Source organism: Pseudomonas sp. P9_31, from assembly GCF_034008235.1.
Lineage (GTDB): Bacteria > Pseudomonadota > Gammaproteobacteria > Pseudomonadales > Pseudomonadaceae > Aquipseudomonas.
Window position 1 is genome coordinate 4013063 of record NZ_CP125375.1, and the last position, 227054, is coordinate 4240116.

Genomic DNA, 227054 nt, shown 5'->3' on the forward strand with positions numbered 1-227054 from the left:
GCCGGCATGTTCGGGGCCATGGACCAGCCGACTATCTTGCGTGAGAACAAGTCCAGCACCACGGCCAGGTATAACCAGCCGCTTCGGGTCCGGATGTAGGTAATGTCTGCCACCCAAGCTTTGTTTACTGCGTCAGGTTCAAATTGGCGATTCAATACATTTTCAGCAATCGGCAGGTCGTGGTTGCTATCTGTCGTATGCACAAACTTACGCTTCCAAGCCGAACGCAGACCGTTGGCACGCATCAAGCGACGAATTTTATAAAGGCCTATTTCCATGCCCTTGGCGTGCAACACTTTACGCAACGGACGACTGCCATAACAGCCGCCACTTGCGGCAAACGATGCCTTGAGTTGCAGAGCCATGGGACAAATTGATGTTGGCACTTCAGCACGTTTGTTGGCTTCGTAGAACCCGGATCGACTGATGCCCAGCAGCCGACAGACATGCGCCACCGAATAAGCCTTCTGTTGCAGCTGCCGAACCAAGCGATACGTTACTTCAGCTCGCGGGCAAAGAAGGCGGTAGCCTTTTTTAATACATCGTTATCCATCTTGAGCTGGCGATTTTCCTGCTCCAACTGCCGGATACGTTGTTGCTCAGCAGTCAACGGTTTGCCGATTCCGACATCTCCCAGCTGTTCAGCCTCGTACTGCTGCACCCAGCGCCGGACGGCGGTCTCACCAATATTCAGGTCGCGGCAGACCTGCGGAACGGCCAGTCCCTGGTCCTTGATCATCTTTACCACTTGCAGTTTGAAGCTGTCGTCGAATGTTCTGCGTTTGCCAGTCATGAAAAAATCCTCGATAGATGCATTCTCCACCTATCGAGGTGTCCGGGGAAATTAGACCACTGCACAGCTCCTCTCCCCGCCGATTTCGTATTGTTTAAACCGAATGACGCCCTCCCCCACCCAGTCATTCAGCTGCAACATCCGCGTCTGAATGGGACCACTGCTCACTTGTCCTGCTCCCGCAGCAAGACTCGTCTGAGCCCCACCAGCCCAATCCTGATAAACTCCCCACCTCCCAGCCTCACCCATTCCAGAAACGCCAATGCCCCCAATCACCGCTATACCCGCCCCGCTCTCCCGCCGCTTCTCCGTCGCCCCCATGATGGATTGGACCGACCGCCACTGCCGCTTTTTCCTACGCCTACTCTCCAAACACGCCCTCCTCTACACCGAAATGGTCACCACCGGCGCGCTCCTCAACGGCGATCACGACCGTTTCCTGCGTCACAACGAAGCCGAACACCCGCTAGCTCTCCAGCTCGGCGGCAGCGTTCCATTGGACCTGGCCGCCTGCGCACGCATGGCCCAGGACCACAGCTACGACGAGGTAAACCTGAACGTCGGCTGCCCGAGTGATCGGGTGCAGAACAATATGATCGGTGCGTGCCTGATGGGGCATCCGCAGTTGGTGGCCGATTGTGTGAAGGCGATGCGTGATGCGGTGTCGATTCCGGTGACGGTGAAACATCGGATCGGGATTAACGGGCGGGACAGTTACGAGCAGTTGTGTGATTTCGTCGGCACAGTTCGGGATGCCGGGTGTACGAGTTTTACGGTGCATGCGCGGATTGCGATTCTGGAGGGGTTGTCGCCGAAGGAGAACCGCGACATTCCGCCCTTGCGCTATGACGTGGCGGCGCGATTGAAGGCGGACTTTCCGGAGTTGGAGATTATCCTCAACGGCGGGATCAAGACGCTGGAGGCTTGTCACGAGCATCTGCAAACGTTTGACGGTGTGATGCTGGGCCGTGAGGCGTATCACAACCCTTATGTGATGGCTGAGGTGGATCAGCAGTTGTTCGGCAGCACGGCGCCGGTGATCAGCCGGGCGGAGGCGCTGGCGCAGTTGCGGCCTTATATTGCCGAGCATTTGCTGGCGGGTGGCGCGATGCACCACATCACTCGGCATGTGCTGGGGTTGGGCACCGGGTTTCCGGGGGCGCGGAAGTTTCGGCAGTTGTTGTCGGTGGATATTCACAAGGCTAAAGAGCCTTTGGCGTTGCTGGATCAGGCGGCGGAGTTGCTTGAGGGGCGTTGATCACGCCTCGCTGATGGAAATCGCTTCCGCTCATTGTTGTGCCGGCGCAAAGCGTGGATCATTACGCCGCTTCGAATTAAGGCCTGCACCCGCAGGCCGACAGGTAACTCATGGATGTTGCCTGCGGTGAAATAACGCCGATTTACTGACAGGACGCCCTTGTTGTTATGCCCTTGTTCAATTCTGTTCTTTTCAAGCGCTGCATCCTCCTCACCTTTCTCTCTGCAACATCTGCCAAGGCCTACGCCCACTGCGACTTCATGTGTTTTGGTGAAGAAAGCCCATGGCAAATTACCCAATTCACCGGTTTTGGCCTCGCCACCACGGTTCTGTCGCCCTTCACTGCCACCCAGGAGATGTCCGGGCTGAACAAGCGCGTTTACTCCGTTCAAGAGGTAGAAGCGGCGCAATTCTACCTCGCCAGCGAGGGCATGCTTGAAGCAGCCTACTTCACCTCAGCCTTGAAACGCTTCAGGCAGGAAACACCCGACGCACTGCTGAACGATCTCGCGGTGGCGGCGCTGATTAGCAGTCAGTAGTCGTGTCAGCCGATAGTGGCAAAGGAAACAGGCTTTCGCGTCCTCCTCGCCAGCGAAAAATTCGGCATCAGAATGAAGGTGGACAGAATGATGGCTAAAAGATAGCGTCCGCCTCCAACACCAAACCATCTGTGAGGGATCACATGGAGTTATTGCTCATCATCTCCGCCGCTTGCACCCTTGCCCTTTTGATTTTCCGAGTCAAAGCGGCTAGGGCTATCACCAAACTGACAGCAGAGCTTCATCAGCAGGACGAGAATATTGCCCGTCAGGCCCAGGAACACACCGACCTACTGGCTCAAATCACAACTTTGTCAAAGTATCAAAGCATCGTTGATGCTGAAGAATGGGCTAAAAAACTCATTGCAGAAGCAGAATCTGAATTGGCCAAGGCCAAACAAGACGCGGCCCGAGAGCGCCAGGATGCAAGTCAATCCGCAAAATCCAGGATTGAGCAATCCGAACGAAATCTGGAGGAAGCTCGAGTTACCGCCAACAGAATTATCGAGCAGGCAAATAAACGCGCCGAAGAAATAGCAGGCGATGCGTATACCGCCATGAGTAGAGCGAAGGAGCTTGCAGATACCGCTCGAGCAATGAAGAACATCATCGAAGGTTACGGTGATGCCTACATCGTTCCGACCTACAACCTACTCGATGACCTCGCTGAGGAGTTCGCGTTTACTGATGCAGGACAAAAGCTAAAAGCCGCACGCGACGCGAGTCGAGGTATGGTCAAGACTGGCAGAGCTGCCACCTGTGATTATGCAGAGGCCAACCGCAAGGGAACGGCTATCCGATTCGTCATCGATGCTTTTAACGGCAAAGTCGACTCGATTCTTTCAAGAAACAAGGCTGACAATCACGGAAAACTGGAGCAGGAAATCCGAGATGCGTTTGCGATGGTTAACCACAACGGCACCGCATTCAGAAACGCTCGCATTACCGAGGAATACCTTTCCTCTCGCCTAGAAGAACTCAAATGGGCTGCCACAACTCGCGCATTGAAAGAACAGGAGCGTGAGGAGCAACGCCAACTACGCGAACAAATGCGAGAAGAGGAAAAAGCCCGTCGAGAATTCGAGCGCGCGATAAAAGACGCAGCCAAAGAAGAAGAAACCATCAAGAAAGCGATGGATAAAGTACTGCAACAAGTCGCTACAGCCAATGATGCGCAACGTGCCGAATACGAAACCAAACTCCGCGAACTGGAAGACAAGCTTCAGGTTGCTGAAGAGAAAAACCAGCGAGCGCTTTCCATGGCTCAGCAGACGCGGGCAGGTCACGTATACGTCATTTCCAACATCGGATCGTTCGGCGAAGAAGTATTCAAGATCGGCATGACTCGCCGCCTGGAACCGAAGGACCGTATCCGCGAGCTAGGCGACGCCAGTGTTCCGTTTGAATTTGATGTACATGCAATGATCTTCAGCGACGATGCGCCGGGCCTTGAGAAGACCTTGCATCGGCATTTCCTCCGTCGCCAGATGAACAAGGTTAACCCGCGTAAAGAATTCTTCCGTCTAGAGTTGGCCGAGATTCGAACCGAACTCGAAAGTCTGGGAGTAGAGACACTATGGACCATGGCGGCTGAAGCCCACGAGTACAGAGAGACGATCCGTATCGAGCAGCAGATTCGAGAAAACCCAGTCATTGAACAGCAATGGACACGGCATCAGCTTGAATTTGAAGCGCAGGAAGAAGTTGAGGCCGCGGTTTAAAGTCACGTCGGCCTTGCTTGCGAGGTCGACGTTTTGGGTACCAAATACTGACGATAACCTATGGATGAAACGCTCAAAGGTTTGATCCACAAACCTTCCAAAGCGATAAGCATTGAGGAAATGGACGATGTACGTGGATGAAAACGCACTCATGACGCTCGGTGAAGAGTTACCGGCGTCCATCCTTCAAACCAAAGCGCTGATGAAGGCCGAGGAAGTCCTTGGCAATCATCAAGCTGCTCAAGACTGGCTGGTTACTCCGGCGCTGGGCCTGGATAAACGGGCCCCAGTAGCGTTGCTGGACACCCAAGCGGGCACAGAGATGGTAAGTGATTTTCTGACACGCATGGCTCACGGCGTCTATTCCTGACTCGTCGTATCGCAAAGCCAATACCCGCTCCCCGTCACCTCCATTGAACCTGCCCCCGATTTCAGCATCGTATCTACCAACACCACGCCCCACCTTTCAAACATCCATTTTCAGGATGTTGCCGCTGGGGCCATCGATACGTACATGCACCCTTGAGTGGCTGTCAGCGCTCGGGTAATGTCATTAGACCCATAGGACAGAGCACGCCCATGACTTCCAAGCTGGAACAACTCAAACAAATGACCACCGTGGTTGCCGACACCGGCGACTTCGAAGCTATCGCTCGCGTTAAACCCGTGGACGCTACCACCAACCCTTCCCTGCTGCTCAAAGCGGCGGCCATTCCGGGTTATGCCGAGTTGCTGAACGCTTGCGTCAGTGACTGCAAGGGCGATGTGGGCCTGGCCAGTGACCGTTTTGGCGTTGCGGTGGGGCAAGAGATTCTGAAAGTGATTCCTGGCCGTATTTCCACTGAGGTGGATGCACGCCTGTCGTTCGACACTGACGCCGTATTGAAGCGCGCGCACCGTCTGATCGACCTGTACGAAAAGGCCGGCGTTGGCCGTGACCGTGTGCTGATCAAGATCGCTTCCACCTGGGAAGGTATCCGCGCTGCCGAGAAGCTGGAAAAAGAAGGTATCCAGACCAACCTGACCTTGCTGTTCTCTTTCGCTCAGGCGGCGGCGTGTGCTGACGCCGGGGTTTTCCTGATTTCGCCGTTCGTGGGTCGTATCTACGATTGGTACAAGAAGGCCAACGGCAACGACTACACCGGCGCGGATGATCCGGGCGTGCAGTCGGTGACGCGCATCTACAACTACTACAAGGCCAATGACTACAAGACGGTGGTCATGGGCGCGAGCTTCCGTAATCTGAATCAGATCGAGCAGTTGGCCGGTTGTGATCGGTTGACCATCAGCCCGGATCTGCTGGAGAAGCTGGCGGCGGATACTGGCAAGCTGGAGCGTAAATTGGCGCCGGGGCATGCCGGTGAGGCGCGTCTGAGCTTGAGTGAAGCGCAGTTCCGCTGGTTGTCCAACGAGGATGCCATGGCGACCGAGAAGCTGGCTGAGGGGATTCGTCAGTTCGCTCGGGATCAGGAGAAGCTTGAGGCGTTGTTGCAGGCCAAGCTGTGATCTAGTTCGAAGCTGTGCAAAAAGGGCGAACCTTAGTGGGTTCGCCCTTTTTTGTGCGCGTTTGGTAGTGAGGATTGGGTTGGCTTCGCGCTGGCGGCCGTGGTGGGTGTACGGACGCCTTCGCGGGCAAGCCCGCTCCCACAGGATTTATGGTATGGCTGAGATTGGTGTGGAAGCGAGCCTGCTCGCGATGGGGGCAGAGCGACCCTCCATCACTTCAAAGGATCAATGCCGCTCCAGCGCATTCACCAGATCATGAAACGCCTCACGATTGGAGTCGTTCAGGCCCATGAGGATTTTGTGCGCTTCGAGGACTTTGATCCGCACCACTTCTTCAGACTGGTCCTGGTCTGGAAGGTCGGTCAGGCATTCAGGGCATGGAATCGGGCGGTCAACGATGTTGAACACTTGCTCGAAGCCCATGGACTGCAGCAGACGGGTGATATCTTCGTGGGTGGTGACGACGGTCGGCAGCAAGCCGACCTTTTGCCGTGACAGGATCGACAATTTGGCCAGCAGGCCCAGGGTGGTGCTGTCGATGCTGCGGGTTTCGGTCAGGTCGATCACGATGGCGTTGAAATTCAACGCAGTGAAGATCCGCTCAATAGTCGCATCCAACGCCGAACACAGGGTCAGGCGAACTTCACCGACGAACTTCAGGACGAAGGTGCCGTCCTGCTCGGCGAACTGGATTCTACCGGTACTCATTAAAGATTCCTGCTCAACACCAACAGGGCGATATCATCCGGCATCTCCCCTAGCGTGGCCAATCCGAAAACCTGGCGCAGACCATCCAGGCTGCCGCCCGCCGCCTTAACCCGTTGAGGCAAGGCAGCTTCTTTATCTTTGAGTGTGGGTTCTGGCAAAAGGTCCAAAATGCCATCAGACATCAGCGTCAGGCTGAACACTGGTGGCAATTCCAGTACGTGGTCTTCGTAGGTGGCTTCATTGAAGAGGCCCACCGGCAGACCGCGCCCTTCCAGGTAACGAACACTGTCTGGCGTGTACAACACAGGCAACGGCAGATGACCGCCGATGCTATAGGTCAACAAACCTGTCTCCTCGTCGATGACTCCACCGACCATTGTGACGTGTTTGCCCAGCTTACAACTGATCAGGCCCCGGTTGATATGACCAAGGACTTCTGAAGGCTTGAATTCCGGCAATGTGCCATTGCGCTTGGATTCGAACAGCAAGCGCGTGGTCATGAATTTCAGCAGCACAGTGACGAAGGCTGAAGAGGCGCCATGACCGGAAACGTCTGCCAAATAGAAGGCTACCCGTCGCTCGTCAACCCGAAAGTAGTCGACGAAATCGCCCGACAGGTACAGTGACGGGATGATCTGGTGGGCAAACTGGAACTCGTTGATGCTCCAGGGGCTGACCGGCAGCATGTTCATCTGCACCTGGCGACCGGCGTTCTGGTCTTCCTGGAGCAGGTTCAGGCTGGCTTCGAGCTCGCGGTTGGCCTTTTCCAGCTTCTCGCGGTAGCGCTGGTTTTCCAGCAGCAGACGCGCACGATCCAGGGCCCGGCGCACGGAGTGCTCGAGCACGGCCAGATCTTCGAGAGGCTTGATCAGGTAGTCCGCCGCGCCCAGGCGCAGGGCTTCGACGGCGTCGTTCATCACGCCGGCGCCCGAAACCACGATCACCGGGGTTTGTGGCGACAGCTCGGTGACCTGGCGAATGAGTTCGAGTCCGCCCATCTGTGGCATGCGCAGATCGCAGATGACCAAGTCGGGCTTGTCTTGCTCGAATACCTGAAGACCCTGCTGGCCATTGCTGGCCTGCAGGACACTGAAACCACTGTCTTCCAAGTAGGCCGCGAGGCTCGCGCGCACTACTTCGTCATCATCGATTATCAGCAGCGTGGCACTGGTTTTTGGCATGTGGGCAAACGGCGCCAGAATTAGGTTGGCGTAGCAGGCTGGGCATTTGGCCCTGCGCACACTACTGGATTCGCTTTCTAGCCTCTCTGCCGCACCGTTTTCGAGCGTTTGCCCTACTCACAGGTCCACCAGAGGTGCCCTTCTAAGGCGCAGACGGTACTCCCATCCGCGAGGTGTTTCAAGCTCACGCCGATGGTCGCTTGACGTCTTTACTTGTCAAATCACCGGGAGTTATAAGAACAGGCAAATCCGTAACCCAAAGGAAGGACCGAGCCCATGAGCCAAACCGATCGGGACTACAGCGAAAAGCGCGACTTCATCCGCATGCGGGTTGATGCCGATGTGTCGCTGATTCATGAAGGCGATGAGGTGCAAGCCGTCTGTATTGACCTTTCCAGCAGTGGCATGCAGGTTGAGACGCCCCGCTTGTTCAAGGTCGGCGACCGGCTCAGCGTGCGGATCGATTCCGATCACGCAGCGCTGAAAGGCCTTGAGGCCGACACCGAGGTGGTGTGGGTGAAAGAACAGGACGGTGGCAGTCAGAAACTCGGCCTTACAATCCTGAAGATGAAATAACCCGATTCAACCCGCAAACCAAACGAAAGAAGGCGGCCAAAATGGCCGCCTTCCTCATTTTACCGGTCGAGATTAAAAATCGTCTTCGACCTTACCGTCCTTGACTTTGAATTCGCGGTTTTGCAGGTACGCATTGCGAATAAAAGTGTATTTGTCGCCGCTGACCAGTTTCTCGGCCGACAACAGGCTGGCGCGAGTGTCGACGATGTTCAGGCCGAAAATCGAGTTACGCACCGGCACGTCGTTGATGTAAGGGTACGGACCGGTATAGCCGTCGACATACCTGGAAGGCGCATCACGCAAGGTGCTTGGGCCCAGGAGCGGCAGCATCACGTACGGGCCGCTGCCCACGCCCCAGTAACCGAGGGTCTGGCCGAAGTCTTCGTCGTTGCGATGCAGCCCCATTTTGGTGCCCACGTCGAAGAAGCCCAGCAGGCCAAAAGTGGTGTTGAAGATCAAACGCGCGGTGTCGACGCCAGCCGCAGCGGGTTTGACCTGCAACAGGTTGTTGGCGAGGTTGGTCACGTCGCCGACGTTGCGGAACATGTTGTGGATGCCGTCTTCCAGAAACTGCGGCGTGACGAACTGGTAGCCCTGAGCCAACGGTTTCAGTGCATAGGTGTCGACAAAATCGTTGAATTTGTAGATCGGGCGGTTGATGCTTTCCCAAGGGTCTTCTTCCGTGGCAGCCTGAGCCGCGAACGGAACCAGCAATACACTGGCACACATACAAAGCTGAGCGAGTCGATTGCTCCAGCGCATAGAGAAACTCCTTGGATTGTACTGACGCGGGCGCTTGGCCCAGTCGCAAAGACCGCTAGTATATGACGGAAATCCCGGTTTAGGCAGCATCGTGCGCGAGGGTCTGCGGATGATTCTTCCTGACCGTGAGCGATTCACATCCGTGTCATTCAATTGTCACCGCCCTTGAATAGCCTTGTCGCTATTTCAGGGACGTTTCCATGCCGCATGCCGAAGTCTTGCCCGTTGTCGCACCGAGTCTGACCGCCGTGCTGTTCGGCCTCAGTGGTTGCCTGGTGGATTTCGGTGCCCGCACGCGCCAGCACGGCGCCGTTTCTGCCGAGCACGCCGAAGTCACGCACGGTGCTTTGGAGAGCCTGTCGAGCTTGCTGCGCCAACAGATCCCCTGTGCCTGGCTCGATGAACTGTCCCCCGCCCTCAGCCATTCTCTGGCCGCGGATCTCCCGGCTTGGGTCAAGCCTTCGCAACACTCGGAAACAATCAATCCCTGGCCGGCGCCGAATGCCTGCTGGCAAGCCTTGATGGCGCTGAATGTCGAGCGTCTGGACGGTTGTGTGCTGGTCAGCGGCGAACCGCGTCTTCTGCAATCGGGCCTGAATGCCGGGCTGTGGACCATTGGCCTGGCGTCCTGCGGCTCGCTCTGCGGGCTGGCGCCGAGCGAATGGCAGGCCTTGAGTCAAAAGGAACGGGAACATCTGCGCGGCAAGGCTACGGTGCAGTTGTTCGGCCTGGGCGTACATTCGGTGATCGATCATCTGGGCGAACTCGACACCTGCCTGGCCGACATCAGCCTGCGCCGGCTCAAGGGCGAAAAGCCCTGATTGCCGCCTCACACCCATGAAGGCATGCAGGTTGCCCGGGAGTGGATTAATCTAAAGGTCAGCCATAGACCTTCGGCGCGCTGCTGCGGTCTATGCCAGTGCCTATCGAGAAAAGGAAGAACGCCATGCCTGCCCGCGAACTGCAAGAACAGCTCAACAAACTGCGCGAGCAATTGGAACAGAATCCACCACTGACCGAAGCCGAGCGCGAAGACCTGCACGCGCTGATGCAACAGATCCAACTGGAGCTTGAGCTGGAAACCAAAACCCAGGACACCAACCTCGCCGACAATGTGAACCTGGCCGTCGAGCGCTTCGAACTCGAACATCCCACCCTGGCCGGCACCTTGCGCAACATTGTGCAAGCCTTGGGCAACATGGGGATCTGAACCCGCCAAAAGCAAAAAAGCCCTGCTATCGATAGCGGGGCTTTTCATATCCGGGGTTTGCAAATGCAATCCCCTGTGGGAGCGAGCCTGCTCGCGATGAGGCCGGCACATCCAACATTAATGTTGACTGAAAATCCGCCTCCGCGAGCAGGCTCGCTCCCACATTGGATCTCTATTGACGAACCAGGCGATGGTTCGGCAATTGCACTTCTTCGGTGCTGCGATACGGGTTGATGTCCAGCCCGCCGCGACGCACATACCGCGCATACACCGTCAGTTTCTCCGGTTTCAGCAACCGCTGCAGGTCGAGGAAAATCCGCTCCACACACTGCTCATGGAAATCCGAGTGCTGACGGAAACTCACGATGTATTCCAGCAAACTGGCGTGATCCAGCGCCGCGCCGCGATACTCCACCGCCACGCTGCCCCAGTCCGGCTGACTGGTGACCGGGCAGTTGGATTTGAGCAAATGACTGTGCACACACTCTTCAACAATGCGCGACTCATCGCACCGCAGCAGCTCCGGACGCGGATGCTCATAGTTGCTGACGCTGATGTCCAGGTCATCGATGCACGCACCCGGCAACGCTACGACGCCTTCTGCCTCAACATCTTTCAGGCTGCGAACCCGTACGCCCACCGGTTTGCCGGCAGCGGCCGAGAGGTCTTTTACCAGCGTCGATTCAAGGCTCGCGGTGTCGGCAAATACCGTTTGGTTCAGCGAGTTGAGGTACAGCTTGAACGACTTCGATTCGATGATATTCGGCGAATCCGCCGGAACGCTGAATTCGCCGATCGCCACCACAGGCTTGCCGGACGGCAACAGCCACGACAGTTCGAAGCAGTTCCAGAAGTCCACGCCCTTGTACGGCAGGGTTTCAGCCGTCAGGCCCAGCTCGGCCCATTTCGCGGTGCGCGGGATCGGGAACAGCAAGGACGGCGTGTAGGTGGCGATGTATTCGCTGGATTTGCCCAGCGGCGAATGTTCGGCTGCGGGATGCATGGCGGAAACCTGACTGAAGAATCAGCGGATTCTACCAGCCTTTGCTCCCGCCTTTGAGTGCTTACTGACTGACTGTCAGATTGCCGACCATACCAGCCTGATAATGGCCGGGGATGTTGCAGGCAAATTCCAGGTTAGTGGCCTTGGTGAAGGTCCAGGTCAGCTCGGCGGTTTTACCCGGCTCCACCAACACGCTGTTGGGGTCGTCGTGCTTCATGCTGTGATCCATGGCGCCGTGATCCATTCCAGCCATGGAGCCGTGATCCATTGCCTTCATGCCTGTAGGCATCAGCATGCCGCTTTGCTGCATCTGGAGCATTTCCTGCTGATGCTTGGCATGCATCGCTGCGTCGCCGAGGTTGAATTCATGCAGCAACTGGCCTTTATTCACCAGTACCAAACGTACGGTTTCCCCGGCCTTGATCTCGATCGCCTTGGGGGTGAAGGACATGTCGCCCATCACCACCTCAATGCTGCGGGTAGCCTGGGCGGCCGAGGCCGGTTGACCGAATTCGTAGGACTGCGCCGGCGAGGCCTCTAGCCCTACACTCAGTATCAGCAAGCAAGCGGCCAATCCCAGACGATTTCGCAAAAACATAGTCGCACTCCAACAAGATGAGGTTCAGCTTGTGGGAAACTCTAACCAGCGGGCTCTGCCAGCCACCTGACAGGCAGATTACAACTTTGTCAGGTTGGCCTGCATCTCCGCCGCCCACGGTATAACGCACCTGTTCCAACTACCCGAGTCGCCCATGAAACTGCTGATTGTCGAAGACCAACCGAAAACCGGCCACTACCTGCGCCAGGGCTTGACCGAGGCCGGTTTCAATACCGAACTGGTGGCCGACGGCAGCACCGGCCAGCAACTGGCCTTGAGCGGCGATTACGCCTTGTTGATTCTCGATGTGATGCTGCCCGGTCGCGACGGCTGGCAGATTCTGCAAGCGGTGCGCGGTGCTGGCCTGGACACGCCGGTACTGTTTCTTACAGCGCGAGACGCAGTGGAGGACAGGGTCCACGGCCTCGAACTGGGCGCCGACGACTATCTGGTCAAACCTTTCGCCTTCTCCGAACTGCTGGCCCGGGTTCGCAGCCTGCTGCGTCGCGGCAGCGCCACACCTCAGGAAACCAGCCTGCAACTGGCCGACTTGCGTCTGGACCTGATCCGCCGTCGGGTCGAACGCAACGGTCAGCGCATCGACCTGACCGCCAAGGAATTCGCCTTGCTGGAAATGCTCCTACGACGCCAGGGCGAAGTTCTGCCCAAGTCACTGATCGCTTCTCAGGTGTGGGACATGAATTTCGACAGCGACACCAACGTCATCGAAGTGGCGATCCGCCGTTTGCGCCTGAAGATCGACGACGATTTCCCGAACAAGTTGATCCACACCGTGCGTGGCATGGGTTACGTCCTTGAAGAGCGCCCCGCCTGATGCGCCGACTTTCATTAAGCAATCGCCTGGCGCTGCTGTTCGCAGCCTGCACCGCGGTTGTGTCGTTGTTCGCCGGCGTATTGTTCAGCCGCGCCAGCGAGGCGCACTTTGTCGAGCTGGATCAGCAGTTGCTGGACGGCAAACTGATTGGCTTGCGCCGGGCGCTGGATGACATTCGGTCCAGCGAAGCCGAGGCCAGGCTGGCCGATGAATTGAGCCGACAAGCCGATCTTTCGCTGCGCATCATCGGCAGTGACGGCCAACGGCTGTACGACAGCTCGGCCCGCTTACCCAAAGACTTGCCACGCCAGCCAGGCCTGTCGACGATGAGCGACGACGGCATGGATTACCGCGTCTTGAACGCGCCGTTGCACCCCGACAAAGCTGATTCGCCGCAACTGACCCTGCTGCTAGACATCACCCATCACCAGCATTTTCTACAGCGCATGCAGCATCTGATTTGGCTGACGGTCGGCTTGTCGGCCCTGGCCACCGCCCTGCTCGGTGCCTGGGCGGCGCGCAGTGGTTTGCGCCCGTTGCGACGCATGAGTGCGGTGGCCAGCGGTGTTTCCGCACAATCGCTTAACGCACGGCTGCCAGAAGCAGACATGCCGCCGGAGCTAGCGGAGATGGCCCACAGCTTCAACGCCATGCTCGGACGCCTCGACGACTCTTTTCAGCGGCTTTCGGCCTTCTCTGCCGACATCGCCCATGAGCTGCGTACGCCGCTGTCGAACCTGCTGACCCACACTCAGGTCACGCTCACACGCCCTCGCCCCCTTGAGGATTACCGCGAAGCGCTGCACAGCAACCTCGAAGAACTGCAATGGATGGCGCAACTGGTCAACGACATGTTGTACCTGGCCAAGGCTGACCACGGCTTGCTGATGCCCAAGCGCGAACCGCTGGAACTGGCGCAAGAAACAGACGTGTTGCTGGAGTTTTTTGCGCCGCTGGCCGAGGACGCTCAGGTGAAGTTGAGTCGTGAGGGCAGCGCAAGCATGCAGGGCGACCGTAGCATGTTGCGCCGGGCGCTTTCCAACTTGCTGGACAATGCGTTGCGGTTTACACCGGTCGGTGGCGAGGTGCGGGTGAAGATTGTCGAGCAACCGAACGGCCTGAGCCTGACCGTTGAAAACAGTGGTGAAGGGATTTCTGAAGACTTGTTGCCGCGTTTGTTTGACCGTTTCTACCGGGCCGACCCGGCGCGCCGGGAAGGCAGCAGTGAGCATGCGGGGCTGGGATTGGCGATCACCCAATCGATCATCCGTGCCCATGGTGGGCAGATTCGTTGCGAATCGGATAACGGATGGACGCGGTTTGTGATTGAGTTGCCGAAGGGGGATTGAGGGCCCCAAGGCCGGCCCTATCGCGGGCAAGTCGGATCGCCGCATCGCCGCTCCCACAGGGTTTCGAGTCGTTCACAGCATTGTGATTCAACTCGGTCACTGTGGGAGCCGGCTTGCCCGCGATAGCGGTCTACACAGGCTTACGAATACCGCAACGCAGTAGCCGGCTCGACCTTCGCCGCCCGCCACGCCGGATACAGCGTCGCCAGAAAGCTCATGATGAAACCGGCGGAACAGATCAACAACACATCCGCCCCCTGCAATTCGGACGGCAAGTTACTGACGAAGTACACATCGGAACTGAAGATGTGCTGTCCGCTGACCCGCTCCATCCAGCCCACCAGTTCACTGACGTTCAACGCCGCGATCACGCCCAGCACGCCGCCAATCAAGGTGCCGACAATCCCGATCACCGTGCCCTGCACCATGAAGATCGCCATGATCTGCCGAGGTGTCGCGCCGATGGTGCGCAGGATCGCGATGTCCGCGCCCTTGTCGTTCACTACCATGATCAGGGTGGCGATGATGTTGAACGCCGCCACGGCCACGATCAACAGCAACAACAGGCCGATCATGGTTTTTTCCATCTTCATTGCGCTGAACAGACTGCCCTGGGTGTGGGTCCAGTCGTCAGCCTTGTAAGCGGCGCCCAGGCCCGTCGCGATATCGCTCGATACTTGCGGCGCGGCGTACAGATCCTTCACCGCCAGACGCACGCTCTGCACCTGATTCGGCTGCCAGTGCTGCATCTGCGCGGCATCGGCCATGTGGATCAGCGCCATCGAACCGTCCAGCTCGGCGCCGACCTTGAACACGCCCACCACGTTCAGCCGCTGCATGCGCGGGGTGATGCCGCCTGGTGCGGTGCTGACTTCCGGCACGATCAGGGTGATCTTGTCGCCGACATTCAAACGGAAGCGGCGAGCGGTGATCTCGCCGACCACCACGCCGAACTCGCCCGGCTTCAAGGCGTCGAGACGTCCCTGAACAATGTGCTTGGCAACGATCGACACCTTGCCTTCCAGCGCCGGGTCGACACCGCTGACCTGGATCGGCTGCATCGTGCCCTTGTAGGACAGCATGCCTTCCATCTCGGTGAACGGCACGGCGGCGGTGACTTCAGGATTCTTCATCGCCGCGGCGGCCACCGGCTGCCAATCGTCGATAGGGTTCACGCCGACGATGGTCGCGTGGGGCACCATACCGAGGATGCGCGAACTCATTTCGCGCTGGAAGCCGTTCATCACCGACAGCACCACGATCATTGCCAGCACGCCGAGGGCGAGACCGATCATCGAGGTCATCGAGATGAAGGAAACAAAGCGATTGCGGCGCTTGGCGCGGGTATAGCGCGTGCCGATAAAGATCGATAACGGTCTGAACATTCGCTGGGGCACCGTATAAAAATAAAAGACCCGACGCACTGTTCAGTGCGCCGGGTTTCAGCCAATCAGATGGGGGTCAGGCAACCTTCCTGCAAATGCAGGACGCGATCCATCTGGCGAGCCAGGTTCATGTCGTGGGTCACCACCAGGAACGCCGTGCGCATCGAGGTGCTGAGTTCCAGCATCAAATCCTGAATGCCCTGGGCGGTGTGGGAGTCGAGGTTGCCGGTCGGCTCGTCGAGCATCACCAAGCCTGGCTTGTTCACCAGGGCGCGGGCAATGGCCACACGCTGGCGTTCGCCACCGGACAATTCCGCCGGTTTGTGCTCCAGGCGATGGCCCAGCCCTACCCGCTCCAGCAACGCCGTCGCACGCTGACGCGCTTGCGGGATCGCGGTTTTACCGATCAGCAGCGGCATGCAGACGTTTTCCAGCGCGGTGAACTCAGGCAGCAAGTGGTGGAACTGGTAAACGAAACCCAGCGACCGGTTGCGCAACAGGCCACGGGCCTTTTCGTTCAACGCCGAGAGCTCTTCACCGGCCAGCCAGACGCTGCCCCTGGTCGGTGTATCGAGGCCGCCCAGCAGGTTGAGCAAGGTACTTTTGCCCGAACCCGACGTACCGACGATCGCCACGCGCTCACCCGGATGCAGTTCCAGTTGCAGACCGGCCAGAACCTCTACCGATTCCGGGCCTTCCACGTAGGACTTGCCCAGGTTGCGGCAGCTCAAGATTGCTTTATCACTCATGCCCGACTCACTCATAACGTAGCGCCTCCGCAGGCTGGGTGCGCGCGGCACGCCAGGCTGGATACAGGGTGGCGAGGAAACTCAGGACCAACGCGGCGGCGCAGACCATCAACACATCCTGGCTCTGCACTTGCGACGGCAGGTAATCGATGAAATACACGTCGGCGTTCAGGAACTTGTGGCCAATCAGCCCTTCAAGGGCCGAGATCGCGGCGCTGACGTTCAGCGCGGCGAAGATCCCGACCACGGCGCCAATCAGCGTACCGACCACGCCAATGACCGTGCCCTGGACCATGAAGATCGCCATGATTTGCCCCGGCGTGGAGCCAAGAGTGCGAAGAATCGCGATATCGCCCTTCTTGTCGTTCACCACCATCACCAGCGTGGAAATGATGTTGAACGCAGCGACGGCGACGATCAGCAGCAACAGCAGGCCGATCATGGCTTTCTCCATGCGGATCGCCTGATACAGATTGCCGTGGGTGCGGGTCCAGTCGCGGGCGTAATACTTGTCTTCGCCAAGCTGCTGGGCGATGGTCCACGCGGTGCGCGGCGCCTGGAACAGATCGTCGAACTTCAACCGCAGGCCCTGGACCTGATCCGGTTGCCAGCGGTGCAGCTTGGCCAGATCCTGCAGGTTGGTGAGGCCCAGATAGCCGTCCAGCTCACCGGCGCCAACATGGAAGATGCCGACCACGGTAAAGCGTTTCATGCGCGGGAACATCCCGGCCGGGGTCACGGTGACTTCCGGCGCGACAAACGTCAGCTTGTCGCCGACCGCCACGCCGAGCTTGGCCGCGGCCTTGTCGCCGATGACGATGCCGAAACTGCCCGGCGCCAGGTCGTCGAGTTTGCCCTGCTGCATGAAGTTATCGATGATCGACACCTGCCGTTCCTGCACAGGATCAATGGCATTGAGCAGCACTTTGGACACCTTGCCGTTGTTGGTCAGCAGGCCCTGCATCTGGACGAAGGGCGCAACCGCCGCCACCTGCGGGTTCTGCTTGACCTTGGCGGCCAGGCTTTGCCAGTCGCTGATCGGCTCACCGGACTCGATGGTCGCGTGGGGCACCATGCCCAGCACGCGGGTGCGCATTTCATGATCGAAGCCGTTCATGACCGACAGCACGACGATCATCACGACCACGCCGAGGGCGAGTCCGATCATCGAGGTCAGGGAAATGAACGACACAAAATGATTGCGACGCTTTGCACGGGTATAACGCGTGCCAATAAATACGAAGAGAGGTCTGAACATGTCGGGGCTTGTTCGGAGGGAAAAGGAACGTCCTTGTGGCGGGGGTCGATAACCAGCTTTACACTCAGACCACCGCCGCTACCATGGGTTCGCCATGTCGACATTAGATGAAGAAGATCGCCGCGAATACTACCGTATCGAGGACACGATCGCACTGGAAATTAGGCCCCTGTCTGCTCCCGAAGCCGCAGGCCAGGAAGTGTTGCAGGATGCTTCCCCACTGTTCAACCTGCTCAGCGAACTGCACCTGAGCGAATTCGAGTCCCAACACCTGCTGCGCCAGATCAGCGAGCGCGACCGCAACACTGCCGCTTTCCTGAAATCCCAGAACAAACGCATCGATCTGCTAAGCCAAGTGGTCGCCCTGACCGTACTCGGACAGATCGGCGAACCGCAGCCAGTGATCATCTCCGAAGGGGGCATCGACTTTCAGCATCCGACGCCCATCGCCATCGGCGCGCACCTGTCGGTCAAACTGGTGCTGATGCCGCAAGCCCTCGGCCTGTTGCTGCGGGCCCGTGTCACCCATTGCGACCGCAAGGGCGACGGCTATGACATCGGCACCGAGTTCGAATACTTGTCCGATGCCCAGCGGCAATTGCTGGCCCGCTATATCTTGCAGCGTCAGGCACAAGAACGACGCCTGGCACGCGAACAAAACGAAACCGGCCATTAATTAAGGAAGAACCGTGACTCTCATCTACGGCCATCGCGGCGCCAAGGGCGAAGCACCGGAAAACACCCTGACCAGCTTTCAGCAATGCCTCAAGCACGGCGTGCGCCGCTGCGAACTGGACCTGCACCTGTCCAGGGACGGCGAGTTGATGGTCATCCACGACCCGACCCTCAAGCGCACCACCGACCGCCGCGGCAAAGTGGCCGAGCACACGGCCGCGCAATTGGTGACCTACGACGCGCGCAAGGGCGGCCCGGGCTGGATCAAGCCCTGCCCGATTCCAACGCTGGAAGAATTATTCGAGAAATGCGACTTCGATCATTGGCAGCTGGAAGTCAAAAGCGCTTCACGCACCCGTGCCGCGACCACCGTGCTGGCGATCCGTGAAATGGCGCAGCGTTTCGGCATGCGGGACAAGATCACAATTACGTCGAGTTCGCGCGAAGTGTTGAAAGCCGCGCTGGACCTGGTGCCGGACGTGTCTCGCGGACTGGTGGCCGAGTACGCCTGGCTCGATCCGCTGAAGGTCGCGCAAAACTATGGCTGTGAAATGCTGGCGCTGAACTGGACCCTGTGTACGCCGGAACGCCTGCAGAAGGCGCAGCGTCAGGGGCTGCATGTGTCGGTGTGGACAGTCAACGAGCCCGCGCTGATGCGCAGGCTCGCCGACTTCGGCGTTGACAGCCTGATTACAGACTTTCCCGGTTTGGCCACTGCCACGCTCGAGAATTGCTGAAATCGGTCTCCCCGGCCGGCTCAGGCCACCGGCCGGAGCCGCTCAAAAAAGCCGGTTGAGGCCATCGTACGCCGCTACCCGATAGGCTTCGGCCATGGTCGGGTAGTTGAACGTCGTGTTGACGAAGTACTTCAGGGTGTTCTGTTCGCCCGGCTGGTTCATGATCGCCTGACCGATGTGCACGATCTCCGACGCCTGATAACCGAAGCAGTGAACGCCCAGCACTTCCAGCGTATCGCGGTGGAACAGGATCTTCAGCATGCCTTGCGGCTCGCCGGCGATCTGCGCACGCGCCATGCCCTTGAAGAACGCCTTGCCCACTTCGTACGGCACCTTGGCTTGAGTCAGCTCCTGCTCGTTCTTGCCGATCGAGCTGATCTCCGGAATGGTGTAGATGCCGGTTGGCACGTCGTTGACGAAGCGCCAGCTGCCATTGTCGACAATGCTGCCAGCGGCCGAACGGCCCTGGTCGTGAGCGGCACTGGCCAGGCTCGGCCAGCCAATCACGTCACCGGCACCATAAATGTTCGGCACGCAGGTGCGGTAGTTCTCGTCGACTTCGATCTGGCCACGGCTGTTGACTTTCACGCCGATGTTTTCCAGACCCAGTGCGTCGGTGTTACCGGTTCGACCGTTGCACCAGAGCAAGGCGTCGGCCTTGATCTTCTTGCCGGATTTCAGGTGCAGGATCACGCCGTTGTCTACGCCTTCGACGCGGTCGTAGTCTTCGTTGTGGCGAACCGTGATGTTGTTGTTGCTGAAGTGGTAGCTCAGGGCCTGGGAAATCTCCGAGTCGAGGAAGCTCAGCAATTGACCACGGTTGTCCACCAGCTCAACCAATACACCCAGACCACTGAAGATCGACGCGTATTCGCAACCGATCACGCCGGCGCCGTAGACGATGAGTTTGCGCGGTGTATGGCCGAGGCTGAGGATAGTGTCGCTATCGTAGATACGCGGGTGATGGAAATCGATGTCTGCCGGGCGATAAGGACGCGAGCCGGTAGCGATGATGATGTGCTTGGCCACCAGTTTTTCGACCACGCCATTGGCGCACACCACTTCGATGGTTTGCTCGTCGGCGAAGCTGCCGGTGCCGAAGAACACGTCGACGCGGTTACGGGCGTAGTAGCCGGTGCGCGAGGCGACTTGTTTGGAGATGACTTTTTCAGCGCTTTTCAACACGTCCGGGAACGAGAACCAGCGCGGTTCACCAATCGCCCGGAACATCGGGTTGGTGTTGAACTGCATGATCTGCCGGACCGAGTGACGCAAGGCCTTGGACGGGATGGTGCCCAGGTGGGTGCAGTTGCCGCCGACCTGCCGACGGCTATCGACCATCGCCACCTTGCGCCCTGCCTTGGCGGCGTTCATTGCCGCGCCTTCCCCCGCCGGGCCGGAACCCAACACCACCACATCGTAGTTGTAGACAGCCATGCGTACTCCTCAGAACAGGCCGCGGCGCCCTCGGCACCTGCGGCTAAATCACGCCGATCGGCGGCGCGAAGGAACAATTTGGGGCCAGTGCAGAACCCGGACACAGTCTATAGAAGCGTCAACGCCGCGCACATTAACCCTTGGTCGCGTCGTAGGCTAGTTTTGCCTGCACTACAACGCCATCGAAAAATGCTTTTGATGCCGCAATCACTCGGTTTTCTCACCCGCCAGGCGTTCAAAAGCCTGATTGGTGCGTGTAACAAACCCTGTATCGGCACGAATCACAAAGAATGCAGCAATGTCATGGGTTTGGGCATAGTCCCAACCCCGTTCAGGGCCAAGGATCAGCAACAGCGTCGATAAGCCATCGGCCATCAATGCTGAAGGATGAATCACCGTGACTGACGCCAGGGTGTGTAGGACCGGTGTTCCGGTGCGGGCATCAAAGGTGTGGGAATAGCGCCGACCACCCTGCTCGAAATAATTACGGTAGTCGCCGGAGGTGGACACGCCGTAGCCGTCGACAGCGATGATGCGTTTGGCCACTTGTTGGTCATCGCGGGGCTCTTCCAGGGCGATGCGCCATGGTGAGCCGTCGAGTTTTTTGCCGACGGCCTTGAGCTCGCCGGTGGCTTCAGCTAGGTAGTCGTGGATGCCCAACGCTTCAAGTTTTGCGGCAATCGTGTCGACCGCGTAACCGGCCGCGATGCTGTTGAAGTCGACCTCGACCGCAGCATCCTTGCACAGCCGGTCACCGTCGATGCGCAAGTGGCTGTGGCCGACGCGCTGCTGCACCTCGGCCAGCGCTTCGGCACTCGGGACTTTTTCCTCACGCGCTTGCGGGCCAAATCCCCAGAGGTTGAGCAGCGGCTCCACCGTCAGGTCATAGGAGCCTTCGCTTTGCGAAGACAATCGCTCGCCGACGCGGACCAATTCGAGGATCGGCGCAGGCATTGTCTGGCAGTGGTTGGCGGGCAAGTTATTGAAGCGTTCGATGTCGGAGTCACTGCGATAGGTCGACATCTGCTGATCGATATCAGCGAGGATCTTTTCGACCTGGACGCGGACTTCCGCCGGGGCGGGAAGACCGGCATGGCGCACGTACTTGATCGAATAACTGCTGCCCATGGTCGGGCCGTCGAAGCGTTCCAGGCTGTCGCCGTTGCCGCAACCGGACAAAACACCGACCAGCATCACAAGCCAACGCCACCGTCCAGTTAACAAATCTTCATCTCCCCTCAAAACCGCGCCCGCCATTATGGGCCTCAGAGCGCATGGGAGCGAGGCCTGCCCCGGCGCCAGTCAGTCAAAACAAGACTTACCAGCGTGAGTACCTACAAATGTCTTCCAACACGAGCAAAGGCAAAGCGATTTTTCGCGTTGTCAGCGGTAACTTTCTCGAAATGTTCGACTTCATGGTCTACGGCTTTTACGCCACGGCCATTGCCAAAACCTTCTTTCCTGCCGATAGCGCGTTTGCTTCACTGATGCTGTCGCTGGCCACTTTCGGCGCCGGCTTCCTGATGCGTCCGCTGGGGGCGATTTTTCTCGGCGCCTACATCGACCGCCATGGCCGCCGCAAAGGCCTGATCATCACACTGGCGATGATGGCCGCCGGCACCGTGCTGATTGCCTGCGTGCCGGGTTACGCCACGCTAGGTGTCGCGGCGCCACTGATCGTATTGTTCGGTCGTCTGTTGCAAGGCTTCTCGGCAGGTGTGGAACTGGGCGGTGTGTCGGTGTACCTCGCCGAAATCTCCACACCGGGCCGCAAAGGCTTCTTCGTCAGTTGGCAGTCCGCCAGTCAGCAAGCTGCGGTGGTATTCGCCGGCCTGCTCGGCGTGGGTTTGAACCATTGGCTGAGCCCCGAAGAAATGGGTGAGTGGGGCTGGCGCGTGCCGTTTCTGATCGGCTGCATGATCGTGCCGGTAATCTTCGTGATCCGCCGTTCGCTGGAAGAAACCCCGGAGTTCCAGGCACGTAAACACCGCCCTACCCTGCAGGACATCGTCCGCTCGATCGGTCAGAACTTCGGCATCGTCCTCGCCGGCATGGCGCTGGTGGTGATGACCACGGTGTCGTTCTACCTGATCACCGCCTACACCCCGACCTTCGGAAAAGCCGAACTGCATTTGTCGGATCTGGATGCGTTGCTGGTGACGGTGTGCATCGGCCTGTCGAACTTCTTCTGGTTGCCGGTGATGGGAGCGCTTTCCGACAAGATCGGACGCAAACCCCTGCTGTTGGCAGCGACGATTCTGGCGATCCTCACGGCTTATCCGGCACTGTCGTGGCTGGTGGCGAACCCCAGCTTCAGCCATTTGCTGATTGTCGAGTTGTGGCTGTCGTTCCTGTATGGCTCGTACAACGGCGCCATGGTGGTGGCCCTGACCGAGATCATGCCGGTGGAAGTTCGTACGACCGGTTTCTCCCTGGCCTACAGCCTGGCGACCGCAACGTTCGGGGGGTTCACCCCTGCGGCCTGTACCTATCTGATCCATGTGCTGGACAACAAGGCGGCGCCGGGGATCTGGCTCAGTGGCGCGGCGGTGCTGGGATTGATCGCGACGCTGGTGTTGTTCCGTGGCAATCGTCATGCGTTGCGCACGGCGCAAGCGGCAATCGTCGGCGGCACTCACTAAAAGGTGCGGAACCTGTGGGAGCAGTACGGCGCCCTTGCGCTGAGTCACATCGAGGAAGTTGACGCCAATCGCCTCCTACCGCGACGTACGGGGGAGTATCGGCATTCGATTTCAATTGAACAATATAGCTTCACTGCAGTTCATTACTGCATGCGGTGCAGCAGTGTGAAACTCGCGGCGCCAATGCGATTACAAAGGCCAGGACGATCAACACCCCGGCGACGGCAAACGTGATCCGCATACCGTTGACGATGGCTGCGGGAGAAGCTGTGGTGATGTCTGCCGTCGCCGAGGCGAGCGTAAACACAGCGCCCATGACCGAGGCCCCGGTGATCAGCCCAAGATTGCGCGACAGGCTGAGCAGGCCGGAAATCACGCCGCGCTGGTCCGGGCGGATGTCGGTCATGATCGCGGTGTTGTTGGCCGCCTGGAACAACGCGTAGCTGGCCGTGATCACCGCAATGGGCGCGAGGTAACCGAGGATACCGAACCCCGCGGGCATCATCGATAAAGCACCCGCACCGAGCACCATTGCCGCGAGCCCGACAAGGGTCATGCGTCGAGTGCCAAAACGGTCCACCAGGCGACCGGCCGGTACACCGCTCAATGCAGCCACCAGCGGGCCGACCGACAAGGTGAGGCCGACAAGCGCCGCACCGAGCCCAAGTGCACCCGAAAGATAAAACGGCCCGACCACCAGCGTCGCCATCATTACCGTCGAAACGAGCGTGCTCATGGCCAGGCTTGCGCTCAATCCCGGCTGCCTGAACAGCGCCAATTTGATCAATGGCGATGCAACCGTGGCCTCAACGAATATGAAAATTCCAGCGCCGAAAACTGCCGCCAGCAACAGCGCGATATTGAGCGGACCAACATCACCGTGGCCGATCGTCATGGCGAGCGCATACGCCGCGAGCGTCAGCGCCAGCAGCAACGTGCCTGTCTTGTCGAAGCCCACCCGCCCCGCTTTCGCCCGCCGCGAGTCCGCAGGCAAATAGCGATACGCGAGCCAGATATTCAGAACACCCAGCGGCACGTTGATCAGAAAAATCGCCTGCCAGCCTACGCCGGCGATCAACATCCCACCGAGCGACGGCCCCAGCGTAGTGCCGATCGCCGACATCGTTCCGAGCAATCCCATGGCGCTGCCGGTCTGTGCTTTCGGCACCGTCTCGCCGACAAACGCCACGGTCAGCGCCAGCATGATCGCCGCCCCGAGCCCCTGCACTGCCCGGGCGCCGACCAGCCACCCAAGCGACGGCGCCACACCGCACGCCAGCGATGACAGGCTGAAAATGGTGATGCCCGCCAGCAGCAAGCGCCGACGGCCGACGATATCGCCGAGCCGTCCGACACTGACGATCAGCGTGGTGATCGCCAGCAGATACGCCAGAACGATCCACTGCACGTGCTGGAAGGAAGCATCGAACGCCTCGGCCAACGTCGGCAATCCTGTATTGGCAATGCTGGTGTCGAGTGAAGGCATCAACATCGACAGCGAAAGGCTCGCAAGCGCCCAGCGCACCGAACCTGATTGAGTGATGAGTTTCATTATCTGGCCACGTCTGAAAGGTAGATCAGCAGCGTATGCCCGTGCATGACAAGGCGGAAGACGCATGCTTTGCACTGGATAGTTGCGTTCAACGCCATGCCAGCCCAACGCCGTGCTAATGTTGAGGCATGCCGACACCTGACCTGAATTTGCTGATTACCCTGGACGTGCTGCTCGCCGAAGGCAGTGTCGCGCGCGCCGCCCAACGACTGCGCCTGAGCCCGTCGGCCATGAGCCGGGCGCTGGCGCGATTGCGCGAAACGACGGGCGACCCGCTGTTGGTCCGGGCCGGACGCGGCCTGGTGCCGACGCCCCGGGCGCTCGAATTGCGCGAACACGTCAGTCGTTTGGTGCAAGACGCCGAAGCGGTTTTGCGCCCCGCCGAACAACTCGACCTCAAGCACCTGGTGCGCACGTTTACGCTGCGCACCAGCGACGGTTTTGTCGAAAACTTCGGACCGGCGTTGATAGCCCGCGTCAGTGAACAAGCGCCCGGCGTGCGCTTGCACTTTGTGCAGAAGCTGAGCAAGGACAGCGCCGCGCTTCGTGACGGTTCCGTCGACCTGGAAACCGGCGTGGTCGGCGGCACGACGAGCCCGGAAGTACGCACCCGCGCGTTGTTCGAAGATCGTTTCATGGGCGTCGTGCGCAGGGGGCATTCGCTGAGCGAGGGCGAGGTCACCGCCTCCCGTTATGCCACAGGCCGGCACATCCTGATCTCACGGCGCGGGCTCGATAAGGGCCCGATGGATCAAGCCCTGGAAGCGCTGGGGCTGGAGCGGGAGATCGTCACCATCGTCGGCGGCTTCTCGGCCGCGCTGGCGCTGGCTCGCGCCTCGGACCTGATCGCCACAGTGCCCGCGCAACACACCCGAAACCTGCGCGTCGGCCTGCACAGTTTCGCTCTCCCGTTCGACTTGCCGCCGATCACCATTTCGATGCTCTGGCACCCACGGATGGATGCCGATTCGGCGCATCGATGGTTGCGTGAATGTGTTCGAGAGGTTTGTGCGCGGCCCTAGAGCTTCAGACTTTTCACAGGCTTCACCTTTTCTGAAGCCCCTTCAACCGCAAACTCGCACGCTGCACCGCCGCCATTTTCTCCGGACGCTTCATGCGTTTCCATTTTCTGATGTCGTCCTTGGTGCGACCACAACTGACACACAACTCACCGCTCAACTGGCAAACGGCAATACACGGATTTTCGATGTCCTTGGCCACGCTTCAACCCCGCGTCGAGCGCTTGGGCGCCAAGCGTTGCTGCCAGTTGCCGGCATTGGCGCGCTGACATTGTTCTTCCGAATCAAACTGCACATGGGCCGCTACCGGGCTGACGAGAACGTCCGCTTCACTTAACGCCACGGCCGTCAGTTCGACCATGCGCTCGCCCTGCCCGCTCGCCAGCGCCTGATTCTTGTTGGCCTGCGTATCGAAGACCCAGATCACCTTCAGGCTGGAAGGAAAGGCGCTGTAATCAACTTCATGGGTCAGCCAGCAGAACCCGACTATTTCCGCTTTGGCTGTTTCACACGCCTCGGTCAGGGTGGCGACCAGGCGGCGTTCGAGGTGTGCCTGATCGCGTTTGCTTAAAGACATCGGGTGGATCCTTGGGTGGCGGTCAACGGAAAAGGCTCATCATACGATACCTTCCGTCACTCGCCTCTCTGCGTCATTGCCCGTGCGCCCACCCCGGTTGGTGTTCAGATCTGATCTGAAAGTTTCTGTGTTTGTGCTCGCGAAGAGGCCCAAATAAACAAAACAGATCCCGGCCCCAAAATACTCAGAGCCCCCCAGTCTTTCTCATTTGTATAAGCGCTACACGGCGCCCATCCTGCGACACCCGCTCCTCAACCCCAAACGGCACAAACCCAAGCTGCGGATACAAAAGCAGCCCCGCCGTGTTCTCGTTGAAACACGAAAGCTGCACCTCGCTTGCCCGATGACGCTCAAACGCCAGCGCCACCATCGTTTCCACCAAAAACCTCGCGACACCTTTCCCCCGAGCCTTGGGCGAAACGATCACATTGCCGATCGCGCAAACGCCATCGCGCTCAAACGCATAAAAGTTAGCAAAACCGACAACAGCATTATCCCCTTCAACCACCGTTGAGTCCGAGCGTTGAGCAATCGATGCTCGCAGCTGAGCTTCCGTCAGCGGGTACTGCGCCTTCGGGAACATGAAAAAAAGCTCTTGGGGATTTTGAGGAAAGTCGCAAATCGTCAACACATCTTCAGCACTGACGGGGCGGTGGGTGAGCAGCATTGGTTTGGTTCCATCCAAAGGTCGGTGCGACAGATTACGTTTTGCCAACGCTGGATAAAAGAGACTCGTAACCGCGGCTCCATCTCGAGGGCTCAGGTAAAAGACTATGCCTATCACCCCCCAATACTTCACCTATTAGCTGACTGCTTTATAGGCGTCTAACCTTACTGGAGCGCTGGCGTGAGCCGGCCGGTTGAGACCTGAGAAAAGATACGAATGAGTCAGAAAGCGTACTAGGCTTGCCGTGGGCCACCGTGCTGGCAACTCGATTGCCGCTATCCGGACTTCCCGTGTGACCACGACGATCAATCGATCGCACGGCTGCAGCCTATGTCATTGATTTCGCTCGTCGCTATTGCGCGCCCACCCCGGGCCGGATAGCCGGATGAACACGACCAAAGGTAGCGCACACATGGCAAATGAATCGAAATGCCCGTTCAATCACGCCGCTGCTGGCGGCGGCACGACGAACCGCGATTGGTGGCCCAACCAACTGAATCTGAAGATCCTGCACCAGCACTCGCCCCTGTCCGACCCTACGGACGAGGGCTTCAACTACACCAAAGCGTTCAAAAGCCTGGACTTTGCAGCGGTCAAGCAAGACCTGCATGCGCTGATGACCGATTCGCAAGACTGGTGGCCTGCGGACTTCGGTCACTATGGGCCGCTCTTTATTCGCATGGCCTGGCACGCTGCTGGCACCTACCGCGTCGGTGACGGTCGTGGCGGTGCTGGCTCCGGTCAGCAGCGCTTTGCGCCACTCAACAGTTGGCCAGATAACGTCAGCCTCGACAAAGCACGCCGGCTGCTCTGGCCGATCAAACAAAAGTATGGTCGCAACATCTCCTGGGCCGACCTGATCGTACTCACCGGCAACGTCGCGCTGGAGTCCATGGGCTTCAAGACCTTTGGTTTCTCAGGCGGCCGGCCAGACGTCTGGGAACCGGATGAGGACGTCTACTGGGGCACCGAAAACACGTGGCTGGGCGGTGACGTACGCTACGGAAAAGACAAAGATGCCACGCAAGAACCCAGCGGACGCAACCTGGAGAACCCGCTCGCCGCGGTGCAAATGGGCCTGATCTACGTCAACCCCGAAGGCCCGGAAGGCAACCCGGACCCGGTCGCTGCGGCGGTGGACATCCGCGAAACCTTCGGGCGCATGGCCATGAATGACGAAGAAACCGTGGCACTGATCGCCGGCGGCCACGCCTTCGGTAAAACCCACGGCGCCGGCCCTGCCGACAACGTCGGTGCCGAGCCCGAAGCCGCAGGCCTGGAACAGCAGGGCCTGGGCTGGAAGAGCACCTTCGGCAGCGGCAAAGGTGGCGACACCATCACCAGCGGCCTGGAAGTGACCTGGACCACCACCCCCACGAAGTGGAGCAACAACTACCTGGAAAACCTGTTCGGCTTCGAGTGGGAGCTGACCAAGAGCCCGGCGGGCGCGAACCAGTGGACAGCAAAGGGAGGCGCTGGCGCGGGTATCATTCCGGATGCTCACGACCCGTCCAGGCGGCATAATCCGACCATGCTGACCACGGACCTGTCCCTGCGCTTCGACCCGATCTATGAACCGATTTCGCGGCGCTTCCTCGCCAATCCGGATCAGTTGGCCGATGCGTTCGCCCGCGCCTGGTTCAAGCTGATCCACCGCGACATGGGCCCCCTCTCCCGCTACCTCGGCCCGGAAATGCCCAGCGAAGTACTCCTGTGGCAAGACCCCATCCCGGCGGTCGACCATGCCTTGGTCAACGACAGCGACATCGCCGCACTCAAGAGTAAACTCCAGTCTTGCGGCCTGACCGTCTCGCAACTGGTGTCGACCGCCTGGGCGGCGGCCTCCACCTTCCGTGGCTCCGACAAACGCGGCGGCGCCAACGGCGGGCGCCTGCGCCTGGCCCCGCAGAATGCCTGGCAGGCCAACCAGCCTCAGCAACTGGCGAACGTGCTGGCGAAACTCGAGAGCATCCAGAACGAGTTCAACAGCGCGCAGGCTGATGGCAAGAAAATCTCGCTGGCCGACCTGATCGTGCTGGCTGGCAACGCCGGGGTCGAACAAGCGGCAAAAAATGCCGGGCACACCGTGACGGTGCCTTTCACAGCGGGCCGGATGGACGCCTCGCAAGAGCAGACGGATGTCGAATCCTTCGGCTTCCTCGAACCCGCCGCCGATGGCTTCCGTAACTACCTCAAAACCCGCTACCGCGTACCGGCCGAGGCCTTGCTGATCGACAAAGCGCAACAGCTGACACTTACCGCGCCAGAAATGACCGTGCTCATCGGCGGCCTGCGCGTGCTGAACACCAACGTCGGACAAACCCGGCACGGCGTGTTCACCAAGCAGCCGGAGGCGTTGACCAACGACTTCTTCAAGAACCTGCTGGACATGAGCGTGGAATGGAAACCGGTGTCGCAGGCCAATGAAGAGTTTGAAGGACGCGATCGCAAAACCGGCGACCTCAAATGGACAGGGACGCGTGTTGATCTGGTGTTTGGCTCGAATGCGCAGTTGAGGGCATTGGCGGAGGTCTATGCCTGCAACGACGCGAAGGAGAAGTTTGTGAAAGACTTCGTGGCGGCTTGGGTCAAGGTGATGAATCTGGATCGGTTTGATCTTAAGTAACGCTGACTGAAAACCCGCAACGCCTCCCTGTGTGGAGGCGTTGTGCTTTTTGCGGATCGCAGGAAGAGACTAAACGGGAGAAATCGTGGCAAGCGCACCAATCAAAATGGTCAACACCAGAAATCCACCCAGGAAAAATGCCATCTTGCCCATGGGGCCTCCTACGTTATGAGATTGCGGCGCAGCGGCTGCCACCACTGCTGACCGTGCCGTCATTGTGAGCCGCAGGCTGACTCCATTACAGATGCAGATAGCCCAGAAAAAACCGTATCAGACCCGAAACCCGCCCCCGTAGGAGCTGCCGAAGGCTGCGATCTTTTGATCTTTTGATCTTTTGATCTTTTGATCTTTTGTAGCTACGACGCTTCAATTGGCACTCTCCAATCTCTTGTCGAGAGTATTGGCGAGACACAACGCCTCATCCTTCAACGAGTTGCAGAAGGCGTCGACGAAGATAGAGGAAGGTCGATAATCAGGCCTGATCAACATGACACGATAGGGAATAGACACGTTGATCGGCCGAATGGCCAATCCTCTGCCTGACTCCTCCACGGCAGTCAACGGGTTGATAATCGCTACCCCCAACTGTTGCCTGACCATGGCACAGACCGATGTGGCGTTGGTTGTTTCAATAACGGTATGCCGATCGACTCCGGCCCGGCGAAAGTGCTCGTCGAGCGTCTGACGATAGATATCCAGACCCGAAAAGTTGATGAAATCGACACCGCGAAAGTCTTCCATTACCAGGAGCGACCTGGACAGCAAAGGGTGACCCTCTGGAAGTATGCAGACCATGTCGGAACAAAAGAGCAATTCCCCTTGGGTGCCTCGAGGTACATGCTCACCCTCGGTCAATCCGAGGTCGTGACGCTGGGCGCTGAGTGACTCTTCCAGTAAGGGGGATTCCTGTGCAGCAATGCTCAAGCCTATGCCCACGTGCTGTTGCTGGAAGTGCTTACAGGCCTTGGGCAACAGGGTCTGGGACAACATCGGAAGGCAGGCGACGCTCAGTAGGCCATGTTCGAAGCGACGGATCGATTGTGCAACGCTGTTGATTCGTTCCAACCCAATGTAGGAATGTTCAACCTCTTCGAGCAGCATAATGGCCTGAGCCGTCGGTACTAGCCTCCCTCCCTCTCGATCAAACAGCCGAAGGCCAGAGATACTTTCAAGCCGCGCCAGTTCTCGGCTGATCGTGGGCTGGGAAGTAAATAGTAAACGCGCTGCGCCGGTGACGCTCCCTGCCTGCATGATGGCGCGGAAGACTTCGATATGCCGTATGGAAATTCCCACATCTGGCCTCCACCAGTTGATCAAGACCCATATCAAAACTGAATCGAGCAGCAAAGAATAGATATTTTATTGAATGCTGAATGGTCTACATGATGGCTTCTCTCTTTACTTCAGATTGAATACCTCCATGCCCGATCATTCCGTTTTCCTGCAATTAGCCGAGACTGCGAGACAGCACGGCACCCCGCTCTGGTGTTATGACGCCCAGACCATCAGGGCACGCATCGACCAACTGCAAGGCTTCGATGTCATTCGATATGCGCAAAAAGCCTGCTCGAACCTGCATATTCTCCGGTTGATCCGCGAACAAGGCGTGCGGATCGACGCCGTATCACTGGGCGAAATCGAGCGGGCGCTGCTCGCTGGATACAGCCCTGCCGGTGACCCGGCTGGTATTGTTCTGACCTGTGATCTGTTCGATGAAGCGACATTGCGACGTGTCGTCGAACTGAACATCGAGGTCAATACCGGCTCGATTGATATGCTCCGTCAATTGGGCCAACAGTCTGCGGGCCATCGCGTCTGGCTGCGGATCAATCCAGGGTTCGGCCACGGCCACAGCCGCAAGACCAATACCGGTGGTGAAAACAGCAAGCATGGAATCTGGCATGACCAGGTTCAAGAAGCGCTCAGCGTGATTCGGCAATTCGGGCTGAAGCTGGTGGGATTGCACATGCATATCGGTTCCGGTGTGGATTACGCGCACCTTGAGCAAGTGGGCTGCGCAATGGTCTCGGCCGTGAGGGCACTCGACCACGATATCGAAGCATTCTCCATAGGCGGGGGGCTTTCCACGCCTTATCGTGTGGGGGATGAGCCGGTGGATATCCAGCGTTATGCGAACGCCTGGCGCCAGGCCAAACAGGACATCGAGGCTTTTCTCGCTCACCCGGTACGGATGGAGATCGAGCCAGGCCGATTCCTGGTAGCCGAGTCAGGCTGTTTGGTCACCGAAGTCCGTGCGGTAAAAAAAGTAGGCAGTCGAAACTTCATCCTGGTGAATGCCGGCTTCAATGACCTGATGCGACCAGCCCTCTATGGCGCCTATCACCACATGACCTTGCTGGACTCCCAGGGTGTCCCGGTCAGTCGTCCGGAGCATCTCTGTGTAGTGGGAGGTCCCCTGTGCGAATCCGGCGATATTTTTACGCAGGATGAACAGGGTGTCACACCCCGTTTGCTGCCTGAAGCGCAGGTTGGCGACTTGCTGATCATGCACGATACCGGCGCGTACGGTGCCTCGATGTCATCCAACTACAACAGCCGTCCACTGTTGCCGGAAGTGTTGATCGAGCAAGGGCAAGCTAAATTGATTCGACGCCCGCAACCATTGTCGGACTTGCTGGCCTTGGAGTTGGGGCTTTAAAGCCAAGTGGTGATCGCAACAATCGGTTGATGAACGTCTCATGAAGGAGCTGCGCGCATGAAAAGCACTATCGATCACCTTGTTATCGTGGTGCCGGACCTCGATACCGGCTGCGCGTTCGTCACAGAGGTGCTGGGTGTCGACCTTCAACCGGGCGGCGCCCATCCACGCATGGGCACCCACAACAGGCTGCTTCGCCTTGGCCCCCAGCTCTACCTGGAAGTGATTGCCGTGGACCCATCAGCCAAACGCCCGGACCGACCTCGCTGGTTCGGCCTTGATCAACTTGCTCCCAACTCGCCGGCACGCCTGACGACATGGGTTGCACGGACCGATGATATCCACACTATTAGTGATTCCTGCCACGACATAGTCGGGGATGTCGAACCTATGACACGAGGAACATTGTCCTGGCAAATAACGATACCGAAGGACGGAAGCCTTCCCCTGGCAGGATCAGCCCCCACCATCATTCAATGGGGACATGGGGCTCATCCCGCGAGCGCACTCCAGGATAAAGGCTGTTCTCTGCTGGCATTGGACGTCTTCCATACGGATCCGGAAAGAGTCAAAGCTATTCTGACGGCCATAAACTTTTCTGGTCCGGTTTGTCTTCATGCGCTCAACGATGCTTTGACACCCCATCTGCTCGCGCATATTCAAACGCCAAATGGCTTAAAAACATTGACGATTTCGAGAGCGTGAGTCGCACTCAAGTTCATAGACCGCCATTCGATTTAAACGACCGACGATTTAATCCTGCCTGATGATGCCTGCGTTCTTTTCCAGCGGACGTAAAACCGACACATCAATCCACAATGAACAACTTCGCACCGGTGGTGGTGAACGACCGGTGCCCCTCGGCATTGTTGCCCACCTGATAGCTCATTCCGGCCGTCAGCGTGAACTGGCGGCCATCTTCCAGTTCTGTGTGTAACTCGCCTTCCAGGCACAACAGGATATGCCCTCTCCAGCACCAGTGATCGGCCATATATCCGGGACTGTATTCAACCATCCGCACACGCGTCGAACCAAACTGGCAGGTCCGCCAATAGGCCGTGCCCGTCTGGCCGGCGTGCTCGACAGATTCGATCTTCGACCAATCGGTAGTCCCAAAGGGGATGGCGGTAAGATCCATTGTTGCCTCATCAACAGAGAGTGAATACGGACCCTATCAATCGGGCCATGCTGCCGATAGACACAGATGGCCCGCATTTACGGAATACAGCGTTAAGAGCAAAAACTAGTTGCCCCGTCCGCCACCAAACGACCACTCATCTGCCGCGGTCGTGGTAATCACCACCATGACATCCTCAGAATCGATGCCCGGTGCTCGGCTGAGTCTCTCGACCAGGTTGCGATAGAAACGCTGTTTCGTTTCGATGTCTCGAGGGCGACCGGCCGTAATCGCGATCAGCACAAAGTCATGGCTGCGCGGACCGCCCAGGTAGCCTGGATCAAATATCAGTTCGCCCGCTTCATGTTGGTGAATGACCTGAAACCGGTCGGCCATCGGCACTTCGAAGCTTTCTACCAACGCATCGTGCAGCCCTTGCGAGAGGGCCTGTAAATACTCGGCAGACTTTCCCCGGTGCAGTGATATACGTGCAAATGGCATAAGGGCCTACTCCTGAAAAACCAACTGACGGGGGAAAACTATCAAGTCGCGATCATTCCTAATATCAGATTTAATAGCACCCACAGTCCTGAATAAGTGGATGATTCAATGCGCCATCCGACCTTCGATCTTGATGTGCTGCGTACTTTCGTGACCGGTGTGGAATTCAACAGCTTTGCCAAAGCGGCAGATCGGCTCAATCGCTCGACCTCTGCCGTGAGCGCACAACTCAAGAAGCTTGAAGAACAGGTAGGCACTCCGGTGCTGTGCAAATCCGGTCGAGGGCTGGTGTTGACGCCGATGGGTGAATCCCTGCTCAGTCATGCGCGTCGGCTACTTGAACTGAACGACAGCATTTTCCAGACATTGCACGAAAGTCAGACCGCCACCACGGTACGCCTCGGGCTTCAGGAAGACTTTGGCGAGCACTTTCTCAGCGACATTCTGCGACGCTACGTCAAGATGTACCCGATGGTGAGCCTCGAAGTCAGGATCGCGCGCAATACCGAACTGCTCGCATTGATCGACAGCGGTGGCCTGGACCTGGCCCTGTCTTGGGACACAGGACACAAGTCCCCCTATGCCACGCGCCTGGGTGAAACACAGATGCACTGGATCGGGCCTCGTGACAGGTCATCGCTCAACGGCTCTGACGATTCCCCCCTGCCATTGATCCTGTTCGACGCCCCTTGCGTGTTGCGCAGTGCGGCCACCCAGGCACTGGATGAGGCGCGGATTCCCTGGCGAATCGCGCTGACCAGCCCCAGCGTTGGTGGCATCTGGGCGGCCGTTGCGGCCGGTTTGGGCCTCACAGTGCGAACCCGCATTGGATTGCCAGGGCATCTTGCCGTTATTACCGGTCTACCCACGTTGCCGACCCTCGGCTATGTGCTTTATCGAGGAACAGAACACTTGGCGCCTGCCACCCGACAATTGGCTGCGTTGATACAAACGAGCCTGGAAGAGCAGGCGTTCAATATCACTGGAGGCGCCTGCGAGCCCTCGGGCGACTGCCCCTGAACACCCCCTGAAATCCCCCCCTGAGCTGCCGAGGGCTGCGATCTTTTGTAACCGTTCGATCACTACCGTATTGTCTATCCGATCGGCATAGTCTTCGTGTCTATGGAGCGGCTGTAGACTAATGGGCTGACCCGACTACCGCGAGTCGAAGGAAATATAGTTTTGGAAGGTCATATGAAAATTGTTAAAGGGGCATTATTCATCATCCTTATTGTTGCCTTGGCCGTCGGAGCGTTTAATTTGATATTCGTGGCAGTGTCTGGCTACTTTGGGCCGTTCTACGAAGGTGATGCGGACCAAAGTCGAAACTTTGCAATTTGGCTTTTTGGTAATGTGGGGGTCGGATTGCTTTCGGTTGTCATAGGCATTGTTTTGTATCGGCAATATCTGCGCAGAGCACGTATTAGAACGACACGCGAACACCACACGTAGGAGCTGCCGAAGGCTGCGATTTTTTGATCTTAAAAACACAAAAGCCCCGCCCCACTTAAATGGGACGGGGCTTTTTACTACGTATCGCAATAAAACAACGCCCTCACCGACTCCTGCGGATCAACCTGACCCAACAGAGTATTGACGTCAAAAAACAGAAGTCGCGCGATTACAGCCAAGGGGTTGGGTGCGAAATATAGGCCTATGATTTATATGAACTTTTAAAAAAAGTGGGAATGGGCAGCGCAGACTTATCTAGAGACCTCTATTATTTCGTTATCGCCGAAATCGGTCTAATCACTGTTATGTGCCAGCGACAAAGCAAGCCCCTATTCAACAATCATAGGAGAGTAACATGTCGATAAAAAAAAGAACTGCCTTACTCGTGCTGGCTTTTAGCTTTTTTGGAATTACAAGTTGCACCAACACAAGAAATTACTCAGAAATATCAAGCGAAAGAAACAAGAGCATTGTTCCTGACATTGACTATTACGACCTTGCATACAATGTAGATACTATTGTGCTTCCTGCAGAAATAAAAACCAAAGAAAATGTAGATACAGACAATAACCTCTTAGGCGAATTACAAATTTCAAACTGGGGAAATGCTATAAAGAATGCGACCCAGAAAGAAATCCATAACAGTGCTCGCTTTATCGAATTTGGAAACTACAGTGGCCGCGTTGAAATAAGCACAGAAATATCTTCAGCATCTATAAGTAACGCCCGGGACGGCATTCGATCGAAGTGCAATGTTGTTTACACATATAAAGATTTAGCGTCAGGAAAAATGTTCTCCAAGCATGAGAGCGCCATTGAAGTAATGGCACCACCCCCTACCATACCAAAATCCAGCAATAGCTTTGCTTACAGCCTTGATCAACTTACGTATGCTATTGCTCGTGAGGCGATTATTGGCCTCATTCGGTTATCGCCTATTGCGGATATTCAGCTAACACAGAAGCAAGTGAAGTTTTATAATTCAAATATCAAAAGAAAATCCAACCAAATCATTAGCTATGTTCCGATTGACAATCTTATTAACAAGAACAAGAAAGAACTAAACACTGCTTTTTCAACAGCTAAGAAAATGCAAAAGAATAGTAATAAATTGGCGAAGAAAAACAAATCAAACGTTAGAGCCGACACCGCCTCTGCTCCCGCCACCCCCCCTCTGAAATCTAACACAGCTAGTGATACACCTACCGCAAACACCGGTACATCGAGTGAACCCCCTGCCAGCCAGAACTCAAACCAGGCGGCGACTGAAACTAAAACAGACGATCGCAGCTCAAGAGACATTGCTAGTTCATCGGAGCGCTTGAAGGATGGCACCGTTAAAAACGACGAGCCACGTTATGACGACAGTGGATATATAGCCACCCCGGAAAACCATCAACCTCAAATTGATGTATCGGCAGAGCAGGAAAGAGCAATGGATGAATGCTTGAAGGAGGAAAAAGCAAAGTCACAGGGAGCGACTGGCAATGCAGCTTTACGTACCGGATATACGACCACGCCGGGACTCTATCAACCGACAGTGCAAGAAAGAGCAATGGATGAATGTTTGAAGAAGGAGAAATCAAAGTTACAGAGAGCGACTGGCAATGCCGCTTCACACACCGGACATACAGCCGCGCCGTGACGTTATCAATCTCAAAACAAGGTAGAGGCAGAGCAAGAAAGAGCAATGGATGAATGGACGGAAGAGCAATAAAATAAACTCCGCAGCCAACTCAAGAGTCCGCAACCAATTCCCAGGCTGTGTCGGGAGTTCATACCGTTTGGCCATCGTGGGCTCCTGGCCTGCAGAGCTGCTTGAGATCGTTACGCCCAATGCAATCATGCTACCGCACCAGAACGACGAACGACTCGGGCCGGCCCCGACTTCGCTGTGCCCCCGAATCTCCAGGCGATGTCCGACGGGCCGGGCTGCCTCACGCTACAGATCGCGAAGCGCGCACTTTCTCGTATCGCGAGAATCCGACCTTGATGCCGACCAGCACGGGAGCGGCGATTACAAAAAGCAGGGCCACGGCGATGAACGCTGTGTCGAAGGCAATCACCGTGGACTGACTTGTCACTAGCCGGCCCAGAAGGCTCGTCGCTGCCCGGCCAGCGGCCGCTGCGTCCATTCCTTTCGCGGCCAGCATGGCTGTCGTGGTCGTCATCCGTTCGATGACCGCGGCCCCTCCTGGGGTGACGTTGGCGCCGAGGACCACGGTATTGGTGACGACGTTATGGTCGATCAGTGTCTGGAGCCCTGCGACCCCAATAAGGCCACCTAGCTGGCGACCCGTATTGAAAAGGCCTATTCCGCACGCGAGGTTTCGGCTATTGAGGTGGCTGAAAGCAATCAGCGTGATCGATAGAAACAGGAAGCCAAGCCCCAGGCCGCGCAACAGAATGGCTGCCATCATGTCGTCGGCGCCGCTTTCGCTGGTCGAACCGGACAGCATCCACATCGCCACCATAATCATGAGGATTCCAAAGGGCACGGTGGCGAACGGCGCAACGCGGCGGGCCTGCATGAGCCAGGCAGATATGAGCAGCGCGCCGATAAAAAACGCGCAACTGGGCAACAGCAGCTGACCGGCATCGGTAGGCGTGAACCCGAGGACCGACAGGGCGAACGCCGGAATCAGGAACGCGCTGCCGAACAAGGCGGCGCCGGCGACAAAACTGACGATAAAGGCGAAGCAAAAATCGCTCGATTTGAACAGAGTGAAGTCGAGCATCCCCTGTCCTTTGGCCAACACTTGTTGGCCGAAAAAAGCCAGCAAAGCAGCTGCACCGATCACGGTTAGCCACAGGATGCGAGGCTCCTCGAACCAGTCCCATCGGCTGCCCTGGCTAAGAATGTAGGTGAAACAGAACAGGCTGGTAGAGATCAGCGAGAAGCCGATCCAGTCAAACGGACGGTGCCGGACCTTGGCGGGCACTGGGCCGTCTGCGATCAACACAAGTCCGGCAGCCGTCAAGGCAATCGGGACAACGCTGAAGAAGATCCATGTCCAGGATTGGCTATCGATCAACCACCCTTGAAGAGCCGGGGCGAACGTCGCCGGCGCGACAACGGAGCCCATGGCAAACAGGGCCTGGAGGATTGGCTGATGAGACCGCGGATAAGCGCGAAATATCATCGCCTGGCCCCCGACCAGCAGCGTGCCGCCGGCGAAGCCCTGAATAACCCGAAGTGCAACCAGCAGATCCAGCCGAGCGGTGATGGCGGCAATGCCGCACGCCAGGCCCATGACCAGGGTTGAGCTGATCATCACATGACGCGGATTAAAACGCTTCAGCAGCCAAGGGGCGGTCATGAACCCGATCAGCTTGAGCGCGATGTAGCCGATATCCAACCAGGCAAACTCATCAGGCGTGGCATAGGTGTCGCCGATGATGTCGCTGCGTCCGAGCGACAGAACGGTGCTGGCGATCGCTTCCGTCAGCGTGGCGAGCACGATGCCCGCCATGAGCAGGACACCGGTCGTAGCGCCGGCATTGCTCCGTGTGGCGCTGGCAACCGTGTTCATGAGCCGCCCCCTTGCGCCACCTCGACCCGCGCGGACAGGCCAGGCACGATGCGGCCCGGCAACGGGTTGTGGGCCAGCCGGATCTTTACCGGAACCCGTTGCACGACACGCACAAAGTTCCCTGTTGCATTGTCGGTGGGCAGCAAGCTGAACGCCGACCCACTCCCCGGCGCAAAGCTGTCGACCACGCCTTCAAGTGTCCTGTTGGGGTAGCCGTCGACCGTGATGCGCGCGCGCTGACCGGGCCGGATATTCTCGAGCTGGGTTTCCTTGAAATTCGCCACGACCCACACATCATTGACCGGCACGATATCGAGCAAGGCGCCGCCCGGCGTAACGAACCGGCCGACGCGGACCTGACGGTTACCGATAACGCCATCAACAGGCGCGTGTACCACGGTGCTGTCGAGATCGATCTGGGCGAGATCGCGCGAGGCCTGTGCCTGCGCCACAGCAGCAACGGCAGCTTCTCGCTGGGCCACAAGGACGGCGATGCGCTGTTGTTGAGCCTCGACCGTTGCGGAAGCTGCCGAGACCGTCGCTTCGGCTCTGGAGCGTGCCGTGCCGGTTTCATCGACGAGGGCCTGGCTGACTGCGTTGCTGACGATAAGCTTGCGGCTGCGATCATCGGTCTTGGTCGCCAGATTCATCTGCGCGGCGGCCGAGCGGCGCTGGGCTTCGGCCTGTCGAATCAGGGCACGCTGAAGCTGGGTTTCGGCATCGACATGGGTCAGGCGAGCCTCGGCAGCGCTGACATTGGCCACTGCCTGCGCAAGCCGTGCGCGATAGTCCCGATCGTCAATCCGGAACAGCACGTCACCCGCCCGGACGCTCTGGTTGTCCTCCACTTCTACCGCTGTGACATAGCCAGAAACCTTGGCGGCGAGCGAGGTGAGGTCGCCGCGCACATAAGCGTTATCGGTGGAGGTCACACCGCTCGAAAACGCCACGACCCATCCGCCAGCCAAGACCACCACGGCACCGATGCACAGCAGGATGCCGATCATCTTTCTCTTGCTTTGCCGCGCCACCACGACAGGGATCTCGACGCTTGCGCCGGTGGCAATGGCGGCCTTGTCCTGAAGCGCGTTCATGTTCTCATTTCCTGTTCAATGCCTGGGACTACAGCAGCCACGGGCGGTAGTTGGCCTGCCGCCGGGCTGTCGAGCATTCATGAGCGCGTTGATCGGCTCACTTTTTAATAGGCGTAACGAGCACCTTTTCGTCGGTGTCGAGGACAAACACGGCCAACAGGCGTGCGGGTTTCGTGTCGCTGGCGTTGGCGCTGACTTCGTGCACGGAGCCCGGCTCCTCTACGAAGTTTTCGCCGACGTTGTAGATCTTTTCCGGCTGGCCTTTGACTTTGATGCGAAACGAGCCCTCCAGGACCGTGGCATAAATGAAGGCCGTTTTCGGATGCGTGTGGGCCGGCGACGCGGCGCCCGGCCCGTACTCGACCACCACGCCCTTCATGCTCTTGCCAGGGATGTTGGGAATTGGGCGATCGAATACGACCGTCACCTTGCCTGCGGGCGGCTCGGCGGCCGACGCTGCGCTGATCGACAGCACGGCAAAGGCGGCGGCCAAGAGATATCGGGTAAACATGGCAATGCTCCTTGGTGTGTAGGTGTTGTGAGCGCGCGGCCCGTGACCAGGCCGACGCTTTCCTGATGTGTCTTGGGATGTGTCTTGGGTAACCTCAGCGCCCGGCCTGGGCCGTCGACCGACCGAGCCAGTCCTCGAAGCGGATTGCACCCAGGCGTGGGTTCTTGCCGGGCGTCAGCGATTGATCGTCGAGCATCGAACCGAAGTAGCGCGCGTGCACATCCGGCACGACCTTGCGCGTGTCCTGAGTGGCCCGCAGGAAACGCCTGACCAGTTCGTCGAGTGGCATGGCCTCGGGCCCGGCGACTTCGACCGTGCCATTGACCGGCGCGGCCAACGTGACATCGGTAAGCGCCGCCGCCACGTCGTCGGACGCCATCGGCTGGATCAGCGCTGGCGACAGGCAAATCTCCTCGCCGGCGGTGGCCGCCTGCGCAATGCCGCCGACAAACTCGAAGAACTGTGTGGCACGCAGGATGGTGTAAGGAATGCCGGACGCCTTGATGAGGTTTTCCTGCGCGACCTTGGCCCGGAAATAGCCATTCTCGGGCAGCCGTTCACTGCCGACGATCGACAGGGCAACGTGATGGCGAACCCCAGCGGCCGCCTCGGCAGCCAGCAGGTTACGGCTCGACGTTTCGAAGAAATCGAGAACGGCCTGGTCTTCCCACGAAGGCGCGTTTGCCACGTCGACGACGATATCAGTGCCATCCATCGCCTGGGCCAGGCCCTCGCGGGTGATGCTGTTCACGCCCGTGCTGGGGGCGGCTGCGAGCACGTCATGGCCGCGCTCGCGGAGGTTATTCACAAGTTTCGATCCGATGAGGCCGGTGCCTCCAATGACGACGATCTTCATGGTTTCTCTCCGCTTCTGGACGGCAATCATTGCCGTCGATGTAGATCGAGAGTGCCAGCGCGTGTCAGGGAAGTCCTTGTACCGGCCTTGGGTTTGCCTTGAGGGAAGCTTGGTTTTTCGTCCAAAGAAACCGTGTGCGACGGGCATCCCTTTTGGACGGTGCAGCGGGTTACACGCTGTCGTATTATTCGATACCACTTACCAAAAGCCAGCTCGGACACGGAGTCGGGGGCGCTCGACCAGGGGATTCTCACCTTGCCATTCGTGTTTGAAGACTACGTGCTCGATCAGCAGCGCCGGGAACTGACCTTGCGCGGGCAAGTCGTGACTGTTGGGCCGCAGGTCTTCGATCTATTGCTGCAACTCGTCAGCAACCGCGATCGCGTCATGAGCAAGGACGACCTGCTCAAGGCCGTGTGGAGCGGCCGGATCGTCTCGGAATCGACGATCACCAGCCACATCAATGCGGTGCGCAAGGCCATCGGCGATACCGGCGAGGAGCAACGCCTGGTGCGCACGGTCGCCCGTAAGGGCTACCGTTTCGTCGGCGAGATCAAGGTGGATGAGGACGGGGAAACGCGACAGCCTGACATCGCAGAACCCACGCCCGTGGACCTGAAGCAAACGCCTCAGCCCCCCCTCGTCCTGCCGGACATACCCTCCATTACCGTCCTGCCTTTCCACAACCTGAGCGGCGATCCAGAGCAGGAATATTTCGCCGACGGCATGGTCGAGGACATCATCACCGCCCTGTCGCGTATCCGCTGGCTATTCGTCATCGCACACAATTCAAGCTTCACCTACAAGGGTCGGGACGTGGACGTCCAGGGCGTCGGCCAGACACTCGGCGTGCGCTACGTGCTGGAAGGTAGCGTGCGCAAGTCCGGGAACAAGGTGCGCATCACCGGGCAACTGATCGACGCGACGACCGGGATGCATATCTGGGCGGAGCGCTTCGAAGGCATGCTCCACGACATCTTCGAGCTGCAGGATCAAATCGCCGAAAGTGTCGTCGGCGCCATAGCGCCGCAACTGGAACGGGCGGAAATCGAGCGCGCCAAGCGCAAACCGACGGAAAGCCTGGACGCTTACGACTATTACCTGCGTGGAATGCCGAAACTGCACAACGGCACCCGCGACGCCATCGAGGAAGCGCTGCCGTTGTTCTACAAAGCCATCGAGCTCGATCCGGAGTTCGCATCGGCCTACGGCATGGCAGCCTGGTGCCACTTCTGGCGCAAGCTAAATGGCTGGATGACCGATCGGCCTCGAGAAATCGCCGAGGGCGCACGACTTGCGCGTTTGGCGGTAGAGCTCGGCCGGGATGATGCGGTGGCGCTGACCCGAGGCGGACATGCACTTGCCCATCTCGCCGGCGATGTCGATGGCGGCATTGCCCTGCTCGACCGGGCACGCCTGCTCAACCCCAACCTCGCCCCCGCCTGGTTCCTGGGCGGTATCCTGCGCGCACTGCGCGGCGAAACAGACGCCGCCATCGAGCATCTGACCCATGCCGTTCGCTTGAGTCCGCTGGATCCGGAAATGTTCAGGATGCAGGTCGGAATGGCGCTCGCACACTTCGTCGCCGGGCGCTTCGATGCCGCTGCTGCCTGGGCGGAAAAAGCGCTGGGTAACCTGCCCTGCCTCCTGGCATCGGTTGCCCTGATCGCGGCCAGTCATGCACTCAGCGGACGCATGGACAAAGCGAAGCAGGCGATGCAGCGTTTGCATGAGCTGGATCCGTCCTTGCGCGTTTCTAACCTGAAGGACTGGTTGCCAATCCAGCGTCCTGAGGATCTTGCGCGGTTTGCTGATGGACTGCGGCTGGCCGGGTTGCCTGAGTGACTCGCGTGACCGTAAGAGCTGCCGAAGGCTGGCTGTCGAAAACAGTCATCCGCTACATCATTTTCAGTGAATCAATGCGTCGATTCGAGCCGTGATCCATTCACGGCTGTACGCAAGCACGCTAGCGGCAATCGCGGTCGGAAAGTGAATAAACCCGTGGGGAGAAGACGGTAACAAGTGCATCTCAACAGGTGCCGATTTCAGCCACCGATCGGCTATTTCGAGCGTGTCGTCTCTCAGGGGATCCAACTCACCGGCAAACATGAGCGCAGGCGGGAAATCCGTAAAGTCGCCGTACAGTGGTGACAAAGGTGGCTGCCGGCGTTCCTGGTCATTCAAGCCCGGCGTCAGCATGCGAAGCGCCTCAACCATGCCAGGACCGTCCAACAGCAGCGTTTCAGGGGGCGCTGCGCGGACGCTCGCCGTTCCCGCCAAATCGTAGACGCCGTAATACAACAGCGCACCGCTCACCCGTTGAAGCAAGCCGGGCCATTGTTTCAGCGCCAGCAATGTTGCCGCAGCAAGATGAGCCCCTGCCGATTCACCCACGACGATAACGGGCAGATCAGCAAACTCTCTACAGTCGTCATTCAGTAGCCAGCGAGCGGCGCAAAGGCAGTCCTCCATCAGGCCTTCAACCGGAGTCGATACGGCAAGCCGGTAATCGACGGAGACGACCGTGACGTTGCACGTATTTACCATGGCAACGTTAAAGTCATCATTCATCTGCGCATTTCCGATTACCCATCCGCCCCCATGAAAATCAAGCACAACGCCCTTCGCCTTACCTCTCGGCCTAATGATGCGTACAGGCACTGGAACGCCGCCCAGACTAATCACCTTTCTTTCAGCCTTAAGCCCATGCTTGAGCAATTTACCCGCGCCGCCCATTTGACTGGCGCGCAGCAGCGCCTGGATCACACGGGGCGTGATGCGATTGCGAATTCGAAAGCGCGGTAACCAGGCGAGCTTTTTGTTGAAGTTGCGCACTTGCACCCAATCTCGCTCGCTAGCAGGCCAAGGCGCTTTAGTACCTCCTTCGGAGTTCATCATCAGTGGTTCCATCCAAATCATGTGTATCAGTAAACATGCAGGCAACAGGTGGGTGGATTCTAGCGATCGCATCTTGGCCAGAAACGGACACTCGAACACATGTAGGGCGAAGCGGTTACCCGTGTTCCGCTGCCAACAATGACCTGAACTGCGAAACGATCTCTGAAGATAGTCCGGCAGCTTCGAACACTGCGCAGGTAAAGCTAATGGGTGCAGGGCCTGGAGCAGTTATGATGCGGTCTGCAATCACAGCTACTGAACTGTTTCGATAAAGCGTGCGCCCTTCATAACCTACGACATTCTGTTGTAAGAAGTCAGCGCTGTTCGAGGTATGAGCAACCGTGTCGAGAAGCCCGGCCCTCGCAAGTGCCAGCGTTCCCCCACAGATACCGGCAATTGTCGCTCCACTTGAACGACTAGCATGAAGAAAGTCTCGAATATCCGGTGCTTCTGCACGTTCCCAGACCATTCCACCGATGACGGCAACAACGTCCGGCTTCCAGTCCAGGCATTGTTGCAAGTTGCTATCCACAGTTACAGCCAGCCCCCCCTGCGAGCGGAACTGCCCCGTACCAGAGGCGAAAAATCTGACGTCGATCCCGTAAAACGGGGACCCAGTTCCAGCAATGAAAGCATATTCCCAGTCCGCAAAACCGGGTGTCAGTATCAAACCCACGCGTGCCATTAGTCAGAATCCTCCATGAAAACGACCAACATAAAGCGATAACAAATAGATCTCAACGGCTGCTTCGGGTCGTCTTCTGCCGCTCATTACCAGGGAGGCGTGTTGGACAATGGGATGATGACCTGAAGGCAGAACGCGGCTCCGAAGCTGTCGAGCTTGGCTTTTGCGCAGTGACATCCGGGTAGCCGATCTGCTACATATCGGCAAGTTGGACTTGATCTCTACCATTTGATTTTGCACTGTACATCGCGGTATCGGCACGCCGAATGAAGGCGTCAAACGATTCTGATGGAATCCGCGTCGCAACGCCGAAGCTACAAGTCGCCTGTCCAATATCATCAAATGGTAGGGTGCTTATTAGAGCTTGAAGCTTTTCTGCCAGCAGCCTTGTATCGTTCAGTTCGGTGTCCGGGCAGATCAATGCAAACTCTTCTCCGCCTGTTCTGCACAGTAGATCGGTTTTGCGTGTTGCCGAACGTATTCGTGTGCACAACGACTTCAGAACGTTATCACCACACTGATGGCCCCAGCGGTCGTTGATGTGTTTGAAGTGATCGACGTCAAACATGATCAGCGACAGAGGGCGGTATTGCACGTTAGCCTCGATGAGCAGGCGTTCCATCAATTCTTCGAAGTATCGGCGGTTATAGACTCCGGTCAGGTGATCGGTAATGTTCAACAAACGCAAGTCTTGCGTGCGTTCATCAACCAGCGAGAGGGCGCGGGCGCGCTGCGTAATTAGCAAGTACACCATCAAGGTCAGCAGCAGCGTCAACCCTGCTCCGAACACGATAATTAGGCTTATGGACAGTGCGTAGCTGTTGGCGACCAGAAATGTTGAGCTGGGTCTAAACTGGATCAAGTAATTTTGGTCGGCTACTTTCAGCAGCTGCTGCGCGTACAGCGCTGAAGGGGCAGCAGGGGCCGAGCTCTGATAAATGTTTTCCCCTTGATGCTGCGTGTCGATCAATGAAAGCGTCACGTTCAGTCGTTGCAGACTTGGTAATGGAATGCCTTGTTCCATTAAAGAAGCCAAGCGTACGGTGGAGACAACGAACCCCTGTAAATTATCATCGTTCAATGGAACCTCAGGGGACTCCTGGAATATAGGTGCGACAAAGAAAATCCCCGACTGCCCATTGGTCATTTTCAACGGTTCCGACACAACTATTTGACGTGTTTCTCGTGCCTTGCTCATCAAGGCCTGGCGACCCGGGCGAGCCAGAACATCCATGCCGGGTATGATCTTTACGTCATCGCGCTTCAATAAGTAGAGCAATATCCAGTGTTCCGGCCGGCTGGTGAGGGGGACTCTTTCACCGGTGACGGGATTAATTTCATGATATGAAAAATCACTGGTGCCGTTGAGAAGCGCCTTAGCGCGAAACGCTTGGAGATCCTTCTCGAGAATCCTGGATACCCAGCTATAGGCTTCGTCCTCTCCAACTAGAGGCGTAACGAATCCCAGAAACTCCTTTTCAGTGACATCGTCGGCGTTGATAAAGAAACGCCTCACAACGTCTAGTTTCAAGACCTGAGTATTAAAGCGTCGTTGCAGGCGACTGAATCTTTCGTCGACCTCCAGTTGAAAAGCAACGCTAACGGTACGCTGCTCTGATCCTACGAACAGAATCAGCACCAAGAACGTGACGGCCACCCCAGCTAGGCACACCAGACCGCAAAGGGTCACGTCTGATGCTTTGAGTGCGTTCTGACGAGTAGACATCATTTTGTGTTCCTTGCTCATCGCCAAAAACAGTGTGCAGTGACCTGGAGTACTCTTGGAGTATCGGCACGCTTGTCGTTATCTTTATAAATCAGGCGTTAGAGCAAGGGGCTTATATGAAGGATTCCATCCAGTTAACGGTTCAAATCTCGAGCTGTCGTGGCAAATGGGTCTGCGAACAGTTATAGACACGTTCGCCGACCTTCCGCAGGCTTCGGCCGACAGGCATACGTCAGTCAGTCTGGCAGCGCTCAGGCGAGTCCAAGCTGGCGAATGGCAAAGTCGCGCAACCCGCTTTTATGGATCTCGCTCGACCGGCTGCTTTTGGCCCAGAGTGTGTAAAAACGCTAGATCTCGTTTCGATCTTCAAGGCTGAGCGGCTGTCCGGCTGAACGTGAATCAAGCATGCCGCCATTGGAACCACTCGGTTGGCCGCAGCCCAAGCCCTTAAGCTTTTGCCGACCTACTGGGACAGGGACGTTCATCGGCTGCATTGGGTCGGATAGCGACGGTCTGGCCTAGACCGTCGCAGTGGATGGTCAGACTTCTGTCTGCTCTGCCATTTCCAGAGCATCGTCGACCTCGATGCCCAAGTACCTGACAGTGCTTTCGAGCTTCGTATGACCAAGCAAGAGTTGGACTGCTCTCAAGTTCTTTGTCCTGCGATAGATCAACGATGCCTTGGTTCGCCGTAGCGTGTGAGTACCGTACATGGTTGGGTCAAGACCAATAGCTGTGACCCATGCTTTGACTATTCGAGCGTATTGCCTGGTGGAGAGATGATCTGAGCCATGCAACCGGGTCGGGAACAGGAAGTCCTCACTGCGAAGATGGGCCTGATGCATCCAAGCCTCCAGAACCGTTCGTGTTTGCTCAGTAATTTCAAACTGCACTGGATGCTGAGTTTTCTGCTGCATCACGATGGCCCGTGACGACACATGCTCCCCATGCGCTATGTCTCGTACTCGCAGCTTGGTTAAGTCACAGGCACGCAGTTTGCTGTCGATGGCCAAGTTGAAGAGAGCCAGATCCCGTGTCTTCTCCGCGAGCTGGAGTCTGACCCGGATGGCCCAGATATCTCTGACTCGGAGCGGGGTTTTCTGCCCTACAAGCTTTCCCTTGTTCCAAGGCTGATGGCGATATTTAGCAATAGTGTTCATGGCATGTCCTCCAGGTTGGGGGAGGACAAGGGTGGATCAGTCACAGTGCGTGGTGGTCGCTAACCGACCCACAGCGGACGGTCAGCGATTACTGGCACAGCCACAACAACCCGTAAGGACGGCGCGGTTGCGGCGGTCGGCAGGCGCAACTGTGTGAACGAGATTTCTGGCTCACATTAACTGCAACCAGCCAAAGGCCCCGGCTCACATTAATTGCAAATGAGCTTGCATTCGACGGCGTGGGCTCGCATTTCATCGCGACGGGCTCACGCTATCTGCAAGTAAAAACTGAAGTAACGCGCTGCACAGCGACATCTGCGTGAGCTACACGCGGCGCAAGACCGGCCGCGCCGTTACCCATCTTTTTTTAACATCCAATCAACAACCTCGGATGAGTAAATCTAACCTTAGTCGGGGCTTACGTTGGTTTTCGGTTCCGTTGCTCCCCGAGCCCGATTACGAGCCCTTTGTATGGCAGCTTCATTAAAAATATCGGATTCAAAATTGTGTGAAACATCACGCACCCTATAAATTTTCCAAGTGCCGTCTTCTGGTCTTAAATAGGTTTCCAAATGTAGGGTTTTTCCGTCCTCAATACCCAACTGGATATCAACAATCTTACCCCCGATGACATCCCGTTCGGGGCCTGCCTTAAAAGCGGGTATCCATGCGGGGTCATAATCCTGGCCATAGATGAAATAGTCAGAGTTAACGATTTCCTGCTCTGGTATGTTTTCGATGGCCGTAAGCCGGTTTAAGGTATCAAGGGCTACGTAACGCTGCATTTCTGCCGACTGATAACTGGGTGGTGGTGAGTCTGTGAAGGTTTTCAGGTAGAAGGCGTAAAAATCGGACACTTGCTGAATCGCCAGCCTGTCTGAGTTTACGCTGCACGCCGTTAACAAGCCTACGACCAATAGAACCAATATACGCATCAGTTCTTCCTATAGATTTTGTAAGACGGGTGGGCCTCTCGATAACCAGGACCTGGATACATGCTGCTTTGTTTAAAATCTGAATACCATGCCGTGCCGTCAAACATGGTCATGTGTCCACTAGGGTTCCCGCCGGTGTAGGGCTGAATGATCGCCACATCTCCGGCGCGCAATGATGAACCGATAGGAACCACACGGAACCCGGCGTGTTCCAGCGGAACACCATAATCCTTTGCATTATGCGTTCTAGTCAATACCACACCGCCTGCGGCTATTGCTTGTCGAGTGAACTCGGCGCATCGGTTATGAGAAAATGTTCCTGCATGAGTCCTTATGTGCTGCGTTGCTGCATCCGTGCTCCAACTCATAATACTATCTCTTACATATGTAGGGGGCCGAATAGTACGGGAAAAATCGTACGCTAGCCATCTACGACAGGAGGTAAATCCTTACGTTTCTGGGTTGTGTCCGATTGAAATATACCCTTGATCCGTCGGCCTTGCGCCAATGCCCGCGCTGCGGCAGTGCGCTGGGGGGCCGTACAATCAGAAGCGGCCCTAAAATAGGCCAACAGTTTTGGGGATGCAGCGTATTCCCCAAGTGCCGGACCATGCAGCCCATCCACTAGTTAAGCGGCTCAGCGCTACTTGAAGGCTGCTTAAGAACCTTGATCAAAGTTGACTGACTTCCTCAGGGCGTGAAGCGGTCACTGAAATTGCGGCCAATGACCTTGGATGTGGTACCAGGAAGCCTTGGACGCTACCTCTATGTGTTTTTGGTTATCCGAGGTAAATGTTGAATCCAGCGTGCCCAGTGCTATCGAGATCCAGTCTGAGTAGTCGTCTTGGTTTCTTGACCAAAACAGCGACGAACCGCAATGGCAGCAGAACTGACGTAGTACTGATTCAGAGGACTTGTACGACTTGATGTTATCGCCGCCACGGATAAGTTGCAGATCGCAACGCAACACGCTTCCATAACTGGCGAACGCTGCCCCGTGGCTCTTTCGGCACTGGCTGCAATGGCAGTGAGAAAGCGCTTTGGGAGACTTCGATAGTTGATATTCAACCGCGCCACAAAGGCAGCTGCCCTGGAAGGTATCAGTCATTTGGATAAGCACCTTGGAACGGAGAGATCGCCAATTGAAGCAGTCTGTCGTTGTGATGTCCATCGGCTGCTTTTGGCCGTTTTCTACCCATCGCGAGAGGCAGAAAACGACCTAAAGGGTCACTAATATCTTCGTTAACAGTCCTCTTCAGGCGCAGATGGTAAATGTCCTGTTGTACAACCAGTTAGTCCATTTATTTATTGTGCACTTATGGCTAAAAAGGGTAAAAATGCGCCCGCTAGGAAGGCATGGCGCGCGCAGGTTGGCGCTTTTTGTAAGGCAAGATGGGGCCTCTAGGAGCCTTGGTCTACGACAAGGGGAACATCAGCAGAGTCTCGGCTTACCGAACGAACCGCCTGGAAAATTAGTTCAGGTGACACCTTCGCCGCTTATTTTGCGTTGGCCTGGATGGAGGAAGGCCTACCATTCTGGGGTTATAGGGAGGCCCTCAAGAAACGGATTTTTCGCGCCCAGGGCTACCTCGCCCGACATGGCCGTCCGGAGACACCGCAGAACCTGAGCGCGCATCCGGCCCTATCCTGACATCTCTGACAGGGTGTCCTGACATCAGGATAGGGTATAGCTCAACCGGACATGTCTGTTATCGATCGCGGCAGTTGGGGCATACGCAGAGTGCCGCGAGCCCTCTAATTCAATGACCAACCCGATATACGCGACCGCTCTGCACGCCTTCCACGCTGCGTCGATAGGCCATTGCTACACGGATCGCCGGCACGCTTTCGTAGCCAGGAAAGTACGGACCAAACCGGTCCATCGATTCCGTCAGCACTGTCGGACTAACTGCGTTGATGCGGATGCCCCGTGAAAGATCGCACGCAGCAGCACGCACGAACCCCTCAATCCCAGCGTTCGACGCTGCGGCATTGGAGCCCTGCGCAATCGGATCATCGACAGCGATGCCAGAGGTCAGCGTGATCGACCCGCCGTCGTTCAGATAATGCTGACCAACCAGCGCGACGCGCACCTGACTTAGCAGCTTGTCCTGCAAGCCTTTGTTGAAGTCGACCGCCGTCATCTTTTCGATTGGAGCGAGGATTACATTGCCTGCGGTAGCAATGATGGCGTCGATTTGTCCGATCTTCTTAAACAACGCTTCCACGCTGTCATCACTGGCGATGTCAACCTGATGGTCACCTTGGGTGCGACCGACGCGAATGATTTCGTGTTTGCCGCCACGCGCAAGTTCATCTGCCACGGAACGACCAACATCACCACCGGCGCCAATTATCACGATCTTCATAGAACACTCCTTTTCGAATTCAGGTTGGAACGCCGCTATTGTGTATCGAACCAATAAGGTGATAAATGTGCTCTAAATTCAAACTCTACGAACCTACAGTTAGCAATATGGACAAACTACGTGCCATGGAAACCTTCGTTGCCGTCGTGGAGGGAGGCAACTTTACCGAGGCCGCGCAGCGGCTTGAAATATCGGCAGTAATGGTTGGAAAGTATGTGCGCGAACTAGAAGGACGCCTCGGTGCGCGCTTGCTTGAGCGCACCACACGACGCCAGAACCTGACTGATGCTGGTCGCGTTTTTTACGAAGACGCCAAGCGTGCGCTTGAACACGTACGTATGGCCGAAACCTCGATCGAACGGTTGCGCGCTTCGCCATCCGGCACGTTGCGCATTAGCGCTCCAACCACCTTTGGCTCGTGTGTCATCGCGCCTCTGGCTGCGACTTTCCAGCAGATATATCCGCTCGTGCGCATTGAACTGGAATTGAGCAATCGCGTCGTTGACCTTATTGACGAGGGTTTTGATCTGGCTATCCGCATTGGTGAACTGGGCGATGCCGACCTGATAGCAAGGCCGCTGACCATGTATCGCATGGTGATCTGTGCGTCGCCGGACTACCTCGCCCGACATGGCCGTCCAGAGACACCACAGGACCTGAGCGCGCATCACTGCCTTTCTCACACAGTGTGGAACAGCCGCAACGGCTGGAAACTCAGAGGTTGGGATGGGGTGCAGTTGCCGATGGACCCAGTCTTCACATGCAATGATGGCAACGGACTGCGCATAGCAGCGATCGCCGGTGCGGGATTGTTGCTGCAGCCCGAAGTTCTGGTGGCCCACGATCTGGCAAGCGGGACGTTGGTGCCGGTCCTGCAAGCCTACTTACCCGAGCCACACCCTATCCATATCGTGCATCGACACGATCGGCGACCGCTGCCAAAGCTCACCCATTTTATTGCGCATTTGCTCACGCATGTGGCGGAGCACAAGTCGTCCTAGCGCGATTTCTCCGGGTTCTGGCGCCCACGAAAGATGTTGTTGCCGCTTCATCTGTGAGAGCCCCGTTGGACGAGAGCGTATGCTCTCTCAGACACGACGGACGCTCGCCTGAACGCCTCAGCGCCCGAGACGGGGCAATTGCCCCTCATCGTCTTCGGCTTAACGTACGTAAAAAACCGTTTCTTGAGGGCACTGATGTGGAAATCAAATCCGGCCATGGGCTTTCGGGCGTTCAAACTGGCTATTCGCGGGCTCCTTACGCAGCGGCAAACGTGCGGCTGCGATTATGAGTTTGAACCAGTCGGCACGGCTTAACGGCCATGATCCGTATGCGTATTTAAAGGGCGTGCTCACGCGACTGCCGATGCAGCGGCCGAGCGAGATTATCGAGTTGCTGCCACATAGATGGGCGCCCGTTTAACCACGCAAGGTCTTTTGGGCGGACGCTTACTGTCCAGGGCCTGGCCAGAAGGTTTTAGAAAATGCGTAAGGGGGGCTTGAAACTGGAAGCAGGCTGCAGCTTCCGTTTTCCAGATGCTGACCGTTCAGTTGGAAGAGTTGTTCAGCTGCTGAAGCTCAAGTTGCTTGGCAGCACTGGCTTCGAGCTTTGCACGCTCTTCATCCAGATACCGATAAACGCTTTGGAAGTTGGCGATTTTCTGTTTGATTTCTGCCATCTTCTTTTCAATTAGCTTAGCGCCGTCAGCACAATCGATCAGCTTGTTCCGCTGCGCATCCAGAATCTCGCCTATTTCCCCCAGGGAAAACCCCATGCTTTGCGCGCGCTGGATAAAGTCCAGATCCTGCAGAGTTTGCGCTGTGTAAACGCGATAGTTGTTAGTTCGCCGCAGCGGTGAGATCAGGCCGATTTGCTCGTAGTAACGCAGCGTATGGCGGCTGGCGCCGCTGCGGGCCTCGAGTTCGCCGATTTTCATGAAAACATCGCTTGACTATAGAGTGGGGTCGATAGTTTACGCTTGATTTCTCACCTTAAACAAGGAGCAGGGAAATGAGCGTGGAGTGCTTTGTCACGGGGGGTACCGGCTTCATCGGTCAACACTTGGTGGCGTACCTGAGTGCAAAAGGTCACACCATTCGGGTGTTGATGCGTCGCCCAGAGCGACTAGCTGCACTGCGGGAGCAAGTCGACAATTTGGGCGGGTGCGCAACCCGGGTATTTGCCATAGCTGGCGATCTGGAACGGGACAACCTCGGGCTGAGTCTTGCTGACCGAGAAGTGCTAAGGCACGCCAGCGTCATATTCCACCTAGGCGCCCACTTCGCCTGGGGGCTTTCAGTGGAGCATTCTCGTGCGGTGAATGTGGAAGGGGCAAAGCGCGTGGCGCTGTTGGCGGCTGAGCAAAAAAGCCGGTTAGTGATGATCGGCGGTTACATGCTGAAAAATCATGAACATCTGCAACGCATCGGAATTGATCCTCGTCATCCGGAGCTGACGAATTGGCCTGCCGTCTACCGACATGTCGGTGGTTACGAGGGGAGCAAGCTGGAGGCGCATTTTGCGACCCTGGACGTCATGTCCGCCAAGGGCGGGGAGATGACCGTTGTCCACCCCGCGACGGTTTGTGGCCACAGCCGCACGGGGCATATCCTTGACGGTCAGCCACTGGTGGAGCTGATACGCAACCTTGTGCAGGGAAAGCTGACTGCAGTGCCCGGTACCGCCGAGCACTGGCTGCCACTGGTCACCGTGGATTACCTGGTTGAGCTGGTGGCGGTTTGTGCTTTTGATCCTGCCATGGTGGGCCAGGAACTGCTGGCGCTTGATGACCAAACTCCCAACTTGCGAGAACTCCTGGTACAGGTGGCACAACCTTTGGGCTTAAAGTCTCCCAAGCATTACCTTTCACTCCGACTGCTGAAGTTGCTACTGAGTATTCCTCCCGTCGCGCGGTTTTTGAATACAAAACCCGAAGCCTTGGACTTTATCCAGACCACTCGTTTTGATACAGCGGCGGTCAAGCAATTTGCCAACAGGCATGGAATAGCCAAACCGGACATACGTCAGTCTTTGCAGCACACTGCAACGTTCGTCAACTCATATTGCATAGCCAAGGGCCAGGCCCTCTGACGTCTCCCTTGGCGGCGACAAGAAGGCGAATGGCATCCTGCTGGGCGATACAGCTTATGCCACAATAAATACCGGGGTTGGTGGAATCTTCGTATCCTCAAACTTTGCGCCGTCGATGTAGGGCGGCATTCTATCGAACGACAATTCAGCGACAGGGATCGCCATCAATGCAATCTACTTTCAGCAAAGGCGTCATATTTGCCCTCTCCGCTGCGGCACTGAACGCAACGATCGGTGTACTCAGCAAAGTACTCATGAGTAATGGTTTCACCGCTAGCAGTGTCGCTGTCATCAAGACCGTACTGGGTTGTGTGCTTCTCTCGATCTTACTGCTTTTCCTCAAGCGTGCGGCGGCGTCGACCAAATGGACTCAGGCGGCTATCTGCGCATTCCTTGGCATCTTTGTGCTGTTCCATTTTGAAACATCCGCCTATCGACACTACGCTGCGGCAGGTGTGGTGGTGGTGCTGATGGCCAGTGCCTCAATTTCCTCGATCATTCTGGGGCGCATTTTCCTCAAGGATGCCATCACCGCGAACGCTACCGTTGGCGCCGCACTGGCTATCGCTGGGATCTCGGTGATCTTCGGCGGCGACCTGCAGCAGGGCTTTACCCTGCAAGGTGCTGCGCTCGCCTCCATGGCCGGCTGCGGCTATGGGGCCTTTTCGGTTGCCATGAAGCGTATGGGTGTGACGGGGGGGCTGCACTTCACCCGACAATTGTTGTTCTTTGGCAGCCTGTACCTGCTGATGCCGGCTGCGGCCGATGGTTTCGCGATGGGCGAGCTGTCGCCGCTGGCGATCGCCGCGCTGCTGGCGCTGGCCACGCTGCCGACAATCCTGGGCTTCTTCTGCACCACCAAGGCCATCGAGTATCTCAAGCCATCCCAAGTGCAAGCGCTGGAGCTGACCGAGCCACTGTTCGCCGCGCTGCTGGCGTTTGTGGCGCTCAATGAAGTACCGCGCGAAAGCCTGTACGCGGGAGCGGCACTGATCATCGTCGGCCTGTGCTTCTCCAATGAACTGATCCGCTTGGGCAGCAAAGCATCCGCCCCTTCGACCGAGTGAGCTATTTTCGGATCCTGATTACTATGGCGGAATGGGCTCACTGAATGATCTCATTCTTGGTCAAATCTATGACGATGGCCTCCTTTTCTGGAGGCCTGGTCATGTCGAGTTAAACGAAAAATTCATTGAATTGCGCAATAAAGCCGAGCAGCTCGCCAATGCAATGATGCGTGTTTAAAGACACTCGGTGTTACGTCCCGAAGGCTACAAGACCTTGTGCCGTTACCTACGGTTAAGACAGAATTCGCCGGCTTTCTTCTTTTCCCCGGTCTACTAACCTGCGTACAGCCGCCACCCCTCGTATTAGTAGCGAGGAAGTGGCTGCATCACTCAGGAAATGAAGACTATGTTCAAGGTTACACCCAACCCACCGGACACCGATCCGGCATCCCCGTACGAATCCCTCGACTCAAAAAAGCTCAACGAAGCCGCCGAGCGCGCCCTCGATTTCTACCTCAACCCGGCGGCGATCATGAACAACACCCCACGCAAACCCAGCACCTTGTATATGGTTGCCCCGAATGTCGACCAAGAAGCCTTGCTGGTTCAAACGTGCGAAAACCTGGCGTCGGCCAGTGTCATGGCCAGCGACATTGCTGCATCGGTGGAGGGCCCCCACCGCAACACCCTGCTGGCGCTTCAGCAGGTGATCATGCTGAGGGAACTGGCGGTAAATCGAATGCTGGATAACTTCGTTCCACCCAAGTAATCACTCAGCCCTTTACCGAGAGGCTTGCCCCTCGGTAAAGGGCTTTGATTAATCTGTCCCTTTTTTGTTGTAGCCAATACTTGATACGGGACACATACAAGAAGCGCACTATTATCTTCGTCCTATCTGATTTCAATTGGCGTTCCATTAGGCACCAGCGTCCAGATTTTTCGCATATCGCTGTTAGTTACAGCAATGCAACCATCCGTCCAGTCCCATAGATGATGAAGCGGTCCAAGCCACGCCCATCCGTTGGGCAGACCATGAATCATAATGTTACCGCCTGGCGCATATCCATTTTGACGAGCTGATGCCTCGTCCGCTGGATTCGGGTATGAGATGTGCAGGCTAAGGTACGCCATTGATTTTGGATTGCGCCAGTCGATTAAATAACGTCCCTCAGGCGTTTTCTCATCCCCCTCTCGTTGCTTTGCGCCGTCATCCGCGGCAGCTCCGAGAGCTATACGATATTCGGCCAATATCACTCCTTCCCGCCATAATGACATGCGCCTTTCTTGCTTATTGACGGTTACAACATCAGCGTGTTTTTCAGACTGATCGAACTCCGAGGTTGGGGCAGGCCCTCCACCAAAGCGGGCCATAACTGCCGTATACCCTAATACCGCAATGAGTAAAAAACCGACGAAAATAGTTAACCGTTTTATCATGTAGAATCCTTTCAAGGAAAATCCGTAGCCAGCCAAGTTATTATTAACCGCTTTGCGAGCACCTTATCGGAGGTCGTCCAGCGCAGGCGAGATAATAAACAATTCTGATAGCCAATTGTGACCGAGTCAGTCCCCGTTTAGAAAAATTCCTAATCAGAAAAAGATCTAGAGATAAAAGATGTGGATTGATTTGTTTATTGAGGTGAGGTTCGTCAACGAAGACATCGAATATACGCACTATGGAAACCAAGCGCCGGATTAAATCCGGGCTCACTGATGCGTTTTAGCGGTGTCCCCACTGTTTCCGCTGGCATGATCGAGATTGGTCCCAACCTGCCTGATTGCCCGGGCGAATCAGAAAAATAGATTCAGCCCCTTTGTTACGCCGAGATGAATCGGCCCTTGCAGAAAACCAATCTCCACAAAAAAGCCCACTGACCGTCACCGATCCAGTGGGCTTTCCGATTACGCTTCTACTTACAAAGCCATATCCGTCGCAGCATTAGACTTCGGCGCCTTAGCCGGAGCAGCCGGAGCAGCAGCCGGAGCCGCTACCTGACCAATCACCGGCGGCGGAGTCAGCTCCAGCACCTTGGCGGTGTAAGCCCACTCTTGAGCCACTTTCTCAGGGCTGCTGTTCAGCTGAGTGCCATAGCTCGGCACGATCTGGTGCAGCTTTTCCTGCCAGGCAGGCGTTGCAACCTTGTCCTTGAACACTTTCTGCAGCACGGTCAGCATGATCGGCGCAGCGGTCGAAGCACCTGGCGATGCGCCCAGCAGACCAGCAATAGTGCCGTCTTGCGAAGCAACGATCTCGGTACCCAGTTTCAGCACGCCACCGGCCGCTTCATCACGCTTGATGATTTGCACGCGTTGGCCGGCTTGCCACAGGCGCCAGTCTTCGGCTTTGGCGTTCGGGAAGTATTCTTTCAGGGCGTTCATGCGGTCTTCGTCAGACAGCATCAGTTGGCCTGCGAGGTACTCGACCAGCGGGTATTCCTTGATGCCGACCTTGGTCATTGGCCACACGTTGTGCGTGGTCGTGGTGGTCAGCAGGTCCAGGTACGAGCCTTCTTTCAGGAACTTGGTGCTGAAGGTCGCGAATGGGCCAAACAGGATGACGCGCTTGCCGTCCAGCACGCGGGTGTCCAGGTGCGGAACCGACATTGGCGGTGCGCCAACGGAGGCTTTGCCGTAGGCCTTGGCCAGGTGTTGTTCGGCGATGGCCGGGTTATCGGTTACCAGGAACGAGCCGCCAACCGGGAAGCCTGCGTATTCCTGGGCTTCAGGAATGCCGGACTTCTGCAGCAGGTGCAGTGCACCGCCGCCCGCGCCGATGAACACGAACTTGGCGTCGGTTTCGGTTTTGGTGCCGTCTTTCAGGTTTTTGTAGCTGACGCGCCAGCTGCCGTCTGCGTTCTTGGTGATGTCTTGCACTTCGCTAGACAGTTTCAAGTCGAACTTTGGCGTGGTTTGCAGGTGCGCGACGAACTGGCGGGTGATCTCGCCAAAGTTCATGTCGTTACCGAGCGGGCTCCAGGTGGCCGCGACTTTCTGGTTCGGGTCACGCCCTTCCATCATCAGCGGAACCCACTTCTTGATCACAGCCGGGTCTTCGGAGTACTGCATGCCGGCGAACAGCGGGCTCGCTTGCAGGGCTTCGTAGCGTTTCTTCAGGAACTTGATGTTGTCATCGCCCCACACAAAGCTCATGTGCGGAGTGGAGTTGATGAACGAACGCGGGTTCTTCAGCACGCCTTGCTGAACTTGCCATGCCCAGAACTGACGGGAGATCTGGAAGGCTTCGTTGATTTCAACGGCTTTCGCGATCTGGACTTTGCCGTTCTCGTCTTCCGGGGTGTAGTTCAACTCGGCCAGGGCGGAGTGACCGGTACCGGCGTTGTTCCAGCCGTTGGAGCTTTCCAGGGCGACGCCGTCGAGGCGCTCGACCATTTCCATCGACAAGTCGGGTTCCAGCTCATTGAGCCAGACACCCAGCGTTGCACTCATGATGCCGCCGCCAATGAGCAGCACATCGACTTTCTTTGCCTCTTCCGCGTAGGCGGACGTGATCCCCATCGACAAAGCCAGCCCCAGCAGGGCCGTGTTCAGTTTCTTAAACATCTGTAGCACCTATGATAAACGCCATCCGCCTCCAATTCCCGACCATGAGTAACCCTGGTTCACGGATACGCAGGCAGCGTGCCGTGGGTTCCTGCATTTACAAGAGTTTGAAGGTGGGCACACAAGGCCGACGTGACTCCATCGACCTCAGTTATATGTCCCTCGTGCACTGACTTTTTATCATTATTGGCTCAGTTACTTGAGCGACATTGATTCTGTCGGACGTCTGTGGACGTACGAACCGAATAAGTCAAACCAAGTTAATGCGACAGAATATCACGCCTCGGCCAGCCTGCGAGCCCGAAAGGACTCATCAGTCTAGACGGGACGAGCCCCGTGCACGGCGTCTTTGCTCAAACGATCCAGCACAAACGCCTTGGCGTTGCGCGTCATCTGGTCGAGATGCCGGTCACGTTGCTTCTCTGCATCGATCATTGCCCGCTTGCCGTGTTTTTGCAGCAGATACGTATGTATCTGCCGCACCTCCACAGAACTGTAGATCGACGTGACATCCAGTAAGCCCATCAAGCCTTCAGTGCCGTGATCGCGGGTGTTCATCAGCACCTGAGTACCGCGCACACCCAGCACTTGAAAGCCCATCGATTCGAACCAGGGCACCTTGGCGACGGTGCACGTCAGTTCGGCATGCGGGTAGCGGCCGAGCATGTCTTGCAGCATCGCACGCGCTACGCCCCGCCGACGGTGACTGGCTTGCACCGCCATGTACGCCACGCCGCACGCCTCGGGATCGTCCTTGACCGGCAGGTACAGCGCAAAGCCGATGACCTTCTCAGGGGCTGCGTCATCGGTGGCGACGATCAATTCGACCGCAATGCCTTTGGCACCGCCGAGCGCTTCCAGGTAGAGATGAACCTCGTAGCCCACCGCGTATTGATAGACGTTGTACAACGGGTTGCTCGGCGCGATGCCTACCATGCTGATGTCGGTCAGGTTGTCGACGACCATCTGCAGAATCTGGCTGTTGATGGGCTCCGGGCATGGAGTGGCAAAGTGGGTGAGCTGGGGCATTGCGTTGTTGACTCCGGGTTAAGGCTTACTGAGCATCAGCCCCGCCATTGTCACAGATCGAGCCCCTCACAGGAAAATCACCGCTCTGGCGCGACGATGCGGAAGCGGATGTTGATGTCGTTGGAGACAACCGAGTCGCCCCACTCCCCTTCTCCGATCTTGAAGTCACTACGTTTAACAATGATGTCGCCATCGAAGACCCCGATGGCATGTTCCGGTTTCAACAGCACCTTCACCTGCAACTCGCGAGTCAGGCCCCTGAGGTTAAGTTTTCCGGTGATCAAGTAGCGGTGGTTGCCCAAGGCTTTCACCCCGGTCGATTCAAAGGTCGCCACCGGATAGTCCGTCGTGTTGAACCAGGCAGGCTTTTGCAGCTCGGTATTGGCATCACTGCTGCCGGCGTCGATGCTGGCAAGGTCGATAGTCAGCCTGGCATGGGCCGCAGTGGGGTTCGCCGTGTCGAAATCGACCGTGGCGTCGAACTTGCCAAACGTGCCGTACGCCCTGGAGCCGAACTGGCTATAGGTGAACGAGATCTTGCTGGCGGTGGTGTTCACCTGGGTGTATTCGACGGCGTGGGCGCTGGGCAAGGTGCCGACCAAGAGGATGGCGAGCAATGCGGCGAAACGCGGGAATCGAGGGGTCATGGGATTCTCTGGTTGAAACGACCTTCAGGGATTGAAGTACCGCACTCGTGTGGCTGCGATAGCAGGACTTAAGCAAATATTCGCTGAATACGCTAGCTGCCGGGCGATCTGTAGCAGATGGCGAAGCCTGCGTTCGGCTGCGAAGCAGTCGTGAATCCGGCTAACGCGGTCTGCCTGACGTGCCGCAGTTTCTGATTTTACGACTGCTTCGCAGCCGAACGCAGCCTTCGGCAGCTGCTACAAGGAGTGCGTCGAGTCTGACATTAATTGGAAAGTCCTCGGTGTTGAGGACTCTCCTGGTTTTTTCAAACGGTAGCGTCATCCACCCGAGGGATCAGACACTCGGATGGGTATGGTAAATCTTGCTGACGATGGTCCACTTGCCTTCTACCTTCAACAAGTTGAAGAAGTCGGTGAAGCGCAACCCCGAAACGTTGTCGGTATCGACCCGCGCACTGGCCGCCGTGCCGACGATGTCGATGCGTACGATGGCGGCTTTGGCTTCCGGGGACGGACGGAACACGTTGTCGATGACGTCGTAGAGATTCTGGATCGCGCCGCCGACGAGCTTGTCGCCATCGACACCAAACATCGTGGCCTGCTCGTTGAAGGCGGGCTTCATCAACGCGCTGTCGGCCTTCGCACCACCTTCGTTGTACTGGTTAAGTACGTCGACAATCGCGTTGTATTCCTGAACGTAAGTAAGACTGCTCATTGCATGACTCCTGATAAGTAACTGACACGGGTTATTGCACGGAACCTGTGGGAGCAGGCTTGCCCGCGAAGAGGGAGGGTCAGTCGGCATTAATGTCGCTTGGCACACCGCCTTCGCGGGCAAGCCCGCTCCCACAGGGAATTGCGTTTTACTGGAGGATGGTGATCAGGTTTTCTGCACCACTCGGGCAACGCCCGAAGGCTCAATGTTGACCTTTTCCCACTTGGCGATGACCAGGGGTGCAATCGCATTGCCCAGCACGTTCAGGGTGGTGGTGCCGCTGTCGATAATCCGGAAGATGCCGGCAATCAGTGCGACCCCTTCCAATGGAAGACCGGCCGATGCCAGGGTGGCGGACAGGATGATGATGGCGAATCCGGGGACGCCGGCAGCCCCTTTGGACGTCAGCACCATCGTCACCACCAGCAGTATCTGCTGGGACAGCGACAGGTCGATCCCATAGAGTTGCGCGACAAAAATCGTCGCCACGCCGAGAAAGATCGACGCGCCATCCAGGTTGAACGCATACCCCACCGGCACCACGAAACTGACGATCCGACGCGGCACGCCATAGTGTTCCAGCTTGCTCATCAGCTGCGGCATGACCGACGCCGAGGCGGCGCTGGAGAACGCCAGAATCAGCTCATTACGGAAGTACTTGATCAGTTTGAAAATATTCTCGCCAATCAGGTAGCAAATACCGCCCAGCACCACCAGCGCAAAGACAATCAGTGCCAGGTAAACCACACCGATCAACTTGAGCAAAGGCAATAGAGAGGCAAAACCGAATGTCGCCACGGTAGCGCCGATCATGCCAAATACCCCAATCGGCGCATAAGCCATGACAATACTGACGACCTTGAACATGGCATCAGAGATGCCTTGAACCACAGCCACCACCGGTGCGCTTTTTTCTTTGGGGAGCGAGTTCAATGCCAGGCCAAACAGCACGGCGAAGAACAGTACCGAGAGCAACTTCGCTTCCGACATCGCGACAAAAACGTTATCGGGAACGATGTTCTGCAGGATGACGAGTGCGCCCTTCGAAGGCTCCATGTTGACCGAAGCGGTGCTGTGGGAAATGCCCGAAATATCAGTGCCCGTGCCGGGCTCGAACATATTGGCGAAACACAGTCCCATCACGATGGCCAGGCCGGTAATCGCGAAGAAATACCCCAGCGACTTGACGCCCATGCGCCCAAAAGACTTGTTATCACCGCCGCCGGCAATCCCCAGGATCATGCAACAGAACACAATGGGAACAACGACCATCTTCATCATCTTGATGAAGATATCGCCAAGGGGTTTGAGGATTTCAGAACTGATCCAGCCTTGATATTGCGGGTGTGTATTGAAGTACCAACCGACGAGCACGCCAAGCAACAGCCCGGCAACTATTTGCCAAACCAAAGGGATACGTTTCATGTCTAGCCTTTTTGTTGGAATGAAAGGACTGCGTTACAGGGCAGTTGCTAGAGTCATGAGCTTCCAGCTCATTTGAAATCGAATGGCACAACAACGTTGTGCCGTTACTTTTATTACTTGGCGAAGAGCTGGCTCATATCCTTGAACGCCTTGAATTCAAGTGCGTTGCCACACGGATCGAACAGAAACATGGTGGCTTGTTCGCCGACCTGCCCCTTGAATCGAATGTAGGGTTCAATCACAAACTCGGTGCCGAAGGACTTCAGGCGCTCGGCCAGGGCTTCCCACTGCTGCCACTCCAGGATGATGCCGAAGTGCGGAACGGGGACGTCGTGCCCGTCTACCGGATTGCTATGGACGCTCTCCTGAGAAGCGGTTTTGGGGTGTTCATGGATAACCAGTTGGTGACCGTAGAAATCAAAGTCGACCCATTGCGTGCTGGAGCGCCCCTCTTGCAGCCCGAACACTTCACCGTAAAAGGTGCGTGCCGCCGCGAGGTCATAAACAGGGATCGCCAGGTGAAAAGGAGAAAGGCTCATCGGAACTCCAATCAAGGTGTTTTATCGGTTTTGTTTTTGATTACGGAGCCAATCGTAGAGCCGCAGACCAAGCAAAAAAATCAATATATATTTCTTAGAAACACAATTAATATTTGTGAATGATCAAAGAACTGAAAACACTCATCGCCGTTGCGCGGGAAGGCACCTTTGCCGCTGCCGGCAACAGGATCGGGCTGACCCAAGCTGCGGTGAGCGCCCAGATGCAACGTCTGGAGGCCGAGCTGGGTTTCCAGATTTTCGACCGCAAAGGCCGCTCGGCTCACTTGAACAGGATGGGGCATCAGATACTTCTGCAGGCGCAGGAGCTGCTTCGCCTTTATGACAATCTGGGGTCCACCACGGTTGGGCTGCCAGCCAGCGTTCTGGTGAACATCGGCGCCATCGCTTCCGTGCAGCGCTCGTACTTACCAGATGCGCTCGCCAAATTTCACCAACAATGTCCGCAATGTCGAACCCGTGTGATCCCGGGTCTGTCGATGGAGTTGGTCAACCTGGTGGATGCCGGCGAGATCGACATGGCGGTGATCATTCGCCCGCCCTTCTCGCTGCAAAGCGATCTGCGCTGGACGACTCTGGCCCTTGAGCCCTACCGGCTGATCGTTCCGCGCGACGTGCCCGGAGAAGACTGGTCAGCACTGCTTTCCAGCCAACCCTTCATTCGCTATGACCGATCATCATTCGGCGGCAGGCAGGTCGATCGTTTCTTGCGGCAGATGCATTTCACCTTGCGTGAAGTGTGCGAGCTGGATGAACTGGAGGCCATTATCAAGCTGGTCGAAAATGGCGTCGGTGTAGCGCTGGTGCCGCAGACGGCGACCCATCAGAACTGGCCCGCCGGGGTGCGCGCGTTGGATCTGGGGCAACACACCTTCCATCGTGATATCGGCCTCGTCCATCGGGCTCGGCAAAGTTTTACCGAGCCAGTACGGGTATTGGCCCAACTGATCGTTGAGCAGGTTCAGAGCGGCACTTGAATCAAATCTGCACAGCCACGACAGACACTCTGTAGCAGCTGGCGAAGCCTGCGTTCGGCTTATTACGAATAAGCCCCAACCATCCACTTCACTTTTTCCAGCGCCTCGCGCAGTGCGCCCATCTCCACCGAGCCCAGCGCCAGACGAAACGCATGCGGGACGTTGGCCGAAGTGGCAAACGGTTCGGCGGTGGAAACCGATACGTTTTCCCGCCGCAACGCCGTGGCGATCTGGTCGGCCCGTGCGTCTTCCGACAAGGGCAGCCAAAGAAAATACGACGAGGGATGGCGAATGCACCGCAGCCCCGCAAGTACCTCGCCGGCCACGGTTTGCCTGGCCTGTGCGTCCCTGCGTTTTTCCGCTTCCAGTTGCATGACGGTGCCGTCGTCGAGCCATGCGGTGGCGATGGCTGTCATCACGCCCGGAGTATTCCAGGTAGTCGCTCTGATGGTGCGCTCCAGCGCGGGCACTTTCTCGCTGGGGGCGACGACGAAGCCTACGCGCAGTCCGGTGGCCACACTCTTGGAGAGCCCTGACACGTAAACCGTCCTCTCGGGGGCGAGTACCGCCAGCGGTGCGGGGGGATTCTCCGCGAGGAAAGCGTAAGCGGCGTCTTCAATGATCAGCAGCTCATGCCGACGCGCAATCGTCACCAGGTGTTCGCGTTGATCGGCACTCATCACCCATCCCAGCGGATTGTGCAGGGTCGGCATCGTGTACACGGCCCGCACGCGTCGATGCCGGCACAGGCTTTCCAGCGCCTCCAGATCAGGCCCGTGATCGAGCACGGGAATGGGCACGATTTCAAGGTGCAGTGCTTCGGCCAACACCTTGAACCCTGAATAGGTCAACGCGTCCGCGGCAATCACGTCACCGGGTTGCAACAGCGCCATCATCGTCACGGCCAGCCCCTGTTGGGCACCGTTGACGATCAGCACTTGCTCGGCCTCAACCGTCAGGCCGCGAACGCGCAGATGGCGCGCCACACAAGCGCGTTCATGCTGGCGCCCGGCGTGTGGCTGGTAGCGCAGCAGTGATTCCAGATCACCGGCCGATGCGAGCTGGCGCAGGGCATTGCGCAACAGTTCTGACTGCCCGGGAAGCGCCGGGTAATTGAAGTTCAGGTCTGTCATGCCGGCGGCAACGACATGCTGGTCGATACCCTGGTCTGGCGACCACGACGTTTCCCTGACGAATGTTCCTCGCCCCATCTCCCCGCTGACCAGGCCCATGGCTTCGAGCTCCGCATAGACACGGGTGGCGGTCACCAGGGCCAGCCCGTGCGTTGTCGCCAACTGGCGGTGCGTCGGCAAGCGTGTGCCCGGCAACAGGCGCCCTGAACGAATATCCGCGGCAAACGCATCCACCAGTGATTTGTAGCGTGAACGAGGCATGTGCAGGTGTATCCATGACAATATTTTGATTGTATCGAGTTTCGTCCATACGATGCCTCCCATGCAAGTTGCATAAAGGGGACTCTCAATGGAACGCGCATCGAACATGCAACACCACACCACGGAAAAGACTGCGAGCGGATGGCTCAACGGCTTCATCGGCGTGCTCATCTTCAGCGGCTCGCTGCCTGCGACACGGCTGGCCGTTCTGGAATTCGACCCGGTCTTCCTGACGGTTGCCCGGGCCAGTATCGCTGCCATTCTGGCGCTGTGCATGCTGCTGCTCTTCAACGAAAAACGGCCTGCCAAGCGCCAGCTTGCGTCCCTGGCAATCGTGGCCCTGGGCGTTGTATTCGGCTTTCCGCTGCTGACGGCACTGGCGCTGCAATATGTGACGTCTGCGCACTCCATCGTCTTCGTTGGCCTGTTGCCACTCGCCACCGCAGCGTTCGGTGTCTGGCGCGGTGGCGAGCGTCCCCGGCCGGTGTTCTGGTTCTTCTCGGTGCTGGGAAGCCTGCTGGTGGTGGGGTTTGCCGTTTCCCAAGGCCTGACGGCCTCTCCTGCGGGGGACATTCTGATGTTGCTGGCGATCCTGGCGTGCGGGTTGGGCTATGCCGAAGGTGCGAAGCTTTCCAAGACTCTGGGAGGCTGGCAGGTGATTTCCTGGGCGCTGGTGCTGTCGCTGCCCGTCATGGCGCCGTTGACCTGGTTGCTGGCCCCGCCTTCGCTCTCGGCAATTACCCCGCCTGCGTGGTTGAGCCTGGCTTACGTGTCGCTGTTCAGCATGTTGATTGGCTTTGTGTTCTGGTACCGCGGGCTGGCGCAGGGCGGGATTGCCGCCGTCGGCCAGCTTCAGTTGCTGCAGCCGTTTTTTGGCCTGGCACTGGCGGCCACGTTGCTGCATGAGCAGGTCAGCGTTGCCATGCTGGGGGTGACCGTGGCGGTGATTCTTTGCGTGGCCGGGGCACGAAAGTTCTCGAAATAGACGGCTCGCGTGGCGAAACAAATCGGCCAGGGGCTTTTTTTAGAGCCCCTTTTCTATAGTGGCCAGAGCACTAAAGAGGCCCCGTCAGCTCCACGCTGTCGCGGTACTCCGGCACCGAGACCGACCAGCCCAGCTCCAGGCTGATGCGCCGGCGCAATACATCCGAAGCATTGGGTTCGCCATGTACCACATAGGTGTGTTTCGGCGGCCGCTTGAAGCCGCGCAACCACAGCATGATTTCATCGCAGTCGGCGTGTGCGGACAGGGTTTCCATCGGCACCACTTCGGCGCGGATCGGCACGTCTTTGCCGTGAATACGTACCGACGGGGCGCCTGCGATGATCTGCGCACCGCGGGTGCCGCCCGCCTGAAAGCCCGGCACCAGCAGCGTATTGAGCGGGTTGGGCGCCAGCGCCTTGAGGTGGTGCAGCACCCGCCCGCCAGTGGCCATGCCGCTGGCGGCGATGATCACCGCGGGTGTGCGCTGCTGGTCCAGCTCGATGGAATCTCTGGTTGAGCGCACAAAACGCGTGACACGGCACATGCCTTCGCACTCTTCCAGGGACAACCGGTGTTCACTGCGAAAGCGCTGGTACAACCGCGTGACGTCGGTGGCCATGGGGCTGTTGAGGTAGATCGGCAGGTCGGGAATCGCGTGTTTTTGTTGCAAGCGATACAGGTGGTACATCAGCAACTGCGCGCGACCGACCGCGAACGATGGCACCAGCGTGATGCCATGGCGCAGCGCGGTACGGGTGATGACCTCGGCCAGTTGATCTTCCGGGGATTCGTCGGGATGCCGACGGTCACCATAGGTCGACTCCACCAGCAGATAATCGGCCTGCTCGATCGTCTCCGGGGCAAACATCAATGGATCGTTCGGCCGCCCCAGATCCCCGGAGCACACCAGGGTCATGCCATCAGCGACGATTTCCACGGTCGCTGCGCCCAGAATATGCCCGGCACCGCGCAACAGAATGCTCATCCCCGGGGCAATCTCGACCCGGTGGTGCAACTGCACCGGCCGCAGCAGTTTCAATGCCCGCTCAGCGTCTTGCTCGGTGTACAGCGGCAAGGCCGGGGTGTGTTTGGAGAAGCCATGGCGATTGGCGAACTCGGCCTCTTCTTCCTGCAAACGGCCGCTGTCGCGCAGCAGGATTTTCACCAGCTCACAGGTGGCTGGCGTGGCATACACCGGGCCGCGATAACCGTTGCGCACCAACACCGGCAGGTAGCCACTGTGATCAAGATGAGCGTGGGTCAGCACAATGGCTTCCAGATCGCGAACCGGCAGCTGGAACGGGTCCCAGTTGTGCAAGCGCAGTTGTTTATAGCCCTGGAACAGGCCGCAATCGATCAGCACATGTTGATCGTGATGTTCCAGCAAGTACTTGCTGCCCGTAACCGTGCCCGCAGCACCGAGAAATGTCATTCGCATGGCCGTTTCCTTGAGCATTCATGGAGCGCTATTGATCGCTCCTTTACGCTCATGGGCAGTTGATTTTTATCAACGGAGATCACACTGGTTCATCTTCTAGTCGATACGGGCCAATGGCTTGACGATCATCAGGCTGCAGGGTGACCGGTTCAATACACTTTCGGCCGTACTGCCGATGAATACATCGATCCCCCGATGGTAGGTCGTTCCCAGCACCACCATGTCGAAGGCATGTTGTTGTGCGAAATGGGCAATCACCTTGGAAGGGATACCGGGCAACAGATGACGCTGTTGTTTCTCGACTCCGTAGCGGTCGGCAAGCGCTTCAAAGGCCTCCAGCTGAGCATCGCTGACTGCGTCTCTCAAACTGCCATTCAGTGTCGCGGTCGGCACATTCACTTGCGCCTCCCCCAACTCCGACCAGCCGCTGACATTGAGCAGGTGCAAGGTGGCGCCACAGGATTCGGCCAGGCTTGAGGCAAGGTCGAGAATCCGGTCATTGAGCCCCAGGGTCAGCTCCTCCAGATGGGACAGGTCGATGGTGGCGAGTATGCTCGACGGCTTCGGATTCGCAGCATCGATGACCAGGTGCAAGGGGGCCGGACAGTCGCGCAGCAACTGCCAGTCCAGAGGCCGATGGAAGGCGCGGTCGAGCGCCGACACGCGGTGGGTGTCCTTGATCACCAGGTCTGCATGGAAGTCATTCACGTACTCCAGCAGATGCGCCAGGGTCGGTCTGGCCCACACCACCTCAGTTGTCACCTGCACGCCTTCGCATCGTTGAAACCGCGCTTGCTGCTCCAGCCATTGACGATGTACCTGCAAGTAACCTTCCCGCGCCTGAGCCATGGCCTCGTGGTCAAACAGGCCGGCCGCCGCCAGCGCCTGGACATAATCGAAAGCGACAATGTGCAGCATCGCACCGGTTGCACAGGCCAGGGCCCGCGCCCGATCGAACGCCGGGGTGCATGCCATTTCAGTTGGGGCAATCAATAGCAAACGCTGAATTTTCACCCTCACCCACCTCGTCTGGATAGCTTCAGATTGTGACTCAAGTATCGGGGGCTCTCGCCGTGAGGCTCTGATTTTTATCAACTAGTGGGCGGCCAGCCGTCGGCTTGGCGCCCGACGCTCGAACCCGGCTGCCTGACCGCCAGAATGCTGCCTGGCACCGAGTACAACGCCCGCTCGGTGTTGCTGCCGATCAAGCGGTCGATCCCCACGCGATGCACCGTGCCCATCACCACCACATCCGCCAGGTATTGCTCGACAAACTCACTGATGACCGGCACCGGCAGGCCCATGACAAAGTGCCGACGCTCCGGAGGAACACCGTAGCGATCCGCCAGGGTGATAAACGCCCGGTGCAGGGATTCGCGTAGCTCTTCGATGAAGTCCACGCCCCAACCACCGCTGACCAGCGGTGCATCACCATTGAAAGCCGGCGACAAGTCATAGGCGTAGAGCAAGTGCAACGGTGCGTCGCATTGCAATGCCAGTGCATTGGCCGTCTGGATGATGGTGTCGTTCAAGCCACTGATTTGCGTCGCCGGATCGAACGGGTCCACGGCGGCCACAACCCGGTGCGGCAGCCCGTAACGGATCTGGTTGACCAAGTGCACGGGGATCGGGCATTCGCGCAGCAGGTGACAATCGAGGGGCGTGATGAACACCCGTTTGAGCGCCGGTTCCAGGGTGACGTCCTTGATCAGCAGGTCAGGCTTGAGGTCTTCGACTGTCTTCAAGATGTCCAGCAACGGATGGGTGGTGAAGACGGCTTCAACCGTCGCGTCCACGCCCTGCCCTTTAAGCCGCTCGACCTCGTCGGCCACCCAACGATGACAGTGACGCAGATAACGCTGATACTCCGCCTCGTCGATTTTTTCTTCCCATAGATGAACAATCGGCGCTGGATCGACAAAGGCCCGCACATCCAGCGTGGCCCCGCTCGCCTTGGCCAGTGCGACCGCACGGAGCAAGGCTGGAGACTGATGCAGGGTTCGGTCGGCGATCAGTAACAAACGTTGATATTGACCCATCACACACCTCGGTTCGAAACCGGTCCTTACCCGCCGGCATCACCCAAGACTGCGCTCGCTGCCCCCTCCCCCAGGTTGATTTACATCAAATACCCGCAAATGAACGCCCTCGTGACGGGTGTCTGATCCAGATCAGATTCAAGGGCTGCCAGCGGCGTAGAAAGGAATCAACCGCGTGGCGAGTGAATACGCACCGGCCTTTCAAACAAGATGGAGGATCATCCATGCTCACTGTCAAAGACCACAATGATCGGGCCGCGGCCGTCTATGCCGCAGTCACCGGAAAGTACTGGATCGAAGCGCTCAAGGACGGCCGCCATGTGCTGATCCGGCCACTGCTGGAAAAGGACCGCGAACTTGAATACACCTTCATCAAGCGCCTGTCGCCCGAGTCCCGGCACATGCGTTTTCTCGCGCAGATCAACGAGCCCGGCGCCGCCATGCTCGATCAGTTGATGGACACCGATAACAAACAGCGCATGGCTTACATCGCGCTGGTTCACGAAAACGGCAAATTGATCGAAATCGGCATCAGCCGCTACGCCGCCACGTCGGAACATGAGTGTGAGTGCGCGGTGACGGTCGCCGATGAATGGCAGCATCTGGGCCTCGGCACCGCCTTGATGGGACATCTGATCAAGGCCGCCCGCAGAAACGGTTTTCATCAGATGTATTCGATCGACGCCTCCAGCAATACCCCCATGCGCGACCTGGCTCAAGCCTTGGGTTTTGAGAGGCACAATGATCCTGACGACAGCCGCCAGGTCATTCATCGTCTGTATATGTAAAAGCCAATCGCCCCACGACGCACCGGCAACGGCCCGCCGTGGGGCAAGTCAACGTTCAGGATTGCAACATTCTGTCGGGCTTGATCGCCAGCACACTGCAAGGGGCTCGGTGCAAGAGCTGTTCGGCAGTGGTCCCCAGTAGCTTGTTCAACCCCGAGTGCTGCACCGTCCCCATCACAATCACATCGGTGCGATGGTCCTCGGCGAACTTGCAAATACTCAGCAATGGCGAACCTTCGATGAAGTGCCGACACTCAGGCGGCACGCGGTGACGCTCGGCCAGCGCCGTAAACGCTTCGTGTTGCGCCGTGCCCATGGCTTCGTAAAGACCGGAGGCCAACGGGAGTGCGCCAACACCCATGTCCAGGGCATACACGGCCGTCCAGTCATACACATGCACCAACTCGATTTTCGCCTCGCATTGTTCAGCCAGCTTCGTTGCGGCGTCGATAATCTGGTCATTGAATACCAGGTCCTGCTCTTCGCTACGCAACACATCGACGATGGCCAGCACGCTGCGTGGCCGCGGGTTCAGGGCGTTGGTCACCAGATGCACCGGCACCGGACAATCGCGCAACAACTGCCAATCCAGCGGTGTGAAAAACACCCGCTTCAACGCCGATTCTTCCTGGGCATCCTTGATGATCAGGCTCAGCGACATCTCGTTGACGAAGTGCAGGATCTCCTCATAAGGGTGCTGCACCCACACCACCTCGCTGGTGACCTCGACGCCGTGTTTTTTCATCAATTCGGCCTGCTCGGCGAGCCATCGCCGATGGGTTTGCAAATAGCCCTCCCGGGCCTGGGCGACTTGCTCGGGGGCAAACAGGCCGGCGACGGCCAAGGCCTGCAAGTAATCGAATGCCACGATGTGCAGCGGCGATTGCATCGCGCGGGCCAACGCGGCGGCCCGGTCGAACGCCGGTGTACGGGTCATGGCTTGGGGGGCGATCAACAGTAAACGCTGAGTCTGTGACATGGGACACCTCGGCACGCGGCCATCTCGATGCAGTGAGTAGAACCCTAGAGTGATCGCAGCAGATTCAGGCGACTTGATCTTTGTCAGCTACAGCGCCCGGATGCACGTTAATGCAGCAACATGCCCGCCCACATTGCCAACGTCAGCAAGACCTGGCCGGGGATGATATACGCGGCGAACCGTCGCCCGCCGCTGACCCAGGCCACCAGGCATTTGCTCAGGGAGTTACTGCTGACGGCAACCAGCGTGGGCCCGGCAATGGCGTCGTACGGCAACAGCCCGGCCTTGGCCAGGGCGGCAATGGACGCCGTCGAAGAATGTGCATCGGCGAAACCGGCGAGCGTCGTCGTGACCATCACGCCCACTTCACCAAAGTGGCTGAGCACCATCGAAGACACAAAGGTGATGCCGGTCATGGTCAGTGTGATGACCAGGGCCAGCTTGAGGTTGAACGCACCGCCGACCTTGACCGGCCGATTGGCGCCACTCGCAGGTTGCGGGAACATCAGGCTCAGGCCATACAACGCAGTGGCGGCGGCACCACACAACAACGGTCCCCACATGTGCCTCAACAGACCGGTGTCGACCGCCCCCAGGATCAGGCCGATCTGAATGACAGTAGCCAGGTTGGACAGCATCGCTGCCGCGCTCAGGATTTTGATGTTGCCTGGCTCCTTGGCGACAAGGTGCCCCATCGCGGCGATGGTCGCGGTGCTGGAAGCGAATCCGGAGGCGATGGCGCTGACCACATAGCCGTAACGAGTGCCCAGGATACGAACGGCGATATGCCCTGTCGCCCCGACGGCCATCAGCAACACGGTCAGGGTGCAAATGGTGCGCAGATTGATAGAGGCATACGGACCGATAAAACGGTCAGGCGCCAATGGCAACACCACCAGCGCGGCGACCAACAGCACCAGACCATCGCGCATTTCCGCTTCAGTCAATTGGCTACGCGCAAAGTGGTGCAGCTTTTGACGATACGTCAGCAGCCCCGCCACCACCACGCCAATGGCAATAGCCAACTCGGGCGCGGTGCCACACAACGCCCCCAATACCAACACCATGAATAACGCCACTTCACTGGTGACACCAGGATCATTGCTCAGGCTTCGCCAGTAAGCCACGGTGACCAGCAAGGCCAGACAGATCGCCATGGCCCCCAACAACAGACCACCACCGACCTGCATCGCCACATACCCCAGCAACGCAGTGATCGCAAACGTCCGCAATCCGGCACAGGCACGACTGTCCCCCCGCCCCTTGTGCCGTTCACGTTCAAGGCCGATGAGCATGCCGATCCCCAGCGCAGCTGCCGCCCCTGCCAGGCCCAAGGTGTCGTTCATGTGAGTCCCGTCCGGGTAAGCCACAACCCCAAGACTGCGCCGGCATGACGCAGGAGAGGTTGATAATGGTCAATGTTTTGTAGATGAACACGGCGCGCCCCGCCACACGTCGGACCGCAGGCTGGTTCACTCGCCAGATTGATAAAGATCAATCCCGCCCCCCCCGGTCAGCGGCAGGATAAAAGCCAGAGGACCACTGCCCAAACGCAGGGGTGCCAGTGAGTACAGGAATATCTACGATTATCGACGGGAGTTTGGTCATGTCTGAGCAATCACGCTTCATGCTGGTCGTCTCGCCCCTCATGGAAAACAGCCCCGCGTTCGACCGCGCCGCCGCGTTGGCCAAGGCCTCGGGCGCGGCCCTGCACATCGTCGCCTTCGATTACCTGCAAGGCCTGGCAACGGCAAGCATGGTCAACGAACAAGCGCTGGAGCAGATGCGGCTCGGGTATGTCGAGCGCCATCGGCAATGGCTCGAAGACCAGGCCCGGCCCTTGCGTAAAATCGGGGTGCCCGTCACCACGGAGGTGGTTTGGGTTGAACGACCTTTGCAGGAAATCCTCATTCATCTCAAAGAACAACCCATGGCGGTACTGATCAAGGCACTGGAATACGAGTCGCTGCTGTCACGGATAATGTTCACGCCCCTGGATATCCATTTGCTGCGCGAATGCCCGGTGCCGCTGCATTTTGTCAGCCATGCGCAGCACGCGCTGCCGCGCAGGATCCTCGCCGCGGTCGATCCCTTCCATAGCAATACCCAGTACAAGGATTTCAACGACAGGATTTTGCGCGAGGCCTCAAAACTGGCCAGCACCTGTAACGCCCAGCTCGACGTGATCTACGCCCACGACCTTTCATCCCTCAGCGCGGACGAGTTCGATTTCGACAGTAGCTCGGCATTGTTTTCTTCAGGCAAAGCCAAGACGCTGTTCGACGCACAGGCCGATGCCTTCCGCGAACTGGCCGAACGCAATGGTATCGCGCCGGAGCAACAGCACATGATCATGGGCAACCCAACCAAGGTCCTTGCCCAATACGCCGATGCCTACGACATCGACGTGATTGTCATGGGCCGGGTCGGCCACCGGGGCGTGGGTCGACTGGTGGGCAGCACGGTGGAACATCTGCTGTACAAGATGCCGTGCAGTGTATGGGTGGTTTCACCTGAGGAGCTGTAGAGGGCTGTTTCGTAAAGCGGCTGGAGGGCCGGTACCCGTCAGAGTGGGTCTTCAACGCGGCAGGGGCAGCTTGGCGCAGAGCGCCATCCGCAAGGGAGAAGCTGAAGCAGGCTATCTTTAATAAATGGGCCGGCCGCCGGTTTATCGATACAGGGTTGATGCAACTCAATGATTTTTCATCGCCCGTGCGGGCGCGGCCCGTTGTGAACGACCCTGCGTTCCCACTCTGAGCCAAGGCCATGAAAAAGAACGACCAGTGGAACCTGTCCTACTTCGCGATCGCTTTTATCATTCTGAGCCTCGTGCAGATGTTCTATGTCGAGCGCCAGGCCGTGCAGCCCCTGCCCTACAGCCAGTTCATGCAATTGTTGAACGAGCAAAAAGTCAGTGACTTGCAGATCGACAAGGACCGGATCAGCGGCAAATTGGTGGAACCCATCGACGGACGCGACCGGTTCTCCACGGTGCGGGTCGATCCGTCGCTGGCGACCGAACTCTCCCAATCGGGCGTCGGTTTTACCGGAGTCAACGAAAACACCTTTATGAACAGCCTGTTGGGCTGGTTGTTGCCGTTCATGATGATCATGGTGTTCTGGCATTTCCTGTTTCGCGGGATGGCGGAAAAACAAGGCCTTGGCGGGCTGATGAATGTCGGTAAGTCCCGGGCCAAGGTCTTTGTCGAACGCGACACCGGGGTGACCTTCGCCGATGTCGCGGGCATCGACGAAGCCAAGGCCGAACTGGTGGAAATCGTCTCGTTCCTCAGGGACAAGGCCCGATACGCACGCCTTGGCGCGCACATCCCCAAGGGCACCTTGCTGGTGGGCCCGCCAGGCACCGGCAAGACCCTGGTGGCCAAGGCCATCGCCGGTGAAGCCGGTGTGCCGTTTTTCTCGATTTCGGGGTCCGAGTTCGTCGAAATGTTCGTCGGGGTCGGTGCGGCACGGGTCCGCGACCTGTTCGAACAGGCCCGGCAGGCGGCACCCTGCATCATCTTCATCGATGAACTCGACGCACTGGGCAAGATGCGCGGCATCGGCGTGTTAGGCGGCAATGACGAAAAAGAACAGACCCTCAACCAGTTACTGGCCGAGCTGGACGGCTTCGATCCCCGTGAAGGCGTGGTGTTGCTGGCCGCCACCAACCGGCCTGAGGTCCTCGATCCGGCGCTGTTGCGGGCCGGCCGCTTCGACCGGCAGATTCTGATCGACCGCCCCGATCGCAAAGGGCGGCAGGCGATTCTTAAGGTTCATCTGAAGAAAATCACCGTGGAACCAAGCCTCGATAGCGCGCGTATCGCCGAAATCACCACCGGTTTCACCGGCGCCGACCTGGCCAACCTGGTGAACGAAGCAGCCATCGTCGCCACCCGGCGCGGCGCCGATGCGGTCAGTCTGGACGACTTCACCGCGGCGGTGGAACGCCTCATCGCGGGGCTTGAACGCAAGAGCAGCCTGCTCGATCCCGACGAGCGCCGGGTGGTGGCCTATCATGAGATGGGGCATGCCCTGGCCGCCAGCAGCCTGCCGGCCATGGACCCGGTCCATAAAGTCTCGATCGTGCCCCGCGCCATCGGCTCGCTGGGCTATACCTTGCAGCGACCGACCGAGGATCATTTCCTCATCAGTTGCCAGACGCTCAAGGACCGGATCGTCGTGCTGATGGCCGGGCGCGCCGCCGAGGACCTTGTCTATGGCCAGATTTCCACCGGGGCCGCCGACGACTTGGGTCGCGCGACCGATATCGCCCGGCAACTGATCACCCGCTTCGGCATGAGCCCCGAGCTCGGACAGTCGGTGCTGGAGAAGCAAACCCCAACGTACCTGGGAGATCGCATGGCCACGATGGGCGAAAAGGATTATTCGGAACAGACCGCTCGGGAAATCGACCTGGGTATTCGTGCCCTGCTCGATGAAGCCTACCAACGGGCCAAGGCTCTGCTCCAGAGTCGTCGGGCCGACCTGGACGAAGGTGCTCGCCTGTTGCTGGAAAAGGAAACCCTCACGCCCGAGGAGTTTCCACCGCTGATGCCATTCAAGCCCACCCCGGCATTACCGGCACCGTGACGCACCGATCAATCGCCCGCAGATTGCCCCCGCCCTTATCGCTGAAGGCTCATCATGTTCGCAGTCACGCTAATCAACACGTTGGTGGTGGTCGTCACGGTGGTGATCCATTACGAATGCCTGCTGCGCCTGAACGATTGGCTGCCCAGGCTCAAACTCTGGAGTCGCTTTCGGATCGTCGTCGGGGTGTTCGGCGCGATGCTGGCCCATGCGATAGAAGTCTGGTGTTTCGCGCTGATCTATTACCTGCTGATCCGCTCCGGTGAATGGGGCAGCCTGAGCGGCAATTTCGACGGCACGTTCATGGACTGCGTGTACTTTTCCTTCACCACGTTTACCACCATCGGTTTCGGCGACATTTCACCCATGGGAAACCTCAAGTACCTGACCGGGCTGGAGGCACTGACGGGGCTGGTGCTGATCTCCTGGACCGCCTCGTTTCTGTTTCTGGAGATGCAGAAATACTGGAAGAGCAAATAGTGCCCGGCGCCTGCCGTCAACCCCGATTGTCCGGTGCAGGCGTCCATTGCCACTGCATCACTTCAGGCATGTCCTGCCCGTGTTCGATGAGGTAAAGCTTGTGTTTCTCCATCGTCGCCCAATAGCGCGCCCGGGCAGTCTGGAGTTGATCGTGCAGCCGGGGCACGCGCTCGATGACATCCAGGGCCAACTGATACCGATCCAGATTATTGAGCACCGCCATGTCGAACGGTGTGGTGGTCGCCCCCTCGTCCTTGAACCCGCGAACATGGAAGTTTTCATGATTGGTGCGCTTGTACAGCAGCCGGTGGATCAGCGCGGGGTAGCCGTGGAAAGCAAAGATCACCGGCCGGTCGACAGTGAACAGTTCATCGAAGGCGCTGTCGGGCAAACCGTGGGGATGGTGGTACGACGGCTGCAGGACCATCAGGTCGACGACATTGATCACCCGCACCCGCAAATCCGGCACGTATTCGCGCAGCAAAGTGACCGCCGCCAGGGTTTCCAGGGTCGGAACGTCGCCGGCACAGGCCATCACCACGTCCGGATCGCTGTCATCCCGGCAGGCCCAGTCCCAGCGCCCGATACCGGCCTGGCAATGACGAATGGCGGCATCGATGTCCAGCCACTGCCACTCCGGTTGCTTGCCGGCCACGATCACGTTGATGTAGTTACGGCTTCTGAGGCAGTGATCGGCCACTGACAGCAGGCAATTGGCATCGGGCGGCAGATAGATCCGGACCACGTCCGCCGTTTTGTTCGCCACCAGATCGATGAAGCCAGGGTCCTGGTGGGAGAAGCCATTATGGTCCTGGCGCCAGACATGGGAGGTGAGCAAATAGTTGAGCGAGGCAACGGGTTTGCGCCATGGCACTTCGGCGGCGGTTTTCAACCATTTGGCATGCTGGTTGAACATCGAGTCGACGATGTGGATGAACGCCTCGTAACAGGAAAACACGCCGTGCCGGCCGGTCAGCAAATAACCTTCGAGCCAGCCTTCGCACACCTGTTCGCTCAGAATCTCCATCACCCGGCCATCGGTCGCCAGGTTGACATCATCAGGCCCCAGCGGCTCCATCCACGCCTTGGCACTGACTTCGTACACCGCATCCAGCCGGTTCGAGGCGGTTTCGTCCGGGCCGAACAGGCGAAAATTGCTCGACGTCAGATTGCACTTCATCACGTCGCGCAAAAACCGGCCCAGCACCCGCGTGGCCTCTGCCCGCAGGCCACCGGGCGCCTCGACGTTCACCGCATACTGGGTGAACCGTGGCAGATCCAGCGCGCGCAACAGCAGCCCACCGTTGGCGTGGGGGTTGGCGCTCATTCGCCGATGACCGGTGGGCGCCAACGCGGCGATTTCGGGCAGCAAGGTGCCATTGGCGTCAAACAATTCGTCAGGTCGGTAACTACGGAGCCATTCCTCCAGTTGCCGCAAATGCTGCGGCTGCTGGAAGTCGGCCAAGGGCACTTGATGCGCACGCCAAGTGCCTTCGACCCGCAGGCCATCGACGAATGTCGGCCCCGTCCAGCCCTTGGGCGTGCGCAAGATCAGCATCGGCCACAGGGGCCGCTCCAGCGTCCGGGACGGCGATCGTTGACGCGCGACCCGCTGAATCTCACGAATCTCCAGCACCATGGTGTCCAGCGTTCTGGCCAGGGCTTGATGAACCTCTGCCGGGTCATCGCCTTCGACAAAATACGGATCGTAGCCGTAGCCGTACATCAACGCCGACAACTCCTCCTCGCTGATGCTGGAGAGCACCGTGGGATTGGCGATCTTGTACCCGTTCAAGTGCAAAATCGGCAGCACGGCGCCGTCACGCGCCGGGTTGAGGAACTTGTTGGAATGCCAGCTGGCCGCCAGCGTCCCGGTTTCCGCCTCGCCGTCGCCAATCACACACGCCACTATCAGGTCGGGATTGTCGAACGCGGCACCGTAGGCATGGGCCAGGCTGTAGCCCAACTCGCCCCCTTCATGGATCGACCCCGGGATCTGCGCCGACACATGACTGGAAATGCCGTAGGGCCAGGAAAACTGCCGAAACAGTCGGGCCAGGCCGTTGGTATCGCGCCCCACCGACGGGTAGAGCTCGGTGTACGTTCCTTCCAGGTAGGTCTGCGCCACGATGGCCGGTCCACCATGCCCCGGGCCGGCGATGAAGATCATGTTCAGGTCGTAGGCCGTGATCAGACGATTGAGGTGCGTATAGATCAGGTTCAACCCCGGCGTCGTGCCCCAGTGCCCCAGTAGCCGTGGCTTTACATCCGCCAGCGTCAGCGGCACCTTCATCAGCGGGTTGTCCTTGAGGTAAATCTGCCCGACCGCCAGGTAATTGGACGCTCGCCAGTAGGCATCCAGCCCTTCCAGTTGCTCGGCACTCAGAAATTCGCTCATGACGTCCTCCGCCAGGGCCTCGGTAAACCGCAAGGCATGCGTCGATTCTGGGACTCTGCACCGCGCAGCACTTGATTTACATCAAGTCTCGCGCCGCCCGTCCCGGCTCAACGGGGACAGGCCTTTTCCCGCTCATCGACTCCATCTGTAAACGCCCGATTGAAACGGTGATCCGAACTATGCTTTAAGCCACCATCAGAGGGACTTACGCAATGCCTGAAACCCGGCCGTATCAACATCATTATCTGAAAGCCGCGTGTTCCAATTGCAGCGTTCTGGAGTTGTGTCTGCCGATTGGCATGACCAGCCACGAAGTCGAACGGCTGGATACTCTGATCACTCAGCGTGTAAAGGTTAAAAAAGGCGCAGCCCTGTACCGGGCCGGCGATCCGTTGCGCTCGCTTTACGCGGTACGGATCGGTTCATTCAAGACCAGCATGCTGTCGGTCGACGGCCGCGAGCAAGTGACCGGTTTTCAGATACCCGGCGAAATGCTCGGTCTGGACGCCATCAGCGACGATCGGCACGCCTGCAGCGCCTTTGCCCTTGAGGACAGCGAAGTCTGCCCCCTGCACTACGCGCAACTGGAGAAACTCGCCCAGGAGCTGCCCTCACTGCAACACAACATGAACAAGCTCCTGAGCCGGGAAATCGTGCGTGATCACAGCATGCTCATGATGATGGGCAACATGAACTCCGATGAACGCCTGGCCGCCTTCCTGCTGAACCTGTCGCAACGGCTGAGCATTCGGGGGTACTCGTCCAGAGACTTTGTGCTGAAGATGCGGCGCGAAGAGATTGGCTCTTATCTGGGCCTGCGCCTGGAGACCATCTGTCGGGGCATTGCTCATCTGCGGGATCTGGCACTGGTCGAAATTTCCGGGCGTAACGTCAAAATCCTGGATCTGGACGGGCTCAAGCAACTCGTCGCCGGCTGTCACCGGGAGCCGCCCCTCTGACACCTTGCGGTGCATTGGCTTGTGGAGAATCGTCATGCGCGCCATGGTTTTACATAGCCCCGGCCAGCCGCTGCAACGCGAAGAACGTCCTGTCCCGCGACCCGGCGCGCACCAACTGTTGATCAAGGTTTTGGCCTGTGGCGTGTGCCGTACCGACCTGCATCTGCTGGACGGTGAGTTGCCACAAGCGGTGTTGCCGCGGGTGCCGGGCCATGAAATCGTCGGTGAAGTGACGGCGGTGGGGGCCGACGTCACGCCCGACTGGATTGGCAAGCGCGTCGGGGTTCCCTGGCTTGGCTGGACGTGCGGTGAGTGCACGTTCTGCTGCTCGGGCCGGGAGAACCTCTGCGACCGGGCACAGTTCACCGGCTGTCATCTGGATGGCGGTTATGCCGACTACACAGTTGCCGACGCTCACTTCTGTTTCCCCCTCCCGGACGCACTCCTGGCGACCGAAGCCGCACCGCTGCTATGTGCCGGGCTGATCGGTTTTCGCGCCTTGCAAATGGCCAAAGGCGCGCGCCACCTGGGCCTCTATGGCTTCGGCGCGGCGGCGCATCTGGCGATTCAGGTGGCGCGAGGCCGGGGGCAGCAGGTGTACGCCTTCACTCGCCCGGGCGACAGCGAGGGCCAGGCCTATGCCCGAACCCTGGGAGCGGCGTGGGCAGGCCCCTCGGATCAGCCACCGCCACACCCGCTCGACACCAGCCTGATCTTCGCCCCCGTCGGTGCGCTGGTGCCCCTGGCGCTGGAAGCCACCGTCAAGGGCGGCTGTGTGGTTTGCGCGGGCATCCACATGAGCGACATCCCCGGTTTCCCTTATCGACTGCTGTGGGGCGAACGCAGCGTCCGCTCGGTAGCGAACCTGACCCGCGAAGATGGCACGGCGTTTTTTGAAGAGCTGCGTCATACGCCCGTGCACAGCGACGTCACCTGTTTTACCCTGGACGATGCCAATCAGGCACTGGCAAGCCTGAGGGCCGGTCAGGTCAAAGGAGCGATTGTGCTCATCCCCTGAGGTTCGCCCCAGCCATTCGGTGTTTTTTCCGGCACCGTCCGCCAACAACGCTAGGCTTACGGATGATGTGGCGATTGCTCGCCATTTTGCAGGGAGCGCAAAAATGGAATTTATTAACCGTTGGCAGCCTCTCTCTCAGGACGGCCTGTATGAGGGAGGAACGCCGCCATGAAGATTTCTAACCATTACAAATGGCCTGCCTTGGCCACCATTGCGCTGACCCTCTTCAGCGTACTGATATTTTTGCTGATCAAATCCTATTCGTACGACACATCGACCTACTTCGAGTCACGCGACTTCGTTCGTCAACTCAAGCAATACGATGCCAACTGGAACGTGAAAATCCTGCGGGCCAAAATCGGCCTGAACAACAACCTGCTTCTGGTGGCGCCTCCTGAAGCGGAACAGCGATGGGCGCAGCTCGATAGCCTCAACGCTGCCGGCCCTCTCTCGACCCTTTGGCAATCTCGACGGCAGGGTTATCTGGATGCGGTAGAAAACAAAATCCAGTTGGTTGAGCAATTCAAACAACACAACACGGCCTTGCGAATTTCACTGGATGCCCTGCCCGAGCTGGAAGATGGCATTCAGGCGCTACGCGAAGATGTCAACGACAAGCTCCCGTTGGTGCATGCGGCGGCGGCCTCACTGGTGTTCGATGTTACGTTGGACACCCTTGAATACGCCCTCTATGTCTCCGACGAAAGGGCTGAGGAAATCTCCGAACATCTGAAAGCTCTGAATGAATACATCCATCAACTTCCGCCTGAACAGCGCCTGCCTTTCACCGCATTTGTAGGCGCCGTGAATGCCACCGTTCGAGAGCAGCCCATCGTCAATGACTTGCTTGATCGCATCAGCGTCATTCCGGTCGCACAGCAACTGGACAGCATCAACGAGTTATTGAACGAGACACAACGGCGCACCGGCGCGACAGACCGCCAATATCACCTTTACCTGGGGATATGCGCCGGCATCATGGCGCTTCTGTTGTTGTACCTGGCCGCCCGCCTGATTCGCAGTTATGCGGTGATCAACAAGATGAACAATGAATTGCAGACGGCAAACGAGCGACTGGAACAACGTGTCGAGGAGCGTACCCGCAAACTGCTGGAAGCCGAGCGCGAGTTGGTCGATGCCGCGCGGATGGCCGGCATGGCGGAGATCGCGACCAATGTGCTGCACAACGTCGGTAATGTGCTGAACAGCGTTAACGTCTCTGCAGATTTGATCACCCGCAAATTGGCGGCCAGCAAAACACTTGGCCTGGGCAAAGCGGTAAACATGATGAACGAGCATGCCCAGGACCTGGGGCAGTTCATCACGTTCGATGAAAAAGGCAAACTGCTTCCCGTTTACCTCAATCAACTGGTCAACTCCATCGCGGCCGAGCAAGCGGGCATCGTTGAGGAGCTGTCGCAACTCACCAAAAGCATCGATCACATCAAGGACATCGTCGCCACCCAACAGGCCTATGCCGGCGCCGCCAGGCTGGTCGAGCCGCTGAACGTCATCGATCTGTTCGAAGATGCGTTACGCATGAATTCCGGTGCCTTGAGTCGGCACCATGTCACCGTCACCAAAGACTATCAGGCCACACCGACCATCATCGGCGACAAGCACCGACTGCTGTTGATCCTGATCAATCTGATCAGCAATGCCAAGTACGCGATGTCCAAGGTCAGCGACCGGCAGCGCCATATGACACTGGGCGTCAAGATTATCGATAACACAACGCTGCGCTTCAGCGTAGAGGATCAGGGCGAAGGGATTGCTGCCGAGAACATGACCCGCATCTTCAATCACGGTTTCACTACACGCAAGGAAGGTCATGGTTTTGGCCTGCACAGTTGTGCGCTCGCGGCGGTAGAGATGAACGGACGCCTTCGCGTCCATAGCGACGGACCCGGTCAGGGCGCCCTTTTCACCTTGGAGATCCCGCTGGAGACAGCGGACGCATTGCAGACTGCCCAGGCCCTGCAATGACGTCGCCCTGGCCAGTTAAGCGCAATCCATGTGGGAGCGAGCCTGCTCGCGAATACGGTGTGTCAGGCAACATTAATGTCGACTGATACTCCCTCTTCGCGAGCAGGCTCGCTCCCACAGGTTCCGCATTTGGCATTGGTCGCCCCGCTACTTTGTCAACACGACTACCCCACCAGGGCAATCAACTGCTGGCGCTGTGCATCCGTCAGCATTGGGCCTCCACCCGCACCGGCGTTTTCCGCCATGTAGCGTGGGTTGCGGGTGCCGGGGATGACACAGGTCACCGCCGGATGAGCCAGCACAAACTTGAGCGCCAGTTGCGCCCAGCTGTTGATCCCCACTTGCGCAGCCCATCCCGGTAACGGTTTGCCTTTCAATCGAGCGAGCAAGCCACCTCCGCCGAAAGGCCGATTGCAGATCACCGCCACGCCGCGTTCGCGGCACAGCGGCAGGATTCGTTTCTCGACGGTGCGGTCGTCCAGTGCATAGTTGATTTGCAGGAAGTCCATCGGCTCGGCTTGCAACACCGCTTCCACTTCGTCATACGCCGACGCCGTGTAATGGCTGATGCCGATGTAGCGAATGCGCCCTTCTGCCTTCCATTGACGCAGGGTCTGCAGATGGGTTTTCCAGTCCAGCAGGTTGTGAATCTGCATCAGATCGATACGGTCGGTTTGCAACAGCTTGAACGACTGCTCCATCTGCGCAATGCCTTCTTCGCGGCCACGGGTCCAGACTTTGGTGGCCAGGAAGGCAGGTGAGCGAGGATGATGGATCGATAGCAACTCACCGGTCGTCTGCTCGGCGCGACCGTACATGGGCGAGCTGTCTATTACCTTTCCCCCCTTCTCGAACAACGCGTTGAGAACGGCGGGCAGATGCTTGTAAGCGGGGCTTGAAGGCTCGACATCAAAGCCGCGATAAGTGCCCAACCCTACAATGGGTAACGGCTCGTTGCTGGAAGGAATGGCTCGGGTCAGCATGTTCTTGCCTCCTGTTTCCGTCGACGGCGTCGATGCAGCAAAGGCCGGATCGAAGGTGAGGACCGCCGAAGCACCGGCAGCCAGCGTGAGTATTCTTCTGCGGGTGAAAACAGCCATGGGTATGGGCCAATGCCAGTCAGTGAAGCACAACCCCTGTGGGAGCGGGCTTGCCCGCGAAAGCGGTGTGTCAGGCGACATCAATGTTGACTGTGACGCCGTCTTCGCGGGCAAGCCCGCACAGGTTCCGCACCGCGGCTCTCCTGTACAGCTGAAATTACTGAACTACACTTTGGCGGCGCTCCAGCAATAGCTGTCTCAAGGCCCAAAGCAGTCCATGTCGTCCACTAAACTTAGTCGAATGTCGCGAACCCTGGCGTCTCTCTTCGCTTTCATTGCCATTGCATACCTGCTGCTCTGCGCCGCGCTGTTCGTGTTTCAACGCGCCCTCATCTACTACCCGCAACCACGCGCCATCGACGCACCCGAAACGCTTCTTGCATTGTCAGTCGCCGACGCGCAGGTGCTGGTGACCGTCAGGCCGCACGACGGCCCGAAGGCGTTGATCTACTTCGGTGGCAATGCCGAGGACGTTTCCCGCAGCCTGCCCTCCTTCTCGCAGGCTTTTGCAGATCATGCGATCTACTTGCTTCATTACCGAGGCTACGGTGGCAGTTCCGGGTCGCCTTCCGAGGAGGCGATTCAGCGCGATGCCATGACCTTGTTCGACTGGGTCTACAACACCCATTCCACTATCACCGTGGTCGGGCGCAGCCTGGGTTCGGGCGTTGCCGTGCGCCTCGCCAGCCAACGTCCGGCCTCGCGGCTGATTCTGATCACGCCCTACAACAGCCTTGAAGACCTCGCCGCCCGCCAGTTCCCCTGGTTCCCGGTGAAGTGGCTGTTACAGGACAAATTTGAATCCTGGAAATACGCCGCCCACATCACGGTCCCGACGCTGTTGGTGGTGGCCGAGCACGACGAAGTCATACCACGCTCAAGCACAGACCGGCTCTACACGCATTTCGCCAAAGGTGTGGCCTCGCTGCAGATCATCCCGGACACGGGCCACAACACGATTTCCGAGAGCGCTCAATACCTGAAGATACTGGGTGCCGCGTTGTGAGGGCCATCACAACCGCAGGCCTATAAGGAGGCGGTCATAAAAACGAAATGACCACTTAACATTTTTTTTACAATTCAGCTGGCAGGGTATACGGCTGCGAATTCTGCGGCTCATGATGAGCATTGCGCAGGCCGTTAACAAAATAATGGAGCACGGCATGGAGCCTACGGTGGTATCGACTCAAAAGAATACGTTGATCAGCGAACACTTACAGGGGGTTGTCATGCAAAGGCGTCCTTTGCGCAGGATGGGGATCAGTCGCACACAGGCGCAGGCCTCATGACGGTTCTGGTCACTGGCGCCGCCGGTTTCATCGGGTATCACACCGTCAAGCGTTTGTGTCGCGAAGGCCTTGAAGTGGTCGGTATCGACAATCTCAACGACTACTACAGCGTGGAACTCAAACACGCCCGGCTCAAGGAGCTGGAATCGTTGCCGGGCTTTCGCTTCCAGGCCCTGAATATCGTCGACAAACCGGCCTTGATGGCGTTGTTCCAGGCCCATGCCTTTACCGAGGTTGTGCACCTGGCCGCCCAGGCGGGTGTTCGCTATTCACTGGATAACCCGGACGTCTATGCGCAGTCCAATCTGGTAGGTTTTCTGAATGTGCTGGAAGCGTGCCGGCACCATCGCCCCGCCCATCTGATCTATGCCTCGAGCAGCTCGGTGTACGGCACCAACAGCAAAATGCCGTTCAGCGTCGAAGACGCCGTCGATCATCCCATTTCGCTGTATGCCGCCAGCAAACGAGCCAATGAACTGCTGGCGCACAGCTATTGCCACCTCTATGGCCTGAGAGCCAGCGGTTTGCGCTTTTTTACCGTTTACGGCCCTTGGGGGCGCCCCGACATGGCGCTGTTCAAGTTTACCGAGGCGATCATCAAAGGCTTGCCGATCGACATCTATAACCATGGCCAGATGTCGCGGGATTTCACCTACGTCGACGACATCGTCGAAAGCATCGCCCGCCTGCGCTCCAAGCCACCCGTGCCGAACGAGCCAGGCGATGGCGTAAACCGGATTTTCAACATAGGCCGCGGCCAGCCAGTGCCGCTGCTGGAGTTCGTCGACTGCCTGGAGTCCGCGCTGGGCATCAAGGCCCAACGCAACTTCATGCCGCTACAGGCAGGCGATGTGATCAAGACCTGGGCCGATATTTCGGCACTGGCCGAGTGGGTCGACTTCCGTCCTCAAGTGACGGTTGAGACAGGCGTGGCGGAATTTGTGAAGTGGTATCGCCACTTCTATCAGATATGAAACGTGAGCCCTTGATAAATAAAAAACCAAGGAGCAAGGGGGGGACTCTATGAACCAAGACATTTTTGTATCTGTATTGATTCCAGCAAAGAACGAAGCGAACAACCTCAAACCGTTACTTGAGGAAATCCGCGTCGCATTGGCCGACGAGGCCTACGAAATCATTGTCGTGGACGATGGCAGCACCGATTCCACCCTGCATGAACTGCGGCAGCTGAAAAACAGCGGCCTGGACGCGTTGCGCATCCTGCGCCATGAGCGCTCGCTGGGGCAAAGCACCTCGCTCTACCACGCGGCGATCGCCGCCCGGGGGCAATGGCTGGCCACGCTTGATGGCGACGGTCAAAACGACCCCGCGGACATCCCCGGGATGTTGGCGCTGGTGCGTGGTGAACAGGGGCTGGTAGACGTTCAACTGGTGGCCGGGCACCGGGTCAACCGCCGCGATACCGCGAGTAAACGCTGGGCCTCGCGTTTCGCCAACGGGCTGCGCAGCCGCCTGCTCAATGACGCGACCCCGGACACCGGCTGCGGGCTGAAGCTGATCGAGCGCGCGGCGTTTCTGCGCTTGCCATACTTCGACCACATGCATCGGTTCATTCCCGCGCTGATCCAGCGTCACAACGGCCGAATGATCGTCCACCCGGTCAACCATCGGCCTCGCACCGCCGGGGTGTCCAAATACGGCAACATCGACCGCGCCCTGGTGGGCATTCTCGACCTGTTCGGCGTGTGGTGGCTGATCAAACGCACGCGGTTGAACACCAACGCACAGGAGATCGAAGGATGAACGTCTCCCGCGAAACCCTGTGGCTGGTGGTCGGCTTCGCTGGCCAGATTGCCTTTACCGGTCGCTTCGTCTTGCAGTGGCTGTACAGCGAATACAAAAAACGCAGCGTGATTCCGGTGAGCTTCTGGTATCTGAGCATTGTCGGCAGCGCCCTGCTGCTCGCTTATGCCATTTACCGGGAAGACCCGGTCTTCATCGCCGGCCAGGCCTTTGGCTCCATCGTCTATCTGCGCAATTTGCAATTGATTGCCCGCAGCAAACACCTGAAGGACTGAGCCATGCGTAAAACCCTGTCGCCCGGCATCGAATGCCTGGGCCTGGTGCTGCTTGCCTTGCTATTGATCGGCGCTGGCCTGGGGCTGCGTCAACCGCAGAACGTGGACGAGGAACGCTTCCTCGGCGTAGCCCTGGAAATGCTGCACAACGGCTCATGGTTCATCCCCCACCGCGCCGCGGAGATCTACGGCGACAAACCACCGGTCTTCATGTGGATGGTGGCGTTCTTCGCGTGGCTCACCGGCCTGCCCGCCCTCGCCCTGTATATTCCGGGGCTGTTGTCGGCCGCGACGGTCACGGCCGTGGTCTACGACCTGGGCCGCCGGCTGTGGAATCAGCGCATTGGTCGAATAGCGGCACTGTTGTACCTGGCCACGTACCAGACTTACAGCATCCTGCGTACCGGCCAGATCGACAGCCTGTTGATTCTGTTCACGTCCCTGGGCCTGTACGGGCTGGCGCGGCACCTGCTGCTCGGGCCGGCCTGGCGCTGGTTTTATGTGGGTTGCGCCGCCATGGGCATTGGCGTGATCACCAAAGGGGTCGGCTTCGTCCCGGTCCTGATGTTGATTCCGTATGCCTACGCAGTGCGCAAAAACTGGTCCGGCGTGGTGGCCATGCCCGGCCAGAAGCGCAAGTGGTTCCTGGGCTTTGTGGTTGCGCTCGGCGCCATCGCGGTCTGGCTGCTGCCCCTGGCACTGTCCATCGTGCTCAATGGCACCGCGGATGAAATCGCCTATGCGCGGGAAATCCTGTTGCGCCAGACAGCGGCACGCTATGCCGCCGCGTGGGACCATCGCGAACCGTTCTGGTACTTCTTCGTCAACGTGATCCCGCAATACTGGCTGCCGTTGGTGCTAACCCTCCCGTGGCTGGTACCGGCCTGGCGCAAGCAACTGCGCAAGCACGACGGTCGAGTGCTGGTGTTGCTGGGCTGGGTGGTGCTGGTGGTGCTGTTTTTCTGCCTGAGCAGCGGCAAGCGCAAGTTGTACATCTACCCGGCATTGCCAGGGCTGGTGCTGGTGGCGGCGCCGCTGATTCCCTGGCTGCTCAAGCGCTGGTTCGGCAAGCGCCCGCGCGGTATGCGGGTATTCCAGGCGCTGGTGGTGACCTGGTTTGTTCTGTGGTTCGCCCGCGGTTTCATCGAGCCGATCAAGGAAGGCCCCAACCCCCATGAAGCGATCATGGCGCAGGCGGCGACCATGACCCACGGCGCCGATCTGGTGTTGGTCAACTGGCGCGAGGGCCACTGGTTATTCGCCCGGCAGCCGATCGTGCATTTCGGAATGAGCAACTCCTCGGTCGAACAAGCAGCGCAGTGGCTGCGCGAACACCGTGACGCCTACGCCTTGGTCCCGGATGAAGTGCTGGGCCAGTGTTTCAATCCCCAGGCCGCCCATGAGTTGGGCGAAACGTCTCGCGCGCAATGGTCGATCGTGGGCGCCGATGCCGACAACGGCAAATGCCAGCCCGGACAACCCGCAAAGGTCTATCGCTTCAGCTGGAACAAGGACAAGTCATGAGCAAGAAATGGAAGCTGGGACTATTTTTCATTGTTGTACTGCTTGGTGTCTACGCGGTTTCCGCACGTTTCATGGTCCACCAGCAGCTGTATGCATACGGGAAAAACCTCTGGCATGGTAATCAGGCGCCCGACAAAAATATCTGGCTGCCGGACTATAAAGCCGTTATCCAGGCCAAGCCTGTCGCGGACATCACCAATTTGTCCGGTATCGCCTATGACCCGGACCACGATCGTCTGCTGGGTATCACCAATGGTGCGCCCATGCAGATAGTGGCAATGAGCCGCAACGGCGATCTGCTCGAACGTTACCCGCTGATCGGCTTCCAGGACACCGAAGGCCTTGCTTACATAGGCAACGGACGCGTAGTGATCGCCGATGAAGAGTTGCAGCGACTGTACGTCGTCACCTTGCCGGACAGCCCTGGTCCGATCCATGTGGAGAACGCCCCATTTGTCGCCGTCGAGATCAACCTGAGCGAGCACAACAAAGGCTTTGAAGGCGTGACCTATGATGCGGCCAATGATCGTATCTTCGCGATCAAGGAACGCGATCCGCGGCAGCTGTTTACGGTCACGGGCATGCTGGCGTCCATCGGCGGCCCATTGCAGGTCCGCATCAAGGACTTGACCCACTGGATCGACCGTAGCGTCTTCGGCCTGGACCTTTCCGAGGGTTATTACGATCCACGGACCGGTCACTTGTTGATACTGAGCCAGCAGTCCTACAACGTGACCGAACTGGACCAGAACGGCAACTTCGTCAGCTTCCGCTCCCTGCTCGGCCTGAATGACCTCAAAAAAACCATACCGCAAGCCGAAGGCATGACCATGGACACCTCCGGCGAGCTCTACATTGTGAGCGAGCCCAACCTGTTCTACCGGTTCAGCAAATCGAAGGCTGCAGTGGCAGAGAATCAGCAGAAGCAATAATGGGCTTTGTGCTGGATGGGCCGGCCTCTTCGCGAGCAGGCTCGCTTCCACAGGGGATATGCAGTGAATCCACTTTTTGTGATCGCCGCCGATCAAATGTGGGAGCGAGCCTGCTCGCGATGGGGCCCGCAAAAACACCCTCCAACTTCCGGCCACACCACCGGAGTAACGGCGGCGGCGACCATCTATCGGACCAGTTCCCGATCTCTGCGCCATTGAGGACATTCCGGGTCTTTAATGGATGCAGGATTCCAGGCCAGCCCCCCCCACCCGACCAGAAATACGACGTCCAAGCGGGGCTGACACCTCGCACCCCACTGCGCACGCATCGGGAGACTCGTCATGAAAATCGTCGTGATTGGCGGTACTGGGCTGATCGGCAGGCAGCTCTGCAAAAACCTGCAAGACCTGGGGCATGAAGCCCTGGCCGCGTCACCGAGCACCGGCGTCAACGCCCTCACCGGCGAGGGATTGCAAGAGGCCTTGCAAGGCGCCGACGTGGTGGTCGACGTGGCCAACTCGCCCTCCTTCGAAGACGCTGCCGTGCTCGAGTTCTTCGAAACCTCCGGGCGTAACCTGCTCGCCGCCGAAAAAGCCGCCGGGGTCAAACACCATGTCGCGCTGTCGGTGGTAGGCACCGAGCGCATGCTCGACAGCGGCTATTTCCGGGCAAAAATGGCCCAGGAAACACTCATCAAGGACTCAGGCATTCCCTACACCCTGCTGCGGGCCACGCAGTTCTTCGAGTTCATCGGGGCCATTTCGTACTCGGGCGTGCAGGACGGCGACACCGTGCGGTTGACCTCCGCCGCGTTGCAACCGATTGCCGCATTCGATGTCGCGACGGCGCTGGCGAAGATCGCCGTGCAAGCGCCGAGCAATAACACCCTGGAAGTGGCCGGGCCTGAGCGCTGGCCGCTGGTGGAGTTCGTGCGCTTGTTCTTGCAACACACCAACGATCCGCGCCAGGCCCAACCGGACGACGCGGTCCCCTACTTCGGCGCGCCGATCGATGACCACTCGCTGACGCCGGGAGAACACCCCATCGTCGGGCCGACGCGCTTCGAAACCTGGCTCAAGAGCAACACGTGACCTACACCAACCGCTCAATCTTCTGATGCTGCCAGACCATTTTGTAATACAGCGTCTGCAGCATCAGCATACCCAGATACGCCACCGGAAACGCCATCCACACCCCTTGCAAGCCAAAGCGCGCATCCAGCAGATAGGCCATCGGCAACTGCACCCCGACCACGCAAACGATCGAAACCACCACCGGCACCAACACCGTGCCGCTGGCGCGCATGATGCCGCCGACGATCGCCTGGAAGCCAAACACCAGCAGGCTCCAGAGCATGATGTGCAGCAGGTGTTCCGCCATCGCCCGGGTGGAATCCTCCGTGAGGAACAACCCCAGCAACCAGTGCGACAACAGATAACCCAACACCACCAAACCACCGGTCAGGCACACGTTGATCAACAGCCCCGTGCGCAAAATTGGCCCCATGCGCTCGATGCGCCCGGCGCCGATGGCCTGCGCGCCGAGGATCGACGCCGTGATCGCAATCGACAACGCCGGGAACTGCACGTAATTGACGATCTGCGTCACCGCCCCGTACGCCGCCGTCGCCTGGGAACCGTGCTGGTTCACCAGCGCCAGAATCACCAGCTCCGACAACGACAACACCACCATCTGCAACCCCGTGGGCAAACCGATGCGCAACACCTTGCCGAGGATCGCCAGATCCAGCCGCATCGCCGCAAACATCTCCCGATCCGGCGCCAAGGGATGCCCCTTGCGAAGCAACCGCCACGCCAACCACCCCATCGCCGACAAGTTACCCACCAACCCCGCCCACGCCGCACTCTGAATCCCCAGCGGCGGCAACCCCAACCACCCGAGAATCAACGCCGGCGTCAGCGCCAGCCCCACACACGTCGACACCACCAACGCCAACAACGGCGACACCGTGTCACTCACCCCGCGCAGCAACTGCGTGAACAACACAAACACCAACAACGACGGCAAGATCCACATCATCACATGCGCATACGCCACCGCATCGTCCAGCACATCCGCCGGCGTACCCAAGCCCTGCAACGCGTGCCGGGCGAACACACTGCCCAACACCGCCGCCACCAACCCGATCATCGCCCCCAACAGCAACGTCGAACCGGCGATGGCCTTAACCAAGTGCGGCTCGCGAGCGCCCCAGGCTTGGCCGATCAACACGCCAGCACCGGCGCCGAGGCCGATGACCAAGGCGATGAAAAAGAACACCACGGGGAACATGCCGGATACCGCCGCTAACGCCTGGGTGCCGAGCATTTGGCCGATGTAGATGCTGTTGATCGTGCCGGACATGGACTGGAGGAAGTTGGAGAGGACCATGGGCGCGAGGAACAGGAGGTAGGTTTGCCAGAGGGGGTGGGATTGGGTGGCGGGGGTTTGCATTGAAGTTCCGTCTCGGGTGGGGGCTGGCATTGGGGAAATTCTACGCTACGGAACTGGGAACAACGCGCTCCTATTTTTGCGGATTTTGGGTGCATGAGTAATGGCCGCTTTCGACTATGGATTCAAACGGAAGCGGTCTGTAGACAGGTAACCGCTGATGTCCTTACGCTGGTCAATCTAGTGACAACACAGCGCTAAAGAGGAGGCCGGACATGAGCCACCATCACGATTCTAGGCTTTGCCGTCAGCATGGCCGCTCAACAGCGTCCGTATTGCCACCCGCTAATTTAAGCGACAGGTACCACATGTACGAAGTCAAAGCCCTTGTCTTGTCCGATGTCCCAGTGTTTCCAACGTGGGCGCATCCGGCAGTCCATTACTCAGGTTCAGACCTATACATATGCTTTGAAGCACACGAAGATGATGTCTTTTCCGTGGTTTGCTTTACCGGCCTCATTGAGTACCGTGTGCAACCACTCACCGATGAATCAATCTGGAAGCATCAGTATTTTTCAGCCGGGCTTGAATCCTATGAGTTTCACCTGATGGAAAACTCCCCTCTAACAAAACCCTGGCCAGATTCTCAGCACTGGACTATCACATTTAAAGACGAAATCCACGATGTTGTAGCAACGTCATTGACCGTAATCAGCAGAGAGTCGCGCGCGTCTTCTAAAGAAAAAGCGCTGCTAACTTCAATGAAGTCCGAGGCTGCCTGCGTTTCCTGAATAGTGGCGGCTTCACAGGGCGAAGTGCCTGGAGGACTAATCCAAATCTTGTTTCGCTCGACATTTGGGGTAGGCACTGCAGCCCCAGAATCGCCAGTGGCCAAGATTCCCACGGTCAAGTGATAGGGCTTTTCAACGGAGCATTAACAGATGAAAACCTACTGCCCGATATTCTGGTCTCAGGATCTTGGTGTTGACTACAGCGCTACGGTCATCCACCTCAAAGACATTTTGCCGACGGTGGGCCAAAAAACATTCGCGTACTTTGATAAAAGCGACCGTCTACAAGCCGGCGAAACCATACTTCTTATATGGTGCCCCCCGTTTCCGACTTGAATGGCTGGAGTGAACAACCTTCAGAAATTGCGCTAAGCCACCTGTTGAAAGCAAATGTAGTCGACGCAGCTCAAACGACAGAACCATCAATAGAAGCCATACATCCCGCTCACGTTGGCAAGCGCAGGTACGAACTCGAAATCCTCTCCTGCGAGCGATTTCTGTCGGTATTGCAAGCGCTTCAGGAGGATTCAACGTCCTGGCATCTACAAGGAGTTGGAACCGCACAAAAGAATTTCCTGACGTGGGATGAGGTGAATTGGTGCGGTAGCGCGGTCGTTGAAGGGCTTACCTACATAACTGCGAATACCTCGAACGAAGCCTACATGGAATTGATCGTCGAAGAGGTTGACGACGAGATAGTCGGGCTTTTTTCGTTGCACATTGATCCGGGTGGTGTTGTCTACGATTTTGGCAGGAAACGGCTCACGGGCGAGGAACTGCGGGTCATCAAACAGGCACTCAACATAGCGCGCCCACTTCATGACTCACAGGCTGCTTACCTTGCAGTCTGTGAGTCATGAAATAGGCAGTGCTCCTCTCGGATTCAATGCTCTCGACCAGACTAATCACGCCTGCTTTACATACAGGTCCTACACCCACCTCGGAAATCGTTCCTATCCCCACTGAAGCGATAAAACCTATAGTCACCCCGTCTCCCACGAAGCGACCAGGTTTGGCGACCTGCCGATCGGATCAGTCCTTTAACCCTGATTCGGAGTTTCACCGATGGATAGATACATGCCCCTCACCGGAATCGACCTGATCCCGGCCTCCCTGCTCATCGACACCCAAGCCCCACTCGACGTCCTGCAAGCCATGGCCGACTACCGCATCCGCACGGTCACGCAGGTGCTGGAAAACATCGCCTTCCGCGCCGAGATCGGTTGCGACACGGTGGTGCTGTCGGACTTTGCCAAACTGCTGGCCATTCCGTTGCGCGATGGCTGTGACTTGATGGATGTGATCGGTCGGCGCTTGCGGGCGCAGGCGGCGGAGTAAATGAAAACGGGTGCCTTGAGGGCACCCGTTTTTTTGTCGGAGAACGCGCAGAGGCATAGAATCCATCGCTTATCTCGCTCCCACTTCGCAAGGACCGTGAATGCCTTCCCATAAACGCCTTGGTAGCGTGTGTCATAGCCTCGCTCACCATGCCGCCAGTTCGCTGTCCTATGTCGATCCCCATCTAAGCGTGGCGTTGCGACCGTTGGGCGTCAGGGCTGCGGCGGTTGATCTGATGAAACAAGACCCCTGTCCTCCGGAGCTGAAAAGTGATCCCTATTTGTCCAACGGACTCAATGCACTGAAAGCGCGATTCGAGGAAATTCTTGGGCGGGAAGGATTCACACTTTCGGAGCTTCAAGAGGCGACGGTGCTGTTTAACTACGATCAGAACGGCCTTGATGACTATTGCTGCGAGTGCCACGCGAGGTTGGTCAGCCTCAATGGACGACAGTACGTGTCGGCAGTCAATTATCTGGGTAAATCCATCGTTCCGCAGTTTGGGTGATTTCTAAAATGGGACCAAAGACCGAACAGCTGATTGGCGTGCTTGACCAGCTCGCCGTTGTGCTTGAAAGCGATGGCGCCACTCACTGGAGCCAGTGGATGCGCAAAGCAAGGGCACACTTGCTGAACGCTGATTACTACGGGGTTGAATATCTGCTGTCAGCCTACGGCGGGATGGGCTCGTTCAATGACCTCGTTCTTGGCCAACGATGCGTCGGTGGTGTTTTTGCCTGGAAACCCGGGCATGCTGAGCTGAACGAAAAGTTCGATTCACTAAGAGGCGAAGCCGCAACGCTCGCCAATGCGATTAAACGTGCTCAAGACTGAATGCAAAAAGAATCCGTCACCCGCTTCAACTTGATGGACGTGATCGGCAGACGCTTGCGGGCGCAGGCGGTGAAGTGAAATGAAAGCGGGCAGCCGAGTGGCGCCCGTTTTTTTATGTCCGCGATTCGTGATGCATCAGCCACCCTGGAACGTTACTGCATGCTTTCGATCAAGGCTTTCACCAACGCCACGGATCATCTCCAACAACGACTTCACCCGCAGCGGCAGATTCCCGGCCGGGTACACCGCGTGCATCTGCGGGCTCTCACCGCTGCTGGAGGTAAGTTTGTACTCGGGACAGACACGGAGCAGGCGCCCCGCTTCCACTTCGGGCTCCGCCAGCCAGTCCGCCAGGCGGGCGATGCCGAGGCCCGCCAGGGCCGCCTGGAACACCGCCGAACCGGAGTTGAAGCGAAACTTGGGATGAGCCCGAAAGCTGATGGCCTGCGCCTCACTGCGAAAATTCCACTCTTTGAGAATCCGCGGTGCCGTGTGCAGGATCAGTGAGTGCGCCTCCAGCGCCTCAATGGAGTCGGGCATTCCGCGCCGCTCCAGATACCCGGGGCTGGCATACAGGTAACGTGAATAACTCCAGAGCGGATAGCCGATCAGGTCACTGGATTGCGCAAACGCGCCGCGAATCGAGAAGTCCAGCTTGTTCTTGGCCGGGTCGATGATCTCATCGGTGAAAATCACATCGACGTTCACGTCTGGATAACGCTCGGCGTACTGCGCGATCAGCCGGGGCAATACGCCGTGGCCAAGGAACTCGGGGGCGGAAAAGCGGACCCAGCCGTAGGCCTGGCCGCTGATGCCGGCCAGGTCTTCATCCGCCTCACGTTGCAGATCCAGCATTTTGTAGGCATGGGGCAACAAGCGCTCGCCCGCCTCGGTCAAGCTCACTGCATTGGAGGAGCGATTGAGCAACTTGACCCCGACACTTTCCTCCAGGGCTTGAACGGCACGGGTCAGCGCGCTGGGGGAGCGCCCCAGAGTACGTGCCGCCGCGACGAAGCTGCGCTTGCGAGCCACCGTCGCGAAGGCTTCAAGTTCCCCCAACATATCCAATGCCATGCGCCACCTCGTTGCACTTTTCACAACGTGGCATTGCAACACATTAAAAGCCCTTCCGTTAACCTTCCTGCTCAAGGACGCAGGCAAGCCGATGCGATGAAACACGTAGAAGCCGCCGGACGCTCACCCACCCTTCATCGTCAGAGCCTGATTTCATGGTCGATATTATTATCCTTTGCGTGTTCGCCTTCTCCGCCGGCCTGATCGATGCGGCGGTGGGCGGCGGCGGACTGATCCAGATTCCCGCGCTGTTCAACGTGCTGCCCACGGCACAACCGGCGGCGTTGCTGGGGACCAACAAGGTTGCGGCAGCCTGCGGCACCGCATTCGCGGCCCGGTCCTTCGTGCTCAAGGTGGTAATCAACTGGAGCCTGGTGATCCCCGCCGCCTGTGCGGCGTTTGTCATGTCCTTCTTCGGTGCGGCCACGGTGTCGTTCGTCCCCCAGTCGGTGATCCGGCCGGCGGTGCTGGTGTTGATCGTGCTGATGGCGATCTACACCTTCTGGAAAAAGGACTTCGGCGCCCTGCACAGACCCATGCACATCGGTACCAGGGAAAAACTGCTGGCGATCGTCATCGGCGGTGCCATCGGCTTCTACGACGGACTGTTCGGGCCCGGCACTGGCAGCTTCCTGATCTTCCTGTTCATCCGCTGCTTCGCCTTCGACTTCCTGCATGCCTCGGCGTCGGCCAAGCTGGTGAACATCGCGACCAACGTAGCGGCGCTGATGTTCTTCATTCCGACGGGTAATGTGCTCTACCTGATCGCCATCCCCATGGCGGCATTCAACATCCTGGGTGCACTGACCGGCACCTGGCTGGCAGTTCATAAAGGCGTGCCCTTTGTCCGGGCTCTGTTTCTGGTGTTGCTGCTGATCCTGATCGGCAAACTGTCCTATGACCTGTTCGTGTAAGCGCGTTTTCTGCCGCTACACTCAAGCGGAGCAAGGCATTTCACATGGGCATTACGCCATTTCTATCGACTACTTAGAGTGAGTCGTTCATGAACCTTCGATTGCTCACCGCTTTCATTGCGATGTCTTTTTTATGGCCAAGTGCACAGGCTGGCTACTGGAGGGACTCAAACGGCAAGCCAATCCCGGACACCGAATCAAGACGAACCATTGGGGAGTTTGGTGGCTCGCTGTTAATTACTTCCGATCCCGATTGGGAAAAGAAGTGGAATACTCCGGCCGAAACCACCCCCGTATTTAAGGAAGCCAAAATTGTCACCCGAGGTGAAAGGGTCTTCGCGCTGACGTTTTTTGCAAATCCGATGCTGAATGCCAATCACGAAGCAAACATCACGTGCGATTTGAAAGCCACAAGGCCGAACGGTACAGAATCGATCAATCAGCGAGATGCCGTTTGTTTTCAAGGACGCCTTAATGGGGAGCCGAACAACATGTATCTCGCCGTCCCCGTGATCGGTTTCATCGGCGAGCCTGACGATCCCATTGGCATCTGGACGCTAGAAATCACTCTCAAAGACAACCTGCGTAAGGTTGTCATGCCGCTCAAAGCAACATTCACGCTGAAGTAGGTCGTTTTTAGCCTGGCGAAAGCGGTGTGTCAGGCGACATCAATATTGACTGTGCTGCCGTCTTCGCGAGCAAGCCCGCTCCCACAGGGAGGGGCTCGTTCCGATCATCATCGGCGTCGATGGTCACCATCACTTCAATGAAGTTCTCATAAAAAATCCTCGGCGTAACATCCGCTCCATACCCAACCCATAACACCCCGGAGCACACCATCATGAAACGCCAAACCCTTCTCGGCATCGCTTTCTCGGTTTTTGCAGTTAACGCTTTCGCCGCGTCTTCTACTCACCCGGTCGTCGCTGAAGGCGGCTCGGATCGCCTGATTGAAAGCCGTGTGGCTGAAGGTGGTTCGGATCGTCTGATCGAGAATCGCGTCGCTGAAGGTGGCTCGGATCGTCTGATCGAAAACCGCGCAGCATGAATGAGTGGCTTTACCGCAACACTCGACCAAAGAACCCGGCCTCATCAGCCGGTTTTTTTCATGCGTTTTTTTGCCCGACTGAATCGTAAAATGTGCCGAAGCAGCGCTTCGGCCATCAGCGAGTGAACGTCATTTTTTGCGCAAACGAACAGAACCCGGAGTTTGTCAGCCATCACGTCCTCACACCTGTTTGATCCGAATAGCACAGCTTTTTTATTGAAGCATCTTCATTCAGTGCCTGGACATCAGGCCATGAAGAACGCCCAACCTTAAGCCCGACTCGGAAGGACTCATATGCGAGATGCCGAATACCTTGAACGCCGCCAGCATGAGCACCAGACCACCGGGCAAGACACTCAGGCGATGGGGTGGCAAGCCCGTCAATTTGAGTTGTTTAACATGCCCCGCTTCCAGCAGACGCAACGACAAGCGCAACAGACCGCCGTAGGTGATACCGCTTTGACCATCGTCATTCAAGCCATTGGCCTTGAGCACTTTGGCCAGCATCCGTGCGGTGCCTGAAGAGCCGATAGTCTGCTGCCAACCCATTGCACGATAACGACGGGTAACTTTTTCAAACTGTAGAGTGGCCACTCGCTCAGCCTCCAGGAGCGCCTGAGCCGTGATACACCCCCCCTGAAAGTAACGAGTGCCAAGAGTGCCGCTGCCAATGGCAATGCTCTCGGTCAACAGGGGCTGCGTGCCCTGCCCCAGAATCAATTCTGTGGAGCCGCCGCCGATATCCACGACCAGTCGCATACTCTCTGTGCCGGGTATCGTATGGGCAACACCGGCATACACCAGTCGAGCCTCTTCATGCCCAGAGATGACGTCTATACGAAAACCCAGATGCCGCTCCGCGCTGGTCAAAAATAATTGAGCATTGTCAGCTTCGCGCACGGCACTGGTCGCCACTGCCCGCACACGCCCCGCCTCGAAGCCGCGCAGTTTTTTGCCAAACCGCGCGAGTGCCTGCCATCCCCGATCCAGCGCTAACTCGTCCAGCGCCCCGCCCTGAAACCCCTCCGCCAAACGGACAGGCTCACGCAGGGTTTTCACTTCCTGGATCACGAACCCCTGATTGCTCCTGACCGACTGGCCAATCATCATGCGAAACGCATTGGACCCCAGGTCAATGGCCGCAAACAGGGAGGCGTCTTTCATAGGGGGGATTCCTGGCAAATTCATCAGCCCGCAGACGGAGTTCCGCTGAGCGCTCAAGACGGTTTGCGAGGATCTTGCCATTAGGTCGATGACACGAAGATGACACCCTCTGAATACACCTAAGCCGCCGCATTGTTCAGCGCCAGTATCTCTGCAACGAACTTGTCTGCGAATGACATGCCGTCATCTCACTGAAACAGGACGGACACGAGCTTAGTAAAAGCGTGGATCGCCAAAATCAGGACACTGCTTGAAAACAGCTACGCGCCATCAGCGCCCACTCGAAAGAAAGATGCTGTGAGCGCTTTAAAACGGACAACAGATTTACAGAACAATCTGCTAGATTCGCCACTCATTTGACGCGACAAGGAATGCCCGCTCATGAAATTTGGCTACATGATCATCTACGTCCCGGACGTTGTTGCCTCACTCCAGTTCTTTTCGTCAGCCTTCGGGCTTGGCGTTCGCTTCCTCCATGAATCCAACACCTACGGCGAACTCGAAACGGGAGAAACCGCGCTGGCATTCGCCGCCGATGAACTGGCTGCGATGAACTTCAGCACCGGCCATGTCTCGGCGCACTCTTCCCCCAAACCACTCGGAATCGAAGTCGGTCTGGTGACCGAGGACGTTCCGGCGGCGCATGCCAGAGCGTTGAAGGCGGGCGCCGTCGAAATCTCTGCGCCAGGCGCCAAACCCTGGGGACAAATCGTCTCCTACGTTCGATGCCCTGACGGAACACTTGTGGAACTCTGCACGCCGGTAAAGCAGTAAGTGGGGATCGGTGAGTCGGCATCGTCTCTACAGTAACGACCGTCCGTAACCCTGCACCGACGACCTCTCACCCTTCGCTATTCTTAACCACACACCGCGGGCACGGCTTGCGGCATCAACACCAGGAGTAAGGATCCGGGTAAGGAGCGCGCCACATCAACAGAGTATCGAATAATGAAAATGCTACTGATGGTCGAATTCCCCCATGAGCCTTTCAACGCGTTTGTCAGGTCCGGGAAGGTCGGCGAAATCATGAACCGCATCCTGGACACCATTAAGCCCGAGGCGGCTTATTTCACTGAGCAAGATGGCATGCGAAGTGGAATTTTCCTGATCGATATCGTGGATCCCTCCGAAATACCCGGATATGCGGAACCCTTCTTCCTCAACTTCCAGGCCAACTGCAAGTTCCGTGTGGTCATGAACCCGCAGGACCTGCAAAACGCCGGTCTGGAGGAACTCGGAAAAGCGTGGGCGTGAACCACAATCAATGACTGAGAAACCTGTGAAGAGGGAGCTTGCTCCCGCTTGACCGGGCTGGCGCACCAGTACGTAGCACTCACAAAAATCGGCAATGATTGTCAGATTTTGGGGCCGCTGCGCAGCCCAGCGCGAGCAAGCTCGCTCGCCACAAAGGTAGGCATGCACCGATTATTGCGGCTGAAATATCTGAAGGTAGGCCAACAGGTTTTCGATCTTTTCCGGATCGCTGAGGCCCCAGAAAATCATGCGGGTGCCGGGGACCACGTCCTTTGGAGCTTCGATGTAGGCGGTGAGTGTTTCGCGGGTCCAGACGACGCCTGATGATTTCATGGCGGATGAGTACTGGTAGTCCGTCGTGCTTCCCGCAGGGCGCCCGAAAATGCCATTGAGCTGCGGGCCGAAAGAACCCCGCGCCGAACTCCCGACTTGATGGCAGCCGCCGCAGATTCGCTTAAACAGCTTCTCACCCGCCTCAGCATCTCCCGCCGCGTCTGCTTGCAGGCTGAATAACCCTGTATTGAGCATCAAGGCGAAGGTGAGTACGGCGGCGTGTTTCATGTTCGACTCCAAATCGAGTGTTGCGGACAACAAAAGCGGGCGGCTATTTCATCATGACTGGCGTCTACACCGAAGCCTTGAAGCCAATCTATAACTCTCTTTGCTCCTTTTCAGCGACGAAGCACTCTTCGCCGAGCCGGTGCACGCTCTATGCTGGCTCCCCGTGATGATAATTAGAGCGCAGACGATGTCCGTCATACCTGATCAAAATTCTCCAGTCACGTTGGTCGCGGCTCAACCCGCCGACCTGGACAATCTTGTGGCCATTCGAATTGAGGCCATGCGCGAAAGTCTGGAGCGTGTTGGGCGATTTGATCCGGTACGTGCCCGTGAACGCTTTCTCAACGGTTTTGATCCCCGTAACACGCGTCACATCGAGCTGGCCGGTGTGCGGATTGGTTTTATTGTGGTCAAGCCTCACCTGAACGAACTGCTGCTTGACCACTTGTATGTGCGACCGAGTGCTCAGGGATCAGGTGTAGGCTCTGCTGTCCTCAAACAGATTTTCAAAGAAGCGGACGCCGCCGCGCTCCCTATCAGAGTGGGCGCGCTCAAAGAGAGCGCTTCGAATCGGTTTTACATCCGTCATGGCTTCCAGTTCGTCGAAAGCGGCGAGTTCGACAATTACTATGTTCGTCCGAGCGCTGCGCCTTGACGCCGGTTTTTATACAGCCTCGACCAGCAGTGGATGTCGCTCAACCCACGCTCGCTTGAAACTTCTTTCGGTAAGCCGCCGGAAGCAGGCCCACTCGCTGCCGAAAAAGCCTGCGAAACGAGTTGCCATCTTCGTAGCCCACTTTGTACGTGATGCTGTCCAGGGTCATTCGTGTGGATTCGAGCAGCTGCTTTGCCCGCTCCAGACGTAGCGTTTGCAGATAGGTCAGCGGCGTGTAACCGGTGGCTTCCTTGAAACGCCTTTTGAAGTTCCTGACGCCAAACCCGAATCGCTCGGCCAAGTCATCGATCAGCAGCGGCTGATGGAAATGATCCTCCAGCCACGTTTGAACCCGCAGGATGTCACTGTCCCCATGGTGCTTGGGCAGTGACCACATGACATAGACCGATTGCTCGCTGCGCACGTTGTCGACCAGCAGGTATTTGCCACACTTCTGCGCCAGCTCCAGTGACGCGAACCGGCGGATCAGATGCAGCAACAGATCCATGGCGGCCGTCGCGCCGCCGCAGGTGATCAGGCGATTGTCCTCGCAGAGGATCTGCGCCTCCTCCAGGCAGGCCTGTGAATACCGGCGCCGAAAAAAATCGGCAAAGGCCCAGTGCGTGGTGACACGAATGCCGTCCAGCATGCCCGCTTCGGCCAGCATGAACGTTGCCGTACACATGGAAGCCACAACGGCACCTTGCGCGTGCTGTTGACGCAGCCACGGCCCATAACCGGGAAATGCCGGCAAGGCGTCCTTCAGTGTGAAGAGGAACCCCGGGATCACCACCAGATCGGTTCGGGAAATGTCGGCGATGGATTGGTCCACGTGCAGCGTCTGCCCTCCCCATCCGGCGACGTCACCGCCATCCAGTGAGGCGGCAACCACATTAAACGGCGCGCTGGCGGTGTCGGCGAACAGGTTGGCGGCACTGAGCACTTCCAGCGCCAGGGTGGCGCTGGCGGCGGAACATTGATCAGCCAGTAGCAGGGTGACGTGCATGAATGATCCCGATTGCGCTTTTCGCATGAAAAAAGTCATTTGTGCACCTACCTTATCCGATTTCTCCCCCCTAAAGTGCACCGGTCATTCAACCCTCGGCATCCTTATGAATCTCTGGTTTCGACTTATCCTCATGCTGTTTCGTCGCCCCTGGCGCAAGCCGGTAGACGCCCTGGCCACCACCGTCATCCGCCTGCGCGTCTGGCCGCTCGACCTCGACCTCAACCGGCACGTCACCAATGGCCGCTATTTCACCCTGGCCGATATAGGCCGCATGGATTTCGTCCTGCGCAGCGGCGCTTACCGCGTGGCTTTGCGCAACAAGGCAGTACCGATCGTTGGGGATACCTGGGGCAAGTTTCGTCGTGAGCTGAAGGTGTTCGAATCGTTCGAGATTCACACCAAAATGCTCGGCTGGGACGATAAATGGAGCTTTATGGAACACCGCTTCGTGAGCAAAGGGCGAGTGATTGGCGTCGTCATCATGCGGGGGCTGTTCCGCTCGGCCAAAGGCACGGTTGCATCTGCAGAGATCGTCAGGGATCTGGGATTGGCCGAACAGTCACCCGAGATGTCGATGTGGCTGACGGCCTGGTCGCAAAGCTGCGACGACATGAGCCGTCAGCTGCGTGGGGAAGAGGGCCTGGTTGCCTAACCGCCCCTCTGATCAAGCGCAAGCTCTTGTAAGAGCGGGCTTGTGTGGCGAGGGAGCTTGCTCCCGCTCGGCTGCGAAGCAGTCGTAAGCCCTTTGCATGCGGTTTAACTTTGAAATGCCGGGGTCGCTGCGCGACCCAACGGGAGCAAGCTCCCTCGCCACACAAGCCCGCACACACTTTTGAACTGCATTGCCCCAGTTATTTGGGCCCGACATAGACCCCTTGCGTGAGCGAGTCTGCTCGCGATGAGGCCATCGCCCTGGCTGGCGTCGATGCAGCAACAGCAACACCGTCTGCCTGGGCCATCTCGGGTTTTTCCTCTACGCCCTCCCCGTTCAGCGCCTTGTTCATCTTTACCGTGTCCAGCGCCTTGATCCTCGCGTCTATCCGCTCAGAGGCAGAGCCGCCCCCCTCTGTTTCCTTTGAGCCAGCCGCCTCTTTCTTCATGATGGTTATCTCCCTCTTCCAGATGATTGCCGCTCGCCCACTGCTTGAGATTACATCGCGGGACGTTGCAGGTTGACCCACTCCTGTACCGTCGGTCGCTGCCATTGGCGCTGCGCGTATTCCACCAGTGCGGGTGGTACGGAGTCGCCATTGAGTATCAGCCGGTTGAGCATCAAGGCCAGGTCCACATCGGCGATCGACCATTGGCCGAACAGGTACTCGGGGCTGTCAGCCAGCAGCGTTTGTGCGGCATCGAACAGCTTGCGCGCTGCCGACTCGGCCGCTGGCGACAAGGGCCCTGATTTGAGGCCATAAAACACCACCAGCGTGGATCGCTCCTGCCGAATGGGCAGCAAATCGCTGCGCAGCCATGCTTGAACTTGTCGTGCCCTCGCACGCTGTTTCAGATCTCGTGGATAAACCGGCGTCTGGGGGAAAACGTCTTCCAGGTATTCAGTGATCGCCGACGATTCAGACAAGGCGAAGTCGCCCTGCACGAGTGTCGGAACACGCTGGGTCAGAGAGAGGCTGGCATAGTCTGGTGTCTGGTTTTCGGATGTTTCGAGGTTGAGCGGGCTCAGTTCAAATTCGATGCCCTTTTCGCGAAGTGCGACGAAGGCCGACATGGCATAGGGGCTGGTGAATTGAGCGTCAACGTACAGGCGCAGGCGGGAATTGCTCACGGGGTCATCTCCATATGCAGAAGCAAAACACGCTACGAGATCCAGAGTTATAAAGAAAATTCATGTTTTTTATGGGCGTATTCCTGAGCGGAATACTTGAGGTGCGAAACCTGTGGGCGGGCTTGCTCGCGAAGACGTTGTGTCAGGCGACATCAATGTTGACTGTGCCGCCGCTTTCACGAGCAAGCCCGCTCCCACAGCGATAACGCTTGTCGTTTGTTTAGGGGGCGATGGCGTCAGGATCCGAAACATTGAAACTAATCGTCTTTCTACGACTCGTCCAAATTCGTTAAGTTATCCCTCAGTGCATCCAGCCTTGAACGGGCAGCGGACTAAGGCCAACGCTTGTCTGTCGCATTTTCGAATCCACAAGGAATAATTTCCATGCCGTCAACTGCGTCTGCGAGTCACGCCCCCGCCAATGGTCTGTTCGGACTTTTTTGCCTGGGCAGTTACTTGTTATCCCTGTCTTATGGCACCACGTTTTTATTGGCCATGAAGCTCAGGGAGAGCGGTGGCAGTGAATCCGACGCCGGCACAATCATCTCGGTCGCCATGCTCAGCACCTTCCTGGCCGTGATCTTTTCCGGGCACCTCACCGACCTGATCGGCGCCCCCAAGGCAATCGCCGCCGGCGCGCTGTTGCTGGCCGCGGCCTGCCTGGGTTTTGCAACGGTTCCCACTTACGGCGTGGCCTTGTTGGCCTGTGGCCTGCTACTGGGTTTTGGCTGGGGTGTTTTCTACACCCTGGGCCCGATCATCGTGGCGATGATCATCGAACCGGTTCGTCGGGTGAAGTACTTTGCCTTGCTGTCGGGCAGCATGATGAGCGGGATCGGTACTGGCCCACTGGTAGGGCGAGCAGCCGAGGCGCTGGGTTATTCGGTGGAATCGGCGTTTCTGGTGGCGGCGATCACCAGCCTGTTGGGGGGGCTGGTGTTTTACCTGCTCGGACCGAAAATCAAACAGCAGCAAGCCCGGCTTGGTCCGGTAAGCGTTTGCAGGATCACCGCCCGGGCAGCACGTTCGGTGCTGCGCTCCAAGGCCGTATTCGCCATTGTCATGGTTGGACTGGGTGGGGCGATCTTTGGCGGGCTGTCCAGTTTTCAAACATCTTATGCGGCGCTCAACCACCTCGACTACTCGCTGTTCTTCCTGGGCTTCATGTGTGCGGCGATCTCATGTCGCCTGCTGATCGCAGGATTTATCGTCAAGCGCGACCCGTACGTGATGTCATGTGCGCTGACCGCGTTGATGGTGGTATCGGTCCTGATGTTTATCTTCTTCGTGAATTCTTCGGGCACTTATTTGCTGGCCGCGGTCATTCTCGGAGTGGGCTATGGCTTGACGTACTCAGTCATCAACGGGCTTGCCGCCAACGAAGCACCTGCCGGGCAAACGGCACAATCATTGCTGCTGTTCAGTCTTTCCTATTTTGTCGGCGTATTTGGGTTTCCCCTGTTCGCCGGAAAAGTGATCGTCAATAACGGCATGCCCGCCCTGCTCTATATCATTCTGGTTATCGCTTTGTGCAACTGGTCGATTACGTTGGCTCGTATCGTGTGGCGGCGGACGATGGTGGGTGCTACGGCGTAAACGTCGCGTCGAATTCCGGCGCCCTGACTGGGGGCCAAATAGGAGCTAATATTCACCTGAACCCTCCTGCAAAGGACTGCAACCATGAGCCGGCTTGAGCTACTCACCAAATGGAATCGCATGATCGTGCGGTTGCAGATCGAACACGAAATCAGTGCCCGGGATTTCGAGAAATTCAGCTGGAAACTGGGCATCCCCTGCGTGGTGCTGTCAGCGATTGTCAGCGCCAGCGTCTTTGGTTCAATCAGTGACTCATCGCCCCCCTGGCTCCAGTATGCAGCGGGTATCCTTTCGCTTCTGACCCTGGTGTTGAGCTCGGTTCAGACCTTCCTGAACTTTGACACCCGGGCTGCCGGGCACAAAGACACCGCCGAGAAACTCGGTGCGATATCTCGTGAGATTCAGGACGAGATCGCCAGCGGCAAGGACGAGGCGATCCTGGGCCCAATCGTTTTGGACATCCGCAAGCGCATTGATTCGATCCTTCTTGATGCCCCGACCTTGCCCAAGTCAACGATAAGGAAGCTGGGGGATACTCGCGTCCACCCAGAAGCTCCATCAGAGGAGCATGACACCGTCCCGGCTTGAATAGAGGCCAGACGCTGGTCCGCAACATCGTGAAAGGAGGCGTTTGAAATGCAACTCATCACGTTGAAAATCGATAAGCCGGAAGCGACGAACTTCATTTTTGGTCAGACGCACTTCATCAAGTCCGTCGAGGACATTCACGAAGCATTGGTCAATGCCGTGCCCGGCATTCAGTTTGGCGTGGCCTTCTGTGAAGCCTCCGGTAAATGCCTGGTGCGATGGTCTGGCACCCATACCGCCATGATCGAGCTTGCCCGGAAAAATGCGCTAGCCATTGCAGCAGGCCATAGCTTCATCATTTTCCTCGGCGACGGCTTCTATCCGCTGAACGTGTTGAACACCGTCAAAATGGTGCCAGAGGTGTGCCGTATTTTTTGTGCAACCGCCAATCCAACCGAAGTGATACTCGCGCAGACGGAACAGGGACGAGCGGTCCTGGGCGTTGTGGATGGCTTCTGTGCCAATGGCGTCGAAGGCGACGAAGACATCCTGTGCCGCAAGAACCTGTTACGGCAGATCGGCTACAAGCTGTGACCCCCCCTCCTTCTCCCTATTCGACCAAAGAATAGAGAGAACATGAAAACCCCGGAGACCCGCTCCGGGGTTCTGCGTTTCATCCCGACAGGCTCACCGGCCGGAATTGTGCACGAGTTGCTCAACGAAGAACTCCACATGCCCTCTGGGGTGGGTCGGCAATGGCCAGGTGTCGACGTTGTGAGCAAGGGCCTGGAAGGCTTGAGCGCATTTGGAGCGGGGAAAGGCTTCAATCACTGCACGCCCCTTCTGCGCCGCTTTGTGCGCGCATTCGTCGTTTGGCACCGCGCCGACGTATTGCAGGGAGACATCCAGGAACATATCGGTAATCTTTTCCAGCTTGGCAAACAGATTGCGGCCTTCCGCCGGACTGGCCGTCATGTTGACCAGCACCCGAAAACGGCGCAGGCCGTAGTTCAGGTTGAGCAATTTGATCAGTCCGTAGGCGCCGCTGATTGAGGTGGGTTCATCGCACACCACCACCATCACTTCCTGCGCCGCACGGATGAAATTGACCACTGAGCCACCGATACCGGCGGCCGTGTCGATAATCAGCACATCCAGTTTGTCGCCAATATCGCTAAAGGACTGGATGAGCGCACGGTATTGCGCAGGCTCCAGATGAGTCATGTTCTGCAAGCCAGAAGAGGCCGGGGCCACACGAATCCCCCCTGGCCCTGGCACCAGTACCTCGGAAAGCTCGCAACGCCCTTCGATGACATCGGCCAGTGTGTAGCGCGGGGTCAGCCCCAGCAAAATATCGATATTCGCCAGGCCAAGATCGGCGTCCAGCAGTACGACGCGCCGCCCCATTTTCGCCAGCGCCAGTGAAAGGTTAACCGCCACCGTCGTCTTGCCCACGCCACCCTTGCCGCCGGTCACAGCGATAACTTGCACGCAATGCACCTGATCCATTTTTGCTTTCCCTTCCCTGCGCATTGTGTGCCAGTACGTAATGGCACCCTCCAGATGCCGGAAGCATAGCTGAAAAGCGCAAAATTGCTGCTTTGTCCCCCGACGAGAGGCATTTCGCCATATTCCATCGAACCGTTTCCACGAAAAGGCCGACAGATCAAGGTCACACGCCCCATGAATGCCCCCTGAGCCAGCGCCTCGCCGCCAAATTTGTCTCCTCCCCCCGTGAACCAGTCTTCAGACCCGCAGTCTTAGCCGTGCCGTAAAGGAAGCTCACCCAACGAAGCGTTCCTACGGTCATTGCTCGTCCCCGTCCCCCCTATCGTCGTCAACTCATCAGAGCTGTCCGTTCATGCGCCCAACCGTCCGCTGCTGCCGCTTTATCTCGCTGTGCCTGATGCCTTTGCTCCCGCTGCTCGCCAGCCCCGCCCATGCCAGCGGGGAGCGGCAATTGGCGGAGGTCATCAACGACTATCGCGCCGATCCCGATCGTTGCGCGGGGCGTGCGGTCAAGCCGTTGCGGCCACTGTCGCTGAAATCGGACCTGGCCTTGCCGGTTGGTTATGGCGGCGGTTTGCGCAACGCCTTGAAAGCTAACGGCTATCAAGCGGTTGCGGTGCGAACCATTCGCGTGGTCGGCGCGCAAGATGCCGATGAGGCGTTTGACATGCTCCAAAGCGACTACTGCGGGGCGCTGCTCGATACCCAGTACGCCGACATCGGCGTCACTCGCGCCCGTAGCGAATGGCAGGTGGTGCTGGCACAACCGGTGCTCGATGGGCGTATCGGCGATTCGCGTGAAGCGGGCAAGGCGTTGCTGGCGCAGGTCAATGCGGCACGGGCCAGGCCACGTATGTGTGGGCGTCAACGCTTTGCCGCCGCGCGGCCATTGACCTGGAATGCCGCCCTGGGTGCCGCCGCCCAAGGCCACAGCAAGGCAATGGCCTACGGCAACTACTTCGCCCACCAGGATCCCGACGGTGATATGCCGGCGGATCGCGCCAGAGCTGCCGGTTACCGTGGCCGGCAGATCGGCGAAAACATCGCCGCCGGGCAAGGCTCGCCCAGCAAGGCGATGACCGGCTGGTTGGCCAGCCCCGGGCATTGCGCCAACCTGATGAACCCGATGTTTACCCAGGTCGGCGCGGCGTATGCCGCCGACTCGCGCAGCAACGAGGGGGTTTATTGGACGATGCTGTTTGGGGCGCCTTGAGCGAGGGTTTCGAACCTTGCATAGAAAATGGCTGGCGCTTGGGTCAGTCAGTTAGGGGCTTGAACACCGTAGATCTGTGGGAGCGAGCCTGCTCGCGAAGGCGGCGGGTCAGCCAATATTGCTGCTGAATGTACCGCCGTCATCGCGAGCAGGCTCGCTCCCACAGGTTTGCACCTGCTTCAAGTCGAGGCAGTAGGTGTAGTAACCCGTATCGCGCACATAGCCCAATGACTCGTACAACCGTTGCGCGACGTGATTGTCCGTGGCGGTTTCCAGCACCATGCCCTTGGCGCCGGTCAATAGCGCAAAGGCTCGGGCGGTGTTCATCAATAGCGTCCCTACCCCTTTTCCCCTGGCGGCAGGTGTGGTGAACAGGTCGCTGAGCAACCAGGTGCGGTGGGCGTCGATGGAGGAAAACGTTGGGTACAACTGGACGAAGCCGAGCGCTTCGCCCGTGGAGTCCTCGGCGAAGAAAATCACCGATTCGTCCCTGGCGATGCGCTCGGCGATGAAATCGCGCGACTGCATCAGGTTCGAGGGCTGGCCGTAAAAGCCTCGGTAGGCGTCGAAGAGACTGGCGACTGTGTCGATGTGGGATGCATCAACGCGCAGGACCTGGACGGCCATGTTGGAGATCTCCGAACAGATGGGTTACTTCGGTTGCGCCACCGTGCGCAAATAAGGTTTCAGCGTCTTGAAGCCATCCGGGTATTTCTTCCTGGCGTCCTCATCGGAGACCGACGTGGGAATGATGACGTCCTCGCCCGGACGCCAGTTCACCGGCGTGGCGACGGTGTGCTTGGCGTTCAGTTGCAGAGAATCGAGCAGACGCAGCACCTCATCGAAGTTACGCCCGGCACTCATCGGGTAGATCAGCATCGCCTTGACCTTTTTGTCCGGGCCGACAATGAACACTGAACGCACCGTGGCGTTGTCCACCGCAGTCCGTGCGCCGCCACTGGCATTCGGATGAATCATGTCGTAGAGCTTCGCCACCACCAGGTTCTCGTCACCGATCATGGGGTAGTTGACCGCATGGCCCTGGGTCTCTTCGATGTCTTTGGCCCAGGTCTGATGGTTGCTGACAGGGTCGACACTGAGCCCGACGATTTTGGTGTTGCGCTTGTCGAACTCCGGCTTGAGCCCTGCCATGTAGCCAAGCTCCGTGGTGCACACCGGGGTGAAGTCCTTTGGATGCGAGAACAGAATCGCCCACTTGTCGCCGATCCACTCATGGAAATGCAGCGTGCCTTCGGTGCTTTCAGCGGTAAAGTCCGGTGCTTCGTCGCCAATACGGATTGCCATTTCGTTCTCCTTACTGTTGAGTCGCAGGGAAGCCGCCGGAACCCTGCTTGCTGTTCCAACGGCATTCGGTATCTGTGTTGAACCTGTCAACGCGGATCAGTATAGGAGACGCTTGAAGACAAGGAGGCTAGCGCTGCGCCAACTGCGCAAGCCCTTGAATGACTGTGCATTCAAGCCTGCGAACTGCGCTCGACCGCCACCGCAAGTGCTGATGTCCTGGCCAGCCAGTAATAGAGCACGCCCGGCACCACCAGCCCGACGATCCAGGAAATATCGACACCGCCGAGCTGCGCGATCATCGGTCCGGAGTAGAAGTGAGTGTCGACAAAAGGCAGCTGGACCAACACACCGAGCACATACACGCTGATCCCCAACACATTCCAGCGGCCATAACGCCCCGCCGGGTCGGACAACGCGGGAATGTCATAACGCTCCTTGTTGATGAAGTAGTAATCCACCAGATTGATCGCGCGCCACGGCGTGAAGAAGGTCAGCAGAAAGAGAATGAAGTACTTGAACGTGCTCAGAAACGAGTACTGACCCAGCAACGCGAGCGTGGTGGACGCTCCGACTATCGCCAGCACAAACAGCATGCGTTTGCCGGCGGATATCTCGAAGCCACGACGAAAGCCACTGATAATGGTGGCCACGCACATGAAGCTGCCATAAGCGTTGAGGGTCGACACCGTGACCTTGCCGAACACCACGCTCAAGTACAGCAGGGAGGCCATCAGGCCGGTACTGCCCAGCCCCCGATGGTGGCGACTTCATGCCCACGAAAATTCGCGCCCGCCACCGCACCGCCGAGCAACTGGCCGATCAGCAAACCAATGAGTGACCAGAACACATCGCCACCCAGCACCACGGCCAGCGCGCCGGTCACAATCGCCGTGATCTGCAGATTGGCGCCGAGCCACAGGGTGAACTGGCTGTAGAGGCTGCCATGGCGATCGACTAGCAAAACGCCCCAGGTGCAACACGCAAAGATTGAACGCCTTCAGCAGTGCCGTCGACGTCTTGGCGCCGACCTCATCCCCCTCCTCCATCGTTCTGATCCCGTTCGCTGCATGGTGTATTTTTTTGACCATGCCATAGGCGCAGCGAATGCTTCCAGCCCTGGGTAGTTGTCTTGGGACCGATAGTCTTCAACCTGAATGAGCCCGTATTGCATAGCGGCTTAGGGCATCAGGTCCAACGGCATAATCTGTCCTTTCGCTCGCTCGTCATACCAACGTTGCAGTGCATCGGGTAAGCGCCCTTTCCAGCTCGACATGTTGGTGTAGTAACGGGCTCGAGAATTGTTCTGCTCATCGAACACCAGCAGCACCAGCCAAAACCGGGCGTCTGCTGCACGCATGAGAATGGCGGCATTGGTATTGCCCAGCCCGCGCACCCACATTTCAGTCACTTCAGCGCCCGGCAGGTCATTCGACTCGTCACCGATCAGCCTGGAACTGCTGCTGTCCATCAACGTCTGGTAATCGTCCTTGAGCAATTGCCGCAGCTCGTCATCTTCCTGCTGCGTACGCACAAGACCCAGACTGAGCAAATTGTAGTCCAGAGCCAAAGCCTGTTCGGACGCTACATAACGCCCAGCGTAAAACACACCCATGCCGGCTCCACAGTCGGCATCGGCACCTTCTTGTGTGACATCGAGAACGCCATTGATGGCTTTGAAGGTCAAGGCGCAGGCGCCTTCGATGTAATGCGCCAGGGTGCCGTCGAGTTTGGCGATGCCGTTCAGGTTGCCAGAATTGGCGCCACTCGCAGCCGATATTTCGAAACCCAGATGAGTCGAGTCCCGACGTGTTGTCTTCAACTCGGCTCCCGTCGAAACGCCCCAGGGAATGCGCTGCCAAGTGGTGTCCCAGTTAAACGGAATGGCTGCGTATTCGAGTTCGGTGATTCGCATCAGGTATTGCTGGCGCAGACAATCGATTTGGTCTGAACAGTGATTGCGTTGTTTCAGCCACTGACGTTGGTCTTCTTTTAAAGCTTTAGGGTCGGCGACTTTTGCCAGCGTCGAACGCCAGATTTTTGCCAGTTTTTGGTCCAGCTTCGAAGTATAGGGGTCGGCGCAAATGGCTTTTTCACTGGGGCTGGCGGCACTGGTGCAATCGAAGCTACTGGCGGGGGCTGCGGCAGAGAATGCGAGAAACATCAGCAGTAAAGCGCAGCGAGCGTTAGAGCAGAACAAGGTCGGGGGCATGGGCAGATTCCATTCTTTGAGCGCGCCAGTATGCCGAGACAAGCGCGAAAAGGCGCTTGTTCTTGTATGGCCTCTTCACGGGCAGCCTCGCTCCTACAGGATTTTTGTCGCTCAAATTTCGGGCAAACCCGCTTCCACATAGATTGCACTTAACTGACTGAAATCAGAACAAGCCCCTTGGTTCTAGATTTTGACTTCGCTGGCCGGCACGACATCGATCCGCGCCACGGAACCGGTCAGATGCGCCAGATCCTTGTTGTGTTCGGCGATGATGTCTTCGGCGCTCATCGTGCCATTGTCGATAGTGGAATGGGCGTCGGCCGCCAGCACTACGTCGTAGCCCAATTGATGCGCTTGGCGCACGGTGGCGTTAATGCAGTAGTCGGTTTGCAGGCCGCAGATGATCAGGCGCTCGACGTCCAGCTCTTGCAGCTGTTCATGCAAGTGGGTCTGGTAGAACGAATCCGGGGCGGTTTTGCGCATGCGCAGGTCTTGGGGTGAAGTCTTCAGGCCGTCGGCCAGTTGCCAACCTTCGCCACCGTATTGCAGCAGGTCGCCCTCTTCTTCGTGCTGGATCAGGATCACCGGCAGTCCGGCGGCTCGGGCTTTGGTACTGAGGCCATTAATGGTTTCGATGATGCGCTGGATGTCGAAGCATTCATATTCGCCGGTGCACAGCGCGCGTTGGACGTCGATGATCAGGAGTGCGGTGCTCATGGCTTCCTTCCTTAGAGAGGTCGCTGGAACGATGGATTTCAACTCCCTTTTAGCCTGTGTAGCAGCTGTCGAGCTTGCGAGGCTGCGTTCGAGCCCCTGTAGGAGCTGGCGCAGCCTGCGATCTTTGGCCTTTGATGTCAGCGAAAGCAAGATCAAAAGATCGTCCGATCGCGGCCCGAGCCTTCGGCAGTTCCTACGGGGATCAGGGCCACCCGGGGAGTTCAGGTGGCCGATGATCGCCTGTTTCAGTAACCGAGTGACAACCCGGTATTACGCCGTGGGTCGTTCGCCCCATAGAAGCGGTTCTTGCCCACTGGCTTGCCTTCCAGCGAAGGCGCACCTACCAGAATAGCCGCGATATGGTTGGGGTCCTGCGGCTTGGCAAATTTGTGTCCCCAACTTTCGAGCATCTTCTTGGTGTCCGGACTGGTGGCGAAGTTCTCCAGGTTGGTTTCTTCCGGCAGCCACTGCTGGTGGAAACGCGGCGCATCCACCGCTTCCTGGATGTTCATGCCGTAGTCGATCACGTTGAGGATGGTCAGCAAGGTTGCGGTGATGATGCGGCTGCCACCGGGAGTGCCGACGACCATGACGACTTTGCCGTCCTTGGTGACGATGGTCGGGCTCATGGACGACAGCGGGGCTTTGCCGGCGGCGATGGCGTTGGCCTCCCCTTGTACCAGGCCGTACATGTTCGGCACGCCGACTTTCGAGGTGAAGTCGTCCATTTCATCGTTGAGGATGACCCCGGTTTTGCTCGCCATCACGCCGGCGCCGAACCAGTCGTTGAGGGTGTAGGTTACCGACACTGCGTTGCCCCATTTGTCGACGATCGAGTAATGGGTGGTGTTGCTGCCTTCGTGGGGCGCTACGCCGGGTTTGAGCTCACGGGACACGCCGGCCTTTTGCGGGTCGATGGCAGTGCGAATTTTGGTCGCGTAGTTTTTATCCAGCAAATGGGCGATCGGGTTTTTCACGAAGTCCGGGTCGCCGAGGTAGCTGTTGCGGTCCACATACGCGTGGCGCATCGCTTCGATCTGGTAGTGCATGGCCTGAGCCGAGCGGTAGCCCAGGTCTTTCATCGGGTAGCCGTCGAGAATGTTCATGATCTCGCAGATCACCACGCCACCGGAGCTTGGCGGCGGCGCCGAGACCACGTGGTAGCCACGGTAGTCGCACTCGATCGGTGCCAGTTCGCGGGTCTGGTATTTGTCGAGGTCAGCCTGGGTGATGATGCCCTTATTGGCCTGACTGGAGGTGACGATGGCGTCGGCCACCCAGCCTTTATAGAAACCATCGGGGCCCTTCTCGGAAATTTCCCGCAGGGTTTTACTCAGGTCTTTTTGCACCAGTTTCTGGCCGACCTGCATCGGCTCGCCGTTGCTCAGGAAGATCGAGCCCGAGTCGCGCATGTCTTTCTTGAAGACATCGGTGGCGTACTCCAGCAAATCGACATCGCCCTGCTCCAGCACAAAGCCGTCTTCGGCAAGCTTGATTGCCGGGGCGATCACTTCCTTGCGGGGTTTGGTGCCGTATTTCTTCAGGGCCAGTTCCATGCCCGAGACAGTGCCCGGCACGCCGACGGCCAGATGGCCTCGGGTGCTGAGGTCCGGGACGACGTTGCCCTGTTTGTCGAGGTACATGTCGGCGGTGGCGGCCAGCGGGGCTTTCTCACGGAAGTCGAGGAAGGTCTTGCGCCCGTCCGCCAATTGAATCGTCATGAAACCGCCACCGCCCAGGTTGCCTGCCGCGGGGTACACCACCGCCAGCGCATAACCCACCGCCACGGCGGCATCGACAGCATTGCCGCCGTTCTTGAGGACATCGACGCCGACGTGGCTGGCCAGATGCTGGGCGGTAACGACCATGCCGTTTTCGGCCGCGACCGGGGCAACGGAGGCCGCGTGAGCCGTCAGGCAGCTCAGCGCCAATGTGGTCGCCATGAGCGATTTGGCAAAAGGTTCGAACTTCATGAGTCGGTCTCTTTTTGTTTTTAGGCTCTGTACAAGAACAGAGGGATCGGTTCAAGAGCAGTAGGCAAGTATGGCCGGGATTGCGTATTGCGCCTCCCCGACGAGGCAGTATGCTTGGCCGCCTGTTCAGCACTTTTGCGGAGTCCGTCGGCATGACCTACACCTTCACCACCCTGGCGTCGCCGGTCGGCGAGTTAAAGTTGGTCGCCAAAGACGCGCGACTGGCAGCCATCCTCTGGGAAAACGACAAACCCGGCCGGGTAAGGCTGGGGCCGATGAGAGAAGCGGCGGACAAACCGATCCTGGTGCGCACCGCACAGCAGTTGCAGGAATACTTTGCCGGCACGCGTCATCGTTTCGAGCTGGAGCTGGACTTTGTCGGGACGGACTTTCAGAAGCAGGTGTGGCAGGCGTTGCTGACCATTCCGTTTGGCCAGACGCGCAGCTACAGCGAGATTGCCCGGCAGATCGGCAATCCCGGCGCGGTGCGGGCGGTGGGCGCGGCCAATGGTAAAAACCCGATTTCGATTGTCGCGCCGTGTCATCGGGTGATTGGCGCGTCGGGAAAATTGACCGGGTTTGCCGGTGGACTTGAGGCGAAAAAGCGGTTGCTGACGCTGGAAGGCTGCGAATGGTCGGGGGCCGGCAGGACGGGTGATTTGTTTTAACTGAAGAACCTTGACGGCCTATCAGACCCGCGACGCCGGCACGCGACTTGCTGATTCCGCTACGCCCTTCTTTAAAGACCCAAGACGGTATAAGTACGTACTGGAAAGGCCACGGCTGTCGCCAGATTCGCCACCTTGTCCATATTCAACTTGAACCTGATGGACAGTGTGCTTCCATCGCCCAGTTCCCGCAGGTAACTGTACGCAACATAGGTGCTGAAACTGCCGGATGAGGCCCACCCTCGAGTGACCGAGTTGCGCCCTCCCACCCACATCGTAAGATTGTGAGTGTCACCATTGGCTTTCCGACCTTCCAGATCCAGCCAAACCCGCTGCCCGGCGGCAATAAGTGGCCAGCTGCCAAACAGAAGAGTCGCGCCCTCCAACACGTCTTTCAAATCCAACACCGCCGTACCGTTCGCCTGGGTAATCACCGGGGCAATCAACTTATCTGCCGGGATAGTCTGCACCTTCAACGTCAGCGGTAGCGAGGTCACAGGCTCCGAGTTCTCTCGGATAACGGTGTAGGTCACCGTCACCGTTTTGCCCAGGCTAAAGGCTACCACTGCATTGCGCAGCGGTATTTCTCTGGGATGTGTACTACCGGCCTCGACGAAATCCGTGGTGTATGAACCCTCGGCCGGGGTGCCCGCCGCGCCTGTCCAGGTCACACTGATCCTGTCGGTGGGTTGCAGGGCGTATTGCACGACGGCAGTCAGGGAATCTTTGACCGCCACCGGGTTCAGGTTGGTGTTGTCGGGGTTTTCCTTGATGGACGGTGGCGGAAATTGCACCGCTGCAAGCGTTCTGACGGTGTAGGTTCGTAACGCAAACCTCACCGCCTCATCCTCATTCAGGCTCCTGCCCAGTGCCGCTTTGAACTCCAGGGTTAGCGTGCTGCCGTCCTTGAGCCCTTTCAGTGGGTTGGCCGAAAAGTTTTGCTGATGAAAGCCGTAGCGGATCCAGGGCTGACTGACGTTGTCGGTGGGAGCCTTCCAGTACGTAACGTTGAAAAGGCTACCGTCGGCGTTGGTTCCTTTCAGGTGCAGCCACACGTACTGACCATAAGCGATCAGTGGCCAGCCGTTCATGCGCAGGGTGAATTCAGTCAGGTCTCTCACGTCCAGCACCGAACCTGCGCCATAGTCGGGTGCTTGTGTAATGAACGGTCTGGGCAGCGCGTCTTGCGCAAGCGGCAACACATTCAATGTCAGCGGTAGCGAGGTCACAGGCTCCGAGTTCTCTCGGATAACGGTGTAGGTCACCGTCACCGTTTTGCCCAGATTAAAGGCCACCATTGCTGTGTACAGCGGTATTTCTCTGGGATATGTACTACCGGCCTCGACGAAACCCGTGGTGTATGAACCCTCGGCCGGGGTGCCCGCCGCGCCTGTCCAGGTCACACTGATCCTGTCGGTGGGTTGCAGGGCGTACTGCACGACGGCAGTCAGGGTATCTTTGACCGCCACCGGGTTCAGGTTGGTGTTGTCGGGGTTTTCCTTGATGGACGGTGGCGGCAGGTCGATGAGCGCTTCTGCGGCAGACGGAACATTCATTATTCTTTCCATGAGAGTGATTAACCTTGCCCCCCTTGGGACGCTGGTTCATCACACACCGGTTCGGGAACATGCGCTACTGTCAGAACTTATAGGTAAATGAATATTGCGGACGAATGGTAGGGTCCGTTGCACAAAATCCCCTGTGGGAGCGGGCTTGCTCGCGAAAGCGGTGTGCCATCCAACATTGATGCTGGCTGACCCGACGCCTTCGCGAGCAAGCCCGCTCCCACAAGAAAATAGAGGTGCCTTCAGGCTATCGGTAACCGCGAGCCTGCACGTTGAACAACTGCGCATAGCGCCCACCCGCTTCGACCAGGCTGTCGTGATCGCCTCGCTCAAGGATCGATCCCTGGTCCAGCACGATGATGTGGTCGGCATTGCGTACGCTGGAGAAGCGGTGAGAAATCAGCAACGTCATGCGGCCTTCGGTGTGTTGGCTGAAATGCTCGAACACCGCCGCTTCCGCCGCCGGGTCCAGGGCCGAGGTTGGCTCATCCAGAATCAGGATATCGGCATCGCGGCGCATGTAAGCGCGAGACAAGGCGATCTTTTGCCATTGCCCACCGGACAGTTCCTGCCCACCGGCGAACCACCGCCCCAATTGCGTGGCGTAACCGCGATCCAGACGCTCGATGAAAGGCGCGGCCATGCCCTCGGCGGCCGCCTGCTGCCAACGCGCTTCATCGTTGAACGCCTGGGTATCGCCCACGCCGATGTTCTCGCCCACGGAGAATTGGTAGCGAATGTAGTCCTGGAAGATCACGCCAATGCGCCGTCTCAGCGCCTCTTCTGCCCAGGACTGCAAATCGCTGCCGTCCAGTAAAATACGGCCCTGGTCGGGGCGATACAGCCGAGTCAGCAACTTGATCAGCGTGGTTTTACCCGAACCGTTTTCCCCCACCAGTGCAACGCTGTGTCCGGGCAACAAGTGCAGATCGATGCCCTGCAAAGCGGCTCGGCTCGCCCCCGGATAACGGAAACCGACGTTCTCGAAACGCAAACCATCGCCGGGCACCGCGCCCACGATAAGGCTTCCGGTGTCGGCCACCACCGGCTCGGCCAAATACTCGTAGAGGCTGGACAGGTAAAGACCATCCTCGTAGAGACCGCTGATCGCGCTCAAGCTGCTGCTCACGGCGGCCTGCCCCTGCTTGAACAGCACCAGGTACATGGTCATTTGCCCGAGGCTGATGCTGCCGTGAACGGTATCGACCACGACCCAGGCATAGGCCAGATAAAACGCAGCGGTGCCCAGCAGCCCCAGCACAAAACCCCAGCCATCGCGACGCAGTGTCAGGCGTCGGTCTTCGGCGTAAAGACGAGCAAACGTGTCCCGATAACGCTTCAACAGCAGCGGCGCGAAACCGAACAGCTTCACCTCTTTGATGTAGCCCTCATGGGAGAGCAGTGTCTCGATGTAGTTCTGCTGCCGACTCTCCGGCGCCCGGCGCGTGAACAGCCGAAAGGCATCCCCGGAAAAATGCGCTTCGGCAAAAAACACCGGCAACGCCCCGACCACCAGCAACACCAGCGCCCACGGCGAAAAATGCACCAGCAACACACCGAAGCTGATCAACACGATCAGGTTCTGGATCAGCCCCAGCGACTTCATCACCAGCGCCAACGGCCGGGTCGACGCTTCGCGCCGCACCCGAACCAGCTTGTCGTAGAACTCGGAATTTTCGAACTGGACCAACGATAACGTCTGGGCCTTCTCCAGAATCATCGTGTTGACCTTCTGCCCCAACTGCACCCGCAACAACGACTGCTGCACCGACAGTGCGCGCTGCGTCCCGGACAGCAACGCAAGCACGCCTGCCTCAAACAACACATAGCGCACAACCGGCCACAACGGTGCGCTGCCCTGCTGGGCGTGCAACTGCATGGCGGTGACGACCGCATCGACAATCCGCTGCCCCAACCAGGCCGCCAGTGCCGGCAGCACACCGGCGATCAGCGTCGCCAGCACCAACCCCAGAAACAGCCCGCGAGACGTTCCCCAGACCAGCAGCAAGGCACGTCTGGCCTGGTCGAGCAACGAGGCGAAACGGATAAGGACAGGCATAGAGCGATGGACTCGGTAGCGGATATCAGAGAAGCGCGGCAGGCTCTACAGTACGTGGAATGAGCCATCCACTCTACGTGGATATGACGCGATAAGCCTCGCCTCGCCCATAGTAAAGACATCTAAAAAAACACCATCACTCGCTACGTTTTAGCGCTTTGCTATGGAGAGTCAATGCCCATCGGGACTCGAGGATGAGCCCCCGATGGCCCCCACTCCATGACCGGGAGCCGATCATGAAAATCAACCCCTACCTGATCTTCAACGGCGACTGCCAGGCCGCTTTCACGTTCTACGCCAAAAGCTTGCCTGGCAAGATCGAAGTCATGATGACCTTCGGTGAAACCCCGGCTCGTGACCACGTTCCGGCGGACTGCCACAACCTGATCATTCATACGCGTCTGTTGGTGGGCGATCAGGCGATCATGGGGTCGGACACCACACCTGATCGCCCTACCACGGGCATGAGCGGTTGTTCGGTTTCGTTGAATGTCGACAGTGTGGCGGAGGCAGAGCAGGTATTTGCTGCGTTGGCGGAGGGTGGAAGTATTCAAATGCCATTGAACGCGACGTTCTGGGCGCCACGTTTCGGGATGCTGGTCGATCGGTTTGGCGTGTCATGGATGGTTAATTGCGAAAAGGATCAGTAACCGCTCTACTCCCCGGTTAGTACATAAAATTAATGGCGCTTTAATATCAACTTTAGCTTTTTTTATTAAATAACCAGACGGAATAACTACAGGTTCACAAATTCAGCCTTTGACACAAAATATTACGAATATAATGCAAAAGGAGTCAATTAATATAGGCGCCTGCCTCGTTCGCCCTAAAAAGAGGCAACATTTGAACTGACGCCTTCCGAGAGCGCGCCTACACTGCCATAGAACACCGTGGAATATCCTTATAAATCAACTCCAGTTTTCAAAAATGCGGACCTTCGCACAATTCATACGCAAGACTACTCAGTTATGCCTCGTTCTGTAGCCTGATCGGGAGATCGGCCACGCGTCTGTATTGTTCATGGAAAAGCCAACCGAGAGCGTCTAGTCCGACGGAAAGGGCACTCCAACTAAAGTCGGATATCAAAAAAACAAATTGGCTAAAGCCTCCACAGTTGGCTATGCCATTGAAACCTGCTGAAACTACTGACGATGGAATGCGCCTTTTGACGAGGCCGAAATGTTATAAAAAGTCAGATAACTTCAGTATTTTGTGTATTAAGATTGCAACGCCAGCACATATGAGTAATTTACATGATGAGTACTGAGAGCAAGATCGAAAATAGCCAGAGGGGTATTCTCGCTATTGGGCGCACTTGGCGCTCGACAGAGAAACTACACCAACTATTTGTACCCAATCTCACGCATGTTTATACATTAGATTACCCAAACCCGCTAAGCCTTGATATCGAAACTCAGACGCTCGATACCGTACTGATCGACATTGAAACTCCCTCCCTTCTTAATGACTGCCTGGCGCTGATTAAGAAATTACGTACAACTCCGACAGAACTGACCATTATCGCTGCAATCAATTATCGATCTCCGCACACTAAAATTGAATGCTACCTGGCCGGTGCCGACCACTGCATCAATGTACCTAACGACCAGGATGAAAAGGCCAGGTTAATTTCAGAGCTGCTCGAAACGCCTGAATGGAAACCCGCCATCAAATTGATCCTGGACCAAACATGCCTGCACTTATACAACGATGAGTACAAACTGGATCTGGCCTATCAGGAAATGAAAGCCCTGGATGCGCTTATCAACGCAGAAGGCAATATCCTGCACCACGATTGCATGGCCGAATCCATGGGATTGAATATAAAACTCTATGACTCACGCGTTTTGGAGAAATCCATAAGCCGGCTGCGAAATAAAATCAAAAAACACTTTGGCATTAACATCATTCACAGCGTTCGCGGTTATGGTTATCGGTTGCTTCGAGGGGTCGTATCAGTCAACCCAGCAGACTTTCACTCTTAAAGGGACTAAATGATGGAGTCCAGCAGGCAATATACAGTGCAAGAAAATTTCGCATTGGTCTTCTTCAGGCAATCGATTCTCAAACGAAACGATGAACTGTTCGGCAGTGAAATCTATGCCAAAGCGACCAAACAGCAGACACCTCTGAACAAGAGCTATCAGCAACTGCACCCCGATCACCCGCTGGCGATCTATCGCGAAGTACTGATGCGGATCCAATTAAATGCCCTTTCACAGATCGAGGCCATACCTTCCCCATCCGTACAGGCACCCAACAAACTGTTCATGAGCATGAACCCATCCGCTTTGTTGGATAAAGCACTCATCAAGGAACTGAGTGACGCTCAGACGACACTCAAGAAGCATGAGCAACAGCTGATCCCCAGCATTAACAGCAGTTCGTTCCTTGCGTTCAACCTCAAAGAAAAAAGAACCATTATCAATCACATTCACTTATTGAAGGACAACGGGATCGAGATCGCTTTCGATGGCTATGACTTAAGCGATGACAGCGCTGAAAAACTGATCAGCCCGAAGCTGTTCGATTACATAAAAGTGGACTTGACCCGATCCAACTTCGACATCATGGTCGACAACAGCCAGGACTTTTTCAACCGCTCTTACGACTGCCTGAGCAGCATGATCCATGACAGCAAAATCAAGTTCATCGCGGACCGGGTGGAGCACAAAGCACTGCACACACTGGCCCGCAGCATGCCTTTCGATTTTTTCCAGGGGCGGTACTACTCCCCAACCGAGGTCATTTAAGCTTTAAAAATTTCACCGAACTAGGAAGGAGCCTTATTGTGAATACGCCAAATAACAGTTTTCTAATTTTCACCCGCGACCAACTGGCACGACAAGCAATCGAATCGCTTCTCGCACAGCGCCTGTATTTATCTTTCGAAATCGAGTCTGGCAAACTCAGCAGCGAACGCATCAGAAAGAGTCGATTCACGCACATCCTGCTCGACCAGGCAGACATATCGCTGAGCGATGTCAGTTTTATCCGCAAAAATCAAAAAGATGCAGAAATCATACTCATAACGCCCAACTCGGAACATTCAGAACTCCATCACTTCTCGCACTTCGGGGTTGATGGCTTTCTCAAGAAGCCGGTGGCCGACGAAGAGTTCATCTCCGCAGTGAGCCGGGTTAAAGAGTCGCAGGGTAAACCCGAGATCTGGTGGTTTAACGCTGACGATAGAACACTGGTCAAGGAAGATATAACCATCCCATTGACCGGCACCGAATCGTTAATGCTCACCCAATTGGTCATCAGCGACCGACGGGTACTCAGCAAGAACGATCTTATTCTACGCATCGACAAAGACCCGGAGCATTACAGCGGCCTTGAAATGTGCTTGAGCCGGTTGCAGAAGAAGTTCAAAACTGCCGCCAACGGAGAACGACTGGTTCGCTCGGTCAGAAACCGTGGTTATTGCCTGGCACAAAGGATAAGAGTCGCTTACTGAGCGAGATCGCAAAAACAATAATAATAAATGCGACCTCCCGTCCTACCCGATACCGCTTGACTGCCTGACCGCCTTGCACTGCACTTCCCGCCTCCTGTCATCCTCGCCATAGTTCCTGCCCGGCTTCCTCCCTCCTGTACTGGCAAACGCTTATCGGAATACTGCAATTATATAGACGTTTCAGTGATGCTCACCTAACAAAAGAGCACGACCTTTTATAACAAAGCCTCTGGCAGAGTGACCGTTATAATTCGTCAGACACCCACGAAGATTAAGGTACTAGTATAAAAACCAGACACTGAGATAACCGTATCAGCTGACTTGAAAACAAAAGCAGGATGGCCAGCCATAAGCCCGCGTTATTCCCTTCTAATAATAAAAAAAATCCTGACTTAAGCGCGCTCACCCAGCCTTTGCGCGTGGCTGCCATTTATTAACCGTCGACTGATACACAACGTGGCGCATGCCCGAGGGACACCGCGATGGTACATAATCGTATTAATCGAAACAGCATAACCAAAGGACTGACTTTCTGGGGGCAATGGATAATTGCCATCACTTCGGTCAATGCGTTGTTATTTGCTCTGGCGCTGTACCAGACAGGAGAAATCGACGCCCATTATCGTGTGCTTGCAGTGCTTACTTTCCTGGGTTCGGTCCCTTCCTACTCCCTGCTGCTGGTCTATCACAAGCAGCATGGCTACCTCACCGGCCTGGGACGCCTGCTGCTGGGTTGGCTACTGACGCTGGCCGGGCTGACCAGCATCGGCTTTCTCAGCAAGACCAGCGAATTGTTCTCCCGGGAGATCATCCTGGTCTGGGCCACGGCCGGTTATTGCGTGCAGGCCTTGCTGTACCTGCCCTTGCACAGTTTTTCCAGGCACTACCACCGGCAATTGCACAGCCAATACAACACCCTGATCATCGGCACTGACCAACTGGCGGTGAATCTGGCGGACAAACTGGCCAAAACCGACTATCCGCCGCTGGTCGGCCTGATCAGCTCAAAACCCAACGAACTGTCGACCAACGTCAATGCCCACAGGATCGTGGGTCAGTTGCAGGAACTGCGCGAGCTGATCCGGGTGCACGATGTCCGGCGGTTGTACATTGCGCTGCCCTTGAGCGAAGCCAAACAGGTAGAAGCGCTGTACATCGATCTTCTCGACTCGAATGTCGATGTGGTCTGGGTTCCCGACCTGGGCAGCATGACGTTGCTCAATCACTCCGTCAGCGAACTGGATGGCTTGCCCGCCATCCACCTCAATGAAAGCCCGCTGACCAGTTACCCGACGGCGGCGCTGAGCAAGACCCTGCTGGACAGAGGCCTCGCCGCGCTGGCGCTGATCGGCTTCAGTCCGCTGCTGCTGGTGATCGCCGTCGCGGTGAAGATCTCCTCCCCGGGGCCGATCATCTTCAAGCAGGAGCGCCATGGCTGGAACGGCAAGATCATCAAGGTCTGGAAGTTCCGCTCCATGCGCCTGCACGACGACCATCAGGTGCGCCAGGCCGGCCGTGAAGACCCGCGCATTACCGCGGTCGGCCGTTTCATACGACGCACGTCCATCGATGAACTTCCGCAGTTCTTCAACGTGCTGCAAGGCCATATGGCGCTGGTCGGGCCTCGGCCACATGCCATTGCCCACAACGACTACTACACCGGCAAGATCCGCGCCTACATGGCCCGTCATCGAATCAAACCGGGCATCACCGGGCTGGCCCAGATCAGTGGCTGCCGTGGCGAAACCGAAACCCTCGACAAGATGCAAAAGCGTGTGGAAATCGACCTCAACTACATCAACAACTGGTCGTTGTGGCTCGACATCAAGATCCTGATCAAGACCCCTTTCACACTCTTTTCCAAGGACATCTATTAACCCCCGCGATTCGCCCCCGCCTGTTCTTCACCTTGTGGCTGACAAGGCCGCAGTCCGGGCAGTCAGATCTCTGACTGCCCGACCCCCCTTTCCCCGCCTCACCTCATTCGCCCTCTGTTTTGTAGCAGCTGCCGACGGCTGCACTCGCCTGTAGCAGCTGTCGAGCTTGCGAGGCTGCGTTCGGCTGCGTAGCAGTCGTGAATCCGGCTGACGCGGTTTGCCTGATGCACCGCAAGCTCTGGTTTGACGACTGCTGCGCAGCCGAACGCAGCCTTGCAGGCTCGGCAGCTGCTACGGGCGGATGGAGGGCAAGAGAGGTGTTGCTGGAGGGGGGATACAGCGAGGATCAACGGTTACAACATGCCGACAAACTGCCAGGTGCCTAACGCCTTTCAGCGCACCCAGCACCTGGAGACCAGCAACCCCATCAACACGCCGATACAGTTTGCCAGCATGTCATAGGGCGAAGCCGTGCGCAGCGGCATCAAACCTTGCGCGAGCTCAATGAGTACGCCGGTGAGCAAACACCCCAAGGCTACCCAAAGAAACCTCACATTGGGGAAGGCCAGGCGGCAACTGCACGTAAAAACCAGAAAGCCGATCCAGTGATGGAGCTTGTCCTCTTCGACGAACAGCTCCGGGATCGGTTGAGGGCGCAAACCTGCGTACAGCAAAATCACAGTCACCGCAGCAAAGGCCAGGCCCCGGAGCCAGAATGGCAACTCGACCAAGCCTTTGAGCCACGTGATCATTCAGTGATTTTCTCGAAGTTGTTGTAGAACAGGCTGCTGTCGCGCCCGTCGGTCATGGTCTGCAGCGAGTAGCCACGGTTCAGGCGCGCACCACCGTCGCGGGTCAGTGGCGCCCAGACGATATTGGCCCGGCGCATGGTCGAGGTACTCATCATCTCGTCGAACGGGATGGAAATATAGATCCCTTTGTCGAAGCTACCCTCACCATATTCCGCCTTCGACGCGGTAGTCAGAGTGACCCAGCCGCCAAACTTCACGCCGTTCTTGAACTCCCGCGACAAGTCGACAGTGGTACCCCAGTCCCGCGCCAGATAACGCCCGACACTGACCGCTGCAAGCATGTCATTGGGCAGCTCAGTATAGCTGGTGACATGGCCCGTCACGGTCTGGTAATCGCGCAGACCGAAGCCCTGATCAAAATCCCGTTGACGCACAAAGTTCAGATCGGCGCCCACCGACCAGCGTTTCCCCGTGGGTCGATACAGCACTTCGCTGCCGACACCGGCATACATGGATTCCAGATAGCCGCCGTAGACCATGCCATACAGGTCCCTATCCAGCTGCGTCGCGTGGTTGAACTGGAACGTCGGCATCGTCACATCGGAGGTGGTCAGGTATTTACGCAAATCGGTGCGCACTCGCGGCAGCCCGCTCGGCGCGTCGTAGGTGAACTTGTCGTAGTTGTTCAGCAGGTTGGCACTGAGCAGGCCGCTCCACCAGGTGTTGCGGGTGAAACGGTACTCCGCGTCAGCATCGGCGGTGAACTGATAGAGCAGCCCGTCGGGGCCACCGATGTTCTGTTTGTAGCCCAGGCCCAAGCCATAGCTGAACGGTTCCAGCGCCTGGGTATAGAGCGTGGTTTCCCGGTGCGCAGTCGCCGGATTGACCTCGCTCGTACGGTGCAGATCCTTCAGCGGCTGGTCGTTGTTCACCACCGCGCGGAAGGTTTCCCGTGGCACGCTGGTTTCCTCGACGGACATGTCATAGCGCTGGTTCACCAGGGTGAACCAGTCGATGTCCTGATTGACGCTGTTATCGAGAATCCGGCTGGCTCGCCCAACGGCCTTGGCCGGATAAAAATAACGGGACTGCTCGCCATACACCATCAGCTCCGAACCGCGCCGGGCGATGCGTTTCACCTTGTATCCGGCATTTTGTTGCAGCCGGTTGGAGACATCGGCCCAGTTGACCTGGTCGGGCGGAGTCGACGGCGCCTGCGCCGGCAGCGGCTCGGCGGGAGGGTCGTAAGTTTTGACCGGCGCCTTGCGGCTGACAAAGTTGGTGTGCAGGGTGATGCCGAACATCGCGGTATTGCCGCGCTCCCAGCCGGCGCTCAGATCGACGCTGTCGGCCAGCTTGTAGACCACACCGAAGTTGATCGGCAGGTCTTGTTTGAGCGGGTTGTCCAGCGGCTCATTCTTGTAATCGTTGCCCTCGTACTCGATCTTCAGGCTCAGTGGCTCCCACGGCGTTTGATAAGCGACCCCGCCAAACAACGAAGGGTGCCCTCTGAAATACGCGTTGGCATTCACGTCCCCTGCCCTGGCGACAGCCGCCGTGCTCTGCGGCCGGTCGTTGAACTGGCTGCCGAAGACCGACAGCGGGTTACTGAAATCCCCCCGATTACCCAGATAACCCCAGGCAATGCCGAGGCTGAAATCGAGGTTGCCATAACGCTTGTTGGCGACGAAATATTCGCTGGAAAACAGCCCGGTACCGCCGATGTCCCGGGCGCCGATGGCGACTTGCGGCGCCCAGCGACTTTCTTCCCAAAGCCGTGCCTTGAAATCGATGGCCTTGTCTTTGAAACTCTGGTCGCCACTCAATTGCTCGGTGCCGTACTTGCGGTTGGTGATGGCGGTGTAACGAAACGAGCCCTCCAGCCAATCGAACGGCTGCAAGGAAAAGCTGTAGCGCGAGTAAGGATCGGTACGACTGGCCGTGGCACTCAACTCCCCCGCGGGGGCCATGCGCGCGGTGGGGGTCTGTAGCAGACCGACGCCACCAAAATCACTCTGGGTGTAGCGCGGTTCACCGTGAGCCAGTCCGCAAGGCAGAAGCAATGCAGCAGCAAAACGTAACTTCAACGGGCACTTCAAGGGGCCACCTCAGCCTGGGGTTGAGTGGCGAGAAACTCGGCCAGTTGTTGATTGAGCTCAGGGGTCGGCGTCTCGAGATCGTCGCTCCTGATCGGCACCAGGATCCTGCTGCCAGGAGCCGCCACGACGCCGTCCTCACGATTCCATGCCGCCACGCCCACGCGCCGTACCTGGCCGTCGGGCTGGATCAGCCACAGATAATCGCGCTCGGCATCGTCGAGGATGGTGCAGTCCCGGGCATAGGCACGGATTTCCTGCAGAGCGCGGTAAGGCACCTGACAGGGCTGCGCGACCGCTCCCAGAATCTCTACGGTGGATGGCCGCTCGGGGTAAATCAGACGGTCGCCATCATCCAGTAGAGCGTTGCGGGCGAACCCCACCTCCACGGCGATCGGGTCGAGCACCGCGACCTGCCGTCCGGTGACCGACAGTTGCGCGACCTGCTCAAACAGACGCGTACTCAACTCTGCTCGCGTGTTTTTGCCGTCGAGCAAGGCGCCCCGTTGCAGCAGCTTCAGATCGAACAGGACGCCCGCCTTCAAACGCGCCTGTTTGTCCACCAATGAACGGTGCAGCCAAGCCGCGCCCAGCCAGTAACTTTCGGCGTTGGGTTGGGCGACGCGAATAACGTCCAGCAAGCGTGCACCGGGTTTGAAGTCGATGGGGCCGGGGCTGCGCACGTCACCGCTGACCGTGACGGCCGCCTGGCCCACGGCCGGGCCGATCAACAGCAGGCCAAGCAAGAAAAGGTTTGAACACTTCACCGGGCCGCTCCCCTGTCAGGGCGCACCTGCACGATGTTCAGAAACAGCTGCGGCGTCAGATGCTGCTCGCTGCGCAGGATGAAACCGTCCTGGGGGTCGACCCAGTAGCGGTTGGTGGCGTGGAAATTCAGGGTGGGTGCATCCACCTGCTCGTCGATGCGCAGCAAGGCGTATTCCTTGTCCAGAATGCTGATGGTCTCGATGCCGTGGGGGCTGAAACGGCTGTTGACCGCGATACCGATTCGGTTGCCGTCGTAGATGTCGATCCAGCGCGTGCTGGTATAACCGTCGGGCAAATGCTGAAGGCCGCGCTTGAAGGGCGACTCATCATTGAAACGAGTGCCATCCAGTGAAACACCCAACCCGACGGTACGTACCACCAGACCGTCGCGCATCATCAGCACTTGCTTGCCGGAAGCGACCCAGAACTGCAGGTCGCCCCGCCGACGAGCCATGGCCATCACCCCCTCGCTGGAGGGGGTGGTGACCAGGATCTGCGGATACGGCACGGCATCGACCTGAGCACGGGTCAAGTTGATGGAGGCAGGCCCCGCGACGGATGTTTCGAGGGTGTCCCAGGAGGCCTTCATCAACGGGTTACACCCGCACAGCAAGAGCGCCATCGTCAGACTGGCGAAGGTAGGCAAATTTTTCACGGCGGGATTGAGCCTTATCTGCTGTTGGCTTCGCTGAGGTCATTAAGAGAGCTGGCACCGGTCCCGAGAACGGTGGCCGTAGGCAGAAGCTGGCTGATCAGACGGTTCCAGCGTGTCACGCCGGCCGGGCCGACATAGACGATGTCTTGCGGTTGCAAGTCAAAGCGGGTGGCCAGCACCAGGGCCGAAGGCGATTCGGCATCGAGCTGGAACACCTTGGCCGGTTCGGTTTCCAGGTGGTCCGCGCCGCGAATCACGTACACCGCATTGCCGTTGGAGGTGGTCTGGTTCAAGCCCCCCACCGTGCCCAGCGCATCGGTCAGGTTGATCGATTTGCTCTTGAAGCTCAGGGCGCGAGGCTGGTTGACCTCACCCATGACATAGATACGTTTTTGGTCGTTATAAGGCAGGTACAGCCGGTCGCCGCCCTTGAGGTAGACGCCCTGCAGCTGTGAGTCCTGCCGATTGAGGGTGTCCAGATCAAGCTTGTATTCACGCCCGTCCCGGGTCAGCGTCAGGCCCGACAGGTCGGCATTCGAGGGGTCCACACCGGCCGCGCCAACGGCCTCCACCACGCTCAGCGGGGTGGTGGTGATCGGCTGCTGGCCGGCTTTGAGCACCGCACCGGAAATCACCACGGTCTGGCTGGCGAAGCGCAATACGCTGACGTCGACCTGGGGGCTTTCGACAAATTGCGACAAACGCTCGGCAATAAAGGCTCGCAACTCTTCGATGGTTTTACCGGCGGCCGGCACATTACCGATGTAGGGATAAAACAGCGTGCCGTCCGGACGAACCAGACGACCGTTGGCATCGATTTGCTGTTGCGGCCCCGAAGGCGCCGTCAACTCGGGGTGATCCCAGACCGTGATAAACAACAGGTCATTGGCACCCACGCGATAACCACCGGGCACATAGGACAACAACGCCGATGGCACCGATTCGCGAACCTGCGTGGCGGCATCCATGGCAATCAATTTAGGCGTGATGGGAATAAGCTCCACCCGGCTACTTTCCACAGAGCCGTCACTGACCATTTGACTGGTGTCCATGTGTTGACCAGGCGAAAACATACAGCCGTGCAAGCTGATACTTGCCAGCATAACAACAGATAATCTACGGATCATAATGGCACTACGCTAGTCGAGGGCAAATCTAAAACAAGATCACCCAGAAAGTTCTGAGTGATCTTGAACAACATACTTCGCGGGGTTTAGTTGGTACCTGTCGTACCACCAGTACCGGTTGTGCCACCCGTTCCAGAGGTACCGCCATTGGAACTGCCGCCGGAGCTGGAGGCGGCCGCAGCAGCGCCGATAATGGCCGCGCCGACCACCACGGTTTCGGCGACCGTCACGCCCCCGACCAGCGGGGTATTCAAGGACAGTGGCTCGTCCAGTGCTTCGCTTGCCGTTTCAATCGGTGGTGCATCCGCCGCCAACGCCGCGGTGCTCATGACAGCCAGCAAGCTGGCAGTAAGTAGTTTCTTCATATCAGACTCCTTCTCGACATCAACTCTGCATTAGATTTGATACTAAGGGACCGGGAATGGAACAGCAGATGAATGAACTGACACCCGTAAGTTGAACGAGCCCGTTCATGCACATTGCCTCCTTTGGAGGATGTCATTTATAGGGAGTGCATGCCATACGCCGAATCCCGTCACATCCTCGGCAAAAGCGCTTGCGCGGGGCAAGGATTATTGACAAATAAAGGCGATTTTCAAAGATATTCGCCACACAACAAGGCATTTTAAGTACAAACTTACGAGTGTGAGTCACTCGCCTCAGGCGTCTATTGTTATTATTAGTCAGGATTCTCCCGACTTCTTATCCCGCAAGGTTCTACTGCGATTGGAAATTCAGGCTAAATAACATCAGGTCATCAATAGTTAATATTAACTATAGACCATTATTAATCCGTCATTCCCCGCTCAACAGCGCGCGCAATCGCGGGTTGCGCAAGTCTTTTTCCGAGAGTTGAGGTGACTCCAAAGGCCAGGCAATGTCCAGGTCCGGATCACTCCAGAGCAGACCACCTTCGTCCTCGGGAAAATACAGATCGGTGCATTTGTATTGAAAATCGGCGGTTTCACTGAGCACACAAAAGCCGTGGGCATAACCTGGCGGCACCCATAGCTGAAGATGGTTGTCGGCGGTCAACTTGACCCCTACATGCTCGCCGCAAGTGGCCGATTCGGGATTGATGTCCACCACCACGTCGTATACCGCCCCTTGGGAAACCCGCACCAACTTGCCCTGGGGCCGGGTCCGCTGGAAGTGCAAACCACGCAACACGCCATACTGCGAGCGCGAGTGATTGTCCTGGACGAAAGGCAACTCGATGCCGGCGTCGCGATAACGCTGCTGGTGATAACTCTCGAAAAAGAACCCGCGGCCATCGCCAAACACCTTGGGCTCGATAATCAGTACGCCAGGCAACCGGGTGTTGATGACATTCATATCGCAGGCTCCGTACTCAGCACCCGTGCCAGGTATTGGCCGTAACCGGTTTTGCATAACGCCGTGGCTTGCTGATCCAATTGTGCAGCCGACAACCAACCCTGGTGGTAGGCCACTTCCTCCAGACAGGCCACTTTCAAGCCCTGCCGCGCTTCGATGGTCTGGACGAAATGCCCGGCCTCCATCAATGAATCATGGGTCCCGGTGTCCAGCCAGGCAAAACCACGCCCCAGCACGCTCACGTGCAAATCCCCGCGCTGTAGATACGCGTTGTTCACATCAGTGATTTCAAGCTCGCCGCGCATCGAAGGCTTGACTTGCTTTGCAATGCTCACCACGTCTTTGTCGTAGAAATACAAGCCGGTGACGGCATAGTCGGACTTCGGGTGTTTAGGCTTCTCTTCGATCGAGATTGCCTTGCCGTTACTGTCGAACTCGACAACGCCAAAGCGCTCCGGGTCGCTGACTCGATAACCAAAGACAGTGGCACCGTTCTGTCGTTGTGACGCTTCGCGCAACAAGGCGCTGAAGCCATAACCGTAGAAAATGTTGTCGCCCAGAATCAGCGCCACATTGCTGTCGCCGATAAAGTGCTCGCCGATCAGAAAGGCCTGGGCCAGACCATCGGGAGAAGGTTGTTCGGCATAGCTGAGTTCAATACCGAAAGAAGAACCGTCACCCAACAGGTTCTGGAAGTTGGGCAAGTCCTGCGGCGTGGAAATAATCAAGATCTCGCGAATGCCCGCCAGCATTAATACCGACAGCGGATAGTAAATCATCGGCTTGTCGTAGACCGGAAGCAGCTGTTTGGATACACCACGGGTAATGGGATGCAAGCGGGTGCCGGAGCCTCCCGCCAGAATGATGCCTTTCATATGAGGATTCCCTTCGAAACTTAATAGAGGCAGGGTTTGAATGTTTCAGCCGACGTGGCCAAGACGCTCCGACCGGTACTGGCCGTTGAGTATCCGTTCCCACCACCCTTGATGGTTCAGATACCACTGAACCGTTTTGCGTATGCCGCTCTCAAAGGTTTCCTGTGGTCGCCAACCGAGCTCACGCTCGATCTTGCCCGCATCGATGGCGTAACGAAGATCATGCCCCGGCCGATCCTTGACGAAGGTAATCAGCTCGCGATAACGCGCGACGCCCGCAGGTTTATCGGGAGCCAACTCCTCGAGCAGATCGCACAGGGTTTGCACCACCTCAAGATTGGTTTTCTCGTTGTGGCCGCCGATGTTATAGGTTTCGCCAACCTCGCCACGGCGCACGACCTCGCATAAAGCGCGCGCATGATCTTCTACAAACAACCAGTCGCGAATCTGCAAGCCGTCGCCATAAACCGGCAGAGGCCGGCCGTGGATGGCATTCAGAATCACATGGGGAATCAACTTCTCGGGGAAGTGATAAGGGCCATAGTTGTTCGAGCAATTGGTCACCAGCACGGGCAGGCCATACGTACGCTGCCAGGCCCGAACCAGATGATCTGAACTGGCCTTGGAGGCCGAATAGGGTGAACTGGGCGCATAAGGCGTGGTTTCACTGAACAGGCTATCGGTGCCTTCCAGGTCGCCATACACCTCATCGGTGGAGATATGGTGGAAGCGAAAAGCCTGTTTGAGCTCTTCCGACAACCCGTTCCAATAACGCCGGGTCGCTTCGAGCAAGGTATAGGTACCAACAATATTGGTCTGGATAAAGTCCGCAGGACCGTCGATGGAACGATCGACATGGGACTCTGCGGCCAGGTGCATGACTGCATCCGGTCGAAATACCGTGAATACCTGATCCAGTGCCCGAGCGTCGCAGATATCGACCTTGAAGAAGTGGTAGCGCGGCGACTCGTCGATGCTCGACAGGGAGTCGCAATTGCCTGCGTAGGTCAACTTGTCAACGTTCGCGACCCTGCAGGTGGTTTCACTTATCAGGTGGCGTACCACTGCTGATCCAATGAAACCGGACCCACCGGTAACGAGGATTTTTTTAAACATGAGTGGAGATCCTGACGGCGAAATGAAAGATTAAATCGGTGACCCGCACCGCTGTCGGCTAACCCAATGGATGACGGAGGTTCATGCCCTGCCGTATTTATCTTCAAACCGCACGATATCGTTCTCGCCCAGGTAGGAGCCGGACTGAACTTCGATCAGCTCAAGAGGAATGACACCCGGGTTCTCGAGCGCATGCACTTGACCGATCGGGATGTAAGTCGACTGATTCTCGGAGACCAGATAGGTCTGCTCACCGTTGGTCACTTTGGCCGTACCGCTAACGACGATCCAGTGCTCGGCGCGGTGGTGATGCATCTGCACAGACAGCTTCGCTCCCGGCTGCACCGTGATACGTTTCACTTGATACCGAGCGCCTTTATCTATCGAGTCATACATACCCCACGGGCGATAAACTTCTCTGTGGTTCGAGTACTCATGGCGATCGGATTGCTTGAGCCGTTCCACTACTTTTTTAACGTCTTGCACCTGATCCTTGCGGGCCACAAGAATGGCGTCGTTGGTTTCAACGATGACCAGTCCTTCAACGCCAATGGTCGCGATCAAGCGGCTGTTCGCATGAACATAGGTATTGAATGTGTTCTCGGCGAAGACATCCCCCTTGAGCACGTTACCGTCAGCATCTTTTGCAAAGGCATCGGCGAGCGCAGACCAGGAGCCAATGTCACTCCATCCGGCATTCATCGCGACCATCACCGCGTAGTCGGTCTTTTCCATTACCGCGTAGTCGATAGAGTCCTCGGGGCACGCAGAAAACAAAGCCCGGTCAACCCGAGTGAAATTCAAATCCTGCGAACCGTTGCCCAAGGCCTCGATACAGGCAGACAAAATATCGGGTCGGAATTTTTGCAACTCTTCCAGGTAACGGCTCGCACGAAACAGGAACATGCCGCTGTTCCAGAAGAAATTGTTCGTGAGCACGTACGCTTGAGCCGTCGCCAGATCGGGTTTCTCGACAAAACGGTTCACTCTGAAACCGCCACCGATATCGTCGCCCTTCTCAATATAGCCATACCCCGTTTCAGGATAGGTGGGCACTATTGCGAAGGTCACTAACTTCCCTTCCATCGCCAACGGAAGCGCGACCCTGATACTCTCTTGAAAAGCGTCGACATCCTTAATGGTGTGATCCGCCGGCAAAATCAGCAGCATCGGGTCTTGACCTTCAACCGTTGCCTGCAGCGCGGCCAACGCCACCGCTGGCGCCGTATTACGACCGACGGGCTCAAGCAGGATATTGGCATCTCCCATGCCCAGTTTTCGCAACTGTTCAGCGGCCAGAAACCGATGTTCTTCGTTGCAGATGAGCCTGGGGGGCTGTATCTCCAGCCCATCAAGTCTCTGAATGGTGGCCTGCAACAAAGAGAGATTGGTATCTATTAAAGACAAAAACTGCTTGGGGTTCAGTTGTCGCGAAAGCGGCCACAGGCGCGAGCCAGAACCTCCAGATAAAATAACCGGAATCATTTAGCACCTCATCGAAAAGTAACAGCCTGGATTAGATCGAAGTAATGGATGACTTATGAAGGTCGCCATTCAATGAAAAGCTGTTCATACGCACTCAACACTTTTTCCCACTTGAAACACTCTACAAATCTCGCGGCACCGACTTCTTTCATATCCGCAATTCTGTCTTCATCCGCCAGCCATTCATCCAACAGGCACGAAAGAGATTGTTTGTCCGAAAAGTAGGCTGCACCCTCACCCACGACCCAACGGTTAAATGGGTTATCGTGAGCAATAATTGCGCAGCCAGCGCCAAGCGCCTCGACCAAAGACGGGTTGGTTCCGCCAACACGATGACCGTGGAGATAGAAACGACTGAAATACCTGAGTGCCTGAACGATGTTCGAATCGTAGATGGCACCTGGAAATATCACCTCATCACTTGCGGCGTCCATCACCTTCTTGTGATATTCGTTCGTGCTCGGCGTAAAGTTTCCAAGCACCACAAGTTTATGATTCCTGACCGAGGAACTAAACGCATCGACCATCTCGAAAAAAGAGTTTTCCGGTTCAGGCCTGGCAATAATAATAGAGAAGTTTTTCGGTTCCAGGCCGAAACCTGCCAACACTTCGACAGACGCCGTTTTCACTTCATCGCCACCATAGGGAATCATGGTGATCTTATCGGCACTGACTCGAGTGGCAAGGTGGTCTTTTATCTTCGGATGATCGGCGACCAGATGATTACCTATCCAGCAACCCAATCGCTCATTTATCCAGAACCAGGTCTTGGCAATCGCCCCCCACTTTTCTCTACGCCATTCAATGCCGTCCATATTGATTATATTGGTCTGGCCTTTCGCACGTTGCAGCAGATTAAAAATGGCGGTGTTATACCCCAACGTCAAAAACAAACCTTTTTCACTCAACGCATGACGCACAGCCTTGAAATCAAAAATAACAGTACCCAGCGCACCCTCTCTGGAGACCGGTATATGAACACGACGAATACCTTGCCATTCGGTTTCCGTTATGGCGCCACTGCCGCTTTCCTGGCAATAAACGGTAATTCTCCAACCCCTTTCCTTCAGGTAGACCGCCAGCTTTTCGGCAAATGTCTCGAAGCCGCCATGCTGTGCCGGAATGCCTCTTATCCCTAGAATCAACAAGTGCCTATTCATAAGTTTCAAATACCTTAATGTGCTGACGCGCTACGCGCGTCCAATCATGCTTTTCGATCATCGCGGCTCGAGCGTTCTGCGAAATGTCCTCTGCAGCATCTGAGCCCAGTGCTGCAAGTATTTGCCGAGCCAGATCCTGTGGGTCATCCGTTTCAAACAAAAATCCATTTCGACTGTCGTCCACAACTTCAACCATGGCGGGCAGACGTGAAGACACGGTAATACAGCCGTACGACATCGCCATTAGCAGCACGCCGCTTTGGTAGATCTTCTTATAGGGCAGGACCACGATATCGGCAGAGGAATAATAAAAGTCGACATCCTCGTCATTGATATAGCGAATATGTGGAATCACCACACTCGATATGTTTTTTGATTTTATTATGTCTTCATAGTGCTGAAACGAATCCTTCCATACTTTACCGGCGATGAGCAATACGGCATCAGGCTCAAGTTTTGACACGATCTCCATTGCACTCAAAAGAACATCCAGGCCCTTGACCTTTTTTATCTGACCAAAGAAGAGTATGAGCTTTTTATCGACGGGCAATGATAAGTGCTGGCGAGACAAAACGGTCTCCCGCCTTTTCACGAACGGAAGGTAGTTACCGTGAGGAATAATAGCTATCTTCTTATTGATACCCTGCGCGGAAATCACCGACCGCAATTCTTGCCGAGAGAACTCGTTATGAACAATAAACTCCTCCGGCGCTCGCAATATGGAAGTATGGGTTCTTGTCAGAGAGCTCCCTGAAAACGATTCAACATCATGAACCGTGGCGACTATTTTTATCCCACTGAACTTCAACAGGTTGCACGTTATCAACTCGAGCAGCGAGTACTGAAAAAAATGCAAATGGCAAATTTTTCCGCCTTTCCTCTTTATATCAATGATGGATCTCGTCAACGCCGTGACGAACCTGGCGAGCCTGATAACTTTATTAGTCTTACCGTAGACCCCTTTAAAGAACTTATTTATCGTAAAACTACTTGAGCTTTGCTCCTGCGATTCAGGGCAAGTGTAGAGATGTACAGTGGCATTATTCAGAACCAATCCTTGCCCAAGGCCGGTGTTGTAATAATTCATTCCACCATGCCCTCCTACCGGTTCAATGATGAAATAATTCAAGTGACCCATGAGGAAAATCCTTATTCAGATCAATTTAACAACTGGTATATTTCGTGAACAGTCGATTGTGCCAGCTGTCTATGCGTGCTTTTTTCGCCTGCGGAATCGATTTTGTATTGAGGTACAAATCTGTTTATCGCCCCCCTGTGAATCAAACACTCATCGGTGTGCGTCTCAGCGGTAAACTTTTTATTCTTGTCTGAATAGTTATACAAAGAGAAGGGAGTCCCTACCGAATAAGCGACCACCGCAGGGTGCAACCGGGCACTGATCACATGCCTGGCATTTTTAATACAGTCGATGGACCGATCAATATCACTGCCTGGAATTTTAAATACCGAGAACCCGCAATCTTCCAGCTCACGCTCGGCGTACAGCGATACGCCCGCATCAACTTCGGCGTCCGCATTCAGTACGCCGATCCTATTAACACCCAACGCTCTACACGCCTTTATTGAAACACCTAATAACTGCCTATAGATATCGCCACTGGATTGTTCGCCATATCCTTCAAGATCACGCAAGCACAAGATAATGTAATCATCCGCGCCCTCCAGATCACCCGCGCCCTCGACATCGCCTATATCAAGCGCATACGCCAAGTCCACAGATTGCTTTATTTTTCCGGAGCGCATCCACGGATTTATTTTTTTAACGGCTTGCAGCGAAGCCGAATCTCTTATGTAAAGCGCTTTAGCTATTAACGTTGCCAAAAACAAAATCAGCCGGGTTTTCATTTTTTTGTGGTTATCTACCCCAATGCCTGCATAGATAACATTCGCGCCGAACAAGCGGGCCAGCGCCATGTACTTGATCCCACCGGTCCCCCCCTCATCCATGAAGCAAGTACCACCGCCCCAGATGATCGCAGAACTGTTTATTACCTTTCTGTAAGCGGCCAATGTGTTGGCCTTATTAAGTTCCACCACTCCCACATCATTATCGCTAATGAAGCTTTGCTTCCTGAGCGACTGACCATCCCCGTAAGTTAATACGGTAAACACCGCACCTGGCTTCTTCAAAGACAGGAGTGACTTCAGCATCAGCAGATCACCAAAGTTATCCCCGTAATAGCCGATAATAGAAACATTCATACTCGCATGCTCTTTCTATAAAGAATATAGTACGAAACCGCTATGAAGAACTCACTAGCCAAGATACTTGCACCAATGCCTTTTGCTTCAAATTGCATTAACAAAATAAACAAGCTGACCTGTAACGCCATCCCGATACTGGCGACCATTATCTTTTTACTCACCCACTCCTCGCTCAATAATGCAGCGCCAAAAGGTGTTGCAAAAAACCTGAACGGAATAGACAACGCCGCTATTTGCAACACCTGGGCCGCATAACCATATTCACCGCCAAACAGCAAATGAATAAGCTCTCGGGAGTAGAAACTCAAGCCACCCGCAAAAACAGCCCCCACGGCAAAGGAATACAATGAATGTTTTACAGGCAACGATTTTTCCGCACTTGAAAGCGCATGGTATTTCTTTATTAGATAGGTATTAAATACCGTGTTAGGGGCTATATACAGCGCCGTGAGCAACGTATTACAAATCGCCAGATAGCCAGAATAGGTAGAGCCGTAGATCACCCCTAACAAGGAGATGGGAATTTGCAACTGAGCTATATTCAGGGCGCCATTCAACGAGTATTTAATGGAGTCTTTCAAAAAGTCTCGAATTTTCACACCTGCTTTTTTTCCATGCCGTGTTATCAAGGCGACACACAACATCAGGCAAAGAGTGTTAGCCGCCCCCAAGGCTGCTGCGGCGGTGGTAAAACTCGGGACCATCGAATAGAAAATTGCCGCAACCAACAATATCCTTGAAAGCGGCACCACTACCTGGCCAAACGAGATCCGCAGGGGACTGCTCTTGAGCTGACCTTGAGTGATCACGATCGCCTGAGAAGACAGTGCTACAACACCCGTCGCCAGCAAGACCGACTCCAGAAGATCTATGCCTGCTCCATACAACAGCGCCATGCTGATGACATAAGCGCCCAGCGTATTGAGCAACAGGCAAACATAGGCAATTTGCATATACCCGGTATATTCGGACGGAGCCCGGCTGACACGTCTCAACAACAAACTATTTATGCCGCTGAACGCCAGCGCTCCCAGCGTGATGGTAATCGCATTGGAAAATGATATAAGGCCAAAGCTGGCGGCGTCCAAAGTCCTGCTGAGCAGAACTTGAAGTAAAAAAGTCGCACCCGCGGCGCCAAACGATGAGATCAACAGTTGAATTGCTTTCAAGTAAAGTGTCCTGCTCGCGGTTAGTCAGCGGCCTGAAATCGATCGTTCAATCTAAAGTGCGCCTTCAACAGCAAGTACTTCTTGGATGCGCCGTCCGGGGCCAAACCTCTTTTTGTCAGCGACAGTTCGGGGTTCCAGATGTCTGCCTCTTTATAAGAGTGATAAAACCAGCTCCAGCCGTTGCGCTCAAACAGATCCAGTAATGTATTCATGTACAGTTCAGAATCATCCACCGGACTATAATTCGACACACTGAACTCACCCACTATCACCGGCCCCGGGTGATTTAAAACCCGAGACAGTGTTTTTCTGAAATACAACCTCAAGCTCTTTTCACTTCTAAGCAAAAATGGCAGGCGCTGATTGACAGGAAACTGATGAACACCCTGATGAGTGAAATCCCCTGGATCGTAATAGTGCAGGCTGCCAACGACTGTTTTGTCATCAATCAGGTGAGTGATCTCACTCCAGTTGGAGCGCTGCCCGTTAGGAATTCCATTCGGTTGAATGGTGATGCGGGGCTGGATCAATACCAGTTTACCTGGCGAAATCTTCAAGATTATTTCTGATACCTGTTTTAGAAAACCCAGGTAGTTCGAAAGGTCAGCCTGCGCCGGTTCGTTCACAATGTCATAACCAATGACCATGCTTTCGTCTTTTAACTTCTCGGCCAGTTGCGCATAGCTCTTGATCAGCTCACTCATCAAGTCGGCATTACGCCAATATTCGTCGCCTATCGAACCCGAGTATTTTTTGACATTGCCAGGAAAAGTATGAACATCGATCAGAATCAGAATATTGTATTTCTTTGCATACCGAATATAGTTATCAAGTACAGAGACTGCCGTACTGTCCAACCCACCCTTCTCATCAAACAATGGATGTGATGCAAACGCCACACGCACCGCATTGACATTCAGTTCATCTAAGCTTTTAAAGTCCCGCTCACTTAAATTCAAATCGACGTTGAATCCTCGTAACGGCATGCCCGCCTTATAATCCAGAGCACTTCGAGTCGATGCCGAGACGTTAAAAGCAACCGCCAAAAGCATGACACACAGGAAAACTCGTCTAAGCATGTCGTTTCGCTCTGTCATTAAGGGCGCAAATGATTCCAAAATTGATCCAGATGATTGCCTGTATGCTATCCGCCCGGAATGACCAACCCTGGATACCGGTTATTAATATCGCGATAATAGAGACCAGCGCGGCCGCCGAGGCATTATTTACAGAAACATCACCTGCCCTTTTGATCGTATTCTTATGAATCTTGTAGATTCCATATATAAGAGCCAAATAACTAATAATCCCTATCAGTCCTGTCTCGGCCATGACCAGCAAATACATATTGTGAGCCGGGTACCTGAAGCTTTTAGATGCACCGAACTCATCGTACTGTTCCATGACATCTACAAAATTATTCCACCCCACACCGATGAGTGGATGCTCTACAAACATATTGAGCGCAATTTTTGCCAAAATCAGCCTTGAGGTCGTACTCGACTCAGGTGCATCAAAAAATCGTGCGTAGAGGTTTTCCAGGTTGTAAATGGCACCCGCCATAATCACCAAAGAAAAAATCACAGAGGTATAAATGATTTTTTTGTTTCTTAGAATCGAGCTGCCATTCGGACGCTTAAAATAGAAAAGGCAAAGTCCCACTACAAAAAAGTACAATACAATTTGAGTTCTTGAGTAGGTCAAGCAAATAACCACAAAGCCTGCTGCAATTGCACCGACATACAGCAACCGGCCCTTTCCATTTACCGCGCCATAGACACAAAACGGTAATAACAGCACCGTAAACAGAGACAGCAACGCCGGGTGTCTTAATGTACCCGTGACCCGGGTGATTCCATTTTCTACGAAAAGCTCTTTAACTTGCTGGGCATCTTCCGTGACATCGCCGGTTGCCAGTTGATACGCCGCATACAATGTTTCGAAGAGTATCAATAACGCGGCAACCCTGGTGAACTTCTCCATGGACTTGCCATCCTGGAAAACCGATCTCACCACAAGAAACAGTACGATGATCTTCCAGTGCCTGAAAATTTCATACACGGTAAAGCTTACCGCTTCCGAATTAATGATCGACACGGAGGACAACACGACAAAAAATATGGCCATCGCCGTTATGCGGTCAATTTTGATTTTTTCCAGGTTGATTTGTTTACTGAAAAAAATGATGGAAACCAGTATCATAAATAGAAAAATATCGTAGGGTGCTATGGAAAGCTCCGCGCCCCCCAGGTGTATATCAGCCCCCGTCAATCGATATCTCAGGTTGAAGGCCGTCGCTACGAGAAGCAACGGAAACAGCATGTAGTTGACAAGGACCCTTACTGGCATTTTAGTTCTCGAGAATAGACTGACGTGGCTATTCTTTTACCGATATCAATAAAGGGCGTCTCGATATACCGATGAATCACCGATGAAGCCGCATAAGTGAAGACTATTGAGAGCGCGATGAAGAGCGCAACCAAGTCACTGCTCAGATAACCGAACGCTCTCGCGACAATCATCACGGCGTCGATAATCAGGATATGAATCAAATACGTGGAGTACGACAGCACACCCAGTTTGACCAGCATCTTGTTCCTGAGTGGGGCTTTAGACAACTCCAGCATTCTGGTGATCAACGGCTGCCTGAATCGGCCGTTCAATTTGAACACGATCGCCAATACTGACCATAAAGTGATAGACGCAAAATTGGCAAAGGATCGGGTAATAAGACCTATCCCCAAGACGATGACAATGATCAAGAGTCCATTCTTCAGTTCGTCCTCGCCACGGCGAATCAAATCGTGGGTTAACATACCGATAATGAAAACAGGTAGTTTTATAAGGATGAAGCTGCCGTAAGAGAATGTCAGGCCAGAGTGAGTCAGAAGCAGCAGCGCAAGCAAACTTGACGCCACAAGCAGTTCTTTCCCGCGTTTCAGCAAAAAGCCCCCCACTAACAACGGCGCAATCAGATAAAACTGCCACTCCAGTGTCAGGCTCCACGCTGGCGCTAAAAAGGCATCTCCTGCATGGGGCAGGACCTGGTCCGGAATCAGCCCCTGAAGCAACATTAAACAAGGCATCAAGTAAGCGGCCACATTGTCACTGATGGTCGACCAATAGTTTTCAACCGCTGCTAATTGCCCTGGGGTGTTCCATGGCATCTCCATGCGAACACTCATCCTCTCATTAAACAACAAGGCAGCCAGGAACATGGCAAGCAGATAAATCGGAATGATTCTGAAAGCGCGCCGAACAATATAGGGTTTATAGTCACTACTTTTCCCGTTCAGGGCTTTGGCGATAAAAAAGCCGCTTAGACAAATAAAAATGTCCACTGGAATAGCCGTGGCCAACAACACTTCATTGATGATAGGAGGTACGTTGCCTATCGCCTGACGAAAGCAGGAATACAGGTGTCCAAAAACGACCCACCACGCCATCAGCCCTCGAATCGATTCCAGCTCTACGTAGAATCCCTGTTTATTTGCCATGGCCATCTTTTTCTCAACTATCCATCAAGAGGAGTCACTTGGAACTGCACACCCATTACTTGCCAATCAGCTCAATCCGAGAAACAGGCTTCTCTTCAGACTTTTTTCGAAAAAACCACGCTACCGCCCCAGGATTTATAGTCAATTTCCTGAGAACACGATGTATTTTTTGTCGGGCAACATGGGTATCAGCTCGTTACCCCTGCCACCCGGGTGGGGTGTCAGGTGCTGATACCTCACACAATCAAAACAACTCAAAAAGAAACTGGAAAGATTTACGGACCTGGGCCGCACCCGGTTTAACTATTATCCGATTGATACTCGTAGTTGTAATAACCGTAAGCACCGTACCCGTATTTTGCCGAAGCGCGTTTTTCTACCCCATTGAAAATGGCACCTCTCAACTCGATGCCGTTTTGCGCGAACCGGCGAATGGTCAGTTCTATTTCTCTGGAGGGATTAAAACCGAAGCGCGCAACAATCAAGTTTGTACCTGACTGTCTGCCGACAATCGCCGCATCGGTCACTGCCAATAACGGAGGGGTATCCAGGATGACCAAGTCATACATTTCACTGACCTGCGACAGCAGCTCAGTGAAGTTTTGATGCATTAACAGTTCCGAAGGGTTGGGCGGTATCTGACCGCGGCTGATGAAGTCGAAATTGTCGATGTCTGTTTTGTGGATCGCGGTTTTCAGATCGCAGCGTTTGGCCAAGACATCGGAAAGCCCGTTGGTGCTGTGGGAATTCATGACTTTGTGGATATAGCCTTTACGCATATCGACGTCGATCAGCAAGACTCGCTGCCCTGTTTGGGCGATCACGGCTGCCAGATTGACCGATACGAAGGTTTTACCGACTTGCGGGCTAGGGCCGGAAATCATCAGACGATTGTTGTCAGCTTCATGCATCGCGAAATGCAGGCTGGTGCGCAAACTGCGAAGCGCTTCAATAGCCAGGTCGGTAGGGTGGTTAACGGCCAGCACCGAGAGGCTGCTGCCGGAACGCTTCCCTCCACGCGTACTTTTTTCATCTGCATTTTTTTGCAGCATGCTGTAGGGAATGGAGGCGTATACCGGGAGCCCAAGCTGCTCAATGGCTTCCGGGCTTTCCAGCCCGCGATTCAATGCCTTGCGCAGCAGAACCAGCAACACGGCCAGGAACCCACCAAGAAAGGTGGCAATCAGAACAATGAGGATTTTTTTGGGTTTGATCGGCTTGATCAGGTTCACATCCGCCGTATCGATCAAACGCACGTTGCCCACCGTCCCGGCGCGCATGACATCGAGCTCCTGGGATTTATTCAGCAGCTGGGTATAGATCGCCGTCCCCACTTCGACGTCACGAGTCAGGCTGAGCAGTTCTTGCTGGGTCGAGGGAAGGTCCTGGACCTTCTCGGCCAGACGCTGTTGTTTACTGCTCAATTCAGCAATCTGTGCGAGCAGCGCACGGTAGGCCGGGTGTTGACGGGTGAACTTTCTATCCATCTCGGCTTGCTGGAGTTTTAGCTGAGAGATAGCCGTGTCCAACGATACAATCTGGTCCAGGATCGCTTTGGTTTCCAGGCTGATGTCCACGGACTTGGTACGCGTCTGGTACGAATTGAGCGCGTTGCCGGCCTTCTCCAGATCATTCTTGACCTGGGGCAGCTGTTCTTTCAAAAACTCCAGACTTTGCGCGGCCTCGGCAGAAGTCCGTTGTACGTTCTGCTCGACGTAGAGTTCGGAAATCTTATTGAGGATTTTTACCGCCAATTCCGGCTCGGTACTTTCCAGCGCCAACCCGATGATGCCCGACTCTTTCCCACGCTCGATGACATCCAGTGCTTCCTGATAATCCAGAATACTGGTCAACCGTGGTTTGCGGACGATACGAAACCGGGTTCCGGGGTTGGCCCGCAACTCTTCGACAAGCAATTTAACGCCGCGCTGATCGACAACCTCTCCCACCTGCCCTTCTACCAAAAGTTCGTCACTTTCATCGAACAGCTGGAAAGTCCCGTTTTCACCGGCAATGAAGGTCAGTTTTTTGGCTAACTTATCTTGTGGCAGCTCAAGGCGAGCTATTTTTAACGACTCGCCACCCCAGGCGTAACTCGTCATACCCAGCCAAGGACTGGCGACTTCATCCGGGTTGGCGCTTTTAAAACGACGCGCAATGAACTCACCGATAATGGGGAAGTAACTGGGCTCTACGATAATGGCCAGTTTCAACTCATCGACTGTCTTGCCAATCACCGCACGAGACTTGATCAGCTCGATCTCAGTCGCGGAAGGCGACTCTTTCCCCAACATGCTGCTGACATCGGAGAAGCCCAGCAAGTCGTTCTTTTTCGCTTCAACCTGCAGCAGCGCGTTCGCCTGATATACCGGGGTCGCCAGCACCGCGTACGCGGCACCGGTCACCATGAAGGCACCGGTAATCGCGGCAATCAGCCATTTATGGTCGATGAGTGTTCCAAACAAGCCGAGAAGATCAATCTCGTCATTGTCGTCGTCCCGCACGTTGACTACCGGTGCTTGCTGCATAAGTCGGATTCTTTGCCTTGATTACGATTCAAAAAGGAGTGGCCATCAGCGTGCTAGACGCTGTGCCCATGCGTGTACGGCTTCTTCGATCAACGCATAAGCATGCACAAAAGCAGGTTTGCCTTGACGGTAGGGGTCGCTGATTTCGCGATCGTCCTGCCATTTGCCCAGCAGTAACACCTTGCCTCGCGCCTCAGGGGCAATGTTGAGCACCCCGCTGACATGCCGTCGCTCCATCACCAGAATCAAGTCCGCCTCGCTGACGGCTTGAGACGTGAGTTGGACGGCCTGGTGCTCATGGGGCAGATGACCATGCTCCTCGAGTACAGCGTGTGCCGTCGGCTCGATGGGTTTGCCTGCCAAGGCGGCCAGACCAGCCGAGCTGACCTGAATATCGGAATGGACAAGTGCCCCGCGCAGCAAATGCTCCGCGGTGGGACTGCGGCAAATATTGCCGACACAAACAATCAAAACCCTTTTAAGCAAGATAACCTTCCCCGTCTTGTCAACATTGGCGGTGACCTAGCACTTGCCGAACATAAGAGCTTTAAACTACGAATGAATTCAGGTATTTACAAACCCGGTAACTGCAGAAGAAACATTAAAACAATCGATGCGTATTTATTACCATGACACCTAAACCACCCCCAACTTTTTCTCCAGACAAAAAATAACATTTCGCCTTCAGGCACTGAAAATAACAGTTCAGGATTTTATCCAGACAATTTCTAACAGTTGCCGTTTTCCCGCGCTCGTTCAATCTAAATTACACCGAAATAGCGAATGGCTAATGTATAGCTGTTCCGCTAGTGCATTGCCAGGGTGTCGGACATTCGGTTAGTAGTTGGGTAAAGGGCGCCTTGGGCAATAACTTTGTTTACAGCGGATTGCGTCAGGAACATGCCATGGAACAACCGGGCATGCTCGCCGGCCACCCGATATTCCCCCTGCCCGCGCCTGACGAGAAACATGGCGCACGGGCCTTTCGTTGCCCCTGTAGCGTTGCGAACATTTTTCTCGAGTGATCGGGCCATTTCGAGCCCGCACTCCTCAGCGTGACCGGTTCCGACATCCGGATCGAATCTTTCCTACTGCCATCAGCCACTCCATCAGTCTACTTTCAAGGACGCTTCCATGATTCGTAAATGCCTGTTCCCCGCTGCCGGTTATGGGACCCGCTTTTTACCCGCCACCAAGGCCATGCCGAAGGAGATGCTGCCGATCGTCAGCAAGCCGCTGATCCAGTACGCCGTCGAGGAAGCACGCGACGCCGGCCTGCAACATATGGCCATCGTCACCGGCCGCGGCAAGCGCGCGCTGGAGGATCATTTCGATACCAGTTACGAGCTGGAACATCAGATTCGTGGCACCGATAAGGAAAAGTTCCTGCACGGCACTCGTGAGCTGATCGATACCTGCAGTTTTTCCTATACCCGTCAGGTGGAGATGAAGGGCCTGGGGCACGCGATTCTCAGCGGCCGCTCGTTGATCGGTGATGAGCCATTCGCCGTGGTGCTGGCCGACGATCTGTGCCTGAACCTGGAGGGCGATGGGGTGCTGGCGCAAATGATCAAGCTCTACGAACAGTTCCGCTGTTCGATCGTGGCGATCCAGGAAGTGCCCCATGAGCAGACCCAGAAATACGGCGTGATTGCCGGCGAGTTGATTCGCGAGGGTATTTACCGGGTCAACAGCATGGTCGAGAAGCCCCGTCCGGAAGACGCCCCGTCCAACCTGGCCATCATCGGTCGATACATTCTGACCCCCGATATCTTCGACCTGATTGCTGACACTGAACCTGGCAAGGGCGGTGAAATCCAGATCACCGATGCGCTGATGAAACAGGCCCAGAACGGCTGCGTCCTGGCTTACAAATTCAAGGGCCGACGTTTCGATTGCGGCGGCGCCGAAGGTTACATCGAAGCCACCAACTTCTGCTTCGAGCACCTGCATCAGAACACCCTGTGACGGCGCTGCCCCCTGACAAGCGTGTGCTTAACCGAATCGATTTTATGGTCTTTATTACCCTATGGACGAAGCCTCTATGAATACGTTGAGCGGTTTCAAGGCAGATGACAGTCGCCCCCCGTATGGCGCTGACCTTAAACACAACCTCGCCTACCTGATCGTGCGCGCCTATGCGTCGGAACTGATTTTCCCCCGCGTGCAGAAGCCGCCAGTGCTGCTGGTGGAGCGCATCGGCGCTTTCCCTTCTTCCGGGGAAATCCATCGTCACGTCAAGGATGGCCCCGCACTGCTGGCATGCATCAAGCAGCGTTACGCCGCCGATGCCCTCGACATCAACGAGAGCGACGGACTGAATCTGGTCTTTGCCGACTGGCGCTTCAGCTTGCGCCTCTCGGACCAGGGTTGCGTGGTGTGCCTGGCCGTGGAAAGTCGTGGCGACAGCTCGTTAATGCAGCGCAAGACCGCCGAATTGCTGGAGCAGATCAACGCAGAGGAGGCCTCTAAATGAACGCGATTGCAGAACACGCCACCAAAGCCTGGTATCTGCTCCAGTGCAAACCCAAACAAGATGAGCGCGCCGAAGAACATTTGCAGCGCCAGGGCTATGCCTGTTTCCGCTCGACCTACAGACGTGAGCGCATTTTGCGGGGCCAGCGTAAGGTGATCAGCGAGTCGCTGTTTCCGGGCTATCTGTTTATTCAACTGAGCCTTCAGGACAGTTGGGGTCCGCTGCGCTCGACCCGCGGTGTTTCGCGAGTCGTCGGGTTCGGCGGTCAGCCGCTGCCAATCCGCGATGCACTGATCGATGAACTCCAGGAACGGGACAGTCAGGCGATCGTGACAACGTTGTTGAGACACGGAGATACCGTGCGCATCAATGAAGGCCCGTTCTGCGATCTCGAAGCGGTGTTCCTGGCCATGGACGGCGAGGAACGGGTGCTGCTGATGATGAATTTCCTGCAGCGTGAACAGAAAATCAGCCTGCCACTGGCGCGGGTCAACAAACTTTAGATACTTTCAGCAGCCCACACGTGGCGAGGGAGCTTGCTCGCTCGCCACAAAGGCAGGCATGGAAAACCTACACCCCTTCCGAGAGGTGGTTCCAGTCGACCCACCCCAAAAACCACGTCGCCAGGATCAGCAAACCGAACGCGATCCGGTACCAGGCGAACACCGCATAACTATGGTTGGCGATGAACTTGAGCAAGCCGCGCACGGCAATCATCGCGAAGAAGAACGCGGCCAAAAAACCCAGAGCAAACACTGGCAAGTCGGCGGCCTGGAACAGATCGCGATACTTATAGCCCGAGTACACTGCGGCCCCCACCATTGTCGGCATCGCCAGGAAGAACGAAAACTCGGTAGCCGTCTTGCGTGACAGGCCAAGCAGCAACCCACCGATAATCGTCGATCCCGAGCGCGAAGTGCCGGGGATCATCGCCAGGCACTGTGCACAACCGACTTTCAAGGCATCGGTCCAGCGCATCTCGTCCACATGATCGATCACCACCACATGCTCGCGTTGCTCCGCCCACAACATGATGATTCCGCCAATCACCAGCGCCACGGCCACAGTGATAGGGTTGAACAGATACTCATGGATCTTGTCGGCGAACATCACCCCCAGGACAACCGCCGGCAGGAAGCCGATCAACAAATTAAGACTGAAGCGTTGCGCATTTCGCTGGGTCGGCAAGCCGGTGGTGATGTCCAGAATCTTGTGACGGAACTCCCAGACGACCGCCAGAATAGCCCCTAACTGAATAATGATATTGAACGCCATGGCTCGCTCACCGCCAAAGTCGAGCAAGTCCGCGGCAATGATCTGGTGTCCTGTACTGGAGATGGGCAAAAACTCTGTGAGCCCTTCAACCAACCCTAAAATCGATACTTGCGTGGTGGTCCAGAAGTCCATTAATCCCCCGTTAGTCCCTCTCAGCCGAAAGGTCTGTTGATGATGCCAAGCCTCTAAATCCTGATCGCGATTAAACCTGTCGGACCAACGCAGGATTAAAGCGCACTCTCCGCCCGCTTTTGCCAAACGTTATAAAACGTCCATGACAGGGCTATCGCCGCGTATACGGCCCCCGTTCACCTGCTACGCTTTCCTTTCTTGACTGGAGGAATAACCATGCCAGACGATCCTGTCCCCGCCTTGCTCGACCGTATCAACCAGAACATCACGGCCCTCGGCTGTGCCATTGATGAGATTGGTCGCTGGATTGATAAAAGCGGTGCTACTGATGTGTCAGGGCGAATAACCGATCACCTTCAGGTGCTGACAAACAACACTGATGCCATTGCCGAGCTGATGGCTGACCTGATCACCAGATGGACGCCCGAAGAAGAAATTGACCCGGAAGACTGATACTTGTGTGTTTCGGGGCCTGCGGCTGCCACTCATCGTTAGATCGTTGACGTTTTGAGTTTGGGCGCGCGCAATGTCCACCCCAAAAATGATCGCCCAGAGAACACTCCATATGGCAAAGATCACAGTGCTCGCCGGTGATTTCCCGCAGTGCGACGGGGAGTATCACTCGGGTACCATTACGCTCAAGACAGCCCTTAAACCACGACTGGGGAAAAGTTTCCCGGTCTCGGAATTCAAAGATCTGACGGTCCAGAACACGGAGTCCAACAAGAATATAAAGAGCGCCATAGGCTTGGGCATTGCAGGCGCGATGTTGCTGGGCCCAGTTGGCGCCATCGCCGGCTATCTGCTCGCCGGCAACAGCACTGAAGTGACCTTCATGGCCACCTTGAAGGACGGTGGAAAGCTCCTTGCGGCAACCGATTGCGATACCTACCGGGATATCTCGGCACATGCCCTCAAAAAATCCCGCTCCAGCCGCCGAGGCGCTCTTAGCGAGTCATTGAACAACGGATCCATTCACTGATCCACTTGCCCCGTGACCGCGAAGATGTTGCAGGGCACTCGATACAGCACATGCTCCGTCGTACTGCCCACCCAGTTGCCCAGTCCCTTGCGATGCGCATTGCCCATGACGATCACATCGGCCCGATGATGCGCTGCAAAGTCAGCCAGCGCTTTGCCAGGCGGCCCTGCAACGAAGTGTTGTCGCTCGGTGGGCACGCCAAAGTGGTCGGCCAAGGCGATGAATGACTTATGCAGAGACTTGCGCACATCGCTGCTGAAGCCTGGCATTGTCACGGCTCCGGCGCCTGCATCGGACATATGAGTCAGCGATAGATCGTAGGCATGCAGCAGATGCAACTCCGCATCATTGCATCGCCAATCCGTTCGCCGCCTGGATAATGCGGTCGTTGATGCCGGTGATCTGCGTCTCGGGGCGCGACGGATCGACGGCCGCCACTATCACCCTCGGCAGCGGACACCTGACTTCACTGACCAGATGGACAGCCACCGGACATTCGCGCAACAAGTGCCAATCCAGAGGCGTGATGAACACGCGCTTGAGCGCCGACTCGTGCTGCACGTCCTTGATCACCAGGTCCGCCGGCATTTCTGTCACATGTCGAAGAATCTCTTGCAGTGCGTTGTGCGTTATCAGCACTTCGGTGCTCACCGCGATGCCGCGCCCACGGATCAGATCGGCCTCATCTTTCAGCCATTTTTCGTTCTCTTGCTGACAGACCTCACGAAACCGCGTACCTGTGCTCATCAAACCCAGGAGGTGGGAGTCTTCGATAAACACTGTGATGTGCAGCGCGGCACCGGTGGCTTCGGCAATGGCGACAGCTCGCTCCAGCGCCGGGGTGTGACGCATGGCTGGACCGGCTATCAGAAAGAGTCGTTGATATTGGCTCATGTAACACCTCCAGACACTCCGGGAAATCTGACTCCCCCAGCGCTCTCACCTGCCACACCACGACGAATTGCTATCGCCTCAACGACCTGGATCGACACTATCAATATACGCCTGGATTGAATAAGCGAGTGATAGACGTGCCACCTCGCACCGAATCCGATGATCCGGATTCGGTGATGACCCGACGCTACTTCTGCGCATATTTCGCGCCGTGCGGATCATTAAGCTGTGCCTGCATCAGCCGCCACTCACGCTGAATGATCGAGTACGGGATAAAGATGCTGATCCGCTCCGCGCCCTTTACCCCTGGGTGAAAACTCACATCGTGAAGTGTGGTGGAGAAAAAACCGACATTAATACCGACAATGTTGCCGTCACTGGCGATGACGGGCCCACCCGACATCCCCTTGATCATCGGGGCATCATGGATGGCATAGCGTTCTCCGCTGCCTTCATCACTGTTGATGAAAGGTGCCGGATACACCTTGCCTTCCCCGCTGACCGTTGTCATATACGGGCTCGTCCCCACGGCAGTGATGTGCTCACCCACGCGCGGTGCGCGCCATGACGGATAATGGCCGTCGGCCTTGTGCTTGATGAAGACCAGGTCGCAGCCGGTGCTGCAGCTGTATTTCACGTTGCGGATGAGTGGGGTGTGGCGGGTGGTGACGGCGTAGTCCTCGTTCCATTGCACGGCCGAGGCCGTGTACAGATAGGGCAAGGGAAAGCCTGAGAAGACTGAGAAATATGAATCATTGGCAGGTCCCGACAAGTCGGGTTTTACCATACCGTTGCATCCTGCAAGAACAGCTCCTATTAAAAAGTAGGCCATGACTTTAATCATGATGTTCACCGACTTATAAGGAGATTTTAGTTTTTGTCGTGTCAGTTTTTTAGTGGTGAGATTGTTGTAGTTTTCCTTGATGCCTGAACGGGTTGGTAATGTATGGCTTAGATTGCAATAGTGCGTATGAATTAATTGTACTAAGAGCAATCGCTTTTCGATCCATATAAAAAACTGCAAATATTTGGCGCCTGAAAAATGTCAGGAGCGCCAAAATAAATAGAAATGAAAGTTGCACTATGACGAGTAAAACGCGTGAAACAGCGCCTTCAGAGCGATTTAGATCACTTTGGAATGCCTCGGCAACCTAATGGAAATCAGTGCCGCGAATATAACAAATGCGCTGGATATCCATAAACACGCTCCCAGCCCGAAGACCTGAAAAACCCAGCCAGAGAGCACGGTGCCGATCAGCCGTCCCATGGCGTTGGACATGTAGTAAAAGCCCACGTCCAGCGACACGCCGTCTTCCTTGGCGTAGGACACGATCAGGTAGCTGTGCAGAGAGGAGTTCACCGCGAACAGCGCACCAAAAATCATCAATCCGCCCAACAGCACCCATTGTTGCGATAACCCGGTGTTCAGCCCCAGAGCGATTGCTGCGGGAAAGCCTGCCAAAGCAAGCGCCCAAACAAACGCAGCGCGGCCATCCGGGACATGTCCTCGTTGCTTGCCGGTAATCCGTGGCGCGAACGATTGCACGATGCCGTAGCCAATCACCCAGGCCGCCAGGAATCCACCGACCTTCCAGAAATCCCAGCCAAAGACACTGCTCAAGTACACCGGTAAAGCCACCACAAACCAGACATCGCGGGCACCGAACAGGAACATTCGTGCTGCCGACAAGATGTTGATGGCACGGCTCTTGGAGAGGATGTCGCGAAACCTTGGTTTGGCTTTCGCCTTGCCCAGATCCCTTTTTAACAGGATCACGCTACTGAACCAGATCAGCGAAAGAACAGCGGCCATGGCCAGCAACGCCCCTCTGAAGCCGATCAGGGCGAGCAATGCCCCACCGAGAAAGAAACCGACACCCTTGAGGGCATTCTTCGAGCCGGTGAGGACGGCTATCCATTGATAAAGCTTGCCCTGTTGCCCGTCGGGCACCAGCAGTTTGATCGAGCTTTTGGCGCTCATCTTGTTCAGGTCTTTGGCGATCCCCGACAGCGCCTGAGCCCCCATCACCCAAGGGATCGTCAGCCAGGCCACTGGCACTGTCAGCATCAACAGCGCCACAACCTGCATCCCCAGCCCGATGTTCATGGTTCGGTTCAGCCCCAGACGCGCACCAAGATAACCGCCCACCAGATTGGTGATCACGCCAAAGAGTTCGTAGAACAGGAACAACGCCGCGATGTGCAGCGGGCTGTAGCCCAACGCGTGAAAGTGCAGCACCACCAACATGCGCAAGGCACCGTCGGTGAGGGTGAAGGCCCAGTAATTGCCCGTCACGAGCAGGTACTGCCGCACTGGCGGCGCGAGGGCTGACAAGGCTTTCATCAACGCTCCTTAAACAGCCAGGCCAACCATTCTGGCCAATTCGACGGTGCGGTTTGCGTAAGCCCATTCATTGTCGTACCAGGCATAGAGTTTGACCTGGGTGCCGTTGATGACCAGGGTCGACAGCGCATCGATGATCGAGGAGCGCGGGTCGGTGCGGTAGTCGATGGACACCAGTGGACGCTCCTCGAAACCGAGGATGTCTTTGAGTTCGTTCTCGGACGCATCCTTGAGGAACTGATTCACTTCGCCAACCGTGGTGACGCGCTCGACCTCGAACACGCAATCAGTCAGCGAAGCATTGGCCAACGGTACGCGTACGGCGTGACCGTTCAGACGCCCGCGCAGCTCCGGGAAAATTTCGGCGATGGCGGTGGCCGAGCCGGTGCTGGTCGGGATCAGGCTCATGCCCGAAGCCCGCGCACGGCGCAGATCCTTGTGCGGCTGATCGAGGATGCTTTGTGTGTTGGTCAGGTCGTGGATGGTGGTGATCGAACCGTGGCGAATGCCCAGTTTTTCATGGATCACCTTAACCACCGGCGCCAGACAGTTGGTGGTGCACGAAGCCGCGGTGACGATGCGATGTTCGGCCGGTTTGAACAGCTGATGGTTGACGCCCATGACGATGTTCAGCGCGCCCTCTTCTTTCACCGGAGCGCTGACCACCACGCGCTTGACGCCCTGGTCCAGATAAGCCTGAAGCACCGCGACGGTCTTCATCTTGCCGCTGGCTTCGATCACCAGATCGCAGCCCGACCAATCGGTATCGGCAATCGCCTTGTTGGCGGTGACCTTGATGCGTTTGCCGTCGATGACAATGCAGTCACCCTCGGCGCTTGCCTGATCATTCCAACGGCCATGCACCGAGTCGAAGTTCAGCAAGTGCGCATGCGTCGCCGCGTCGCCTGCCGGGTCGTTGATCTGCACGAACTCAAACTCCGGCCAGCGCCACGCGGCGCGCAGGGCGAGGCGACCGATGCGGCCAAAACCATTGATGCCCACTTTGATAGTCATGTTGAGGTGCTCTGTTGCTGTTGTCAGGGAGGGTGCTTTGGAAATCATCAAGCCGGGCAGCAAGCCGCTGCCCGTTCAGGACGATCGCCCATTTGTTCAAGGCGTTTGGCATCCGGGCTCAGCCAGTGCTTGTTGGCTTCGAGCACCACGGTCAGCACCTGATGCACCCAGTCAGGAAGATTCGGGTGCAGCCGGTAGTAAACCCACTGGCCTTGCCGACGGTCCGCCAGCAATCCGCCTGTGCGCAACTGTGCCAGGTGCCGGGAGATTTTGGGCTGGCTCTCATTCAACGCACAGGTCAGCTCGCAGACGCACAGCTCTCCCTCACGGGCGATGAGCAGCATCATGCGGACGCGGTTGTCGTCAGCCAGGCATTTGAAAACAGTGGTCGGCGTCAGAGGGGCAGCCATTTCGGTTCTCGGGGTTTGGGCTTTGCGTCACAGTGGAGCGCCAGCTTATATGCGCTTCCCCGAATATATGTTTTTTCGCATGTACGGTAAAGCACCAGCGGTCAATCGTCGTAAGCGCCAGACTGTCCCGGACCGTCTCTACAACAATATGGGTTGCAGCAGGCAGCGCGCGCCCAACGCATCAATCTGCGGACGACCGAATAGATAACCTTGCCCCCACTCGCTGCCGCAGGCGGTGGCAAGAGCGCGGTCGGCTTCGGACTCAATCCCTTCGATGATCACGCACGGCGCCAGGGTCTTGCACAGTTGCAACAGGTGGCCAAGGGTCTGGGCGTTGTTGGTTTCCAGGCGTGCACGCTGGATGTAACCCTGATCGATCTTGACGATGTCCGGCCGGGTCTGGCGAATGAATTCCAGGGTGCCCAGACCCGCGCCAAAGTCGTCGATGGCCACCCGGCAGCCAAGTTCACGCAAGCACAGAACGAACTCGATCGCCGCCAAGGTGCTGGGCGGTGTGGCGCTTTCGGTGATTTCAATCACCAGCCGCGCGGCCACCGAGGGGGCATCACGCAACTGCGCGAAGATCTCCTGCCAGTAGTGGTCGACGATGGCACTTTGCGCAGAGATGTTGCAGCCCAGTCGCAGGTGCTCGTCCAGCAACAAGCTGTCGATCACGCCATGCACCACACTGCGGTCGAGCTCACGCATCAGTTGGTGTTTCTCCAGCATCGCAAAGGGATAGACCCCGTCTCCCAGCGCATCGATATGCCGCAACAGCCCTTCCTGGTACAGCACCCGATTACTGTCGGGCAACCAGACCACCGGCTGAAACGCCAGCACCAACCGGCCGAGTGCCAACTCACTGTAAAAGTTTCTGACTCTGTGCATGACACATCCGTGGACAAAGCAGCGGCCTGCCGCCGGTTGAGTGTGACCAGGCCGAGCGGCGCTCCTGCGACTGCAAGGGTTGACTGCCGGCCATAATCCCCCCGCCTCACTGCGTCAGGAAGTGTTCCCGGATACCTTTCGTTTGTCCTCGGAAACGTGGTTGTCCCGTTAATCGACTGTGGTCATTTGTTTATTGCGATCATGCGCCGCTCGCGCGATATCACTTAGCTATCAGCCCAGGAAGAACTATGCACAGAATGACTAGCGCCAGTTTTCGGGTGCTTGCCGATGTCTTGACCGACGGAGGTGCAAACGTAGAAGCCTTGCTCAAGCAGTTCGACAGCAGCGAGGAGGTCTTTGCAAACCCCAAGGGAGTCGGGCTGGAGCTGGTCTATAAGGTGATGGCAGAAGCGGCAAAGCGTACCGGCAATCCGGACATCGGCCTGCTGGCCTATACCCGGGCGCACCCGGCCAATCTGGAGGTGCTCGGTTATGCAGTGATGTCCTGTGCCACGCTGGGCACTGCCCTGCAACGTCTGGTGGACTATCACTCACTGATCAGCAACGGCTTTTGCATGTGCCTGGAACGCAAACCCCGGGCGCTGCGGCTGATCGGTTTCGACATCAGCATGGAGCCGTCGCTGACGCCCCGCCCGTTCATCGACGCTGGTGCCGCACAAACCCTGGGGCTGGTCCACTGGCTGTTGCCCAAGCACAAACCCCAGCCCCTGGCAGCGACCTTTACCTACCCCGAACCCGCAGACACCACCCGACTGGAACGCTTGCTGGGCAACAACCTGCTGTTCGACGCGCCGTACAACAGCCTGACGTTCAGCATCGACGACTGCTCGATTGCCTTGCCCACCGCCGATCCGGCACTGGATGTCTTGCATGTCGAATACGCTCGCGCGCGTTTGAACGTGCTGCTCAACGACTCGATGACCGCGCGGGTTCGGCGGGTGCTGTCCGAACGCTTGGCCCAAGGCGTGCCCAGCGACCTCGACAAAATCGCCCAGGTGGTCGGGGTCAGCGCGCGTAGCCTGCAACGGCGCCTGAGCAATGAAGACATGCACTTCTCCGCGCTACAGGACGAGGCGCGGCTGATGCTCGCGCACAACTTCCTGCGCAACTCGGTGCGCAGCGTAAAGTACATCGGCGCGTTGCTGGGTTTTCGCGATCAGAGCAGCTTTCATAAAGCCTGCCTGCGCTGGTTCGGCATGACCCCGGGGCGCTATCGCGAAGAGTCCTGACCCTGCCATGCTGAGCGCCGAACCGACAATGGTCGAGGGTGGCAAGGCACGCATTGAATATCGCCCGCTCGGCCCGATTCTCGCCGTGATGCCGTGGAACTTCCCGATCTGGCAGGTCCTGCGCGGCGCCGTTCCAGCGCTGATCGCTGGCAACACCTACGTCCTCAAACATGCACCCAACGTGATGGGCTGCGCCTATCTGTTGCGGGATGCCTTCAAACACGCTGACTTTCCCGAAGGCGTTTTCGAGGTCATCAATGTCACGCCGGACGGCGTCTCCACGGCAATCGCCGATCCACGCATCGCAGCGGTGACACTCACCGGCAGCGTCCGGGCCGGCATTGCCATTGGCGCACAGGCCGGTGCAGCCTTGAAAAAGTGTGTGCTGGAATTGGATCGTCAAGTTCGCGACACCCTGGAAGAAGGCGCGACATCGCTGATGGGTGGCAAGAAAGCTGAAGGCCCCGGCAACTTTTACGAGCCCACCGTCTTCGCTGACGTCACCGACCAGATGACCTCATTTAAACAGGAACTGTTTGGCCCAGTGGCCTCCATCATCACCGCACGCGATGCCGCCCATGCGCTGGAGTTGGCCAATGACAGCGAATTCGGACTCGCTTCAACTATCTACGCAGGTAATGTTCAGCTTGCGGAGCAGATGGCTGGTGAACTGGAAACCGGTGGCGTGTTCATCAATGGCTACTGCGCGACGGACCCACGTGTCACGTTTGGTGGTGTGAAGAAGAGTGGTTTTGGCCGGGAGCTGTCGCATTTTGGGGTGCGGGAGTTTTGTAATGCGCAGACGGTTTGGTTGGATCGACGCTGATTGCATCAATAACCAAGGCGTCAAAACCGAGACAAATAAAAAGGGTCGCGAGATAAAATCTCGCGACCCTTTTGAATTATAGGGGCGGGATGGAGTGATTCGGACACTCGTCCCCTGGCGCCCCATGCTGGGGACTGGACTAACAGCAGATCGATGCGGTGCCGATGCCCACGACCGAGGCTGTTCGTCTGTGTTCTGGTGGCCGATACTCTGAGCTAGCAACTGAAGGCAAGTACCGCCCTGCAGAAAGGTTACTCAATGCTGAAGAAACAGCTGGAAAGCAAAGCAGCGACTGCGGCTGAAATTGAGCGCTCCATCCAGACCCTGAACAAAATGGCAGAACGCCTTTGGGGTGATGGCCGGGAAGCTGAGGCGAAGGCCCTCCTTGATGCCTTGGACGCACTAAACCGGGCGCTTGATCGGATCCGGATTGGAGAGAGTCGAAGGATTTCGACTCTTCATTAAGAAACAGGTAAAGGCTGGGCACCGGGTTTTAAAACTGGAAAATGGACTTTCACTGATGAGTCCACCCATCCGGGGGCAGGTTACGGCGGATCAACTACGGCATCAGACAGGTATCAAATTACGATCGGCTCCTGGAGAGACTATTGCATTACAGCAATGGGATTATCTGACTTCACACCACATACGCAGGTTTTGACCGCAATCGAAATTCTTCGCAGAGTGCGTACAATTGATTCACTCGTAAATGGCGACATTAAAGATGCAGCACACAAAGCATCTAGACAAAGGGAATCTTTGCCGATGGGCCCCGACCAAGCGAATCGCCCATTGAATGGACATCCATCCGGTCAACCGTATAGGCCGTATGACGATATCTTAACCACCTACAAGAAATTTGGCGGCACTACAAAATGAAACTACACCCTATTGCTTGCATTCTGCTTTGTTGCGTTAGCGTTCTTGCGAACGCAACAGATGTGCCGATTAAAAAAGGAATGCCATTTTTAAGTGCGCGAAAAGCATTGATTAAACATGGTTGGAAACCAAATTTAACGGATGAAATGGAGCCTGGCGGAGCCATGCAAATACTTAGAAACATGGGTATTAGTGAAGTCGAAAGATGCACCCAAGGGGTGCAATATTGCGAGTTCAATTACAAGAAAAACAAAGTTTGTCTAGTCATCAGCACTACCGGTGAAGAAGTAAAAGACATGATAATTTATGGTTGGGGTTTCAAGTGTCCCGAGACAGATTAGGGGCATCAATATCGGTCCGCTATTTTTCGGGCCTTGCTAAGGGTGGAGTCTGTGTATTCAGAGTTTTTGGCGAGCTACAAATCGGCTGGAGGGATTGTCAATTGAAGGCTTCGATCCTCGCGCTCGTCGCACTTTATTGCATTGGCACCAGCGCAGCGTTTGCAGATGGCTCGCAGGCGACAAGCGACAGGCGCGGGCCGGCAGGCATCGCCGTCGGTGAGCCCCTGGTCACGGCCAAGGCCAAGCTCGTCAAACAAGGATGGAAGCCGACGCGGATGCATACCACCGATGGTTATGAATATAGTGGCGTGGAGCGGGAGCTGGCTGCACGTAAGTTCTTCGAGGTCGATGTCTGCTCTTTTGATAGCTCGCGTTGCATCTTGTTCTACTCAAAGAACGGCGCTTGCCTGCGCGTCGACACCATTGGGGAGCAATTCAATGACATGACGGTTACACGATGGGCCGATGAGTGTCCTGACGCATCTCCAAAACCAAGTAAGCGCGGCACGGGATAGCAACCGACCATTTTGAGTGGGGCGACATTTGCCAGTACCTGGCCCTGCGCCGGCGGTAACTACCACGCGAAATTTGGTTATGGCTGGGCACCGGGTTTTAAAACTGGAAAATGGACTTTTACTAATGAGTCCACCCATCCGGGGCAGGTTACGGCGGTTCAACGACAGCGTCCGGAAGGTATCGAGTCACGAAAGCCACATGGGCGGAGCTCTCCGTTAAAGCAATGGGATTATCCGACTTCACACCAGGAACACAGAATTTGATTGCAGTTGAACTGCTGCGCAACGTGAATGCAATCGAAAAACTTTGGTGGTACCGTTAAATGAAGCTGCAAACATTCCTCATCGGCCTTTTTTGCTGCGCCAGCTTTTTTGCCAACGCAACAGACGTCCCTATAAAAGAGGGAATGCCCTTTTTAGATGCCAGAAAAGCATTAATTCAAAATGGCTGGAAGCCGAACCCAACCTATTCAGGTGCGTTTGGGGTCGAGAACATCATCATGAGAAAAGGTTTCAAAGAGATCGAATCTTGCACAGAGGGTGTCCGGTACTGCAGCTTCAATTACATCAAAAATGAAACCTGCCTTGGTGTGGGAACTGTCGGCGAAAAGATTAAAGAAATGAAGATTTATTCCTGGAACTTCAAATGCCCGGAGAAGGATTGAGGGCTGGCGCGATGCCATGGGATAGGGCGCTCAGCGTCACAGGCAGAATGCTCGCTCATGTCGGCGATCCGCAATCCCGCACGCTGATGAAAATGAAGCGGTGATCAAGCGGCATGCCTGGAGAGAGTCAGCCGCACCTTGACCGGGCGCCTTAAAAATCAGAAACAAAAAGGGGTCGCGAGATAAAATCTCGCAACCCTTTGAATTATATGGTCGGGACGGAGTGATTCGAACACTCGACCCCTAGCACCCCATGCTAGTGCGCTACCGGACTGCGCTACGCCCCGACTAGGCGTTGACTCTGTTCCTCATCTCGAGGAACGCTCAAGAATATATCGCAAGCTTTTGAAAACTGGAAGTATTTAAAAGCAGGAATTTATTTCTTGAGGACTACCAGAACATCTTCCAGCTCCGCGATCATCTGGCGGATCATTTGTTTGTATTGGGTGGTGTCGTCTTTGGCTTCATCGCCGGACAAACGCAGGCGCGCGCCGCCGATGGTGAACCCCTGATCGTAAAGAAGCGCGCGGATCTGCCGGATCATCAGCACGTCCTGGCGCTGATAATACCGGCGGTTTCCGCGGCGTTTGACGGGGTTGAGTTGAGGAAACTCCTGCTCCCAGTAGCGCAGCACGTGCGGCTTTACCGCACACAGCTCGCTGACTTCACCAATGGTGAAGTAGCGTTTGCCTGGGATGACGGGTAGTTCGTCGTTATGACTTGGTTCCAGCATAAGCCTCAACTCGGGCCTTCAACTTCTGCCCTGGACGAAAGGTGACCACACGGCGAGCCGTGATCGGGATTTCTTCTCCCGTTTTCGGATTGCGGCCAGGCCGCTGGCGTTTGTCCCGAAGGTCGAAATTGCCGAAACCGGACAATTTGACTTGTTCGTTGTCTTCAAGAGCGTGCCTGATTTCTTCAAAAAACAGTTCGACCAATTCCTTGGCTTCCCGCTTGTTCAGGCCCAGCTCTTCATACAGACGTTCCGCCATCTCAGCTTTCGTCAAAGCCCCCATACGTCACTTCCTTAACGTGGCGTTCAACCTTTGTTCGAGCGAGGTGAGGATGTTTTGCGTCGTGGTATTCACCTCATCGTCATTAAGAGTGCGCGATGGATGCTGCCAGGTCAAGCCAACTGCAAGGCTTTTTCTATGCGGATCAATGCCTTTACCCTGATACACGTCAAATAGCCTGAGGTCCGTTAGCCATTCGCCTGCATTTTCACGGATTACGTCCAGTACGGCAGTGGCCGCAACGTCTTTGTCCGCCAGCAGTGCAAGGTCACGACGCACTTCAGGAAAGCGCGATAACTCCTGGAATTTAGGCATTTTGCCCGAAGCCACTTCGGCCAGAACCAGCTCGAAAACGAAGACCGGACGGTCGAGACCGAGGGTTTTCGACAATTCAGGGTGGATGGCGCCGACATAACCTACCAAACGACCATCACGCTCGATGCGCGCGGTTTGACCCGGGTGCAACGCAGGGTGTTTACCTGGCACGAACGTGAACGAATCCAGCGCACCGGCGAAGCCAAGCACCGCTTCCACATCGGCTTTGACGTCGAAGAAATCCACGACATCGCGACCTTGTGCCCAGCCTTCCGGCAGGCGGCTACCGCATACCACACCGGCCAGCATCGGCTCTTGCTTCAAGCCTTCCAGCTGACCGACGAAGCGCAGGCCGCTTTCGAACAGGCGGACGCGATCCTGCTGGCGGTTCAGGTTGTGCTGAAGTGCCTTGACCAGACCCGGCCACAGGGACGAACGCATCGCAGCCATGTCGTTGGAAATCGGGTTGGCCAGTAGCAGCGGCTCGACACCCGGATTAAACAACTCGAATTGTTTCGGATCGATGAAGCTGTACGTGATCGCTTCCTGATAACCACGGGCCACCAGCAGACGACGCAGCTCTGGCAGATCGCTGCGCGCTTCAGCCTTGGCTTGTGGCGCCAGACGGGCTTGCGGGTAACGAACCGGCAGGCGGTTGTAACCGTACAGGCGGGCCAGCTCTTCGATCAGGTCAACTTCCAGACTGATATCGAAACGGAAGCTTGGCACTTCTACGCGCCACTGCCCTGCCCCATCGGCAGAAATGGTCAGACCCAAAGCGCTGAGCAGACGCTCGACTTCGGCCGAATCCATTTCCATACCCAACATCTGGGTGATGCGCTGGGCACGCAGGGTGATCGGCGCGATCGACGGCAGGTGCTGCTCGCTGACGGTTTCGACGATCGGGCCGGCTTCGCCACCGGTGATTTCCAGCAGCAGGCCAGTGGCGCGCTCCATGGCTTCACGGGCCAGCTTCCAGTCCACGCCACGCTCGTAGCGGTGCGAAGCGTCGGTGTGCAGGCCGTAGGAACGAGCCTTGCCAGCGACGGCAATCTGGTCGAAGAACGCGCTTTCCAGGAAAATATCGCGCGTGGTCGCGGTGTTGACGCCGCTGTGCTCGCCGCCCATGACGCCGGCGATAGCCAAGGCGCGGGTGTGGTCGGCAATCACCAGCGTATCGCTACGCAGGCTGACTTCCTGACCGTCGAGCAGCACCAGCTTCTCGCCTTCTTCGGCCATGCGCACGCGAATGCCGCCATTGATTTCGGCGAGATCGAAGGCGTGCAGCGGCTGACCCAGTTCCAGCATCACGTAATTGGTGATGTCGACGGCGGCGTCGATGCTGCGCACGTCGGCACGACGCAGGCGCTCGACCATCCACAGTGGCGTAGGTTTAGACAGGTCAACGTTACGGATCACACGACCCAGGTAACGCGGGCAAGCGTTTGGCGCCAGCACTTCGATCGAACGCACTTCGTCGTGCACGGCAGGAACGCTGGCAATGGCCGGGCGAACCACCGGGGCGGCATAAAGCGCACCGACTTCGCGGGCCAGACCGGCCAGCGACAGGCAATCACCGCGGTTCGGGGTCAGGTCGACCTCGATGCTGGCGTCGTCGAGGCTCAGGTATTCACGAATGTCCTGACCAACCGGCGCATCGGCCGGCAATTCCATCAGGCCGTCGTTGCCTTCGCCGATTTGCAGTTCGGCCTGGGAGCACAGCATGCCGTTGGATTCAACGCCACGCAGCTTGGCTTTCTTGATTTTGAAATCGCCCGGCAGTTCGGCACCGATCATGGCGAACGGGATCTTCAGGCCCGGGCGCACGTTGGGCGCACCGCATACGACCTGGAAAGTTTCCGCGCCACTGCTGACCTGGCAAACACGCAACTTGTCGGCGTCCGGGTGTTGCTCGGTGCTCAGCACCTCACCCACCACCACGCCACTGAATTCACCGGCGGCCGGCGTAACGCTATCGACCTCAAGACCGGCCATCGACAGACGAGCAACCAGCTCGTCGCGATTTACCTGCGGGCTTACCCAGCCACGCAGCCATTGTTCACTGAATTTCATCCTGCTCTCCTAAGAATTCGTTACGACTAGCGAAATTGCGCGAGGAACCGCAAGTCGTTGTCGAAGAACAGACGCAAGTCGTTCACGCCGTAACGCAGCATGGCCAGACGCTCAACGCCCATGCCGAAGGCAAAGCCCGAAAACTCTTCCGGGTCGATCCCGGACATACGCAGCACGTTCGGGTGAACCATGCCGCAGCCCATGACTTCCAGCCAGCCAGTCTGCTTGCAGACACGGCAACCTTTACCGCTGCACATCACGCATTCCATGTCGACTTCGGCGGATGGCTCGGTGAACGGGAAGTACGAAGGACGGAAACGCACAGCCAGTTCTTTTTCGAAGAACACGCGCAGGAACTCTTCGATGGTCCCTTTCAGGTCGGCGAAGTTGATATCGCGGTCGACCAGCAGGCCTTCGACCTGGTGGAACATCGGGGAGTGAGTGATATCGGAGTCGCTACGGTACACACGGCCTGGACAGACGATGCGGATCGGCGGCTGTTTCGATTCCATGGTGCGGACCTGTACCGGCGAGGTATGGGTGCGCAGCAACATGTTGGCATTGAAATAGAAGGTGTCATGCATCGACCGGGCCGGGTGATGGCCTGGGATGTTGAGCGCTTCGAAGTTGTGGTAGTCGTCTTCGACCTCAGGGCCTTCGGCGATGCCGTAGCCGATGTGAGTGAAGAACTGTTCGATACGTTCCAGAGTGCGAGTAACCGGATGCAGACCACCCGAGGTCTGGCCACGGCCAGGCAGGGTCACGTCAATGGACTCGGCAGACAGTTTGGCGGCCAGATCAGCCTCTTCAAACAGTGCCTTGCGCGCATTGAGAACCTCTGTGACACGCTCCTTGGCAACGTTGATCAGCGCACCGACTTGCGGACGCTCTTCCGCCGGCAAATTCCCCAGGGTCTTCATCACCTGAGTCAATTCACCCTTTTTGCCAAGGTAGTGAACCCGGATTTGCTCCAGGGCATTGATATCTTCAGCGCTTTGCACAGCCTCTAGTGCTTGAGAGACGAGCGCGTCCAGGTTTTCCATGTACAGACTCCAGATACAAAATAGGGGAAGAGCTTGAAGGCTCTTCCCCTATTTATGACGTTTAACACCTGACCCCACAGAGGTGAGGCCGGGTGACTGTCGGGGGTACTTAAGCCAAGGTGGCTTTAGCTTTCTCGACAATCGCAGCAAACGCCGCTTTTTCGTTCACTGCCAGATCAGCCAGAACCTTACGGTCGATCTCGATGGACGCTTTTTTCAGGCCGGCGATGAAACGGCTGTAGGACAGACCGTTGATACGTGCACCAGCGTTGATACGAGCGATCCACAGAGCGCGGAACTGACGTTTTTTCTGACGACGGTCACGGTAGGCGTATTGGCCTGCCTTGATTACCGCTTGCTTGGCAACACGGAATACGCGCGAGCGAGCGCCGTAGTAGCCTTTAGCAAGTTTCAGAATTTTTTTGTGACGTTTACGGGCAATGACGCCACGCTTTACACGAGCCATGAGTTACTTCCTCTATTCTTGACTAAAATTAACGAAGGCGCAGCATGCGCTCGACTTTTGCCACGTCAGACGGATGCAGCAAGCTGCTACCGCGCAGTTGACGCTTACGCTTGGTCGACATTTTAGTCAGGATGTGGCTCTTGAAAGCGTGCTTGTGCTTGATACCGTTAGCAGTTTTCAAAAACCGCTTAGCAGCACCACTTTTCGTTTTCATTTTTGGCATGTTCGGATACTCCGCATTCAGTTGATAAACATAATCAGAAGGCCTGCCGTGCCCTGTTGATTACTTCTTCTTTTTCGGGGCGATGACCATGATCAGCTGGCGTCCTTCCATCTTAGGATGCTGTTCGACCGAACCGTACTCGAGCAAGTCACCTTCAACTCGCTTGAGGAGTTCCATCCCCAGCTCCTGGTGGGCCATCTCACGGCCGCGGAATCGCAAGGATACCTTGGCCCTGTCCCCGTCACTCAGGAAACGTACCAGGTTGCGCAGTTTTACCTGGTAATCCCCTTCCTCCGTCCCTGGACGAAACTTGATTTCTTTAACCTGAATCTGCTTCTGGTTTTTCTTGGCTGCGGCAATCTGCTTCTTCTTCTCGAAGATCGATTTGCCGTAGTCCATCAGTTTGCAAACAGGGGGTACTGCATCGGCGGAAATTTCCACCAGATCCAGCTTGGCCTCTTCAGCCTTAAGAAGCGCGTCTTCAATTGACACAATCCCAAGCTGTTCACCTTCAGCCCCAATTAACCGAACCTCGCGTGCCGAGATATTCTCGTTGATCGGGGCTTTCGGTGCAGCTCGTTTATCTTGTCTCATTTCACGCTTAATAATAATTACTCCGAATCTGGGCGACCACGCCGGGAAACCGCTTGCGCGAGAAACTCAGCGAACTGGGCGACGGGCATCGAGCCCAGGTCAGCACCTTCACGAGTACGCACAGCGACAGTCTGCATCTCGACTTCCCGATCTCCGATAACCAAGAGATAGGGAACCTTGAGCAAAGTATGCTCGCGGATTTTAAAGCCGATCTTTTCATTTCTCAAGTCAGACTTGGCACGAAACCCGCTTTCGTTGAGAGTTTTTTCAACCTCGGCGGCAAAATCGGCTTGTTTATCAGTGATATTCATAATCACTGCCTGGGTCGGAGCCAGCCACGCAGGGAATGCACCCTCGTAGTGCTCGATCAGAATTCCGACGAAGCGCTCGAAGGAACCCAGGATCGCCCGGTGCAACATCACCGGGTGCTTGCGACTGTTGTCTTCGGAGACGTATTCGGCTCCCAGACGGACAGGCAGGTTAAAATCGAGCTGAAGGGTACCACACTGCCAGACGCGGCCGAGGCAATCTTTCAGCGAGAACTCGATCTTCGGACCGTAGAACGCACCCTCGCCCGGCTGCAGATCGTACGGCAGGCCCGCGCTATCAAGGGCTGCGGCCAATGCCGCTTCGGCGCGATCCCACAGTTCGTCGGAACCGACGCGTTTTTCCGGACGAGTGGACAGTTTCATTTCGACTTCTTTAAAGCCGAAGTCGGCATAGACGTCCATGGTCAGTTTGATGAACGCGGCGGATTCGGCCTGCATCTGCTCTTCAGTACAGAAGATGTGAGCATCGTCCTGAGTGAAGGCACGAACGCGCATGATGCCGTGCAGCGCACCCGACGGCTCATTACGGTGGCAGGCACCGAACTCGGCCAGACGCATTGGCAGCTCGCGGTAGCTTTTCAGGCCCTGGTTGAACACCTGCACGTGGCAAGGGCAGTTCATCGGCTTGATGGCGTAGTCGCGGTTTTCCGACTGGGTGGTGAACATGTTGTCGGCGTAGTTGGCCCAGTGCCCGGATTTCTCCCACAGGCTGCGGTCAACGACTTGTGGAGTCTTGATCTCCAGATAACCGTTGTCGCGTTGAACCTTGCGCATGTACTGCTCGAGCACCTGGTACAGAGTCCAGCCGTTCGGGTGCCAGAACACCATGCCCGGCGACTCTTCCTGGGTGTGGAACAGGCCCAGGCGCTTGCCGATCTTGCGGTGATCGCGTTTTTCAGCTTCTTCGATGCGCTGAATGTAAGCCGCCAGCTGCTTCTTGTCCGCCCATGCGGTGCCGTAAACGCGCTGCAATTGCTCGTTCTTGGCATCGCCACGCCAGTAGGCGCCAGACAGCTTGGTCAGCTTGAAGGATTTCAGGAAGCGCGTGTTCGGCACGTGCGGGCCACGGCACATGTCGACGTATTCTTCGTGATAGTACAGGCCCATGGCCTGCTCGTTCGGCATGTCTTCGACCAGACGCAGCTTGTAGTCTTCGCCGCGGGCCTTGAACACTTCGATCACTTCGGCGCGCGGAGTGACTTTTTTGATCACGTCGTAATCTTTCTCGATCAGCTGCTGCATGCGCTGTTCGATGGCGGCCAGGTCGTCGGGCGTGAAAGGACGCTCGAAGGCGATGTCGTAATAGAAGCCTTCTTCGATGACCGGGCCGATGACCATCTTGGCCGTCGGGTACAACTGCTTGACCGCGTGGCCAACCAGGTGGGCGCAAGAGTGGCGAATGATCTCCAGCCCCTCTTCATCCTTTGGCGTAATGATTTGCAGCGAGGAATCGCTGTCGATGATATCGCTGGCGTCGACCAGCTTGCCATTGACCTTGCCGGCCACGGTGGCCTTGGCCAGACCGGCACCAATGGATGCGGCGACCTCGGCTACGGAAACCGGGTGATCGAATGAACGTTGACTGCCATCGGGAAGAGTAATAGTTGGCATGGCGCCTCCTCTCCTAGTGGTGACCCCTACCAAAGGTCACGTGGGTTGGGATGAGCCAGTACAAGATCCGGTCCAGGCCATTCAATAACGAACGCCTGCCTTACAGCGGCAGGAGCCTTGCGGCCAACCGGAAAACCGAACCAGAGTGACTGGGATTCAAATCAGGGTTATTCGCGCCTCTGCCGCTACCGGGACTGAAGGTCATCCGGAGCCTGCAAACGCCCGAGCAGAGCATGCTAGCACAGATGAACGGTCGTCGATGCACCGGGGTTTTCTGCTGGGGCAAATCAGGCTTTTTTATGCCAGAGTGCTGAACTTGAACCCCGCGTCACCCATCAGATAAAAGACATTGACCCAAAAGGAGCATCTCAGCATGCGTCTGAATCGTTTATTTGCCGTCGTCGCACCCGTCGTCCTGCTGCTGCCGCTGACTGCTCATGCCGACTGGCCAAAGGGCGAGCGCGAGAAGTACATGGCGCAGTGCACACAAGCTGCTTCCCCGCAGATTGGCGCTGCGGCTGCAAAAGCTCACTGTGCATGCGGTGCTGATGCGATCAAATCGTACCCAGCCAGCGACATCCAGTCATTGATGGACAACACCGCCAGTGACGCACTGAAACAAAAAGCACTGACTAAAATTGCCTCCTGCAAAGCCGATGAAAAGGCGAAAAAATAAGCCCCACAGAACGCTTTGAAGGCCTTAACAGCCGATGAAAAGCCTCTGAAAACAGCTTTTTCGTACAAAATATGCAGGTTTTACAGCTTTTTTTATTGTCTTTACTTTCGGCTGAAAGCCTTTTAAAACGGGGCTTTCAGCCACATATAGCAACAAAGAGAACGCGACTGCAGGGCAAACAGCACGGCCGGGGGGCTCCCAAAGCGAACATTTCGACTATGATACTCCGGTGTGCCCAGTTGGCCTGAGCAGCACAGTACTACTGAAAATATATGTTTCTTGGAGATACACCATGTCTAATCGCCAAACCGGCACCGTTAAATGGTTCAACGATGAAAAAGGCTTCGGCTTCATCACTCCTCAAGGTGGCGGTGACGACCTGTTCGTACACTTCAAAGCTATCGAAAGCGACGGTTTCAAAAGCCTGAAAGAAGGCCAAACCGTTTCCTTCGTGGCTGAGAAAGGCCAAAAGGGTATGCAAGCTGCACAAGTTCGCCCAGAGTAATTTTCTGGCGCACTAAAAAACCCCGTCCATGTGACGGGGTTTTTTTATGGATGAAACAAAAGCCTGCAGCAATCAGCCGCAGTTGACGCGAGTGACCACCAGGTTGTTATCGGTGTTCAGGTTCAGGCGATCGGAGCGGTACTCCAGGGTCACCATGTCATCGGGCTTGAGGAACCGGGCATTCTGCGCGCCTGCACGGGTGCGTGCCTGCTCCAGCAGTTCGGGCGAAGCCTTTTTGCCAAGGGTGAATTCGGCAGCCTTTGCTTCACAACGGCTGTGGCCGGTATCGGCCGCCACAGGGTCCTTTACCGACTCGGTGGACGTACTGCTGCAACCAGCCAGCAGCGTGGCAGCCAACAAAGTACCCAATGACGCGAGCTTCCAAGGCATGAAGCCTCCTTTTTTCAATAGTTAAGCTGAGATCGTGCGACCGCCATTTTGGTGTTTGGTTTCAAGACCAGCGCTATCACCCTGCCCTCGGCCTGGACAAGCGGCGAGTTTGCCTGAGCATCACCCTGCCGTTCATCCCGCAATCGTGACTGAATATGAACAGCGCTCAATAGACGTCGATGTAGTCGAACGGCGGATTCGGCCAGTTTTCTTTCAGCGCATTGAAGATCTGCATGACCCAGACTTCGTCGCTGGCCGCGACCAATCCGACATAACCCGAGCCCTTGGCCCATGTTTCCAGGCGAAACAGCAGCCCGTCGATATCAGTACCGCCCACGACACCCGACGAAATATAGGCGATGCCACCCTTGGTGACCCGCAGCTGGGTGTGCTCATCATCGCTGGCAGAGGCCAGTAGCTGACGCACCGCCCCAAGGGTCAAGCCGTCAGGAGTGTTCAAATCGATCTGCACAGCACAGTCCTTGAAAATTCGTCAAAGACCAAGTGTCGCATAGCCCTCCCTTCATGCCTAAGTCGGAGTGCCAAACGTCCCGCAAAATGGTTAACTCGACACTCAGACATCTCGATTTCACGAGCGCCATCATGACCACCGTAAGCATCGACGCCAACATCACAATCAAGTGGCCACAGGGCCACAGCTCTTACAGCCCGGGCACCCCGGAAGAGTTGGCAATCATTGGTATCGATTTGCTGGTCAAGGAACTGGGGACGCAAGCCGCCCAGACCTTCATCGCACAGGTACTCGAGAAGTACCCCGCCGACTATATGGGCGCAACAGAAACCGAGTAAGCGTAAAAAACCCGCAGGCGGGCACCTGCGGGGCATACGGCTTACTTCAGGCGAGCCAGCCGCTGGGTCAGCAGGTCGAAGAAGCCCTGAGCGTCGCCATTTTCAACCCAGAAGGCATTCTTCGGCGCCTTCAGGCCGTCATACCAGTCGACAATGGTCTGGCCAAAGGTCGGCCCTTCGCGGCTATCAACCACTACATTGACCGAACGACCGGTGAACAGCTCCGGTTTGAGCAGGTAAGCGATGACCGTGGCGTCATGCACCGGGCCTCCCGGAATACCGTAGTGCTCCATGTCGCCCTTGACGTATTCGTTAAGAATATCGCCCACCAGTTTGCTGGCATTGTTGTTCAGAGCGGCGATCTGCTTCAGGCGCGCTTCACTGGTGAGGATCTTGTGGGTCACGTCCAGCGGCAAATAAGTCAGCTTGACGCCGCTTTTCAGCACCACTTCCGCCGCCTGTGGGTCGGCGAACAGGTTGAATTCGGCCACCGGGGTGATGTTGCCGCCGTTGAAGTGCGCACCGCCCATGATCACCACTTCCTTGATGCCCTGAACGATTTCAGGTTCCTGGATCAGCGCCAGGGCCAGGTTGGTCTGTGGCCCGAGCATGGCGATGGTGATGCTATGGGGCTTGGCGGCCTTCAGGGTATCGATCAGATAGTTGACCGCGTTGCCTTTGGCCAGGCCTTTCTTCGGCTCATGCACGGTGACACCCGACAGGCCTTCCTTGCCGTGGATGTTCTCGGCATAGATCGGCGTGCGCATCAGCGGTTTCGGTGCGCCCGCGTAAACAGGCACCTCTTCGCGGCCCGCCCATTCGCGGGCCAGACGCGCGTTACGCGAGGTCTTGTCCAGGCGCACGTTGCCAGCGACGGTGGTCAGTGCACGAATGTTCAGTTCTTCCGGCGAGGCCAGGGCAAACAGCAAGGCGACCACATCGTCGGCCCCCGGATCGGTGTCGATGATCAAGTCGATCTTTTCCGCTGCCTGGGCGCTTGTTGCAGTAATCAGGGACAAAAGCAGCAGACTCCGAAGCAGGTGGTGCAGTTTCTGGGCATAGCGGTGCATAGCGCACTCCTTGTGCGTGGGAAGAACGGAAAGTTAGAACGTTACGCCAGCCACCAACACAATGTTGCAGTACGGCTGACATTCGCCTGTACGAACAATCGCCCGTGCTTGTCGGCTGAGCGCTTTGAATTGCTCATGACCGAGCAGTTCGCGCCGGCCAACCGCGCCTTCGGCATTCAGTTCATCCAGTGTGCTCAAGGCCGACGGTTTCTTGTCCAGAATCTCATGGGCCAGCACATGGCTTTCGACCTGCATTTCGCTGAGCACGACTTTCAAGGTACTGACGAAATCCGGAATGCCGTGGGTCAAGGCCAGATCGATCAATTCGACGCCGGGCGGTACGGGCAGACCGGCATCGCCGATCACGATCATGTCGCCATGGCCCAAAGACGCGATCAGCCGCGACAGCGCGACGTTGAGCAAAGGTGTCTTTTTCATGGTGTTTTAAAGGCCTGTACGTCAGACAAGGTGGGAATCGAAGGTTGCGCGCCGGCCCGGGTGACCGACAGCGCAGCGGCGACCTGACCGAAACGGATCGCCTCGGCCTCGCCTTTGCCGGCCGCCAGGGCCGCGGCGAAACCACCGACAAACGTGTCACCGGCCGCAGTGGTATCGACCGCCTTCACTTTCGGCGCCGGGAAATGCTCCAAGCGTGTGCCATTGGCAAACAGCGACCCCTGAGCGCCGAGGGTAATGATCACTTTGCCGGCACCCATGGCGATCAACCGGGTCGCGGCGATTTCGGCAGTGCTCAGGGAGTCCACGGGCAAACCGCTCAAGGCCGAGGCTTCGCTTTCGTTGGGGATCAGGTAATCGATGGCCGCGTACCAATCCGCCGGCAGCGGGCGACTGGCCGGCGCCGGATTGAGGATCACGGTTTTGCCCAGCTCACGGCCGCGCTTCAAGGCATGGCCGACCGTGGCATCCGGCACTTCCAGCTGACAGATGATCACATCCGCCGTCTGCAACACGCTGTCGAAACGGTCGATCACCTCGGGGGTCAGCGCACCATTGGCGCCGGCAACAATCACAATCGCGTTCTGACTGTTGTCATCGACCACGATCAACGCCACACCGCTGGAATCTTCGACAGTACTGACTGCCTGGCAATCGATCTGATCGGCCAACAACGCTCCGCGCAGCGCGTCGCCATAGGCATCACTGCCGACACAACCGACCATCGACACCTGCGCCCCCAGACGCGCCGCGGCCACGGCCTGGTTCGCGCCCTTGCCACCGGAAACCGTGGAAAACGACTGGCCTATCAGCGTTTCACCACCACGGGGCAGCCGTGGCGCCCGGGTCACCAGGTCCATGTTCAGGCTGCCTATTACCACTACTTTTGCTGGCATACATCACTACTCATCAATTCGATTTCAGCGGTATTGGTCAAACACACCGGCCAGCGGCGCGGTCGATTCTCGCAGGACAATACTGGGCGTCACGATGCGCTGATCGGTCGCCAGATCCGGCGCGGCAATCCGGCGCAGCAGCACCTCGGCCGCCATCTCGCCAAGCCGCAGGATCGACTGGCCCACGGTGGTCAACGCCGGATAGACATAACGGCTCATCTGGATATCGTCGAAACCGATCACCGACAGCTCGGTGGGCACGCGAATATTGCGCTCGGCAGCGGCACGCAACACACCGATGCCGATCATGTCGTTACCGGCGAAGATCGCACTGGGCGGATTCCTTTCCAGCAGGATCGCAGCGGCGTTGTAACCGCCGGTGCTGGTGAAATCGCTTTCCAGCATGCGCTCGCGCGGCACTTCGACGCCCGCCTCTTTCAAGGCGCGGCAATATCCGGCCAGACGCATCTGCGCCACGCTGGTACTCGCCGGCCCGCCAATCGTGGCAATGTCCCGATGCCCCAGCTCCAGCAAGTGCCGGGTCGCCAGATAGGCGCCGTATTCGTGATCGATACGCACAAGGTCCGCATCGACGCCTTCCAGATCACGGTCGACGATCACCATCGGCGTGCGCACGCCCGCCAGGCCTTCAGCCAGGCCGCTGTCACCACCGGCAGACGCAACGATCAAACCGTCGATGCGTTTTTCCAGCAGTACGCGAAGGTAGCTACGCTGCTTGTCCGGGTTGTCGTCGGAATTACAGAGGATGACGCAATAGCCGTTGCGCTCGCAGTAATCCTCGATGCCACGGGCCAACTCGGCGAAGTAAGGGTTGAGGCTGTTGGGCACCAGCAGGCCGATGGTCGCGGTGGTTTTCGCTTTCAACGAGCGGGCCACGGCGCTGGGCACGTAGTCGAGGCTTTTGATTGCCGCCTCGACCTTGATCCGCACTTCCTCACTGACCGGCCGCGTCTTGTTCACCACATGGGAAACCGTGGTGTAGGAAATGCCTGCGAGTGCCGCTACATCCTTGATCGTTGCCATGACTCAGGTCCGCCGGCTTGCGCGCTGACTGCGATAAGTATCGAGCACCACCGCCACCACGATAACCGCACCGGTGATGATGCGTTTGGTCGGTTCGGTCGCGCCGATCTGCGCCAGACCGGCCGCCAGTACGGAAATAATCAAGACGCCGAAGAACGTGCTGATAACCGAACCGCGCCCGCCCATCAGGCTGGTGCCGCCGATCACAACCGCGGCGATCACTTGCAGCTCCAGACCGGAACCGGCATTCGGGTCCGCCGCTTCCAGGCGAGAAATCTGAAACAGCGCAGCGATACCGGCCAGCAGCCCCATCAGACTGAAGACCAGGATCTTGTAGGGCTTCGGATTGATCCCTGCCAGACGCACCGCCTCTTCGTTGGTGCCGATGCCGATCAGGTAACGACCGAACACCGTACGCGTCAGCACGGCCTGGGCAATGAAGATAATCAGCAAGGCAATGATGAATGAGGGCGAGATGCCGAATGCAATCGGGTTGGACAGCCAGGCGAATGCATCACCGATGTACGCGGTGCGCGAACCGGTCATCTGATACGCCAGCCCCCGCGCCATTTCCAGCACCCCGAGGGACACGATGAACGACGGAATCCGCCACGCCACGGTGATCGAACCGGTGAGGGTGCCAGCCAGTGCCGCGGCCCCCATACCCAGCAACGCCGCCGGCAACACGCTCCAGCCCCAGCCGAGGATCGCCACGCTGACCGTCGACGCCGCGAGCGCCAGCACTGAACCGACTGACAAATCGATTCCGCCGATGATCAATACGAAGGTCATGCCGACCGCCAGCACCATCAAATCGGGAATCTGGTTGGCCAGGGTGCTGAAGGTGTCGTAAGACAGGAAATGGCTGCTCAGCATCGAGAACAGCGCGACCATCGCCAGCAAGGCACCGGCCAGGCCCAGGTAAGTGCCGAGGCCATAAAAATTGCCGCTACGTTTGCCGACCAGAGTTGCAGTATTCATGGAAGATCCCTAGGCGCTGCTTCGTTGAGCAACGCATCACGTTTTTGGTAGCCGGCGAAAGCGGCGGCAAGCAAATCATCCTGGGTCCAGCTGTCGCGCTCGAAGGTGTCGATCAGACGCCCTGCCGATAGCACACCGATGCGGTCGCAGATCAGCATCAATTCCCGCAGGTCGCTGGACACCACCACCAGCGCTTTGCCCTGACGGGTCAACTCACCGAGCAACGTATAGATGTCGAACTTGGCGCCGACGTCGATACCACGGGTCGGCTCGTCGAACAGCAACACCGTGCAGTCGCGCTCCAGCCAGCGGCCAATCACGACTTTCTGCTGATTGCCGCCGGACAGCTCCGAGACCAATTGCGTCGGGCTGGAGCTGCGAATGCGCATGGCGTCGATCTGACGCTGGGCCAGCGCCATCTCGTCAGCGTTGTTGACGAAGCCGCCGCTGGAAATTACCGGCATATTGCCCAGGGCAATGTTGGCGCTGATCGATTGCGTCAGCAGCAGGCCTTCGCCCTTGCGATCTTCGGTGATCAGCGCAATGCCATGACCGACCGCGTCGGCCGGCGAACGAATATTCACCACCCGAGCCGGCGCCCCTAGCGCGACGGTGCCGCTGTCGGCTGTATCGGCACCGAAGATCAGGCGCAGCAACTCGGTGCGCCCTGCCCCGATCAAACCGGAAATCCCGAAAATCTCGCCGGCGCGCACTTCGAAGGACACATCGCGGACTTTGTCGGAGCGAGTCAGCCCTTTGACCGTCAAGGCTGGTGCGCCGATGTTGCGCGACCCCATGTCGATGTGTTCGCCCAATTCACGGCCGACCATCAGGGTGACCAGTTGCTCACTGTTGTAATTGGCCATCGGCTCGACGCAGACCAGGTTGCCGTCGCGCAATACCGCGATGCGCTGGGCCACCCGCGCCAGTTCTTCAAGGCGGTGGGAAATGTAGATGATCGACACGCCGCGAGCCTGCAGGCGAGTGATCTGCTCAAACAACATTTCGACTTCACGGGCCGTGAGCATCGCGGTCGGCTCGTCGAGGATCAGCACATGGCAATCGCCGATCAGGTTGCGGGCGATCTCCACCATTTGCTGGTGGCCGATACCCAGCTCACCGACCAGGGTGTCCGGGTCGATGGCGTCGAGGCCGACCTGGGCCATGGCCTCGATCGCCGCCCTGCGCAATTGCTTGCGGCTGATCCAGCCACCGTGACTGGGCAGGTTGTCGAGGAACAGGTTTTCCGCCACCGACAACGTCGGCAACAGATTGAGTTCTTGCATGACCATGCGGATGCCCAGCTCTTCGGCCTGGCTCCGGCTGCCGGGACGGTAATCCTGCCCCTGGAATTGCATCTGGCCGGTGGTCGGCTCGACCAGTCCGCCAATGATTTTCGACAGCGTGCTTTTACCGGCGCCATTCTCGCCGGTCAGCGCCAGCACTTCACCGCGCATCAGCGTCAGGTCAATGCCGGTCAGGACGGGTTGGGCGTAGGTCTTGCCGATACCGCTGACCGAGAGGACAGCGTTCGGGGCGCAAACGGACATAAAAACTCTCCATGTGCTCGCCTCAAGAGGCGAGCACCGTTGTGTCGCCAGAAGGACTACTTGGTAACCAGCTCTACCGGGGTTTCGATGACGCCGTTGGTACCGCTGTCGACTTTCTCGCCTTTGATGATTTTCAGCGCGGTCTCGATGCCGAACACCGCTTGCCGGGCAGCAAACTGGTCGGCGGTGGCCAGAACGCGACCGTCCTTGAGCATTGGCTTGATCGCATTGATGTTGTCATAACCGACCACTTGCACCTTGCCGGCCTTGCCCGCTGCACGTACGGCAGATACCGCGCCGACAGCCATGCTGTCGTTGCCGGCCAGCAGGGCTTTGATGTTCGGGTATTCGCTAAGCATCGACGAGGCTACCTTGCCGCCCTTGTCGATTTCCCAATCGCCAGACTGCAGGGACACGACTTTGATCTGCGCCGCTTCCATCGCATCCTTGAAGCCCGCCGTGCGCTGCTGGGCGTTGGTGGTGGTGGAAACGCCTTCGATGATGCCGACCTCATTACCGGCCTTCAGTTCTTTGGCCAGGTATTCACCCACCAGGCGTGCGCCTTTGCGGTTGTCTGGACCTACGAACGGAACGGTGATGTTTTTGCTTTTGACGACGGCCGGGTCCAGCTGGTTATCGATGTTGATCACGGTGATGCCGGCATCGACTGCTTTCTTGATGACCGGGACCATGGCCTTGGAGTCAGCCGGGGCAATGACCAATGCATTGACTTTGGACAAAATCATTTGCTCGACGATGCGCGTCTGGCCAGCCGTATCCGTTTCGTCCTTGATGCCGTTGGAGATCAGTTCGAAGTCGCCGGAGTGGTCTTTCTGGTAGGCCTTGGCGCCGTCTTCCATGGTCAGGAAGAATTCGTTGGCCAGGGATTTCATGACCAGTGCGACTTTAGGTTTTTCAGGGGTTTCGGCGAACGCCGAAGAGACAGGTAAAGCGGCGGATGCGGCCGCCAGCATAGCGACAGCGAGAAGACGTCCAGCGAATGGCAGCTTCATGGGTTCACTCCGATCTTATGATTATTCTGAGCAACGCTTGCGCTGGATCATCAATGGATCAGGCCATCGACGGCGACCACGCAAACGTTTGCGTAGACCGAACTATGCGAACCCTGTCGAGTTTTGTCAACGACCCGTTCTGTGTCTCGGTTGGCAAAAACCAACCGCTTCACATCACGCCGTGGTGCTGACCAGGCCGCCACTGCTGGAGTCCTTGGCCAGCTCTTTTACCAGACTGCCCGTCACTTGCGCGAGCGCCCCGCTGGTATTGGCGATTTGCCCCTGGATCGTCATGACCGCGGTGGACTTGGCTTCCGGGGTCGGATAATTCGCGGCTTGAGCGGCTGCCAGTTGTTGCTGCTGTTCGCGCAGTTGCTGCTGCAGTTCCTGCATGCGCTTGAGCAGCACCTGCACCGCAATACTTTGACTGCTGGTTTTCTCGGACTTGGTTTCGCCCTGAGCCCCTGCACCGCCGCCGGTTCTGACCTGGTTGTCGCTGCCCTTCTCTTCGCCCAGCGATTGGGCAGAGGCGTCGGAGGTCGCTTCACTCAAGGCGTTGATGGTCGCCGGGGACTTGCCCGCGATAGTGATAGCACCTGCATTGGGAAAACCGATGGTAAACGACATGTGAACTCCTTGAGAAAAAATCCTTGAAGGAGCATCGACCTGTGCGCGGGTTTCTTTAGCACTGATTTTCGATTTCGCAAGGCGACTTGCTCAACAGCGAAGAGCTGCAACGGATGTTCTGGGAATACTGACTCGCCCTCGCCCAACCTGTTCCGGCTGGGCACCACGCTTACCACTCGCCAGCCTTGGCGAGCGGCTCACGACCTCTTCCGACAAAAAACTTCCCACCGCCCTACATCAAACGGAAAAAACTACTGTCAGAGGATTTTCTTGAATTTTAAGCAGTTGCGAAAATGCTTACAGTTAAATACTGTATGCCCGTACAGTTCAATAAGGATAATTCCGTGGCCACTACCTCTGACTCTCCTGACACCTATGAACGCCTGGGTATGCGCGTTCAGAAAATCATCAATTCCCCCACCGCCCAGAAAGCCAAAGCAGCGCTGATCTTCCGTCTTCCGGACGAGCCTGTGGATGAGTGGGAACGCTTGCTCGAAGAAATCGACGAGAACGACAACGTCACCCTCGCCCATCGCGACGATGGCGGTGTGCAGATTTTCTGGGTAGTGCCGAAGGAAGATTGAGTCGATGAGTGTCCGCTGGTTTGCTTTACTGTTTTTGCTCATCACCCTCGGCGCCCAGGCTGGCGCCCCACGCACCTTCGACGAAGCCAAGAAAGTCGCCTGGAAGCTGTACGCTCCGCAATCCACCGAGTTTTATTGCGGATGCAAATACACCGGCAACCGTGTGAACCTCGCCGCATGTGGTTATGTGCCACGCAAAAACGCCAAGCGCGCCTCGCGCATCGAGTGGGAACACATTGTCCCGGCCTGGCAGATCGGCCATCAACGCGAGTGCTGGCAACAAGGCGGTCGCAAGAACTGCACGCGCTACGACCCGACCTATCAAAAAGCCGAGGCCGACCTGCACAACCTAGTGCCAAGCATCGGCGAGGTGAATGGCGATCGCAGCAATTTCAGTTTCGGCTGGCTGCCCGTTCAATCGGGCCAGTACGGCTCGTGCCTGACTCAAGTAGACTTCAAGGCGAAGAAGGTCATGCCCCGCCCTTCCATTCGCGGCATGATCGCCCGGACGTATTTCTACATGAGTAAGCAGTACGGCTTGCGCCTTTCGAAACAGGATCGCCAATTATACGAAGCCTGGGACAAGACCTACCCGGTTCAGGCCTGGGAACGTCAGCGCAACCAGAGCGTGGCGTGCGTGATGGGTCGCGGCAACGAGTTTGTCGGCCCCGTCGACATGAAGGCTTGCGGCTAACCGGCGACTAAAACAGGCCTGATGCCTAATGCCAGTCAGTTAAGCACAACCCATGCGGGAGCGGGCTTGCTCGCGAAGAGGCCAGCCCCTTCAAAATTGATGCCGACTGATACTCCGCCTTCGCGAGCAAGCCCGCTCCCACACGTTTCGTGCCCTGATTATCCTGATGCCAGGACGTTCTCCCGGCAGATTGCGCCCTCGCCGGACGCACAAACAAAAACGCCCCGACCGAAGTCGGGGCGTTTTCATGTGCGGCTAAGGCTTAGCGCGGGAACGCTGGCGGGTTTACACCGGCCATGTCTTCCATCACGCGAACGACCTGGCAGCTGTAACCGAACTCGTTGTCGTACCAGACGTACAGAACAACGCGGTTGTCCTGAACGATAGTCGCTTCAGCGTCCACAACGCCTGCGTGGCGCGAGCCAACGAAGTCGGTGGAAACCACTTCCTGCGAATTGACGTAGTCGATTTGCTTGTGCAGATCGGAGTGCAGCGCCATGTAGCGCAGGTACTCGTTCATCTCTTCACGGGTAGCGGCTTTCTCAAGGTTCAGGTTGAGAATGGCCATCGACACGTTCGGCGTCGGAACACGGATCGCGTTACCGGTCAGCTTGCCGGCCAGCTCAGGCAGCGCCTTGGCAGCAGCGGTGGCAGCACCAGTCTCGGTGATGACCATGTTCAGCGCGGCGCTACGGCCACGACGATCGCCTTTGTGGAAGTTGTCGATCAGGTTCTGGTCGTTGGTGTACGAGTGAACGGTTTCGACGTGACCGTTGATGATGCCGAACTTGTCATTCACAGCCTTCAGCACCGGCACGATGGCGTTGGTGGTGCAGGAAGCGGCGGACACGATCTTGTCGTCAGCGGTGATTTCACCGTGGTTGATGCCGTGAACGATGTTCTTCAGCTTGCCTTTGCCAGGCGCGGTCAGAACAACGCGGTCGATACCCGGGCAGGCCAGGTGCTGGCCCAAGCCCTCGGCGTCACGCCATACACCGGTGTTGTCCACCAGCAGCGCATTTTTGATGCCGTACTGGGTGTAGTCCACTTCAGTCGGGTTCTTCGCGTAGATAACCTGGATCAGGTTGCCGTTGGCGGTGATGGTGTTGTTGGCTTCATCAATGGTGATGGTGCCATTGAACGAACCGTGCACCGAGTCGCGACGCAGCAGGCTGGCACGCTTGACCAGATCGTTCTCGGCGCCCTTGCGGACAACGATGGCGCGCAGACGCAGGCCGTCGCCACCACCGGTTTTCTCGATCAGAATGCGCGCCAGCAGACGGCCGATACGACCGAAGCCATACAGGACAACGTCGGTGCCGGTACGACCGGAACCATTCTGCTTGCCGACCACATCGGCCAGTTCGTCACGGACGAACGCTTCGGCGGTACGGCCATTGCCTTCGGCCTTGAACTTGACGGCCAACTTGCCCAGGTCTACCGAAGCAGCGCCGAGCTTGAGCTCGCTCATTGCCTTGAGCAGAGGGAATGTTTCGTGGACGGACAATTCGCTGTCATCGGACTGGCGATGGCGAGCAAAGCGGTGAGCTTTGAGGATCGCGATGACAGACTGGTTGATCAGACTGCGGCCATAGATCGAGCTCACCACGTTGTTATTGCGGTAGAGCTGACCGATAAGCGGAATCATCGCTTCTGCGAGTGCTTCACGGTCGATCCATTCACCAAGACACTGGTCGGGCTTCTGAGTCACGGGAACCTTCCACATGTAGGGGCAGAAAAAAGGGGCTACATTATGCCGCCGAGTCCCTCCCGTAGCAATGCGCGCCTGTCGAACGGGCGGTAACAAAATCCCGTTCAAAAAAATCACGCCCTGCGCCAGCCCAGTAAAACCGGGGCTTTCAGCCTTGTCAAATTTTCGACGACAGCGCCGCCGTGTCCGTAACCCTCCGTAACACTGAGCGGTTTCGGCACTACATTTTCACTATTAAAGCGCCAGTTTTTGTCATTACCACTACATTTTGCCCAACCTGTGTATATAGACACAGTCTGCAACTGACAGCCGGCACTCGAGACCGTTACAATTGCCGACTTTGTCGCAACGCTTGGAGCTCAACCTTCCGTGCCCGTTCTGCGTCTACCGCTTCTCCCTGCCGCGGCAGGTAAACAGCACTGGGGCAACCTGCCCGGTGCCGCCCTGAGCCTGGCCATTGCCGAGGCCGCCAGCGCTGCCAAGCGCTTTACCCTGCTACTGACCGCCGACAGCCAGAGTGCCGAACGGCTGGAACAGGAGCTGAGTTTCTTCGCCCCGGATTTGCCTGTACTGCATTTCCCCGACTGGGAAACCCTGCCCTACGACCTGTTCTCGCCACACCAGGACATCATCTCGCAGCGCATCTCCAGCCTGTATCGGCTACCCGAGCTGGCACATGGCGTTCTGGTCGTGCCGATCACCACGGCCCTGCACCGCCTGGCGCCAACCAGATTCCTGCTGGGCAGCAGCCTGGTGCTGGACGTCGGCCAGAAGCTCGATGTCGAGCAAATGCGCAGCCGGCTTGAGGCCAGCGGCTATCGCTACGTCGATACCGTATACGAGCACGGCGAGTTCACTGTGCGCGGCTCACTGATCGATCTGTTCCCGATGGGCAGCAAACTGCCCTTCCGCATCGATCTGTTCGACGACGAAATCGAAACCCTGCGCACCTTCGATCCGGAAAACCAGCGTTCCATCGACAAGGTGGACACCGTTCGCCTGCTGCCGGCGCGGGAGTTCCCGCTGCAGAAGGACGCGGTCACCCGTTTCAAGGCGCGCTTTCGCGAGCGTTTCGATGTCGACTTCCGTCGCTGCCCGATCTTTCAGGATTTGAGCAGCGGGATTACACCGGCCGGTATCGAGTACTACTTGCCGCTGTTCTTCGACGAAACTTCCACGCTGTTCGATTACCTGCCCCAGGACACCCAAGTGTTTTCCCTGCCTGGCATCGAACAGGCGGCAGAGAACTTCTGGAACGACGTGCGCAATCGCTATGAAGAGCGTCGCGTCGATCCGTCCCGCCCTTTATTGCCACCGGCCGAGTTGTTCCTGCCGGTGGAGGATTGCTTTGCCCGCCTGAAAAACTGGCCCCGTGTGGTTGCCAGTCAACAGGACGTAGAAACCGGTGTCGGTCGCGAGCGCTTCCCGGCTCAGCCGCTGCCGAACCTGGCCATCGAAGCCAAGGCCACTCAGCCGTTGGCGGCACTGGCCGGTTTCCTCGACGAATTCCCCGGCCGCGTGCTGTTTACCGCCGAGTCCGCGGGCCGTCGTGAAGTGCTGCTGGAGTTGCTGGAACGCTTGAAGCTGCGACCGAAAACCGTCGACAGCTGGCCGGACTTTGTCGCCAGCAAGGAGCGCCTGGCGATCACCATCGCGCCGCTCGACGAAGGCTTGGTGCTGGACGATCCAGCCCTGGCGCTGGTCGCTGAAAGCCCATTGTTCGGTCAACGCGTGATGCAGCGCCGTCGCCGCGAAAAGCGCGCCGACGCCAACAACGATGCCGTGATCAAAAACCTCACCGAACTGCGCGAAGGCGCACCGGTGGTGCACATCGATCATGGTGTCGGCCGTTATCTGGGGCTGACGATTCTGGAAATCGACAATCAAGCCGCCGAATTCCTGACCCTTGAATATGCCGAGAACGCCAAGCTGTACGTTCCGGTAGCCAACCTGCATTTGATCGCTCGTTATACCGGCAGCGACGATGCTCTGGCGCCGCTGCACCGCCTCGGTTCCGAGACCTGGCAGAAAGCCAAGCGCAAAGCCGCCGAACAAGTGCGCGACGTGGCCGCCGAGTTGCTCGACATCTATGCCCGCCGCGCCGCTCGCGAGGGTTATGCCTTCGCCGACCCGAAAGCCGATTACGCGACCTTCAGTGCCGGTTTCCCGTTCGAAGAAACCCCGGACCAGCAGACCACCATCGAAGCGGTGCGCGAAGACATGCTCGCGCCGAAACCGATGGATCGTCTGGTCTGCGGCGACGTCGGTTTCGGCAAGACCGAAGTGGCCATGCGCGCGGCGTTCATCGCGGTGCATGGCGGCCGTCAGGTAGCGATTCTGGTGCCGACCACCTTGCTCGCTCAACAACACTACAACAGCTTCCGCGATCGCTTCGCCGACTGGCCGGTGACCGTGGAAGTGATGAGCCGCTTCAAATCGACCAAGGAAGTGAACGCCGCGGTCGCGGACCTGGCCGAAGGCAAGATCGACATCGTCATCGGCACGCACAAGCTGCTGCAAGACGATGTGAAAATCAAAAACCTGGGGCTGGTGATCATCGACGAAGAGCACCGTTTCGGTGTCCGTCAGAAAGAACAGCTCAAGGCCCTGCGCAGTGAAGTCGACATCCTGACGCTGACCGCCACGCCGATTCCGCGCACGCTGAACATGGCGGTGTCGGGCATGCGTGACCTGTCGATCATCGCCACGCCACCGGCCCGTCGCCTGTCGGTGCGCACCTTCGTCATGGAGCAGAACAAGAGCACGGTCAAAGAGGCCCTGCTGCGTGAGTTGCTGCGTGGCGGCCAGGTCTACTACCTGCACAACGACGTGAAGACCATCGAGAAATGCGCCGCCGACCTCGCCGAACTGGTGCCGGAAGCGCGGATCGGCATCGGCCACGGACAGATGCGCGAGCGCGAACTCGAACAGGTGATGAGTGACTTCTACCACAAGCGCTTCAACGTACTGATTGCCTCGACCATCATCGAGACCGGCATCGACGTGCCGAGCGCCAACACCATCATCATCGAACGCGCCGACAAGTTCGGCCTGGCCCAGTTGCACCAGTTGCGTGGTCGGGTCGGTCGCAGCCACCACCAGGCGTATGCTTACCTGCTGACACCGCCGCGCCAACAGATCACTCCCGACGCGGAAAAACGTCTGGAAGCGATCGCCAATACCCAGGACCTCGGCGCGGGCTTCGTGCTCGCCACCAACGACCTGGAAATCCGTGGCGCCGGCGAACTGCTGGGCGATGGGCAGAGCGGGCAGATCCAGGCCGTGGGCTTCACGCTGTACATGGAAATGCTCGAGCGTGCAGTGAAGTCGATCCGCAAGGGCGAACAGCCGAACCTCGATCAACCGCTGGGTGGCGGCCCGGAAGTCAATCTGCGTGTGCCGGCGTTGATCCCAGAAGACTACCTGCCGGACGTTCATGCGCGCCTGATTCTCTACAAACGCATTGCCTCGGCCACCGATGAGGAGGGCCTCAAGGACCTGCAAGTGGAGATGATCGATCGTTTCGGCCTGCTGCCGGAGCCGACCAAGAACCTGGTGCGGATCACGGCGCTGAAATTGCAGGCCGAACAGCTGGGCATCAAGAAAGTCGACGGCGGCCCGCAAGGCGGCCGTATCGAGTTCGCGGCACAGACCCCGGTCGATCCGCTGACACTGATCAAGCTGATCCAGAGCCAGCCCAAACGCTACAAATTCGAAGGCGCCACGATGTTTAAATTCCAAGTGCCGATGGAACGCCCGGAAGAACGCTTTAATACTGTAGAGGCGCTATTCGAGCGCCTCATTCCGACCACTGCTTGAAGGACGCCGCATGCGCCTGTTTCGCTCACTGACCTTGTTAATGTCGTTGCTCGCCTCGACGGCGTTTGCCGATGATCTGTATCAGGTTGAAATGATTCTGGTGCGGCAAAACGCCGTGCCCGCCATCGTCAGCCGCGCCGCGCCGGAAGACTGGGCTGCCGGCGCCCACCCCATCAGCCCCGACAGCTTTCGCACGCCGAGCCTGAATACCGAAGTGGAAAAGCTCACCGCCAGCAACGAATACACAGTGTTGCTGCACAAGGCCTGGCAACAGAACCTGGGTGAAGAAGCCAGCAAAGTGGCGATCAGCGAAGGCAAGGAACAGTTTGGCCAGTTCCCGATCGAGGGCACGTTGAACCTGAAACTGGGGCGTTTCACCGACGTCGACGCCGACTTCTGGGTCAATCAGATTGACGCCAACGGCATGGTCACCGCCAGCGAACGCCTGAAACAGGAAAGCCACACCAAGAACGGTCAGCTGAACTTCCTCGACAACGGTCACCTGGGCCTGCTGATCAAGATCACCTCACTGACCGCTCCTGCGCCTCGGCCAGCCCCCGATGTAATTCCGGACTGATTGAAGCCCTTATGTCCTCCGCGACCCTGAGCAAACCCCTGGCAACATCCTGGGTCAGCCGATTCAAGGAACAGAGCCTGGAGCGCGGCCGCCGCTACGCGCTGGAAAACCGCGTCAGGATCGTCGAAGTTGGTGACGCCACCATCACCGCCAGTTGCGAAGGCTCTGGCGGTAACGTTTACCGTCAGACCATTCGCCTGCGCGAGTCGGCCAAAGGCACCTTGCTGATGATCGACGCCACGTGCACCTGCCCGGTTCACAGCAACTGCAAACATTGCGCCGCGGTGTTGCTGCAAGTGCAGGAAACCCTCGCATACCCGGCCGCGGCAAAAGACGCCGAACTGCTGGAAAAACTTCAGGCCGTACTGGAAAACCGTAGCCCCAAGGCGCCGCCGCAAGTCTTGGTGGACAACGTGCAACCGGTGCCGCGCCTGTGGCTGGCGAGCATCGAGTTCAGCGCCTTCGAACCGCGTAACGGCAAGATGCAGCGTTATATCCAGCATCGTGCGGCGCTGTCCTTCAGTTATCTGGATGAATACGTCAGCGGACAGAAGAACGCCGACATCCTGATCCGCCAGGAGACGCAGACGTTGCGGATAAAACGTCACCCGGAAGTCGAACAGACCTACAGGGAACAGCTGCGAATTCTCGGTTTCAAGGTCGCCACCCGACAAAGCAAGGCCTTGCCGGAAAGTGCCGGCGAACTCTACGAGATGGTCAACGACAGCGCCTGGCTGACCTTCACCCTCAATGAGCTGCCGAAGTTGCGCACCCAAGGCTGGGAGTTACAGATCGACGAGGACTTCGGCTTCGACCTGACCGCCGTGGACGATTGGTACGCCACCGTCGAGCAGGCACCGGAGCGAGACTGGTTCGACCTGGAACTGGGGATCATCGTTAACGGCGAACGCCTGAGCCTGCTGCCGATCCTGTTGAACCTGATGCGCTCCCACACCGAGATCCTCAACCCGGAACGGCTCGCCCGACGTCGCGACGACGAACTGATTCTGGTGAACATCCCGCAACGCCGCAGCACCGACCAGGGCCCCTTGCAGGTCGCCCTGCCCTTCGGCCGCCTGAAACCGGTGCTGGCCACCCTCGGCGAGTTTTATCTGCAAGAACCCGGCGAAACCACGCTGCGCCTGAGCAAGGCCGACGCCACGCGACTGAACCCGCTGGAAGGCCTGCCGCTGCTCTGGGAAGGTGGCGAGCAGATCCGCACCTTTGCCCAGCGCCTGCGCGATATCAAGGACCACACCGCCGCCGCGCCCGAAGGCTTGAATGCCACCTTGCGCCCGTATCAGCTGGAAGGCTTGAGCTGGATGCAGTCGTTGCGACAACTGGAAGTCGGCGGGATTCTCGCGGACGACATGGGCCTGGGCAAAACCCTACAGACCCTCGCGCACGTTCTCAGCGAGAAAAATGCCGGGCGCCTCGATCGGCCGTGCATGGTGGTCATGCCCACCAGCCTGATTCCCAACTGGCTCGACGAAGCGGCGCATTTCACGCCGCAGCTCAAAGTGCTGGCGCTGTACGGTGTCAGCCGCAAAAAGCATTTCGACAATCTGGCCGATTACGACCTGATCCTGACCACCTATGCGCTGCTGCCCAAGGACGTCGAACGCCTGGCCGCGCAGCCGTTACACGTGCTAGTGCTGGATGAGGCTCAGTACATCAAAAACCCCAACAGCAAGGCCGCCCATGCGGCCCGTGAGCTGAATGCTCGCCAGCGGCTGTGCCTGAGTGGCACGCCGCTGGAAAACCATTTGGGCGAGCTGTGGTCGCTGTTCCACTTCCTGCTGCCGGGCTGGCTCGGTGACGTGAAAAGCTTCAACCGCGATTACCGCGTTCCGATTGAAAAACGCGCAAGCGAAGTAAGACTTCAACATCTGAACGGTCGGATCAAACCGTTCCTGCTGCGCCGGACCAAGGAACAGGTGGCCACCGAACTGCCGCCGAAAACCGAGATCATCCATTGGGTCGAGCTCAACGAAGCCCAGCGCGACGTATACGAAACCATGCGCCTGGCCATGGACAAGAAAGTCCGCGACGAAATCACCCGCAAGGGCGTGGCGCGCAGCCAGATCATCATCCTTGAGGCGCTGCTGAAACTGCGTCAGGTGTGTTGTGATTTGCGCCTGGTCAACGATGCCGCCCTGCCCGCTCGCGGCAGCACCTCCGGCAAACTCGACAGCCTGATGGAAATGCTTGAAGAGTTGTTCGAGGAAGGTCGGCGGATTCTGCTGTTCTCGCAGTTCACTTCAATGCTGTCGCTGATCGAGGACGAACTGAACAATCGCGGCGTGGCGTATGCGATCCTGACCGGGCAAACCCGCGACCGGCGCACGCCGGTGAAGGAGTTCCAGAGCGGCAAGCGTCAGATCTTTCTGATCAGCTTGAAGGCTGGCGGTGTAGGCCTGAACCTGACCGAAGCCGATACCGTGATTCACTACGACCCCTGGTGGAACCCGGCGACGGAAAATCAGGCGACGGATCGCGCGTATCGCATTGGCCAGGAGAAACCGGTGTTCGTCTACAAGATGATTGCCAGGGGCACGGTTGAGGAGAAGATTCAGCATCTGCAGAAGGAAAAGTCCGATCTGGCCGCAGGCGTGCTGGATGGGCGCAAGACCGGGGACTGGAAGTTGCAGAGTGATGATATCGAGGCGTTGTTTGCGCCGTTGCCGGAAAAAATCGACAAGTAGCGGCGATTATAGAATCGCCATCGCGAGCAAGCTCGCTCCCACATTGGATCTGTGTTTACCCACCATAATGGAGACAACACAAAATTAATGTGGGAGCGAGCCTGCTCGCGATGGGGGTCGACTCGATGTAACGACTGATTAACCCTTAAGCACCCGCGCCAACGTCGACTTCACCTTGCCCATCCCGTCATGTAATGCCTGCTCGATCTCGGCCATGGTGATCACTGCCGTCGACTTGCCCGCCGCCGGGTTCACCACCAGCGCCAGGCAGGCGTAATCCAGTTCCAGTTCACGCGCCAGTGCCGCTTCCGGCATACCGGTCATGCCGACAATGTCGCAGCCGTCACGTTCCAGCCTCGCGATTTCAGCCACTGTTTCCAGACGCGGGCCCTGGGTGCAGGCATATACGCCATGGCTGCTGTAGCCAACCCCTTCAACCGCCAACGCTGCAATCAATTGTTGACGCAGGGGTTCGCTGTAGGGATAGCTGAAGTCGATGTGCGTCACCTGTTCCAGGTCATCGGCAAAATAGGTGTGTTGGCGACCGCTGGTGTAGTCGATCAATTGATGCGGCACGCAGAAGTGCCCGGTACCCATCGCAGCATGAATCCCGCCCACGGCATTGACCGCAAGAATCGCTTCGGCACCGGCCTGCTTCAAGGCCCACAGGTTGGCGCGGTAGTTCACCTGATGTGGCGGAAAGCGGTGCGGGTGCCCGTGACGCGCGAGAAACAGCACTTCCTTGCCAGCGTATTCACCAATCTGCACCTCGGCCGAAGGCGCGCCGTAAGGAGTGTCCACCGCCAATGACTGACGAATGCTCAAGCCTTCGAGCTGAGTCAGGCCGGTGCCACCGATAATCGCGTAAACCGTCATAACGAAAAGTCCTTAATCAATCAATTGAGCTTCTTTGAGCGCGCCGACGGCCGTCAGCCAGCGCGGATCTTGACGGTATTCGGTGTTGGCATACGCCTGCCCACGCATCCGCGCAATACGACGCGCCGAAGGTTTGACTTTCAAACGCTGGGCGGCGCTCAAGGCCAGCTCGGCGGCCGCGCGGTCGTTGCACACCAGGCCCATGTCACAACCGGCGGTCAATGCCGCTTCGATGCGACTGGCAGCATCGCCCACCACATGTGCACCGGCCATCGACAGGTCGTCACTGAAGATCACGCCATCGAATTGCAACTCGCCGCGCAGGATGTCCTGTAACCAGCGGCGGGAGAAACCAGCGGGCTGGGAATCGACCTGTGGATAAATAACGTGGGCCGGCATGACGGCGGCCAGTTGCTTGCTCAATCGCGCGAACGGCACCAGATCGTTGGCACGGATCTCATCGAGGCTGCGCTCGTCGTTGGGAATCGCAACATGGGAGTCGGCCTCGGCCCAGCCATGACCGGGGAAATGCTTGCCGGTGGCGGCCATCCCGGCGCTGTTCATGCCGCGGATGAATGCACCGGCGAGCAAGGCGGCGCGTTCGGGATCACCCTCGAACGAACGGGTTCCGACCACCGCGCTGCGCTGGTAATCCAGGTCCAGCACCGGGGCGAAGCTCAGGTCGAGACCGACCGCCAGCACTTCGGTCGCCATGATCCACCCGCACTGTTCGGCCAGGTATTCGGCATTCGGGTTGTCGGCGATGGCGCGCATGGCTGGCAACCGCACGAAGCCCTGACGCAGCCGCTGAACCCGACCACCCTCCTGATCCACCGCCAGCAGCAGATCGGGACGAATGGCGCGGATCGCAGCGCTCAACTCGCGCACCTGACGCGGGTGTTCGATGTTGCGGGCAAAAATGATCAGACCGCCCACTTCAGGTTGACGCAACAATTGGCGATCTTCAGACGTCAGCCAGGTACCGGCGACGTCCACCATCAACGAGCCTTGCAGGCCAGCAGTCATAGAAATTCCTTGATTACGATAAACCCGGCTCGCACGAATTCGCCGCCATGGGCTGAGCCCGGCAGGTCGGCGATATCAATGAGGGGGTTCAGAACGAGAGTCGGCATGGGCGGCTAGCTTAGCGGATGTCAGCTGCCGCGCCCACCCGTGTGCGGTTAAACCTTGGCGGCCACCGGGGCCGATTTGCTGCGCGGACGCAACTGTGCAGTGGCCAAGGCGGTGTCGGTGACGCCGGTTTCGGCACGCATGCCCGCGGCCAGGAACGGCACCATCAGACGCATCACTTGCTCGATGGAGGTGTTGACGCCGAAATCGGTCTCGGCAATCGCGCGCAAGGCCTTGATCCCCGACATGCTGAACGCCGCGGCACCGAGCATGAAGTGCACGCGCCAGAACAATTCGATCGGTGGAATGCGCGGTGCAGCCTCGTTGACCAGCATCATGTAGCGGCGGAAAACCTTGCCGTACATGTCTTCCAGATAACGACGCAAGTGCCCTTGGCTCTGACTGAAGGCCAGCCCCAGCAAACGCATGAAAATGGACAGGTCGTTGCCACTGCGTGGCTGCACCACCAGGGCTTGCTCGACGAGGATCTCCAGCAGCTCTTCAAGGGTCGGTTTGTTCTCGGGCTTGGCCGAACGGCGCTCCAGCTCTTTATCGAGACTGAGGCAGAACGGCCCGAGAAAACGCGAGAAGACCGCCTGAATCAGCGCCTTCTTCGATCCGAAGTGATAATTCACCGCAGCCAGATTGACACCGGCCTTGCTGGTGATCAGACGCAATGAGGTTTCAGCGAAACCTTTTTCCGCGAACAGCTGCTCGGCAGCATCGAGAATGCGTTCAACGGTTTCCGACTGGGCCATGGCTACTCCGCCTGACAAACACTTGTTTGAAACATACGTTTCAGCCCAGGCCTTGTCAAGTCTGGCGGTTCGTTTTTGGAATGGTCGGTCAGTTATTTAACCATACAACAGTGGCGCTTCAATCAGCGAGCAGAATGACCGTCCAGCGGCCGGTAAAAAAAGGGGCATTGCCAAGACTGGTTCACTGTATATAATCCCAGTCACTGTATAAAAAAACAGAGCGATCAATATGCTAAAGCTGACGCCACGCCAAGCAGAGATTCTGGCCTTCATCAAACGCTGTCTCGAAGACAACGGCTACCCGCCGACCCGCGCGGAAATCGCTCAGGAACTGGGCTTCAAGTCGCCCAACGCGGCGGAAGAACACCTCAAGGCACTGGCCCGCAAGGGGGCGATCGAAATGACCCCCGGCGCCTCCCGCGGCATTCGCATCCCAGGCTTCGAAGCCAAGGCCGACGAGTCCACGCTGCCGATCATCGGCCGAGTGGCAGCAGGTGCTCCGATCCTGGCCCAACAGCACATCGAAGAATCCTGCAACATCAACCCTTCGTTCTTCCACCCTCGTGCCGACTATCTGCTGCGGGTCCATGGCATGAGCATGAAGGATGTCGGCATTTTCGATGGCGACCTGCTGGCCGTCCATACGACCCGTGAAGCCCGCAATGGCCAGATCGTGGTGGCACGGATCGGTGACGAAGTGACCGTCAAGCGCTTCAAGCGCGACGGCAGCAAGGTCTGGTTGATTGCCGAAAACCCTGAATTCGCCCCTATCGAAGTCAACCTGAAAGATCAGGAACTGGTCATCGAAGGCTTGAGTGTCGGCGTGATTCGCCGCTAAAGGAGGCTTTATGCAGTTCCCACACACCTCACAGCAAGCCCAACTGCCGTTGTTCGAGGCGTTCATGGCGCAGCCGCTGGCGCCAATCCTGAAAGACGTGGTCGAGTCGCCCTGGAGCACCGAGCCCGAAGTCTTCAGCGAACTATCACTGCGCGGCGCGGCCGGGAACTGCCTGAACCTTCTGGCACCGATTCTCAGGGAACTGAGCCAGGATCAGGATGCACGCTGGCTGACACTGATCGCCCCGCCCGCCAGCCTGACCCAGGCCTGGTTACGGGACGCTGGCCTGAACCGTGAACGCATTCTGCTGCTGCAACCACGCGGCGCACAGAGCGCTCAGCAGTTGACCTGTGAAGCCTTGCGACTTGGCCGCAGCCATACGGTTGTCAGCTGGCTAAATCCGTTGAGTACTTCGTCGCGGCAACAGTTGATCAGCGCTGCCCGTACCGGGGATGCGCAAAGCCTGAATATTCGACTGGGTTAACTGATAAACACTGCGCGCTGAATAGCGCGGGGCTTCTCCATGGATATAGAGAAGCCAATCTGTAGAGGTATCGGCAGAATCCGACGGGCGGGATCAATGAAGAACCCGTGGCCCCTCTTCCTTATCAAATTCGCCTTCAACCAGGCGTCCTGCCATCTGAACACCGACGCTCAACATCGCCTTGGCGACTTCCACGTGCTGGCCTTGCAGGAAAGCCTTGGCATCCTCGGAGAAATCCAAAGTAACCAGAGAACCCTCGTCCTCAGCCCTGCGCAGCTCGATTCGGCCGTCTGGTAACTCGACAATTTCTAGAAAGGACGTTGGCATAAAGGTCTGTTCTCCACGAAAGGCGGAGATTATATAGGCATCGGCCAAGCTTCGCTCGGGATCTTGACCAGATGCCATCACGAAGAGAAATTTCTGACAACACCCTTCCTTGAGTCGGCCATTCGCCAAACACTCAATCTTTCAGCACTCGTTTAACCCTTCGCGAAACCTAATCGCCAAGCCTTTCAGGTTCTGACGCCAGCTCTCCAGCTCCTCCCGGCTCAGCTCCTCAGGCGCCTCTTCTTCATCCAGATTGACGGCCAGAATGAGCGGCTGTGTCACATCGCCCTTGGGCTTGTGCGGAGTGCGAGGTGGCTGAAACAGCGCAGCATGAGCCGACAGCAGTTTGGCCAGCCAGGTCTCAGGGTTTTGCGCCAGCTCGACCATCTCCGCCATTTCCGGAATAGCGATGGTTTCGAGCACTTCGCGGGCCAGCAGCGTCTCTGCCCTAGGCGCATTGGCCTGAGGCAAGCGATAGAAACCGGCGATTTCATGACACAACCCCAGCAGCGCACCATACAGGTGAAACAACGCTGACTCGCGCCCGGCCTGAATCAGCGCCAGGGAGTTCATCGCCCGCCCCTCTTCAGCCCTGGCAAGCGCTTCCAGCGACAGGCCGGCGAAATAAATCTTCTGATTGGTACGGGTATAGAGTTCGTGGGCCATGACGGCAGCCTCCACAACGAAATAATTGCTTCACGCAGGTCAGACAGTGTCGTGGATCACCCAAGCTCACCGCAAGCCCAAAACAAAAAGGCCGCATGAAAACCCGAGGGTTGTCATGCGGCCTTTTGTGTACAGCGGCTTTTAAGCCTTGGCTGCTGGACGCTTGTCTTCAACCGTCCACTTGCCGCCGTCGTAATACGCCTTCCAGCCAGTCGGTTTACCGTCGACCTCAGTCTGCACGTACTGCTCTTTGGTCTTGCGGCTGTAACGGATCACTGCAGGAAGGCCGTCGGGATCTTTCTTCGGTGCTTCGCAAAGGAAGTGGTACTTCGGATCGATCTCATCCTTGTGCGGCACGATCTCCACGACCAATGGAGCACGGGTCTCGCGGTTTTTCGGGAATTGGCTGGCCGCCAGGAACAGGCCGGAAGCACCGTCGCGCAGGATGTAGGTGTCGTTGACCTTTTCGCATTTGAGCTCAGGCATCTTCACCGGGTCCATCTTTGGCGGCGCCGCGTCACCGCTTTTCAGCAGCTTGCGGGTGTTCTTGCACGTCGCGTTGGTGCAACCGAAGAATTTGCCGAAACGGCCGGTCTTGAGCTGCATCTCGCTACCGCACTTGTCGCACTCCAGGCTCGGACCTTCATAGCCCTTGATGCGGTAAGTGCCCTCTTCGATTTCGTAGCCAGCGCAATCCGGGTTGTTACCGCAGATGTGCAGCTTGCGCTTCTCGTCGAGCAGGTAAGCATCCATCGCCGTGCTGCAGATCGGGCAGCGATGCTTGCCACGCAGGACCAGCGACTCGGACTCACCCTCGTCGTCCGCGGCGATTTCATCGCCCGGCACCAGGTTGACGGTGGCTTTACAGCGCTCTTTCGGCGGCAGGCTGTAGCCCGAGCAGCCGAGGAACACGCCCGTCGAGGCAGTACGAATCTGCATCGGACGACCGCACACCACGCATGGAATACCAGTCATCACCGGCTGGTTGGCGCGCATGCCGCCTTCGGCGCTTTCGGCCACTTCGAGTTTCTTCTTGAAGTCGCCGTAGAACTCGTCGAGCACGTTTTTCCAGTCGCGCTCGCCCTGGGCCACATCATCGAGATTCTCTTCCATGCCGGCGGTGAAGCCGTAGTCCATGAGATTGGAGAAGCTCTCGGCCAGACGCTCGGTGACGATGTCGCCCATCTTTTCCGAATAGAAACGACGGTTGTGCAGCGCCACGTAACCGCGGTCCTGGATGGTCGAAATGATCGCCGCGTAGGTCGAAGGACGACCGATGCCGCGTTTTTCCATTTCCTTTACCAGGCTCGCTTCCGAGTAACGCGCCGGCGGCTTGGTGAAGTGCTGGGTCGGATCAAGCTTGATCAGCTTCATCGCGTCGCCCTGGGCCATGTCCGGCAACACGTCGTCATCACCAGGCTTGGTGATTTGCGGCATGACGCGGGTGTAACCGTCGAACTTCAGGATGCGGCCCTTGGCGCGCAACTCGAAGTCACCGGCACCAACGGTAACCGTGGTTGACAGGTATTGGGCCGGCAGCATCTGGCACGCCAGGAACTGGCGCCAGATCAGCTCGTAAAGCCGCTCGGCATCACGCTCCATGCCCGACAGCTTGCTTGGCTCGGTATTGGCATCAGACGGACGAATCGCTTCGTGAGCCTCTTGTGCGCCTTCTTTGCTGCTGTAGACGTTCGGGGTTTCCGGCAGGTACTTCTTGCCGAATTCGCCTTCAATATAAGTACGCGCCATCGTCACGGCATCGGCCGAGAGGTTGGTGGAGTCGGTACGCATATAAGTGATGTAGCCGGCTTCGTACAGACGCTGGGCCATCATCATGGTTTTCTTCACACCGAAGCCCAGGCGGTTGCTCGCGGCCTGTTGCAGGGTAGAAGTGATGAACGGTGCCGACGGTTTGCTGCTGGTCGGTTTGTCCTCGCGCTTGACGATGCTGTAGCTGGAAGCCTTGAGCTTCTCCAGCGCGGCCATGGCCTGGGCTTCGTTGAGCGGCTTGAAGGCCTCGCCTTTCTCGCGAGCCACATCGAAGCGCACGGTCGCGCCCTTGGCGGTGCCGAGGTCAGCATGAACTTCCCAGTACTCTTCCGGGTTGAACGCGCGGATTTCACGCTCACGCTCGACCACCAGCTTCACGGCAACCGATTGCACGCGACCGGCGGACAGACCACGAGCGACCTTGGCCCACAACAGCGGCGAAACCATGTAACCCACCACGCGGTCGAGGAAGCGACGCGCCTGCTGAGCGTTTACGCGATCGATGTCCAGCTCGCCCGGCTGGGAGAAAGCTTCCTGGATCGCTTTTTTGGTGATTTCGTTGAACACCACACGCTTGTAGCGGCTGTCGTCACCACCGATGGCTTCGCGCAGGTGCCAGGCAATGGCTTCCCCCTCGCGGTCCAAGTCGGTTGCGAGATAGATGGTGTCAGCATCTTTGGCGAGCCGGCGCAGCTCTTCGATAACCTTTTCCTTGCCCGGGAGGATCTCGTACTTGGCTTTCCAGCCATGATCGGGATCGACCCCCATGCGCGAGACCAGCTGCTTGCGCGCTTTCTCCTTCGGCGTGAGCACCGGACCTTCACCTGCGGCGGCCTTGCCACGCTTGGCGGCAGGCTCTTTGCTGGCGCTAGCCGAACCGCTGGTGGGCAGGTCTCGGATATGGCCGATACTCGACTTCACCACGTATTGGTTACCCAGATACTTGTTGATGGTCTTGGCCTTAGCCGGGGATTCCACAATGACCAGCGATTTGCCCATGGATCAGAAAATTCCTGAATTCTAAAAGTGAAAGGCGGTTGGCGCCTGACGCGGCACCGCTATATATAGTGGCTACAAGGTGAGGTCAAGCGCAGGGTTCTGCGCGCACTCCCCTTATGGCTGCGGAAAAACGCTCGGTTCGGCTTGCACCAAAGCAAAGCGTGGCACCTGTTCGCCGTCAACCTCGACCGACTCCAGGAACATGCTCAAGGGACGCACCCAAAAGCCGTAATCGCCATACAGGGCTTGGTAGAAGACCACTTCTTCTTCGGTCTCCGAATGCCGCGCAACACTGAAGACGCGGTACTGCGGACCTTTGTAATGCTGGTAGAGCCCAGGTTGTATCGGCATGCTTTGGCCCTCACTCAAATCTTTTTAAAATAAAAACAAAATAAATCCGGAAAAACAAAAACCGGGGCACTTGGCCCCGGCTTCCATCAACGAAACGCTTAAACGCGTTCGAAGACGGTGGAGATGCCTTGGCCGAGACCAATGCACATGGTAGCCACCCCGAAGGTGCCGCCATTCTGCTTCATCACGTTCAGCAAGGTGCCCGAAATACGTGCACCGGAGCAACCGAACGGGTGACCCAGGGCGATCGCGCCGCCGTGCAGGTTAACCTTCTCGTTCATCTTGTCGAGCACTTTCAAATCTTTCAGCACTGGCAGGGCCTGTGCGGCGAAAGCTTCGTTGAGCTCGAAGAAGTCGATATCGTTGATGCCAAGGCCCGCGCGCTTCAATGCTTTCTGCGTTGCCGGTACTGGACCATAGCCCATGATCGCCGGGTCCACACCTGCTACTGCCATCGAGCGAATCACCGCCAGCGGCTGGATGCCCAGGTCCTGGGCACGCTGTGCCGACATCACGATCATGCACGAAGCACCGTCGGTGATCTGCGACGAAGTACCGGCGGTCACGGTGCCGCCCTTCGGGTTAAACGCTGGCTTCAGAGCCGCCAGGCTTTCCAGGGTGGTTTCCGGACGAATGGTTTCGTCGTAGTCGAACAGCTTCAGGAAACCGTTCTCGTCGTAGCCCTGCATCGGGATGATTTCGTCCTTGAACTTGCCTTCCACGGTCGCCTTGTGGGCGAGTTGGTGGGAACGCACGCCAAAGGCGTCCTGCTGCTCGCGAGTAATGCCGTGCATTTTGCCGAGCATTTCCGCGGTCAGGCCCATCATGCCCGAGGCTTTCGCCGCGTACAGGGACATGTGCGGGTTCGGATCGACACCGTGCATCATGCTCACATGGCCCATATGCTCGACGCCGCCGACGACGAAAACGTCACCGTTGCCGGTCATGATCGCTTGCGCGGCAGTGTGCAGCGCACTCATGGACGAGCCACACAGACGACTGACGGTCTGGCCGGCCGAGGTGTGCGGGATCTGCGTCATCAGGGACGCCATGCGGGCGATGTTCCAGCCCTGCTCCAGGGTCTGGTTCACACAACCCCAGATCACGTCTTCGACTTCGCTCGGGTCGACCTTGACGTTGCGTTCCAGCAGTTTGCTGATCAGGTGCGCCGACATGTCTTCGGCGCGGGTGTTGCGGTGCATGCCGCCCTTGGAGCGGCCCATCGGCGTACGACCGAAGTCGACAATCACGACGTCTCTAGGATTCAAGCTCATATACGTTCACTCTCGCTCTAGTGTGGGCGCTTAACCGAAGAAGCTCTGACCGTTTTTGGCCATTTCACGCAGCTTCGCGGTCGGGTGGTACAGCGCGCCCAAATCAGCGTACTGGTCAGCCAGGGCAACGAACTCTGCAACACCGATCGAGTCGATGTAACGCAGCGCACCGCCACGGAATGGAGGGAAACCAATACCGTAGACCAGACCCATGTCGGCTTCGGCGGCGGTATCGACAATGCCGTCTTCCAGGCAGCGCACGGTTTCCAGGCACAGCGGGATCATCATCCAGTTGATGATGTCTTCGTCAGTGACTTCGAGCTGTTGGAAAACGATCGGCTTGAGCACTTCCAGCACCGACGAATCGGCGACTTTCTTCTGCTTGCCGCGCTTGTCGGTTTCGTAGGCATAGAAACCCTTGCCGTTCTTCTGGCCCAGGCGCTTGGCTTCATAGAGCACGTCGACGGCCGAACGACGGTCGTCCTTCATGCGATCCGGGAAGCCTTCAGCCATAACGTCACGACCGTGGTGACCGGTGTCGATGCCGACCACGTCCATCAGGTATGCCGGGCCCATTGGCCAGCCGAATTTCTCCATGACCTTGTCGATACGGACGAAGTCCACGCCGGCGCTGACCAGTTTGGCGAAACCACCGAAGTACGGGAACAGCACGCGGTTGACCAAAAAGCCCGGGCAGTCGTTGACGACAATCGGGTTCTTGCCCATTTTCTTGGCGTAGGCAACGGTGGTGGCAACGGCCACTTCGCTGGACTTCTCGCCACGGATCACTTCAACCAGCGGCATCATGTGCACCGGGTTGAAGAAGTGCATGCCGACGAAGTTTTCCGGACGCTTGAGGGCTTTGGCCAGCAAGGTGATGGAAATGGTCGAAGTGTTGGACGCGAGGATGGTGTCCTCTTTGACCTTGCCTTCGACTTCGGCCAGAACGGCCTGCTTGACCTTCGGGTTCTCGACAACGGCTTCGACGACCAAGTCGACGTGACCGAAATCGCCGTAAGACAGGGTCGGACGAATACCGTTGAGCACTTCGGCCATCTTCGCCGCAGTCATGCGACCTTTATCAACGCGGCCCACCAGCAGTTTGGCGGCTTCGGCCAGACCTTGCTCGATACCGTGCTCGTTGATGTCTTTCATCAGGATCGGCGTGCCTTTGGAGGCCGACTGATAAGCGATACCGCCCCCCATGATGCCGGCGCCCAATACGGCGGCCTGCTTCACTTCCTTGGCGATTTCGTCGTAGGCCTTGGCCTTTTTCTTCAGCTCCTGATCGTTCAGGAACAGACCGATCAAGCTCTGCGCGGCAGAGGTCTTGGCCAGTTTGACGAAACCGGCGGCTTCGACTTCCAGCGCCTTGTCGCGCCCGAAGTTCGCAGCTTTCTGGATGGTCTTGATCGCTTCGACCGGTGCCGGGTAGTTCGGGCCCGCTTGGCCGGCCACGAAACCTTTGGCGGTTTCAAACGACATCATTTGTTCGATGGCGTTGAGTTTGAGTTTTTCGAGCTTCGGCTGACGCTTGGCCTTGTAGTCAAATTCACCGGAGATGGCGCTCTTGATCAGGTTCAGCGCCGCTTCCTGCAACTTCTGCGAGTCGACCACAGCGTCGACGGCACCGACTTTCAACGCGTCTTCAGCGCGGTTTTCCTTACCGGCAGCAATCCACTCGATGGCATTGTCGGCACCAATGATGCGCGGCAAACGCACAGTACCGCCAAAGCCTGGGTAGATGCCCAGTTTGACTTCCGGCAGACCGATTTTGGCGGTGCTGGCCATGACGCGGAAATCCGCCGCCAGGCACATTTCCAGACCGCCGCCCAGTGCGATGCCATTGATCGCGGCGACAGTCGGGACATTGAGGTCTTCAAAATCGCTGAAAATCTTGTTGGCTTCGAGGTTGCCAGCAACAAGCTCGGCATCCGGCAGCTTGAAGTTGTCGACGAATTCGGTGATGTCGGCGCCGACGATGAATACGTCCTTGCCACTGCTGACGATCACACCCTTGATCGAAGCATCTGCCTTGATGGTGTCTACAGCCTGACGCAGTTCGTTCAGGGTAAGACGGTTGAACTTGTTGACGGACTCACCCTTGAGGTCGAATTTCAATTCGACGATGCCACTTTCAAGAGCCTTAACCGTGATGGCTTTACCTTCGTAAATCATCAACTGATCTCCACGATATGGAAGCTGAACAGTACACGTCGGACGCAGGCGACTGGCTCGGCAGGGACGTTTATCGTCGATGCTAACGCCAATTCACCCGGCACACCCGCCAACGCGATAGTCGGGATTCTGTAGGAGCGGTGTGTAATACAAACGCTCAATTCATACGCCCGTTTGATTTGGGTACGTCACCTTCACGGAATTTCTGACAATTGTCAATCGCCCAAAACACTGGTTGAAACGCGACTTTCCGGTCACTTCCGTACCACGAAGACCTGCAACACGCGGATGCCCGCGAGGCCATTCATAGAATCAATAGTTAGAAAAGTCGCCCTAATTACCGGCGGCCTGTGTTTAACAAGCTACGCTGGCGGGACTCTGAAGAAAAATTTGAACGCTTTTGGCGAATGCCCAGCGTAAGATCAGTGCCACAAAGAATTACCGGCCTGCCTGGCCAACCCCAGCCCGATGATGATGTCGGGCTTTTTATTGCCTCTGTAGCAGCTGCCGAGCCTGCGAGGCAGCGGCTACAGATCGGGTTTCAGGCGAGTGCTTTGAGCGTGGCGTCGATCTGTTGCAGAACCTCGGCCTCACCCTTCTCGCCCCAATACAGGGCAATCATTTGCTTGTCCGCCTCGATCTTGTAGACGTTGGCAGGCAATTTTTCGAAATGATTCAGCAGCGCTCCATCCTCGCAGACCTCCTGCCACTGATTGACCCACACCCCCGGCGCTTTCTGCCAATAGCTCCAGCACGCCGGCTGAGTGCCACGGCGCGGCCGATGGTACTGGGCGCAAGGGCTCGGCGGCTCCTGGCTCAGCCAGTGCGGCCACTCTTGGGGCGCCAGTTGCATGGCAAGGCCAATGCGCCGCGCCTCCATGCGCAGGGCCATGCGCCCGCTCTGGCCACGAGACGGACGCAACCAGGCCAGTGGGCTCAGCACCACCAACAGGATTGACACCACTATCCAGACCGTCATATCTGTACTCCCGATTCTTGATGAGCCCATTGAGTCACTCTGAAACCAATGCGCTTGAAACCAGCCATACTTACCAATATTGCAATCCTCAGGAGGAGCACCTCATGCCCTACCACCATATTCTGGTCGCTGTAGATCTAACCGAAGAGTGCGATCCTGTAATCCACCGCGCTCGCGAACTCTCGGTGAGCAATGGCGCGAAGCTGTCCCTGGTGCATATTGTCGAGCCGATGGCCATGGCCTTTGGCGGCGACGTGCCGATGGACCTTTCCCAGTTGCAACAACAACAGTTCGATCAGGCCAAGGAGCGCCTTGAGCGGTTGATCCTGAAATACCCGGAGCTCTCCAAGGAATACAGCCACTTGACCTATGGTCAGCCGCGCCAGGAGATTCACCACCTTGCCAAGGAACAAACCTGCGACCTGATCGTGGTGGGCAGTCATGGTCGGCATGGTCTGGCGCTGTTGCTGGGCTCCACCGCCAACGACGTACTGCACGGCGCGCCTTGCGACGTACTCGCGGTGCGCCTGATCAAAAGCTGACAACCCATACCCTGTGGGAGCGAGCCTGCTCGCTCCCACAGGGGATCTAACGCAGCCAACAGATCGAACTCCATACGAAAAGCCCGGCGCTCATCACTGAACGCCGGGCTTTTTTATAGCCGGATCAATCAGGCATCCAGTTCGGCCCAGCGCTCGACCATCACGTCGAGTTCAGCCTGCAATTGCTCGAGCTGAGCGATCACCGCAGCCGTCTCGGCAGGTGGACGCTGATAGAAGCCGGCATCCGCCATCTGCGCTTCAACCAGCGCGATCTGCTGCTCCATGGCTTCGATCTGGCCTGGCAAGGCTTCCAGCTCACGCTGCAACTTGTAGCTGAGCTTCTTTTTCGCCACCGGCGCCGGGGCTTCCACCGCAGCGACTGGCGCAGGTTCGGCCGTCACGACGGCAGAGTTCAGGTCGGCCTTGCCGGATTTGCTCTCGGTCACGCCCAGCAGGCGCGGCGAGCCGCCCTGACGCAGCCAGTCCTGATAACCACCGACGTATTCGCGAACCTTGCCTTCACCTTCGAAGACCAGGGTGCTGGTGACCACGTTGTCGAGGAATGCCCGGTCGTGGCTGACCATCAGCACGGTGCCATTGAAGGTCAGCAAGACCTCTTCCAGCAGCTCAAGGGTTTCCACGTCCAGGTCGTTGGTCGGTTCGTCGAGCACCAGCAGGTTCGCCGGCTTGCTGAACAGTTTGGCCAGCAACAGCCGGGCACGCTCACCACCGGACAGCGCCTTGACCGGCGTACGGGCACGCTGCGGGCTGAACAGGAAGTCGCCGAGGTAGCTCAGCACATGGCGGCTCTGACCATCGATGTCGATGAAGTCACGGCCTTCGGCCACGTTGTCGATCACGGTCTTTTCCAGGTCCAGCTGATGGCGCAACTGGTCGAAGTAGGCCACGTCGATGCGCGTCCCCTCTTCCACTGTGCCGCTGGTCGGTTGCAGACCGCTGAGCATCAGCTTCAACAGCGTGGTCTTGCCGGTACCGTTGGCGCCGAGCAGACCGATGCGGTCGCCGCGCTGCAGGACCATCGAGAAATCCTTGATCAGGAACGGACCGCCCGGGTGAGCGAAACTCACGTTCTCGAGCACCATCACCTGCTTGCCGGACTTGTCGGCGGTATCCAGCTGGATGTTGGCCTTGCCGGTACGCTCACGACGCTCGCTACGCTCGACGCGCAGGGCTTTGAGTGCACGGACACGGCCTTCGTTACGGGTGCGACGCGCCTTGATGCCCTGGCGGATCCAGACTTCTTCCTGGGCCAGTTTCTTGTCGAACAGCGCGTTGGCGGTTTCTTCAGCGGCCAGTGTGGCTTCTTTGTGCACGAGGAAGCTGGCGTAATCGCCGTTCCAGTCGATCAAGCCGCCGCGATCCAGTTCCAGGATGCGGGTCGCAAGGTTCTGCAGGAATGAACGGTCGTGCGTGATGAACAGCACAGCGCCCTGGAAATCCTTCAGCGCTTCTTCGAGCCAGGCGATGGCACCGATGTCCAGGTGGTTGGTCGGTTCGTCGAGCAGCAGCAGGTCCGGTTCGGAAACCAGAGCCTGGGCCAGCAGGACGCGGCGACGCCAGCCGCCGGACAATTCGGCGAGGGTTTTGTCGGCCGGCAGTTGCAAGCGGCTCAACGTGCTGTCGACCAGTTGCTGCAAACGCCAGCCATCGCGGGCTTCGAGGTCGTGCTGGACGTGCATCAGTTTGTCCAGATCGGCGTCGGTAACGATGTTCTGGCTCAGGTGGTGATACTGCGCGAGCAGCTCGCCAACACCGTCCAGGCCTTCGGCAACCACGTCGAACACGGTCCGCTCGTCGGCTACCGGCAATTCTTGCGGCAATTCGCCGATCTTGAGACCAGGCGCACGCCAAACGGAGCCGTCATCAGGCTTCTGGTCGCCTTTGACGAGCTTCATCATGCTGGACTTGCCAGTGCCATTGCGGCCGATGATGCACACCCGCTCACCACGGGCGATCTGCCAGGACACCTTGTCCAACAACGGCATAGCGCCGAAAGCAAGGGACACATCGCTGAATTTGAGCAGGGTCATGAGCTTCTCCAAAAACCGGGCGCGCATTCTACCTGACTTGAGGCTTCAGAAGGCCGGCAATTTCGCTGTGACAACACTCTGACTAATAATTGTTGCGAACTTGTGCCGCTAGCCCGGCAAAGCTTTCACCGGGTGCTGGCAAAAGGCTAAGCTACAGATATCAAGTGCCGGCGTTGCCGGCACATGTCACGATTTCTCTGCCCGGACGTACCATGCGCAGTCGCCTTTTCAATCTTTTTTCATGTTTGCTTCTTACCGCCGCTGCCGTTCAATCCGCCCAGGCGGTAGACCTGTCTACCCAACGCCAGTATTACGACGAAGCCAAGCGTGCCTTGGCCAAGGGCGATTCCGGCCCTTATTTCCGTTATAGCCAGGCGCTCAGCGATTATCCGCTGACCCCCTATCTGGCTTATGACGAACTGACCGCGCGGCTGAAAACCGCGAGCAATGCCGAAATCGAGAACTTCCTCGCCGAACACGGTGACCTGCCGCAAGCCAACTGGATGAAATTGCGCTGGCTGCGCTGGCTGACCGAACGCGGCGATTGGGCGACCTTCGTCAAATATTATGATCCCAAGCTCAATTTCACCGAACTGGACTGCCTGAACGCGCAGTATCAGATCAGCCATAACCGCAAGGCTGAAGGCTACGTCAACGCCGAAAAGCTCTGGCTGAGCGGCAAAACCCAGCCCGAGGCATGCGATGCAGTGTTCGGCATGTGGGCCGCCGATGGTCAACTGACTGAACAGAAACGCTGGGAACGCACCAAACTCGCCGCCCACGCCCGCAACTACCCGCTGGCCAACAGCCTGATCAATGGCCTGACAACCCTCGCCCCGCGCGGTCGTCTGCTGGTGGATGTGGCGCAGAAACCCGAGCTGCTGAATCAGCCGTCGCGCTTCATCCCGGCCGATGAGCCGATGTCCGACATCGTCAGCCTTGGCCTGCGCCGCCTGGCTCGTCAGGATCCGGACAAGGCCATGGCCCTGCTCGACGGTTATGCCAGCAGCATGCACTTCTCCCGTGACGAAAAAGTCGCGATCGCCCGGGAAATCGGCCTGACCCTGGCTCGACGTTTCGACAGCCGCGCGCTGGACGTGATGACCAAATACGACCCGGAACTGCGGGACAACACCGTTTCCGAATGGCGCTTGCGCCTGCTGTTGCGTCTGGCCCGTTGGGACGACGCCTATCAGTTGACCCGCCGCCTGCCTCAGGACCTGGCCACCACCAACCGCTGGCGTTACTGGCAGGCTCGCACCCTGGAGTTGGCGCAACCACAGAATCCGCAAGCGCAGACGCTTTACAAGAACCTGGCTCACGAGCGCGACTTCTACGGTTTCCTGGCGGCCGATCGCTCACAGTCATCCTATTCGCTGAACAACAAACCGCTGGTGCTCAGCCAAGCGCTGATCAACAAGGTTCGCAATACCCCAGGTGTGCGCCGCGCGCTGGAGTTCCATGCCCGCGGGCAGATCGTCGACGGCCGCCGCGAGTGGTACCACGTCAGCCGGCACTTCAGCCGTGATGAAATGGTCGCCCAGGCGAAACTGGCCTACGACCTGAAATGGTATTTCCCGGCGATCCGCACCATCAGTCAGGCGCAGTACTGGGACGATCTGGACATCCGCTTCCCGATGGCCCACCGCGAAACCCTGGTGCGCGAAGCCAAGGTCCGTGGACTGCACTCGAGCTGGGTATTCGCCATCACCCGCCAGGAAAGTGCCTTCATGGACGACGCCCGCTCCGGCGTCGGCGCCAGCGGCCTGATGCAACTGATGCCCGTCACCGCCAAGGAAACCGCGCGCAAGTTCAGCATTCCGCTGGCCTCGCCGCAGCAGGTGCTGGATCCGGACAAGAACATCCAGCTCGGTGCCGCTTACCTGAGCCAGGTGCACAGCCAGTTCAACGGCAACCGCGTCCTTGCCTCCGCCGCTTACAACGCCGGCCCCGGCCGCGTGCGTCAATGGCTGCGCGGTGCCGATCACCTGAGCTTCGATGTGTGGGTAGAAAGCATCCCGTTCGACGAAACCCGCCAGTATGTGCAGAACGTGCTGTCGTACTCGGTGATCTACGGCCAGAAACTCAATTCACCGCAGCCGCTGGTGGATTGGCATGAGCGCTACTTTGACGATCAATAACCGGTAAGGCCGGTTATGCAGGAGCTTGCCGAAGGCTGCGCTCTTTGCTTTGAGACGTAAACGAAAATGCCCGCATCAATTGATGCGGGCATTTTTTTGTGTCCATCCAGTTCAATCTTCACCGCGTCGCGGTCTGCTTGCCAAGTTCGGTCAAACGATACCTTTGAGCCGGACTATTGGGCGAATCGGGATTCGTCATTTCAATCAAATTGGCGGCCAGTGCCGGTTTGAGATAGTTAGCTCGGAAGGTCGCCTGCTGCCGATCTCTTATCTTAAATGGAGCCAAACGGCTGAGGCCATCGGAGATCTTCGGGGGCTGCCGGGTTTCCTATGTTGCCCCGGTCTTGCACACCTGCGCACAGCCGCCACCCCAATTTGCAGCCGAGCGGGTGGAGATGGCCGTGAGAGTGTAGGAGCTGTCCCAGATACCCGGCGCCAGGATTAACGTTTCACTTACCCTGCCTGTAAATCCGATTGGGGTGGATAACCAGACGCTTGACCTGTGCATCCAACTCGTTGCTGTGATACAGGTCCAGGCATTTCAGCAAATCGAAACGCACGCCCTGGACTTCCGACTCGACCAGCGGGTTGTGATAGTCACGCGCCAAGTAACGATCCACCTGGGTCTTGATCGCGTCGGGGGCCTTTTCCAGGTCGTATTCGGTCCAGTCGCGCAATGCGCTGACGCTGCTTCCTGCGTCAATGGCTGCTGACTTGTCCTCCTTGTAGGCGTTCGCAATGCAGGTCGCGAGCACCATGTCTTTGTAATTCTGCCCGTAGGTACGTGCACTGGCCTCCGGGGATATACCCCCAGTGTCTTTCGCATAACCAACGGAGGCCAGCAACATGAGTGGCAGGATGCCCAATAGAACCTTCTTCACAGCAATCTCCAGAAGTTCGCACGGTCGGTGCGATAGTTCGCGCCGGGTTCGTTGAAATAGCAGTGGTCGTAGCAAGTACTGCCGTTGAACAGCGTGGCATGCCCCTGGGCATCCCACCAACCCTGCACTTCAAACAGGATCACCCCCTTCTTGCCTCTCAGGGTTCCGCCACCCGAGGGTGGATACTGCACGACTTCAGCTTTGCCCCAGCGTTGTTCCAGAACGGCAATAAGGTTTTTGACGCGGAAGAAGTACTGGGACTTGTCGGCACCGGACACGGTTTGCCCCGGCACACTTGGAATTTTCAGACCTGCCTGGTTCAGGATATTGTACCGGGGCGCCAGCAGCGCCTTACGCTCGCAGATCGGTTTCAACCTTGCCATCATTGAACTGCAACGCCGCCAGCCGCGCATACAGCGCATTACTCGCAATCAACTCCTGATGCGTTCCCACCGCCACCAGTTTCCCTTGGTCCATCACCGCGATCCTGTCGGCGTTTTTCACCGTGGCCAGTCGGTGGGCGATGACCAGTGTGGTGCGGTTTTTCATCAGGCTGGGCAGGGCTTGCTGGATCAGGTGCTCGCTCTGGGCGTCGAGGGCGCTGGTGGCTTCGTCCAGCAACAGGATCGGCGCGTCCACCAGCAGCGCCCGGGCGATGGCCAGGCGTTGGCGTTGCCCGCCGGACAAACCAAGACCTGCGTCGCCGAGGTGAGTCTGGTAGCCGTTGGGCATTTGCTCGATGAAGTCGTGGGCGTAGGCGATTTTCGCCGCTTCCTGAACCTGGGCCAAGGTCGCCTTCGGGTTGCCGTAGCGAATGTTCTCTTCGATGCTGCCGAAGAACAGCGTCGGGGTTTGCGAGACGAGGGCGAAGCAGCGACGCAGGTCCAGAGGATCGAGTTGAGTCAGCGGCACACCGTCCAGCAGGATGCGTCCTTCGGCGGGGTCGTAAAAACGCAATAGCAGGTCATACACCGTCGACTTGCCAGCACCGGACGGCCCGACCAAGGCAAGGGTTTCGCCGGCGTTGATGGTCAGATTCAAGCCATCGACGGCATAGCTTTCAGGACGCGACGGGTAGGAAAAGCGCACATCGTGCAGCACCAGATTACCCTTCACCCGTTCAGGCAACGTCACCAGACCTTGGGTCGGTGGCTGGATGATGTTTTCTGAACGCAACAACTCGGCAATACGTTCCGCCGCCCCTGCCGCTCGCTGCAGTTCGCCGATCACTTCACTCAGCGTGCCGAAGGCGCCGCCGACGATCAGGCTGTAAAAGACGAACGCCGCCAATTCACCCGCGGAAATCCGCCCGGCGATGACATCCATGCCGCCCACCCAGAGCATCACCCCGACCGCGCCCAACACCAGCACGATCACCAGGGTAATCAGCCAGGCCCGCTGGAAAATGCGCTTGCGGGCGGTGTTGAAAGCCTCTTCCACGGTCGTGGCAAAACGCTGTTCGTCCTGGACCTGATGGTTGTAGGCCTGCACGGTTTTGATCTGACTCAGGGTTTCGGAGACATAGCTGCCGATATCGGCGATCCGGTCCTGGCTCAGACGCGACAGGGTGCGCACCCGACGCCCGAAAATCAGGATCGGCGCGACCACCAACGGCAACGCGACCACCACGATGCTGGTGAGTTTGGGGTTGGTGATAAACAGCAAGACAATCCCGCCGATCACCATCAGCCCATTACGCAGGAACAGCGACAGCGAAGAACCGATCACCGACTGCAGCAGCGTGGTATCTGCAGTCAGACGTGACTGGATTTCGGAGCTGCGGTTGTCTTCATAGAACCCCGGATGCAGGTAGACCAGATGGTTGAACACCCGACGGCGGATGTCCGCGACAACGCGTTCGCCGATCCACGACACCAGGTAAAAACGCGCAAAGGTGCCGATTGCGAGGCCGACCACCAGCAGCATGAACAGGGCAATCGATTGGTTGAGCAAATGCGGCGATCGGGTCATGAACCCCTGATCCACCAGCAGGCGAATCCCCTGTCCCATGGACAAGGTGATGCCGGCCGTGACGATCAACGCCAGCAAGGCGCCCAAGGCCGGCCAGCGATAAGGCGTGATGAAACGGGTGGCCAGGCGAATGGCGCGGCGGTGACGGGCAGAGAGCATGAAGATCATCCGATGGCACAACTCATGACTTTAACCCGATCAAGCCTACACCGGTCGACAGGATTGAACGCTGTAAATCACAATGAGTCGGGTTAATTATGACCGCCAAGACTAGTGACTAGAGATTATTGGTCTAAAGTCCAGGTGGAAACATCAGGGTATTTCTGATGGACTGAAGATGCCGACCTGAAAGATCGCAGGGAATTGTCACAGCCCGGTCACTTGGCGGTTTTACAGTAAGCACACAACCTGATGAGGAGACAGGCCATGTCCTTGCAAAACAGCAGCGATGACAAGATTCAAGTGATCCGCACACAGCCAGACCAGTCTCTGGGTTGCTCGATGATCGATGAGGAAGGGCGCGAAGTACCGATCACTGAAAACATGATTCAGGACGCTTGCCGCGAACTGGAAAAGCGATTGGTCAAGCCTGTCGAACAAAAGTGATATAGCCACCGTCTTCTTGACCCGGCCTTGTTGGCCGGGTTTTTTATGGGCTTTATCCGGGAACGGCGGCGCGCCCCATCGCGAGCAGGCTCGCTCCCACAGTAGATCTCCACTGAATACAGATTTGCTATACGACTGAGATTAAGTGTGGGAGCGAGCCTGCTCGCGATGGGGCCAACTCGATGTTCAGACAGCCGAAGCCCCCAAAGCCGCCACAATCCGCTGCAACGCCGGCGAATCCCCTTCAATCCGCACCTTCAACCCATCGATTTCACGTCGCAGCGGGTAATGTTTGCGCAGCGCATCGAACGCTGCACGCTGCTCGCTCACATTGCCTACAAGGCTGCGACGGAAATCCGCGTCGTCGCGGCGCGGGTCGTACACGCCACGGCATAACATCGCCAGCGACCAGGCCGGATCGGTGTCTGCATTCAACGTCACGGCCGACAGCCATGGCGATGGCAGCAAATCGCTCAGGCTGACCTGTTCCGGTTGCCCAAGGAACTTGCAAAACGCCTGATAGATCTGCGCCGTCCCGCGCTGCTTGCCGTCGAGGCTGTAACCGGCAATGTGCGGCGTCGCGATGACACACAACTCCGCCAGCGCTACATCGACCTCAGGCTCAGCCTCCCAGACATCCAGCACCGCTTGCAGGTCTTCACGTTGCAACAGCACTTGGCGCAGGGCGGTGTTATCCACCACCGGGCCACGACTGGCGTTGATTAACCAAGTGCCGGACTTGAGTTGGTTCAACCGTTTTTTATCGAACAGATGCCAGGTTGCCTGAGGGCCTTGCTTGTCCAGCGGCGTGTGCAGGCTGATGACGTCGCATTGCTCGATGATCTGCTCGAGACTGACGTAATCGCCCCCTTCAGCGGCTTGCCGGGGTGGATCGCAAACCAGCACGTTCCAGCCCAGGCCTTGCAGAACCTTGACCAGCCGCCCGCCGACTTCACCGGCACCGACCACGCCGTAGGTGCGCTGAGTCAGGTCGGCGCCTTCGATTTCGGCCAGGGTCAGCAGGCTGCCCAGCACGTAATCGACCACCCCCCGGGCATTGCAGCCCGGCGCGCTGGACCAGGTGATGCCGGCCTGCTGAAAGTAGTCCAGATCCAGGTGATCGGTGCCGATGGTGCACGTGCCGACAAAACGCACCTTGCTGCCTTCGAGCAACGCGCGGTTGACGTTAGTCACCGAGCGCACCAGCAGCACATCGGCCTGCTCGACAGTGGCGCGGTCGATGGAACGTCCCGGCACTCGGCGGATTTCACCGAAGCTTTCAAAGAAAGCATCGAGCAGCGGGATATTTTCGTCGGCAACAATCAGCATGGCAGGCTCCTTTGGCGGACCGGCAGTTTAGGCGCAGATGACCGTGATGGGCCAGCAGGCATTGTTCACCTTAAATGTGAAGGGGCCACTCATCCTGTGGGAGAGGGCTTGCCTGCTCCCACAAGGGTCTCAAACACCGCAAGCAACCATTTACAAATCCGCAACACAGGATTTTTCCTGACCACGGCGTCAAGGCGTAGAATGCGCCGCCTCGCGCATCAAAACCCTTTGGACGTTTCGCCTTGAATTCCGTGACTGACCGCCCCTCCGCTATTTCCCTCACCCGCCCGGCCCGGGTTCGCCTGGAGCTGAAAAACCTGCTCGGCCTGGCGTTGCCGATCATGATCGCGCAACTGGCGACCACCGCCATGGGCTTCGTCGATGCGGTGATGGCCGGTCGGGTCGGGCCTCGCGACCTGGCGGCCGTCGCACTGGGCAACTCGATCTGGGTGCCGGTGTTTCTGCTGATGACCGGCACACTGCTGGCCACCACCCCGAAAGTCGCCCAGCGCTTCGGCGCCGGCACCCACCGCGAGATTGGCCCGATCGTACGCCAGGCCTTGTGGCTGGCGCTGGTGGTGGGTTTGATGGCGAGCGGCATGCTGTTCAGCGCCGAACCAATCCTGCACATCATGAAGGTCGACCCCGAGCTGATCGGCCCGTGCATGCAATACCTGCACGGCATCGCCAGCGGTCTGCCCGCCGTCGCGTTCTATCACGTGCTGCGTTGCTTCAGTGATGGCCTGGGCCGCACCCGCCCGGCCATGGTCCTTGGCCTGTGTGGGTTGGCGCTGAACATTCCGCTCAATTACATCTTCATCTATGGCCACTTGGGTGTGCCGGCCATGGGCGGTGTCGGCTGCGGCTGGGCCACAGCCATCGTGATGTGGGTGATGGCGTTGGGCATGGCCGGCTGGGAGCGCTGGGCGCCGGCCTATCAGTCGAGTGAGTTGTTCAGCCGTTTTGACTGGCCGCAGTGGTCGGTGATCAAGCGTTTGCTGGGCATCGGTTTGCCGATTGGCATCGCGGTGTTTGCCGAGTCGAGCATCTTCGCCGTGATCGCGTTGCTGATCGGCAGCCTCGGCGCCACCGTGGTCGCCGGGCACCAGATCGCGCTGAACTTCAGCTCGCTGGTGTTCATGATCCCCTACTCCCTGGGCATGGCCGTGACCGTGCGGGTCGGCCAGGCACTGGGCCGTGAAGAACCACGGGAAGCACGCTTCGCCGCCGGCATCGGCATGGGCACTGCGCTGGCGTACGCCTGCCTGTCGGCGAGCCTGATGCTGTTGCTGCGCGAACCCATCGCCGCGATCTACACCGCCGACCCGACGGTGATTCACGTAGCCGCGATGCTGATTGTGTACTCGGCGCTGTTTCAGTTTTCCGATGCGATTCAGGTGACGGCGGCCGGTGCGCTGCGGGGCTATCAGGACACTCGGGTGACGATGATCCTGACGCTGTTCGCTTATTGGGGCATCGGTTTGCCGGTGGGTTACACCTTGGGCCTGACCGATTGGTTCGGCACGCCGAGCGGCCCGAGCGGGCTGTGGCAGGGTTTGATCGTCGGCTTGAGTTGCGCGGCGCTGATGCTGTCGATCCGCCTGGCGCGCAGCGCACGCAAGCGGATTCGCATCAGTCGTTCGCCGGGCTAAGCGAGCGCAAAGGGCCTGCAGATGCAGGTAATGTCAGTTAAACCGCAGAACCTGTGGGAGCGGGTTTTCGCTTAACTGATCGGCATTGTGCATATACAGGCTCTTTTTTGTGCCCGTTAAGCGAGTCTCTTGCGAATCCAGTAGAGGTAGGTGCCTGCCTCTTCGTGCTGTGCGACCAGTTCGTGGTCGAGAAACACGCAGAACTTGGGAATGTCGCGACGGGTCGACGGGTCGGTAGCGATCACCTTCAGCAAACCGCCGGGCACCAGGTCGCGGATGTGCTGGTGCAACATCATCACCGGTTCCGGGCAATTGAGACCGGTAGCGTCGAGGGTGCCGTCTACCGGCGTATCGATCATTTCACTCATGGTTTACTCCTGAAACTTGCCGGCATTGTCGCGCATTGCCGGGTGTCTAGTCACTGACAGCTGATCGTTCCCACGCTCTGCGTGGGAATGCATCCCGTGACGCTCTGCGTCACATCCAAAGGCGGAACGCGGAGCGTCCCCGGCGGCGTTCCCACGCAGAGCATGGGAACGATCGGCACACAAAGTCAGCGGGACTTGGGTTTCTTCACGTCCAATCGGCGCAAATGGCAGGTCACTTCTTCACGGTCGTGATACAGCTGCTTGCAGCCGATCTCAACCCGAATGCCCCGCGCCTTGAACCCCTCGGCAATACGCTCCAGCAAGCGCTTCACTTCGGCATAACGCTGCTTCATCGGCAGCTTGAGGTTGACCACCGCTTCCCGGCAATGCCCCTCGCCAATCCATTCTTCCAGCATCGCCGCGTTGCGCGCCGGTTTCTCGACGATGTCGCAGACCATCCAGTCCACCGGCTGCTTGGGCTTGAAGGTGAAACCGTCGGCCATCAGGTGCTGCACTAAACCAGTGTCCATCAGGCTTTCGGCCATCGGGCCGTTGTCGATGGCGGTCACCAGCATGCCACGATTGACCAGTTGCCAGGTCCAGCCGCCAGGGGCGGCGCCGAGGTCGACACCGGTCATGTCGCTATGCAGGCGCTCGTCCCACTGGTCGCGGGGGATGAAATGGTGCCAAGCCTCTTCCAGCTTCAACGTCGAACGGCTCGGCGCTTCACGGGGAAACTTCAGGCGTGGAATGCCCATCGGCCACATCGCCGAATTGTTCGACTCCGCCAGGCCCATGAACACTTCGCGGCCGCTCTTGAAGGTCAGCAGCAGCCGCGGTTTGTTGGGGTCTTCCACCAGTTTGCCGGCCGCCATCAGTGCCTTGCGCAGGTGAACTTCGAATTTTTTGCAGAAGTTCGACAGTTCTTTGCCATCGTTGGTGTCAACCATTTCCAGCCACAGGCTGCCACACAGCGGGAAGTCCGCCATGTGCGCGAGAATTACACTGATGCGATCAGTTTCCGGCAGATCAATAAAGATTCCACGGGCCCACTGACGCGGGAAGATCAGGTCGGCGAAACGCTGGCCACGCATCAGGCGTTCGGCACCGTCTTCTTCGGTGCAGATAAATTCGGCATAGGCGCTGGCGGTCTTGGCCTTGGCATAACCGGCCACGTTCAGCCGCGCGGCATGTTCGGAAATCTCGGAACAGACTTCGCCTTCGAAGCCCGGCCGGCAATGCATAAAGAGGGTGTTCATTCTTACTCCTGGGCAGTTGGCGGAAAAATTGCGCCACTGCGCGATGCCCAGACTTGCGTTGAAGCAAAGCCTGTCACGAAAACCGGCGCATGATAGCCGAGATCGGCCCCCTGGACTTGTCCATAGCATCCGGTTATTAGCCTTAACGTCTAAACAGGGCTAGGTTAAAGGCTCTGTCCGTCCTCTCAGTCCGTAGCCGCGCGGATCTAAAGGAGTCATTTCAATGCCGTCCCTCGATAGCCTGAAAACCCTTAAAACGTTACAAGTCGACGACAAGACCTATCACTATTTCAGCCTGCCCGAAGCCGCCAAGAGCTTGGGTGATCTCGACAATCTGCCGATGTCGTTGAAAGTGCTGCTGGAAAATCTGCTGCGCTGGGAGGACGAAAAAACCGTTACCGGCGCCGACCTCAAGGCGATTGCCGCCTGGCTCAAGGAACGTCGCTCCGACCGCGAAATCCAGTACCGGCCCGCGCGGGTACTCATGCAGGACTTTACCGGCGTCCCCGCCGTGGTCGACCTCGCCGCCATGCGCGCCGCCATGGCCAAGGCCGGTGGTGACCCGCAGCGAATCAATCCGCTGTCGCCGGTGGACCTGGTGATCGACCACTCGGTGATGGTCGACAAGTTCGCAAGCAGTAGCGCCTTCGAACAGAACGTCGACATCGAAATGCAGCGCAACCACGAGCGTTACGCCTTCCTGCGCTGGGGGCAGAGCGCCTTCGACAACTTCAGCGTCGTGCCGCCGGGCACCGGCATCTGCCATCAGGTCAACCTCGAGTATCTGGGCCGCACGGTCTGGACCAAGGATGAGGACGGGCGCACCTATGCCTTCCCGGACACGCTGGTCGGCACCGACTCCCACACCACCATGATCAACGGCCTCGGCGTACTCGGCTGGGGTGTCGGCGGGATCGAAGCGGAAGCGGCGATGCTCGGCCAACCGGTGTCGATGCTGATTCCAGAAGTGATCGGCTTCAAACTCACCGGCAAGCTCAAGGAAGGCATCACCGCCACCGACCTGGTGCTGACCGTCACCCAAATGCTGCGCAAGAAAGGCGTGGTCGGGAAATTCGTCGAGTTCTACGGCGACGGCCTCGCCGACCTGCCGCTGGCCGACCGCGCGACCATCGCCAACATGGCCCCGGAATACGGCGCCACTTGCGGCTTCTTCCCGGTGGACGAAGTGACACTGGAATACTTGCGTCTTTCCGGACGCACCCCGCAAACCGTGAAACTGGTGGAGGCCTACAGCAAGACCCAAGGCCTGTGGCGCCTGCCCGGCAAGGAGCCGGCGTTCACCGACAGCCTGGCTCTGGACATGGGCAGCGTCGAAGCCAGCCTCGCCGGGCCGAAACGCCCACAGGACCGCGTCTCGTTGCCGAACGTGGCGCAAGCGTTCACTGACTTTCTCGGCCTGCAATTCAAACCCTCCACCAAGGAAGAGAGCCGCCTCGAAAGTGAGGGCGGTGGAGGCGTTGCGGTGGGCAACGCTGATCTGGTCGGCGAAGCGGACTACCATCACGAAGGCCGTACGTATCGGCTGAAAAACGGCGCGGTGGTGATTGCCGCCATCACGTCCTGCACCAACACCTCCAATCCCAGCGTGATGATGGCCGCGGGGCTGGTGGCGAAGAAAGCCATAGAGAAAGGCCTCAAGCGCAAACCGTGGGTCAAGAGTTCGCTGGCCCCCGGTTCGAAAGTGGTGACCGACTACTACAAGGCGGCCGGCCTGACCCAATACCTCGATGAACTCGGTTTTGCGCTGGTCGGTTATGGCTGCACCACCTGTATCGGTAACTCCGGACCGTTGCCGGAGCCAATCGAAAAAGCCATTCAGAAAGCCGACCTGACGGTTGCCTCGGTACTCTCGGGCAACCGTAACTTCGAAGGTCGCGTGCATCCCTTGGTGAAAACCAACTGGCTGGCCTCCCCACCCCTGGTCGTCGCCTATGCGTTGGCCGGCACGGTGCGCATCGACATCAGCAGCGAGCCATTGGGTAACGACAAGGACGGCCATCCGGTTTATCTGCGAGACATTTGGCCGAGCACCAGGGAAATCGCCGATGCGGTGACTCAGGTGAACACCGCGATGTTCCACAAGGAGTACGCCGAAGTGTTTGCCGGCGACGAGCAATGGCAAGCCATCGAAGTGCCGCAGGCGGCGACTTATGTCTGGAACAACGATTCGACGTATATCCAGCATCCGCCATTCTTCGATGACATTGGCGGCCCTGCCCCGGTGGTCAAGGATGTCGAAGGGGCGAAAGTCCTCGCCCTGCTCGGAGATTCGGTGACCACCGACCACATCTCCCCGGCCGGCAACATCAAGACTGACAGCCCCGCCGGCCGTTACCTGCGCGAGCAAGGGGTGGAACCGCGGGACTTCAATTCCTATGGCTCCCGTCGCGGCAACCACGAAGTGATGATGCGCGGCACCTTCGCCAACATCCGTATTCGCAACGAGATGCTCGGCGGCGAAGAAGGCGGCAACACGATTTATATGCCGACCGGGGAGAAGCTGCCGATCTACGACGCGGCCATGCGCTACCAAGTGTCGGGCACACCGCTGGTGGTGATCGCCGGGCAAGAATACGGCACCGGTTCGAGCCGCGACTGGGCAGCCAAGGGCACCAACCTGCTGGGGGTCAAAGCGGTCATCGCCGAAAGCTTCGAGCGGATTCACCGTTCCAACCTGGTGGGCATGGGCGTGTTGCCATTGCAGTTCAAGCTGGATCAGAACCGCAAGAGCCTGAACCTCACCGGCAAGGAAACCCTGGATATCCTTGGCCTGACGGGCGTCGAACTGACTCCGCGGATGAACCTGACACTGGTCATCACCCGTGAAGACGGCAGCAAGGAAAAGGTCGAGGTGTTGTGCCGGATCGATACCCTCAATGAGGTGGAGTACTTCAAGGCTGGAGGGATTTTGCACTACGTGTTGCGGCAGTTGATTGCCTCGTAACGCCTTTGCCGACATCGACACCGCCTTCGGGCGGTGTTTTTGTTTACGCGGTGTACGGCTCTATAATCGCGCGCCCAATCATTTTGTATCGATCACAAATCAAATGTGGGAGCGGGCTTGCTCGCGAAGGCGGTGTGTCAGACAACGAAGATGTTGAATGTTAAACCGCTTTCGCGAGCAAGCCCGCTCCCACAGAAACTGAGGCAATCCGCAGATTCTCTGAAACAAGGATTTCAAATGATCGCTCTGCCATGGATCTATCTGGCACTTCTCTCCATTGGCTATAGCCTGGCTTTGATCTACGGCCATCTCGGCTGGCTGGCCGCTATCTCTTTCGGGTTGCTGCTGTTTGCCGGCTTCGCCGTTCGCCAACAACAGATTCCGCTTGGCCGCTACCTCGGCCACGGCTTGTTCATCGTTCTGGCGGTAGCGCTGGCAATTCACTGGCTTCCCGGCTTCTACAACGGTCGCGCCATCGATCCCCAACGTTTCACCGACGATGCCGTGCCGTTCGCCATGTACCTGAATCAGGAGAAACCCCTGATCGGCTTCTGGCTGTTGCTGGTTTGCCCGTGGATTATCGGCCGGCGTTCGCTGCGACTGGCCGTTTATGCCACCGCCCTCGCCCTGACCGTGAGCGCCGTGCTGGCCCTGGGTGGCGCGCTGTTACTGGGCGTGATCAGTTGGGCACCGAAATGGCCGGATCAAGCCTGGCTGTGGGTGCTGAACAATCTGTTGCTGGTAACGCTGGTGGAAGAGGCGCTGTTTCGCGGCTACATCCAGGGCGGTCTGAGCCGGCACTTCAAACACCTGCCTCATGGCGAAAACCTCGCGCTGGTGCTCGCATCAATACTGTTCGGCCTCGTTCATCTGGGCGCTGGCTGGCAATGGGTGTTGCTGGCGAGCCTGGCGGGGCTCGGCTACGGCCTTGCCTACCGTTTCGGCGGGTTGGGCGCGGCCATCGCCACCCATTTTGGTTTGAATTTGCTGCATTTCGGGCTGTTCACTTATCCGATGCTCGCCGGGTGACGCAATGATCGTTTTGCGACGCGTCACTGATTATTGAAAAAAACCTCAATAAGTTCCTGACGATGCCGATAACCGCTCAAAGCCTTGCGGATTGAGAAAGCCATGCGTAACAACCAGCCCATTACACAACGCGAACGGACCTTCCCGGCTCAGCAACGGTTGATTTCCACCACCGATGCCAAGGGCTTGATCACCTACTGCAACGATGATTTCGTCGAAATCAGCGGGTTTTCTCGTGAGGAACTGATCCGTGCGCCGCATAACCTGGTCCGTCACCCCGACGTCCCGGCTGCGGTGTTCGCGCACATGTGGGGCACACTGAAACAAGGCTTGCCATGGATGGGCATTGTCAAGAATCGCTGCAAGACCGGTGACCACTACTGGGTTAACGCCTATGTCACACCGGTGTTCGATGGCAATCAGGTGATCGGTTACGAGTCGGTGCGGGTCAAGCCCACCGCCGAGCAGATCCGCCGTGCCGAAGCGCTCTACCAACGCATCAACCAGGGCAAGTCAGCCGTTCCTCAAACGGATAAGTGGTTGCCGGTACTTCAGGACTGGCTGCCGTTCATACTGATCAGCCAACTGAGCTTCATGATTGGCGCCACGTTGACGTCGCAGTGGGGCTTCGCCCTCGCCGCCGGCCTCTCGGTGCCATTGGGTTTGATGGGCTTGAGCTGGCAACAGCGCGGTATCAAGCGTCTGCTGCGCCTGGCCGAGCAGACCACGTCCGACCCGCTGATCGCGCAGATGTACACCGATAGCCGCGGTGCCCAGGCGCGTCTGGAGATGTCGATCCTCAGCCAGGAAGCACGCCTGAAAACCTGCCTGACCCGCCTGCAGGACACCGCCGAGCATCTGACGGAGCAAGCGAAGCAGTCCGACGCCCTGGCCCACAACAGCTCCACGGGCCTGGAACGTCAACGGGTCGAAACCGAGCAGGTGGCGACCGCCGTCAATGAGATGGCCGCCACCACTCAGGAAGTTGCCAGCCACGTGCAGCGCACCGCTGACGCCACTCAGGAAGCCAATCGCCTGACCGGTCGCGGTCGCGATATCGCCGGGGAAACCCGCGAAGCTATTCAGCGCCTGTCGGCGGTGGTCGGTGAAACCGGCCTGACGGTCACGCAACTGGCTAAAGACAGTAACGAAATCGGCGGTGTGGTTGATGTGATCAAAGGCATCGCCGACCAGACCAACCTGCTGGCCTTGAACGCCGCGATTGAAGCCGCGCGTGCCGGTGAGATGGGCCGTGGTTTTGCGGTGGTGGCCGACGAAGTTCGCCAACTGGCGCAACGCACCAGCGAATCCACCGGGCAGATCCACGCCCTGATCGCCAAGCTGCAACAGACCGCCGGCACGGCGGTGCAAACCATGGAGGCTGGCCATCGCCAAGCCGAAGAAGGTGTGGCACGGGTATTGGAAGCGGATCAGGCGCTGGTGGGCATCAGCGAAGCCGTGGCCCACATCACCGACATGACCACTCAGATCGCTGCCGCTACCGAAGAGCAAAGCGCTGTGGCCGAAGAAATCAGCCGCAACATCAGCAACATCTCGCAACTGGCTGACCAGACCTCGGAACAGGCACAGAACTCGGCGCTGTTGAGCGAGGAACTGACCAAGACCGCGAATACCCAGTATTCGTTGGTGGAGCGGTTTAACCGCTGATCAGTGACAGCAAAACGAAAACCCGGACGGTGAAAACTTCCGGGTTTTTTATTGCCATTCTGAAAATAGTGACGCCTGTCCGGGCCCCTTCGCGGGCAAGCCCGCTCCCACAGGGTTTTTTATTGCCATTCTGAAAATAGTGACGCCTGTCCGGGCCCCTTCGCGGGCAAGCCCGCTCCCACAGGGTTTTGTATTGATCATAAAAATCGAGCGACACCGCCAGTCACTGTGGGAGCGGGCTTGCCCGCGATGAGGCCCCGGCAGGCACTGCAAATCTTACTGTAGAAATTCCGCAACCTTCCTCGCCGCAGCCGCCAAATGCTGCTCATGGGTAAACCCCGAAGCCTTCAACGGCTTCAAATCATGGTCCCCTGCCGTCAGCCAGAACACCTCGATAGCCGGGGCCAATGCGTAAGCCTCCACGGCTTCACGATTACCCAACGCATCCCTCTCCCCCTGCACGATCAACGTCCGGGTTTTCAGAGCCGCCAAATGCTCGACCCGCGGCTTCTCCGGTTTGCCCACCGCATAAAACGGATAACCGAGACACACCAGCGCATCCGCTTCCAGCTCATCGGCTAAAAGACTGGCCATCCGCCCGCCCATGGACTTGCCGCCAATGGCCACACGCCCAGTGACATGGCGTCGCACCAAGGCATACACCTCGCGCCAGCACTCCAGCAATTTCGGCGCCGGGTTCGGCGGGCGCTTGCCGCCATCGGCACGGCGCTGGGCCATGTACGGAAACTCGAAACGCAACACATTGACCCCATGTGCAGCAAGGCGCACAGCCATGTCGCTCATCCAGCCACTGTCCATCGGCGCACCGGCGCCATGAGCGAGAATCAGTGTCGCCGAAGCCGGCGCCGAGGCCGCATTCCACAACCATCCATGATCCTGCACGCACTGCGCCCATTGATCCCCGTCAATACTGGCCTTGTGCTGTTTGTCCATGCTTGCCTCGCTTTTAGTCTGCCTATAACTCCAGGCGAAGGGAGCGTTGCCTTGCGCAAACGCTCTCACTTCGGCTGAACCGTGGATGGGGAACCATGAACACTTCTATCAGTACCGCCTACAACTACAAGGTGGTCCGCCAATTCGCCATTATGACGGTGGTATGGGGCATCGTCGGCATGGGGCTCGGGGTTTTTCTCGCCGCCCAGTTGGTCTGGCCCGAACTCAACTTCAATCTGCCATGGACCAGCTTCGGGCGGTTGCGTCCGCTGCACACCAACGCGGTGATCTTCGCCTTCGGCGGCTGCGCCTTGTTCGCCAGTTCTTTCTATTCGGTGCAACGCACCTGCCAGGCCCGTTTGTTTGCGCCGAAAATCGCCGCGTTCTGCTTCTGGGGCTGGCAACTGGTGATCCTGCTGGCGGCCATCAGCCTGCCGCTCGGTTACACCAGTTCCAAGGAATACGCCGAACTGGAATGGCCGATCGACATCCTGATCACCATCGTCTGGGTGGCCTATGCCATCGTGTTTTTCGGCACGATCATGCAGCGCAAGACCAAACACATCTATGTCGGTAACTGGTTCTTCGGTGCGTTCATCATCACCGTGGCGATCCTGCACATCGTCAACAACCTGGAATTGCCGGTGAGCCTCACCAAGTCCTACTCGGTGTACGCCGGTGCGACCGATGCCATGGTGCAGTGGTGGTACGGACACAACGCCGTAGGCTTTTTCCTCACCGCCGGTTTTCTCGGGATGATGTACTACTTCGTGCCGAAACAGGCCGAGCGTCCGGTGTATTCCTATCGCCTGTCCATCGTGCACTTCTGGGCGCTGATCACCCTGTACATCTGGGCCGGCCCCCACCACTTGCATTACACCGCACTGCCGGACTGGGCGCAGTCGCTGGGCATGGTGATGTCGCTGATCCTGCTGGCGCCGAGCTGGGGCGGGATGATCAACGGCATGATGACCCTGTCGGGGGCCTGGCATAAGTTGCGCAGCGACCCGATCCTGCGTTTCCTCGTGGTCTCCCTGGCGTTCTACGGCATGTCGACCTTCGAAGGGCCGATGATGGCGATCAAAACGGTCAACGCCCTCTCCCACTACACCGACTGGACCATCGGCCACGTTCACGCCGGCGCGCTCGGCTGGGTGGCGATGATTTCCATCGGCGCGCTGTACCACATGATCCCGAAAGTCTTCGGCCGCGAGCAGATGCACAGCACCGGCCTGATCAATGCGCACTTCTGGCTGGCGACCATCGGCACCGTGCTGTACATCGCCTCGATGTGGGTCAACGGCATCGCCCAGGGCCTGATGTGGCGCGCCGTCAACGAGGACGGCACGCTGACCTATTCCTTCGTCGAAACCCTGGTGGCCAGCCACCCAGGCTTCGTCGTACGGCTGGTGGGCGGTGCGATCTTCCTCAGTGGCATGTTCCTGATGGCTTACAACACCTGGCGCACCGTGCGGGCCTCACAGCCTGCCGAAGCCGCCGCTGCTACGCAGATCGCCTGAGGAGTCCGCCATGAAACACGAAACAATCGAGAAAAACGTCGGCCTGCTGCTGTTGCTGATGGTGCTGGCCGTGAGCATCGGCGGCCTGACCCAGATCGTCCCGCTGTTCTTTCAGGACGTGACCAACAAACCGGTGGAAGGCATGAAGCCCTACACCGCGTTGCAACTGGAAGGTCGCGACATTTACATCCGCGAAGGCTGCGTCGGTTGCCATTCGCAGATGATCCGCCCGTTCCGTGCCGAAACCGAGCGCTATGGCCACTACTCGGTGGCCGGGGAAAGTGTGTGGGATCACCCGTTCCTTTGGGGTTCGAAACGAACCGGACCTGATTTGGCGCGAGTGGGCGGTCGCTACTCCGAAGACTGGCATCGCGCGCACTTGTACAACCCGCGCAACGTGGTGCCGGAGTCGAAGATGCCGGCCTACCCGTGGCTGGTGGCCAATCCGGTCGACAGCAGCCACACCGAAACCAAGCTCCGCGCCATGCGCACTCTCGGCGTGCCGTACACCGATGAGGACATCGCAGGCAGTGTCGAGTCGCTCAAGGGCAAGACCGAAATGGACGCGCTGGTTGCCTACCTTCAAGTGCTCGGCACTGCCATCAAGAGCAAGAGGTGAGCCCCATGGTCTTTGAAATGAGCAGTGGAATGATCCGCGGCCTGGGCACGGTCGTGGTGTTCGTGGCCTTCGTCGGCCTGACGCTGTGGGTGTTCAACGGCAAGCGCAATCCGGCATTCGCCGAAGCGCGCCTGCTGCCGTTCGCCGACGAACCGCAACAAGGCAACACCACCACCCAAGAACCTGCAACAACAAGGAGTACCCGGCCATGACCACCTTCTGGAGTACGTGGATCTGCGTACTGACCATCGGCAGCCTGATCGGCCTGACCTGGCTGCTGATCGGCACGCGCCGAGGGGAAACCAAGGGCAGCACCGACCAGACCATGGGCCACAGTTTCGACGGCATCGAGGAGTACGACAACCCGCTGCCGCAGTGGTGGTTCATGCTGTTCGCCGGCACGCTGGTGTTCGCCGTGGGCTACTTGATCCTTTACCCGGGCCTGGGCAACTGGAAAGGCATCCTGCCGGGTTACGAGGACGGCTGGACCGGCGTCCACGAGTGGGAAAAAGAGATGAACAAGGCTGATGCGAAGTTCGGACCGATCTTTGCCAGGTTTGCGGCCATGCCCGTGGAAGAAGTTGCCAAAGACCCGCAAGCGCTGAAAATGGGCGGTCGTCTGTTTGCGTCCAATTGCTCGGTGTGCCACGGCTCGGATGCCAAGGGCGCGTTCGGCTTCCCCAACCTGGCGGACAGCGATTGGCGCTGGGGCGGGAGCGCCGAGACGATCAAAACCACGATCATGGGCGGTCGCATGGCTGCGATGCCGGCGTGGGGTGAAATCCTCGGGGACGCGGGCGTGAAAAACGTCGCGGCGTATGTGCGTCACGAACTGGCCGGCCTGCCCTTGCCGGAAGGCAGCACCGCCGATCTGCAAGCCGGACAGCAAGTGTTCAGCACCACCTGCGTAGCCTGTCATGGGGCAAACGGCCAGGGCACTGAAGCCATGGGCGCGCCGAATCTGACGCACCCGGCCGGTTTTATCTACGGTACTAGCCTGGCGCAACTGCAACAGACTATTCGCCATGGCCGCCAGGGCCATATGCCAGCGCAAAACGAACTGCTGGGCAACGACAAGGTGCAATTGCTGGCCGCTTACGTGTACAGCTTGTCCCACGGAGTCAGCACCGAGCGTTTGCAGGCACAAGGCAAAGGCGAATAATTTTTGACCGCTCTACTGCCGCATTCTGCGGAATGCGGCAGTTCCCTGCCTCTTTGCGACCCATTGTCGCACCCTCCCATTCCCCTTCCTTTCGGTTCACCAGATTCGGGTCTAAGCTTCCTCGGTGCGGACTGGCATGAGTCGGTTCCAGGTCGATTTTACCCGATGTGTTCGACGATTCTGCTCGATGACAGGCCGCAAAGGCTGGTAGATACCGGCTGTCGCGCACATTGCCGTCTGTCCCTCGATCTTTGCGTTTGAACACACTCCGTTACATCTGACCTGACCCCTTCGCTTTTTTCATCCGCTGCGACATTTTGTCAGAGGGCAATTTTGTCCTTACGCGGCGCATGGAAAGGCCGCAGAATCAGCTTTTGAAAGCATTGACCCAGGTCATGGCGCGTTGCAATGACCCCCCGCTTTCTACATACTTGCGGCCGATTTTTACTCCTAATAAAACACCCAAACCGTGGAACCTTAGAATGAGCACAGCAATCAGTCCGACTGCTTATAACTATAAGGTAGTCCGCCAGTTCGCCATCATGACGGTGGTCTGGGGGATCCTTGGCATGGGGCTTGGTGTCTTCATCGCCTCACAGCTCGTATGGCCGGAATTGAACTTCGGTCTGCCGTGGACGACTTTTGGACGCTTACGCCCGTTGCACACCAACCTGGTGATTTTCGCCTTCGGTGGTTGTGCCCTGTTTGCCACTTCCTATTACGTCGTGCAGCGAACCTGCCAAACGCGACTGATTTCCGACAGCCTCGCGGCCTTCACCTTCTGGGGTTGGCAAGCGGTGATCGTCGGCGCGATCGTTACCTTGCCGCTGGGTTACACCACCACCAAGGAATACGCGGAACTGGAATGGCCTCTGGCTATTCTGCTGGCCATCGTCTGGGTCACCTACGGTCTGGTGTTCTTCGGCACCATCGTCAAGCGCAAGACCAAGCACATTTATGTCGGTAACTGGTTCTACGGTGCTTTCATCGTCGTGACCGCGATGCTGCACATCGTCAACCACATGTCGCTGCCGGTCAGCCTGTTCAAGTCCTACTCGGCCTACTCGGGCGCGACGGACGCGATGATCCAGTGGTGGTACGGCCACAACGCCGTGGGCTTCTTCCTGACCACCGGCTTCCTGGGGATGATGTACTACTTCGTGCCGAAACAGGCCGAGCGTCCGATCTACTCCTATCGCCTGTCGATCGTGCACTTCTGGGCGCTGATCACCCTGTACATCTGGGCAGGCCCCCACCACCTGCACTACACCGCACTGCCGGACTGGGCTCAGTCCCTGGGCATGGCGATGTCGATCATCCTGCTGGCACCAAGCTGGGGCGGCATGATCAACGGCATGATGACCCTGTCGGGCGCCTGGCATAAGCTGCGCACCGACCCGATCCTGCGTTTCCTCGTGGTATCGCTGGCGTTCTACGGCATGTCGACCTTCGAAGGCCCGATGATGGCCATCAAGACCGTCAACTCGCTGTCGCACTACACCGACTGGACCATCGGCCACGTTCACGCCGGCGCGCTCGGCTGGGTAGCGATGATCTCGATCGGCGCGATCTACCACATGATCCCGAAACTGTTCGGTCGCGCGCAGATGCACAGCATCGGCCTGATCAACACGCACTTCTGGCTCGCGACCATCGGTACCGTTCTGTACATCGCGTCGATGTGGGTCAACGGCATCACCCAAGGCCTGATGTGGCGTGCAATCAACGACGACGGCACCCTCACCTACTCGTTCGTCGAAGCGTTGCAAGCCAGCCACCCTGGTTTCATCGTTCGCGCCCTGGGCGGTGCGTTCTTTGCCAGCGGCATGCTGTTCATGGCCTACAACGTGTTCCGTACCGTTCGTGCCTCGGACCCGGTTGAAGCCGAAGCCGCCGCCAAGATTGCTGTAGTTGGAGCTCACTGATGAAGCATGAAGCAGTCGAGAAGAACATTGGCCTGCTGGCCTTCTTCATGGTTATCGCCGTCAGCATCGGCGGCCTGACCCAAATCGTTCCGCTGTTTTTCCAGGACGTCACCAACAAGCCGGTCGAGGGCATGAAGCCTCGCACCGCCCTTGAGCTGGAAGGCCGCGACGTGTACATCGCCAACGGTTGTGTCGGCTGCCACTCGCAGATGATCCGCCCGTTCCGTGCTGAAACCGAACGTTACGGCCACTACTCGGTCGCCGGTGAAAGCGTTTGGGACCACCCGTTCCTGTGGGGTTCCAAGCGCACCGGTCCGGACCTGGCCCGTGTCGGCGGTCGTTACTCCGATGACTGGCAGCGTGCGCACTTGTACAACCCGCGCAACGTAGTGCCTGAGTCGAAAATGCCGGCCTACCCGTTCCTCGTGGAAAACAAGCTCGACGGCAAAGACACCGCCAAGAAAATGGAAGTCTTGCGCACGCTCGGCGTCCCTTACACCGACGAAGACATCGCCGGCGCCAAGGATGCTGTGAAGGGCAAAACCGAAATGGACGCGCTGGTGGCCTATCTGCAAGGCCTGGGCACCATCATCAAAAGCAAACGGTGATTTAGATGGATATCGGGATGATTCGTGGCCTGGGCACCGTTGTTGTGATGGTGGCCTTCATCGGTCTGGCGTTGTGGGTGTTCAGCCCCAAGCGCAAGTCGGAGTTTGAAGACGCGACCTTGCTGCCTTTCGCGGATGATCCCGAAGCCATCAAGCACGTCGAGCAAGCTTCTAGGAGTAACAAAGAATGACTACGTTCTGGAGTCTGTACGTCACAGTCCTCAGTCTCGGCACCATCTTCGCCCTGACCTGGCTGCTGCTGTCCACCCGCAAAGGTCAGCGCGCCGAGCAGACCGACGAGACGGTCGGCCACTCCTTCGACGGGATCGAGGAGTACGACAACCCACTGCCGAAATGGTGGTTCATGCTGTTCGTAGGCACCATCATCTTCGCCTTGGGCTACCTGGTCCTGTA

220 protein-coding genes, 1 tRNA gene and 9 pseudogenes (2 of these 230 running past the window's edge) are annotated in these 227054 nt (G+C 57.6%); 102 read left to right on the forward strand and 128 right to left on the reverse strand.

Annotated elements, in window-relative coordinates; translation table 11 throughout:
• A protein-coding gene (locus QMK51_RS17770; RefSeq protein ID WP_258696059.1) for an IS3 family transposase occupies positions 1-793 on the reverse strand; the annotation gives its coding sequence in 2 pieces (ribosomal slippage) (positions 1-529 and positions 529-793; 1182 coding nt in all); it reaches 388 nt to the left of the window's first position.
• Positions 794-1055: 262 nt separating this feature from the next.
• Between QMK51_RS17770 and dusA the strand changes: the two genes are divergently transcribed.
• The 5 genes from dusA (at position 1056) to tal (ending at position 5817) form a co-directional block, all read left to right on the forward strand.
• Positions 1056-2051: a tRNA dihydrouridine(20/20a) synthase DusA gene (gene dusA / locus QMK51_RS17775; protein WP_320391086.1), complete on the forward strand. Its 996-nt coding sequence runs from the start codon at positions 1056-1058 to the stop codon at positions 2049-2051.
• Positions 2052-2218: 167 nt separating this feature from the next.
• Positions 2219-2590, forward strand: coding sequence for a DUF2388 domain-containing protein (locus QMK51_RS17780; RefSeq protein ID WP_320391087.1), 372 nt, complete (start codon positions 2219-2221; stop codon positions 2588-2590).
• Between the two features lie 143 nt (positions 2591-2733).
• Complete coding sequence (locus QMK51_RS17785; RefSeq protein ID WP_320391088.1) at positions 2734-4311, forward strand: DUF4041 domain-containing protein; 1578 nt, start codon at positions 2734-2736, stop codon at positions 4309-4311.
• Positions 4312-4438: 127 nt separating this feature from the next.
• Entirely contained in the window at positions 4439-4681 is a 243-nt protein-coding gene (locus tag QMK51_RS17790; RefSeq protein ID WP_320391089.1) for an antitoxin Xre/MbcA/ParS toxin-binding domain-containing protein, read from the forward strand.
• A gap of 209 nt (positions 4682-4890) precedes the next feature.
• Entirely contained in the window at positions 4891-5817 is a 927-nt protein-coding gene (gene tal, locus QMK51_RS17795) for a transaldolase (RefSeq protein WP_320391090.1), read from the forward strand.
• Positions 5818-6042: 225 nt separating this feature from the next.
• Here the strand turns inward: tal and rssC are convergent, their stop codons facing one another.
• Positions 6043-6525 (reverse strand): anti-sigma factor antagonist RssC, encoded by a 483-nt coding sequence (rssC, locus tag QMK51_RS17800; RefSeq protein WP_007935262.1) that lies wholly within the window; start codon positions 6523-6525, stop codon positions 6043-6045.
• Complete coding sequence (gene rssB / locus QMK51_RS17805; protein WP_008076016.1) at positions 6525-7706, reverse strand: two-component system response regulator RssB; 1182 nt, start codon at positions 7704-7706, stop codon at positions 6525-6527. Before rssB ends, rssC begins: the two co-directional genes overlap by 1 nt.
• 276 nt (positions 7707-7982) lie before the next feature.
• Here rssB and QMK51_RS17810 point away from each other — a divergent pair, with 276 nt between their 5' ends.
• Complete coding sequence (locus QMK51_RS17810) at positions 7983-8282, forward strand: PilZ domain-containing protein (RefSeq protein ID WP_258696478.1); 300 nt, start codon at positions 7983-7985, stop codon at positions 8280-8282.
• A 72-nt stretch (positions 8283-8354) separates the two neighbouring features.
• Here QMK51_RS17810 and QMK51_RS17815 read toward each other — a convergent pair whose 3' ends face one another.
• Complete coding sequence (locus QMK51_RS17815; RefSeq protein ID WP_320391091.1) at positions 8355-9044, reverse strand: VacJ family lipoprotein; 690 nt, start codon at positions 9042-9044, stop codon at positions 8355-8357.
• Between the two features lie 200 nt (positions 9045-9244).
• Here QMK51_RS17815 and QMK51_RS17820 point away from each other — a divergent pair, with 200 nt between their 5' ends.
• Both QMK51_RS17820 and QMK51_RS17825 read left to right on the forward strand, forming a co-directional pair.
• Positions 9245-9865, forward strand: a complete 621-nt coding sequence (locus QMK51_RS17820) for an HAD family phosphatase (RefSeq protein ID WP_320391092.1) — start codon at positions 9245-9247, stop codon at positions 9863-9865.
• A gap of 125 nt (positions 9866-9990) precedes the next feature.
• On the forward strand, positions 9991-10254 hold the full coding sequence (locus QMK51_RS17825) for a DUF4404 family protein (protein ID WP_019649409.1): 264 nt from the start codon (positions 9991-9993) through the stop codon (positions 10252-10254).
• 172 nt (positions 10255-10426) lie between these two features.
• Here the strand turns inward: QMK51_RS17825 and queF are convergent, their stop codons facing one another.
• Positions 10427-11257, reverse strand: a complete 831-nt coding sequence (gene queF, locus QMK51_RS17830) for an NADPH-dependent 7-cyano-7-deazaguanine reductase QueF (protein ID WP_320391093.1) — start codon at positions 11255-11257, stop codon at positions 10427-10429.
• A gap of 61 nt (positions 11258-11318) precedes the next feature.
• On the reverse strand, positions 11319-11855 hold the full coding sequence (locus QMK51_RS17835) for a cupredoxin family protein (RefSeq protein WP_320391094.1): 537 nt from the start codon (positions 11853-11855) through the stop codon (positions 11319-11321).
• 154 nt (positions 11856-12009) lie between these two features.
• On the opposite strand from QMK51_RS17835, the gene QMK51_RS17840 reads away from it, so the two are divergent.
• Positions 12010-12690: a heavy metal response regulator transcription factor gene (locus QMK51_RS17840; RefSeq protein WP_258696483.1), complete on the forward strand. Its 681-nt coding sequence runs from the start codon at positions 12010-12012 to the stop codon at positions 12688-12690.
• A complete protein-coding gene (locus QMK51_RS17845) occupies positions 12690-14039 on the forward strand; it encodes a heavy metal sensor histidine kinase (RefSeq protein WP_320391095.1) in 1350 nt (449 codons plus the stop codon). The genes QMK51_RS17840 and QMK51_RS17845 overlap by 1 nt, the downstream gene beginning before the upstream one ends.
• 140 nt (positions 14040-14179) lie before the next feature.
• On the opposite strand, the gene QMK51_RS17850 is transcribed toward QMK51_RS17845, so the two are convergent.
• The 3 genes from QMK51_RS17850 to QMK51_RS17860 form a co-directional block, all read right to left on the reverse strand.
• Positions 14180-15424: a lipoprotein-releasing ABC transporter permease subunit gene (locus tag QMK51_RS17850; protein ID WP_320391096.1), complete on the reverse strand. Its 1245-nt coding sequence runs from the start codon at positions 15422-15424 to the stop codon at positions 14180-14182.
• A 65-nt stretch (positions 15425-15489) separates the two neighbouring features.
• Entirely contained in the window at positions 15490-16173 is a 684-nt protein-coding gene (lolD, locus tag QMK51_RS17855) for a lipoprotein-releasing ABC transporter ATP-binding protein LolD (RefSeq protein ID WP_320391097.1), read from the reverse strand.
• Positions 16174-16180: 7 nt separating this feature from the next.
• Complete coding sequence (locus QMK51_RS17860) at positions 16181-17431, reverse strand: lipoprotein-releasing ABC transporter permease subunit (RefSeq protein WP_320391098.1); 1251 nt, start codon at positions 17429-17431, stop codon at positions 16181-16183.
• A gap of 94 nt (positions 17432-17525) precedes the next feature.
• Here QMK51_RS17860 and QMK51_RS17865 point away from each other — a divergent pair, with 94 nt between their 5' ends.
• Together QMK51_RS17865 and QMK51_RS17870 are read left to right on the forward strand one after the other, a co-directional pair.
• On the forward strand, positions 17526-18107 hold the full coding sequence (locus QMK51_RS17865; protein WP_320391099.1) for a PilZ domain-containing protein: 582 nt from the start codon (positions 17526-17528) through the stop codon (positions 18105-18107).
• Positions 18108-18120: 13 nt separating this feature from the next.
• Complete coding sequence (locus tag QMK51_RS17870; protein ID WP_320391100.1) at positions 18121-18843, forward strand: glycerophosphodiester phosphodiesterase; 723 nt, start codon at positions 18121-18123, stop codon at positions 18841-18843.
• Positions 18844-18885: 42 nt separating this feature from the next.
• On the opposite strand, the gene sthA is transcribed toward QMK51_RS17870, so the two are convergent.
• Together sthA and QMK51_RS17880 are read right to left on the reverse strand one after the other, a co-directional pair.
• Positions 18886-20280, reverse strand: coding sequence for a Si-specific NAD(P)(+) transhydrogenase (gene sthA, locus QMK51_RS17875; protein WP_105346766.1), 1395 nt, complete (start codon positions 20278-20280; stop codon positions 18886-18888).
• A 207-nt stretch (positions 20281-20487) separates the two neighbouring features.
• Positions 20488-21474: an FAD:protein FMN transferase gene (locus QMK51_RS17880; protein ID WP_258696491.1), complete on the reverse strand. Its 987-nt coding sequence runs from the start codon at positions 21472-21474 to the stop codon at positions 20488-20490.
• A 146-nt stretch (positions 21475-21620) separates the two neighbouring features.
• Here QMK51_RS17880 and QMK51_RS17885 point away from each other — a divergent pair, with 146 nt between their 5' ends.
• Positions 21621-22922: an MFS transporter gene (locus tag QMK51_RS17885; RefSeq protein WP_258696492.1), complete on the forward strand. Its 1302-nt coding sequence runs from the start codon at positions 21621-21623 to the stop codon at positions 22920-22922.
• Between the two features lie 130 nt (positions 22923-23052).
• On the opposite strand, the gene QMK51_RS17890 is transcribed toward QMK51_RS17885, so the two are convergent.
• Positions 23053-24474: an MFS transporter gene (locus QMK51_RS17890; protein ID WP_320391101.1), complete on the reverse strand. Its 1422-nt coding sequence runs from the start codon at positions 24472-24474 to the stop codon at positions 23053-23055.
• 128 nt (positions 24475-24602) lie between these two features.
• Here QMK51_RS17890 and QMK51_RS17895 point away from each other — a divergent pair, with 128 nt between their 5' ends.
• A complete protein-coding gene (locus tag QMK51_RS17895) occupies positions 24603-25496 on the forward strand; it encodes a LysR family transcriptional regulator (protein ID WP_320391102.1) in 894 nt (297 codons plus the stop codon).
• A 22-nt stretch (positions 25497-25518) separates the two neighbouring features.
• Here QMK51_RS17895 and QMK51_RS17900 read toward each other — a convergent pair whose 3' ends face one another.
• From QMK51_RS17900 to QMK51_RS17910, 3 genes are all read right to left on the reverse strand, one after another.
• Positions 25519-25695 (reverse strand): DUF1289 domain-containing protein, encoded by a 177-nt coding sequence (locus QMK51_RS17900; RefSeq protein WP_320391103.1) that lies wholly within the window; start codon positions 25693-25695, stop codon positions 25519-25521.
• A 3-nt stretch (positions 25696-25698) separates the two neighbouring features.
• Positions 25699-26070 (reverse strand): hypothetical protein, encoded by a 372-nt coding sequence (locus tag QMK51_RS17905; protein WP_320391104.1) that lies wholly within the window; start codon positions 26068-26070, stop codon positions 25699-25701.
• 184 nt (positions 26071-26254) lie between these two features.
• Positions 26255-26737 (reverse strand): GNAT family N-acetyltransferase, encoded by a 483-nt coding sequence (locus tag QMK51_RS17910; RefSeq protein ID WP_258696497.1) that lies wholly within the window; start codon positions 26735-26737, stop codon positions 26255-26257.
• Between the two features lie 385 nt (positions 26738-27122).
• Here QMK51_RS17910 and katG point away from each other — a divergent pair, with 385 nt between their 5' ends.
• The gene (katG, locus tag QMK51_RS17915; RefSeq protein ID WP_320391105.1) at positions 27123-29363 is read left to right on the forward strand and encodes a catalase/peroxidase HPI; all 2241 of its coding nucleotides are present in this window, start codon (positions 27123-27125) and stop codon (positions 29361-29363) included.
• A gap of 366 nt (positions 29364-29729) precedes the next feature.
• On the opposite strand, the gene QMK51_RS17920 is transcribed toward katG, so the two are convergent.
• Positions 29730-30656 carry a LysR family transcriptional regulator gene (locus QMK51_RS17920; RefSeq protein WP_320391106.1) on the reverse strand — a complete coding sequence of 309 codons (927 nt, stop codon included), beginning with the start codon at positions 30654-30656 and terminating at the stop codon, positions 29730-29732.
• Between the two features lie 127 nt (positions 30657-30783).
• Here QMK51_RS17920 and lysA point away from each other — a divergent pair, with 127 nt between their 5' ends.
• Positions 30784-32022 (forward strand): diaminopimelate decarboxylase, encoded by a 1239-nt coding sequence (lysA, locus tag QMK51_RS17925; RefSeq protein ID WP_258700753.1) that lies wholly within the window; start codon positions 30784-30786, stop codon positions 32020-32022.
• Between the two features lie 57 nt (positions 32023-32079).
• Positions 32080-32727: a VOC family protein gene (locus QMK51_RS17930; protein WP_320391107.1), complete on the forward strand. Its 648-nt coding sequence runs from the start codon at positions 32080-32082 to the stop codon at positions 32725-32727.
• A gap of 103 nt (positions 32728-32830) precedes the next feature.
• Here QMK51_RS17930 and QMK51_RS17935 read toward each other — a convergent pair whose 3' ends face one another.
• Both QMK51_RS17935 and QMK51_RS17940 read right to left on the reverse strand, forming a co-directional pair.
• Entirely contained in the window at positions 32831-33160 is a 330-nt protein-coding gene (locus QMK51_RS17935; RefSeq protein WP_258696501.1) for a DHCW motif cupin fold protein, read from the reverse strand.
• 105 nt (positions 33161-33265) lie between these two features.
• Positions 33266-33640, reverse strand: a complete 375-nt coding sequence (locus QMK51_RS17940; protein ID WP_320391108.1) for a tautomerase family protein — start codon at positions 33638-33640, stop codon at positions 33266-33268.
• A 108-nt stretch (positions 33641-33748) separates the two neighbouring features.
• On the opposite strand from QMK51_RS17940, the gene QMK51_RS17945 reads away from it, so the two are divergent.
• The 3 genes from QMK51_RS17945 to QMK51_RS17955 all read left to right on the forward strand — a co-directional run bounded on the left by QMK51_RS17945 (position 33749) and on the right by QMK51_RS17955 (position 36737).
• Entirely contained in the window at positions 33749-34660 is a 912-nt protein-coding gene (locus QMK51_RS17945) for a LysR substrate-binding domain-containing protein (RefSeq protein WP_320391109.1), read from the forward strand.
• Positions 34661-34834: 174 nt separating this feature from the next.
• Positions 34835-35092 carry a hypothetical protein gene (locus QMK51_RS17950; protein WP_320391110.1) on the forward strand — a complete coding sequence of 86 codons (258 nt, stop codon included), beginning with the start codon at positions 34835-34837 and terminating at the stop codon, positions 35090-35092.
• A 355-nt stretch (positions 35093-35447) separates the two neighbouring features.
• Positions 35448-36737: a hypothetical protein gene (locus QMK51_RS17955; RefSeq protein WP_320391111.1), complete on the forward strand. Its 1290-nt coding sequence runs from the start codon at positions 35448-35450 to the stop codon at positions 36735-36737.
• Positions 36738-37029: 292 nt separating this feature from the next.
• On the opposite strand, the gene QMK51_RS17960 is transcribed toward QMK51_RS17955, so the two are convergent.
• From QMK51_RS17960 to QMK51_RS17975, 4 genes are all read right to left on the reverse strand, one after another.
• Positions 37030-38625 (reverse strand): DHA2 family efflux MFS transporter permease subunit, encoded by a 1596-nt coding sequence (locus tag QMK51_RS17960; RefSeq protein WP_320391112.1) that lies wholly within the window; start codon positions 38623-38625, stop codon positions 37030-37032.
• Positions 38622-39719, reverse strand: coding sequence for an HlyD family secretion protein (locus QMK51_RS17965; RefSeq protein ID WP_320391113.1), 1098 nt, complete (start codon positions 39717-39719; stop codon positions 38622-38624). The genes QMK51_RS17960 and QMK51_RS17965 overlap by 4 nt, the downstream gene beginning before the upstream one ends.
• A 97-nt stretch (positions 39720-39816) precedes the next feature.
• Positions 39817-40230, reverse strand: coding sequence for a cupin domain-containing protein (locus tag QMK51_RS17970; RefSeq protein ID WP_258696508.1), 414 nt, complete (start codon positions 40228-40230; stop codon positions 39817-39819).
• Positions 40231-40324: 94 nt separating this feature from the next.
• Positions 40325-41086 carry an SDR family oxidoreductase gene (locus QMK51_RS17975; protein WP_320391114.1) on the reverse strand — a complete coding sequence of 254 codons (762 nt, stop codon included), beginning with the start codon at positions 41084-41086 and terminating at the stop codon, positions 40325-40327.
• Between the two features lie 255 nt (positions 41087-41341).
• Between QMK51_RS17975 and QMK51_RS17980 the strand changes: the two genes are divergently transcribed.
• The gene (locus tag QMK51_RS17980) at positions 41342-42931 is read left to right on the forward strand and encodes a winged helix-turn-helix domain-containing tetratricopeptide repeat protein (protein ID WP_320391115.1); all 1590 of its coding nucleotides are present in this window, start codon (positions 41342-41344) and stop codon (positions 42929-42931) included.
• A gap of 63 nt (positions 42932-42994) precedes the next feature.
• On the opposite strand, the gene QMK51_RS17985 is transcribed toward QMK51_RS17980, so the two are convergent.
• The 6 genes from QMK51_RS17985 to QMK51_RS18010 form a co-directional block, all read right to left on the reverse strand.
• On the reverse strand, positions 42995-43984 hold the full coding sequence (locus QMK51_RS17985) for an alpha/beta hydrolase (RefSeq protein ID WP_258696511.1): 990 nt from the start codon (positions 43982-43984) through the stop codon (positions 42995-42997).
• 115 nt (positions 43985-44099) lie between these two features.
• The gene (locus tag QMK51_RS17990; RefSeq protein WP_320391116.1) at positions 44100-44669 is read right to left on the reverse strand and encodes a DJ-1/PfpI family protein; all 570 of its coding nucleotides are present in this window, start codon (positions 44667-44669) and stop codon (positions 44100-44102) included.
• A 193-nt stretch (positions 44670-44862) separates the two neighbouring features.
• On the reverse strand, positions 44863-46398 hold the full coding sequence (locus QMK51_RS17995) for a sensor domain-containing diguanylate cyclase (protein ID WP_320391117.1): 1536 nt from the start codon (positions 46396-46398) through the stop codon (positions 44863-44865).
• Positions 46399-46934: 536 nt separating this feature from the next.
• Positions 46935-47555 (reverse strand): tyrosine-type recombinase/integrase, encoded by a 621-nt coding sequence (locus QMK51_RS18000; protein ID WP_320391118.1) that lies wholly within the window; start codon positions 47553-47555, stop codon positions 46935-46937.
• A gap of 407 nt (positions 47556-47962) precedes the next feature.
• Positions 47963-48490 carry a YbjP/YqhG family protein gene (locus tag QMK51_RS18005; protein ID WP_320391119.1) on the reverse strand — a complete coding sequence of 176 codons (528 nt, stop codon included), beginning with the start codon at positions 48488-48490 and terminating at the stop codon, positions 47963-47965.
• The gene (locus QMK51_RS18010; RefSeq protein ID WP_320391120.1) at positions 48490-48858 is read right to left on the reverse strand and encodes a CHAP domain-containing protein; all 369 of its coding nucleotides are present in this window, start codon (positions 48856-48858) and stop codon (positions 48490-48492) included. Before QMK51_RS18010 ends, QMK51_RS18005 begins: the two co-directional genes overlap by 1 nt.
• 104 nt (positions 48859-48962) lie before the next feature.
• Here QMK51_RS18010 and QMK51_RS18015 point away from each other — a divergent pair.
• A pseudogene (locus QMK51_RS18015) lies at positions 48963-49118 on the forward strand (topoisomerase DNA-binding C4 zinc finger domain-containing protein); the annotation flags it as partial.
• A 78-nt stretch (positions 49119-49196) separates the two neighbouring features.
• On the opposite strand, the gene QMK51_RS18020 reads toward QMK51_RS18015, so the two are convergent.
• Both QMK51_RS18020 and QMK51_RS18025 read right to left on the reverse strand, forming a co-directional pair.
• Positions 49197-49598, reverse strand: coding sequence for a GFA family protein (locus QMK51_RS18020; protein ID WP_320391121.1), 402 nt, complete (start codon positions 49596-49598; stop codon positions 49197-49199).
• 652 nt (positions 49599-50250) lie between these two features.
• Entirely contained in the window at positions 50251-50859 is a 609-nt protein-coding gene (locus QMK51_RS18025; protein ID WP_320391122.1) for a short chain dehydrogenase, read from the reverse strand.
• Between the two features lie 107 nt (positions 50860-50966).
• Here QMK51_RS18025 and QMK51_RS18030 point away from each other — a divergent pair, with 107 nt between their 5' ends.
• Both QMK51_RS18030 and QMK51_RS18035 read left to right on the forward strand, forming a co-directional pair.
• Complete coding sequence (locus QMK51_RS18030) at positions 50967-51860, forward strand: LysR family transcriptional regulator (protein WP_320391123.1); 894 nt, start codon at positions 50967-50969, stop codon at positions 51858-51860.
• A 202-nt stretch (positions 51861-52062) separates the two neighbouring features.
• A pseudogene (locus tag QMK51_RS18035) lies at positions 52063-52281 on the forward strand (transposase domain-containing protein); the annotation flags it as partial.
• A gap of 124 nt (positions 52282-52405) precedes the next feature.
• On the opposite strand, the gene QMK51_RS18040 reads toward QMK51_RS18035, so the two are convergent.
• Entirely contained in the window at positions 52406-52795 is a 390-nt protein-coding gene (locus QMK51_RS18040; RefSeq protein WP_320391124.1) for a MerR family transcriptional regulator, read from the reverse strand.
• A gap of 74 nt (positions 52796-52869) precedes the next feature.
• Between QMK51_RS18040 and QMK51_RS18045 the strand changes: the two genes are divergently transcribed.
• The 3 genes from QMK51_RS18045 (at position 52870) to QMK51_RS18055 (ending at position 55725) form a co-directional block, all read left to right on the forward strand.
• On the forward strand, positions 52870-53949 hold the full coding sequence (locus QMK51_RS18045) for an SDR family oxidoreductase (RefSeq protein WP_320391125.1): 1080 nt from the start codon (positions 52870-52872) through the stop codon (positions 53947-53949).
• Between the two features lie 167 nt (positions 53950-54116).
• Complete coding sequence (locus QMK51_RS18050; protein ID WP_320391126.1) at positions 54117-55016, forward strand: DMT family transporter; 900 nt, start codon at positions 54117-54119, stop codon at positions 55014-55016.
• A gap of 346 nt (positions 55017-55362) precedes the next feature.
• A complete protein-coding gene (locus QMK51_RS18055; protein WP_258696519.1) occupies positions 55363-55725 on the forward strand; it encodes a DUF6124 family protein in 363 nt (120 codons plus the stop codon).
• 122 nt (positions 55726-55847) lie between these two features.
• Here the strand turns inward: QMK51_RS18055 and QMK51_RS18060 are convergent, their stop codons facing one another.
• From QMK51_RS18060 to QMK51_RS18090, 7 genes are all read right to left on the reverse strand, one after another.
• Positions 55848-56408, reverse strand: coding sequence for a L,D-transpeptidase family protein (locus QMK51_RS18060; RefSeq protein ID WP_320391127.1), 561 nt, complete (start codon positions 56406-56408; stop codon positions 55848-55850).
• Between the two features lie 462 nt (positions 56409-56870).
• The gene (gene mqo / locus QMK51_RS18065; RefSeq protein ID WP_320391128.1) at positions 56871-58517 is read right to left on the reverse strand and encodes a malate dehydrogenase (quinone); all 1647 of its coding nucleotides are present in this window, start codon (positions 58515-58517) and stop codon (positions 56871-56873) included.
• A gap of 318 nt (positions 58518-58835) precedes the next feature.
• The gene (locus tag QMK51_RS18070) at positions 58836-59546 is read right to left on the reverse strand and encodes a GNAT family N-acetyltransferase (protein ID WP_320391129.1); all 711 of its coding nucleotides are present in this window, start codon (positions 59544-59546) and stop codon (positions 58836-58838) included.
• Between the two features lie 77 nt (positions 59547-59623).
• Positions 59624-60193: a YceI family protein gene (locus QMK51_RS18075; RefSeq protein ID WP_320391130.1), complete on the reverse strand. Its 570-nt coding sequence runs from the start codon at positions 60191-60193 to the stop codon at positions 59624-59626.
• 334 nt (positions 60194-60527) lie between these two features.
• The gene (locus QMK51_RS18080; RefSeq protein WP_258696524.1) at positions 60528-60908 is read right to left on the reverse strand and encodes a nuclear transport factor 2 family protein; all 381 of its coding nucleotides are present in this window, start codon (positions 60906-60908) and stop codon (positions 60528-60530) included.
• Positions 60909-61073: 165 nt separating this feature from the next.
• Positions 61074-62333: a cation:dicarboxylate symporter family transporter gene (locus QMK51_RS18085; protein WP_258696525.1), complete on the reverse strand. Its 1260-nt coding sequence runs from the start codon at positions 62331-62333 to the stop codon at positions 61074-61076.
• Between the two features lie 113 nt (positions 62334-62446).
• Positions 62447-62872: a VOC family protein gene (locus QMK51_RS18090; RefSeq protein WP_008013629.1), complete on the reverse strand. Its 426-nt coding sequence runs from the start codon at positions 62870-62872 to the stop codon at positions 62447-62449.
• 119 nt (positions 62873-62991) lie between these two features.
• Here QMK51_RS18090 and QMK51_RS18095 point away from each other — a divergent pair, with 119 nt between their 5' ends.
• The gene (locus QMK51_RS18095) at positions 62992-63867 is read left to right on the forward strand and encodes a LysR substrate-binding domain-containing protein (protein ID WP_320391131.1); all 876 of its coding nucleotides are present in this window, start codon (positions 62992-62994) and stop codon (positions 63865-63867) included.
• Between the two features lie 62 nt (positions 63868-63929).
• Here the strand turns inward: QMK51_RS18095 and QMK51_RS18100 are convergent, their stop codons facing one another.
• Positions 63930-65261: a PLP-dependent aminotransferase family protein gene (locus QMK51_RS18100; RefSeq protein ID WP_320391132.1), complete on the reverse strand. Its 1332-nt coding sequence runs from the start codon at positions 65259-65261 to the stop codon at positions 63930-63932.
• Positions 65262-65349: 88 nt separating this feature from the next.
• Between QMK51_RS18100 and QMK51_RS18105 the strand changes: the two genes are divergently transcribed.
• Complete coding sequence (locus tag QMK51_RS18105; protein WP_320391133.1) at positions 65350-66246, forward strand: DMT family transporter; 897 nt, start codon at positions 65350-65352, stop codon at positions 66244-66246.
• Positions 66247-66316: 70 nt separating this feature from the next.
• Here QMK51_RS18105 and QMK51_RS18110 read toward each other — a convergent pair whose 3' ends face one another.
• The 3 genes from QMK51_RS18110 to QMK51_RS18120 form a co-directional block, all read right to left on the reverse strand.
• Entirely contained in the window at positions 66317-67684 is a 1368-nt protein-coding gene (locus QMK51_RS18110; RefSeq protein ID WP_320391134.1) for an MBL fold metallo-hydrolase, read from the reverse strand.
• Between the two features lie 96 nt (positions 67685-67780).
• Positions 67781-68698 carry a universal stress protein gene (locus QMK51_RS18115; RefSeq protein WP_320391135.1) on the reverse strand — a complete coding sequence of 306 codons (918 nt, stop codon included), beginning with the start codon at positions 68696-68698 and terminating at the stop codon, positions 67781-67783.
• Between the two features lie 77 nt (positions 68699-68775).
• The gene (locus tag QMK51_RS18120) at positions 68776-69723 is read right to left on the reverse strand and encodes a universal stress protein (protein ID WP_320391136.1); all 948 of its coding nucleotides are present in this window, start codon (positions 69721-69723) and stop codon (positions 68776-68778) included.
• A 224-nt stretch (positions 69724-69947) separates the two neighbouring features.
• Between QMK51_RS18120 and QMK51_RS18125 the strand changes: the two genes are divergently transcribed.
• The gene (locus QMK51_RS18125; RefSeq protein WP_258696532.1) at positions 69948-70511 is read left to right on the forward strand and encodes a GNAT family N-acetyltransferase; all 564 of its coding nucleotides are present in this window, start codon (positions 69948-69950) and stop codon (positions 70509-70511) included.
• Between the two features lie 55 nt (positions 70512-70566).
• Here QMK51_RS18125 and QMK51_RS18130 read toward each other — a convergent pair whose 3' ends face one another.
• Complete coding sequence (locus QMK51_RS18130; protein ID WP_320391137.1) at positions 70567-71490, reverse strand: universal stress protein; 924 nt, start codon at positions 71488-71490, stop codon at positions 70567-70569.
• 107 nt (positions 71491-71597) lie between these two features.
• Entirely contained in the window at positions 71598-72836 is a 1239-nt protein-coding gene (locus QMK51_RS18135) for an MgtC/SapB family protein (protein ID WP_320391138.1), read from the reverse strand.
• A 260-nt stretch (positions 72837-73096) separates the two neighbouring features.
• Between QMK51_RS18135 and QMK51_RS18140 the strand changes: the two genes are divergently transcribed.
• The 3 genes from QMK51_RS18140 to QMK51_RS18150 all read left to right on the forward strand — a co-directional run bounded on the left by QMK51_RS18140 (position 73097) and on the right by QMK51_RS18150 (position 76563).
• Entirely contained in the window at positions 73097-74017 is a 921-nt protein-coding gene (locus QMK51_RS18140) for a universal stress protein (protein WP_258696535.1), read from the forward strand.
• Positions 74018-74256: 239 nt separating this feature from the next.
• Positions 74257-76083, forward strand: a complete 1827-nt coding sequence (ftsH, locus tag QMK51_RS18145) for an ATP-dependent zinc metalloprotease FtsH (RefSeq protein WP_320391139.1) — start codon at positions 74257-74259, stop codon at positions 76081-76083.
• A 54-nt stretch (positions 76084-76137) separates the two neighbouring features.
• Positions 76138-76563: a potassium channel family protein gene (locus QMK51_RS18150; protein ID WP_320391140.1), complete on the forward strand. Its 426-nt coding sequence runs from the start codon at positions 76138-76140 to the stop codon at positions 76561-76563.
• A gap of 16 nt (positions 76564-76579) precedes the next feature.
• Here the strand turns inward: QMK51_RS18150 and QMK51_RS18155 are convergent, their stop codons facing one another.
• A complete protein-coding gene (locus tag QMK51_RS18155) occupies positions 76580-78961 on the reverse strand; it encodes a phosphoketolase family protein (RefSeq protein ID WP_320391141.1) in 2382 nt (793 codons plus the stop codon).
• A gap of 212 nt (positions 78962-79173) precedes the next feature.
• Here QMK51_RS18155 and fnr point away from each other — a divergent pair, with 212 nt between their 5' ends.
• From fnr to QMK51_RS18170, 3 genes are all read left to right on the forward strand, one after another.
• Complete coding sequence (gene fnr, locus QMK51_RS18160; protein WP_258696559.1) at positions 79174-79920, forward strand: fumarate/nitrate reduction transcriptional regulator Fnr; 747 nt, start codon at positions 79174-79176, stop codon at positions 79918-79920.
• Positions 79921-79954: 34 nt separating this feature from the next.
• Positions 79955-80938, forward strand: a complete 984-nt coding sequence (locus QMK51_RS18165; RefSeq protein ID WP_320391142.1) for a zinc-dependent alcohol dehydrogenase family protein — start codon at positions 79955-79957, stop codon at positions 80936-80938.
• A 168-nt stretch (positions 80939-81106) separates the two neighbouring features.
• Entirely contained in the window at positions 81107-82924 is a 1818-nt protein-coding gene (locus QMK51_RS18170) for a DAHL domain-containing protein (protein WP_320391143.1), read from the forward strand.
• Positions 82925-83088: 164 nt separating this feature from the next.
• On the opposite strand, the gene QMK51_RS18175 is transcribed toward QMK51_RS18170, so the two are convergent.
• Positions 83089-83907 (reverse strand): aldo/keto reductase, encoded by an 819-nt coding sequence (locus tag QMK51_RS18175; protein WP_320391144.1) that lies wholly within the window; start codon positions 83905-83907, stop codon positions 83089-83091.
• Here QMK51_RS18175 and QMK51_RS18180 point away from each other — a divergent pair.
• The 8 genes from QMK51_RS18180 to QMK51_RS18215 all read left to right on the forward strand — a co-directional run bounded on the left by QMK51_RS18180 (position 83906) and on the right by QMK51_RS18215 (position 90900).
• Entirely contained in the window at positions 83906-84217 is a 312-nt protein-coding gene (locus QMK51_RS18180) for a hypothetical protein (RefSeq protein ID WP_320391145.1), read from the forward strand. The genes QMK51_RS18175 and QMK51_RS18180 overlap by 2 nt on opposite strands.
• A 24-nt stretch (positions 84218-84241) precedes the next feature.
• On the forward strand, positions 84242-85030 hold the full coding sequence (locus tag QMK51_RS18185) for an alpha/beta hydrolase (protein ID WP_320391146.1): 789 nt from the start codon (positions 84242-84244) through the stop codon (positions 85028-85030).
• Positions 85031-85309: 279 nt separating this feature from the next.
• Positions 85310-86287 carry an NAD-dependent epimerase gene (locus tag QMK51_RS18190; protein ID WP_320391147.1) on the forward strand — a complete coding sequence of 326 codons (978 nt, stop codon included), beginning with the start codon at positions 85310-85312 and terminating at the stop codon, positions 86285-86287.
• Between the two features lie 49 nt (positions 86288-86336).
• Positions 86337-87077 (forward strand): glycosyltransferase family 2 protein, encoded by a 741-nt coding sequence (locus tag QMK51_RS18195; protein ID WP_258696565.1) that lies wholly within the window; start codon positions 86337-86339, stop codon positions 87075-87077.
• Positions 87074-87352, forward strand: a complete 279-nt coding sequence (locus tag QMK51_RS18200; RefSeq protein ID WP_320391148.1) for a lipid-A-disaccharide synthase N-terminal domain-containing protein — start codon at positions 87074-87076, stop codon at positions 87350-87352. The genes QMK51_RS18195 and QMK51_RS18200 overlap by 4 nt, the downstream gene beginning before the upstream one ends.
• 3 nt (positions 87353-87355) lie before the next feature.
• Positions 87356-88876 (forward strand): ArnT family glycosyltransferase, encoded by a 1521-nt coding sequence (locus tag QMK51_RS18205; protein WP_258696567.1) that lies wholly within the window; start codon positions 87356-87358, stop codon positions 88874-88876.
• Positions 88873-89808, forward strand: coding sequence for an SdiA-regulated domain-containing protein (locus QMK51_RS18210; protein WP_320391149.1), 936 nt, complete (start codon positions 88873-88875; stop codon positions 89806-89808). Before QMK51_RS18205 ends, QMK51_RS18210 begins: the two co-directional genes overlap by 4 nt.
• Before the next feature lie 342 nt (positions 89809-90150).
• Positions 90151-90900 (forward strand): SDR family oxidoreductase, encoded by a 750-nt coding sequence (locus QMK51_RS18215; RefSeq protein ID WP_320391150.1) that lies wholly within the window; start codon positions 90151-90153, stop codon positions 90898-90900.
• Between the two features lies 1 nt (position 90901).
• Here the strand turns inward: QMK51_RS18215 and QMK51_RS18220 are convergent, their stop codons facing one another.
• Complete coding sequence (locus QMK51_RS18220; protein WP_320391151.1) at positions 90902-92263, reverse strand: MATE family efflux transporter; 1362 nt, start codon at positions 92261-92263, stop codon at positions 90902-90904.
• A gap of 305 nt (positions 92264-92568) precedes the next feature.
• On the opposite strand from QMK51_RS18220, the gene QMK51_RS18225 reads away from it, so the two are divergent.
• From QMK51_RS18225 to QMK51_RS18245, 5 genes are all read left to right on the forward strand, one after another.
• Complete coding sequence (locus tag QMK51_RS18225) at positions 92569-92991, forward strand: hypothetical protein (RefSeq protein ID WP_320391152.1); 423 nt, start codon at positions 92569-92571, stop codon at positions 92989-92991.
• A 332-nt stretch (positions 92992-93323) separates the two neighbouring features.
• Positions 93324-93851 (forward strand): hypothetical protein, encoded by a 528-nt coding sequence (locus tag QMK51_RS18230; RefSeq protein WP_320391153.1) that lies wholly within the window; start codon positions 93324-93326, stop codon positions 93849-93851.
• A 205-nt stretch (positions 93852-94056) separates the two neighbouring features.
• Positions 94057-94329, forward strand: a complete 273-nt coding sequence (locus QMK51_RS18235; protein WP_007935387.1) for a hypothetical protein — start codon at positions 94057-94059, stop codon at positions 94327-94329.
• Positions 94330-94429: 100 nt separating this feature from the next.
• On the forward strand, positions 94430-94837 hold the full coding sequence (locus QMK51_RS18240; protein ID WP_320391154.1) for a hypothetical protein: 408 nt from the start codon (positions 94430-94432) through the stop codon (positions 94835-94837).
• 8 nt (positions 94838-94845) lie between these two features.
• Positions 94846-95163, forward strand: a complete 318-nt coding sequence (locus tag QMK51_RS18245) for a DUF6966 domain-containing protein (RefSeq protein ID WP_320391155.1) — start codon at positions 94846-94848, stop codon at positions 95161-95163.
• A 135-nt stretch (positions 95164-95298) separates the two neighbouring features.
• Here the strand turns inward: QMK51_RS18245 and QMK51_RS18250 are convergent, their stop codons facing one another.
• A complete protein-coding gene (locus QMK51_RS18250; RefSeq protein ID WP_320391156.1) occupies positions 95299-96237 on the reverse strand; it encodes a LysR family transcriptional regulator in 939 nt (312 codons plus the stop codon).
• A gap of 155 nt (positions 96238-96392) precedes the next feature.
• Here QMK51_RS18250 and QMK51_RS18255 point away from each other — a divergent pair, with 155 nt between their 5' ends.
• The 3 genes and pseudogenes from QMK51_RS18255 to QMK51_RS18265 all read left to right on the forward strand — a co-directional run.
• On the forward strand, positions 96393-97151 hold the full coding sequence (locus QMK51_RS18255; protein WP_320391157.1) for a sulfite exporter TauE/SafE family protein: 759 nt from the start codon (positions 96393-96395) through the stop codon (positions 97149-97151).
• Positions 97152-97240: 89 nt separating this feature from the next.
• Positions 97241-97780, forward strand: coding sequence for a hypothetical protein (locus QMK51_RS18260; protein ID WP_320391158.1), 540 nt, complete (start codon positions 97241-97243; stop codon positions 97778-97780).
• Between the two features lie 212 nt (positions 97781-97992).
• A pseudogene (locus QMK51_RS18265) lies at positions 97993-98196 on the forward strand (phage infection protein); the annotation flags it as partial.
• 95 nt (positions 98197-98291) lie between these two features.
• Here the strand turns inward: QMK51_RS18265 and QMK51_RS18270 are convergent.
• Positions 98292-98372 (reverse strand): annotated as a pseudogene (locus tag QMK51_RS18270) (arsenate reductase ArsC); the annotation flags it as partial.
• Between the two features lie 58 nt (positions 98373-98430).
• A complete protein-coding gene (locus QMK51_RS18275; RefSeq protein WP_320391159.1) occupies positions 98431-99363 on the reverse strand; it encodes a Ppx/GppA family phosphatase in 933 nt (310 codons plus the stop codon).
• A gap of 381 nt (positions 99364-99744) precedes the next feature.
• Between QMK51_RS18275 and QMK51_RS18280 the strand changes: the two genes are divergently transcribed.
• Together QMK51_RS18280 and QMK51_RS18285 are read left to right on the forward strand one after the other, a co-directional pair.
• Positions 99745-100137, forward strand: coding sequence for a VOC family protein (locus tag QMK51_RS18280; RefSeq protein WP_258696578.1), 393 nt, complete (start codon positions 99745-99747; stop codon positions 100135-100137).
• A gap of 174 nt (positions 100138-100311) precedes the next feature.
• Entirely contained in the window at positions 100312-100617 is a 306-nt protein-coding gene (locus QMK51_RS18285; RefSeq protein WP_258696579.1) for a panthothenate synthetase, read from the forward strand.
• Between the two features lie 171 nt (positions 100618-100788).
• Here QMK51_RS18285 and QMK51_RS18290 read toward each other — a convergent pair whose 3' ends face one another.
• A complete protein-coding gene (locus QMK51_RS18290; protein ID WP_320391160.1) occupies positions 100789-101178 on the reverse strand; it encodes a cytochrome c family protein in 390 nt (129 codons plus the stop codon).
• A 187-nt stretch (positions 101179-101365) separates the two neighbouring features.
• Between QMK51_RS18290 and QMK51_RS18295 the strand changes: the two genes are divergently transcribed.
• Positions 101366-101833, forward strand: coding sequence for a GNAT family N-acetyltransferase (locus QMK51_RS18295; protein WP_320391161.1), 468 nt, complete (start codon positions 101366-101368; stop codon positions 101831-101833).
• Between the two features lie 40 nt (positions 101834-101873).
• Here the strand turns inward: QMK51_RS18295 and QMK51_RS18300 are convergent, their stop codons facing one another.
• A complete protein-coding gene (locus QMK51_RS18300; protein ID WP_258696582.1) occupies positions 101874-102839 on the reverse strand; it encodes a GlxA family transcriptional regulator in 966 nt (321 codons plus the stop codon).
• A 106-nt stretch (positions 102840-102945) separates the two neighbouring features.
• Between QMK51_RS18300 and QMK51_RS18305 the strand changes: the two genes are divergently transcribed.
• A complete protein-coding gene (locus QMK51_RS18305) occupies positions 102946-103494 on the forward strand; it encodes a thioesterase family protein (protein ID WP_320394534.1) in 549 nt (182 codons plus the stop codon).
• Between the two features lie 199 nt (positions 103495-103693).
• Here the strand turns inward: QMK51_RS18305 and QMK51_RS18310 are convergent, their stop codons facing one another.
• Positions 103694-103942, reverse strand: coding sequence for a hypothetical protein (locus tag QMK51_RS18310; RefSeq protein WP_320391162.1), 249 nt, complete (start codon positions 103940-103942; stop codon positions 103694-103696).
• Positions 103943-103992: 50 nt separating this feature from the next.
• The gene (yfcF, locus tag QMK51_RS18315; protein ID WP_320391163.1) at positions 103993-104625 is read right to left on the reverse strand and encodes a glutathione transferase; all 633 of its coding nucleotides are present in this window, start codon (positions 104623-104625) and stop codon (positions 103993-103995) included.
• Between the two features lie 384 nt (positions 104626-105009).
• Between yfcF and QMK51_RS18320 the strand changes: the two genes are divergently transcribed.
• The 3 genes from QMK51_RS18320 (at position 105010) to QMK51_RS18330 (ending at position 107343) form a co-directional block, all read left to right on the forward strand.
• A complete protein-coding gene (locus QMK51_RS18320; RefSeq protein ID WP_320391164.1) occupies positions 105010-106221 on the forward strand; it encodes an MFS transporter in 1212 nt (403 codons plus the stop codon).
• 84 nt (positions 106222-106305) lie between these two features.
• The gene (locus tag QMK51_RS18325; RefSeq protein ID WP_258696584.1) at positions 106306-106809 is read left to right on the forward strand and encodes an SLATT domain-containing protein; all 504 of its coding nucleotides are present in this window, start codon (positions 106306-106308) and stop codon (positions 106807-106809) included.
• A gap of 48 nt (positions 106810-106857) precedes the next feature.
• Complete coding sequence (locus QMK51_RS18330) at positions 106858-107343, forward strand: adenosine-specific kinase (RefSeq protein ID WP_320391165.1); 486 nt, start codon at positions 106858-106860, stop codon at positions 107341-107343.
• Positions 107344-107436: 93 nt separating this feature from the next.
• Here QMK51_RS18330 and QMK51_RS18335 read toward each other — a convergent pair whose 3' ends face one another.
• On the reverse strand, positions 107437-108258 hold the full coding sequence (locus QMK51_RS18335) for a MinD/ParA family protein (protein WP_258696585.1): 822 nt from the start codon (positions 108256-108258) through the stop codon (positions 107437-107439).
• Positions 108259-108610: 352 nt separating this feature from the next.
• Between QMK51_RS18335 and QMK51_RS18340 the strand changes: the two genes are divergently transcribed.
• Positions 108611-109471 carry a CAP domain-containing protein gene (locus QMK51_RS18340; protein ID WP_258696586.1) on the forward strand — a complete coding sequence of 287 codons (861 nt, stop codon included), beginning with the start codon at positions 108611-108613 and terminating at the stop codon, positions 109469-109471.
• Between the two features lie 174 nt (positions 109472-109645).
• Here QMK51_RS18340 and QMK51_RS18345 read toward each other — a convergent pair.
• From QMK51_RS18345 to ggt, 6 genes and pseudogenes are all read right to left on the reverse strand, one after another.
• Positions 109646-110098, reverse strand: a pseudogene (locus tag QMK51_RS18345) (GNAT family N-acetyltransferase); the annotation flags it as partial.
• A 24-nt stretch (positions 110099-110122) separates the two neighbouring features.
• Positions 110123-110776 (reverse strand): peroxiredoxin, encoded by a 654-nt coding sequence (locus tag QMK51_RS18350; protein WP_258696587.1) that lies wholly within the window; start codon positions 110774-110776, stop codon positions 110123-110125.
• A gap of 170 nt (positions 110777-110946) precedes the next feature.
• Positions 110947-111764, reverse strand: a pseudogene (locus QMK51_RS18355) (cytosine permease).
• Positions 111765-111953: 189 nt separating this feature from the next.
• Positions 111954-112985, reverse strand: a complete 1032-nt coding sequence (locus QMK51_RS18365; RefSeq protein ID WP_320391167.1) for a lysozyme inhibitor LprI family protein — start codon at positions 112983-112985, stop codon at positions 111954-111956.
• Between the two features lie 183 nt (positions 112986-113168).
• Positions 113169-113702, reverse strand: coding sequence for a cysteine hydrolase family protein (locus QMK51_RS18370; RefSeq protein ID WP_258696593.1), 534 nt, complete (start codon positions 113700-113702; stop codon positions 113169-113171).
• A 245-nt stretch (positions 113703-113947) separates the two neighbouring features.
• On the reverse strand, positions 113948-115675 hold the full coding sequence (ggt, locus tag QMK51_RS18375) for a gamma-glutamyltransferase (RefSeq protein WP_320391168.1): 1728 nt from the start codon (positions 115673-115675) through the stop codon (positions 113948-113950).
• A gap of 152 nt (positions 115676-115827) precedes the next feature.
• On the opposite strand from ggt, the gene QMK51_RS18380 reads away from it, so the two are divergent.
• The gene (locus QMK51_RS18380) at positions 115828-116343 is read left to right on the forward strand and encodes a methylated-DNA--[protein]-cysteine S-methyltransferase (RefSeq protein WP_320394535.1); all 516 of its coding nucleotides are present in this window, start codon (positions 115828-115830) and stop codon (positions 116341-116343) included.
• 71 nt (positions 116344-116414) lie between these two features.
• On the opposite strand, the gene QMK51_RS18385 is transcribed toward QMK51_RS18380, so the two are convergent.
• Both QMK51_RS18385 and QMK51_RS18390 read right to left on the reverse strand, forming a co-directional pair.
• Complete coding sequence (locus tag QMK51_RS18385) at positions 116415-117899, reverse strand: hypothetical protein (protein ID WP_320391169.1); 1485 nt, start codon at positions 117897-117899, stop codon at positions 116415-116417.
• Positions 117900-118155: 256 nt separating this feature from the next.
• Complete coding sequence (locus QMK51_RS18390) at positions 118156-119967, reverse strand: ABC transporter ATP-binding protein (RefSeq protein WP_320391170.1); 1812 nt, start codon at positions 119965-119967, stop codon at positions 118156-118158.
• Positions 119968-120203: 236 nt separating this feature from the next.
• Between QMK51_RS18390 and QMK51_RS18395 the strand changes: the two genes are divergently transcribed.
• The 5 genes from QMK51_RS18395 to QMK51_RS18415 all read left to right on the forward strand — a co-directional run bounded on the left by QMK51_RS18395 (position 120204) and on the right by QMK51_RS18415 (position 125304).
• A complete protein-coding gene (locus QMK51_RS18395; protein ID WP_320391171.1) occupies positions 120204-120617 on the forward strand; it encodes a VOC family protein in 414 nt (137 codons plus the stop codon).
• A gap of 603 nt (positions 120618-121220) precedes the next feature.
• Positions 121221-121952 carry a winged helix-turn-helix domain-containing protein gene (locus QMK51_RS18400; protein WP_320391172.1) on the forward strand — a complete coding sequence of 244 codons (732 nt, stop codon included), beginning with the start codon at positions 121221-121223 and terminating at the stop codon, positions 121950-121952.
• Between the two features lie 12 nt (positions 121953-121964).
• A complete protein-coding gene (locus tag QMK51_RS18405; protein WP_309475882.1) occupies positions 121965-122720 on the forward strand; it encodes an EAL domain-containing protein in 756 nt (251 codons plus the stop codon).
• 38 nt (positions 122721-122758) lie between these two features.
• Positions 122759-123427 (forward strand): winged helix-turn-helix domain-containing protein, encoded by a 669-nt coding sequence (locus tag QMK51_RS18410; RefSeq protein WP_320391173.1) that lies wholly within the window; start codon positions 122759-122761, stop codon positions 123425-123427.
• A 482-nt stretch (positions 123428-123909) separates the two neighbouring features.
• Entirely contained in the window at positions 123910-125304 is a 1395-nt protein-coding gene (locus QMK51_RS18415; protein WP_258696601.1) for an undecaprenyl-phosphate glucose phosphotransferase, read from the forward strand.
• Between the two features lie 392 nt (positions 125305-125696).
• On the opposite strand, the gene QMK51_RS18420 is transcribed toward QMK51_RS18415, so the two are convergent.
• From QMK51_RS18420 to QMK51_RS18510, 19 genes are all read right to left on the reverse strand, one after another.
• Positions 125697-126056: a VanZ family protein gene (locus QMK51_RS18420; RefSeq protein WP_320391174.1), complete on the reverse strand. Its 360-nt coding sequence runs from the start codon at positions 126054-126056 to the stop codon at positions 125697-125699.
• On the reverse strand, positions 126053-128143 hold the full coding sequence (locus tag QMK51_RS18425; RefSeq protein WP_320394536.1) for a YjbH domain-containing protein: 2091 nt from the start codon (positions 128141-128143) through the stop codon (positions 126053-126055). The genes QMK51_RS18420 and QMK51_RS18425 overlap by 4 nt, the downstream gene beginning before the upstream one ends.
• Before the next feature lie 8 nt (positions 128144-128151).
• Complete coding sequence (locus QMK51_RS18430; protein ID WP_320391175.1) at positions 128152-128919, reverse strand: capsule biosynthesis GfcC family protein; 768 nt, start codon at positions 128917-128919, stop codon at positions 128152-128154.
• Complete coding sequence (locus QMK51_RS18435; protein ID WP_320391176.1) at positions 128916-129575, reverse strand: YjbF family lipoprotein; 660 nt, start codon at positions 129573-129575, stop codon at positions 128916-128918. The genes QMK51_RS18430 and QMK51_RS18435 overlap by 4 nt, the downstream gene beginning before the upstream one ends.
• Before the next feature lie 14 nt (positions 129576-129589).
• Positions 129590-130702 (reverse strand): polysaccharide biosynthesis/export family protein, encoded by a 1113-nt coding sequence (locus QMK51_RS18440; protein WP_258696605.1) that lies wholly within the window; start codon positions 130700-130702, stop codon positions 129590-129592.
• A gap of 86 nt (positions 130703-130788) precedes the next feature.
• Positions 130789-131067 carry a hypothetical protein gene (locus QMK51_RS18445; protein ID WP_320391177.1) on the reverse strand — a complete coding sequence of 93 codons (279 nt, stop codon included), beginning with the start codon at positions 131065-131067 and terminating at the stop codon, positions 130789-130791.
• A 430-nt stretch (positions 131068-131497) separates the two neighbouring features.
• Entirely contained in the window at positions 131498-132037 is a 540-nt protein-coding gene (gene rfbC / locus QMK51_RS18450; RefSeq protein WP_320391178.1) for a dTDP-4-dehydrorhamnose 3,5-epimerase, read from the reverse strand.
• Positions 132034-132912: a glucose-1-phosphate thymidylyltransferase RfbA gene (gene rfbA, locus QMK51_RS18455; protein WP_320391179.1), complete on the reverse strand. Its 879-nt coding sequence runs from the start codon at positions 132910-132912 to the stop codon at positions 132034-132036. Before rfbA ends, rfbC begins: the two co-directional genes overlap by 4 nt.
• 45 nt (positions 132913-132957) lie before the next feature.
• Positions 132958-134028, reverse strand: coding sequence for a dTDP-glucose 4,6-dehydratase (gene rfbB, locus QMK51_RS18460; RefSeq protein ID WP_320391180.1), 1071 nt, complete (start codon positions 134026-134028; stop codon positions 132958-132960).
• 81 nt (positions 134029-134109) lie between these two features.
• Positions 134110-135513, reverse strand: coding sequence for a mannose-1-phosphate guanylyltransferase/mannose-6-phosphate isomerase (locus tag QMK51_RS18465; RefSeq protein ID WP_320391181.1), 1404 nt, complete (start codon positions 135511-135513; stop codon positions 134110-134112).
• Positions 135514-135566: 53 nt separating this feature from the next.
• On the reverse strand, positions 135567-136673 hold the full coding sequence (locus QMK51_RS18470; protein WP_258696611.1) for a DUF1972 domain-containing protein: 1107 nt from the start codon (positions 136671-136673) through the stop codon (positions 135567-135569).
• Entirely contained in the window at positions 136666-137811 is a 1146-nt protein-coding gene (locus QMK51_RS18475; protein WP_320391182.1) for a glycosyltransferase family 4 protein, read from the reverse strand. Before QMK51_RS18475 ends, QMK51_RS18470 begins: the two co-directional genes overlap by 8 nt.
• Before the next feature lie 20 nt (positions 137812-137831).
• Complete coding sequence (locus tag QMK51_RS18480; RefSeq protein ID WP_320391183.1) at positions 137832-138896, reverse strand: polysaccharide pyruvyl transferase family protein; 1065 nt, start codon at positions 138894-138896, stop codon at positions 137832-137834.
• Positions 138893-140068, reverse strand: coding sequence for an oligosaccharide flippase family protein (locus QMK51_RS18485; RefSeq protein ID WP_320391184.1), 1176 nt, complete (start codon positions 140066-140068; stop codon positions 138893-138895). The genes QMK51_RS18480 and QMK51_RS18485 overlap by 4 nt, the downstream gene beginning before the upstream one ends.
• 20 nt (positions 140069-140088) lie before the next feature.
• Positions 140089-141147 carry a glycoside hydrolase family 5 protein gene (locus QMK51_RS18490; protein ID WP_320391185.1) on the reverse strand — a complete coding sequence of 353 codons (1059 nt, stop codon included), beginning with the start codon at positions 141145-141147 and terminating at the stop codon, positions 140089-140091.
• Entirely contained in the window at positions 141140-142390 is a 1251-nt protein-coding gene (locus QMK51_RS18495) for an O-antigen ligase family protein (protein WP_320391186.1), read from the reverse strand. The genes QMK51_RS18490 and QMK51_RS18495 overlap by 8 nt, the downstream gene beginning before the upstream one ends.
• Positions 142391-142407: 17 nt before the next feature.
• The gene (locus QMK51_RS18500; RefSeq protein ID WP_320391187.1) at positions 142408-143571 is read right to left on the reverse strand and encodes an acyltransferase; all 1164 of its coding nucleotides are present in this window, start codon (positions 143569-143571) and stop codon (positions 142408-142410) included.
• Between the two features lie 293 nt (positions 143572-143864).
• Positions 143865-146093 carry a polysaccharide biosynthesis tyrosine autokinase gene (locus QMK51_RS18505; RefSeq protein ID WP_320391188.1) on the reverse strand — a complete coding sequence of 743 codons (2229 nt, stop codon included), beginning with the start codon at positions 146091-146093 and terminating at the stop codon, positions 143865-143867.
• 45 nt (positions 146094-146138) lie between these two features.
• Positions 146139-146579, reverse strand: a complete 441-nt coding sequence (locus tag QMK51_RS18510) for a low molecular weight protein-tyrosine-phosphatase (RefSeq protein ID WP_258696619.1) — start codon at positions 146577-146579, stop codon at positions 146139-146141.
• A gap of 648 nt (positions 146580-147227) precedes the next feature.
• Between QMK51_RS18510 and galU the strand changes: the two genes are divergently transcribed.
• From galU to rfaH, 3 genes are all read left to right on the forward strand, one after another.
• The gene (gene galU, locus QMK51_RS18515; RefSeq protein WP_320391189.1) at positions 147228-148061 is read left to right on the forward strand and encodes a UTP--glucose-1-phosphate uridylyltransferase GalU; all 834 of its coding nucleotides are present in this window, start codon (positions 147228-147230) and stop codon (positions 148059-148061) included.
• A gap of 76 nt (positions 148062-148137) precedes the next feature.
• The gene (locus tag QMK51_RS18520) at positions 148138-148569 is read left to right on the forward strand and encodes a phosphomannomutase (protein WP_320391190.1); all 432 of its coding nucleotides are present in this window, start codon (positions 148138-148140) and stop codon (positions 148567-148569) included.
• Positions 148566-149072: a transcription/translation regulatory transformer protein RfaH gene (gene rfaH, locus QMK51_RS18525; RefSeq protein WP_258696622.1), complete on the forward strand. Its 507-nt coding sequence runs from the start codon at positions 148566-148568 to the stop codon at positions 149070-149072. Before QMK51_RS18520 ends, rfaH begins: the two co-directional genes overlap by 4 nt.
• Before the next feature lie 67 nt (positions 149073-149139).
• Here rfaH and QMK51_RS18530 read toward each other — a convergent pair whose 3' ends face one another.
• On the reverse strand, positions 149140-149976 hold the full coding sequence (locus QMK51_RS18530) for an undecaprenyl-diphosphate phosphatase (protein ID WP_320391191.1): 837 nt from the start codon (positions 149974-149976) through the stop codon (positions 149140-149142).
• 216 nt (positions 149977-150192) lie between these two features.
• On the opposite strand from QMK51_RS18530, the gene QMK51_RS18535 reads away from it, so the two are divergent.
• Positions 150193-150429, forward strand: coding sequence for a hypothetical protein (locus QMK51_RS18535; protein WP_320391192.1), 237 nt, complete (start codon positions 150193-150195; stop codon positions 150427-150429).
• 112 nt (positions 150430-150541) lie between these two features.
• On the forward strand, positions 150542-150958 hold the full coding sequence (locus QMK51_RS18540) for a hypothetical protein (protein ID WP_258696625.1): 417 nt from the start codon (positions 150542-150544) through the stop codon (positions 150956-150958).
• Here QMK51_RS18540 and QMK51_RS18545 read toward each other — a convergent pair.
• From QMK51_RS18545 to QMK51_RS18570, 6 genes and pseudogenes are all read right to left on the reverse strand, one after another.
• Positions 150952-151852: pseudogene (locus QMK51_RS18545) on the reverse strand (universal stress protein). The gene QMK51_RS18540 and the pseudogene QMK51_RS18545 sit on opposite strands and share 7 nt — an antisense overlap.
• Positions 151853-152039: 187 nt before the next feature.
• A complete protein-coding gene (locus QMK51_RS18550; RefSeq protein WP_320394537.1) occupies positions 152040-152639 on the reverse strand; it encodes a serine protease in 600 nt (199 codons plus the stop codon).
• A 336-nt stretch (positions 152640-152975) separates the two neighbouring features.
• Positions 152976-154196, reverse strand: coding sequence for an organoarsenical effux MFS transporter ArsJ (arsJ, locus tag QMK51_RS18555; RefSeq protein WP_258696627.1), 1221 nt, complete (start codon positions 154194-154196; stop codon positions 152976-152978).
• 9 nt (positions 154197-154205) lie between these two features.
• Complete coding sequence (locus QMK51_RS18560; RefSeq protein WP_320391193.1) at positions 154206-155210, reverse strand: ArsJ-associated glyceraldehyde-3-phosphate dehydrogenase; 1005 nt, start codon at positions 155208-155210, stop codon at positions 154206-154208.
• Positions 155211-155257: 47 nt separating this feature from the next.
• Positions 155258-155620, reverse strand: coding sequence for a metalloregulator ArsR/SmtB family transcription factor (locus QMK51_RS18565; protein ID WP_320391194.1), 363 nt, complete (start codon positions 155618-155620; stop codon positions 155258-155260).
• Positions 155621-155758: 138 nt separating this feature from the next.
• The gene (locus QMK51_RS18570) at positions 155759-156508 is read right to left on the reverse strand and encodes an EAL domain-containing protein (protein ID WP_320391195.1); all 750 of its coding nucleotides are present in this window, start codon (positions 156506-156508) and stop codon (positions 155759-155761) included.
• Between the two features lie 248 nt (positions 156509-156756).
• On the opposite strand from QMK51_RS18570, the gene QMK51_RS18575 reads away from it, so the two are divergent.
• The 6 genes and pseudogenes from QMK51_RS18575 to QMK51_RS18600 all read left to right on the forward strand — a co-directional run bounded on the left by QMK51_RS18575 (position 156757) and on the right by QMK51_RS18600 (position 160984).
• Positions 156757-157758 carry an AraC family transcriptional regulator gene (locus tag QMK51_RS18575; protein ID WP_258696631.1) on the forward strand — a complete coding sequence of 334 codons (1002 nt, stop codon included), beginning with the start codon at positions 156757-156759 and terminating at the stop codon, positions 157756-157758.
• 1 nt (position 157759) lies between these two features.
• Positions 157760-158584 (forward strand): annotated as a pseudogene (locus QMK51_RS18580) (aldehyde dehydrogenase family protein); the annotation flags it as partial.
• 258 nt (positions 158585-158842) lie between these two features.
• Positions 158843-159049, forward strand: coding sequence for a hypothetical protein (locus QMK51_RS18585; RefSeq protein WP_320391196.1), 207 nt, complete (start codon positions 158843-158845; stop codon positions 159047-159049).
• 410 nt (positions 159050-159459) lie between these two features.
• Entirely contained in the window at positions 159460-159804 is a 345-nt protein-coding gene (locus QMK51_RS18590) for a hypothetical protein (protein WP_320391197.1), read from the forward strand.
• Between the two features lie 101 nt (positions 159805-159905).
• Positions 159906-160319: a hypothetical protein gene (locus tag QMK51_RS18595; protein ID WP_320391198.1), complete on the forward strand. Its 414-nt coding sequence runs from the start codon at positions 159906-159908 to the stop codon at positions 160317-160319.
• A gap of 323 nt (positions 160320-160642) precedes the next feature.
• Positions 160643-160984 carry a hypothetical protein gene (locus QMK51_RS18600; protein WP_320391199.1) on the forward strand — a complete coding sequence of 114 codons (342 nt, stop codon included), beginning with the start codon at positions 160643-160645 and terminating at the stop codon, positions 160982-160984.
• Between the two features lie 210 nt (positions 160985-161194).
• On the opposite strand, the gene QMK51_RS18605 is transcribed toward QMK51_RS18600, so the two are convergent.
• The 9 genes from QMK51_RS18605 to thrS form a co-directional block, all read right to left on the reverse strand.
• Positions 161195-161271: transfer RNA gene (locus tag QMK51_RS18605), tRNA-Pro, on the reverse strand.
• Positions 161272-161360: 89 nt separating this feature from the next.
• Entirely contained in the window at positions 161361-161717 is a 357-nt protein-coding gene (locus QMK51_RS18610; protein ID WP_003179985.1) for a MerR family transcriptional regulator, read from the reverse strand.
• Positions 161698-162000: an integration host factor subunit alpha gene (gene ihfA / locus QMK51_RS18615; RefSeq protein ID WP_002553164.1), complete on the reverse strand. Its 303-nt coding sequence runs from the start codon at positions 161998-162000 to the stop codon at positions 161698-161700. The genes QMK51_RS18610 and ihfA overlap by 20 nt, the downstream gene beginning before the upstream one ends.
• A gap of 3 nt (positions 162001-162003) precedes the next feature.
• Entirely contained in the window at positions 162004-164385 is a 2382-nt protein-coding gene (gene pheT, locus QMK51_RS18620) for a phenylalanine--tRNA ligase subunit beta (RefSeq protein WP_320391200.1), read from the reverse strand.
• Positions 164386-164411: 26 nt separating this feature from the next.
• Complete coding sequence (gene pheS, locus QMK51_RS18625; RefSeq protein WP_007905876.1) at positions 164412-165428, reverse strand: phenylalanine--tRNA ligase subunit alpha; 1017 nt, start codon at positions 165426-165428, stop codon at positions 164412-164414.
• Positions 165429-165537: 109 nt separating this feature from the next.
• A complete protein-coding gene (rplT, locus tag QMK51_RS18630) occupies positions 165538-165894 on the reverse strand; it encodes a 50S ribosomal protein L20 (protein WP_007905879.1) in 357 nt (118 codons plus the stop codon).
• A gap of 28 nt (positions 165895-165922) precedes the next feature.
• Positions 165923-166117, reverse strand: a complete 195-nt coding sequence (rpmI, locus tag QMK51_RS18635) for a 50S ribosomal protein L35 (RefSeq protein ID WP_002553160.1) — start codon at positions 166115-166117, stop codon at positions 165923-165925.
• A gap of 60 nt (positions 166118-166177) precedes the next feature.
• Positions 166178-166729 (reverse strand): translation initiation factor IF-3, encoded by a 552-nt coding sequence (gene infC / locus QMK51_RS18640; RefSeq protein WP_172435341.1) that lies wholly within the window; start codon positions 166727-166729, stop codon positions 166178-166180.
• The gene (gene thrS, locus QMK51_RS18645) at positions 166729-168651 is read right to left on the reverse strand and encodes a threonine--tRNA ligase (RefSeq protein WP_007940231.1); all 1923 of its coding nucleotides are present in this window, start codon (positions 168649-168651) and stop codon (positions 166729-166731) included. The genes infC and thrS overlap by 1 nt, the downstream gene beginning before the upstream one ends.
• A 373-nt stretch (positions 168652-169024) precedes the next feature.
• On the opposite strand from thrS, the gene QMK51_RS18650 reads away from it, so the two are divergent.
• Together QMK51_RS18650 and QMK51_RS18655 are read left to right on the forward strand one after the other, a co-directional pair.
• Positions 169025-169327 carry a hypothetical protein gene (locus QMK51_RS18650; RefSeq protein WP_258696702.1) on the forward strand — a complete coding sequence of 101 codons (303 nt, stop codon included), beginning with the start codon at positions 169025-169027 and terminating at the stop codon, positions 169325-169327.
• Positions 169328-169619: 292 nt separating this feature from the next.
• A complete protein-coding gene (locus QMK51_RS18655) occupies positions 169620-169832 on the forward strand; it encodes a cold-shock protein (RefSeq protein ID WP_003179963.1) in 213 nt (70 codons plus the stop codon).
• A gap of 72 nt (positions 169833-169904) precedes the next feature.
• Here QMK51_RS18655 and QMK51_RS18660 read toward each other — a convergent pair whose 3' ends face one another.
• Together QMK51_RS18660 and QMK51_RS18665 are read right to left on the reverse strand one after the other, a co-directional pair.
• On the reverse strand, positions 169905-170222 hold the full coding sequence (locus QMK51_RS18660; protein ID WP_320391201.1) for an I78 family peptidase inhibitor: 318 nt from the start codon (positions 170220-170222) through the stop codon (positions 169905-169907).
• A gap of 166 nt (positions 170223-170388) precedes the next feature.
• Complete coding sequence (locus QMK51_RS18665) at positions 170389-170694, reverse strand: hypothetical protein (RefSeq protein ID WP_320391202.1); 306 nt, start codon at positions 170692-170694, stop codon at positions 170389-170391.
• A gap of 131 nt (positions 170695-170825) precedes the next feature.
• Between QMK51_RS18665 and QMK51_RS18670 the strand changes: the two genes are divergently transcribed.
• Entirely contained in the window at positions 170826-171032 is a 207-nt protein-coding gene (locus QMK51_RS18670) for a hypothetical protein (RefSeq protein ID WP_258696705.1), read from the forward strand.
• Positions 171033-171073: 41 nt separating this feature from the next.
• Here QMK51_RS18670 and QMK51_RS18675 read toward each other — a convergent pair whose 3' ends face one another.
• From QMK51_RS18675 to QMK51_RS18710, 8 genes are all read right to left on the reverse strand, one after another.
• The gene (locus QMK51_RS18675) at positions 171074-172102 is read right to left on the reverse strand and encodes a nucleoside hydrolase (protein WP_320391203.1); all 1029 of its coding nucleotides are present in this window, start codon (positions 172100-172102) and stop codon (positions 171074-171076) included.
• Positions 172103-172135: 33 nt separating this feature from the next.
• Entirely contained in the window at positions 172136-172540 is a 405-nt protein-coding gene (rbsD, locus tag QMK51_RS18680; protein ID WP_258696707.1) for a D-ribose pyranase, read from the reverse strand.
• Positions 172537-173454 carry a ribokinase gene (gene rbsK, locus QMK51_RS18685; RefSeq protein ID WP_320391204.1) on the reverse strand — a complete coding sequence of 306 codons (918 nt, stop codon included), beginning with the start codon at positions 173452-173454 and terminating at the stop codon, positions 172537-172539. Before rbsK ends, rbsD begins: the two co-directional genes overlap by 4 nt.
• Positions 173455-173478: 24 nt before the next feature.
• Positions 173479-174498 (reverse strand): LacI family DNA-binding transcriptional regulator, encoded by a 1020-nt coding sequence (locus tag QMK51_RS18690; protein WP_258696709.1) that lies wholly within the window; start codon positions 174496-174498, stop codon positions 173479-173481.
• A 3-nt stretch (positions 174499-174501) separates the two neighbouring features.
• Positions 174502-175479: an ABC transporter permease gene (locus QMK51_RS18695; RefSeq protein ID WP_320391205.1), complete on the reverse strand. Its 978-nt coding sequence runs from the start codon at positions 175477-175479 to the stop codon at positions 174502-174504.
• Positions 175476-177029 carry a sugar ABC transporter ATP-binding protein gene (locus QMK51_RS18700; RefSeq protein WP_258696711.1) on the reverse strand — a complete coding sequence of 518 codons (1554 nt, stop codon included), beginning with the start codon at positions 177027-177029 and terminating at the stop codon, positions 175476-175478. Before QMK51_RS18700 ends, QMK51_RS18695 begins: the two co-directional genes overlap by 4 nt.
• Positions 177030-177085: 56 nt before the next feature.
• On the reverse strand, positions 177086-178042 hold the full coding sequence (locus QMK51_RS18705) for a sugar ABC transporter substrate-binding protein (protein WP_320391206.1): 957 nt from the start codon (positions 178040-178042) through the stop codon (positions 177086-177088).
• 174 nt (positions 178043-178216) lie between these two features.
• Entirely contained in the window at positions 178217-178669 is a 453-nt protein-coding gene (locus QMK51_RS18710; protein WP_320391207.1) for a hypothetical protein, read from the reverse strand.
• A gap of 293 nt (positions 178670-178962) precedes the next feature.
• Here QMK51_RS18710 and QMK51_RS18715 point away from each other — a divergent pair, with 293 nt between their 5' ends.
• Positions 178963-179253: a DUF1654 domain-containing protein gene (locus QMK51_RS18715; protein ID WP_320391208.1), complete on the forward strand. Its 291-nt coding sequence runs from the start codon at positions 178963-178965 to the stop codon at positions 179251-179253.
• A gap of 4 nt (positions 179254-179257) precedes the next feature.
• Entirely contained in the window at positions 179258-179947 is a 690-nt protein-coding gene (locus QMK51_RS18720; protein ID WP_320391209.1) for an endonuclease I family protein, read from the forward strand.
• A 262-nt stretch (positions 179948-180209) separates the two neighbouring features.
• Here QMK51_RS18720 and QMK51_RS18725 read toward each other — a convergent pair whose 3' ends face one another.
• Positions 180210-181673, reverse strand: a complete 1464-nt coding sequence (locus tag QMK51_RS18725) for a glyceraldehyde-3-phosphate dehydrogenase (protein ID WP_123720883.1) — start codon at positions 181671-181673, stop codon at positions 180210-180212.
• A 354-nt stretch (positions 181674-182027) separates the two neighbouring features.
• On the opposite strand from QMK51_RS18725, the gene mfd reads away from it, so the two are divergent.
• The 3 genes from mfd to QMK51_RS18740 are packed head-to-tail and all read left to right on the forward strand — an operon-like array spanning position 182028 to position 188759.
• Positions 182028-185477: a transcription-repair coupling factor gene (mfd, locus tag QMK51_RS18730; protein WP_320391210.1), complete on the forward strand. Its 3450-nt coding sequence runs from the start codon at positions 182028-182030 to the stop codon at positions 185475-185477.
• A 10-nt stretch (positions 185478-185487) separates the two neighbouring features.
• Positions 185488-186054 carry a CsiV family protein gene (locus QMK51_RS18735; protein WP_320391211.1) on the forward strand — a complete coding sequence of 189 codons (567 nt, stop codon included), beginning with the start codon at positions 185488-185490 and terminating at the stop codon, positions 186052-186054.
• A gap of 11 nt (positions 186055-186065) precedes the next feature.
• On the forward strand, positions 186066-188759 hold the full coding sequence (locus tag QMK51_RS18740) for a DEAD/DEAH box helicase (protein ID WP_258696718.1): 2694 nt from the start codon (positions 186066-186068) through the stop codon (positions 188757-188759).
• Between the two features lie 138 nt (positions 188760-188897).
• On the opposite strand, the gene QMK51_RS18745 is transcribed toward QMK51_RS18740, so the two are convergent.
• The 3 genes from QMK51_RS18745 to QMK51_RS18755 form a co-directional block, all read right to left on the reverse strand.
• Complete coding sequence (locus tag QMK51_RS18745; RefSeq protein WP_258696719.1) at positions 188898-189635, reverse strand: S-methyl-5'-thioinosine phosphorylase; 738 nt, start codon at positions 189633-189635, stop codon at positions 188898-188900.
• Between the two features lie 12 nt (positions 189636-189647).
• A complete protein-coding gene (gene nagZ, locus QMK51_RS18750; protein ID WP_320394538.1) occupies positions 189648-190649 on the reverse strand; it encodes a beta-N-acetylhexosaminidase in 1002 nt (333 codons plus the stop codon).
• Between the two features lie 167 nt (positions 190650-190816).
• Positions 190817-191524: a TetR/AcrR family transcriptional regulator gene (locus QMK51_RS18755; RefSeq protein ID WP_320391212.1), complete on the reverse strand. Its 708-nt coding sequence runs from the start codon at positions 191522-191524 to the stop codon at positions 190817-190819.
• A gap of 229 nt (positions 191525-191753) precedes the next feature.
• Here QMK51_RS18755 and lexA point away from each other — a divergent pair, with 229 nt between their 5' ends.
• Both lexA and sulA read left to right on the forward strand, forming a co-directional pair.
• Positions 191754-192362 carry a transcriptional repressor LexA gene (lexA, locus tag QMK51_RS18760; protein ID WP_007933171.1) on the forward strand — a complete coding sequence of 203 codons (609 nt, stop codon included), beginning with the start codon at positions 191754-191756 and terminating at the stop codon, positions 192360-192362.
• Positions 192363-192372: 10 nt separating this feature from the next.
• The gene (gene sulA, locus QMK51_RS18765; protein ID WP_258696721.1) at positions 192373-192846 is read left to right on the forward strand and encodes an SOS-induced cell division inhibitor SulA; all 474 of its coding nucleotides are present in this window, start codon (positions 192373-192375) and stop codon (positions 192844-192846) included.
• Between the two features lie 93 nt (positions 192847-192939).
• Here the strand turns inward: sulA and QMK51_RS18770 are convergent, their stop codons facing one another.
• The 7 genes from QMK51_RS18770 to QMK51_RS18800 all read right to left on the reverse strand — a co-directional run bounded on the left by QMK51_RS18770 (position 192940) and on the right by QMK51_RS18800 (position 201390).
• Positions 192940-193173: a hypothetical protein gene (locus tag QMK51_RS18770; protein ID WP_007933173.1), complete on the reverse strand. Its 234-nt coding sequence runs from the start codon at positions 193171-193173 to the stop codon at positions 192940-192942.
• Positions 193174-193314: 141 nt separating this feature from the next.
• Positions 193315-193839: a DUF6586 family protein gene (locus QMK51_RS18775; protein WP_320391213.1), complete on the reverse strand. Its 525-nt coding sequence runs from the start codon at positions 193837-193839 to the stop codon at positions 193315-193317.
• A 141-nt stretch (positions 193840-193980) separates the two neighbouring features.
• Positions 193981-196608, reverse strand: a complete 2628-nt coding sequence (gene topA, locus QMK51_RS18780) for a type I DNA topoisomerase (RefSeq protein ID WP_320391214.1) — start codon at positions 196606-196608, stop codon at positions 193981-193983.
• Between the two features lie 114 nt (positions 196609-196722).
• The gene (locus tag QMK51_RS18785; RefSeq protein ID WP_057715655.1) at positions 196723-196959 is read right to left on the reverse strand and encodes a DUF1653 domain-containing protein; all 237 of its coding nucleotides are present in this window, start codon (positions 196957-196959) and stop codon (positions 196723-196725) included.
• Positions 196960-197057: 98 nt separating this feature from the next.
• Positions 197058-198233, reverse strand: coding sequence for an acetyl-CoA C-acyltransferase FadA (gene fadA, locus QMK51_RS18790; protein WP_007933190.1), 1176 nt, complete (start codon positions 198231-198233; stop codon positions 197058-197060).
• A 30-nt stretch (positions 198234-198263) separates the two neighbouring features.
• Positions 198264-200411: a fatty acid oxidation complex subunit alpha FadB gene (fadB, locus tag QMK51_RS18795; protein WP_320391215.1), complete on the reverse strand. Its 2148-nt coding sequence runs from the start codon at positions 200409-200411 to the stop codon at positions 198264-198266.
• A gap of 541 nt (positions 200412-200952) precedes the next feature.
• On the reverse strand, positions 200953-201390 hold the full coding sequence (locus tag QMK51_RS18800) for a hypothetical protein (protein WP_258696725.1): 438 nt from the start codon (positions 201388-201390) through the stop codon (positions 200953-200955).
• Positions 201391-201494: 104 nt separating this feature from the next.
• On the opposite strand from QMK51_RS18800, the gene QMK51_RS18805 reads away from it, so the two are divergent.
• Entirely contained in the window at positions 201495-201932 is a 438-nt protein-coding gene (locus QMK51_RS18805; RefSeq protein WP_123359995.1) for a universal stress protein, read from the forward strand.
• Between the two features lie 128 nt (positions 201933-202060).
• Here the strand turns inward: QMK51_RS18805 and QMK51_RS18810 are convergent, their stop codons facing one another.
• Positions 202061-203983 carry an ATP-binding cassette domain-containing protein gene (locus tag QMK51_RS18810; RefSeq protein ID WP_320391216.1) on the reverse strand — a complete coding sequence of 641 codons (1923 nt, stop codon included), beginning with the start codon at positions 203981-203983 and terminating at the stop codon, positions 202061-202063.
• Between the two features lie 212 nt (positions 203984-204195).
• Here QMK51_RS18810 and QMK51_RS18815 point away from each other — a divergent pair, with 212 nt between their 5' ends.
• Complete coding sequence (locus tag QMK51_RS18815) at positions 204196-206124, forward strand: transglycosylase SLT domain-containing protein (RefSeq protein WP_320391217.1); 1929 nt, start codon at positions 204196-204198, stop codon at positions 206122-206124.
• Positions 206125-206242: 118 nt separating this feature from the next.
• On the opposite strand, the gene QMK51_RS18820 is transcribed toward QMK51_RS18815, so the two are convergent.
• The 4 genes and pseudogenes from QMK51_RS18820 to QMK51_RS18835 all read right to left on the reverse strand — a co-directional run bounded on the left by QMK51_RS18820 (position 206243) and on the right by QMK51_RS18835 (position 209144).
• On the reverse strand, positions 206243-206410 hold the full coding sequence (locus QMK51_RS18820) for a Fic family protein (protein ID WP_413817495.1): 168 nt from the start codon (positions 206408-206410) through the stop codon (positions 206243-206245).
• 163 nt (positions 206411-206573) lie between these two features.
• On the reverse strand, positions 206574-206972 hold the full coding sequence (locus QMK51_RS18825; protein WP_320394539.1) for a type VI secretion system amidase immunity protein Tai4: 399 nt from the start codon (positions 206970-206972) through the stop codon (positions 206574-206576).
• A 29-nt stretch (positions 206973-207001) separates the two neighbouring features.
• Positions 207002-207331: pseudogene (locus QMK51_RS18830) on the reverse strand (T6SS effector amidase Tae4 family protein); the annotation flags it as partial.
• 25 nt (positions 207332-207356) lie between these two features.
• On the reverse strand, positions 207357-209144 hold the full coding sequence (locus QMK51_RS18835; RefSeq protein WP_258696728.1) for an ABC transporter transmembrane domain-containing protein: 1788 nt from the start codon (positions 209142-209144) through the stop codon (positions 207357-207359).
• Between the two features lie 258 nt (positions 209145-209402).
• Between QMK51_RS18835 and QMK51_RS18840 the strand changes: the two genes are divergently transcribed.
• A complete protein-coding gene (locus QMK51_RS18840; RefSeq protein WP_258696729.1) occupies positions 209403-209582 on the forward strand; it encodes a PA1571 family protein in 180 nt (59 codons plus the stop codon).
• 186 nt (positions 209583-209768) lie between these two features.
• Here QMK51_RS18840 and pdxB read toward each other — a convergent pair whose 3' ends face one another.
• Positions 209769-210911, reverse strand: a complete 1143-nt coding sequence (gene pdxB / locus QMK51_RS18845) for a 4-phosphoerythronate dehydrogenase PdxB (protein ID WP_320391218.1) — start codon at positions 210909-210911, stop codon at positions 209769-209771.
• Between the two features lie 242 nt (positions 210912-211153).
• On the opposite strand from pdxB, the gene QMK51_RS18850 reads away from it, so the two are divergent.
• Positions 211154-212563: an MATE family efflux transporter gene (locus QMK51_RS18850; protein ID WP_320391219.1), complete on the forward strand. Its 1410-nt coding sequence runs from the start codon at positions 211154-211156 to the stop codon at positions 212561-212563.
• A gap of 116 nt (positions 212564-212679) precedes the next feature.
• Here QMK51_RS18850 and tusA read toward each other — a convergent pair whose 3' ends face one another.
• Together tusA and rlmM are read right to left on the reverse strand one after the other, a co-directional pair.
• Positions 212680-212931 carry a sulfurtransferase TusA gene (tusA, locus tag QMK51_RS18855; protein WP_320391220.1) on the reverse strand — a complete coding sequence of 84 codons (252 nt, stop codon included), beginning with the start codon at positions 212929-212931 and terminating at the stop codon, positions 212680-212682.
• Between the two features lie 185 nt (positions 212932-213116).
• Positions 213117-214190, reverse strand: coding sequence for a 23S rRNA (cytidine(2498)-2'-O)-methyltransferase RlmM (rlmM, locus tag QMK51_RS18860; protein ID WP_018925308.1), 1074 nt, complete (start codon positions 214188-214190; stop codon positions 213117-213119).
• Positions 214191-214413: 223 nt separating this feature from the next.
• Between rlmM and acnA the strand changes: the two genes are divergently transcribed.
• The 3 genes from acnA (at position 214414) to QMK51_RS18875 (ending at position 219852) form a co-directional block, all read left to right on the forward strand.
• A complete protein-coding gene (gene acnA / locus QMK51_RS18865) occupies positions 214414-217155 on the forward strand; it encodes an aconitate hydratase AcnA (protein WP_258696732.1) in 2742 nt (913 codons plus the stop codon).
• A 237-nt stretch (positions 217156-217392) separates the two neighbouring features.
• Positions 217393-218184, forward strand: coding sequence for a CPBP family intramembrane glutamic endopeptidase (locus QMK51_RS18870; protein ID WP_320391221.1), 792 nt, complete (start codon positions 217393-217395; stop codon positions 218182-218184).
• A 102-nt stretch (positions 218185-218286) separates the two neighbouring features.
• Positions 218287-219852 carry a PAS domain-containing methyl-accepting chemotaxis protein gene (locus QMK51_RS18875; protein ID WP_320391222.1) on the forward strand — a complete coding sequence of 522 codons (1566 nt, stop codon included), beginning with the start codon at positions 218287-218289 and terminating at the stop codon, positions 219850-219852.
• Positions 219853-220128: 276 nt separating this feature from the next.
• On the opposite strand, the gene QMK51_RS18880 is transcribed toward QMK51_RS18875, so the two are convergent.
• Positions 220129-220806, reverse strand: coding sequence for an alpha/beta family hydrolase (locus QMK51_RS18880; protein ID WP_320391223.1), 678 nt, complete (start codon positions 220804-220806; stop codon positions 220129-220131).
• 95 nt (positions 220807-220901) lie between these two features.
• Between QMK51_RS18880 and ccoN (QMK51_RS18885) the strand changes: the two genes are divergently transcribed.
• The 8 genes from ccoN (QMK51_RS18885) to ccoP (QMK51_RS18920) form a co-directional block, all read left to right on the forward strand.
• Positions 220902-222326, forward strand: a complete 1425-nt coding sequence (ccoN, locus tag QMK51_RS18885) for a cytochrome-c oxidase, cbb3-type subunit I (protein WP_320391224.1) — start codon at positions 220902-220904, stop codon at positions 222324-222326.
• 10 nt (positions 222327-222336) lie between these two features.
• Positions 222337-222945 carry a cytochrome-c oxidase, cbb3-type subunit II gene (gene ccoO, locus QMK51_RS18890; RefSeq protein ID WP_258696737.1) on the forward strand — a complete coding sequence of 203 codons (609 nt, stop codon included), beginning with the start codon at positions 222337-222339 and terminating at the stop codon, positions 222943-222945.
• Positions 222946-222950: 5 nt separating this feature from the next.
• Complete coding sequence (locus QMK51_RS18895) at positions 222951-223157, forward strand: CcoQ/FixQ family Cbb3-type cytochrome c oxidase assembly chaperone (protein ID WP_320391225.1); 207 nt, start codon at positions 222951-222953, stop codon at positions 223155-223157.
• A complete protein-coding gene (gene ccoP, locus QMK51_RS18900; protein WP_320391226.1) occupies positions 223154-224107 on the forward strand; it encodes a cytochrome-c oxidase, cbb3-type subunit III in 954 nt (317 codons plus the stop codon). Before QMK51_RS18895 ends, ccoP (QMK51_RS18900) begins: the two co-directional genes overlap by 4 nt.
• 482 nt (positions 224108-224589) lie before the next feature.
• Positions 224590-226032 carry a cytochrome-c oxidase, cbb3-type subunit I gene (gene ccoN / locus QMK51_RS18905; protein WP_258696740.1) on the forward strand — a complete coding sequence of 481 codons (1443 nt, stop codon included), beginning with the start codon at positions 224590-224592 and terminating at the stop codon, positions 226030-226032.
• Positions 226032-226640: a cytochrome-c oxidase, cbb3-type subunit II gene (ccoO, locus tag QMK51_RS18910; protein WP_009042961.1), complete on the forward strand. Its 609-nt coding sequence runs from the start codon at positions 226032-226034 to the stop codon at positions 226638-226640. The genes ccoN (QMK51_RS18905) and ccoO (QMK51_RS18910) overlap by 1 nt, the downstream gene beginning before the upstream one ends.
• Positions 226641-226645: 5 nt before the next feature.
• The gene (locus QMK51_RS18915; protein ID WP_003175465.1) at positions 226646-226831 is read left to right on the forward strand and encodes a CcoQ/FixQ family Cbb3-type cytochrome c oxidase assembly chaperone; all 186 of its coding nucleotides are present in this window, start codon (positions 226646-226648) and stop codon (positions 226829-226831) included.
• Positions 226828-227054, forward strand: the beginning of a protein-coding gene (gene ccoP / locus QMK51_RS18920) for a cytochrome-c oxidase, cbb3-type subunit III (protein ID WP_258696741.1). The gene runs 757 nt beyond the window's last position; the window shows 227 of its 984 coding nt (coding positions 1-227); its start codon is at positions 226828-226830; the stop codon falls past the right edge of the window. Before QMK51_RS18915 ends, ccoP (QMK51_RS18920) begins: the two co-directional genes overlap by 4 nt.

What these genes read in the sequence shown, in the direction of transcription:
- QMK51_RS17945 (WP_320391109.1), top strand. Translation starts at nt 33,749, where the DNA reads ATGCGCCATCCGACCTTCGATCTTGATGTGCTGCGTACTTTCGTGACC.
- QMK51_RS18100 (WP_320391132.1), bottom strand. Translation starts at nt 65,261, where the DNA reads ATGCCTCGTTCACGCTACAAATCACTGGTGGATGCGTTTGCCGCGGAT.
- QMK51_RS18825 (WP_320394539.1), bottom strand. Translation starts at nt 206,972, where the DNA reads ATGTTGCTGGCCTCCGTTGGTTATGCGAAAGACACTGGGGGTATATCC.
- QMK51_RS17880 (WP_258696491.1), bottom strand. Translation starts at nt 21,474, where the DNA reads ATGCTGGTCGGTGTTTTGTCCGGTTGCGGCAACGGCGACAGCCTGGAA.
- QMK51_RS18650 (WP_258696702.1), top strand. Translation starts at nt 169,025, where the DNA reads ATGCGTCTGAATCGTTTATTTGCCGTCGTCGCACCCGTCGTCCTGCTG.
- QMK51_RS18400 (WP_320391172.1), top strand. Translation starts at nt 121,221, where the DNA reads ATGATGAGTACTGAGAGCAAGATCGAAAATAGCCAGAGGGGTATTCTC.
- QMK51_RS18080 (WP_258696524.1), bottom strand. Translation starts at nt 60,908, where the DNA reads ATGAGCAGTCTTACTTACGTTCAGGAATACAACGCGATTGTCGACGTA.
- QMK51_RS18540 (WP_258696625.1), top strand. Translation starts at nt 150,542, where the DNA reads ATGGCAAAGATCACAGTGCTCGCCGGTGATTTCCCGCAGTGCGACGGG.
- QMK51_RS18700 (WP_258696711.1), bottom strand. Translation starts at nt 177,029, where the DNA reads ATGTCCGTTTGCGCCCCGAACGCTGTCCTCTCGGTCAGCGGTATCGGC.
- QMK51_RS18000 (WP_320391118.1), bottom strand. Translation starts at nt 47,555, where the DNA reads ATGAACACTATTGCTAAATATCGCCATCAGCCTTGGAACAAGGGAAAG.
- lysA (WP_258700753.1), top strand. Translation starts at nt 30,784, where the DNA reads ATGCCCGATCATTCCGTTTTCCTGCAATTAGCCGAGACTGCGAGACAG.
- QMK51_RS18590 (WP_320391197.1), top strand. Translation starts at nt 159,460, where the DNA reads ATGAAACTACACCCTATTGCTTGCATTCTGCTTTGTTGCGTTAGCGTT.
- QMK51_RS18385 (WP_320391169.1), bottom strand. Translation starts at nt 117,899, where the DNA reads ATGAATGTTCCGTCTGCCGCAGAAGCGCTCATCGACCTGCCGCCACCG.
- QMK51_RS17985 (WP_258696511.1), bottom strand. Translation starts at nt 43,984, where the DNA reads ATGATGAACTCCGAAGGAGGTACTAAAGCGCCTTGGCCTGCTAGCGAG.
- QMK51_RS17910 (WP_258696497.1), bottom strand. Translation starts at nt 26,737, where the DNA reads ATGCTGCTCACCCACCGCCCCGTCAGTGCTGAAGATGTGTTGACGATT.
- QMK51_RS18365 (WP_320391167.1), bottom strand. Translation starts at nt 112,985, where the DNA reads ATGCCCCCGACCTTGTTCTGCTCTAACGCTCGCTGCGCTTTACTGCTG.
- QMK51_RS18415 (WP_258696601.1), top strand. Translation starts at nt 123,910, where the DNA reads ATGGTACATAATCGTATTAATCGAAACAGCATAACCAAAGGACTGACT.
- QMK51_RS17890 (WP_320391101.1), bottom strand. Translation starts at nt 24,474, where the DNA reads ATGAAACTCATCACTCAATCAGGTTCGGTGCGCTGGGCGCTTGCGAGC.
- QMK51_RS18655 (WP_003179963.1), top strand. Translation starts at nt 169,620, where the DNA reads ATGTCTAATCGCCAAACCGGCACCGTTAAATGGTTCAACGATGAAAAA.
- QMK51_RS18675 (WP_320391203.1), bottom strand. Translation starts at nt 172,102, where the DNA reads ATGCACCGCTATGCCCAGAAACTGCACCACCTGCTTCGGAGTCTGCTG.
- QMK51_RS18800 (WP_258696725.1), bottom strand. Translation starts at nt 201,390, where the DNA reads ATGACGGTCTGGATAGTGGTGTCAATCCTGTTGGTGGTGCTGAGCCCA.
- pdxB (WP_320391218.1), bottom strand. Translation starts at nt 210,911, where the DNA reads ATGCTGATTGTTGCCGACGAAAATATCCCGCTGCTCGATGCTTTCTTT.
- QMK51_RS18915 (WP_003175465.1), top strand. Translation starts at nt 226,646, where the DNA reads ATGGATATCGGGATGATTCGTGGCCTGGGCACCGTTGTTGTGATGGTG.
- QMK51_RS18840 (WP_258696729.1), top strand. Translation starts at nt 209,403, where the DNA reads ATGTCCTTGCAAAACAGCAGCGATGACAAGATTCAAGTGATCCGCACA.
- QMK51_RS18835 (WP_258696728.1), bottom strand. Translation starts at nt 209,144, where the DNA reads ATGATCTTCATGCTCTCTGCCCGTCACCGCCGCGCCATTCGCCTGGCC.
- QMK51_RS18040 (WP_320391124.1), bottom strand. Translation starts at nt 52,795, where the DNA reads ATGAAAATCGGCGAACTCGAGGCCCGCAGCGGCGCCAGCCGCCATACG.
- QMK51_RS18815 (WP_320391217.1), top strand. Translation starts at nt 204,196, where the DNA reads ATGCGCAGTCGCCTTTTCAATCTTTTTTCATGTTTGCTTCTTACCGCC.
- katG (WP_320391105.1), top strand. Translation starts at nt 27,123, where the DNA reads ATGAACACGACCAAAGGTAGCGCACACATGGCAAATGAATCGAAATGC.
- QMK51_RS18220 (WP_320391151.1), bottom strand. Translation starts at nt 92,263, where the DNA reads ATGCAAACCCCCGCCACCCAATCCCACCCCCTCTGGCAAACCTACCTC.
- QMK51_RS18025 (WP_320391122.1), bottom strand. Translation starts at nt 50,859, where the DNA reads ATGAAGATCGTGATAATTGGCGCCGGTGGTGATGTTGGTCGTTCCGTG.
- QMK51_RS18255 (WP_320391157.1), top strand. Translation starts at nt 96,393, where the DNA reads ATGGTCGATATTATTATCCTTTGCGTGTTCGCCTTCTCCGCCGGCCTG.
- galU (WP_320391189.1), top strand. Translation starts at nt 147,228, where the DNA reads ATGATTCGTAAATGCCTGTTCCCCGCTGCCGGTTATGGGACCCGCTTT.
- QMK51_RS18600 (WP_320391199.1), top strand. Translation starts at nt 160,643, where the DNA reads ATGAAGCTGCAAACATTCCTCATCGGCCTTTTTTGCTGCGCCAGCTTT.
- QMK51_RS18570 (WP_320391195.1), bottom strand. Translation starts at nt 156,508, where the DNA reads ATGCACAGAGTCAGAAACTTTTACAGTGAGTTGGCACTCGGCCGGTTG.
- QMK51_RS18295 (WP_320391161.1), top strand. Translation starts at nt 101,366, where the DNA reads ATGTCCGTCATACCTGATCAAAATTCTCCAGTCACGTTGGTCGCGGCT.
- QMK51_RS17850 (WP_320391096.1), bottom strand. Translation starts at nt 15,424, where the DNA reads ATGTTCAGACCGTTATCGATCTTTATCGGCACGCGCTATACCCGCGCC.
- QMK51_RS17970 (WP_258696508.1), bottom strand. Translation starts at nt 40,230, where the DNA reads ATGTTTACCCGATATCTCTTGGCCGCCGCCTTTGCCGTGCTGTCGATC.
- QMK51_RS18725 (WP_123720883.1), bottom strand. Translation starts at nt 181,673, where the DNA reads ATGTGGAAGGTTCCCGTGACTCAGAAGCCCGACCAGTGTCTTGGTGAA.
- QMK51_RS18190 (WP_320391147.1), top strand. Translation starts at nt 85,310, where the DNA reads ATGACGGTTCTGGTCACTGGCGCCGCCGGTTTCATCGGGTATCACACC.
- QMK51_RS18340 (WP_258696586.1), top strand. Translation starts at nt 108,611, where the DNA reads ATGCGCCCAACCGTCCGCTGCTGCCGCTTTATCTCGCTGTGCCTGATG.
- QMK51_RS18755 (WP_320391212.1), bottom strand. Translation starts at nt 191,524, where the DNA reads ATGGCCCAGTCGGAAACCGTTGAACGCATTCTCGATGCTGCCGAGCAG.
- QMK51_RS18670 (WP_258696705.1), top strand. Translation starts at nt 170,826, where the DNA reads ATGACCACCGTAAGCATCGACGCCAACATCACAATCAAGTGGCCACAG.
- QMK51_RS18475 (WP_320391182.1), bottom strand. Translation starts at nt 137,811, where the DNA reads ATGGGTCACTTGAATTATTTCATCATTGAACCGGTAGGAGGGCATGGT.
- QMK51_RS18300 (WP_258696582.1), bottom strand. Translation starts at nt 102,839, where the DNA reads ATGCACGTCACCCTGCTACTGGCTGATCAATGTTCCGCCGCCAGCGCC.
- QMK51_RS18260 (WP_320391158.1), top strand. Translation starts at nt 97,241, where the DNA reads ATGAACCTTCGATTGCTCACCGCTTTCATTGCGATGTCTTTTTTATGG.
- queF (WP_320391093.1), bottom strand. Translation starts at nt 11,257, where the DNA reads ATGCATCCCGCAGCCGAACATTCGCCGCTGGGCAAATCCAGCGAATAC.
- QMK51_RS17885 (WP_258696492.1), top strand. Translation starts at nt 21,621, where the DNA reads ATGTCTTCCAACACGAGCAAAGGCAAAGCGATTTTTCGCGTTGTCAGC.
- QMK51_RS18735 (WP_320391211.1), top strand. Translation starts at nt 185,488, where the DNA reads ATGCGCCTGTTTCGCTCACTGACCTTGTTAATGTCGTTGCTCGCCTCG.
- QMK51_RS18240 (WP_320391154.1), top strand. Translation starts at nt 94,430, where the DNA reads ATGCCTTCCCATAAACGCCTTGGTAGCGTGTGTCATAGCCTCGCTCAC.
- QMK51_RS18530 (WP_320391191.1), bottom strand. Translation starts at nt 149,976, where the DNA reads ATGGACTTCTGGACCACCACGCAAGTATCGATTTTAGGGTTGGTTGAA.
- QMK51_RS18225 (WP_320391152.1), top strand. Translation starts at nt 92,569, where the DNA reads ATGTACGAAGTCAAAGCCCTTGTCTTGTCCGATGTCCCAGTGTTTCCA.
- QMK51_RS17965 (WP_320391113.1), bottom strand. Translation starts at nt 39,719, where the DNA reads ATGAACGCGCTTCAGGACAAGGCCGCCATTGCCACCGGCGCAAGCGTC.
- QMK51_RS18480 (WP_320391183.1), bottom strand. Translation starts at nt 138,896, where the DNA reads ATGAATGTTTCTATTATCGGCTATTACGGGGATAACTTTGGTGATCTG.
- QMK51_RS18380 (WP_320394535.1), top strand. Translation starts at nt 115,828, where the DNA reads ATGACCTACACCTTCACCACCCTGGCGTCGCCGGTCGGCGAGTTAAAG.
- QMK51_RS18320 (WP_320391164.1), top strand. Translation starts at nt 105,010, where the DNA reads ATGCCGTCAACTGCGTCTGCGAGTCACGCCCCCGCCAATGGTCTGTTC.
- QMK51_RS18490 (WP_320391185.1), bottom strand. Translation starts at nt 141,147, where the DNA reads ATGCTTAGACGAGTTTTCCTGTGTGTCATGCTTTTGGCGGTTGCTTTT.
- rpmI (WP_002553160.1), bottom strand. Translation starts at nt 166,117, where the DNA reads ATGCCAAAAATGAAAACGAAAAGTGGTGCTGCTAAGCGGTTTTTGAAA.
- QMK51_RS18810 (WP_320391216.1), bottom strand. Translation starts at nt 203,983, where the DNA reads ATGACCCTGCTCAAATTCAGCGATGTGTCCCTTGCTTTCGGCGCTATG.
- QMK51_RS18440 (WP_258696605.1), bottom strand. Translation starts at nt 130,702, where the DNA reads ATGATCCGTAGATTATCTGTTGTTATGCTGGCAAGTATCAGCTTGCAC.
- pheS (WP_007905876.1), bottom strand. Translation starts at nt 165,428, where the DNA reads ATGGAAAACCTGGACGCGCTCGTCTCTCAAGCACTAGAGGCTGTGCAA.
- QMK51_RS18335 (WP_258696585.1), bottom strand. Translation starts at nt 108,258, where the DNA reads ATGGATCAGGTGCATTGCGTGCAAGTTATCGCTGTGACCGGCGGCAAG.
- QMK51_RS18520 (WP_320391190.1), top strand. Translation starts at nt 148,138, where the DNA reads ATGAATACGTTGAGCGGTTTCAAGGCAGATGACAGTCGCCCCCCGTAT.
- QMK51_RS18005 (WP_320391119.1), bottom strand. Translation starts at nt 48,490, where the DNA reads ATGCGTATATTGGTTCTATTGGTCGTAGGCTTGTTAACGGCGTGCAGC.
- QMK51_RS18290 (WP_320391160.1), bottom strand. Translation starts at nt 101,178, where the DNA reads ATGAAACACGCCGCCGTACTCACCTTCGCCTTGATGCTCAATACAGGG.
- QMK51_RS18075 (WP_320391130.1), bottom strand. Translation starts at nt 60,193, where the DNA reads ATGACCCCTCGATTCCCGCGTTTCGCCGCATTGCTCGCCATCCTCTTG.
- QMK51_RS18395 (WP_320391171.1), top strand. Translation starts at nt 120,204, where the DNA reads ATGAAAATCAACCCCTACCTGATCTTCAACGGCGACTGCCAGGCCGCT.
- rbsD (WP_258696707.1), bottom strand. Translation starts at nt 172,540, where the DNA reads ATGAAAAAGACACCTTTGCTCAACGTCGCGCTGTCGCGGCTGATCGCG.
- QMK51_RS17815 (WP_320391091.1), bottom strand. Translation starts at nt 9,044, where the DNA reads ATGCGCTGGAGCAATCGACTCGCTCAGCTTTGTATGTGTGCCAGTGTA.
- rfaH (WP_258696622.1), top strand. Translation starts at nt 148,566, where the DNA reads ATGAACGCGATTGCAGAACACGCCACCAAAGCCTGGTATCTGCTCCAG.
- QMK51_RS18565 (WP_320391194.1), bottom strand. Translation starts at nt 155,620, where the DNA reads ATGGCTGCCCCTCTGACGCCGACCACTGTTTTCAAATGCCTGGCTGAC.
- QMK51_RS18705 (WP_320391206.1), bottom strand. Translation starts at nt 178,042, where the DNA reads ATGAAGCTGCCATTCGCTGGACGTCTTCTCGCTGTCGCTATGCTGGCG.
- QMK51_RS18090 (WP_008013629.1), bottom strand. Translation starts at nt 62,872, where the DNA reads ATGAGCCTTTCTCCTTTTCACCTGGCGATCCCTGTTTATGACCTCGCG.
- QMK51_RS18575 (WP_258696631.1), top strand. Translation starts at nt 156,757, where the DNA reads ATGCACAGAATGACTAGCGCCAGTTTTCGGGTGCTTGCCGATGTCTTG.
- QMK51_RS18560 (WP_320391193.1), bottom strand. Translation starts at nt 155,210, where the DNA reads ATGACTATCAAAGTGGGCATCAATGGTTTTGGCCGCATCGGTCGCCTC.
- QMK51_RS18180 (WP_320391145.1), top strand. Translation starts at nt 83,906, where the DNA reads ATGTTCTTGCCTCCTGTTTCCGTCGACGGCGTCGATGCAGCAAAGGCC.
- QMK51_RS17930 (WP_320391107.1), top strand. Translation starts at nt 32,080, where the DNA reads ATGAAAAGCACTATCGATCACCTTGTTATCGTGGTGCCGGACCTCGAT.
- fadA (WP_007933190.1), bottom strand. Translation starts at nt 198,233, where the DNA reads ATGAGCTTGAATCCTAGAGACGTCGTGATTGTCGACTTCGGTCGTACG.
- QMK51_RS18470 (WP_258696611.1), bottom strand. Translation starts at nt 136,673, where the DNA reads ATGAATAGGCACTTGTTGATTCTAGGGATAAGAGGCATTCCGGCACAG.
- QMK51_RS18895 (WP_320391225.1), top strand. Translation starts at nt 222,951, where the DNA reads ATGGTCTTTGAAATGAGCAGTGGAATGATCCGCGGCCTGGGCACGGTC.
- rlmM (WP_018925308.1), bottom strand. Translation starts at nt 214,190, where the DNA reads ATGAACACCCTCTTTATGCATTGCCGGCCGGGCTTCGAAGGCGAAGTC.
- QMK51_RS18200 (WP_320391148.1), top strand. Translation starts at nt 87,074, where the DNA reads ATGAACGTCTCCCGCGAAACCCTGTGGCTGGTGGTCGGCTTCGCTGGC.
- QMK51_RS17995 (WP_320391117.1), bottom strand. Translation starts at nt 46,398, where the DNA reads ATGATGTCTACTCGTCAGAACGCACTCAAAGCATCAGACGTGACCCTT.
- QMK51_RS18720 (WP_320391209.1), top strand. Translation starts at nt 179,258, where the DNA reads ATGAGTGTCCGCTGGTTTGCTTTACTGTTTTTGCTCATCACCCTCGGC.
- QMK51_RS18405 (WP_309475882.1), top strand. Translation starts at nt 121,965, where the DNA reads ATGGAGTCCAGCAGGCAATATACAGTGCAAGAAAATTTCGCATTGGTC.
- QMK51_RS18170 (WP_320391143.1), top strand. Translation starts at nt 81,107, where the DNA reads ATGAAGATTTCTAACCATTACAAATGGCCTGCCTTGGCCACCATTGCG.
- rbsK (WP_320391204.1), bottom strand. Translation starts at nt 173,454, where the DNA reads ATGCCAGCAAAAGTAGTGGTAATAGGCAGCCTGAACATGGACCTGGTG.
- QMK51_RS18445 (WP_320391177.1), bottom strand. Translation starts at nt 131,067, where the DNA reads ATGAAGAAACTACTTACTGCCAGCTTGCTGGCTGTCATGAGCACCGCG.
- QMK51_RS18125 (WP_258696532.1), top strand. Translation starts at nt 69,948, where the DNA reads ATGCTCACTGTCAAAGACCACAATGATCGGGCCGCGGCCGTCTATGCC.
- QMK51_RS17955 (WP_320391111.1), top strand. Translation starts at nt 35,448, where the DNA reads ATGTCGATAAAAAAAAGAACTGCCTTACTCGTGCTGGCTTTTAGCTTT.
- topA (WP_320391214.1), bottom strand. Translation starts at nt 196,608, where the DNA reads ATGGGCAAATCGCTGGTCATTGTGGAATCCCCGGCTAAGGCCAAGACC.
- pheT (WP_320391200.1), bottom strand. Translation starts at nt 164,385, where the DNA reads ATGAAATTCAGTGAACAATGGCTGCGTGGCTGGGTAAGCCCGCAGGTA.
- QMK51_RS18105 (WP_320391133.1), top strand. Translation starts at nt 65,350, where the DNA reads ATGGAACGCGCATCGAACATGCAACACCACACCACGGAAAAGACTGCG.
- rplT (WP_007905879.1), bottom strand. Translation starts at nt 165,894, where the DNA reads ATGGCTCGTGTAAAGCGTGGCGTCATTGCCCGTAAACGTCACAAAAAA.
- QMK51_RS18185 (WP_320391146.1), top strand. Translation starts at nt 84,242, where the DNA reads ATGTCGTCCACTAAACTTAGTCGAATGTCGCGAACCCTGGCGTCTCTC.
- QMK51_RS17825 (WP_019649409.1), top strand. Translation starts at nt 9,991, where the DNA reads ATGCCTGCCCGCGAACTGCAAGAACAGCTCAACAAACTGCGCGAGCAA.
- QMK51_RS18210 (WP_320391149.1), top strand. Translation starts at nt 88,873, where the DNA reads ATGAGCAAGAAATGGAAGCTGGGACTATTTTTCATTGTTGTACTGCTT.
- QMK51_RS17940 (WP_320391108.1), bottom strand. Translation starts at nt 33,640, where the DNA reads ATGCCATTTGCACGTATATCACTGCACCGGGGAAAGTCTGCCGAGTAT.
- ftsH (WP_320391139.1), top strand. Translation starts at nt 74,257, where the DNA reads ATGAAAAAGAACGACCAGTGGAACCTGTCCTACTTCGCGATCGCTTTT.
- QMK51_RS18010 (WP_320391120.1), bottom strand. Translation starts at nt 48,858, where the DNA reads ATGAGTTGGAGCACGGATGCAGCAACGCAGCACATAAGGACTCATGCA.
- QMK51_RS18420 (WP_320391174.1), bottom strand. Translation starts at nt 126,056, where the DNA reads ATGATCACGTGGCTCAAAGGCTTGGTCGAGTTGCCATTCTGGCTCCGG.
- QMK51_RS18045 (WP_320391125.1), top strand. Translation starts at nt 52,870, where the DNA reads ATGAGCGTGGAGTGCTTTGTCACGGGGGGTACCGGCTTCATCGGTCAA.
- QMK51_RS18130 (WP_320391137.1), bottom strand. Translation starts at nt 71,490, where the DNA reads ATGTCACAGACTCAGCGTTTACTGTTGATCGCCCCCCAAGCCATGACC.
- fnr (WP_258696559.1), top strand. Translation starts at nt 79,174, where the DNA reads ATGCCTGAAACCCGGCCGTATCAACATCATTATCTGAAAGCCGCGTGT.
- QMK51_RS18350 (WP_258696587.1), bottom strand. Translation starts at nt 110,776, where the DNA reads ATGGCAATCCGTATTGGCGACGAAGCACCGGACTTTACCGCTGAAAGC.
- QMK51_RS18285 (WP_258696579.1), top strand. Translation starts at nt 100,312, where the DNA reads ATGAAAATGCTACTGATGGTCGAATTCCCCCATGAGCCTTTCAACGCG.
- QMK51_RS18215 (WP_320391150.1), top strand. Translation starts at nt 90,151, where the DNA reads ATGAAAATCGTCGTGATTGGCGGTACTGGGCTGATCGGCAGGCAGCTC.
- QMK51_RS18020 (WP_320391121.1), bottom strand. Translation starts at nt 49,598, where the DNA reads ATGACTGATACCTTCCAGGGCAGCTGCCTTTGTGGCGCGGTTGAATAT.
- QMK51_RS18585 (WP_320391196.1), top strand. Translation starts at nt 158,843, where the DNA reads ATGCTGAAGAAACAGCTGGAAAGCAAAGCAGCGACTGCGGCTGAAATT.
- QMK51_RS18710 (WP_320391207.1), bottom strand. Translation starts at nt 178,669, where the DNA reads ATGTCGTTTACCATCGGTTTTCCCAATGCAGGTGCTATCACTATCGCG.
- QMK51_RS17865 (WP_320391099.1), top strand. Translation starts at nt 17,526, where the DNA reads ATGTCGACATTAGATGAAGAAGATCGCCGCGAATACTACCGTATCGAG.
- QMK51_RS17790 (WP_320391089.1), top strand. Translation starts at nt 4,439, where the DNA reads ATGTACGTGGATGAAAACGCACTCATGACGCTCGGTGAAGAGTTACCG.
- rssC (WP_007935262.1), bottom strand. Translation starts at nt 6,525, where the DNA reads ATGAGTACCGGTAGAATCCAGTTCGCCGAGCAGGACGGCACCTTCGTC.
- QMK51_RS18150 (WP_320391140.1), top strand. Translation starts at nt 76,138, where the DNA reads ATGTTCGCAGTCACGCTAATCAACACGTTGGTGGTGGTCGTCACGGTG.
- QMK51_RS18205 (WP_258696567.1), top strand. Translation starts at nt 87,356, where the DNA reads ATGCGTAAAACCCTGTCGCCCGGCATCGAATGCCTGGGCCTGGTGCTG.
- QMK51_RS18390 (WP_320391170.1), bottom strand. Translation starts at nt 119,967, where the DNA reads ATGCCTGTCCTTATCCGTTTCGCCTCGTTGCTCGACCAGGCCAGACGT.
- rfbA (WP_320391179.1), bottom strand. Translation starts at nt 132,912, where the DNA reads ATGAAAGGCATCATTCTGGCGGGAGGCTCCGGCACCCGCTTGCATCCC.
- QMK51_RS18140 (WP_258696535.1), top strand. Translation starts at nt 73,097, where the DNA reads ATGTCTGAGCAATCACGCTTCATGCTGGTCGTCTCGCCCCTCATGGAA.
- QMK51_RS18550 (WP_320394537.1), bottom strand. Translation starts at nt 152,639, where the DNA reads ATGGTAAAACCCGACTTGTCGGGACCTGCCAATGATTCATATTTCTCA.
- QMK51_RS17820 (WP_320391092.1), top strand. Translation starts at nt 9,245, where the DNA reads ATGCCGCATGCCGAAGTCTTGCCCGTTGTCGCACCGAGTCTGACCGCC.
- sthA (WP_105346766.1), bottom strand. Translation starts at nt 20,280, where the DNA reads ATGGCTGTCTACAACTACGATGTGGTGGTGTTGGGTTCCGGCCCGGCG.
- QMK51_RS17845 (WP_320391095.1), top strand. Translation starts at nt 12,690, where the DNA reads ATGCGCCGACTTTCATTAAGCAATCGCCTGGCGCTGCTGTTCGCAGCC.
- QMK51_RS18310 (WP_320391162.1), bottom strand. Translation starts at nt 103,942, where the DNA reads ATGAAGAAAGAGGCGGCTGGCTCAAAGGAAACAGAGGGGGGCGGCTCT.
- ihfA (WP_002553164.1), bottom strand. Translation starts at nt 162,000, where the DNA reads ATGGGGGCTTTGACGAAAGCTGAGATGGCGGAACGTCTGTATGAAGAG.
- QMK51_RS18695 (WP_320391205.1), bottom strand. Translation starts at nt 175,479, where the DNA reads ATGAATACTGCAACTCTGGTCGGCAAACGTAGCGGCAATTTTTATGGC.
- tusA (WP_320391220.1), bottom strand. Translation starts at nt 212,931, where the DNA reads ATGAGTGAAATGATCGATACGCCGGTAGACGGCACCCTCGACGCTACC.
- arsJ (WP_258696627.1), bottom strand. Translation starts at nt 154,196, where the DNA reads ATGAAAGCCTTGTCAGCCCTCGCGCCGCCAGTGCGGCAGTACCTGCTC.
- QMK51_RS18095 (WP_320391131.1), top strand. Translation starts at nt 62,992, where the DNA reads ATGATCAAAGAACTGAAAACACTCATCGCCGTTGCGCGGGAAGGCACC.
- QMK51_RS18875 (WP_320391222.1), top strand. Translation starts at nt 218,287, where the DNA reads ATGCGTAACAACCAGCCCATTACACAACGCGAACGGACCTTCCCGGCT.
- ccoN (WP_258696740.1), top strand. Translation starts at nt 224,590, where the DNA reads ATGAGCACAGCAATCAGTCCGACTGCTTATAACTATAAGGTAGTCCGC.
- ccoN (WP_320391224.1), top strand. Translation starts at nt 220,902, where the DNA reads ATGAACACTTCTATCAGTACCGCCTACAACTACAAGGTGGTCCGCCAA.
- QMK51_RS18690 (WP_258696709.1), bottom strand. Translation starts at nt 174,498, where the DNA reads ATGGCAACGATCAAGGATGTAGCGGCACTCGCAGGCATTTCCTACACC.
- QMK51_RS18250 (WP_320391156.1), bottom strand. Translation starts at nt 96,237, where the DNA reads ATGGCATTGGATATGTTGGGGGAACTTGAAGCCTTCGCGACGGTGGCT.
- thrS (WP_007940231.1), bottom strand. Translation starts at nt 168,651, where the DNA reads ATGCCAACTATTACTCTTCCCGATGGCAGTCAACGTTCATTCGATCAC.
- ccoP (WP_320391226.1), top strand. Translation starts at nt 223,154, where the DNA reads ATGACCACCTTCTGGAGTACGTGGATCTGCGTACTGACCATCGGCAGC.
- QMK51_RS18165 (WP_320391142.1), top strand. Translation starts at nt 79,955, where the DNA reads ATGCGCGCCATGGTTTTACATAGCCCCGGCCAGCCGCTGCAACGCGAA.
- QMK51_RS17990 (WP_320391116.1), bottom strand. Translation starts at nt 44,669, where the DNA reads ATGGCACGCGTGGGTTTGATACTGACACCCGGTTTTGCGGACTGGGAA.
- QMK51_RS18030 (WP_320391123.1), top strand. Translation starts at nt 50,967, where the DNA reads ATGGACAAACTACGTGCCATGGAAACCTTCGTTGCCGTCGTGGAGGGA.
- QMK51_RS18495 (WP_320391186.1), bottom strand. Translation starts at nt 142,390, where the DNA reads ATGCTGTTTCCGTTGCTTCTCGTAGCGACGGCCTTCAACCTGAGATAT.
- mqo (WP_320391128.1), bottom strand. Translation starts at nt 58,517, where the DNA reads ATGTTTAAGAAACTGAACACGGCCCTGCTGGGGCTGGCTTTGTCGATG.
- QMK51_RS18535 (WP_320391192.1), top strand. Translation starts at nt 150,193, where the DNA reads ATGCCAGACGATCCTGTCCCCGCCTTGCTCGACCGTATCAACCAGAAC.
- QMK51_RS18235 (WP_007935387.1), top strand. Translation starts at nt 94,057, where the DNA reads ATGGATAGATACATGCCCCTCACCGGAATCGACCTGATCCCGGCCTCC.
- QMK51_RS18050 (WP_320391126.1), top strand. Translation starts at nt 54,117, where the DNA reads ATGCAATCTACTTTCAGCAAAGGCGTCATATTTGCCCTCTCCGCTGCG.
- rfbC (WP_320391178.1), bottom strand. Translation starts at nt 132,037, where the DNA reads ATGAATGTCATCAACACCCGGTTGCCTGGCGTACTGATTATCGAGCCC.
- QMK51_RS18370 (WP_258696593.1), bottom strand. Translation starts at nt 113,702, where the DNA reads ATGAGCACCGCACTCCTGATCATCGACGTCCAACGCGCGCTGTGCACC.
- QMK51_RS18135 (WP_320391138.1), bottom strand. Translation starts at nt 72,836, where the DNA reads ATGAACGACACCTTGGGCCTGGCAGGGGCGGCAGCTGCGCTGGGGATC.
- QMK51_RS18055 (WP_258696519.1), top strand. Translation starts at nt 55,363, where the DNA reads ATGTTCAAGGTTACACCCAACCCACCGGACACCGATCCGGCATCCCCG.
- QMK51_RS17905 (WP_320391104.1), bottom strand. Translation starts at nt 26,070, where the DNA reads ATGTCTTTAAGCAAACGCGATCAGGCACACCTCGAACGCCGCCTGGTC.
- QMK51_RS18715 (WP_320391208.1), top strand. Translation starts at nt 178,963, where the DNA reads ATGCTTACAGTTAAATACTGTATGCCCGTACAGTTCAATAAGGATAAT.
- QMK51_RS18120 (WP_320391136.1), bottom strand. Translation starts at nt 69,723, where the DNA reads ATGGGTCAATATCAACGTTTGTTACTGATCGCCGACCGAACCCTGCAT.
- QMK51_RS18245 (WP_320391155.1), top strand. Translation starts at nt 94,846, where the DNA reads ATGGGACCAAAGACCGAACAGCTGATTGGCGTGCTTGACCAGCTCGCC.
- QMK51_RS18085 (WP_258696525.1), bottom strand. Translation starts at nt 62,333, where the DNA reads ATGAAACGTATCCCTTTGGTTTGGCAAATAGTTGCCGGGCTGTTGCTT.
- rfbB (WP_320391180.1), bottom strand. Translation starts at nt 134,028, where the DNA reads ATGTTTAAAAAAATCCTCGTTACCGGTGGGTCCGGTTTCATTGGATCA.
- QMK51_RS18805 (WP_123359995.1), top strand. Translation starts at nt 201,495, where the DNA reads ATGCCCTACCACCATATTCTGGTCGCTGTAGATCTAACCGAAGAGTGC.
- acnA (WP_258696732.1), top strand. Translation starts at nt 214,414, where the DNA reads ATGCCGTCCCTCGATAGCCTGAAAACCCTTAAAACGTTACAAGTCGAC.
- QMK51_RS17810 (WP_258696478.1), top strand. Translation starts at nt 7,983, where the DNA reads ATGAGCCAAACCGATCGGGACTACAGCGAAAAGCGCGACTTCATCCGC.
- QMK51_RS17950 (WP_320391110.1), top strand. Translation starts at nt 34,835, where the DNA reads ATGAAAATTGTTAAAGGGGCATTATTCATCATCCTTATTGTTGCCTTG.
- QMK51_RS17840 (WP_258696483.1), top strand. Translation starts at nt 12,010, where the DNA reads ATGAAACTGCTGATTGTCGAAGACCAACCGAAAACCGGCCACTACCTG.
- QMK51_RS18325 (WP_258696584.1), top strand. Translation starts at nt 106,306, where the DNA reads ATGAGCCGGCTTGAGCTACTCACCAAATGGAATCGCATGATCGTGCGG.
- QMK51_RS17935 (WP_258696501.1), bottom strand. Translation starts at nt 33,160, where the DNA reads ATGGATCTTACCGCCATCCCCTTTGGGACTACCGATTGGTCGAAGATC.
- QMK51_RS18745 (WP_258696719.1), bottom strand. Translation starts at nt 189,635, where the DNA reads ATGACGGTTTACGCGATTATCGGTGGCACCGGCCTGACTCAGCTCGAA.
- QMK51_RS18785 (WP_057715655.1), bottom strand. Translation starts at nt 196,959, where the DNA reads ATGCCGATACAACCTGGGCTCTACCAGCATTACAAAGGTCCGCAGTAC.
- QMK51_RS18155 (WP_320391141.1), bottom strand. Translation starts at nt 78,961, where the DNA reads ATGAGCGAATTTCTGAGTGCCGAGCAACTGGAAGGGCTGGATGCCTAC.
- lolD (WP_320391097.1), bottom strand. Translation starts at nt 16,173, where the DNA reads ATGAGTGATAAAGCAATCTTGAGCTGCCGCAACCTGGGCAAGTCCTAC.
- ccoO (WP_258696737.1), top strand. Translation starts at nt 222,337, where the DNA reads ATGAAACACGAAACAATCGAGAAAAACGTCGGCCTGCTGCTGTTGCTG.
- fadB (WP_320391215.1), bottom strand. Translation starts at nt 200,411, where the DNA reads ATGATTTACGAAGGTAAAGCCATCACGGTTAAGGCTCTTGAAAGTGGC.
- QMK51_RS18275 (WP_320391159.1), bottom strand. Translation starts at nt 99,363, where the DNA reads ATGAAAGACGCCTCCCTGTTTGCGGCCATTGACCTGGGGTCCAATGCG.
- QMK51_RS18740 (WP_258696718.1), top strand. Translation starts at nt 186,066, where the DNA reads ATGTCCTCCGCGACCCTGAGCAAACCCCTGGCAACATCCTGGGTCAGC.
- QMK51_RS18775 (WP_320391213.1), bottom strand. Translation starts at nt 193,839, where the DNA reads ATGGCCCACGAACTCTATACCCGTACCAATCAGAAGATTTATTTCGCC.
- dusA (WP_320391086.1), top strand. Translation starts at nt 1,056, where the DNA reads ATGCCCCCAATCACCGCTATACCCGCCCCGCTCTCCCGCCGCTTCTCC.
- QMK51_RS17780 (WP_320391087.1), top strand. Translation starts at nt 2,219, where the DNA reads ATGCCCTTGTTCAATTCTGTTCTTTTCAAGCGCTGCATCCTCCTCACC.
- QMK51_RS18870 (WP_320391221.1), top strand. Translation starts at nt 217,393, where the DNA reads ATGATCGCTCTGCCATGGATCTATCTGGCACTTCTCTCCATTGGCTAT.
- sulA (WP_258696721.1), top strand. Translation starts at nt 192,373, where the DNA reads ATGCAGTTCCCACACACCTCACAGCAAGCCCAACTGCCGTTGTTCGAG.
- QMK51_RS18070 (WP_320391129.1), bottom strand. Translation starts at nt 59,546, where the DNA reads ATGCCCCAGCTCACCCACTTTGCCACTCCATGCCCGGAGCCCATCAAC.
- QMK51_RS17895 (WP_320391102.1), top strand. Translation starts at nt 24,603, where the DNA reads ATGCCGACACCTGACCTGAATTTGCTGATTACCCTGGACGTGCTGCTC.
- QMK51_RS18505 (WP_320391188.1), bottom strand. Translation starts at nt 146,093, where the DNA reads ATGCAGCAAGCACCGGTAGTCAACGTGCGGGACGACGACAATGACGAG.
- QMK51_RS18305 (WP_320394534.1), top strand. Translation starts at nt 102,946, where the DNA reads ATGAATCTCTGGTTTCGACTTATCCTCATGCTGTTTCGTCGCCCCTGG.
- QMK51_RS18280 (WP_258696578.1), top strand. Translation starts at nt 99,745, where the DNA reads ATGAAATTTGGCTACATGATCATCTACGTCCCGGACGTTGTTGCCTCA.
- QMK51_RS18110 (WP_320391134.1), bottom strand. Translation starts at nt 67,684, where the DNA reads ATGCGAATGACATTTCTCGGTGCTGCGGGCACGGTTACGGGCAGCAAG.
- QMK51_RS18175 (WP_320391144.1), bottom strand. Translation starts at nt 83,907, where the DNA reads ATGCTGACCCGAGCCATTCCTTCCAGCAACGAGCCGTTACCCATTGTA.
- rssB (WP_008076016.1), bottom strand. Translation starts at nt 7,706, where the DNA reads ATGCCAAAAACCAGTGCCACGCTGCTGATAATCGATGATGACGAAGTA.
- QMK51_RS17835 (WP_320391094.1), bottom strand. Translation starts at nt 11,855, where the DNA reads ATGTTTTTGCGAAATCGTCTGGGATTGGCCGCTTGCTTGCTGATACTG.
- QMK51_RS17860 (WP_320391098.1), bottom strand. Translation starts at nt 17,431, where the DNA reads ATGTTCAGACCTCTCTTCGTATTTATTGGCACGCGTTATACCCGTGCA.
- ccoO (WP_009042961.1), top strand. Translation starts at nt 226,032, where the DNA reads ATGAAGCATGAAGCAGTCGAGAAGAACATTGGCCTGCTGGCCTTCTTC.
- QMK51_RS17975 (WP_320391114.1), bottom strand. Translation starts at nt 41,086, where the DNA reads ATGAAGATCGTCGTCATTGGAGGCACCGGCCTCATCGGATCGAAACTT.
- QMK51_RS18330 (WP_320391165.1), top strand. Translation starts at nt 106,858, where the DNA reads ATGCAACTCATCACGTTGAAAATCGATAAGCCGGAAGCGACGAACTTC.
- QMK51_RS17785 (WP_320391088.1), top strand. Translation starts at nt 2,734, where the DNA reads ATGGAGTTATTGCTCATCATCTCCGCCGCTTGCACCCTTGCCCTTTTG.
- tal (WP_320391090.1), top strand. Translation starts at nt 4,891, where the DNA reads ATGACTTCCAAGCTGGAACAACTCAAACAAATGACCACCGTGGTTGCC.
- QMK51_RS18770 (WP_007933173.1), bottom strand. Translation starts at nt 193,173, where the DNA reads ATGCCAACGTCCTTTCTAGAAATTGTCGAGTTACCAGACGGCCGAATC.
- ggt (WP_320391168.1), bottom strand. Translation starts at nt 115,675, where the DNA reads ATGAAGTTCGAACCTTTTGCCAAATCGCTCATGGCGACCACATTGGCG.
- QMK51_RS18500 (WP_320391187.1), bottom strand. Translation starts at nt 143,571, where the DNA reads ATGGCCATGGCAAATAAACAGGGATTCTACGTAGAGCTGGAATCGATT.
- QMK51_RS18880 (WP_320391223.1), bottom strand. Translation starts at nt 220,806, where the DNA reads ATGGACAAACAGCACAAGGCCAGTATTGACGGGGATCAATGGGCGCAG.
- lexA (WP_007933171.1), top strand. Translation starts at nt 191,754, where the DNA reads ATGCTAAAGCTGACGCCACGCCAAGCAGAGATTCTGGCCTTCATCAAA.
- QMK51_RS18660 (WP_320391201.1), bottom strand. Translation starts at nt 170,222, where the DNA reads ATGCCTTGGAAGCTCGCGTCATTGGGTACTTTGTTGGCTGCCACGCTG.
- QMK51_RS17960 (WP_320391112.1), bottom strand. Translation starts at nt 38,625, where the DNA reads ATGAACACGGTTGCCAGCGCCACACGGAGCAATGCCGGCGCTACGACC.
- QMK51_RS18195 (WP_258696565.1), top strand. Translation starts at nt 86,337, where the DNA reads ATGAACCAAGACATTTTTGTATCTGTATTGATTCCAGCAAAGAACGAA.
- QMK51_RS18610 (WP_003179985.1), bottom strand. Translation starts at nt 161,717, where the DNA reads ATGCTGGAACCAAGTCATAACGACGAACTACCCGTCATCCCAGGCAAA.
- QMK51_RS18465 (WP_320391181.1), bottom strand. Translation starts at nt 135,513, where the DNA reads ATGATTCCGGTTATTTTATCTGGAGGTTCTGGCTCGCGCCTGTGGCCG.